We start from the raw sequence: 230,686 nt of genomic DNA on the forward strand, positions 1-230,686 counted from the left end.
CTAGATACACAGCGTTCGGGAACACACGAACCATAGCTTCGATATCAATCATATAATCTAAGTAATTTCTAATATGTTAATGGTGTGGGTCGGCCTGGCAAAAAAACAGCAGTCACCCAAGGTCCAGGGCTACTTGCCGCCCTTCACTGTTTCAGAACGTAAGAACGCCTGTGTTCGCTATATTACCGCGTAGGGTTAGGCGGAGATTGGTGTGCGTGAATTATTGCTTACGAATGGATACGTCTGTATACATTGCCCGATAAGCAAACGTTTGGGTTAATGGCGGCAAGGGCGTTCCAACAAGTCGTTCATGTGGGTGGAGTAAGAATGAGTAGTATCGGTCCCGATGGGATCCAATGGGATTTGGTCGTCGTCGGGGGTGGCAATGCCGCGCTTTGCGCGGCGATCACGGCGGCGGAGGCTGGGGCGCGGGTGGTTGTGCTGGAAAGCGCCCCGAAGACCTATCGCGGCGGCAACAGCCGGCATACCAGGAATTTTCGATGCATGCATCGGGGGCCGCTGTCGGTCCTGACCGATGAATATTCCGAAGACGAGTATTTCGAAGACCTGTTGCGCGTAACCAAGGGCAAGACGGATGAAAATCTGGCGCGGTTGGTCATCCGCACGTCCGAGGAATGCCTGCCCTGGATGGAAGATCATGGTGTCCGTTTTCAGCCATCGCTGTCGGGCACCCTGTCACTGTCGCGGACGAACGCCTTTTTTCTCGGTGGTGGGAAAGCGCTTGTGAATGCTTATTACAACACGGCGGAAGACCTTGGCGTGCAGGTCCATTATGACGCGGATGTTCGTCACGTTGGTATCGATGCGAACCGGTTTACCCATGTGGAGGTAAATCTGGAAGGGAAAACAACCCGAGTCGCCGGCAAGGCTGTCGTCCTGTCGTCGGGCGGTTTTCAGGGCGATATCGACTGGTTGGCGGATGCCTGGGGCCCAGCCGCGCGAAACTTTCTGATCCGTGGTACGCCTTACAACAAGGGTGTGGTGCTGCGCGACATGTTGGACCAAGGCGCAAACAGCGTCGGGGATCCGACCCAATGCCACGCCGTGGCGATCGACGGCCGCGCCCCTAAATTCGACGGCGGCATCGTTACTCGATTGGACTGCGTCCCGTTTTCCATCGTGGTGAATCAAGACGGCGCACGCTTCTATGATGAAGGCGAGGATGTCTGGCCTAAGCGCTACGCGATCTGGGGCCGTCTTGTGGCGGCCCAGCCGGAACAGGTGGCTTATTCGGTCATTGATAGCAAAAGCTTCGACCTCTTTATGCCGTCGGTCTTCCGGCCGGAAAAAGCAGAGACGCTGGAAGAACTGGCGGGTATCCTGAACCTACCAAAGGATGCCTTTCTTCAGACCGTGGACGACTTCAACAAGGGCTGCCGGGACGGTGATTTTCATCCGACCGAGTTGGACGGGCTGGCGACAACGAATGTGGAGCCAGCCAAGACAAATTGGGCTAGGCCGATCGATGCGCCGCCATACTACGCATATCAATTGAGGCCCGGCGTGACCTTTACCTATTTGGGGCTTCAGGTCGACGAAACGGCGCGTGTATCTCATTCAGACGGTCAATATGAAAACGTTTGGGCGGCCGGTGAAATAATGGCCGGCAGCATTCTGGGCGAAGGATATTTGGCTGGCTTTGGGATGACGATCGGGACGGTCTTTGGCCGCATTGCCGGAAAGGAGGCCGCAGCCCATGTCGGTTAATACAGACAGTTCTAACGCACGTCCTTTGGATGCTATTGCCGAGGCACGCCGGCAGTTGGAAGTCTGCAACGCCTGCCGTTATTGCGAAGGGTTCTGTTCCGTCTTCCCGGCGATGACGCGCCAGAAGGCATTTGCGGATGGTGACATCACTCATCTCGCGAACCTATGCCATAATTGCCGCGGCTGTTTCTATTCTTGCCAGTACACGCCGCCGCACGAGTTCGACCTGAACATTCCGGCCGCCTTGGGCAATGCGCGACAGGAAAGCTGGTCGCGCTTTGCCTTTCCATCCGCCTTTGGCAAGCTGTTTCATGAACGCGGGGTTGCGGTTTTGGCGGCGGTCATCGTTGTCACTATTCTGGCCATATGGCTGGTGCAATCCTTCCCGCTGGGCGGTGGTGAGGGGTTTTATGCCTTTATCTCTCACAATGTGATGATATCGATTTTCATCCCGGCCTTTGTGTTTCCTTTCTTCGCAATCGCAGTGGGCCTCCGGCGATACTGGCGGGAAACAGGTGGGAAATCGGTCGGCGTGTCGCATCTGATAATCGCCTTCAAGGACGCGGCAACCCTGCGCAATCTGGATGGCGGCCAGGGACAAGGCTGCAATTTTGAAAAGACGGACCGCTACAGTGACACCCGGCGCTATGCGCATCAGGCGACGATGTACGGGTTCCTGCTGTGTTTCGCGGCAACCACTGTCGCGACCTTGATGCACTATATCCTCGATATGCCTGCACCGTACTCATTGCTCAGCCTGCCGAAGATTTTGGGCCTGACGGGCGGGGTTCTGTTGTGCCTGGGGACGGCGAAACTGGCCTATCTGAAAACCAAGGCGGATGCGACGCTTGGCCCGTCCCGTGTGTGGGGCGGGGAGATGGCGTTCATCCTCTTGTTGTTTTTTGTCAGCGCGACCGGCTTGGTTTTGTATTTTGTAACGGGGACGACGTTGGTCGAATGGATGCTGCCGCTGCACCTGGCATCTGTCTTCACCTTCTTTCTGCTGACCCCCTATTCCAAGATGGCGCACGGTTTCTACAGGCTGGCCGCCCTTGTCCGTGAGGCGCAGTTGAAGCGCTGATGTACTGGAACCAAAAATCGGTGGGCGGGAAACACGACGAGCGAGCCCATTCAGATTTCCTTGTACATGATCGTCGTCGGATCCAGACGGTTCGCGTCCACCGTGTCCCGGCAGAAATTCGGTATGACTCCAACAGTTCGATACCCGAGTGCCGTGTAGAGCGGTTCGGCGGTGTCCCCGGTTCGCGTGTCCAGCGTGATCAGGCTGCGGCCCATTGCCTTTGCTTTCCGTTCCAACGCTGTCATCAGCGTTTTCGCGATACCCCTGCGTCGGTAGGATGGGTGGACCATCAGTTTGTTTACATCGGCACGGTGAGGCTGGTTTGCCGGCGTGCCGTGGAAAAGCTGGACGGATCCCGCGATCCGGTTTCCGGTCCACGCCACGAACAAGTCACGCGTGCCCCCGGCAAGGTCGGGCCTGACTCGTTCGGTCCAGAATTGTCGAGCGTCCGTCTCGCTGAACGGCAGAACAAAACCGATGCTGGCGCCGTCATGGACGACGGCATGCAATAGCGCGCCGAATTCACTTAACTCCCGGTCGATGTCCTCGGCGGTCATCAGTTCTATCGTCAGCGTCTCGTCCATAGTCGCCCTCACAGGATGAATAACAAATATTGCGCGCTGGACTCGGGTGGTGTCTCGAACGTACTTGCCCCGTCCAACCGGTACCGCAAGCAATCACCCGCAGACAGATGATGCGCGGCACCTTCCACCGTGACGGTCAACCGCCCCGTTATCATGATCAGATGGTGTTCCATCCCGGGCCGGGGGGAGGCGTCATAGGCGATGGTTCGCCCTGGTTCCAACCGGCATTCAAGGGCTTCACCGGTGAGGGCCTCTGATGGTGGCGAAACGATACGCCGTGTGAATCCGGTTTCATTGTCTGTCCATTCGGTTTGGTCGGCCCGCCGGACGAGTGGTGCGAAGTCCTGCTCTACCAGATGCATCAAACGCGATAAGGTGAGCCCATGCACCGCGCAGAGCTTTCCAAGTACCATGGCGGTCGCACTAACCGCCGCGTTTTCCAGACGGGACAATGTTGCGCGGCTTATCCCGCTGCGCGTGGCAAGGTCGTCCAGCGACCAACCACGTTCCAGACGCAGACCGCGAAGCCTTTCGGCAAGACGTCGGTCGATGTCGGTATCGTCAAAGGCTTGTTGTTCCATATATGAAAGATTTTCTCGTTATAGAGAAAAATCAAGAGGCTTGTGCGAGGAAAGAACCGGCTTGAGGATTACCGGAAGAAATGAGCCTTGGAGGAACGCGCGTGAATGCTGAACTCGAAACCATCCTCAATGAGTCCTGGCGCGCGGTGGAGGCGCGTACCGATGCGATCTCGGGCACGGGAATCCAGCGGCCGGTTGCGATCCCGAAGGACAAACCTTTGCGGACTGGCAGGATAGGGTCGGATTTCCCGGTGCTTGGTCATCTGCCTAACGCCCTGGACGTTGCAGCCTCCCATGCCCTGGCCGACTTGGCGCGTCGCTTCGGTGTGTTGTCGGGAAAGATGGAATGGTCCCAGAACGCGGGATATACGCCTGAGAACAGCAGCCGATCCTTTCTTGACGGATATGCCTATGCGTCACTCTCAGGGCCGGATGGTCCGATCCTCTGCGAAGCGCCCATGGCGGGCTATATGCTCCTGGGTCCGGATGTGCATTATCCTGACCACCGTCATGAACCGCGGGAAGTCTATCTGGTCCTGACGCCTGGCGCTCAATGGAGTCTCGATTCAGGCGATTGGTTCGATGTGGCCCCCGGGACCATGATCATTCATAACAGTTGGCAGAAACATGCTATCCGAACCGGCGATACACCCTTCCTGGCGTTTGCCGCATGGTTGGAAGCGGGGCCCCGATCCGGAATTAGCTGGGCCTAGTCGGACGCCTCCGCGTGGAGGTGTCTCAAGGGGTAAGGGCGCGTTGTTTGGCCCTTAGGCCCGCATCGCTGCAGACAACGAGGATTCGAGCATTCTCAGGTCCGGCCGAGGCATAGAGATGCCCGCGCCTGCTATCGAAATACAAGCTTTCGCCCGCTTGCAATTGTACTGGCGCCTTGCCGTCCAGATAGACCATGACGCTACCCTCCAAGACATAGAGGAACTCTTCGCCCGGATGATCCACGAAGCGTTCGAAATGCATTTGTTCGTACGGACGTAAGGTCCCGAACATGGGGGTCATCGTCTTGTTCCACAATTCGGGAAACAGCATTTCGTAGGTGTAGTTTTCGGTTTCGTGAAGCAGGAATTCCCCTTTCCTGGCGACCGCGATACCGCCGCTTTGGAAGGGGTCGCCATGTTCCGAAAATAAGGCGGCTATATCGATCTCCAAACCGTCCGCAAGTTGATTGAAGCGGTCGTAGGTCAATGCCATCAAGCCCCGTTCAACTTTTGAAACCGTGGATACGGCAAGGCCCGACCGTGCGGCGACATCCGCCAAAGTCAGTCCCAATTGGGTGCGAATTTCCCGCAAGCGTTCCCCCATGCGGATACGCTGGTCCTGACGTGGTGAGGATAATTTGGCTTCGGTGGTCATTGTTGGGACGGTAGAGAAGGTCGCCCGTATCGTCCATCGAATTTTCTGATAGGAAAATCCACTTTCCTTTAGGAAATATTGTGCTAGCGTTACCCCGGTAATGGGGACGAAGGCCGGGTTCGGGCAATTACGCGGACTGGTCGCGCGGGTGTGGCGACCTCGAAAAACTGCATCCGGCAAAAAACAACGAGAAACAACCAGGTGAGTCCCGACCATTGAGGCATGCCGGTGTCCCGGTCGAACGTGGTTGGTAATTTTCGCTTGGTACAGGGCGTCATAAGGGAGTGCACGATGAAATTCTTAGGCATTTTGTGTGGGGCCGCGGCCATACTGTTTGGCGTCAACGCTGTCGCGGCGGATTGGACCCCGTCCGGGCCCGTGACGTTGCAGATCGGTTTCGATGCGGGAGGTGAAACGGATACGCTTGGTCGCGTTATTGCCAAGCAAATGGAAAGCCAGACCGGCTGGGACATGGTGGTCGAGAACAAGCCTGGCGGCGGCGGTGTCGCAATGTTCACCGGTCTTTCCGTGGCCGAACCGGACGGATTGACATTGGGCATGGGTGTCAGCATGCCGGTGCTGGTTAACTTGGTGCTGCGCGGCGACAAATTGCCGTTTAATCTGGACAGCTTCGACTATCTGGCGACCGTAGCGACCGCACAGGTCGCGATCATTGCCCGTAAGGATGCGCCGTTCGATGACCTGGCCGGCCTGATTGCCTATTCCAAGCAGAATGACGGCGCGCTCGTGGCCTTCGACGCGAAGCCGCAAGAACTGCTGATGAAATACGTCGCGAAAGGGGCGGATGCGGACTTCCGCCTCGTCTCGACGAAGAGCAGCGCCGAAATGGTGCAGCAACTGCTCGGCGGGCATGTGATCGCCTCCTTCGCAGCGGGTGCGCATATCCCGTATCTGGAAAGCGGGGATGTAAAGATGATCGCCAGTGCGAATGCGACTCGCCACGGTTATTCGCCCGAAACGCCGACCGTGATGGAGCAGGGCCACGATATTTTTGTCGATCCGTATTTCTACATCGCCGCGCCCGCTGGATTGAGTGCCCCGGCCAAGGCTGAACTTGCCGTCGCGCTTGAAAACGCGATTGAGTCGGACCCGGTCAAGAAGGCGATCGTAAATGCCATGAAGACCGACCCCAGCAATCTTGGGCCGGATGGCACGCGGAAAATGCTGGACGATGGTCTGACGAATGTGGCGAAACTTTTCGGCAAGTAAATGACGGGCGGCCGTTGCCTGGCCCTGAATTTGGCGGAGTTAAGGGTGCCGATTTGCTGAATATCCTCAACCGACTACAGGGCGCCGTCGTGGCGTTAGGGGGGGTAGTCCTGTACTTCTTTGTGATTCCCCATCATACGGAAGTGGTCGACTACGGGTGGGTGCGGCCGCAGACCTTACCGGCGATCTGCGCCGTGGCCTTGGTCCTGTTCGGCACGATCGATGCCTTGTTTCTAACTGGAGGTGTATCTCTACCGTCGTCAGAAGCAGCCAGGGCTGCTCTCTTTGTTGTCCTGACGGGTGGTGCGCTCTTCGCAATGGATCGGCTGGGATATTTGGCGGGCGCCTTTGCCTTGGCACTGCTGGTGATGCTGACGGTTGGAGAACGGCGGCCCGGTTGGATCGCTCTAGGCGCTTTGGCGGCTCCGGCCGTTGTCTGGTCGATAGCCGTCCCCCTGTTGGGCCGGACGCTTCCTTAAGCCCCCGCAATGGATTTCGCCACAATCATTGCCGGGCTTGGAGATGCGTTGACGCCGTTAAACCTGCTTTTCGTGGTCGCCGGTGTGGCGGCCGGACAGTTGGTCGGCGCCCTTCCGGGCATCGGCCCCGTCATGGCCATCGCCATTGCCATTCCCTTCACCTTCGTTTTCGACCCCTTGCCTGCAATAGCCTTTCTGATCGGCGTGATGAAAGGGGGGCTATATGGCGGTGCCATTCCGGCCATCCTGGTGAACACGCCCGGCACGCCGGATGCGGCGGCGACCGCATTGGACGGGCATCCGCTCGCCGCAAAAGGCAAACCGCTGAAAGCCACGAAGATGGCGCTCTTTGCTTCCGTCACGGGGGACACGTTCAGCGATATCGTGCTGATCACCGTCTCAGCGCCGCTGGCTGTGCTCGCCCTGAAAATGGGGCCGGTTGAAACCTGCTCGCTTATCGTGCTCGCCTTTGCCGTGATGTCCGGCCTTGTTGGTCAGTCGCTGACGAAAGGGTTAATCGCCGCTGTCTTCGGTCTGCTATGCGCCACCGTCGGCCTCGACCCCGAACATGGGACACCTAGGTTCTATTTCGGGCATTTCGAATTGTTCGACGGGCTACCGCTGGTTTCGGTCGCCATTGGGACCCTGGCGGTATCGGAAATATTCCGGCGCCTCGCGGGCATGACGATGGCAATCCGCGCGGCGATCGAGATCCCAGATACACAAGCGCCGGAAGACCGGCGTGTCAGTTGGGCTGAATATTGGGAATGTCGTTTCACAATGGCGCGGGGCGCGCTGATTGGGACCGTTTTGGGGGCCATTCCGGGCATCGGCTCAACCGCGGCGGCCTTCATGAGCTACGCTGCCGCCCGCGAAGCGTCTAAAGACCCGGACAGTTTTGGCAAAGGCAATATCCAGGGTATTGCAGCGACGGAATCGGCCAACAGCGCGGTCATGGGCGCCAATCTCATCCCCTTGTTGGCGATCGGTATTCCCGGCAGTGTCTCTGCGGCGCTATTGATCTCGGCGTTCAAGACCCATGGTATTCAGCCGGGCCCCTTGATGTTCGAACAACAGGGGCGCCTTATCTACGGCTTGTTCGGTGCGATGATCATGGCCAATGCCTGCAATCTTGCCGTCGGGCAGTTCAGCCTGCGATTCTGGTCGCGCATCGTGTCCGCGCCGGAAAGCCTTATCTTCTCGGTTTCCCTGATCTTGTGTATCGCCGGTGTCTACATGGCGACCGGCGGGATGTTTGGGGTAGCGATCATGCTGATCTTCGGCGTCGTCGGTTATGTAATGACATCACTTGGCTATCCCGCGGTGGTCTTCCTCATCGCGTTCTTCCTGGGAGGACAATTCGAACAGTCCCTGTCACAAACCCTCGTTATCTTGAATGGCGACGTCATGGCGTTGATCCATTTCCCCATTGCCCTGGCTCTGCTTGTGCTCAGCGCCGTCACGGCAGGGTGGTTGGTCCGCCGTCGGGACCGCAGGCGGGCCTCCTCCTCAACGGACGAGACAGTGTTTTAGTCATCCGCTCTGGATTGCTAGGGAGGTCGAACCGAACGGTTCGCAGGAAATGTTGTCCGCAGACGGGGAGCATGCGTAGCATGGGCGTGTCAGGGAATCGTTCCGGAGAGTATGGTGACCATTCAAAAGATAAAGGCCGGTGTTCTTGAGGTCGCGTTTCGCAGCGTGGGACCGCACGATGGCTGGCCCTGCATCTTGGGCCATGGATTTCCCTACGATGTACATGCCTATGATCAGGCGGCGGATATTCTGGCGAAGAATGGCGCGCGAGTAATCGTGCCGTATCTACGCGGTTATGGTCCGACCAGGTTTTTGTCCCGTGACACGCCACGTTCGGGTGAACAGGCGGCTCTGGGTGCCGACCTTTTGGCCTTGATGGACGCGCTGAGGATAGAACGCGCGGTGCTGGGTGGATATGACTGGGGTGGCCGAGCGGCTTGCATCGTCTCAGCCTTGTGGCCGGATCGCGTCCAAGCCCTCGTGACCGGCAATTCATACAACATTCAAAACATTGCAAAATCCTGGGAGCCCGCGCCCGCAGCGGAGGAAGCGACCTTTTGGTACCAGTATTTCTTCCATTCGGAACGGGGGAGACGGGCGTTGCAGCGGGACCGGCGAGACATCAACCGCTTGCTTTGGAAGATGTGGTCGCCGACCTGGAATTTCGACGAGGAAACATTCGAGCGGTCGGCTGTTTCCTTCGACAACCCGGATTTCGTCGATGTGGTAATTCACTCCTATCGACACCGATACGGCCTGGTGCCGGGTGATCCGGCGGTCGCGCATATCGAAACACAACTGGTTGCGCAGCCGCCAATTTCCGTGCCGGCGATCTCAATCGACGGAGACGTGGATGGTGTTAATGCCGGAACGGCAGACCATGCAGGGAAGTTTACCGGAAAGCACGAGCATCGGGTTTTCAGGCAGGCCGGGCATAACCTGCCGCAGGAACGACCGGAAGACTGGGCAGTGGCGGTGCTGGACGCCAGAAACATGGCCCAAAGCTGACACTTTGCCAATATGCCGCGCTGCGGCGATCGATGTTCAAACATCTGCGACAGAGATTGCTGCGGTGCGAAAAAAGGTCTTTGGCCGCACCGTTACCGGCTTGCCAGATACGGGGTATTTGTGACCTCATGTTGGCCGTGCGTTCAAAAAAGCTGCAAAGAACAGGGGTCCAATGAGCGCGTTTGCTCAATACGAGAGTTTTGATGCCACGGCTTTGGCCGGGTTGGTTGCCATGGGTGAGGTTTCGCCGGGCGAGCTTCTCGATGCCGCGCTGGAGCGCGCGGCTGCGCTCAATCCCAAACTCAATGCCGTGACAATGCTTCAGGCGGAATTGGCACGTGAGAACATTGCGCGCGGCCTGCCGCATGGGCCATTACGCGGCGTACCGTTTCTGTTAAAGGATTTGGGGGCGGAGGCTGTCGGGTTTCCCGGGCACAATGGCTCCATGCTGCTCAAGGACACGCAGTATTCCGGAAACTCATCCATCGTGGACAGGCTTCTCAAGGCGGGCGTGGTGCTGTTCGGCCGGACGACGGCGCCTGAAGGCGGTGTCGGCGCAGCGACGGAAGCTGCCGTTTATGGCGGTCCGACAAGAAATCCTTGGAACTTGGATCGGACCCCCGGCGGATCCTCAGGTGGATCGGGGGCGTCGGTGGCGGCCGGGATCGTGCCGGCAGCGCATGGATCGGATGGTGGCGGATCGGTTCGAATTCCAGCCTCATCTTGTGGCCTGTTCGGCTTCAAGCCGACGCGTGCACGCTTGCCTGATGGGCCTAATTCCGGCGAAGGCTGGGCGGGGATGGCGATCGACGGCTTTTTGACACGCTCGGTGCGCGATACCGCCATATTGTTGGACGTTACGCGGGGATCGGACCTAGGGGCGCCCTATGTTGCGCCGCCAATGAAAGATAGTTTCTTTGCCGCCGCGAAGGCTACTTCCCGGCCTTTGCGAGTCGCTTTTTCGACGAAAACCCTGACCGGGGATCCGATTGATCCGGATTGCGAAAAGGCCGTCCTGGAGACGGTGAAACTTCTGGAAGCCATGGGCCACCATGTGGAAGAAGAACTGCCGAAGGCCGATACAATCGGTATGATGAAAGCTTGGACGGCCATCGTTGCTTGTGGAACCGCCCTATGGGTGCGTCAGGTTCTCGCCAAGAAGGGCAGAGATCTGCAGCAAGGGGATCTTGAGCCGGTTGCGCTCGACGCATGCCGGTATGCGAAGACCATTTCGGGTGATGCGTATCTTGAAGCGGTTGAGGCTGTTCATGCCTATGGCCGTGAAATGGCGGCTTTTTTTCTCAATTACGATATCCTGGTCACGGCGACCTTGGCGGAACCGCCGGCACAGATCGGGCGTTTCAACCACAGCCGTGAGAGTTATGTGGACTACCGATTGGGGGAGAACGGGATCTTCGCCTACTCACCCTATACGGCGGCCTTCAATGCCACGGGACAACCTGCCGCGTCGGTACCCTTGCATTGGACGGAAGACGGCTTGCCGGTGGGGGTCCATCTTGCCTCCCCATTCGGTGAGGATGAGATGCTAATGACAGTTTGCGCGGACCTGGAAAGGGCGCGGCCGTGGTTTGATCGCCGCCCGCCGGTCTGCTTCGCAAATATTATGGAAAAAGGATAGAAGGGGGTATCCGTGTCCGACGAAGTCGCTGTAAGGGCTGAAGGTGTTTCAAAGGTTTTCGGGTCTCCCGGAAACGAACTAAGGGCCCTAGACGATGTTACGGTCGATATTCGCCGGAACGAGTTCTTTACCTTGCTTGGCCCATCGGGATGCGGAAAGACGACGCTGTTGCGTCTGATTGCCGGTTTCGAAACGCCATCTGCCGGCGCAATTATGCTGGACGGAAAGGACATCACCGTCGACCCGCCGTTTAAACGGCCGATCAACACGGTTTTCCAAAGCTACGCGCTTTTCCCGCATCTGACCGTTGGCCAGAATGTCGGTTTCGGCTTGGAAATGATGGGCCGGTCGAACAGTGAGATCGACGACACGGTGGAAAAAATGCTGGCGCTCGTCCAGATGGAGGCAATGCGCAACCGTCTGCCGACGCAGCTTTCCGGTGGTCAGCAGCAACGCGTCGCCCTGGCGCGCGCTTTGGCACCGCAACCCTCGGTCCTGCTTCTGGATGAACCGCTGTCGGCCCTCGACCTGAAGCTCAGGAAGCAAATGCAGATCGAATTGAAGCGGATGCAGATGGAAACCGGCATCACCTTTATTTTCGTGACGCATGACCAGGAAGAAGCGCTTACCATGTCCGACCGGATCGGTGTGATGAGTGCTGGAAACATTCTGCAGATCGGCAGTCCCCGGGAAATTTATAACAGTCCGCAGAACCGGTTTGTGGCGAGTTTTATCGGCGAGTCGAATTTCCTGGAGGGGACGGCTTCCGGCACAGGGGCAAAGCGGCGTGTGGCCCTGGCAGACGGACACTCTTTCGAAGCGCTGGTTGCCGATGAAAGCGTTTCCGACGGAAAAGTCACTGTCGCTGTGCGTCCTGAATTCGTTCAGGTCGTTGCCGCCGATACGGCGGATGCGCTGCCGGCGACCGTGACCAACATCGTCTATTTCGGCACAGATATGCATTGCTATATGTCACTCAACAGCGGAACCGAAGTCGTCGCGCGAGTCTCCGCCGACGCGGACCGCGGTGGCGCCCTGGAGACGGGTGCCAAGGTCGGCATCACTTTCGCGCCCGACGGTCCGCGCATCGTGGGGGACTGATCGATGACCGACACCTCAACGACAAATGCCAGACAGTTGAGCGACCTTGAAGTCCGCGCTGAAAAAGAAAGGGTGAAGCGGAATTGGCTGTTATCCATGCCGGCGATGATTTTGTTGCTGCTCGGCGCAAGCGGTCCACTGTTGATTGTCCTTGTTTACTCCTTCATGACGCCCGGCGATTATAGCGGCGTGATTTGGACGCCGACGGTCAAGGCGTGGTTCCAGATATTCTTCACGGTAGATATTTTCGACGATACCGTTCGGTTGGCCGATGCGCATTTGACGATCTTCGGGCGGTCGTTGCGCTTGTCGCTGCTGACCACGCTCTTGACGCTGATATTCGGTTTGCCCACCGCTTATTTCATCGCCACGCGACCCGGGCGGCAGCGGACACTCTGGCTCTTCCTGATCACCATTCCCTTCTGGACGAACTTGCTGATTAGAACTTTCGCGATCCTCGAGGTGATCCGGAACGAAGGGCTCATCAACAATTTCCTGCGTTGGCTGGGCGTTATCGATGAACCGATCCAGATCCTCTACACCGACACGGCGGTCCTGATTGGCATGGCTTATGTCTATTTGCCGTTGATGGTATTGCCCCTCTACGCGGCAATTGACCGGTTCGATTTTCGGTTGGTCGAAGCGGGATACGACCTTTACGCTAATCGTTGGCAGGTATTGCGCCGGGTTATTCTGCCGATTGTGAAACCGGGGATCATTGCGGGTTCGATCCTCGTCTTCGTGCCCTCCCTCGGCGCCTATGTGACGCCGCGCGTGCTGGGTGGGGGCAAGAACATGATGATCGGGAATTTCATCGAATTGCAGTTTGGACAGGGGCGGAACTGGCCTTTAGGGTCTTCGCTATCCATTCTGCTCTTGTTGGTCGTGGCGGTGGCACTCCTCTTCTATGTCAGGGCCGCGAACCGGGGAGGAAGCGATGAGTAACAAGCGAACCAAACCCTTCAGCATAAAATATCTGCCGGGGTTCACTCCCGTTGCGCTGGTCTGTTTTGTGCTGCTCTACGCGCCGATCGTCACCATGGTCGTCTATTCGTTCAACTCCGGTCAGTCGGTTGCCTTGTTCGAAGATTTTTCCGTCGCTTGGTATTTCGCCGCGGCGGAGAACGAGTTGGTGCAGGAAGCGGCGTTGCGCTCTCTGATTATCGCCGCCTTTGCCTCGGGCATTGCGACGGTATTGGCGACGATGGCGGCGCTCGGCACGACGCGGACGAAGAATTACCCCGGGCGTACCTTGATCTATTTGATGATCAACCAGCCCTTGATGGTGCCTGAGGTCGTCACCGCCGTCGCCTTGCTGATTTTCTTCGCGTCGATCAAGGTCGCCACGGGCTATTCCGGTTTGGCCTATCTAATCCTGGCGCATGCCGCCTTCTGTGTGCCCTTCGCGTATTTGCCGATCAGGGCCAGGATGGAAGGAATGGATAGAGCCTTGGAGATCGCGGCCGCCGATCTCTATGCCACACCGTGGAAAACGTTCAGGCGGGTAACCTTGCCTCTGGTGGCGCCCGGCATAGCCGCCGGCGCCATGTTGGCTTTCGTGATTTCGCTGGACGATGTGATCATCACCGAATTTGTCAAATCGGCGGGGCAGGATACGCTACCAACCTATATGCTGGGCCAATTGCGGCGCGCGGTCACGCCGGAGGTCAATGCGATCTCGTCGGCATTGTTGGCGGTTACGGTAATTCTGCTGACGGCCTTCTTCCTGCTATCGGGAAGAAATTCGCCGGTAGGCAAGTAAGTGCGTTCATTATAACCAAGGGAGACTACACCATGCGTTCGAAACTACTCGCATTGTCGGCGGCGGCGCTGCTGACGGCGACGTCCACAGCCAATGCGGCGGGCGAGCTGAACATCTACAACTGGGGGAACTACACCAGCCCCGAACTGATCGAGAAGTTCGAGAAGGCCTATGACGTAAAGGTCACCGTCACGGACTACGATTCAAACACCACCGCGCTGGCGAAAGTTGAAGCGGGCGGACATGGCTTCGACATCGTCGTTCCCACGAACAGCTACGTCCCCGTCTATATTGAGAAGGGCCTGTTGTTGGAAGCCCGTCCCGATCAGATGGAAAACTTCAAAAATGTGTCCGAGCAGTGGAAGAACGTGTCCTGGGACAAGGGCCGTCACTACACCGTTCCATGGCAGTGGGGCACGACCGGCATGGCGGTGAATACGTCGGTCTATTCCGGCGATATCAACACCTCGGCCATCTTCATCGACCCGCCGGAAGAGCTGGTCGGCAAGGTGAACGTTGTTCCGGAAATGCAGGATATCATCTCGCTGGCGATCTTCTATGCCGGTGGTGAAGCCTGCACCGAGGACAAGACCGTTCTGCGCAAGGTTCGCGACATGCTGGTCGAAGCCAAGCCGAAATGGTTGTCGATGGATTATGGCACCACTGACAAGCTTTCCAGCGGTGAATATGTCGCGACCGTCAACTGGAACGGCTCCACCTTCCGCGCGCGTTTGAATAACCCGGATGTCGCGTATGGCTATCCGAAGGAAGGCTATCCGCTATGGATGGACTCGGTCGCGATTTTGAAGGACGCCAAGAACGTCGAGAACGCCAAGCTCTTCCAGAACTTCATTATGGATCCGGAGAACGCCGCCATGATCTCCGCCTTCGCCCGCTATGCGAACGGCATCGACGGTTCTGAGGCTTTCATGCCGGAAGACATGAAGACCGCACCGGAAATCGTTGCGCCGAAGGAATTGGTGTCGGCCGGTCAATTTATCCCGACCTGCCCGCCCTCGGCCCGCGATCTCTACACCGCGATCTGGACCGAACTGCAGAAGTAATTCTCTACGAGGTTTGAGGGAAAGGGCGGCCTTCGGGCCGCCTTTTTCTTTGCGGCCTCCGCCGATGTCTTTGAGAGGAGCGTGTTTCCTCTCTGTCACCGATGCGAGTTCCCCGGATTTCTGTCGGGTTCACCCCGGAAGATAATTGAACCCTAATGAAGCTACATAAAAGTTTATAAAACTCATTCTTTGCAACTTTGAAAAATTCCTTTACCCAAGGATAGGATGCGATCAACCCGTCTGGATGTGCGACAGCAACTATGGCCGATGACAATTCTCTTCTCCAACCGTCGCTTCGCGCAGGCCAACCCAAAGACGCTCCCTATTCGATAACAGCCGGCATTTGGATTTCCTTCTTTGGCGGCATTTGGGGAGCACTCGCCTATACGGGCTTGAACAGTATGCGGCTCCGTCGGCTGTCGCGTGACCTGCCTTATCTGGCGATCGCTGCTGGCATGTATATCGCGCTCCTTTTGGCCCTTGCCATGACGGAGCCGGGCCGGATCGCCCAAGCGGAACTGGCCGATCTGTTTGGAGAGCAACGGGGCCTTCGGTTTCTACTGCAGTTTGTCGGCGTGTTGTTCGTTGGCTTCGGCTATCTCCTGCACAAGTCCGACCATCGCGCCGCAGGCCTGACGGGGCGCGACCGGCCCAGTGCATGGCGTGTTGGCTTGATCATCGTTGTTATCAGCACGGTAATCCACCTAGTCACTTTGATACCACTTTTTGCCCCATTGTCGGGAGCTGCCGAATGAGTGCCGACACCGCGATCAAAACGATTGCCGCCCTACTGGAACGTGACCGGATCGCCCAGGCAAAGGAACGCCTTGCGGAAGCGCTTCGGGAGTACCCGGATGACGTAACTCTGCAGTTGCAGGCGGCCTGGGCGGAATATTATGACGATAACGAACCTGCGGCGTGGGCGGCGCTGCAGCCTGTTTTGGCGGCTGAACCCGACAATCCTTCGGCTCGCAATCTGCTCTTTCAGCTGTACCTAGAGGAAGGCGATTTTGCCGAGGCGGAGACGGTCATAATCGACCTGTTGAATGACTACCCGGAAGAATCGGTCTTCTACGGCTTCTATGCGATTCTGATGCTCAAGACGATGAACATCGCGAAGGCACAGGCCCTGGCGGTGGAAGGCCTAAAGTACGATCCGGATGACAGGGGTTGCCTCTATTCGCTGTCGCTGACCGGCCTGATAGAAGGCAAATCAGACGTATCGAACACGGCATTGGAAGAGTTGGTGGCGAGCGATCCGGATGCGATTCAAACCTTGATTCTGATTTTCCAGAATTTGAATGATCGCGGTGAAAATCGGGCGGCATACCGTGTCGTGCAACAACTCGTCCGACTTCAACCGGATAACGAAGAGATTATCGAGATGGCGGCCAGTTTGAAAGCGAGCGCACATTGGACGATGTTGCCGCTTTGGCCGTTACAGAAATTCGGTTGGGTCGCGTCAATCACGCTTTGGGTGGCGGCGTTTGTCGGCCTCCGGGCCTTGTCGCAGGTGGACCGGCCTCTTGCCGGAATTCTCTCGATTTGTGTGCTGATTTATGTCGCCTATAGCTGGATTTGGCCGACTTTGCTGCGCCGAATAATCTTGCGGTCCTGACGTTTTGGACCGGACAACGCGCGGATCACGCTATGACAGATAACACGGATCGTCAGGGACTCGAACAACGGTTATTGGCCAATCCTTTCGATGCGGTCGCCAGGGATGACTATGCGGCTTTGCTGCTCAAGACTGATTGTGCCGCCGAAGCGCTCGCGCAGTACGAACTGCTTTGCCAGCAGCAGGCCGATCAGGCATCGCATTTGATAGGCGCCGCCTGCGCGCTTCTGGCCCTTGGTCGTCGGGAGGAGGCGCTGACTTCCTACCGGAAGTCCCGCGATCTTGACGGTTTCGAACCGGTTGAAAAGCTTGAAGCACTCGCCCCCAACGCCGTTCCGTCGACGGGTGTGACCCAGTTGCGCGTCGTTTCCGGCGACCGCACCGACGGTGTCGTTCAATTTTCAAGCGCGCGCGGAAATACGCAGAAAGTAAAGTTCGAGGACATTGTCGGTGCGGATGACATCAAGCGGACGATCCGGCTGCAAATCATTGAGCCGTTCGTGAATCCGGGCCTCTTCCAACGGTTTCGCAAACAGGCTGGCGGGGGCATCCTGCTCTACGGACCGCCGGGCTGCGGCAAGACAATGCTGGCGAAGGCCGTCGCTTCGGAATGCAATGCGGAGTTCATCTCGGTCGGGATCAGCGACGTTCTGAACATGTGGATAGGTGAGAGTGAACGCAACCTCGCCGCTATTTTCGAACGCGCGCGAGCGAATGTTCCAAGTGTATTGTTTTTCGATGAGATCGATGCGCTCGCCTATTCCCGCTCGAAGGCGAGCAGCGAACATACGCGGACCGTCGTTAATGAACTGTTGGCGCAACTGGATGGCATGGGATCGGATAATAGAAGCGTCCTGATGTTGGCTGCGACCAACATGCCTTGGGATGTGGACCCGGCCATGCGCAGGCCCGGCCGGTTTGCACGCCAAGTCTTTGTCCCGCCGCCGGATGCTGAAGGCCGCAAAGCCATGATCGTGGAAAAGCTGGCTGACGTACCGTGCGAACCGTTCGACGTCGCGGCAATTGCGCGTCGTTGCGAACATTTCTCGGGGGCGGACATCGACGGGCTGATTGAATTGGCGAAGGAACGCGCCCTGGCTTCGGCTATCATCGACAGGAACGAACGCCCCCTGTCGCAGGACGATTTCGAATCGGCGCTTTCGGAAATCGTGCCATCGACGATCGATTGGCTGCGGACGGCGCGCAATCTTGTGAAGTTCGGCGGGGCGGATAGGTCGTATAAGGAGGTTGAAACCTATCTGAAACGCGTCAAGTTCAATTAGTCCTTCGAAAGCGCGTTGCCATCTGAACTATCGGCTCGACGGTAAGTGTACACGGGTTCGGTCGTTTTCGATGGATCGAGCAAGCTCTTGACCGCTCTGCTGGGGCGAGGTTCTTTGCGGACGTGAAACGGCATGCGATGAATGGCGATCAAGAAGATTTCGACAGGCCGGACCATGCCGGCGTGCGGGTGCCGCCACCGTTGATCTTTCTGGTCTTTCTGGGGGGCGGGATCTGGCTGGATTCCGCCTGGATTGCGGGCGCTTTCGCGCCTTTGCCTTGGATGATCGCGGGCGGTTGCCTGCTGGCGGCGGGGCTTGCGCTGATCGTCCTCGCTGGGGTCGGGCATTTTGCGGCCGGGACCCATGTGGAGCCCTGGAAGCCGACCTCCGCCATCGTCAGTTCCGGGCTCTACGCCCACAGCCGCAACCCGATGTATCTGGGCATGGCCTTGGGGCAAGTGGGCGTCGCCGCCGCGGCGGGCAGCCTGATCGGTGCGCTGTCGGTGGTGTTCAGCGTGGCCGTCGTCCAATGGTACGTCATCGGGCGGGAGGAACGGTATCTAGAAGCCAAGTTCGGGCAACCTTATCTGGACTACAAACGCCGCGTCAGGCGGTGGATCTGACCCGCCTAAAGACGGCTGCAGAGGCGCAGGGCATCGAAAACCGCGGCGGCAACATTTCGACTGGCAGCGGCATCACCGATCCGAAACAGACTTATCCCGTCCTGATCCAGACTCGGCTGCGGTTTGCCGGCCACGAGAGCATCCAGGTCCAAAAAACCGTCATTTGCCGATGCGCTCCGCAGCTCTTGGTAGACATCGTCTACCGGTAAAGTGCCGTTTTCGACGATCACCGTATCGCATTCGATCTTCATGTCTTCACCGGTCAATTCGTGGGTGAAGACGGCGGCCAGGCTGTTTCCGTCGCGTGTTACGGCACGAAGCCCATATTCGGCATGGGTTGGTATGTGTTCCTGGGCAATGCGTTTTTTCCAGGAAGCCTGTTCCGAATAATCCAATTCCTTGCCTGGAACATCGTCCAGCAATACCAGGTCGGCCTTCTTGCCCTGGCGTGTCAGGAACTCAGCGACGGTTGGAGCAGTATGCCGACCCGTTCCATCGTAGACGACAGCGGTGTCGCCGGCCGAGGCCGAGCCTGTCAGGATATCCCAAGGGCTGGTGCAAAGCTCCGCGCCCTCCAATCCGTCAAGGTCCGGTATGCCGCCTGTCGCGATGATCACGACGTTTGGGCTTTCCGCCAAAATGTCTTGGGCCTCCGCATAGTGGCTCAGGCGAAGATCCACGCCCAAAGTTTCCAGTTCCGACGCGCGCCAATCGATGAGCCCGGCGACGTCTTTGCGCCAACTGGCCGCGGGCGCCATGCGCATCTGACCACCAAGCCTGTCGGCGGCTTCGAAAAGGACGACGTCATGGCCGCGCTCCGCACTAACCCGCGCGGCTTCAAGCCCGGCCGGGCCGCCGCCGACAATGACGATTTTTCTGACGGGACCGGCGGTTTCCTCTATGACCTGCGGCCAGAATCTTTCCCGCCCGGAAGCGGCGTTGTGCAAACAGGTTGGGCGGTTCGCCCCCATACAATGGGTCGCGCCGACGCAAGGGCGGATGCGTTCTTCTTCCCCCCGGGCGAGTTTGTTGACGATTTGCGGATCCGCGATATGGGCGCGGGTCATCGCGACCATGTCGAGCAACCCCTCGCGGATCGCATGGCGGGCGGTCGATAGATCCGTGATCCGGGCGGCGTGAAAGACCGGCAGGCCGACCTCCCGCTTAAAGGTCCCTGCTTTTTCAAGCCAGGGTGCGATCGGCATCGACATGCCGGGCATGCATTGCTCGGCCATCTCCATCATCTTGTCGATGCGGCCGTAATTCGCATTGAAGAAATCGAGCAGGCCTGAGTGTTCCAGGATATGGGCGGCCTTCAGGCATTCTTCGAAATCCATTCCAGCTTGGGGGCCGCCCTGCATTGCCTCGTCGATGCCGTACCGCATGCCGACGATGAAATCGTCACCCACGCGGTTCCGGATTTCCTCATGCACCATCAGGGCGAAACGGCAGCGGTTTTCGACCGATCCGCCAAAGTCATCCGTGCGCTTATTCGTGGCGGGTGACATGAATTGGCCGATCAAATGGCCCTGCATCATCGTCTCCAACCCGTCCAGGCCGCCTTCGCGGCATCGATAGGCCGCGTCACCGAAGGCTTTTACGACCCGGTCGATGTCGTTCCTGTCCATTTCCCGCGGAATCGCCCGGTGAAGCGCTTCCCGGATCGGCGACGGTGCGATAGTCGGCAACCAGTTCTGGGTGTTCGTTTCACCGCGCCGGCCCAGATGGGTGATTTGAACCATGATTGCCGCGCCTTGGCGATGGACGCGGTCGGCGAAGGATTGAAGGAAGGGAATGACTTTATCTGTGCCCACATTCAATTGGCCGGACGCCCAAGTCGAATCCGGCCCGATGTAAGAAGACCCGCCAAACATGGTCAGCGCCAGTCCGCCTTTCGCCTTTTCCTCGTGATACCTTTGATAGGCCTCCCCTGGCATGCCGTCCGCATCGCCGAGGCCACAGGCATGGCTGGTCGACATGACCCTGTTTCGCAGGGCCAAGTGCTTCAGTTGGAAAGGCTGCAGCAGTGGGTCGGTGGACTGTGTGGCGGGTGAATTTTGCGGCATGGGAAGTCCAGGGTGAAGGTTTCATGGCGGTTCGATCTACAACCGTATCAAATCCACTTCTCCGGGGAAGGCGAAAATCCTGGATAGACGCTATTCAGCTTTGAAGCGGTGCCTGTCATGCTTGCCCTAACGCCATGCCTCGGTCGATAATGATTCGAGAAAACCAACAAGATTAGCCGGTTTGAATGGACTGCCCTGCGGGAGGGAAACGGAAATGACAGCCACATTGGATGAACGTGCCGCCGCATGCGGCCTTAGCCTCACACCGATAGCGCCCAAAGTCGGGTGCCGGATCGATGGGATCGACTTGGCCGCACCGACCGAGGAGCAGGTCGCTGTTCTGTTGGACGCTTTCGGACAGTTCGGCGGTCTCTTGATGCGCGGCCAGACGCTGGAGGTCGAAGATCTTGTTGGTTTTTCGCGCCGGTTGGGCACCTTGGACCATGCACCGCTGACACAAGTCGGTCGAACGGCAATCGAAGGGTTTCCTGAGATCTATTTGATCACCAACCTGGTGGACAAGGAAGGAAAGCCGATGGGCGCGCTGGGGAATGGGGAGGCGGTATGGCATACCGACATGTCCTATCTGCCCTCGCCGCCCGATGCGTCGCTGCTATATGCCAGGGAGGTTCCGCCCACGGGAGGCAATACTTTCCTCTGCTCCATGATGGCAGCCTATGACTCTTTGCCCGACGACCTGAAGTCCTTGGCGCATTCGCTGCAGATCAAACATGATGCGACGTACAATTCGGGCGGCTATGTGCGCCAGGGGATGGAGGAGCATTCCGACCCGCGCAAGACGACGGGTACTTTCCATCCCGCTGTTATACGCCACCCGGAAACGGGCAGGCCGGCACTTTATCTGGGGCGCCGTCGGCAATCCTATATCGAAGGATATGAACTGGCCGAATCAGAAGCCTTGCTCGATAAGCTATGGGAATATGCGACCCTGCCGGAAAACACTTATGAACATGTCTGGCAGGTGAACGACGTGCTGCTTTGGGATAATCGCATTACCATGCACCGGCGGGACAGTTTCGACCCGACGCATACGCGGCTGATGTGGCGCACGCAGATTCAAGGCTCGGGTGCACCGAAGGCATTCGCGCAGGCTTAACTGGCGGCAGGGCTGGACAATCACCAGCGCCCGCATCAGGTTGGTCGCCTGTTTCCGCCTCCTGGTCAGGGGCGCATTTTTTTAAAACCGGCATCCAGAGTCGGTGAACAGTTTCAGGGTGGAGTTGGGTCATGAATCCGTTCGAATGGAAGCGCGAGCAGGTAATGCTGTCGCCCAAGGAAGCGGATGAGATCAAGACGACCACCTGTTACATGTGCGCATGCCGTTGCGGCATTCGGGTTTACCTCAAGGACGGCGGTGTCCGTTATATTGAAGGTAATCCAGACCATCCCGTGAACAAAGGCGTGCTCTGCGCCAAAGGGTCCGCTGGCATCATGAATCATAATTCGCCGGCGCGGCTGACCAAGCCGCTGTTGCGGGTTGGAGAACGCGGTGCCGGCGAGTTCAAGGAAATCGAATGGGATGAGGCGCTCTCGCTCGCCCAGGATTGGCTGGGTGAGGTTCGCCGCACAGATCCCAAGAAACTCGCATTTTTCACCGGGCGCGATCAAAGCCAGTCATTGACCGGTTGGTGGGCTGCCCAGTTCGGTACGCCTAATTTTGCCGCCCATGGCGGTTTCTGCTCCGTCAATATGGCGGCGGCCGGGCTCTACACGCTCGGCGGTGCGTTCTGGGAATTCGGTGAACCCGATTGGGACCATACCAAGTATTTCATGATGTGGGGTGTCGCGGAAGATCACGACTCCAATCCAATCAAGATGGGCCTTGGCAAGCTGAAGACGCGCGGAGACGCCAAATTCGTCGCCGTCAATCCGGTGCGAAGCGGATATGGCGCCATCGCAGACGAATGGATCGGCATCCGGCCGGGTACGGACGGTTTGTTCGCCCTGTCACTGGTTCATGAATTGCTGCGGTCGGAAAATGTCGATCTGGACTTCCTGTCCCGTTATACCAATGCGCCGTGGCTGGTCATCGAAAATCCGGGCGGCGCGGATGATGGGCTGATCGCCCGGGACGCGGATGGCAATCCGTTGTGCTGGGACGGTGAAAAGAACCAAGCCGTCAACGCCCTCTCAGCGGAGGCAAAGCCTGTCCTGGCGGGCCGCCGTACCTTGGAGGATGGGCGCATCTGCGTGCCGTCCTTCGATTTGTTGGCGCGCCGTTATCTGGACCCCCAATATGCCCCGGACGCCGTGGCGGAACGAACCGGCGTGTCGGCGGAAACGATCAAACGGATTGCGGCGGAACTTGCCCACACCGCTTTTTCGGAAGAGGTGGTGATTGAACAGCCATGGACCGACTGGGCCGGGCGCAAACATGAGCGGATGATCGGCCGGCCGATTTCTATGCATGGTATGCGCGGTATTTCCGCCCATTCGAATGGCTTCCATACCTGCCGCTCGATCCATCTTCTGCAAGTGTTGCTTGGGTCGATCGATTGTCCCGGTGGCTGGCGTTACAAGGCGCCGTTTCCCCGGCCGATCCCGCCGGGCCCGAAGCCGGCAGGCAAGGAATGGAGTCCCAATACGCCCCTGGGTGGTATGCCGCTCGGCAACCCGACAGGCCCGGAAGATCTTTTGGTCGACGAAGACGGAACGCCTAAACGTATCGACAAGGCCTATAGCTGGGAACACCCACTGTCGGCCCATGGCCTGATGCATATGGTGATCCACAATGCGTGGAAAAAAGACCCGTATGGCGTCGATGTGCTGTTCATGTATATGGCGAATATGGCTTGGAATTCGTCGATGAACGTGCCCGGCACGCTGCATTACCTGACCGACAAAGATAAAAACACCGGCGAATACAAGATTCCGAAAATCATTTATTCGGACGCTTACTATTCGGAAATGGTCCCCTATGCCGACTTGATCCTGCCGGACACGACCTATCTTGAACGCTGGGATTGTATCTCCCTGCTGGACCGGCCGATTTCTTCGGCGCATGGACCGGGTGATGCAATCCGTCAGCCGGTTGTGAAACCTGACCGCGACGTTCGGCCGTTCCAGGATGTCCTGATCGATCTGGGCGCGCGGCTTGGGCTGCCGGGGTTTGTCGATCTGGAAGGCGACGCAAAATATCCGGGCGGCTATTCCGACTACATCGTCAATCACGAACGCCTTCCGGGCATTGGACCGTTGGCAGGTTGGCGGGGTGAAGACGGGGAAGCCCATGGCCGCGGAGCGGTCAACAAGGACCAGCTTGATCGTTACATCGAGAACGGCTGTTTCTGGAGTGAGGAAATACCGCTCGAACACCAATATTTCAAACATGCCAATTTGGGTTACCTGGACTATGCGGCCGGTATGGGATGGATCCCGAAAGCGGAACAGATCGTTCTGCAACTCTATTCCGAACCTTTGCAGAAATTCCGTCTTGCCGCGCAGGGACATGGTGCCTTGCAGCCGCCGGAAGAGCATCGCGAACGGGTCGAAACCTATTTCGATCCGCTTCCCATCTGGTACATGCCCTTCGAGGAAGCGGTCATCGATACGGATTCCTATCCGATGCATGCGCTGACCCAACGACCGATGCAGATGTACCATTCCTGGGGGTCCCAGAATGCCTGGTTGCGGCAGATCACGGCGCGAAACCGGCTTTTCATCAATGAAGAGACCGCGGCGGCGATGGGGGTCGAGGATGAGGATTGGGTCTGGGTCATCAGCCATGCGGGCAGGGTAAAGGGCCAGGTCAAGCTGATGAGCGGCGTGAATGCCGACACGGTCTGGACCTGGAATGCGATCGGCAAGCGAAAGGGCGCTTGGCGTCTTAGCGTGGATGCGCCGGAATCGACACGGGGTTTCCTTCTGAATCATATCATCTCGGAACTGCTTCCGGCCCAAGGCGACGGACTGCGCTATTCCAATTCGGACCCCGTAACGGGGCAGGCGGCTTGGTTCGATTTGCGCGTTCGGGTGGAAAAATGCCTGCCTGAAGAGGCGGGGCTGACGGAACCCACATTCGACGCCCAGCCGCCGCCACCTGGAAGTTCCGCGCCTGTGGACGAGTTGACCTATGGGACGCAGTTCAAGAAAGAAGGGCGTGACGCCGGGTTGCCCATGACGGAATGGATCGGCAACCGCCGGGAAGCGTCGAAGAATATTTCTGGCATTGCCGACGGACATGGTAACAAAACGGGCCATGGGCCGAAGGGCGGTCACAAATGACCAGTCTTCCGACGACCACAGAAAAGAAGCTCGGCCTCGTCATCGATCTGGATATCTGCGTCGGGTGCCATGCTTGCGCGGTCAACTGCAAGGAATGGAATACATCGGGCCACAGTGCGCCCCTGACCGACAAAGACCCCTATGGCGGTGATCCCGCCGGGGTCTGGTTCAACCGGATTCATACATTCGAGGTCAGGGAAGAGAATAGCAACGGACGGACGGTGCATTTTCCGAAGTCCTGCCTGCATTGCGAGGCGGCGCCCTGCGTCACCGTCTGCCCGACAGGGGCCAGCTATAAGCGGGAAGAAGACGGCATCGTCCTGGTCAATGCGGATACCTGCATCGGCTGCAAGCTGTGTTCCTGGGCCTGCCCGTATGGGGCACGGGAATATGACGATTCCGCCGGTGTCATGAAGAAATGCACCTTGTGCATCGACAAAATCTATAACGAGACCCTGCGGCCGGAAAGCCGCGTGCCGGCCTGTGTGTCGACCTGTCCCGCAGGCGCGCGTCATTTCGGCGATTTGGGCGATCCGGACAGCGAAGTGTCGAAACTGTCCGCGGCGCGCGGCGGCTATGCCTTGATGCCTGAGCAGGATTGCAAACCCGTGAACCGTTATCTGCCGCCTCGGCCTCGAAAAAAGGAAGCGGCGGATATTGGGGCTTCCGCGGAAGTCCGTGCGAAAGACGGCAACTTGGAAGGGGCCGGTCTTTTGGCCCGCCTCGTAGACCGCGTCTTGAGCCGATAGGGCGTTGGGGTGAGCCGGATGTATCGTAAGAATTTGAATGTCAGCCATAGGGAACGCCATGCATCCCGCTAAGTCCGTGATATTTTTTACAACCGCTTCCGGCGCAGGCTATGGCTTGTTGATTTGGTTCGCTCTCTTTGGCCTGTTGAACAGGATGCCGCTGGATCGCGACTTCGCGCTGGTGGTCTTGGGCGTGGCTTTCACACTGGTGACCGCGGGGCTTCTTTCGTCGACCGCCCATCTGGGGCATCCGGAACGCGCGTGGCGGGCGTTAAGTCAGTGGAAAACATCCTGGCTGTCCCGCGAAGGTGTGGCGGCGATCCTGGCTTACCTACCCATGTTTGCCTACGGCTACATATGGTTCATGGGCATTCAGGACCGAAACCTGGTTGCCGTCGTAGCGGGGGCATCCATCGTTCTGTCCTTGGTCACCGTTTACTGCACGGCGATGATCTATGCGTCCTTGAAGACCATCCGGGCGTGGCACAATGGCTATACCGTAGGCGGCTATCTTATTTTCTCCCTGATGACCGGCGCTGTGCTGCTGACCTTTTTCGCGCATCTTCGCCAGTACGACATGCGCGATGAGGTTTCTGCCGCAGCCCTCCTGACTTTGGGGGTTGGGCTGTTCCTCAAGCAGTTCTATTGGCGGTTCCTCCAGACGGCCTCTTCGCCAAGCGATATCGGGACGGCGACCGGTCTGGGCGGTCCGGGGAAGACGACCTTGCTGGAAGGGCCGCATACCGAATCGAACTACCTGATGGACGAAATGGGCTTCCGGATCGCGCGAAAACATGCCGACAAACTTCGCGTTTATGCATCGATGCTGGGATTCGTCCTGCCGATTGTGCTGATCGTCATGGCAGTATTTCTGGGTGGTTGGGTCGAAATACTCTGCACTTTGTTCGCCGTCGCCTTTTGTGCCGTTGGCATACTGCTGGAACGGTGGTTGTTCTTCGCGGAAGCGCGGCACGTCGTTACGCTGTACTATGGTGCTGCGCGGGCGTGAGCTTCCGGCGCTGGAGCGACGGCCGTTAACCTCCTCACATTCGGGCACAAAAGGCCTTGACGGAAGCGTTTGCTGTGAAATGCTAGCGCCTTCTAAACGCAAGGGGTGCCGGAGTGCAGTCGGAGAGCGGCGAGGAAGGCGCGCGAAGGAAACGGGACGCGCCTTGTTTCATTTCTGTTGCCATATGCGGAAGGGCTGAAGGCCTCTCTACTCCGCAAGACTCTACCTCTCTCTGGTAATTGCCCATGCCCAGCTGGACCAAATCCTATATCCGATTTGTCGATGGTCTGAACCGCCGGATTGGCCGGTTCGCCATGTACGGTATCTTCGCGCTGGTCGGCGTCTTGTTGTGGTCGTCGATCTCAAAAACGTTCTTCGACCCGTCGCTATGGACGCTGGAAATCGCCCAATTCCTGATGGTCGCCTATTACATCATTGGCGGTCCCTATTCGATCCAACTGGGATCGAATGTCCGGATGGATCTTTTCTACGGCAATTGGTCCGACCGTAAGAAGGCATGTTATGACGCGGTCACAGTCTTGATGCTGATATTTTTTCTCGGCGTGCTTCTCTATGGCGGTCTCAGCTCAATGGCTTATTCATTCGGGTATTTTGGCAAGGAACCGATTGGGTTTCTTTTCGGCCTGGTCATCGGGACGGAAGAACTCGGCCATCTTGAGCGCAGCCCGACGGCGTGGCGCCCGTATCTGTGGCCGATCAAATTGGTCATGTGTATCGGGTTCTTCATGATGCTGTTGCAAGTGTCTTCGGAGTTGATCAAGGACATTGCCAAGATCCGTGGGGAAGAGATCTGATGTCCTATGAGTTGATCGCAATCCTCATGTTCTCCTCGATGATGTTGATGCTGATGACCGGTCAGCGCGTTTTCGGCGCGATCGGCGGCGTCGCCGTGATTGCCGCCTTGGCGCTCTGGGGGACGGGCGGGTCGGATATACCCTTCTCCTCGGCCATGAAGTTGATGAAATGGTATCCGCTTCTGACGCTGCCGATGTTTATCTTCATGGGCTATGTCCTGTCGGAATCCAAGATCGCCGACGATCTCTACAAGATGTTTCATGTTTGGATGGGACCGGTTCCGGGCGGATTGGCAATCGGGACCATCGGCTTGATGGTGTTGATCTCAGCCATGAACGGGTTGTCGGTTGCCGGCATGGCGATCGGTGCGACCATTGCTCTGCCGGAACTGCTCAAGCGCGGGTATGACAAGAAGATGGTGACGGGGGTAATCCAGGCGGGGTCGTCGCTGGGAATCCTTGTCCCGCCATCCGTCGTGTTGGTCCTCTATGCGATGATTGCGCGCCAGCCTGTCGGCCAATTGTGGTTGGCCGGGGTTGTTCCGGGCTTGATGATGGCGGCGATGTTCGTTGCCTATATCGCGGTGCGCTGCCGCTTCAATCCAAAGCTGGGGCCGGTTTTGCCGGTCGAAGAACGGACGGTTCCGTTGGCTGAAAAGCTTCGCCTGTTACAGGCGGGAATCCTGCCGATCGTGATTTTCGCTTCCATGATGGTTCCGTTCATTAACGGATGGACAAGTCTTGTCGAAAGTTCGGCCATTGGTGCGATGGCTGCGTTTCTGGCTGCTGTCCTGAAACGGCGTATGACCCGGGACGTGTTCGAGGTCTCTGTACGGCAAACCTTGGCAATCTCATGCATGTTCATGTGGATCATTCTTGCGGCTTTGGGTTTCGGTGCCGTGTTCGATGGGCTGGGTGCGGTGCGGGCGATTGAGAATTTGTTCACCGAACAGCTCGGTCTTGATCCTTGGATGATCCTGATTCTGATGCAGCTTTCGTTCTTGGTGATGGGGACCTTCCTGGACGATACGGCGATGCTGGTGATCGTGGCTCCGCTTTATGTTCCGCTGGTAGGGGCACTGGGCTTCGATTTGATATGGTATGGTGTGCTCTACACGATCACGACGCAGATCGCCTATATGACGCCGCCCTTCGGGTATAATTTGTTCTTGATGCGTGCGATGGCTCCACCTGAGATCACTTTGCGCGACATCTATGGGTCAATTCTTCCCTTTGTGTGTGTAATGGTGCTGGCGCTGGGTTTGATTATGGCTTTTCCCAATATCGCCTTGTGGCTGCCACATTACGTGTACGGTCTTTAACAGAGCTCCGATAAGGAGCCTAATAGCGGTATAAAACCGCGTGGTTTTAACAACCTAAGAACAAGGAGTAAGCAATGACTACGAGACGTAAATTCCTCGCCGGTGCCGGTGTTGCCGGCGCGGCGGCTCTGGCCGCTCCGGCCGTTCACGCCCAATCCAAGATCAAATGGCGCTTGCAGACCTATGCGGGCCCGGCGCTGGCCGAGCATGTGATCAAGCCGGCCATTGACAGTTTCAACAAGATCGCCGGCGATCAGATGGAGATCGAACTGTTTTTCGCCGATCAGCTGGTGCCAACCGGTGAGTTGTTCCGCGCCATGCAGAGCGGCACGATCGATGCGGTTCAGTCCGATGACGATTCCATGGCCTCGCCAACGGAAGTCACGGTCTTCGGCGGGTATTTCCCGTTCGCCAGCCGTTATTCGCTGGATGTGCCGGTACTGTTCAACCAGTACGGCCTGAATGAAATATGGGATGCCGAATACTCAAAGGTCGGGGTCAAACACATCTCTGCCGGTTCATGGGATCCGTGCCATTTCGCTACCAAAGATCCGATCCGCAGCCTTGAGGATATGAAGGGCAAACGTGTCTTCACCTTCCCGACCGCGGGCCGCTTCCTGGCGCAGTTCGGCGTCGTGCCGGTTACGCTGCCGTGGGAAGACATCGAAGTCGCGGTGCAGACCGGTGAACTCGACGGTATCGCCTGGTCCGGTATTACGGAAGACTACACCGTCGGCTGGGCCGATGTGACCAACTACTTCCTCACCAACAACATTTCCGGCGCCTGGGCGGGGTCGTTCTTCGCCAATATGGACCGTTGGAACGAACTGCCTGATAACCTGAAGGAACTGGTGAGGGTCACTTTCGACAGCTCGCATTATTACCGGCAGTGGTGGTACTGGGGCGGCGAAGCTTCGCTTCGCGTCAACGGCACGAAGATGGAACTGACCTCTATTCCGGACAAGGAATGGGATACCGTCGAACAGGCTGCCGTGAAGTTCTGGGACGAAATCGCTGCGGAATCGGAAACCAAGGCGAAAGTCGTGGAAATCTTTAAGAAGTACAACTCGGACATGGTTAAGGCTGGACGTCCCTATCGCTACGGCTGATAAGAGGCGTTCAAACGGTTCTGTGGGGCGCTGTTCCGGCGCCCCACATTTCCTTCAAGACATCAAACAGTGGAAGCAGTCATGCCAGGCAATCTAAGCTTTGAAGAACTCAAAACCGCCGTTGAGAAGGGCGAAATCGATACCGTCCTGATGGCTCTTGTCGATATGCAGGGCCGCCTGATGGGGAAACGCTGCCAGGCGGAGTTCTTTGTCGAAAGCGCTTATGAGGAAACGCATAGCTGCAACTACCTCCTCGCCACCGATCTAGAGATGGAAACGGTCCAGGGTTACAAGGCGACCAGTTGGTCTGCCGGGTATGGCGACTATACGATGAAGCCGGATATGACGACCTTGCGGCGCTTACCGTGGCTGGAAGGAACAGCCATGGTCCTGTGCGACGTGTTGGACCATAAAACCCATGAAGAAGTGCCTCACTCGCCCCGCGCTATCCTGAAAAAGCAAGTCGCACGGCTGGAGGCGATGGGCCTGAAACCCTTCATGGCGTCCGAGCTCGAATTCTTCATGTTCCGGGAGTCCTTCGAGGAGGCCGGTGACAGCGGTTATCGCGGTTTGAAGACTTATAGTGCCTATAACGAGGACTACCACATCTTCCAGACCACCAAGGAAGAGGGCGTCATGCGGGCGATCCGCACGGGCCTTCAAGGGGCAGGCATTCCGGTCGAAAACACCAAGGGCGAGGCCGATGCCGGCCAAGGCGAAGTCAATGTCCGCTACAGCGAAGCGGTCGACATGGCCGACAACCACGTCACCATCAAGAACGCCTGCAAGGAAATCGCTTGGCAGAAGGGGCACGCATTGACCTTCCTGGCAAAGTGGAACGCCGATATGGCGGGCAGCTCCTGCCATGTGCATCAGTCCCTATGGACCCTGGATGGCAAACCTGCCTTCCTGGACAAGGATGGGACCTATGGCATGTCGGCGTTGATGAAACACTACATGGCCGGCCTGCTTGCCCATGCGGGAGAGTTCACCTATTTCCTGGCGCCCTATGTGAACAGTTACAAACGGTTCAAGGAAGGCACCTTCGCACCCACCAAAGCGATCTGGTCGTTGGATAACCGTACGGCGGGCTATCGGCTCGTCGGTGAGGGAACCAAGGGGATCCGTGTCGAATGCCGTGTCGGCGGGTCCGACTTGAATCCGTATCTTGCCTACGCGGCAATGCTGGCGGCCGGAATCGACGGGATAGAGAACAAGTTGGAGCTGGAGCCGGAATTCGCAGGCGATGCCTATAAGGCCGCGCGCGCCCGCAGTATCCCCGGGACGCTGCGGGAAGCGACGGTAGCGTTGAAGAAGTCGAAAATGCTGCGTGCCGCGCTGGGCGATGATGTGGTCGACCACTATGTCCACGCAGGGACGTGGGAACAGAAAGCGTTTGATGATGCGGTCACCGATTGGGAAGTGGCTCGCGGTTTTGAAAGGGCGTAAAGATGCAGGCGAATTGGTCCTATCCCACAACGATTTGGTTTGGCGCTGGGCGCATTGAAGGCTTGCCGGAGGCTTGTCGTAGCGCAGGCATGGAACGTCCGCTTTTGGTGACCGATGCCGGGCTCGCCGACCTGCCGATCACGACGCAAACCCTAGACATTCTGGATAAGGCAGGAATGGGCCGCGGAATGTTCTCCGGTGTCGATTCCAACCCGACGGACAAGAACCTCGCTGCCGGAATCGAAGTCTTCAAGGCGGGTGGCCATGATGGTGTTATCGCCTTTGGCGGCGGCTCGGCGCTTGATGTGGGCAAACTAATCGCCTTCCAGGCGGATCAAGTGCGTCCGGTTTGGGATTTTGAAGATATCGGCGACTGGTGGACCCGCGCGAACGCGGAAGTGATCTGGCCGATCATCGCGGTGCCGACGACTTCGGGCACCGGATCGGAAGTGGGCCGTGCCGGGGTCGTGACGAATACGGAAGCGGAAGTGAAGAAGGTCATCTTCCATCCCAAAATGCTGCCCGCTATCGTCATCAGCGATCCTGAGCTGACGGTTGGCCTGCCGCCGCATATCACGGCCGGCACCGGGATGGACGCTTTCGTCCATAACCTGGAAGCGTATTGCGCGCCGACCTACCATCCGATGTCGGAAGGGATTGCGGTCGAAGGCATGCGGTTGGTGAAGGAATATCTTCCGCGCGCCTATGCCAAAGGCGACGATATTGAAGCCCGTGGACATATGATGTCTGCCGCCGCCATGGGTGCGGTTGCATTTCAGAAGGGGCTGGGCGGTGTTCATTCGCTCTCCCACCCGGCCGGTGTGCTCTATCACACCCATCACGGGCTGACGAATGCTGTCTACCTGCCCTATGTGTTGGCCTTTAATCGCCCGGCCATCGAGGGAAAGATCGAGCGTCTCTCTGCTTGGCTAGGCATAGACGGCGGGTTCGACGGTTTCATGAAATATGTCCTGGACCTTCGGTCCGACCTTGGGATCGCGCATACGTCCAAGGAAATAGGTATCGACGATACCCAGACCGAGAGAATGGCGGCAATGGCGGTCGTGGATCCTACGGCAGGTGGCAACCCGATCCCCCTTACCGAAGAAATCTGCTGCGACCTTTATCGGCGGGCCTTGGCCGGAAACGTTTAGCGCAAATGGGCGTTATGTCCCTTTCCGTGGGTTTTGTTTTGTTTTTGGAGGCGTCGTGGAAGGGTTTCTCGCTCTTGGATTTCTGATCGGCATGCAGCATGCCCTGGAAGCCGACCATATAGCCGCGGTCAGCACCATGGCTGTTGACGGTGGTGCGTCGAAACGGGGGCTGGCCCTTCGTGGCGCTGTATGGGGCGTGGGACATACGTTGACGCTGTTCGCGATTTGCGCGGCGGTCATTCTTCTTGGATTGACCATGACGGATCGGACCGCAGCCGTGCTGGAATTCGCCGTTGGGTGTATGTTGGTGCTTCTGGGTGCCGACGTTTTCCGGAAGATGCGGAAAAAGAAAATTCACTTCCATGTGCACGACCATGGCGATGGCAAGGTTCACCTCCATGCCCACAGCCATCAGGGCGCTCCAACTCAGCATTTCAAGGACCAGCATCACCACCGGCATCCGACAGGTTTTCCGATGAGGGCTTTGCTGGTTGGTCTGGTGCATGGTGCAGCCGGCTCGGCGGGGTTGCTTGCGCTGGCGATCGCGGCGACGAAAGACGCTTGGACGGCGGTCGCTTATGTACTGGTTTTCGGGATTGGTTCGATCTTCGGCATGGCCGCGCTGACGGCCATCGCTGCCTGGCCGCTGCGGGCCGCTGAAAAGCACGCTGTACGGATGCATGGTCTGTTGAGTGCGATTGCAGGCCTGCTTGCCGTGGCGATCGGTGTCGACGTCATGGTCGAGACCTGGGCGACCGCTTTCACGTAGATTCTGCGTTGATCTGGATTCTGTTTTTATTGACCGGAACTCGCCATTTTGGCGTCCCGAGGTGCTTCTTGCCTTGGGCGGTATTCTGTTAAACTGGAGCGATTCTTGCGTGTGATATTCCAGCCGGTATTCCCAAGGAAGGCCGGTTGGCGCATACTGGACCGTCGGTAGAAGCCGCGCGGCCAACCAGAAGGAGGGCCTGTTTGAACGTTTTGATTCTAAGCGCCAGCAGCAAATCCTTGCTGGTAAAGGCATTTCAGGACGCGGTTCGCCCCTTTGGTGGGGCCGTAACGGCTGCCGATGTGGCGGCCGACAGTGCGGCATTGCAAGTTGCCGACAAGGCCGTTCTCACGCCGCGCAGCAACGATTCCCGGTTTTCGGATGCCCTGGAAGCAATCTGCTCCGCCCATGATATTTCCCTTGTTGTTCCAACACGCGATGGCGAATTGCAGCGCTTGGCCGAAATAGCCGGGCGACTTCGCGCAAAGGGGATTGCCGTCCTGGTGCCCTCGGGCGAAGCGATAGCCATTTGCAGCAATTCGTGGCGTTTCAGCGCCTTCTGCAGGGAAAATGGATTTCCGACACCGAAGAATTTTCCGACCGCGGAGGCTGTGGATCGTTTTCCTGTGTTTTGCCGTGCGGCGAACCGCACGGTCCCACACCATGCCATGCGGATATCCAACAAAGAGGAACTGTCCGCCTACGAAGTCCTGCACGGCCGCGTCGACGGCGGGCTGATCATTCAGGAATTCGTCGATTGGCCGGAATACAGCATCGACGTGCTGATGGATTTGCAGGGTAATCCATTACAAGCGGTCGCCCGGCGTCGTATTTCGACGCGGGCAGGGGAGTCTTGGAAGACGAGGGTAGAAAAGCTCCCCGAGTTGACGGAGTCCGCGCTGGCCCTCTCGGAACTGCTCGGTCTGGTCGGGCATAACAATCTTCAGGCATTTTACGATCCGGTCGCAGGTGCGCAGTTCATCGAAGTGAATGCGCGATTTGGCGGGGCCTCGAATCTCAGTATTCGCTCCGGCCTCGCATCACCTGAGCGGCTGGTACAAATGGTTGCCGGGAACGAAGCGGCAGCCGCCGCACCGCGCCCGTTGAACTACGGCGGAATGTTGTTGCGGCATGCGGAAGACATCATCGTGGACCACGACCCTGCGAGAGATTGCGTTTCATGGCAGGATCTGCCTTCGGAACTTGAGCTTGGGGGGCGGTCATTGGGTGCAAAGCGGGCGGGTGTAGAACGATAGCCTCCGGGGCATAAAGGCTTCATCAAGACCGTTCCGAGGCTTAGGAAGCTCGCGATTTCTTGATTTAGAGGGATGTGTGGGTGGTTCTCAAAGTTGGCGCGAAGCCCCATATGTACCGCAAGAACGAGTTTCAGCGCATCGCAACAAGAGAGACGGGCCATGATGAAAAAACTTGGTGTTCTTGCGTTTCTTGCACTTCTTTCCGCATGCGCCGGGCATGGCGACCAGAATACCGCAAGAGGCCAAAAGGCGGATGAAGTGCCGCTTACCGTTTCCTGGGGCCAGGACGGATATGGCGACGGTTTCATCGTCAAACCTGTGCCCGGCGCCGTCGGGCAGTTCCGTATTCGTGTTTATTACCGGGATCCGTTATCAACCAGTTCCACTGGCGTGGTGAACCGCTGCTTCGGACATTGGGATACACAATCCATGGATGGTGATACCGGCAAATCCGAACTGGACGGTTACTGGCGAATCAACTGCGCCAGCGGCTTAAGGGCGGAGGGTGCCTTCTTAGCGGATGATGCGGGAAACGGCGTGGGAGAAGGTCTGGATGCGCAAGGTCATCCGGTTCGCGTCTATTTTGGGCAGAACGCTTCCCAACCTACGCAGGATTGATCTCAAAACGGCTGGTGACCGCCGGCGGTGTTTCGTCTGTGGCGACCAGACCTTCCGTAACGAGTTTCAATAAATGCGCCAGAACCGACCTCGCGGCGGCGGGGTAGAGTTCGGTCGGAATGCCCGCATACATGCGGGGCACCATCCGGTCGATAGTTGTCAGTCCATCGGTCAAGCAGGCCAAGACCTGCCGCTCTCGGTCCAGCCGGTGTTCGTACAAATGATCGATGAAACTGTGAGCCCCGTGAATAGCGGGGCCATGGGTTGGCCAATAGGTCTCTTCCGGCCGGTCCCTCAGTTTTTCCAGAGACGCCATATAGTCCGCCATGTTCCCGTCAGGGGGTGAAACCACGGTCGTCGACCAGCCCATGACATGATCGCCGCTAAGCAGGGCGTTTAGTTCCTGGAATGCGTAACACATGTGGTTTGACGTATGACCAGGCGTGTGGACGGCGTGAAGCGTCCAATTTTTTCCGCCGATTGCCTCGCCGTCTTCTAAGCGGTGGTCGGGATCGAACGAATGGTCCGCACCTTCCTCGACCGTATCTCTGTCGACCATTCCGCCGCCGTGTGGGCCGAACCCAAATGTCGGCGCACCTGTTAACTCCTGCAACTCGGCCGCCGCGGGTGAATGATCTAAATGCGTATGAGTAACTAAGATCGAGGAAACGGTCTCGCCCTTCAGGGCAGCCAACAACGTTTGGATCGTACTGCGCGATTTCGGTCCTGGATCCACTACGGCGACCTCTCCGGTGCCGACAACATAGATGCCCGTGCCGTGAAACGTGAAGCGGCTGGGATTCTCGACGACCAGACGGCGCAGTCCCGGAGCGACCTCAGCCAGATGCCCGTATGTGAAGGACATGTCCTGGACGAATGGGATGTTTGCCATCGCAGAGAAAGCCCCGACTGCTGTTTGGAGGTGGGAAATCGACAACCCGGCGGATAGCAATTTGTCACATCAAGAATGTCGCGAAAAGAAATTCCCCCCACGGGGCTATCCGCAGGGGGAATTTTCAAAAAACAGGTAAAACTTACTTGTCGGTGTCGACTTTGGCCTGGGCCTTAACAAGGTCGAAGACGCGTTTGCGAACCATCGGGTCCTTGATTTTGTAGTACGCCCGGGCGAGTTCCAGGGTTTCGCGCTTGGCCATGGGGTCCGGTTCAAAGTCAACTTCCGGAACCGGCTCTTCAGAAAGGCCGGCGCGAAGGCGTGGACTATTCCCAGCAACATCGGTCGGCATGTCTTCATAGAAAAATGTAATTGGCACATCCAAAACGTTGGAAAGGTCCCACAGGCGGGACGCTCCAACACGATTTGTGCCGCGTTCGTACTTTTGCACCTGTTGGAACGTCAGGCCGAGTGCTTCGCCAAGTTTCTGTTGGCTCATTCCCAGCATAATGCGGCGCATCCGCATTCTGGAACCGACATGAATATCGATCGGGTTGGGGACCCCCGGTCGTCCAGCCGGAATCGGTCCATCCGGTGCGTCATAAACAACTGGCTTGCTTCTTCTAGGCATTGATCAACAACTCCATCTGGAGGCAGGTAGGTTAGCTACTGTGTCATTCAAGAATGATACAATTCATAGAGAGCGCCGCAGGATAATAACATTGCTGACGCTCCCGGCATTGTCATTGCTAATCAGGCTTATATCAAGAGTCGTCGGTTTCGAACAGAAGCAAAAACCATTATACTAAAAGGCAAAAATATAGGTCGTAACAGTGATTTATCATCACGATTAGTATGGTAATACCCTGTGTTTCATTCGATAGTTCAATTTTCGAGTGTTGTCGCGGTGTTCCAATCCCGCATAAGAAAAAGTCAATTTCCAGCGAAAAATGGAAAATACTAAGCAAAACAGGATGAACCCAAAAGGTGAACTCGTAGCGGACCCATCCTACGGTACCTTCATGGGTAACAGGGGAATACTGCACGATGCCACTGGCGCTATCGGACACCGCCGATGGCGGCACAAAGCTTGGATCATTTGCCTGACAGAATTCAAGGGACGGAAACGGTCTGTCATGGCGCCAAATCGCTACACTGAGTTGTTTTTCATGGATGAAGCGACGGCGCTGGCCGCAGGGCACAGGCCCTGTGCGGAATGCCGGTACAGCGACTATGTCGAGTATCGCCGGGCGGTTGAACGCGCCGGCGGTTTGTTGGCATCGGAACGCGCGGCGACCCTCGACACTGAATTGCACGGTCAGAGGGTGTGGCCGCGCCAGTTCCGACTACGCACGTGGCAGTCTGCCCTGTCGGATTTGCCTGCCGGAACAATGATTGAACATGCGGGTCTGTGCATGCTTGTGGCTGGCCGATGGATTTTGGAATGGTCGTTCACCGGATACCGGATAGCGGCCGAGAAAAATACTTTCGGACCGAGCACGGTTACCGTCCTAACGCCCCAGACGACCGTGACGGCCCTGATTGGTGGCTACGAGCCGGCGGTGCATTGGTCCGCCGTCCTTGATGAGGCTGGGTTGAGAAGCGATCGAGCGGTCTTCTCCAAGCTTGTCGGACAAAAATATTAGTAATATTGAGCATAATCGGGTAAGAGCGCGCGGAGGCCGAAACTTGGGCCTTGTGCGGATAGCGAGAAGGGAGAGGTAAGGGCCATGGATCAGGAACAAATTACAGAAACCATAAATCACGTAATGGAACTGGCGACCGCCTATGGCCTGCAAGTGGTCGGTGCCATCATCATTTTGATCCTCGGCTGGATTGCCGCAGGGTGGGCCCGAAACGCCGCGGATAAAGGGCTCAGCAAAGTCCGGGGTATGGACGAAACGCTTCGGTATTTCCTTTCCACGCTCGTGCGTTATCTGGTTCTGGCCGTCACCATCGTCATGGTTTTGGAACGTTTCGGTGTCCAGACCGCCAGCCTGATCGCCGTCCTGGGTGCTGCGGGCCTCGCGATCGGCCTCGCCCTGCAGGGGACGCTCAGCAATCTCGCGGCCGGGGTCATGTTGCTGTTTTTCCGGCCCTTCAAGATCGGTGACTTCGTCGACGCCGCGGGTATTTCGGGGACGGTGAAGTTGATAAGCCTGTTCACGACGGAAATGGCGACGCCGGATAACGTCAAGATCATCGTGCCGAACAAGCAATTGTGGGACACTTCAATCAAGAACTTCAGCGCCAATGCGACGCGCCGAGTCGATTTCCTGTTGGGTATTGGCTATGGCGATGACATCGACAAGGCGTTTAAAGTGATCAAAGAAATCATCGAAAATGACGAGCGCTGCCATAAGGAGCCGGAATCGCAGATCGTTGTCGGTAATCTTGGCGATAGCTCGGTCGATATCATCGTGCGCGTCTGGTGTAAGGCCGACGATTATTGGGGGTTGAAGTTCGACCTGACCAAAGCGTTCAAACAGACCTTTGACAAGGAAGGGATCGAGATCCCTTTCCCGCAACGGGTCGTTCATATGGTTAAGGAAGGCGCCAACGACGCCTAAATTTCCCGCCTGACTGTTTTGCTTGGCCCCGGCCCCAGCGGTCGGGGCGCTTGCATCCCCACAGCGCCGGTCCCTAATTATAGGGTAACCGTTTGTTCCAAAACCGGCGTCGGAGTGGAGGACAACAACCATGGAAAGCTTGCAGATTCTTGCTTTGGCGCTTGGGGCGGCCTGGGCCAGCGGCATCAACCTTTATGCCACAGTAACCTTGCTGGGCGTGTTGAACATGGTCGGTGTCGTCCCCTTGCCGGACGAAATGCAAATCCTGTCCAACCCGCTTGTTCTGGCGGCCGCAGCGACCCTTTTTTTCGTGGAGTTCCTGGCTGATAAAATTCCTGCTGTGGATTCGCTTTGGGATGCGATTCATACCTTCATCCGTATTCCCGCCGGCGCATTGATGGCAGTCGGTGCCGCAGACGGGTTCGGCGGTGAGGTTATGGGTGAAGATCTGGAAACCATAGCCGCATTGGTAATGGGCGGGACCTTGGCCGCAAGCAGCCATCTTACCAAGGCGACAAGCAGAGCGGTGATCAACACCTCCCCAGAGCCGTTCAGTAATTGGTTCGCGTCGTTTTTTGAGGACTTCCTGGCGATCGGCGGCGTCTTGCTGGCCGTTTTCAACCCCTTGGTTTTCTTGGGGTTATTGGCCCTGTTTGTTTTGCTGGCCATCTGGCTCGTGCCGAAGTTGTGGCGCGTTTTGCGTTTCCTTCTTTCAAAACTGGGTATCGGTTCCCCGCCCAAAGAGGACATCGGGGCGGCGATTGCGCCGAACGGTCTTGTGATACGAGGAAGGCCCGCCATGGGGTCTAACGGCGGGCCTCCTGCAAAACTGGATGATCAATAAGACCGCCGAATTAGTATGTTGCGCGGCCCCCGCTTATATCGAACACGCCCGCGGTGGTGAATGAATTTTCAGCACTCGAAAGCCATGCCGCCATCGCCGCGATTTCCTCGACCAGGACGAAACGTTCACGCGGAATCTTGGACAGCATGAAATCGATATGTTGCTGGGTGATTTGGTCGAAGATTGCGGTCCGGGCTGCGGCCGGGGTGATGCAATTGACAGCGATATCGTGCTTCGCCAGTTCCTTGCCCAAGGACTTGGTGAAGCCGATGACGCCGGCCTTGGCAGCACTGTAACCCGACGCGTTCGGGTTTCCTTCCTTACCCGCGATGGAAGCGATGTTCACGATGCGCCCGTAATTCTGCTCGACCATCAATGGCGCGACTGCCTTGCAGCAATAGAAAACGGCGTTGAGGTCCAGATTGATGACCTTGTTCCATTCATCGACCGGATAGTCGAGAACCGGAACAGCCGGTCCCGCGATCCCGGCATTGCAGACGAGAATATCGATCCCGCCCATGCTGTCCCTGGTTTGGGTCACGGCGTCCATGACGGCGTCGGGGGTGGTGACATCTACCGCGCATCCGAAGGCCTTACCGTTCGCGGAAAGTTTGGAAACTGAAGCATCCATCAATGTCTCATCCCGGTCCCATAGCGTGACCGAGGCACCTGATGCGATGAACCGTTCGGCAATCGCATAGCCGATTCCCTGTGCGCCGCCCGTGATTACCGCAAGCTTGCCGTCTAAATCGATCTTGTTTCCCATTTCACTCCCTCAATGTTTTTGCGTTGAACCCGATCTATACGCTGTGTCAGGCCGGGCGTATCCAAATCCGATTGTCGTGATAGGCACAACCACCGTGTGGACCTGCAGGGTCCGAACCGGTCAGGAAGTTGATACCTTTGCCGTCCTCGAATGCTTGGTTCGGCCAAATGCTTTCGACGATGACGACGCCGTGTTGAACGCCGTCGAAAAGGTCCGCGTGAATGCGGACTTCCCCCCGATCATTGCCCAGTACGACTTTGTCGCCTTGCGCGATGCCCAAACGATTGGCGTCTTCCGGATGAATGAAAAGCTTCGGCTGTCCTTCTTTCTTCCGGGAGGTGTCGGTCTCCGTAAACGACGAGTTCAGATAGTTCCGCGCAGGCGCCGTGACCAACCGAAACGGCATTGCCTCAGTCGCTTCTTCGATGCTTTCCAAATGGTCCGGGAAGTCCGGCATGTTCGAGATGTCGCCACCAGGCGCAAAACGGTTATGCAAGGCGTGTGTCCAATCGGGATGGAATCGGAACTTTTTGTCCGGCGTCTTGAACCCATCGACATAATGGCTTTCGTCAAAAGCGGGTTGCACGTCAATCCATCGCTCGCGTTCCAAGGTTTGCAAATCTGGCCAGCCGCTGTTGATCATCGTCCAATCGATGATTTCCCGCGGTGTCATGTCGAAGCCGCGATGCTCCGCGCCGACCCGTTTGGCCAATCCGTTGATGACGTCGTGATTGCTTCGGCATTGGCCGGGCGGATCGATTAGTTTCGGACCGAACATGATATGCTGATGCCCGCCGCCCTGATAAAAATCGTCATGTTCCAGAAACATGGTGGCGGGCAGGACGATGTCCGCCATCTTGGCTGTTTGGGTCATGAATTGCTCATGTACGCACACGAACAGATCGTCGCGGGAAAATCCTTTGTGAACCTTCGTGGAATCCGCGGACACCATCATCGGATTTGTGTTCTGGGTCAGGATTGCAGTGACCGGCGGGCCGCCGAACAGCGCTTCCTTATCGCCCGTCAAAACTTCGCCGATGCGGGACATGTCCAGAACCCGGACACTTGGATCCAAGACGTCTGTGCCCTCGATCAGTGTCTTGTTCCAATGATAAATGCCACCGTTGTTGTGAAAGGCGCCGCCGCCCTTTAACGGCCATGCCCCAAGGACCGTCGCAATGGAGCACGCGGCGTGCATGTTCACGGAACCGTTCCGCTGGCGGGTAAAGCCATAACCTAACCGCAGGAATGATCGTTTGTTGTCGCCCAGCAGCTTAGCGAAGGATTCAATCTGTTCTACGGACAAGCCTGTGATTTCGCTTGCCCATTCCGGCGTGCGCGATTGCAGATGCGCTTCCAATCCTTTCGGGTCGTCGGCATAGCGGTTCATATAGTCCCAATCCGCTTTCCCGTCCCGGAACAGGATATGCATCACCGCACAGGCCAGTGCGCCGTCCGTCCCCGGGCGCAGAACGATCCCCATATCCGCCTGTTTGATCGTCGGTGTTTCGTAGACATCAATCACGACGATCTTCGCACCCCGTTCACGCCGGGCCTTCATGGCGTGGGTCATGACGTTGACTTGGGTGTGCACCGGGTTGGTGCCCCAGATCACTACGACATCGGCCTCGGCCATTTCGCGCGGGTCGGGTCCGGCCAGAAGGCCGGTTCCGGCGACGATGCCCGGCCATGCCAGGACGGTGCATATGGATCCGTACATGCCTGAATACTTCTTCGCGTGCCGCAGGCGGTTGATGCCGTCCCGCATCAGCAATCCCATTGTTCCGGCGAAGTAATAGGGCCAGACAGCTTCCGGGCCGTGTTCCTTTTCGGCGGCCAGGAAAGCGTCCGCCGTGCGGTCCAGCGCCTCGTCCCAGGAAATCGGCACGAATTGGTCCGACCCTTTTGGGCCGGTCCGGCGCATGGGCTGGGTTAGGCGGTCCGGATGGTGAATACGCTCGGCATAGCGGGCGACTTTGGCGCAGATGACGCCGTCTGTATAACTGTTGTCCTTGGCGCCATAGAGCCGGCCGATACGGTCAGCAGAAAGTACCTCAACCTTTAACGCGCAGGTGCTGGGACAATCATGCGGGCAGGCGCTGTATCCGAACCGGATGCCGTCCGAAGTTCCAACCTGTCCATCCATCTCCTATCTCCCGGTTCCGACATTTTCTTTGCGTCGGGCTATTTCTTTATCAAACATGTTGCCTATCGGCTTGCCCGCTTCATCCGAACCAAGAAGACGAAGGGGATAACGCAAACACACGCCAAGCTAAACAGATAGAACGCGTTTACATAACCGACCATCACCGCTTGCCTGCCAACTTCCCCGCTTATTGCCGCCAATCCCTCGGTTGAGTCGAAGGACCATCGCCCGGCAACAAAGGGCATGCCCAGGCGTTCATTAAAAGGCGATATTTGCTCGACCATTTCCGAATAATTCGTCTTACCCGTCCGTATGACGACCGCGAAACTGATCGAAATGAACACGCTGGAACCGAAGTTCCGCAGAAGATGGAAGATCGCCATGCCTTCGGGCAGCAGTTTTGGGTCCATCGTGGAGAATGTGATCAATGTGACGGGCACCCAAATAAGCCCGACCCCAAATCCCTGCAGGCAGCTAGTCCAAGCAACGTCGAAGGTTGTGACATTGACATCAAAGTTGGCCATGGCAAACCCAGCCAAGCCCTGGATTAGAAAGCCGGTAATCAGGATCGGGCGGGGATCCAGTTTGCTCAGATAGACCATCATGGCGAAGGCGACCAATGTGCCGATGCCGCGGGCGCCGAGAAGCCATCCAATGATTGAATCCGGATAGTCCTGGACCGTCTGCAACAGGGGCGGCAACAAGGTCATCGGGGTGAAATTCAGCATGCCGAAGACAAAGACGATCAACAGGCCCAGAACGTAGTTTCGATCCTTCAGTATCGCTATATTCAGAAAAGCTGTTCCCGGCTTCGCAGTGAGCGTGTGGGCGACGAAAAAGTACAAGGCCAGGCAGGAAAGACCTGCGATCGCGATAATCTCGGTGGAATTGAACCAATCGTTCCGTTCACCTCGGTCCAGCATCAGCTGCGCGGCGGCAACGGCAATAGAAAGGCTGATGAACCCGGTCCAATCCAGTTTGGTCGAAGGCCGGTCGCTGCGCGATTTAATCAAGGTGATGACGCCGGTAAAGGCGATGACCCCAAAGGGGATGATCATGAAAAAGACCCAGCGCCAGCTTAGCAGTTCGCTCAAATAGCCGCCGAGTGTCGGGGCTATGACCGGTCCCAGCACGACGCCGGTACCGTATATGGACGTCGCGAAACCGTGGTCTTTCTTTGGATAGGTTTCCAGAAGGATCGCTTGGCTCAACGGAACCAGCGGCGCGCCGAACGCTCCCTGTGCCGCGCGAAATAAAATAAGCGTTTCCAGATTCGGGGCGGCGCCGCACAGGAAGGAGGCGATTGTGAACCCACCGACGCCCCAGATCATTGTATTCCGGCGTCCGAACCGGCCGGTCAGCCACCCTGTCATGGGGGTAACGATAGCAGTGGCGACAATGTTGAAGGTCACCACCAGCGCAATCTGATCGGTCGTGGCGCTCAACGCCCCCTGCATTTGCGGCAAGGACACGTTGGCGATGGTGACCGTCATCGCATAAAGCATGGTTACGAAGGTCAATGTCACGAGGACAAGGGCGCGGTTAGGCGCGGCTTCTTCCTGTGGCATTGTTGAATCCGTTGCGGCCATGCTTGTACCCTTCGGCCTAACGTCCCTGCGCGAGTAAAGTTTCTACCGTTTTCGCGACGCGGAACAGTTTGGCGTCCCCGCCACGTTCCCCGGTCAGCATCAGACCGACCGGTGCATCGCCCGCCCTGTGGCACGGCAGGGAGATCGAACACCGATCCAGGAAATTCCAGAACGATGGGTTCCGCAGGCAGAGCAGGTTGAGTGGCCCATAGGCTTCATCATCATCCACCGCCGTGATTGCTGGCGGGACAATAGGGACTGTCGGGGTAATCACGGCGTCGAAAGGCACGGTGACCTTGTTCGCCGCTTGGATCAGCCGTTTGCGCTCCATCATTGTATCGATGTAGTCGGCGGCACCCTGTTCCGCCCCCTTAACGATCCGACCGCCGACCCTGGGGTCGTAATCCGCCCCTTTGGCCGCCAGCAATTCCTTGTGCCAGGCATAGGCCTCCGCCGCGGCGAACCCGCCCTTGGCGTTTGCCGCCGGTATGTCGCCCAGTTCGACGAACGGGATTTCGACGACAGTCACGCCGGCATCGCGCAATTGCGCTACGGTGAGTTCGAACGCACGCGCCACCGTATCGTCCAACCCATCCAGAACAAGGGTCTGCGGGATGGCGAAGGTCAAGGATTTCGAATCGATCGCATCGGGTGTCGCCGCGCCGTTGCCGGAAAGAATGCCGTCGACGATGCTGCAGCAATCGACCGACTGTCCCAGCGGGCCGGCGGAATCGAGGGAAAAGGAAAGTGGGAGGATGCCGTCCAATGGCACGCGATGGGCGGACGGTTTATAGCCTGTAATGCCGCAGAAGGCAGCGGGAATGCGGCACGATCCACCTGTATCCGTACCGAGTGTCACCGCGGCCATGCCGTCGGCGACCGACACCGCTGATCCGGAAGACGACCCACCGGGTATGCGGCCGGTTTCGCGGTCCCATGGACTGCGCGGTGTCCCGTAATGCGGATTGAGGCCAAGGCCGGAATAGGCGAACTCCGTCATGTTCGTCCGACCCATGAACACAAAACCGGCTTGTCTGCAGCGGGCAATCGTCGGGCAATCCTCTGCCTCTGGCGCGGCATCGCGCAGGACCTTCGATCCTGCCGCCGTCGTTTCGCCGCGCACGCCGTAAAGGTCCTTCACCGACATCGGAATGCCTGCATAGGCGGACACGGTGGTCCCTGCCTTACGCATGGCGTCGACCGCATCCGCCGTTGTTCGGGCGCTTTCGGTATGGACTGCAATGAATGCCCTGTTTCCTTCCGGGCTGGCTTCAATCGCGGCTAAGCACTCTTCAACCAGGGCGCGGCTTGTCGTCTTGCCGGTTGCCAGTTCCCTGGCCAAGTCCTGAAGCGGTTTCATCGACGATCCTCGGCTATTGCTGCGGTTGATCGGTATTATGCGGATGCCCTTCCGTGCGGAAAGGAGAAACCGGTACGGATTTGCCCTTTGTGACTTGGGGGGCGCTGTTATCAGGGCGGCGCAGCCCGCATTTCCGTGCCGTATTGGGGATTGTGCTCCCTTGCGGAAAAAACGATGTGACGGCTGTTCCGACCGAATGCGCGTTGTCTTGGGCGGCGTGTCCGGCACGGGCTTCACCAGTGAGGGCCGGATAGGTGTGCCTGTATCGAACCAAGTGTGGTGGATATGGACAGTGCCTTAGAGCCGCAAAACGCGACGTCAACAGACGTGGACAAAGTCGGGTTGGCTGCCAAGTTGAGCGTTTAAGGAAAAAAAGCGTTATTAAAATCAGCGGGATGGCGGAAGTTTGTACGAGGCTCTCGCGTTCAATGCGATGCGCCAGGATGTTGTATGTCAACGCCAGATATTGAATTGTGACCGGCCGGTCACTTTTCCTGTCTTCGATTGAACTAATGCGACTTGCGCGCGTATTGAGCGGTCATTACCGTCCCTTTTGAAGGAAACGCTTTTTCAATAATAAATAGGAGCGGCGATATGCGCGCCGTCATTCTTTGTATCGCGGGTTTGTTCTTCACCTTGCCAGCAAATGCCGGATCACTTGTGCCGGATAACACAGGCTATACTCAAAAAAATGAGGCGAAAGACCTCCAACTGCCTACGTTTTCAGACGGGTCGCAGGCCGATGCTTTGAGTTTTAACTCGATTGGGCAGGCCGGATCGGTGGAAATCTTCGATCTAGGTGGTAAATCCGCTAAGACGTCCGGTGGGGACTTGTTCCAAGGCTTGGAACAAAAGTTTGGTGGGGAAACGTCGATCCTTGGCGGCAAGACAAGCCAAACCGAGTAGCACCGTAAAGGCGTAGAGAGTTGTTGGATGACATCCGGCATGTAGGCCGGACGTCACCCTTTTCAGACGCGCTGCTTTTATTGCAGGTCTTCACATCACAGCGCCGATTTGCCAGGGGATGAATTCGTCGTCGCCGAAGCCGAGCGACTCGGATTTGGTCTGACTGCCGGAAGCCACTTCCAGGATACGGTTGAATATCTGCTCCCCCATCTCCGCGATGGTCGCGTCGCCATCCGTCACCTGACCGCAGTTGATGTCCATATCTTCGTCCATCCGTCGATACATGGCCGTATTGGTGGCAAGTTTCAGGCTGGGAGACGGTTTGCAGCCATAGACGGATCCGCGGCCGGTCGTGAAGCAGACGACATTCGCGCCGGAAGCGACCTGACCGGTGATGGAGCAGGGGTCGTAACCCGGACTGTCCATGAAGACGAAACCCTTTTCCCGAACAGGCTCTGCATATTTGTAGACGTCGGTCAGATTGGTTGTGCCGCCTTTTGCCGCTGCGCCCAGGGATTTTTCCAGAATGGTGGTCAGGCCGCCTTTTTTGTTGCCCGGGGATGGATTGTTGTCCATCGATCCACTGTTGATCCGGGTGTATTCCTCCCACCACTCGATACGGTCGACCAGCTTCTGTCCCACAGCTTCATTGACGGCGCGCCGAGTTAGCAGGTGCTCAGCACCGTAAATTTCCGGCGTTTCACTCAAGATGGCGGTGCCGCCATGCCGGACCAAAAGGTCCGCTGCTGCGCCGAGCGACGGATTGGCGGTGATCCCGGAATATGCATCGGACCCACCGCATTGCAGAGCAAGCGTCAGGTGACTTGCCGAGACGGTCTGTCGCGAATAAGCATTCGCGGCCGGCAGCATTTCCCGGATCATATCCACACCGCGGGCGACGGTTTTCCGGGTGCCGCCCGTATCCTGAATGGTCATGGTCTGGAACGTCGGGCCCGGCGTGATGTTGTAAGCGTCCAGAAGGAAGTCGATTTGATTGACCTCGCAGCCGAGTCCCACCATCAGAATACCGGCGAAGTTCGGATGCTGGGCGAAGCCCCATAGGACCCGCTGCAGGTTGGCATATCCCTCGCCGGAATTTGCCATGCCGCAACCCGTCGAATGGACGAAGGACACGACACCATCGATGTTCGGGTAGTTCGCCAATTCGTCCTTTGGAAAGGACTCGGCGATATAACGGGCAACCGTTGCGGAGCAATTCACGCTGGTAAGAATGCCGATATAGTTTCGCGTGCCGACCGAACCGTTCGGCCGCACGAATCCCTGGAAATTCGCAACAGCGTCACCGGTGAAATATTGCGTGGGGCGCATGTCTTCGCAAAAAGCGTAGTCGCGCGCGAAGCTACGGAATTCTGCGTTGTCGGTGTGCACATGCTCGCCGGCCGCAATGTCGCGCGTCGCGAAGGCGATGATTTGGTTGTATTTGCGGATCGCCTCGTCTTTCGCGATGGGCCGGGTGGCTACTTTATGACCGGCCGGGATATGTGCCGCGGTTGTCACGGCTTCGTTCGATATCTCGGTTTCTGGAAGGATATCCGCGCGCGCGACGACGACGTTGTCGACCTCGCTGAGGCGAATGGTCAATTGTTCCTTTCCGGCCATAATCTTTCTCCCTGAGAAGGCGTGAGCGTGCTTGGCGCACAGTTGTCTGACAACTATAGTAGCCCCCGCTCACCCCTCGAACAATCACATCCAAAGGAGGGGGACTTGTGACATAGGGGAGGAATATGGCCGGACGTCTTGCTGGAAAAAAATGCCTTATCACGGCGGCGGCGAATGGCATTGGCCGCGCCTCCGCGGAACTTTTCGCGGCGGAAGGTGGTCAGGTTATCGCCACTGACCTGAATGAACAGTCGCTCGCGGCACTGGCGGGTACGCCGAATATCGAAACCCGGGTTCTGGACGTTCTGAACGCAGATGCCATTTCGGCAATTGCGGAGGATCTGGGCGCAGTCGATGTGCTGTTCAATTGCGCAGGGTATGTCCATATGGGCGGAATTTTCGACTGCGACGACAAGGACTGGGATTTTTCCTTCGACCTGAATGTCAAAGCCATGTTCCACATGTGTAAAGCCTTCCTGCCGAAAATGGTCGAAGCGGGCGGTGGCAGCATCGTCAATATGTGCTCGGTCGCGGGTGCGGTGACAGGTGCGCCGAACCGTTTGGCGTACGGCGCCAGCAAGGGCGCCGTGCTGGGTTTGACCCGATCGCTCGCCGCGGATTTTGTGACGCAGGGCATTCGCGTTAACGCGATTTGTCCCGGCACGGTGGAAACGCCCAGTCTGCATGACCGGATCGAGCAATCGGGTGGTGAAACGGCGCGCCAAGCCTTCATCGCGCGTCAGCCCATGGGCCGGCTCGGTACAGCCGAAGAAATTGCGAACCTGGCGCTGTATCTGGCGTCGGACGAGTCGTCTTACACGACGGGTCAGCCATACATCGTCGACGGTGGTTGGTGCATCTAAGCACCGGGCACTCGAACATCACGTGCAAATTTAGGAGAAGAAAATGAAGCTGTTGCGCTTTGGGGAGGCCGGTTCCGAGAAGCCGGGCATGTTGGATGCGGATGGCAATATCCGTGATTTGTCGGGCGTAGTCGCCGATATCGACGGGGCGCTGTTCTCCGGCCCCGACATGGACAAGCTTCGGGCGATGGATCCCACCAGCCTGCCGCTTGTTGAGGGTAATCCGCGCATCGGGCCTTGTGTCGCGAATGTGCCGAAGTTCATTTGCGTCGGCCTCAATTATACCGACCATGCCGCGGAAACCGGGCAGCCGATGCCCTCGCACCCGCTTATTTTCGCCAAGGCGACCAGCGCGATCGTCGGTCCGGACGATGATGTCGTCATTCCGCGCGGTTCCGAAAAATCCGATTGGGAAGTTGAATTGGCCATCGTGATCGGCAAGAAAGCGTCCTATGTGTCGGAAGAGGAGGCGCTGGATTGCATTGCCGGGTATTGCATTGCGAACGACGTTTCCGAGCGGAGTTATCAATTCGACTATGCCGGCCAATGGACCAAAGGGAAGAGCTGCGACACCTTCGGGCCGATCGGGCCGTGGCTGGTGACGCCGGATGAAGTGGCCGACCCGCACGACCTGAAAATGTATTGCGCGATCAACGGTCACCGCTATCAGGACGGCAGCACGAACACGATGTTCTTCAAGGTTGCCCATCAGATCAGCCATATCAGTGAATTCATGACGCTTATGCCGGGTGACATCATCTCCACCGGCACACCCCCGGGCGTGGGCGCCGGACAAAACCCGCAGGTGTTCCTAAAGCCGGGTGACGTCATGGAATTGGGCATCGAAGGTCTCGGCACGCAGCGTCAAACCTGCGTCGCCTGGTCTCGTTAAAGGCCGGGGGAAATCGTGTCGGAAACCGGTTCCAGGATTGCAGGATTCCATTCCCTTTCGCCGCAAGAGCGGCTGGACGCCGTTACCCACCGCAGCGGTTTGGGTAACGAAGGGAAATCGCATTTGATCGAAGCGGGCGGGGCCTTGGTCGAGCTCGCCGATCATCTTTCGGAAAACGTCATCGGGACCATGAATGTCCCTTTGGGGGTTGCCACGAACCTCATTGTCGATGGGGAAGAAGTGTTGGTGCCGATGGCGACCGAGGAATCTTCGGTCATTGCCGCCGTCTGCAATGCGGCCAAGCAATGCCGAGATACCGGCGGGGTTACCGCAACTTGGACCGGTCCGCAGATGATTGCCCAAGTTCAGATTCTGAATTCCCCTGATCCGGAAGCGGCGAAACAGGCGTTGCTGGATCGGCGGGACGAGATCAAAGCGTCCTGCGACGCCTGCGACCCGATGCTGCTGAAACTGGGTGGCGGATTCCGGGACATTGAAGTTCGGGTATTGGACACTCGCATTGGTCCGATGGTGATCCTGCACCTGATCGTCGATACGCGTGACGCGATGGGGGCCAATGCCGTCAACACGATGGCGGAAAAGTTGGCACCGCATGTGGAGACTTGGACCGGCGGTAAGGTGAAGCTCCGCATCCTCTCAAATCTGGCGGATCGTCGTGTGGTCACCGTTCGCGGTGTCTGGCGGACGGAGACAATCGGCGGCGAGGATGTTCGGGACGGCATGATAGCCGCGTCGGCCTTTGCCGATGCAGATCCCTATCGTGCCGCGACCCATAATAAAGGCATCATGAACGGCATCAGCGCCGTCGTGTTGGCAACGGGCAACGACACGCGCGCAATCGAAGCCGGCGCGCATGCCTTTGCTTCCCGGTCGGGGCGTTATACGGCGCTCAGCACTTGGGACAAGACGCCGGAAGGCGACTTGGAAGGCGTCATGGAAATACCCATGGCGGTCGGCATCGTCGGCGGGGCCACCAAAGTTCACCCGACTGCGCAGGCCTGCCTCAAGATCATGGGCGTGTCCAATGCGGAACGCTTGGCTAAGGTCGCGGCCGCCGTAGGCTTGGTTCAGAATTTTTCCGCGCTGAAAGCGTTGGCCACAACGGGTATCCAGGCCGGGCATATGAGGCTTCATGCGCAGAACCTTGCCATCACTGTTGGCGCAACCGGCGACGAAATCGAAGCTGTTGCGGCCATAATCGTCGCCCGCGGCGAAATTCGTGAAGACGCCGCGCAGGCGGCTCTGGAACAGATCCGTTCCGGCCCCGGCAGCTAATCGTCGTTTATTTGTGACCGCGATTTCCAACGACACCTCGACGCAAACGCAGCATCCACTCCGTGCAGCCGGTTGGATGTTCGGCGCGTTGTTATCTTTCAGTACGTTGGCGGTTGCGGCCCGTAATGTTTCGGAGGAACTGGACACGTTCCAGCTTATGTTCTTCCGCAGTGTGATCATGCTGGCGATGGTCGTGTCCATTGGGATGCTGTCGCCCGGTGGACTGGGCCAATTCAGGACCAAGAATCTCAAAGGCCACCTGGCCAGGAATTGTGCCCACTTCGTCGGGCAGTTCGGCTGGTTCTTCGGTGTCGCGGCGATCCCGCTGGCCCAGGTTGTTGCCATCGAGTTCACAACACCCCTTTGGATTGGCGTTTTCGCACCATTCCTGTTGGGCGAGCGCATGACCCTGGTTCGCGGCTTGGTTCTTGTGGTGGGGTTCAGCGGGGTGTTGGTCGTGGTGCGCCCGTGGGAAGCGGAAATTCAGGCAGGCTCCGTCGCTGTCATGGTTGCCGCGGTTGGGTTCGCACTCTCTATGATCACAACCAAGCGGCTCACACGGTCCGACAGTGTTCTTTGCATTTTGTTTTATATGGGGTTGATGCAGGCCCCAATGGGCCTGTTGCCTGCGCTGTGGTCATGGGTTATGCCGGGGCCGGAGGTTTGGGCCTGGATGGTTCTGATCTCCACTTGCGGGATGTCGGCACATTTCTGCCTCGCCAAGGCCTTGTCCTCCGCCGATGCGCTGGTTGTCGCCCCTATGGATTATCTGCGCCTGCCGGTTTTCGCCTTGGTTGGTTATGTTTTCTTCGCCGAAACTGTGGGTATTGAGGTCGTCCTGGGGGGATTGGTGATCTTGATTAGCAATTGGCTGAACACGTGGTTGGAGGCGCGCCGGACCCGGCGGGCGAGAGCGGCTGCGGCGATTTCCTCTTAAGGCGGGTTTGGTGGGGGATGGTAAAATCAGTGCCCGAAATGCGTAGGGCCGCCCAAAGGGCGGCCCTAGCAAAAACTGTCAGAACGCAGAATTACAGCGCCTTCAAGTCAACCGCCTTCGGGCCGCGCGGTTCAGCTTTGATTTCAAAGCTGACCTTCTGACCTTCGTTCAGCGAGCTCATGCCGGCCTGTTCGACGGCGGAGATGTGGACGAAAACGTCTTTCGAACCGTCTTCGGGCTGAATGAAGCCGAAGCCTTTGGTCGTGTTGAAGAATTTTACCGTACCGGTAGCCATTGTTAGTACCCTTCACTGGTCTTTCATCGTAGTCACCCGCCGGACGGCTCGTCGCCCGGACGGGGTGCAACGCTTGGCATTCTGTGTGGGGAGTTGGTATCGCGCTGCGGCGCAACTACTCGTCCTGCGTCCTGCGGCAGCGATGTCACGTAAGCAGGTATGCGCCAGTCAGAAAAAAGACGCAAGAGAATTTGCTGAGAAGTTTTTGTTTCGTGGCAACCGGTTGAGCTCGCATGGCCGCTGAAAAACCGCAATTAGACTGTGATTTGATCAAGCAAAAGGGCGGTGCCTGGGTAGGTGTCGCCCTATTTTTTGTTGCCGGTGTGACTATTCTGAAACTTGCCCTAGGCAGATTGACGGTTCTTTCGCCAGCCCATGATGCCCAATAGACCGAAGCCGGCAGCCGCCAAGGGGAATGCCGCGGGAACCGGTATCGCCGTAACACCATAAACGATCAGGTTGCTCAACCCGGCATTGGCCTTGTTGCTGAGATTTGCGTATTCCTCATCCGACAACAACATGTCTGCGTAGTAGTCGAAGTCGTTGAAGCGCACTTCGTCTCCGGCTGCGAGGCCCGGCTCGATGAAGCTGAAGAAGACGGAATAGGTGCCAGCCTTGAAACTGAAGCCGACAACGCTCGAAGGATCCAAAAGCGTGTCGGATATGAACCAACGGTTCACGCCGTCTGTGGTGTTACCCGGGGCTACGCCGGTTTCGACCGTAACACGGCCATTGCTGGTAAGACCGCTATCCTGCTCAAAACGATCCCATTCAACGACCGAAACGCCGAAAAGATCTTCATAGGTGCTGGTGACCGTGTCTTCCCCGCTGTTGCCGATCAGGACGGCGGAAGCGATGCATTTGCTCTTCTTGCCTTTGCTCTGACAAGCGATCTCAACCTGATTGAAATCCAATACACCCGGGCCGATTGTCGCGGCGTGAACCGGCGCGCTCAAAGTGGCCGCAAAGACCACAGCAGTCGCAACAGAGACACCCGACACAAAATTTCGAACAGCAGACAAAACCATTAAAACTGAATCCTCAGGCGTAAAGGGCGGTTAAAATGCGAGCCACGAGCCAGCCATATTCCAGTCCTTACCGAAATTAGGTTTCGGTGAACTTAACTTTGCGCATATGAGGGGGGTCGCATGTGGTCGTCAACCAGGCTGCTGGCCAATCGTGTGAACTGACGTTCACAAAGACAATGGGTGGCGTTCAAATGTTAACCAGACCGATATCCGTTGTAAAAAACACGCTAATGTTGGCGGTGATTTAATCGTGCACGCCGCAGTGATATTGGCCAAGTCAGCGCTGGAAATATTTATTAGAAACAGTGCCTTGTAAGAAAAAGCCGACCCGCGCGAAGCGGGCCGGCTGGGATTGCAGTCTATTCTCCGTGCCGTACTTACGGCACGGCGTGAATCAGATTTGGACTTGGACGTTGCCGAGTCGCTCGGTCAGTTTCATGTTTTCGGCATAGTCGACCGGAACGGCGATCAAGGCAGGGCCATCCTGTTTGAAGGCCTCTTCCAACGCCGGCAAGACACCGTCGGCTGACGTAACCTGCGTTCCCCACATGCCAAAACTCTTCGCCAGCATGGCGAAATCCGGATTGGTGAATTCAAGGTCGGAATGGCGACCGTTGAAACCGTTCTGCTGTTTCCACTTGATCAAGCCGTATTCGCCATCGCACCAAACCATGGCAACGATATTCAGCTTCTTGCGCACAGCGGTTTCCAGATCCTGCACGTTCATCATAAAGCCGGCATCGCCGCTAATGGACAACACCTTGCGGTCCGGGAAGGCCATCTTGGCGCCGATCGACCCCGGCATGGCGAAGCCCATCGTGCAGAAACCATTGGAGATCAGACAGGTATTGGGAACTTCGCACTGATAGTAGCGTGAAATCCACATCTTATGGGCGCCGACGTCACTCAACAGAATGTCGTCCGGCCCCATGAATTCACGCACGTCGTGAAGGATCTTCTGCGGTTTCACGGGGAAGCCCGTATCGTCCTTTTCCGCCTGGAAGTCGTTCCACATCGTGTCGCGCAACTCCTTGCGCATGCCGATATCGAACAGCGGCAGCTTACCGGCGAAACGGTCGTTTACCGCCTCGTTCAGTTGCCACAAGGAGTCGGCCAGGTCGCCAACAACTTCCACGTCTGCCGGATAGTCGCGATCCACTTCGGCCGGCCAGAAGTCGATATGGATGATTTTTTTGTTTTCTTTTTGGGTCCGGTTCCAGGCGCTCGGTCCGTATTCGACCAAATCGTAGCCGCAGGAAATAACCAGATCGGCGTCGTCGAAGGCGAGGTTGTTATAATCGCCGCTGCCGAGGCCCATGGTGAACAGGCAATGCTCGTCATGCATCGGAACTGCACCCTTGCCCATGAAGGTATTCACCACGCCAATGCCCAGCTTTTGCGCCAAGCGTTGCAACTGCTGCGCCGCTCTTTTCCGGATGGCGCCGTTGCCGGCCAAGATGATCGGCTTTTTCGCTTCCGCGATCATATCGACCGCGGCGGAAACCGCCTTGTGATCTGCGGCCGGGCGGCGGACTTTCGTCGCCGGCATCGGCTTGTGATCAACCTCTTCCTTGGCGACATCTTCCGGAAGTTCGATGACGCAGACGCCGGGTTTTTCCTGCTCGGCGATCTTGAAGGCTTTGCGAACCACTTCCGTGATGTTTTTGCCGTCGACAATGGACTGGGCCCATTTACTGATCGGCCGACACATGGCGATCGAGTCCATGTTCTGGTGGCTTTCCTTGTGCAGCCGCTTGGTCGATCCCTGACCGATGATCGCCACGACCGGCGCGCGGTCCATATTGGCATCGGCAAGGCCGGTCACAAGGTTGGTTACGCCCGGGCCCAATGTTGCAAGGCAAACGCCGGCTTTGCCGGTCAAGCGGCCATACGCGTCGGCCATGAAGGCCGCGGCCTGCTCATGGCGGCACAGAACGAATTCGATCTTGCTGTCGAGCAGCGAGATCATCATATCGGCGTTTTCTTCACCGGGAACGCCGTAGATGCGCTCTACCCCTTCGGCTTCCAGACATTTTACGAATAGATCAGATGCTTTCATGGTTTCCCCCATGGCTGGTATTGCTGTTTGGCGTTTTTTGTTGGCGGTTTTGCCGACTAGCGCGCCGCCGGTTATCGGTAATTCAACTGGCCACCGATCAGATCGCACTCGACCGCATGACCATCATTTTCTCCGTCTGCATTTCATGGATGGTGAAGGGAATGCCTCCAACGCCATGACCCGATTGGCGGGCACCGGCAAATGGCATCCAATCAACCCGGAAGGCGGTGTGGTCGTTGACCATGATCGCCGTGCCATCCAGATGCTTGTAGGCATATAGGGCAGTATCCAGGTTCTGGGTAAAGACCGCCGCCTGGAAGGCGACGGGCAGGGAGTTCGCTTGGGCCAATGCGTCATCCATATTGTCGTATGAATAGACGCAAATTACCGGTCCGAAGATCTCCATTTGTGAGACCCGGACATCCGGTGGCGGATTCAGAAGGATCGTTGGCTGGATCAGGCTGTCGGAAAGGCGTTCGCCCCCGCAAACAAGTTTAGCGCCGCCGTCCACGGCTTCCTTGATCCATTCTTCTATCCGGTCCGCTTCGGATTTCTTGATGATTGGACCCACTTCCGTGTCGGGCAGAGTCGGATCGCCGACCTTCATTTTCAGCGCCAACTCGGCCAATCCATCGGCCAAGTCACCTGCCACGGTGGCATCTGCGAAGACCCGTTGAACGGATACACAGACTTGGCCGGCATGGTATAGGCCACCTTTGGCGAGAAGCGGTAGTGAAGCTGCCATGTCGGCATCCTTGGCGTAAATCACCGGTGCGGCGCCGCCGTGTTCAAGCGCGCAACGGGCGCCGGGCGCCAGTTGGGAGCGCAGGCTCCAACCCACTTTCCCTGACCCGATGAAGCTGAAAAACGCCACCCGGGCATCTGTCACCAACGACGTCGAAATCTCCCGGTTCTCCGGCACGACGACCTGGCACCATTCTTCGGGCAAGCCTGCTTCGCGTAGGATGTCCACGAAATTGAAGCACGAAATCGGCGTGGCCTCGGCCGGTTTCACGATGACCGGGCAGCCGGTTGCCACGGCGGGCGCCACTTGGTGAACAATCAAGTTGAAAGGGTGGTTGAAGGCACTGACCGCGACGACAACGCCGATCGGCTCAAATTGCGTAAAGGCCATGCGCCCAACCGATGCAGCGTTCACACCCATCGGGATGACGTTGCCGCCTTCCGCGCGGATCACTTCGATGCAATTCTCGACACCGTCTGCGGCACGGTCGATCTCAACCAGCGAATCCGGCAGGGGTTTGCCGCCTTCGCGGGCCGCCTGTAGCGCTAGATCTTCGCGCCGTTCTTTGATGATTTCGGCCGTCTTGCGAAGAATTTCGAGACGTTTGTGCTTAGGAATCCAACTCGACCGGTCGCGGTAGAGGCCGTAGGCGGTCGCCAGCGCCTTTTCCACCGTGTTTGCGTCCGCCGCTGGAACATTCTGGATGAATGCGCCATCGAACGGCGCGGTTACTGCCTTTTCGGCCATGAGTTTCTCCCCTTCACGGTGCCGATAACACGCCCGCCATCGCGGAAACGGGCGGAATTCAACGGTTCCCGGCTTATTAGACGTTGCCGGTGGTACCATCCTACAGTATTTGACGGAACTGTGTAGCCCTTGGCGGCCACTCCGATCCTTTGACCAGACGAATTCTCATTGGATCGGCAATGGGTTGTCTGTGCGAAGGCTCACAACTGGTGCAGATTCCAACGCGCCCGTTCACTTCCTTTCCGATCGCGTTGAAGCTCAGTCCAGAAGAAGCTGGCGTCGGACAATTCCTTTGAAGTGACGATTGAGATGCGGGGCAGATGCCTGGGTCTTCACTTTCAGCGAACGGCACCGATCTGCCGGAAAAGGCATGATGAGCTGGATCGCCTGCTTGCAGCCAGTACGCCGGTAGTCATACGCCAAAGGCTGATGGAGCTGACTTGGGTTCTAAGTCGCAACGAGAAAGGCAGCAATTTCGTTCGCGATGATTTCAGGGTTTTCAAACAGACCCTTGCGGCCATTCTCCCGCCAGACACGTTCCGTTGCGTTGGGCAGATGCGCGGCAAGCCATTCCACAGCGATCTGGTCGCGTGGATGGGATGCCTCGCCGGTCATTAACAAGGCATCGATTTCAAGTGCGGATAGTGTCGCAACGTTGATCGCGGGCGGCGCGGGCAGCACGGGTTCTGGGATGCGTATCGGAAGCGATTTCTTTGTATCTGCGGGGTCGCGAAAAAAATCGGCCTCGATGCTGCTGCCTTCTGCAATGTGGTTCAAAATCTCGCTGATGCGGGGATCGAATAGCGTGAGGGACCGGAACAGGTTCGGAGCTTGAAGGACAGCGCGCAAGGCAATGTCGCCACCCTCTAACCAACCCAGCACGTGGATAGGGGAGCCGGATTCACGAGTTAGGGCTTGGGCCAATGCGATAAAATCGGCGGCAGGTGTTTTTCTTGGGCATCGGTGTTTGAGAACGCGTTGGCGGTCTTCGGCGTCGAGCCACAGGGAATGGGCGTCGAAACGGTGATTTGTGACTAAGAGTCGCCAAATCGGGTCCCATGCAAGTCGATCTTCCGGGGTGCCGCATATGGCAAGGATGGGCCTTTCCCGGTCGGTGGCGCTGCTTTGCAGGGCACGCTCAGTTGCGGTCAAAGACTCGGTCTTGTGAACACGCGGTCTGCCAAAAGCCATTTTCGCAGCGATATCTGCAAACATTTCGATCCTCCCAGGATGGACATGCCAAACGCTCCTGATCCCATGGAGCGGGGATGCAAGAGGCGGCATGAACCTTAAGGCAGCCTGAAGAGTGATCGTGCCTATACAGGCAATCTGATGACCCGTTGTCAGCCGAGAACGGCGCGTGTCACCTCGATGATGGTCGGTCCGTCGGCATCAAGTGCTCCGGCGCAAGCGCGTTCCAGCGATTGTATATCGTCCGGCCGGGCATAGCCGCAGCCATAGGATTGCGCGAGCAGGCCGAAATCTGGATTGATCTGTTCCACCGCGACCGGTGTGAATTCCGCGTCGATCATGCCCTGGCGGATTTCACCCAACGCGTTGTTGTTCCAAATGATGATCGGCAGCGGCAGTTTGTTTTCGACCGCGGTCGCCAATTCGTTATGCGTGAATTGGAATCCGTAATCGCCGGATAGCACCGCGACCGGCTTGCCGGGGCGGCCGAAACAGGCGCCGATTCCCGCCGGCAGGGCGTAGCCCAAGGTGCCGAACCCGACCGGATGCAGCCAAAGTCCCGGCTCGCTTAGCGGAAAGACCTCGTTGCCGCTATAGGCGATGCGGGTCATGTCCGTGGCGATGGCCGTATCCTCCGGCAGCGCCCGGCGGATGGCATCCAGAACAGTACGGTGCCGGGCGCGGGCCTCGGTGTCGCGGCTACGAACTGCCTTGCGCAGGGCGACCAGATCGTGTTGCGGCGCTTTGCGGTTCCCGTCCATCAACAGGGAGGGCAGCGCTTCGTTGATCGCCGCGATGGTCTTGCGGGCGTCGGCACGGATCGGCAGGCCGGCGCCGTAGTCGTCGGCCAGTTCCGCCGGGTCCAGGTCGACGCGGATGATGAAGCCGGGCAGATCGATTTCGCCATCCCAGAAATCGGGCGAAGCGAATTCGGTGCCGACGGCCAGCACCACATCCGCTTGGGCGGTGAGCGCGCGGACATCCGGGTCCGCGATCATCGAGCCGGCGAATAGGGGGTGGCCGTTGGAGACGACGCCCTTGCCGGCAATGGTGGTGATGACCGGGGCGCCGAGTGCTTCGGCAAGCGCCGTCACTTCCGCAGCGGCTCCGACCGCACCGCCGCCGACGATGACGACAGGCGATTTCGCCGTTGCCAAACGCTGCGCCGCGTCATCGACGGCATCCGGGTCAGGGGCGGCAGAGGCGGGCGCCGGTTTGGCGGTCCAGGTGCCGGGGACTTGTTCGCCGAAAACGTCGATTGGAATTTCAATATGGATCGGCCGGGGCCGAGCGGTCGCAAAATCGGCAAAGGCCTTGGCGACCAGGCCGGGTATGGCGTCCTGACCCGGGGCGGTCGCGCTCCAAGCGGTCACGGTTGCGGTGGCGGCGCGTTGATCCTTCATCTCGTGGAGGCGGCCGCGGGCCATGTTGATATCGTCCCGCGCCAAGACGCCGGAGAAAACCAGCATGGGCACGGAATCGGAATAGGCCTGCCCCATCGGGGTCATGGCGTTCATCACGCCGGGGCCGGTGATCAGGAAACAGACACCGGGCTTGCCGCTGACCCGGGCATAGCCGTCCGCCATGAAGGCCGCGCCTTGTTCGTGCCTGACCAGAACATGGCGCACTGGCGTTTGTGTCAAACCCCGATAGAGCTCGATCGTGTGGACACCCGGAATGCCGAAAATGGTATCGACGCCGTATTGTTCCAGCAGACGCACCAAGGCCTGGCCGACATTCTGCATACCCTTACCCCCAATCAAAAATCACCGAAAAACGGTGTGAATCAGTCTTCGGAACCGCCGCGCCGTCGGCGGCGTTCGCGGCGCTTCGGGCCGTCACCGGCGTCACGCTTCGCGATTTCTTCCTCGTTCAAATAGGTCGAGGGACCCAGATGACGGACGACCTCCAGCGGGGTGGGAATGGCCTTTGGTTCATAGCCTTTCAGCGACTCGACGATGGCCGCCATCACTTCGCCGTCGGACCCGCAACAGCCCCCGATGATCCTTGCACCCGCGTCGCGGGCCAGTCTGGCATAGTCGGCCATCAGTTCCGGTGTCCCGGTATACTGAAACTCGCCGTTTTTGAATTCCGGCACGCCGCAATTCGCCTTGGCGACGATGATGGTTTCGGGGTCGGCGATCTTGCCGATCGCGGCGACGGAGACGACATTTTCCGTCGCGCCAAGGCCGCAATTGGCACCGATGGCGAGCGGATGGTTCGGTCGTGAGTGAATATGGGCATAAGCCTCTTCCGGCGTGACCCCCATCATGGTGCGACCGGCCGTGTCGAAGGTCATGGTCGCGACGACCTGCAGGCCCGATGTCTGCGCCCCTTCAATCGCGGCATCGACTTCCTCGCGCGATGACATGGTCTCGACCCACAGGAAGTCCGCCCCGCCATCGGCCAGGCCGCGCGCCTGTTCTGCAAAGGCCGCGACCGCTTCATCATGCGTCAGCGGGCCGTTCGGCACCAACAGTTCACCGGTGGGGCCCATCGATCCGCCGACGAAGACCGGCCGGTCCGCCTTGTCCGCGACCAAGCGGGCGATTTCGGCGGCGGCCTTGGCCAGTTCATAGGCGCGGTCCTGCGCATCGTGCAGCTTCAGGCGGTAGGCATTGCCGCCGAAGCTGTTCGTGAGGACGATGTCGCAGCCGGCATCGGCGAACTCCTGATGCACGCTGGCGACCCGTTCCGGATGCTCCACGTTCCAAAGTTCGGGCGGGTAACCGGTCTCCAGACCCCGCTTGAACAGGCTGGTGCCCATCGCGCCGTCGGCAACCAGATAGCCGCGCTCGCCCAACAATTTCAGGAATGCGTCCGACATCGATGCGATCCTTCTTCCACAGAGTGCTATAATACAGTTCGGTTCAGCCTGCTTTGGCGAGGGCCTGTTCCAGGTCCGCCAGGATATCCTCCGCCGTTTCCAAGCCGATGGAAAGGCGGATCACTTCCGGTCCCGCGCCGGCGGCGTCCAACTGTTCCGGGGACAGTTGGTTATGGGTGGTGGAAGCCGGGTGGATGATCAGCGATTTCGCGTCGCCGATATTGGCGAGGTGGCTGAACAACTCCACCGAATCCACCAAATTCACGCCCGCGCCGAAACCGCCCTTCAAGCCGAAGGTGAAGACCGCGCCGGCCCCTTTCGGCAGGTATTTCTGGGCAAGGGAATAGTACTTGCTCGATTTAAGGCCCGCATAACTGACCCAATCGACAGCGGGATGCGCTTCCAGAAATTCGGCCACTTTCAGTGCATTCTCGCTATGGCGCTCCATGCGCAGCGGCAGAGTCTCGATCCCCAACAGGGTAACCCAGGCGTTGAAGGGTTGCTGCGTGCTGCCCAGGTCGCGCAAGGCGACCGCATGGCCAAACATGGTATAGGCGAGGTTACCGAAGGTCTCATAGAAGGTCAGGCCGTGATATTCCGGCGCCGGTTGCGACAGACTGGGAAACTTGTCATTGGCCGTCCAATCGAAGGTTCCTTTGTCGACCACCATGCCGCCGACCGAGGTGCCGTTGCCGGACAGGAACTTGGTCGTCGAATGCACGACGATATCCGCACCCCATTCGAAAGGCCGCAGAAGGAAGGGGGAGGCCAAGGTGTTGTCCACCACCAGCGGAATGCCCGCGTCATGCGCTATGGTGGCGACGGCCTCAATATCCACCACGACGCCGCCCGGATTGGCCAGCCCTTCGCAGAAGATCGCCTTGGTCCGGGGCATCAGCGCGCGTTTGAAATTTTCCGGATCGTCCGGATCGACGAAGGTGGTCGACCAGTCGAACCGCTTGAAGGTGTGGGCCATCTGGTTGATTGACCCGCCATAGAGCTTGTTGGAGGCGATGATGTGGTCGCCCGGCCCCATCAGCGGATAGAGCGCCAGGATCTGCGCCGCGTGTCCGGACGAAGTCGCCGTCCCGCCGATCCCGCCTTCCAGGGCTGCAATGCGCTCTTCCAGCACAGCCACGGTCGGATTGGTCAGGCGGGAATAGATGAAGCCCGGTTCCTGCAGATTGAACAGGGATGCCGCATGTTCCGCGTCGTCAAAAACATAGGAGGATGTCTGATAAATCGGTGTCGCCCGCGCGCCGGTCGCGGAATCCGGCGCCGCGCCAGCATGCAGCGCCAATGTGTCGAAACCCGGTTTCCGTTCCGTCATGACTGTCGTCCCCTCCCCATTCGTGTTCGGTTTCTGCCGGAATAGATGAAATCCGGCGGTCCGTAACGCCCGGATGTAGCGGATTTGGGGGGCATGTGCCAAGTGAAGTCGGTCGCAATCGTGGAAGGTCAGGTGACCCGGCGTCCGGTTGTACCCGGTGCGCGCGGCCTTATATAGGAAGGGGACAGGGTTGGACCTTTGGTGAACGGAACCGAAAAGCCGGGAAATCGACAATGGTGGACGCACTTTATAACGACCGCATTCTGGACTTGGCCGCTGGGTTGGTGAAACAGGACCGGCTGGATGATCCCGATGCCAGCGTCACCGTCACCAGCGCGCTCTGCGGCAGCCGGGTGAAGGTCGATCTCAAAATGAAGGACGGCGTCATCACCGATTTTGGACAAGACGTCCGTGCCTGTGCGCTCGGCCAATCCTCCGCTGCGTTGATGAAGCAAATCGTTGTCGGCCAGACGCCGGACCGGGTCGCCCAGGCCGCCCGCGAAATGCGCGCGATGCTGAAGGAAGAAGGCGATCCGCCCTCGGGGCCCTGGTCCGTCTACGAAGTTCTCATCCCCGCGCGCGACCACCGCTCCCGCCATGCTTCCATCCTGCTGCCCTTCGACGGGGTAGAAAAAGCCATCGCGGAAATCCGCAAGGCTGACGCGGCAAAAGCAGGTGAGGGCGCCAACGCGCAATCGGCGTAATGGCCGCCCCGAAGGAGAGGTCCAGCGCAGCGCGTCTTGCGATCTGGCTCGTCCTTCTCCCCATTAAATTCTACCGTTACGTCATCTCGCCCCTGCTTGGTCCCAGATGCCGTTTTTTGCCGACCTGTTCCGAATACGCGGTTGAAGCAATTACCAAGCATGGGCCGATAAAGGGCGGGGCCTTGGCGGTGCGGCGGATAATAAGGTGTCACCCTTGGGGCGGCAGCGGTCACGACCCGGTGCCGGACTAGAGAGATACATGTAACCTTAGTTGCTAAGTGGGGAAGGCGATTTTTAGATTAGGGCTTTGAGATCGTACGCAATGCTTCCAAGAACGGACACTATGATTGTCCACCAAAACCCTCGATGAAATACGATATTTGAGTTGTTTTTCTCCAATTCAAGAGTGGGAAAAATCCACCTCGCATATTCAAACATCACTCTGTGGATCCAAAGTGTCAAAAGCATCAAATAGAAATACGCTGCAGAGGTTAGAAAAACGCTCGATTCTGCAAAGAGTTTCTCTATGAGCGGCGACGAGTGCCTACAAAAATAAAATCCTAGGGGAAACCCGATTACAGCTAAACCTATGTCGTAAGCTGCGCCAATATGGATCAAACGGCGTCTAGTTCTACGGAGGTCGACTATATCCATGACTGCCGAATGTATAGTTGCTACCCAAGAATCCCTATCGCCGGTGATACGGAGCCCGCTAACATTCCCTGTTGGGCTAGATATTGAGTTTCTAAAATCAAGAAGTGGTGGTTTTGAGAAATCTAAGGTCAGTTCAAATCCATTGTTAGGGTCTATTCGTGCCACGCCGTTGTAAGCCGTTTTGTTGGTCATGTAGACCATTGAGATTTCATCGGGGAGACTTTCAGAGTAGAACAGTGCTTCATTATCACCAAAGAAACTGGAGCCGTCGGATCCGTTAATTGTTACCGTCACACGAAACGCTGATTCTTTGATTTTCTGCTTTCGCTCCTCAAATTCAGCACTCGGTTCATTTTCTTGCGGAAGCAGTTCGCTAATTTCCAAGTCACCTTGTTCCAACACAGACTTTTCAAGACGGCGAAAAATCTTCGCAACGTCCTCTATGGAGAGCTTTGCACAAGAAATCGGGGTCGTCTTTGAAGGAAAAACGCGTGCCATAAGCCTGAACTTTGAAGATGGACTTTAACGAAATATCCCATGATTCTATTTAACCGACTACTCTTCTGATCAACTGTACTTTGAAGTTAATGGAGTTGGCAGAACACATTTTTTGGTTCTTGGGATCTAACAGCCCATGCGTTGCGAACGTTTTTTTGCGCTTATCCCCTATTCAAATCCTAATCATACGCATACTCAAAATCCTCGACCTGTTCGATGGCGATTTCCAGGGCCGGGTCGGCGTAGAGCATGAGGTGGGTGCGGATGCCGCTTTTGCTGCCGCCGAAATCTCCGCGAACCAATCGTAGATTTTTGAGATCGTTGCCGTCTTGCTCGTGATGGTCACGCCGCGTGGGGGGGTGATATGGGCCGTGCCCTCGGAGAAAAGCATATTTAATTGAAGGTTACGAATTGGATAATAAGGAATGGATTATTTTCGGGTGTAACCGGGTCTTCGTGATCTCGTCCAATGCCGCAGTATCGAAGGCTCTTGGCTGCGGCAAGCCCACTGACAAAAAGACCGCCACACCCGGCTTAACCGGAAGCCGGCTCAGACCGCAATAGCGCATCCGTCGGACCGGGCGATCGTTGAATGCCTTGCATCGGGCCTGGCGGACTGTGAGGGTTTCGTAAGGTGCAGTCGCAAGACTCCACCAAAAGGGACAGCGTTCCCCACTCAATATCGCCATGGCAAAGAGCACCGCCGTGGCACTCATTAAAAATTACCGGTTTCCGCAATAGCGGGGCCGGCCCGGAAAGGGGAGGTTACGGATGAAACTATCCAATCTTGTGAAAACGGCGGCCATGGCCGGGATCGTCGGCGCGGTGACGCTGACGACGGCGGCCGATCCGGTCGAGGCCAAGACCCGATGGAAAATGCATGCGGCCTACGCGTCGACGGTTGCCGTCATCGGTCAGCCGTCGCGGCGTGTCGCTGCGGCTGTCGACGCCATGTCCGACGGCGACTTCGCGATCAAGGTTGAAGAGCCGGGCGCGCTTGTCGGCGGCTTTGCCTATTTCGACCCAGTATCGCAGGGCGCCTTCCAAGCGGCCTGGGGCACCTCCGGCGCGAACCAGGGTAAGAATTCCGCTTTCTCATTCCTCTCGTCCTGGCCCTTCGGCCCGGCCGCGCCAGAATTCGTGGCGTGGTTCAAGTATGGCGGCGGCCTGCAATTGGCCGAGGAGCTCTACGCCCGCGACAATATCAAGTTCGTGCTCTGCGGCATGATTCCTCCGGAAACTTCCGGCTGGTTCCGTGAAGAGATCACCAGTCTCGATCAATTGAAGGGCCTGAAAATGCGCTTCTTCGGCGTCGGCGCCAAGGTCATGCAGAGGTTCGGCGTTTCCACGCAGCAACTCGCGGCGGCGGATATCTATCCGGCGCTGGAACGCGGTACGATCGACGCGACCGAGTTCTCCATGCCGGCGATCGACATTACGCTGGGTCTGAACCAGATCGCCAAGCATAACTACTATCCGGGTTGGCACCAGCAATCGACGTCGAACGAATTGCTGGTCAACATGGACGCTTGGAACGATTTGACGGACGCACAACGGGCGATGCTGAACACGTCCTGCGATGCGCAGATTGCTGAGATGATCGCCGAAGGCGAAGCGGTGCAGTTCCAGGCGATGAAGGACAACGTCGCAGCTGGCGTGACCCTTCACCGTTGGCCACAGGAAGTCTTGGATCAATTCAAAGCGGCCTGGGAAGACGTCCTGGCCGAGGAACTGGCGGCGAACCCCGACTCAAAGAAGATCTGGGAATCGATCTCCACGTTCCGCGAGAACTTTAAGATTTGGAAGGACATGGGCTACCTCTAAGTGAGGCATGGCGCGGCGGCGAAGCGGAGTCTGTTTTGCCGCCGTGTGCCCTTACTTGCCGTTGAACCGGCATCGTGTGCGCATGGGTGCCTGACGGACGGCGCTCGGAAGCGGCCCCGATATCCCGTTTCATTCCGTACGATCGGAAAATGCCTACTTCCCGTTCAGGGACCAATCATAGGCGTAGTCGAAATCCTCGACTTGGGCGATGGCCTTGGCCAGGGCCGGGTCGGCGTAGAGCATGAGGTGGGTGCGGATGCCGCTTTCGCTGCCGCCGAAGTCTTCTGAGAACCAATCGTAGATTTTTGAGATTGTCGCGGTCTTGCCCGTGATGGTCACGCCGCGCGGATGGTTGACATAGGCGCGGGCGGCTTCGGTTTTGATCTCGTCCAGCGTGTCGGCTGTGACCGCGACCGGCAGCAGGTTGGGGCAACCGATGGAGGCGCAGTTGACCACGTAATGGGTGCGCGGGTCCTGCCAGATCGGGCGCAGGATACGGTGTTCGATATCGTCCAGCGACACACCGTGGTCTTCTATTTCCACCAGATCTTTGCCCCAGGGGCCGTTCGAAAACAGGCCGGAAATATCGATATCGCGGATGCTTTTGACCGGGTAATGGTCCAGCACCACATCCAGGGTCAGCGCGTTGTACAGGTTGACCCAATAGGCTTCCTGCTCGGCCCTCGGATAGGCGGTGATCCGAAGCCCCGCCAACCGCGCGATATAGGCTTTCAGGATCGCGCGGTCCTGTTCCGTGACCTTGTCATAGGCGACGCGGTTGACGCCGCTCTGATCGGGATAAACATATTTGCCGAGGAATTGGTCCCAGGCGCCATGCTCTATCCTGGCTGTGGCGGCCTCGTCATGCGCTAACCAGATGTCCCACAGATCGGCGCTTTTCGCAGCGGCGGGATTTAGGCCGGGGAGCAGGAGAGGAAGGGCGAGCGCAAGCGCGGCGATGGTCTGTCGCCGTGTTCGCCCCGTATTCCATATCGATCCAACCACCGCACCCATCCTTCACGCGTTTCCATACAGGATATGGGCAGGATATACGAGCACTGGCGGGTTTTCCCCATAGTGTCCTCGGACACAATGCGATCATGATTGCGTGACCGCTGGGGCGAATGCCCGCACCCCCCTTGCGGAACCACTTAAAACTGCATAGTCCGGGGGTATGCTTCGTCCCGTCGCCACCGGGGAACCGGCCCTGCGCCTGCAGGTCGTGATCCCGACCTTGAATGCCGCGACGACTTTGTCGGCGGCGGTGGCGGCCCTGCGGGCGGGCAAGACGGGGATGACGGTCGATATCCTGATATGCGATGGCGGGTCAGTCGATGCCACGACGAAGGCTGCAGAGGCATTGGGTCTGCGCGTTGTTCGGTCGGAAAAGGGGCGCGGCCGACAACTCCGGGCGGGGGCCAAAGCGGCTTTGCTGGATGGTGATCCTGATTTGCTTCTGTTTCTTCATGCGGACAGCACGTTGCAGCCGGGGTGGGAGGAAGCGGTGGTGGGATTTGCCGCCCGCGCGGATCGGGACGAAAAGGCGTGCTATTTTCAATTCGCGCTCGACGATGCGGCGCCGGCGGCACGGCGCTTGGAGCGTCTCGTGGCTTGGCGTTGCCGCACCTTCGGTTTGCCCTATGGGGATCAGGGGCTGCTGCTGACACCGGCCCTTTACCGCAAGCTGGGCGGTTTCAATTCTCTGCCGCTGATGGAAGATGTCGAGATCGTCCAACGCATCGGTAGGGACAATATGTTTCCCTTGACGGCTTCGCTCGAAACCTCAGCCCAGCGTTACAGGCAGTCCGGCTATCTGCGGCGGTCGCTACGGAACCTAATTTGCCTGTCGCTGTATTTCCTGGGCGTCCCGCCGCATGTTCTGGCACGGCTGTATGGGTAACGGCATGCGGCGGAAACCGACTTTGCTGATCTTCGCGAAGGAACCGCGCCTGGGCCGGGTGAAAAGCCGCTTGGCACGGGATATCGGTGCGACGGCTGCCCTTCATTTTTATCGCGGAAACCTGACCCGACTGCATAGGCAACTATCTGTGCATAGCCGGTGGCGGGTGATCTGGTGCCTCGCGCCGGACCGCGCAGTCCATGCGCGCCGGGCCTGGCCGAGGGGCGTGAAACGGCAAGCCCAGGGGCGCGGCGATTTGGGGCAGCGTATGGCCCGCGCGCTCAACGACGCGCCGCCGGGCCCGGTATTGCTGATCGGATCGGACATTCCTGCTATCGACGCGGCCTCGATGCAGCAGGCGATCTCACTGTTGGGGCGGAAGGATGCCGTCTTCGGCCCGGCGGAGGATGGCGGCTACTGGCTGGTCGGCTTCAGGCGAATACGCCCAGTGCCTTATGGATTGTTTCGTGGCGTGCGGTGGTCGGGACCTTTCGCGCTGGGGGATACGATTGCAACTCTGCCGGCTGGGGCGCGTGTCGGCTTTGCCGCTGTTTTGCCCGATGTGGATGATGGACCGTCCTACGGGGATTGGAAGGAAAGTCGCAATGGGACTCTCTGATCAGATGCCGGCCCTCGCGGCGGCGGTTTCGCGCCTGCCCGGATTCGCCACTGTCGAAACCGCGGACCTCGATCCACTGCCCACGACCGGCCTGGCGCATGACCATATTCGTATCGTCGGAACGGGCGTGCTGCTGCGGGTGCCTCGGCAGAGCCAGTTGGCCCTGGCCGCGCGGGAAAACCTGATCTATCAGGCTGCCTGTTTCCGGCGCATGGCGGCGAGCGGCCATACGCCGAAACTTTATGGGATCATTGAGCCCACCCCGGAGATTCCGATGGGTAGCCTGGTGGTGGAAGAGATCTCGGGGGAGACCCTGACCCTGCCGGCGGGGCTTGCCGATGCCGCCCGCGCACTGGCTGCCATTCATGCCTTGCCGTTGCCGCCCGTCGCCGAACGTTCGCCATTAAAGGATCCAGAGGATGCGGTCGCGGCGACGTTGGAGGAGATGCTCGTGCAAGGTCGGCATTTGTCCTCGCCCCATGCGCCGGTTTCAAAGTCTGGGCGGGAGGCGATAGAGGCGGAGATAGACACTGTTCGGGAGGAAATCCGACACCTGCCGTCGGTAACGAAGACGCTTATTTCCTTCGATGCTCATCCCGGCAATTTCATTCTTGAGCAGGGCTCCGGTCGCGCCGTGCTGGTCGATTTGGAGAAGGGGCGGTATGGCGGTGCGGGTTTCGACCTTGCCCATGCCACGCTCTATACCTCCACGACCTGGGATGTCGCCACCTATTCGGAACCGAGTGTGGCGCAGATTGCTGATTTTTATGCGACTTGGCTGGCGACTGTGCCGAAGGAACTAGGTTCTGCACTGAAACCCTGGTTGTTGCCGATGCGGCGGATCATGTGGCTGTGGTCGGTCACGTGGTGTGCGAAATGGGCGGTTGAGAGTCGAGCGACCCGCGTGGCGGACAAGCATGCGGCGGCGTCTGCCGAGGATTGGTCGGCGGAAAACACCGGCGGCACCTTGATCGACCATGTAGCAAACCGGGTCGAATGTTATCTTTCCGACGCGATCATTGCGCGTGTGCGGTCCGACTGGCGGGGGGACAACGCCTTGACCGGGCTGCTATCTGAATAGGCGCTTTGGCCGTGAATAAGCGGCCTGCGATTGAGAAGAGGCGTCGCCCGCCCTATCTTTCTGACCAACACACAATCTTGCCCGGTGTCGCCGTGCGCCGCCGGGGACCTGCAAGAGAGGCAAAACCATATGTATTTTGATCCCGCCGTGTCGAAGAAGCCGGCTCCGTTCAGCTTTTCCCCGTTCAAATCGATGGTCGTGCCACGGCCAATCGGTTGGATCAGCACCATCAGCGAGGATGGAGTGCCGAACTTGGCACCGTTCAGTTTCTTCAATGCAATCGCGGAAGATCCGCCGATGTTGGCCTTCTCCCCGAACGGGTATCATGAAGAAGGTGGCCGAAAGGATACCTTGCAGAACATTACCGAAACGAAGGAATTCGTCTACAATCTGGTCGGCTTCGATATGGCGAACCAGATGAACGCCACGTCGGGTCCTGTCCCGCATGGGGAAGATGAAATGGTCGTCGCCGGCCTCGCCGCGGCGCCATGTGAGAAGGTGAAGCCGCCGCGCGTGCGGGATGCCGCCGCCAGTTTCGAGTGCGAGTTGCATCAGATTATCGATCTGCCGGCAGGCAGCAAGGGCAGCCCCAATTCGCTGGTGATCGGGCGTGTTATCGGCATCCATGTGCGGGACGACGTGATCACCGAAGAGGGCAGGATCGACATTCGCAAGATCCGGCCTTTGGCGCGCCTCGGCTATATGGATTATTCCGTGGTGGACGATTTCTTTACGCTGGATCGCCCGCCGGGCGGTGGGATGGAACAGCCGCCGCCGGTCAAATCGTCCTAGACGTTCTATCCAAGTGACGGCCGTCCAGTGGCGATTGCTGTCACGGTGCTTTCGACGAACAGGTCGCGACCGCCCATCTGCTTCACGAAGCGGTCGTCCCGGCTGCATTCCACATGCACGCTTGCCGCACCGGCTTCCGCCGCCTGACGGTGGGCCAGGGCCTTTGCCTGTTCTTCTGCCACCTGGGCTGCGACTTCGAAGCTGGGGTGGTCTTTCAACCCGTCCGGCAGATGCACGCGGTAGACGAATTCATTCGGGGCTGAAATCAAGATGCGGACCGTCTGCATGACGCCGCCCGCGACCGCGCCGACCGCGTTGGAGACATCCGCATGCGGCGGTAAGACGATCTGTGTGCCAGTTCGTTGACCGAAAGCGGGATAATAGGTTGCCGCGGGTGCGCCGATTCCGGCCACGGGTGTGCGGAACCGAAGGTCGACTTGCAGTTCGCTACGCTGGGCGGGATTGGTGCTTGATGAGAAGGCGGCGGACAGCAGCCGCCGTGTCAGCGTGCCGAGGCGGCCCGGTGCAGCCATGCCTTCGGCGTCTAATACGGCCATGACCAGTGCTTCCCCAGCCTGCTCAATGACAAGATCGAAGACGGTTTGGGCAAACTCCCTTTCGTCCTTCGCCACCGGTTTACCGGACCGGATCTCCTTACGCGCCCATATCCGCGCACCCAGCATGGCGGCTTCCGTGTTCCAGGCATGGTGCAGGCCCAATACATGAGCCCCGTCGGACGGCGTGAAGGCCGAGATTGCGACGAGGCCTCGGTCGACCAGGCGCCGTAGCGGTTGTTCCGGCGCCCTGTCCGACAGCAGCGTTTCCAGGTCGACGGGGCCGTCCGCCAGCTTGTCCCAAATCCGCTGCTCGCTGGCCGATAGTCGGGCGGCACCTTCACCCAACCGGCGCTGACGGATGGCGAAGCGGCCGTCATAGGTCTTTTCGTAGGCGCGCGCGGCCTGTTCCTTCAGTGCTGGAACGACATGCGCATATTCATGCGCCAGCAGGCTCAAGGGCACGGCACGACGCGGACCCGCGATCAATCGTTTTTCATCGTCCAGACGAATTTCACTATCCCCGCCGAGGCCGACGGTATGGACCGCGATCGCTTCCACCATGGTGCGCCAACCGCTGACATTCGCGCCATCCATATCCAGCTTGGGACGGCCGCCGCGCAACAGGGCGATATCGGTTGTCGTGCCGCCCATGTCGACGACGATCAAGTCGTCTTGGCCGCTAAGGTGCCGCGCGCCGACAACACTGGCCGCCGGGCCGGACAAAACAGTTTCGACAGGGCGGTAGCGCGCCGTTTCCGCCGAAATCAGGGACCCGTCACCCTTCACCACCATCAAGGGGGCGGTAATGCCGCGCTGCGCCAGCAGGCCGGTGACGGCTTCGATCAGGTCGGAAATCAAAGGGATCAGCCGGGCATTCAGGACGGCGGTCAGGGCTCTTCTTGGCATGTCCAGGTTGGCGGACAGTTCGTGGCCGCATGTAACCGGCCGTCCCGTAAGTTTCAGGACGGCATCCCGGACGCGTTGTTCGTGAGCCGGGTTCCGCGACCCGAAATGGGCGGAAACGGCAAAGGCCGAAACCTTTCCCGCATGGGACTCCAACGCGGCTTCAACCGCAGCCATGTCCAGAGGCGTCGCCTCGTCGCCATTCGATCCGTGGCCGCCGGCGATGAAAATGACGGGATCGCTTCCCAGCGCCTGCCGCAATCCGCCCCGATCCAATGCCGCTTCCGTTTCCCCGATCATGATCAGGCAGACGGGTTGTCCGTGGGATTCGACGACCGCGTTCGTGGCGAGTGTGGTGGATATTGAAACCAAGCGTATGGCTTCGGCCGGGACCGCTTCCTCGCCATCGGGCTCCATGATGGCGGCGATGGCCTTGCCGATCCCGATGGTCAGGTCGTGTTTCGTGGTCAGCGCCTTCGCGGTTCTGAAAACGGCGCCGTCCTCGCGGCACAGCACTGCGTCGGTAAACGTACCGCCGGTATCGATCCCAAGCCTCAACCCGTCAACCATGCGAAGACCCGCCGAAAAAATTCCGTATCAGCCCCGATAGCGAAGGGAAAGGGGGCAGGCAAGCGGGTTCTGAACCAGTTCCATTCAGGCTAGGGTGAAAGGAAACGTCCTGGGACGACAGGAATCGTCGTTTGAACACGGCGACGGGACTTAACCGTCCATCACCATGCGTTTGATCAAGGCGTTCTTGACGTTCTCCGCATTGCCGTTCGCGACCTGGCAGGTTCCCGCCGCATGATGGCCGCCGCCTCGGAAGGCCAAGCACAATTCCCCGACATTGGTTTTGGAACTGCGGTTGAAGATTGATTTTCCGATGGCGAAAACGGTGTTCACGTTCTCCCGCCCACGCATGATGTGAATGGAGATATTGCAGTCCGGAAACATCGTATAGATTTTGAACCGGTTGCCGGGCCAAATATTGTCTTCCCAACGAAGGTCCAGGACCGCGACATTGTCATGCACGGTGGTGCAGCGTTTCAGCTGTTCGTTGAACCGCTCTTCATAGTCATTCACAAGGGAGACACGTTCCCGAACGTCGGGATCTTCAAGGATTTCCTCGATCGTCTTTTCCCGCACCAGATCGATCAACTTCATCATCAGTTCGTAGTTTGAGATGCGGAAGTCCCGGAACCGACCCAGTCCCGTCCGTGCATCCATCAGAAAACCGAGCAGAATCCATCCCTGCGGATCCGTTACGTCTTCCATCTCAAGCATTGCTGCGTCGGATTTGTCGACGGCTGCCATCAAATCCTCACTGATGGTTGGGAAGGTCTCCTTCCCACCGTAGAAATCGTAGACCACGCGGGCGGCCGACGGGGCGTGCGGGTCGATGATATGGTTTGATCGCTCGGTGATTCTGACTGCTTCCGACGCATGGTGGTCGAAGGCTAGATGGCATCCGGGAACAAAGGGAAGGTTCGTCGTGATATCGCGCTTGGTGATGCTGACGACGCCATCCTGCATGTCTTTCGGATGCGCGAAGGCGACATGGTCCACTAGCCCGTTCTCGCGCAGCAGGACAGCGCAAACCAAACCGTCGAAATCGCTTCTGGTTACAAGACGGTATTTGTCGTCCTGGCTGTCTTGTTCCGCCATAATTCTTCTCCCCTGAACTCAGCTGCATACCGGGTCCCAACCTTAGCCCGGTAGGGCAATACATTAGCGCAACTGAAAACCAATCGCCATGCGTGGTTTGGACGAGCTTCCGAAGCTTGGTCCGCTAGTTGGCGAGCAAGCCGGAAAAACCGTCGAACAGCAGTTTTGCCCCGGCGAGAATTAAGAACACGTAAATGATGCGGTAAAACAGAACCTCGTTCACACGGTGGTGCAGTTTAAACCCCAGCCATATCCCGAGCGGCGCCAACGGCGCCAAGGCAAGGGACGTACCCAGGCTGGATGTGGAAAACTGGCCGAGGAACCCATAAGGAATCAGCTTCACATAGTTTACGAGGAAGAAGAACCAGACCGTCGTGCCGACATAAAGGGTTTTGTCGATGCGTTGCGGCAATAGATAGACCTGCACCGGCGGGCCACCGGCATGGGCGACGAAACTCGTGAATCCCGAGACGCAGGACCAGATTGATCCCTTCACCCAGGAAGGGCCGGCCGGCTTCTTGTTCCGGCTGCTCTTGATCAGATTGCTGATGGTGAAGCCGATGGCGATTCCGCCGATCAGGATACGGATGAAATCCTCACTCATCACATCGAAGGTCAATGTGCCGATCACGATTCCGGCCACCGCACCCGGCGCCATGCGTAGCAGGTTCGGCCAACTGGCTTTCGTGCGGTAGGCCAACAGACCCATGATATCCATCGCACACAGGATCGGGAGCATGATCGCCGCAGCCTGGAGCGGCGAAGTGGTCAACGCGATCAGCGGTGTCGCCAGCATACCGATGGAACCGCCAAAGCCGCCCTTTCCGATGCCGGCGATCAGCACCGCGGGAATGGCGGCCAAATAGAAGATGGGGTCTATGATCGGTTCGAACATGGTCCGTCGCAGGTAAACGGTATTTTCGACCACCGCAATCGGGCTTTCGGCAACATTGCTGTTCCAGGGCCGGGTCATCGCGTTGAATGCCCAGCTTGCGCAGCGGTTCCGGCGCGGATATCGATTGCCGGTAACCGCTTGCCTGGAGGCTAGAATGTCCCGTCAAACCGAAGAAATCCCTTTGATGTCGCCTGCTCCCGGCACATCCCGTTCCTTGATCGTCCATCGGTATGGGGCACCGGGGACCGGGCCGAAAGCCTATATTCATGCGGCGCTTCATGCGGATGAATGGCCGAGCGTCCTGACCGTACAGAAGCTGATCCCGATGCTGGACGAGGCCTCTGAACGCGGTGAGATCCTGGGCGAGATCGTCGTGCTGCCCTATGCGAATCCGACCGGTCTGGCCCAGCGCATGGGGGGACATGTGACTGGCCGGTACGACTACGACGGCAGCGGCAACTTCAACCGCAATTGGCCGGATCTGTCGCAGGCAGCTGCCGAAAAGCTCGGCGGATCCTTGCCGGAAGACAAGACCGAGGCGGTTCGGACGGTTCGTGCCGCCTTGCGCGAAGCCGCCGCGGAGCTACCCCGCCGGACACGGAACCAGGAATGGCGGGCTATCCTGCTCGGGCTTTCCATTGATGCGGACTTTGTCCTGGACCTGCATTGCGACAGTGAGGCGACGTTGCACACCTATACCAATGTCCGGCACAAGGATATGGTCGAGGTGTTGGGCGCGGAGCTGGGGTCCCCGGTCAACCTGCTGGAAGTCGAAGCTGGCGGCGGCGCGTTCGACGAGGCGAATGCCAAGCCTTGGTGGACAATCGGCGACTATCTTGAAGGCGGTGCGGACCTGCCGGCTGCCTGTTTCGGTGTTACCGTCGAACTGCGCGGGCAGGCGGATGTATTGGAAGAATATGCCGCCGCCGATGCCGAGGCTTTGTATCGGTTCCTGCAACGTCAAAAGGTGATTGCCGGGGACCCGGGACCGGTGCCGACCCTGAGCAACCCGGTTTCAATGCTGGACGCGGTCGACCTGGTTCGGGTGCCGCGTTCCGGCATCGTTGGATACCATAGGGACGTAGGCGATAGAGTCGCCAAGGGCGAGATCGTAGCGACGCTCTATGATCCTGCCGCGGTCGACCCGGTTGGTGCGCGCCTCGATCTATTCGCGGGAACGGATGGCATCATGTTCTCCCGGTTCAGCGACAAACTTGTCGAACCGGGTGACAATATTGCCAAGATCGCCGGCACCGAAAGCTTGAGCTATCGCCAGGCGGGGGCTCTGCTGGAAGACTAAACCTGAATAAGGAAGGAGTGGCGCCCATGCATCTGATCAAAGGCGTCGAATGTTATGCACCCGAACCGCTGGGCCGGCGGGATATTCTGATCGGCGGCGGGCGGATTCTCGGCCTCTCGGAAAACATCGACCCGCCTAGGGGCGTTGACTGCAAAATCGTCGACGGCGACATTTTGACCGCGACCCCCGGCTTTATCGATGGTCATGTCCACATTGCCGGTGCCGGCGGTGATGGCGGACCCGAAACGCGGACGCCGGAAGTTCAGCCGAAGGCTTTGGCTGAGGCAGGGACGACCTCCTGCGTCGGGTGCCTCGGAACGGATGGGGTCACCCGCACCGTCGGCAGCGTGTTGATGAAGGCGAAATCGCTCCGGGCCCAAGGATTGAGCAGCTATTGCTATACAGGCTCTTATCAAGTCCCCGCACCGACCGTGACGGGTGGGGTCGAGACTGACCTCTGTTATCTGTCGGAAGTCATCGGTGTCGGCGAGGTGGCCGTTTCGGACCACCGCTCGTCCTCCCCGACGACGACCGAGCTTCTCAAACTTGGTAAATCGGCCCATGTGGGTGGATTGCTGGGCGGCAAGGTCGGCATTGTCCATGTTCATATGGGTGATGGCGCCGATCCGTTCAGGCCGATCTATGATGCCGTGGAGGCGGGCGATTTAACGCTTAACAAGTTCTATCCGACCCACGTTAACCGGAATGCCCATATCCTGGACGAAGCCAAAATCTTTGGTCGGCAAGCGCCGGTGGACATCACGGTCGGTGCCGGGCCAGACGAACCGCCAAAGGCTTTCGGTGCGACGGCCTGGGATGCCGTCACTGCGCTGCTTCAAGCGGATGTTCCATTGGCGAATATTACGCTCTCCTCGGACGCCTGCGGTTCCTTGCCGGTGTATGATGAGGATGGAAAATTCGTCAGCATGCAGGTGGCGCAACCGCGTGTTTTGTTGGGGACTTTCCAAAAGATAGTGCGGGACGGTTTGCTGCCGCCCGAACAAGCCCTGGCGTTGATCACGTGTAATCCTGCTCGGATCCTGCGGCTTTCAGGCAAGGGTTGTCTCGCAGCGGGCGCCGACGCCGACATCCTCTTGTTCGACAAGAATTGGGACCTCAATAGCGTCATCGCGAACGGGGTGCCATGGATGCGGGATGGCGCGTTGGTGCGGACCGGCACCTTCAGCTGATCCGCCCTGTCGTCATCCGCTTGCCTTTTGCTGGGCGCGCAGGGCCAGCCGCGTCACCTCGAATGCATGGGACTGCTTCATGGTTGTTTCCGACCGATCCTGGATATCGTTCATCAGGGTCTGGAAATAGGTGATCGGCACGTCTTTGCAATCGATGTATTCGCAGCGGGTCCTGTTGACCAAGAACAGGTGATCGGTACCGTCGCGCCCGGCGACATCGACGTATTTCCGAAGTTCGATATAGCCTTCCGTCCCCAATATCGTCAGGCGTCCGTCACCCCAATTCGGTAACGCGTCCGGCGTATACCAGTCGAGCCGGATGTAGCCGTGTCCCTTTGGGCTGCGCAGTACGATTTCCCCGAAATCATCAAAGTCGGGATGGTCCGGGTTGTTATGGTTGGCGATCCCGGCATGGACGATTTCCGCCGTTTCGGAACCGGTGAAGAACAAGAACTGGTCGATTTGGTGCGACCCGATATCCGTCAAAATTCCACCATAGCGGGACTTGTCGAAAAACCAGGGATCACGCATCGGCGCGTTCATCCGGTGCGGCCCCAAGCCAACAGTTTGCACGACCTTGCCAATTTGTCCGTGCGCGATTAATTCGGCGGCTTTCGCAACGGCCGGAACCTCGAAATGTTCCGAGAAATCCACCGACCAAATGCGCCCGGTTTCCTCCTGTGTCCGAATGATGCGGTCCAGTTGCTCCTGCGAGATGCAGCCGGGTTTGTCGACCATCACATCCTTGCCCGCCCGCATGGCTTCGATCGCAAGGTCTGCCCGATCGCCGGGGATCGCCGAGATCAGGACCATGTGAACGTTCGGGTCGTCCAGCAGGGCGCGGCGGTCGGCAACGCGGGGCAGGTCGGGAAATCGCTTGGTGAAACCGTCCAGTGTCTTCGGCGATCCTTCTGTCCACCAACCGATGCCATGCGCGCCGGCGTCGAGCATCCCGCCCAGCATGCCATAGGCATGACGATGATCGATGCCGATGACGGCGACGCCCGTCATTCCTGCGCTCCCAGGTCGATGCGCCGACCTTCATTGGAGGATGCGATCAACCCGTCGATCAATTTGTGCACTTCCAAGGCTGTGTGGCCGTTGGATTGGGGCTGGCGTCCCGCCCGTGCGGCGGCGAGGAAGTCCTCGATGACAGCCTTGTGCCAGTCATGGGGAAAATCCATCGGGTCGGCACCACCACCGGTGCTGGTTTGTTCGCCGAAGGTTTCCGAGCGACCGTCCCGCCAATCCACTTCCAATGTACCGCCCGTGATCTTGGTCGAGGCGTTCTCGAAATTGAGCGCCATGAATTCCGGTTCCCCGGGATAGCGGGTCACTGTCGCGATAAGGCCCCCGTTGGCCCCATTGGCGAAGCGCATCCCGGCGCCGACGAAATCCTCTGCCTCGAATTTTTGCAGGCCCGATTGACCGGCCATGGCCTGGACCGATGCGACGGGGCCGGTCAACGATAACAGCAGGTCCATGGAATGGATCGCTTGGGAGATCAAGACACCGCCGCCATCCCGTTCATAAGTGCCGCGTCCCGGTTCGTCGTAATAGCTTTGCGGCCGCCACCATGGGACCACCAGATAAGCGGACGCCAGCCGGCCAAGCTGTCCTTCGTCGATCAAGCGGCGCAATGCCAAGGACCCGGCGCGAAACCGATGTTGAAAAACGATGCCAAGCGTTACACCGGCTTGATCGCACGTTTCGACAATCCGCTTGGCTGCCTCCGTTGTCCGTTCAACCGGCTTTTCCATCAGGATGTGCTTGCCGGCGGCGGCTGCCTTGGCGACCAGCTCTTCCCGTGCATTGGGCGGTGTCATAATCAACAGACCATGTAGAGCGGAATCCTGCAGCATGTCGTCGATGGAGGTTGCTTCTGGCACGTCCCAGTCGGCGCAGAAGGCGGCGCGCGCCTCCGGCCGGCGGGAAAAGACTCCTCGGACCGAAACCTCGCCTGCAAGATCCTGAAAAGATTTCATATGTGGTTTCGCGGCCATGCCTGCGCCGACAATGCCAATCCCGAACTTCTCAGCCACGGATGCCTCCCCGGAAAGTTTTTATTTGGTTTATTCTGTTACCGCAGGACGTGAGATGCACGGCAATTATCTTATGATCCCGCGACGAATGTGTGTGTCACGCAGTCAACGCAGCGAAGCACGGAAACTGCAATCGGTGCGATAATCAATTTCGTATTGAGCCCCCCCGCATTTGAGCGTCCGCATCTCAGCCCTCTGAAAATCGTCGCCTGGTCTGGTAGGGATATCACCCAAGCGTGCCATGGCATCGTCGAACAAGCCGATCAACGATGCGTCCAATCCGTGCAACGTGTTCTTGAACAAACGGCCGTCAACCTTGTCCGCCGTGACCATCGTGGTGCGCAGGTCGACATGGGTTTTCAACCTGTCCCAAAGGCCGCGCTTGTCGTCCGCCGGGATCATCTGGTCGTCCGCACCGTGATAGGAGATGACGGCAGCGCCCGATGCACCCCTGTAGTGGTCTCCACGAAGGTCCCGCATTTCCAGATGGGCCGGTTTCAGGTGGCCCGGGTCCGACGGATCGTCGCGGGTCCAGGGGGAAAAATTGCTGTAGTAGACACGCACGCCGCCCGCATCGAAATGGTGCCGGTGCGGCTGCCAAAGATTGTTCATCTCCGTCTCGATGGCATGCACCCAGCAAGAATTCTCGATCACGGCGGAAAGGGTGTGCGGAGCGAATTTCAGCATCATCATTGCCAAGTAAGCGCCATGAGAGGTGCCGAAAGCGGCAACACGCTGTCGATCGAAGGCAATGCCCCGCCGGATCATGTCGCCATAGACCTGCAGATGATCCAGAGCCCCCAGCGTCCCGAACGACTCATAGTCATTGCCGCAATGTTTGATCACGCTGAATTCGGGCGGCAATTCTGCGACGCCGTTTGCCCGCAACAAGGCAATTACCGCCTTGGGGTCGTCGGGCACGGTCACGCCGGATACGCGGCGGAAGTCGTCGAACCAGTCCGGGCGCACGGTGAAGGAAGGGTCGCTTGTGGTTCGAACCAGGCTGCCGTGGTAACTGACCGTCACCGTAACAAACCCTTTCGACACCAAATGCGGAACAAGCTTTCCTGCTACATAGTCACCGTCCCGCCGAAAACCGAAGCCGCCAATGAAGAACAGCAACGGCCGTTTTGCGTCTGCATCGCCTCCCTCGCCATCCTCGGGGGTATAGACTGAGTAGGAGAGAGGTTCCCGTGGAAGCCCGAGTTCGAAGTCGGGCGGCGCCGCAATCGTGAAATGCTGCTCGCGGATTGGCATTGCGAGACCGCTATTGGACCACAGCGGCCGGTTCGCCTTTTGATTCGACACGCGGCCGAAGATGGGCAAGCCATTTGTGCTCCCACCATTTGAAGATCCGGGAAATCCCGAAAACAAGGATCATGTATAGGATCATGGCGGCGACGAAACCTTCATAGGCCAGGTAGTAACGCCCGTTCAACCAACGCCCGACGCCAAGGATATCCTGCAACGTGATCGTGCTGGCCACGACGGAGCCATGAAGCATGAAGATCACTTCGTTGGAATAGGCCGGCAGGGCGCGGCGGAAAGAATTCGGCAAAATGACGCGGCGGATACGTGTCCAATAGGACATGCCGGCCGCCTTCGCGGCCTCGACTTCGCCATGCGGTGTCGCTTCAATGGCGCCGCGCAGGAACTCGGTCGTGTAGGCGGCGGTGTTGAGTGTGAAAGCGATCAGTGCGCACCACCAAGCCTGGCTCAGGATCGGCTTCCAAAGCATGCTCTCGCGGATAAAATCGAATTGCGCCAAACCGTAGTAGATCAAATAAGTCTGAACCAGAAGCGGCGTCCCGCGAAAGAAATAGGTGTAACACCAAATCGGCCCGTTCAGCACCGGATGCCGATAAGCACGGGCTATCGCTAGAGGGATGGACAGCATGCCGCCCAGTAATAGGGCCAGGAAGGTCAGTTCTAGCGTGACCCAGGCCCCCATCAGGAACCGATCGAAATTGTCCAGGACCGCCATGAAGTCCAAGGGTGACGCGCCTTCGCTGAAAGCGCGGATCGGATCCATGATGCTGCGCGTTTCTTCCGCCATGGTCAGGCCCCTTCCGATTGCCGGACGCCGGCACTGTATTTGATTTCAAGTCTGCGAAGACCCAATTCGGAAAGAGCGGTCAGGAGTAGGTATATGATCAGAACGGCGAACATGAAGGTGAACAATTGCCGAACCGATCGGCCGGCCGTGAAGGCCATATAGACAACGTCTTGCAACCCGATGATGGAAACGAGCGCTGTTGATTTGATGAGAACCAACCAGTTGTTACGGAAGCTGGGCAGGGCGTAACGCACCATTTGCGGCCAGGTAATGCGCCGGAATAGCATCGAAGGGCTCATGCCGCAGGCGATGCCCGCTTCGATCTGCCCACGCGGAATGGCCAGGATCGCGCCGCGGAAGGTTTCCGTCATGTAAGCGCCGAAGATGAAGCCGATGGTCAGCGAGCCCGCCATGAATTGGTTGATCTCGACATAGCCCCAAAGGCCTGTCGCATCGCCGAAATCATTGACCAATTGTTGTCCGCCATAGAACAGCAGCAACATCAGAACCAAGTCGGGAACGCCACGGATCAATGTCGTATAAGCACCTGCAAAACTCTGCGCGACCGGGTTTTCGCTCAGCTTCCCGACAGCACCCAACAAGCCCAGAAGCACGGAAAGAATAACGGACACGATAGCCAGCTGAATCGTAACGACCGTCCCTTCCCAAAGGAGTCCCCGGTATTCGAAAAGAACGTCCATCCGTCGATCCGCGCTGTTTTGTCGTTCAAGTCAAAAAGGGGAGAGGCGCTGGCCTCTCCCCTTCGATGATACTCAGTTGGTACCCGTAACGGTCATCCTGGTAATCAGGAGCCGGCCGGGGCGCCGTAGATGTCGAAGTCGAAATACTTCGCATTGATTTTGGCATAGGTGCCATTCGCACGGATCGCCTTGATCGCGTCGTTGAAAGCTGCACGCAGCTTGTCTTCACCCTTACGGACCGCGATGCCCGCACCCTCGCCGTGGCATTCCAAGTCAAATTGGTCGCCGCCCAGGAAGGCATAGCCTTTACCGGCGTCGGTGTTCAGGAAGCCTTCAAGCGCCTGAATGGAGTCGGAAATCTGCGCATCCAAACGACCGGCGCCCAGGTCCTGGAACACCTCTTCCTGGGTCCCGTAAAGAACGAGTTCGGCATTCGGGAACATCTTCTCCATATAGCACTGGTGGATCGTGCCGCGCTGAACACCAATCCGCTTGCCGGCAAGGCTTTCCGGCGTGTCGGACAGGTCCGTACCCTCGGCAGCAACGAATTTGGCAGGCGTGTTGTAGTATTTGATGGTGAAGTCGACGCGCTTCTTGCGCTCTTCCGTGATCGACATGGAAGCGATGATGGCGTCGTATTTCTTGGCCAGCAGGGCGGGAATGATTCCATCCCAATCCTGTTCGACCAGTTCGCATTTCCGGCCCATCTCTTCGCAAAGCGCGTTCGCGATGTCGATATCGAACCCGATAAGCTCGCCCGAGGCGGTCTTTTCGGAGAACGGAGGATAGGCGCCCTCAACGCCGATACGCAGAACGTCTTCAGCTTGCGCCTGCATGCTGAGACCGAGAGCGAACGCACCCGCGGCTGCAGCTAAACCCAGCTTTTTCAAAAGCATTTACTTTCTCCCTAGTTGCATGCGCGGCCGTTGACCCCTGTCAGACCACCGCGCCTGTTTAAAGCTAACTACACGAACCACCTGTTCGGCAATGCTCCGGGCGTCGCGTTCGCCTCGAAAACGGTTCGAATCCTATTCCCTCGTCTTTGCCAGAAATTGCCCGAACCTTTCAGAAGACGGATTGTCGAAAACCTGGTTGGGGGCCCCCTGTTCCTCGATACGTCCTTGGTGCAGGAAGATCACGTCCGAGGAAACGTCGCGCGCAAAGCCAATTTCATGGGTCACGACGATCATCGTGCGTCCTTCAACCGCCAGATCCCGCATCACTTTCAAGACCTCGCCCACCAGTTCCGGGTCAAGCGCGGACGTCGGTTCGTCAAAAAGCAGAACCTCCGGTTCCATCGCCAAGGCTCGCGCGATGGCCGCGCGCTGCTGTTGGCCGCCGGACAGGTGGGCCGGATAATATTCTTTCCGCTCATAAATGCCGACTTTGTTCAGCAGGGCATTGGCGCGCTCTACCGCGTCCTGTTTCTTCATGCCCAGAACGTGAACGGGGGCTTCAATGACGTTTTCGAGCACCGTCATATGGCTCCACAGGTTGAAGCCCTGAAAGACCATGCCCAGTTTGGTGCGGATCCGCTCAACCTGTTTGTTGTCTTCGGGCACGGTCCGACCGCCGCGGGTCTGCATCATCGCGATTGTTTCGCCAGCGACCGTGACTTTGCCGGAATTCGGTGTTTCAAGCAGATTTATGCAGCGGAGGAACGTGCTCTTGCCGGATCCTGACGAGCCCAGCATGGAAATGACATCGCCTTTCCGCGCAGTGACGGAAACGCCCTTCAGCACCTCGACGCTGCCGAAACTTTTGTGAAGATCCTCAACCACCAAGGACGGAACGGTGTCCGTCATGCCCCGGTATCCCTCATCGACCCCTGTCTCCCGGTACCCGCAATGCGCCTCCCCAGGCAGTTGCGGTCCTTGACGGATTTTGCTACTTGCGCCGTCCGTTAGCGCTCTTTTCGGCGCGTCGGCGACATCATCTGTTGCGTGACGGTAAGCCCTTGAACCGGGACTGACAAGCGGCGAAGTCGCCCGGCCGCGCCAGCACTTATTGAGAATTTGCGTTGTGATGGTTGGGCTGTGTCTTAAGGTGGTGGGGGCGTCGCTTAGCGTTGAGTTTCGGCCGTTTCAAACGCTGGATTCTCCAGAAGTTGCTGCTAACGTTCGTATCCCAAGCGTGGGATAGGCGTTGGCGGGGTAGCGGAGTTTGTTCGTGAATTCTTTTGGAAGTTTTATTGTATTGGTTTAGTGATTAGATATCCAAGACTCGATAGTTTTACTTGGATTTGTCTTGGCGGTGCAGTTTTAGAGAGAAACTTTTTGAGGGTTTTTCTACCACAATTCCACGGGCGGGTTTTGCTCGGCCGTGACGCTGTAAATGCGGGCGCGGACCTCGTGCGCGGCTCTTCAGCCGTGCTCGGTCTCGGCTTTTTGCTGTTCTCGTCCCTGCCGGCCTTTGCCTTGCCGTTGCAAGATGCGGTGCGGGGCGCGCTGCAGACGAATCCCGACATCGGGATTGTCGCGGAGAGCAGACGGGCCATCACACATGAATTGAACCAAGCGAGAGGCGGCTATTTGCCGAGGCTCGACCTGCGAACCGCCTATGGGGCTGAATACACGAACGACCGTACCACCCGGGGCAGGGACAGTACCCTCGGCAACGGCCGAAGCCAGACCCTGGGTACATTCCAGTCCAGTCTGACATTGACCCAGATGCTGTTCGACGGGGACGAGACCTGGAACGAAGTACAGCGGCAAAAATCCCGGCTGGTTGCGGCCTCGCGCAGGGTCCGAGAAACGTCTGAATTTATCGCTCTGGATGCGGTCGAAGCCTATTTGGAAGCCTTACGTCAGCGGGAATTGACGCAACTTGCCTCCGACAACGTGGACGCTCATCGGCAGACGGTGGGACTGGTCGAGGCAAAGGCCTCCGGCGGGGCGGCGACGGTTGCGGACATTCAGCAAGCACGCTCGCGTTTGGCGGCCTCTGAATCGACGCTTACGGAATCCAGAACGCGATTGCGGGATGCGGATGCGACCTATACCCGGATCGTTGGCGAGAATCCGAAAGAGTTGATCCGCCCGCTTGCGCCGACATGGGCTTTGCCGATCAGCATTGCCGGTGCGGTGGACATCGCCTTGCAGAATAATCCGACCATTTCCGTCCTCAGGGCGGATCTTGAGACGGCGCGGGCCGAATTCGACGGTACTAAGTCGGGGTATCTGCCGACCGTGGAACTCGAATTGCGCGGCGGCTATGACGATAATCGGGAAGGAACCGTCGGAGCCGATTATGAGGGTACTGCGCTTGTCGTAATGAACTACAACCTTTTCAACGGTTTTCAGGACGTAAACCGGCGGAAGGAATTTCTGGCACGCATTGGTGAGAACCGACAACGTCTGAACCGTGCCGTGCGCTTGACTGAAGAAGAAATGCGTCTCGCCTGGAACGCATTGATCAGTGCGCGCGAAAGGGTTGCGGCGCAGACGCAGGAAGTCGATGCGAACGATCAGGTACGGCAGACCTACCGCCAGCAATTCGATTTGGGTGGTCGCAGCTTGCTGGAGTTGTTGGATGCGGAGAATGAATACTTCCTTGCCAAAGGAACCCTGATTAGTTCCGAGTTCGCAGAGATTTTCGCCGTGTACCGGATATTGGCCACTGCAGGGGCCTTGCTCGCCTCCATGGATGTGACGCCGATCGAAGAGGCCACGACGCCTTTCGACCCCATTCAGCCATATGAAATCGACCAGGAACGTCAGTTGACCGACCCGGATTTTACGCGCCGGAAGGCTTTGCGGGACGTCGAGGGCGCTGCGCTTGAGCCAGGCGTTTTAGACCAATCACCAACCCCCGTGTTTGATCCGAACTCGTTTTCCACGCCGGGGGAGATCATTGATCCAAATGCTGTCTTGGACCCCAATTCAGTTCTCGATCCGAATGCGGTTCTGGACCCGAATGCGCCGATAGCGCCCGAAGGCGCGGGTGATGTGCCCAACACGGGTCTGGAGGAGGACGCGGCAACTCTGGCGCCCCCCAACGCTCCCGGGTTGGAGCAACCGGCCGTTCCCGCGCTCCAGGAAAGGGCTCCCGAAAGTCTGACGCCACCATCGCTGGGGGCGCCTGCCCCCGAAACAACCGTCGATCCGGTGGAACCGCCGTCAGCAAGGGTTGAACCCATAGACGAACCCGCGCCTTTGCCGTCCATTCAAACGACCGAACCACCGTTGCAACCACTGCCGGAGGGTCAATCGACTGGAACGACCCCGGCTCCGGAGCCGGAACCGCCGACGGCACTGCCGGCGCTTCCACCTGCGCCACCAGTGGCTCAGCCTGTTAATCCACCAGCAAGCGCGTCGCCAGCCGGGGAAGGTGGATCCGAGGACGGGTCCGGTCTGAACGACGATATTTTTGATAGTTCAGGTCTGAATGTAATTCCCCCGACCGAAACCGCAGGGCGTGCGACGGATCCACATTTTGTCGTAGACGACGGTGCGCGCGGTAGTGGCATGCCCGCCCGCTCCATGATTTTGGATATGCCCTGGGGTGGAACGTTGGGCGACGGATCGACGCCGGACCAATAAAAACGCTAATGACCGGCGCCCCGTCTGTGCCGACCCATGTCAGCCTGGCCGCCAATGCGGCGTCATCCCTCAATACACGCACTCCGCAAGAACGAGATAACGTATTGGATTAACGTCTCTTTCAATTAATAAAAAGGAATTATCTAAAATTTTAGATAAATATTTATCAATTATTTGGCTCTCACGCTTCAAATGCCCATATGTATTGTCCATAAGCAGTCTCGGCGGACATGCGTCTTGATGATGCGTCTGCTGCATATGTGGCCCGGTTTTTCGGAATGTTTTTTTTCGATTTTTTGGGCCCACAATTGAAAATGGAAAGTATTTCGACAGATGGCCGTAGAGAATTCGATCCCCGTCGCCGGATATACCAATGGTGCGGACAGCGCCTTTGACTATATTTCGGAAAATCACGAACGGGCAGGGTCAGCCCTGGATGTCGCTGATGTGGCGCCGGGTGAAACCGTTCGTATCGATGTGGATCCCGGCCAGGCATTGCGGCCCGGTTTTGATGTCACCGGCGCGACGATTACGCGTGACGGCAGTATCATCACCATCAGCTTGCCGAATGGCGGCACGATTGAACTCACCGGTCCGTCGCCCGATGCCTTTACCGACGACCCGCCCTTGCTTCTCCAGCCGGAGCCGGCCTTTACGGAAATGAAGGCCCGGTTCGAGGCTACCAGCGATGGGGAAGAAAAAGTCGAGCTAACGTCCGCGCAGGATGGCACGGCCCTCGAAGTGCCGCGCCCGCTTCCAGGCGAAACGGACGAGTATGAGATTGAACCCGGGCAGACCGTCATCCTAGGTTTCAAATTGGATGAAGTGGAAGTTCTCCAAACCGAAACCGACATCATTCTTATCTTCGACGACGGCGCACAGATTACACTGTCCGCACTTGTCGGGATGGCGCTTGGGGAGAATCCGCCAAACTTTGTCGAGCCGGGCGGGACCTTGATTTCATCTGCCGAGCTGCTCGAGTTGGCCGGCGATATGACGGCGCTTGCCGAAACCCTGGACGGAATCGAAACGGCCGCTGGTGCTGGTGATGTCGCGCCTGTCACGAATTTCGGCTTCGGTGCGACCTTCGGGGACAGCGGTTTCGATAGTGGCAATGGCCAATCCAGCGGCACCACGCCCGGCGGTGGCGGCGGCGGTGGCGGCGGCGGTGGCGGCGGTGGCGGTGGCGGTGCTTCCGCCTCTGGCGGTGGAGGTGGCCCGGGTCCAGGCCCAGGGCCAATTCCCACGCCGCCCACAGTGGACACAATACCGGAAATTTCGGCGATCCCGCTCACCTTCGGGGAAGAAACGCTCGATGTTGTCATTCCGCCGATCGAATTCCCTGATGCATTGCTGTCGGTTGATTTTGGCGACGATGGGGCCGCTTCCGGCGCGCCGGTCACTTTCGCGACGACCACGCTGACCGATCTTGATGCGCTCAGCCTCACCTCCGGTGGCGACAGTCTCTCCTTCCAGCTTTCCGCCGACGGTACCGAAATCGTTGCGACGGCTGGAACACCCCCGGTGACGGTTTTTGTGGTGGAAATCGTGACGGCAGGGGATAGCTATTCCTACAGTTTTGATCTGCAGGGGCCGCTGGATCATGCCGCCGGGGAAGGGGCGAATACGCTCGCCTTGCCGATCACGGTCCAAGCAGAGGATGCGGACGGTTCGACCGCATCGGCTTCGTTCGACGTTACCGTCGTTGATGGCATGCCGAAAGTCGTGTCCTTCGGGCCGACCTTGTCTGCTGAAAACGCCTCCGTCGACGAAGACGATCTTGCTGCTGGATCCGATGGCGGCCAAGCGACAGTTGTCTCAGGCAGTCTGGGCCTGACCGGCGATCTGATTACTCTGGATTATGGAACGGATGGCCCGGCACCTGGTGCGCCGGATGCGCTTAACGTTGGCGATTTCGATCTGGTTCTATCCGGAACGCCGCCGGAAGGTTTGACGTCAAACGGCGTTGCGGTGACCTACAGCGCCTTTGATCCCGCGACCGGAACGATTACCGCGTCCGCGGGCGGGCAAACGGTGTTTACCGTGACCGTGAAAGCCGATGGCACCTACGATTTCAATTTGATGGCGCCGCTCGACCACCCGACAGGCGCCGGTCAGAATTCTCTCGATCTGGGCTTTACAGTGACGGCTTCTCCGTCGGCCGCGACAATTGCAAGCGTTCTCGATGCGGATGGCGATGCCGTTTCCTTGGACGGGGACAGCAATATCAGCCGCGGTTTCTCGGTCACCGTTGTGGATGACGTTCCGAGCATTGCCGAAAACGACGCATTGCAGGTGAAAGAAGCCAGCGGACAGGCGATCGGCGGCGATGTCCTGGCATCTGTCACTGAGGGGGCGGATGGCGTGACCCTCACCGGTTTCACCTATACCGACGTAAATGGTGATCTGCAGGCCGGCACATTCGGTACGCCGGTGGCGACCCAATTCGGTACGCTGACAGTGAATTCAGACGGAACCTGGTCCTACACGGCGACGAATGCCGCTGATAACGACGACGTGCCGGAAGCCGACGGCTTCATATATACGCTGACCGATGCGGATGGCGATGAAGTGACCGCAGTCCAGGCAATTGAAGTTCTGGATAGTGGCGCACCGGCCCTCAGTGCAACAGGGGCAACGGTCGACGAAGCCGACATCACCGATACGGCGGGTCAGGATATCTCCGTCACCTTTGGTGCGGACGGTGCCGGTTCGGTCACTTTGGCGGATACGACGGCGGATCTCGATGCGGCGGGCTTCACGTCAAATGGTGAGGCGGTCACTTTCAGCCTGTCCAACGATGGTTTGACACTTATTGGATCGGCGAACGGCAGCACCGTCGTGACGATTGCGATCAGCGGCAACGCCACCGACGGATTCCGCTACGATGCGACCCTGACGGGCGCGCTGGATCATCCGGCCGGTGATGCGGATCTGTCCTTGCCGATCACCATCGTCGCCACGGATGGCGACGGGACGCAGACCAGTGCCGGCGCATCAATCGCGATCACGGACGATGGTCCGGTCGCTGCGAATGACGCAACCATTGTCGTGAAGGAATCCGCCGGCCCGATCGGTACTGACCAGGGTGCGGCGAACCTGTTGGCGAATGACGACATGGGTGCGGATGGCGGGGAACTCGCCTCTTTCACCTATACGGACGAAAATGGTCAGTCCGCAACGGCGGACGCCGGATCGACGGTCGATACGCAATATGGCTCGCTCACTGTCAACGCGGATGGCACTTGGTCCTACACGCCGGGTGCGGCTCCGAACAATACCTCAGGCGCGTCCGACGGATTTACCTACACAATTCGCGACGCCGACGGTGACGAATCGACCGCGACGCAAGGCATCACACTGACGGATGATTTCGCCCCGGTTGTCGATTTTGGAACGGGCAAGAAGGACATCTTCCTCCATCTGGATGAGGATGATCTGGCAGCAGGTACGGACGGGACCGGCCCGACGACGGTTGGCGATACCATCCTGGTCAAGGTTGGGGCCGACGGTCTGGAATCGGTCACGATAGCCCAATCAACTGTCGACATACTGAACCAGGCGACATTGAAGTCCGGCGGGTCGGATATCGATTTCACCTTGTCGGCGGATGGTACGGTAATGACCGGCACTGCCGGTGGTGAGACGATCCTGACGGTGGCCGTCACGGGCAATCCGACCGATGGCTTCCGTTTTGATGTAACTCTCTCGGGTCCGATCGACCATCATCCGGCTTTTGGAGAAAACTCCACAGGCACAATGCCGCTGACCTTCGTCGCAACGGATGGAGACGGGACCACAGGCCAGGACCGCGCTTTCCTGTTCATCAAGGATGACGTTCCGACATTGACCAACGATACGGTGGTGACGGTTGCGGAGTCCGGCGGGGTCGCGACGACGGGTGACCTTCTGGCAGGCGCGGAACTTGGCGCGGATGACGGCAACGGTCTGTCGGTTTCCGGTTTCACCTATACGGACGACACCGGCGAGACGCAGCAAGGCGTTCTGGGTCAGGAGATGGATACCCAGTACGGTAAGCTGACCGTTAACGCGGACGGCACGTGGAGCTATACGGCTGACGAGGCGGCGGATCAGACCGATGGACCGGTGGCCGACGACTTCACCTACAGCATTGTGGATGGTGATGGAGACGTCGCCTCTGCGATCCAGAATATCGACATCATCGACAGCGGTTCGGCGCCGACGATCGACCCGGAAGGGGATGTTTTCGGCGGCACGGTTGCGGAAGCCGGGTTGGAAGACGGTGCGGTCGTTCTGACCCAGCAGGCGGAAGTCGCCTTCGGGCCGGACGGTCCTGCCTCGGAAGATCCGGTCGTGTTCTCGGCCGATACTGTTTCGACGCTGACCGATCGCGGCCTGACGTCCGCCGGGACGGCATTGTCTTACAGTGTGTCCGAAGATGGCAGGACGGTCACCGCAACGGCCAATGGCGGGACGGTGTTTACAATTGAACTTGGTAATGTCGCTTTGGCGGATGCCGAAGGAAACGCGACCTACGATTACACGTTCACGCTGGAATCCCCGCTGGATCACACCGGCGCGGAAGGCGAGGCGATCGACGGTATCCTCTTCCCGGTTGTCATCACCGACGGCGACGGCACACAGACGGCAACCGAGGTTACAATCAATGTAACCGACGATGCACCGGGTGCCGCCGACGACGTGTTGGTGTCGGTCCAAGAAGCTTCCGATGCTGTCGGCACGGATTCGGGCGCGGATAATCTTTTGGCGAATGATGACTTGGGGGCCGATGGCGGCGAACTTGTCTCCTTTGCCTATACGGATGGCAATGGCCTGCCGGCGACGGCATCGGCCGGCAGCACGGTTGCCACGCAGTTCGGGTCGCTGACGGTTAATGCGAACGGCACGTGGTCTTACACACCGGGCGTCGCCGCGAACAATGCAGGCGGGGTCTCTGACGGCTTCACCTATACGGTTCGCGACGCGGACGGCGACGAAGCCAGCGCCACGCAGGGGATCACGATCACTGATAGCGGTGCGCCGGTGTTGAGCACCAGTGGCGCCACGGTCGAGGAAGCCGACATTACCGATACGGCGGGTCAGACGATCGAGGTCACCTTTGGTGCGGATGGTGCTGGTTCGGTCACTTTGGCAGATACGACGGCGGATCTCGATGCGGCGGGCTTCACGTCAAACGGTGAGGCGGTCACTTTCAGCCTCTCCAACGATGGTTTGACACTGATTGGATCGGCGAACGGCAGTACCGTTGTGACGATTGCGATCAGCGGCAATGCTTCCGATGGGTTCCGGTACGATGCGACCCTGACGGGCGCGTTGGACCACCCGGCGGGTGATGCGGATCTGTCCCTGCCGATCACGATTGTTGCCACGGATGGCGACGGCACGCAGTCGAGTGCCGATACCTCGATCGCCATCACGGATGACGGTCCCGTTGCGTCTGACGACGCGGCGGTTACGGTTGAGGAAGATGCCGGCGCGGTCGGCACGGCCCAAGGTGCGGCTAATCTGTTGTCGAATGACGATCTTGGCGCGGATGGCGGCGAGCTTGCCGCGTTCACCTATACGAATGCGAACGGCGAGTCTGCGACGGCGGATGCCGGATCGACGGTCGATACGCAATATGGTTCGCTCACCGTGAACGCGGATGGCACTTGGTCGTATACGCCGGGTGCAGCGCCGAACAATGAGGCAGGCGCGGAAGACGGGTTCACTTATACCGTCAGAGATGCGGATGGCGACGAGGCGACGGCGGTCCAAAGCATTACGCTGACCGACGATCATGCCCCGGTGGTCAGCTTCGGCCAGGGCAGTGACTTCACAAGGGTCGGATTAGACGAAGATGATCTGTCGACAGGTACGGACGGGACCGGCCCGACGACGGTTGGCGATACCATCCTGGTCAATGTGGGGGTCGACGGTCTGGCGTCGGTGACGATCGCGCAGTCGACGGCAGACCTGCTGAACCAGGTTACTCTGAAGTCCGGCGGTGAAGACCTCGAATTCTCAATTTCCGAAGACGGGACTGTGATGACCGCTACGGCGGGTGGCGAGACGATCCTGACTGTGACTGTGAGCGGCAACCCGACCGATGGGTTCCGGTATGACGTGAGCTTGTCCGGTCCGATCGACCATTATCCGGCCTTTGGTGAGAATACGACGGGCACAATGCCGCTGACCTTCGTCGCAACCGATGGCGACGGAACGACAGGTGAGGCGAGCGCTTACTTGTTCGTCAAGGACGATGTGCCGACATTGACCAACGATACGGTGGTGACAGTTGCGGAGTCCGGCGGAGTCGCGACGACAGGTGACCTTCTGGCAGGCGCGGAACTTGGCGCGGACGACGGCAACGGGCTGTCGGTTTCCGGCTTCACCTATACGGACGACACCGGCGAGACGCAGCAAGGCGTTCTGGGTCAGGAGATGGATACCCAGTACGGCAAGCTGACCGTTAGCGCGGACGGCACGTGGAGCTATACGGCCGACGAGGCGGCGGATCAGACCGATGGTCCGGTGGCCGACGGCTTCACCTACAGCATTGTGGATGGTGATGGAGACGTTGCTTCCGCGGTACAGGCGATTGAGATCATCGACAGCGGTTCAGCGCCGACGATCGACCCGGAAGGGGATGTTTTCGGCGGCACGGTTGCGGAAGCCGGGTTGGAAGACGGTGCGGTCGTTCTAACCCAGCAGGCGGAAGTCGCCTTCGGGCCGGACGGTCCTGCCTCGGAAGATCCGGTCGTGTTCTCGGCCGATATTGTTTCGACGCTGACCGATCGCGGCCTGACCTCCGCCGGGACGGCATTGTCTTACAGTGTGTCCGAAGACGGTAAGACGGTCACCGCGACGGCCAATGGCGGGACCGTGTTCACAATTGAACTTGGTAATGTCGCTTTGGCGGATGCCGAAGGCAACGCGACCTACGATTACACGTTCACGCTTGAATCCTCGCTGGATCACACCGGCGCGGAAGGCGAGGCGATCGAAGGAATTTTGTTCCCGGTCGTCATCACCGACGGCGACGGTACCCAGACGGCAACCGAGGTTACAATCAATGTAACGGATGATGACCCGGTAGCTTCTGACGATACCGGTGTCTCGCTGCAGGAAGGCAATTACTCCGTCGATAGCAATGTCATGGACAATGACGATGCCGGGGCCGATGGCGGTGTGCTTGTGTCTTTCACTTATACGGATGCGGATGGTGTCGAGCAGACGGCGCCCGCGGGTGACACGGTACAGACCCAGTTGGGCACCTTGACGGTGAATGCCGATGGCAGTTGGAGCTTTGACGCGGACTTGAACGCTGTCGGCGACTTGACCGCGGCGGCAGATGCCGGGTTCACCTATGTCATCCAGGACGGCGATGGTGATACGGCGTCGGCGACCCAAGGCATTACCATTGATGCGCCTTTGGATGCGCAGGCTACCGTCACCGTGTCTGCCGAAGGCGATGAAGACGCGATGATCCCGTTGGTGATAACGGTGGACCCGATTGGGGAGTCGGAGTTCCTGCAGGTCGTGGATGTCACGATTTCGAACCTGCCGGCGGATGTCACATTGTTCGACGCGAGCGGCATCGAGATTGCCGTCATCGATGGATCGGCGACCGTGGGTGTGGACGCGCTGCAAGGATTGCAGATCCAACGCGGTGCGAATATCAGCAACGACATTCAAGGCTTACAGGTTACCGCCCGGGTCGAGAATATAGCGCTTGGGACCACGACCGACTCGGTTGCGACGGGTACTGTTGTTGTTCATGCGGTTGCCGATGACCCGACGCTGACGGCTTCCGCAACGGTGGTCGACGATGCGACGGGGGCCGGCGGCGGCAACGACAATGGTTGGGGTAACGGCGATGACAATGCCCCGGGTGGAAGCGAGCACCATAACAATGCCGAGAACGCCGGTGGGAACGACAACAACATGGGCAATTCCCCCGGCAATAGCGGCCATGGGGCCGGCGAGGGGGCTATCGCCGGGACGGACAGCGCCGATGTCATGCGCGGCACCGCAAACGATGATGTAATACTCGCCGGCAGTGGCGACGACACCGTTTATGGAAGAGGTGGTGACGACGACATCAAGGGCGAAGCCGGTGATGACGTTATCTATGGCGACCATTATGCGGGGACCGGTGATATCTCGTTCGAGATTAGTGCCGGCCTGACGGATCTGGATGGTTCGGAAAGCCTGTCGCTTACGATGAGTGGCCTTCCCGATACGGGAACGCTGAGCAACGCACAGGGCGATATCATCCCGATCGTGGGCGGAATCGCCGTTCTGACCGGCGTGCAGTTGAATGGTCTTGTCCTGACGGTGGATGCGGATCAACCCGCTTTCACCGTAACGGTCGAAGCGCAAAGCACGGATACAGATCCGGACGACGGTGCAACGGACCAATCTGCGGTCGTCACCCGTGTCTTGGAAATCGTGCCGAGTCCCGCCGGTGAAGCGGGTGACGATACCCTGCAAGGCGGGGGTGGCTCCGACGTCATTTACGGCAATGATGGCGATGATGTCATCCAGGGCGATGGTACGGGAACCACGACCAGCGCGTTGGGCGGCAACCTTCTCGTCAACGGCGACTTCGAGGCTGGAGTCACAGGAGTCGGCGGGAATCTGGACGTGCCGGGATGGCATGTGCATGACAGTCTGGTTGAGGTTCGTCTTTCCCGCATGGGGGGGGATGACAGAGGCAATCAGGTCATAGATGCCGAAGGTAAAGGGTTCACAAAGATTTCCCAGTCGGTGGACGGATTGGAACCGGGCCAGGCCCTCCATCTAAACTTCGACACGGCGGGCCGACGTGGCGCCAACCATCAGGAAGCAGACGGGTTCCGTGTGTCCTGGAACGGCGAAGTGGTGGCGGAAGTTGCCGACTTGCATGGAGTATCAACATTTTCCTTCGATCTGATTGCAGGTTCCGGCGACGGTACCGATACGCTGATGTTCGAAGGAATTGGTGATTTTAGCAAAAAAGGCGCGCTTTTGGACAATGTTTCCCTGCGCCCGGTGACCGACATTGAGAATGTTCCCGGTGACGATCAATTGCATGGCGGGGCCGGCAATGACGACGTCGCTGGAAATGCCGGTAATGACTGGATCGTCGGCGGGACGGATGATGGCGAAATCGACGTTCACAGCACATTGGACGCAACCTTTGTCAGTTCCAGTGCCGGCTATAACAATACCATCGGTTATTACGTAAAGGGCGAAGACGGTGAGCCAACGGTCGGGAAGGTTCTTTGGGCCAATGCCAACGATACGGATCGGGGGGATACCGAAAGTATTGAACTCGATGGGTTCGATGCCGATCAGGTTGGTTATTTCCTGATCCCCGATGGAGCGCGGCTGAACCACGGGCTCTCAGACGGTGACAGCGTTACCTTTGGGCAGAACGGTCAGGGCGAATGGGTCGTCGAGCAAAACGGCAACACCCTGAACGGCCGTGGCTTCGATGCCTATTATTCGGATCAGAGTCTGAACCCGGATGGCTTGGACCATGTAGAAGAATTCCGTGAATGCGGCGTTGATGTCACAGGCTTTGAGGATCTTCCCAATTTGGGCGATCACGATTTCAACGACGTTATGTTCTCCACGGAAGAAGAATTGCTTGTCGGCAACTTCGTCGGTGGAGACGATCTTTGGGGTGGTGAGATCGGCGGCGAGGGCGATGGAGAGAAGGACGTTTTCTTCCACGCCAAGGGCGATGGTGTCGATACGATCCACGACTTCGAAGTTGGGATCGATCAACTTGTCCTAAGTGGCTACGACCCGAACGATGTGAATTTCATTGCCGATGGTAATGACACGATTGTTCATTTGGGTGATGACGACGCGGTGAAGCTAGTGGGCGTATCTGCCGACGCTTTTGCCGGCGGCGGCGGGGCAGTGGTCCACGATGCAGATACGGACGGTAGCGGCGCCCTCAATGTGGAAGAACTGGTCAGCATGAAAGAAGACCTTTTTGCTGATGGCGGATCATCCAATGCGCCGCAAAGCGATGATGCGAGTGTCGTGTTCGTCGCACCCATCGAGCCCGGTATTCTGGATGGCGGCAACAACAATGACGGCAACGTCTAGCCGCTATCTTTGAGTTGTCCTCGGGTCTACTCTCTCGAGGTTTTCCCTGGGGCCGCTTTATGCGGCCCCTTTTTTTTCGGATGCGGTTGAGACAATCCGTCCATGGACGGGACAGCCGATAAATGGCTAGTTAAATGCTGGATTCAACATTTTGTGTCGAAAGGAGAGGGCGCCGATGAGATGGGCTGTCCTTCTGGCCGGATTGAGTGGGGCTTGTGCTGTGGCTATGGGGGCCGGGGCGGCGCACGGCCTGTCCGGCCGTCTAGGGCCTGAAGCCTTGGGTTGGGTGCGGACGGGTGCCGAATATCAATTATGGCATAGCGTGCTGCTTGCCGCGATCGGTCTGTTCGGCACGCGTGGTAACGGGTTCACGATTTCAGCTGTCTTGTTGGCTGTTGGCATTCTTGTGTTCTGCGGCAGCCTTTATGTCATGGCCTTTACCGGCTTGCGTTGGCTGGGGGCGGTAACGCCCATAGGGGGTACAGCGATGATCGCCGGGTGGCTCGTTCTGGCTTGGGCCGGGTGGCGCCACACCGGTCCCCGGTAAATCCCGCGATTTATTGATGCCCCAACCGAAGCGTCGTAGACTCGTTAAAATTTTCAAGTCGCGGTCAAATCGCGATCCAGGCTGAAAGGCTGGGTGGATGGGTATTTTCGCAAATAGCAGGCAGGCCAACCCAAGTCGATGGCGCGTTATCACCGCTGTCGCGGCATTCGCTTTGCTATGCGGCTGTGCCGAAAGGGCTTATTTAGCGGATGATGGATGGCGGGGAACCGTGTCGGGCTTGTCGAGTGACCAGACCCCTGTGCAGGCTTATGTGCCAAACGGTACTGGCACCGATACAGCAAATGAAGACCCGGGCGCCGGCGCGTCGATCTCTGCTTCAGACTACGATGCCTGTGTTATTCAGCGTTTGTCCGGTGGGGACGAGCCGACGGCAAGCGAGTTGCGCGATGCTTTTACCTGCATAGGCGCAAGTCTCAATCTGAGCTTCAGTAAGAGCGGCCATATCCTGGCACGGAGCTACAGCAATTGGACCCGGGTCACGTCGACACCGTTTTTCAGTGAAGCCATCGGCGACCGGTACGGTGTGGTCTACGCGAATGCGCGGGCCTTGGGGCTGGACGGACCGATCAATCATTTTGATCGCGGGTTTCCTGTTGGATCGACATTGGCCATTCCCACCTTCACCTTGTCTGAGGAGGGAAAAGTTGCGGGCGGACCGTTGATCCTCGTTGAGAAGATGGAACCCGGCTTCTTCGCGCTGCAGGGGAATTGGCGTTACACCATCGTGGCCGCAGATGGACATATCGTGGCCGCGACTCGGGGGGGCAATGAAGAGGATGTCTCAATCTGCGCCGATTGTACCCATTCGCAAACGGATTTGTTGTACGCCACGCTGCTGAACGATGGAATTGAACCCTACGCGGAAGGGGCCGGACCGGTGTTTCCGTCACAGGACACTTACGGCAGTTCCGGTGGTTTGGTCGCGCCAAGTCCAAACGACGCCCAAGTCGACAGCGAAATAGGCGCCCCCGGCATCGGCACTGTCTTGGACCCTAACGCAAGCGTGTTTGATCCCAATGCGCCACTTGATCCGGACGCCCCAATATTCGATCCGAATGCGCCGACTACGGATGGTTGAAGCGCTCCCCAGTGAATGCTGGGGCAATGAACAATTATTCCCGAACGACGAGCACAGAACACTTGGCATGGCGGACGACCTTTGCGGCGGTCGGGCCAAGCAGATAATCCTGCATTTCAGGCCGATGTGATCCGATAACGATCAGGTCGGATTTGGTTTCCCGGGCAAAATGCAGGATTTCGTCATAGGCCGATCCATGGCCGACGATGTGCTGCACTGGAATGTCATCGGGAATGTTTTTCTTTGAAAATTCATGCAGTTGCTGCCGGATCTGTTCCATCAGCTTCGCAGCGTGTTCTTTCGGGAAGAAGGAACCCACCAACGAAGATCCGAAGTCGGGCACCACGGTCAGCAGGTGAATCCGTGAGCCGGAGGTATGCGCGATATGTACGCTCTCGGGCAAGGCTTTCCGCCAGGAAGATTCATGGACCAGGTCGACCGCAAGCAGAATGTCTTTATACATTTCGTTTCCCCAATCGACGGTTCTAGAAGGCCGGAACGTCGGTTCGACGCCGCTGCAACATGATGATCAAGGCGAGGAACAACAGGGCGGGCACATAGAAGACCTCTTTCACAACCCGATCGGCCTCACGCGATACTGAAAGGATCGCCCAATCGAAATCGATCTTCTGTTCTTCCGCCCAGGACCCGAAGCCGACATTGTCGACGATCAAGCGGTCGCCGTCCGGCAGAAGTTCAAGGCCAATTTCCTTCAGGCGTTCCTCGCCGCTTGCAGGTGGTCCCACGGGGAGTTCCACGGTCCTGGTTTCGATTTTGCCGTTATCGAAGTTCTCGTATTCGAAGACGACCCGAATGTTCTCACCTTCGTCGACGCCTTCGGCGACCTCGTAGACCTTCTCCGCAGCCAAGGTTTCATAGGGCGGTACGATCATATCCAGCCAGAATCCGGGCCTGAACAGGGTGAAGGCGACAAGCAGCAGGACGACGCTTTCCCATATCTTACACTTGGCAAAGAAATAACCCTGCGTGGCCGCCGCAAATATCATCATGGCGACCGTCGCAGTTATGAAGACGAAGATTGCCTCCAGAATGGTGACGTCGATTAACAGCAAGTCTGTGTTGAAGATGAACAGGAACGGCAGCGCCACTGTCCTGAGAGAATAGTAAAACGCGGTCAATCCTGTCTTGATCGGGTCGCCGCCGGATATCGCCGCGGCGGCAAAAGACGCCAAGCCCACCGGCGGGGTCACATCGGCCATGATCCCGAAATAAAACACGAACAGGTGAACTGCGATCAACGGCACGATCAACCCGTTCTGCGCGCCAACATCGACCACGACGAAAGCCATCAGGGACGAGACGACGATGTAGTTTGCCGTTGTCGGCAGGCCCATGCCCAGGATCAGACTGAACACGGCAACCAACACCAGCATCAGGATCAAACTGCCACCAGATAGGAATTCAATGAAATCGCCGACAACCTGATGTGCCCCCGTGAGGGAGATGGTGCCAACAACGATCCCTGCGGCGCCGGTTGCGACCGCAATGCCGATCATGTTTCGTGCGCCGGCGATCATGCCATCCACGAAATCGCGAACACCCCGGCGGAACTCGCTATCCAGCGCGCCTTCCTGCCTGAAGAAGGATTTCAGGGGATGTTGCGTGAACATGATGAAGACCATGCCCATCGTCGCCCAGAAGGCGGACAGGGCAGGCGACAGATGTTCGACCATCAGGCACCAGATCAAGACAATGATCGGGATCAGATAGTAAAGGCCCGCCATGGCGGTGGGTTTCGTTTCCGGCAATTCCGTGACTTCGGAATTGGGGTCGTCGATTTCCAAGTCGGGATACTTCGCGGCGACGGAAAGAAGCGCGACATAGGTGATGACGAACAATACGGAAACCGCATAAATCGTGGCATCGCCGAAGACATCCTTCGTCCAGCCCAGCCCGTAATACATGATTGCGCAAAGCGCCGCGAAGCCCACGAAACCGCCAAGCACACCTGTAAGGCGGCGCAGCACCGTTTGGGCCGGGCCAGGTCTCGGGAGACCTTGCATACCGGCTTTCAGGGCTTCGAGGTGGACGATATAGAGCAGCGCGATATAGCTGATCGTTGCCGGCAGGAAAGCGTGCTTCACGACATCCAGATAGGATACGCCGACATATTCGACCATCAGGAAGGCGGCGGCCCCCATGACAGGCGGCATGATCTGACCGTTCACGGAAGACGCGACCTCGACCGCGCCGGCGGCTTCCGGTTTGAAACCCACACGCTTCATCAGGGGGATGGTGAACGTGCCGGTCGTGACCGTGTTGGCGATCGACGAGCCCGAAATCAACCCGGTCATGGCCGACGACACGACGGCCGCTTTGGCCGGGCCGCCGCGCAGATGGCCCATAAGGGCAAAGGCGATCTTGATGAACCAATTACCCGCGCCTGCCTTGTCCAGCAAAGACCCGAACAGAACGAACAGGAAGACCAGTGACGCAGACACATTCAGCGCAATGCCGAATACACCTTCTTCCTGCATCCAAAAATGCCAGAGTGCCTTGCCATAGGAAGCGCCCTTCCACTGGACGACTTCCGGAATGAAAGGCTGATCGCCAAAGAAGACATAAGTCAGGAAAACACTGGCCACGATCAACAAGGGGAAACCAAGGGCTCGATAGGTGGCGATCATCATGACCACCATGCCGATCGTGGAAACCACCAAGTCGGTCACCGTCGGCAGACCAGCGCGGTTCGATATCCCTTCGTAGAAGACAAACATGTAAAGGCAGCATGCGGCGCCGGCGAGCCCCAGGATCCAATCGTACCAGGGCACTGAGTGCCGCGGCGACGACGCAAAGAGCGGATAGGCCATGGCGGCAAGGAACAGAGCTACCGCTAGATGGATCTGACGAGCAAATGGGATGACATCGGTAAAGAACTTGATGTCCGTAAGTCCGCTTAGGACATAAGGAACGCTCGATGCCGTATAGATGTGGAAAACCGACCAGGAAAAGGCCACGATCGCCAACATCAATCCCACGGGACCCTTTGGATCGCGCGCCCCGGTATCGGTAGAGGCTACGAGATCTTCGAGATCGATATTGCTGGCACCCTTGCCGGATGCTTGGCCGGTATCACTCATGAAGGTCCCCTATTGCGTTCAGTACGGAAGATCGAGGTGTTTTGAAAAGGTACGAACAAATATTCTTGGATTAGCGCCTGGAAACTGACTGTTGGCGGAAGGAAAACCGGGAAGGCACAACAACAGCACCTTCCCGGGAGACCTTTAGAACCGTCTTACATTAAGCCGAGTTCTTTGTAGGCTTTTGCCGCGCCCGGATGCAGCGGGGCGGACAAGCCGTTTTTGACCATCGCCTTTGCGTCCAGATGGGCGAATGCCGGATGCAGTTTCCGGAAGTCGTCCAGGTTTTCCATCACCGCTTTCGCGACGACATAGACGACTTCTTCCGGAACGTTCGCGGACGTCACGAAGGTGGCGCCGACACCGAATGTCGGGATATCGTCCGGGTTGCCGCGATACATGCCGCCGGGGATGGTGGCCGGTGCGTAGAACGGATTGTCAGCGATCAGTTTCTTGGTCGCCGCATTATCCACCGACGCGAAGACGACGTCGCAAGTTGTCGCCGCTTCGGTGTTCAGCGCTGCGGGGTTGCCAACAGCCCAGAAGAAAGCATCGATCTTGTTATCGCAAAGTGCCGCCGGCGTTTCGGCCGACTTCAACTGCGACGCCAAGGCCAAGTCGTCATTCGTGTGACCCATTGCACCCCAAATAACGTTCCAGGTCGCTTCGGTGCCGGAACCCGGGTTGCCGATGTTGACGCGTTTGCCGACAAGGTCGTCGATGCTTTTGATGCCGGACTCTTTGCTGGCGACGATGCTGATCGGTTCCGGGTGAACCGAAAAGACTGCGCGGAGTTCCTTGAACGGACCCTGGTCTTCGAATTTCGAAGAACCGTGATACGCGTGGTACTGCCAGTCGGATTGGGCGACACCGAATTCAAGCTCGCCGGCGCGAATGGTGTTGATGTTGTAGACCGAACCACCGGTCGACTCGACCGAGCAACGGATACCATGCTCTTTGCGTCCACGGTTCACCAGACGGCAAATCGCGCCGCCTGTCGGGTAATACACCCCGGTGACGCCGCCGGTGCCGATTGAGATGAATTGTTGTTCTGCTGCTTCCGAATTGGAAACCGCGCCGAGCGTCAGCGCGACGGCAGCCGCCGCTCCGATTGCTCCGAATCTCTTTAGCATTTTGGTACTCCCTTTCTCGTTCAGAAATGCTGGTAGCCGGTTACGGCTATATGCCGATGCGGCTGGTCGGTCGGCCGGGAAGCCGACTGAACTTTGGCGAACAGCCGAATTGAACGGCTGTCCGGTGTAACCTTGACATTGGATCGCGCCGATTTGCCGCGAAACGGGGCTTGCATAGGCGCGCCGGTTGAGAGCGGAGTCTATCCCCGTTGCCCCGACTTATTGCGGTTGGGGCACTGCAAATGGTGACTGGGACCGGGATAATGCGCGATGCATAAATCCACAGTGATTTGGGATTGTATGCTCCCAAAGAACCACTCCACTGTTCTGCCGGTGTTATTGATTCCGGGCGTATTATTGTATGCACGAACTATGAACTGCTCATAAGCAGGCCGTCAATGCCGGGGCGCCCCTTGTTGCGACACTTTATTCCGTAAGCCGTCGGCAGCCGTCATGGAGGATGGAAGTTCGACCCGTTGGGCTACTTCAACTGGAGAGACCGGCCTCCGCGAAAGCGGCTTTCATTGCATCGTCCAATTTACCAACGATTTCTTCTACATGGCTGTCTTCAACTATGAATGGCGGTGCGAGCAGAATATGGTTGCCGCGCTTGCCGTCGATGGTGCCGCCGCCCGGATAACACATTAAACCAAGGTCCATGGCGTGTTTTTTTATCTTGGCATGGATCTGAACCGCCGGCTCGATGGGATCCTTCGTTCCCCGGTCCGCGACGATCTCCAGCGCCTGGAACAGGCCACGGCCGCGGATGTCGCCGACAAATGGGTGGTTGCCGAAGCGGGCGGTCAGCGCATCGAAGAGCTTGGCGCCTTTTTGACGGACATTCTCCAGAAGGTTCTCTTCATCGATAACCTTCTGCACGGCCAACGCCGCCGCACAAGCGGTCGGATGCCCCATATAAGTATGCCCGTGTTGGAAGAAACCTGATCCGTTCCGGATGGTGTCGTAGATTTCGCCGGTGCATAACATGGCACCAATGGGTTGGTACCCGCCTCCCAGCCCCTTGGCAATTGCAGCAATGTCGGGGGCGACGCCGTCTTGTTCGCAGGCGAAAAGCGTACCGGTGCGCCCCATGCCGCACATCACTTCGTCCAGGATCAACAATATGCCGTGCCGATCGCAGATTTCACGGATCCGCTTCAGGTAGCCCTCCGTTGGGGCCAAGGCGCCCGCGGTGGCGCCGACCACGGTCTCAGCAACGAATCCAATGACGGTTTCCGGTCCCAATTGGCGGATGCGCTCGTCCAACTCATCGGCGATACGCAGGCCATATTCCTCCGGTGTCTCATCCGGGCGCTGGTCCCGATAGGCATAGCATGGCGGGACATAGTTGGAATCGATCAGGATTGGGCTGAACTGTTCGCGCCGCCACATATTACCGCCGATTGCCAAGGCGCCCAACGTGTTCCCGTGATAACTCTGCCGCCGTGCAATGAAATGGCGGCGCTCGGGTTCGCCCTTTTCGATGAAATACTGCCGGCCCAATTTCAGGGCTGCTTCCATGGCTTCCGACCCGCCGGAGACCATATAGACGTACTGCAAATCTCCAGGTGCGCGGGCAATCAAGTGATCGCTAAGTTCTTCCAACGCTTGATTTGTGAAGAAACCGGTGTGGGCGTAAGCCAGTTGATCAACTTGGTCCTTGATCGCCTGAACGACTTTGGGATGGCTGTGCCCCAGGCAGGACACGGCCGCGCCGCCGGAAGCATCGAGATAACGTTTTCCGTTGGTGTCGAGGATATAGACCCCGTCACCCTTGGCGGCGACGGGCAGCGTGCCCTTCGAGGACCGGTGAAACACGTGCGACATGAAAGGCTGCTCCTTACGCGGGTTGCCTATGTGTTCCCGCGATCTCCTACTCGTCGTGGAATTTCGCGCCTTCGGTGATGGCCCAACCGACTATGCGCTTCAGGGTTTTGCCGAGGGCCAAATCGAAAGCTTTTACGATTGCCACCATTTCCGTGCCTTCGGAGGGGATCAAATAATCGTAGGTGATCGATGCGACAATGGTTCTTTCAGGCATTTTGACCAGCTTGGCATTGATGCGGGTGCGGACGTCCGGCGGCTCGCCCTCTGCCTTGCCTTCATATTCCGCCTGAAATTCTCGCAGTTCCGTCGCCAAAATGAAATCGGCACGCAGGCCGACCGCCTGACGCCCGACCGAAACGATTTTTTCCGAATTCTCAAAAGATTCAATCAACAGACGCTGGACCATCTTTGGGGCAGCGTCGGTCCAGGCGGCATTGGCGAAATACTGAAGTTCGATCTGGCTTTGGCGCAGAGCGATACGGGAGGAATTGAGTCCGGCCGCGGCGATCGGTGAATCTATCAGCAATTGCCAATCAACTACTGGCAGGTTCTTGTCGAAAGTACTTTTCGGGGAAAGGACGAAAATGCGTGGCGGCGCGCCCGATCCCGGAAGCTTCAGCGCACATCCCGCCACCAAAACTGCCAAGGCGCAGCAGACGACAATGGCACGCCCGAAACCTTGTCTGCGGGTTGGGTGGCTTTCGTTTCGCGGCCGACCGCCGGTCTCGAAAATCCCTGCCTTGCTCATATCACTCTCCCCACCAACCTAAAGGTTCTCGACCTTGAGGCCGGTATCATTGCGCCTGGAAACCTTCCGACTGATCGCCGAAAAGGAAACGCGCCGGATCCCGTTCCAATTCATTTGAAATTCGCGTCAGAACTTGAACCAGGATGCGAGATTCCGCGATCAATTGGGTAAATTCATACAGACCGCTATTCGAGAATTCGGACAGCGAGTCTTCATTGTTGTCGATAAGTTCAGCAGCCTCTTTTGCGGCATTGCCGATATTCCGGGCTGCGAACCGAAGGTCCCCGGCGATTTTGTTGAATTCGCCCATCGAAATTGTCGCTGATTCAGCCAAGGGCCCGACATGCGGACGAAGGTCATTCACCAACCCCTCGGCTCTCTCCATCGTTCGGCCAGTCTGTTCTAGAACCGGGATCCCGGTGCTGACGAGGGTCTCCGATTCGACCACCAGCGCATCAACATCGATCAAAGTCTTTTCCGCCAGAGCAGCTATGGACTCGCTGCGCTCTGCGAAAGCGCCAATCAGTGTTTCCGCCTCTTTCGCGGTAGCCTGGACTTGCGTCAATGTGTTGCCGCCTTCTTTCAGCAGCCGCTGAATATCGTCGGAACTGTTTGCCAAAGCGCCGGTGAATCCCGTCAGGTTGGTCAGTATCTGCGTGATGCTGCGTTGGTTCTCAGTGCTCAAGATTCCGTTCGCTCGGTCGACCAGCCCGATAAAACGGTTCAATAATTCGGGCGCTTTCTCGAACAATTCTTCTAGCTGCGACGGTGTCGACGGGATGACCGGGTATTTCTCTCCCGGTTTGGATCGCAAGGTCGGCGCGTCGTTCGTCCCGCCCGAAAGCTGCACGAAAGCCACACCTGTCAGTCCCTGGAATTCAAGGCTGGCGGAGGCGTCTTCCTTGATCGGCGTATCGGAGCCTACTTCAATCGTGACGCGGACCTGCTCCACATTGTCGGGATTGATCTCCATCTGGGTTACGACACCCACTGGTATGCCCCGGTAGCGAACAGGGTTGCCGGTCTTCAGGCCGGTCACCGTGCCGTCGAAGTAGATGTGATAGCGCTGGTTCTCAGTGTCGAATTCTACATCGGCCAGCCAGACGATCGCCAACACGATGCCGACCATGAAAGCCAGCACGAAAGCGCCGACAATTGTGTAACTCGCCCGGGTTTCCATCTAGCCTGTCTCTCCCCAGCACATTTGCGGCGTTCCCTTTTCTGTCATGATCCACGCTCCCTCATGCGGAAACACGGGATGCCTTGGCATCCAACGCCGCGCGCGCCCTTGGTCCGTGGAAATATTCGTGCAGCCACGGGTCGTCGTCGCGCAAATGTTCCGCCATGGTAGCAACACGCACCTTCTTGTCTATAAGGGCGGCGATCCGGTCGCAGATGGCCGCCAGGCTGTCCAAGTCATGGGTGACCATGAAAACCGTCAAACCCAAGCTCTTTTGCAGGGACAGGATCAACTGGTCGAAGGCCGCAGCGCCGATCGGGTCCAGTCCGGCCGTCGGCTCGTCCAGGAAGACGATTTCCGGGTCGAGGGATAGCGCGCGCGCCAACCCAGCGCGCTTGCGCATCCCGCCTGAAAGCTCACTCGGATACTTACCGGCGGCGTCGGGCGGTAACCCTACCATGGCAATCTTCAATTCCGCCAATTCGTCCATCAACTCCTGCGGCAGGTCCGTGTGCTCGCGCATGGGCACCTGGATGTTTTCCGCAACGGTGAGGGAAGAGAAGAGCGCTCCGTCCTGGAAAAGAACGCCGGTCCGTGTCCGTAAAGCTTCCTTTGCCTGATCGGTCAGAGACAGGACATCCGCGCCTAAAAGCTCGATACTGCCGGCGGTTGGGCGTTGCAGGCCGACAATCGTACGCAGCAGAACGGATTTACCCGTTCCCGAACCGCCGACAACACCAAGCACTTCGCCCTTGGTCACATCCAGATCGAGGTTGTCGTGGATAATCTGCGGGCCGAATTGGGTGCGAAGTCCCCTGATGCGGATGACTGCTTCATCGGACCGTTTGGCCTCAACTGTAAGTCCGGGAGGGGGTGCTGCTTCCGTCATCCTGCCCCCTAAATTCCGAGAACGGAGAACATGACCGAAAAGGCCGCTGTCGCCACGATCACCAGGAAGATGGCTTCGACGACTGAGGTCGTGGTCTGTTTGCCGACACTCTCGGCGCTGCGTTGAACTTTGAACCCTTCGAAGCAGCCAACCACGGCGATGATATAAGCATGCACCGGGGCCTTCACCAAACCGACCATAAAGGTCTTCAGGTTCACTGCCTCCTTCAATTGCTGGACGAATTGTAGAGGCGTCATGTCGAGAACCAGCATGGTCATCATACCGCCGCCCAGCAATCCCATCAGGTCGGCCCAGAAGGCGAGAAAAGGCAGCGTGATAACCAGCGCCAGAACCCGCGGCAGCACCAATACTTCGACGGGGTCCAGGCCCAGGGTGCGTAGGGCGTCCAATTCCTCATTCACCTTCATCGTACCGATTTCGGCCGTGAAGGCAGAACCGGAACGGCCTGCGATCACGATCGCAGTGATCAGGACGCCGGCTTCGCGCAGGACGAAAATACCGAGTACGTTGACAGTGAAAACGTCCAATCCGTAAGCCCGGAACTGGTCCGCCATCAGATAAGCCAAGGTGACGCCGATCAGGAAAGAGAGCAGTCCAATGATCGGAATGGCGCGCAGGCCGGTCAATTCCAGCTGGTTGACAATGGAAATCGGTCGTAGCCGAGAAGGGCTTTTGACAGCCCGAAGAAATGAAACCGTCAGCATGCCGACGAAGTTGGTCAACTCACGCCCTTTCGAAAGGGCGGCGATGGTTGCTTCACCGGTAATTTCCAGCAGTCGAAGGGGGCTTGTAGACTTGGAATGGATCGACTCGTCCGGGTTCGCGACCGCGCCTTCTACCAGATGCATCAGGGGCGCATGCTGTTCTTTTAGGTTTTCTAATGTGGGGGCGGCGCCATTCTTCTTCAGGTCGACCATCAAGCCGTGGATCAGCCAGGCCCCCGATGTGTCCATAACGGAGACTTGCGTAAGGTCGATGCCGACCTGGCCCTGCGACGGCAGGGACAGGTCCGCGATCTGCCGGCTCAATGCCGCAGCGGTCGGAACCGACCAAACGCCGGACAACGCCAGAACGGGCTTGCCCGCTATGTCGCGCAGTTCAATCGAGCCAGACTTGTGCCCGTGACCGTCCCTGCCTGTCCAATGCGTTTCGCTCACCAATATCCCCTGCGGAAGTTCCTTTTCCCGCGGCCCCAAATCCGCATAAAACCCCCGATACTAGTCATAAACTATGTCGCGTTGCCCGTCACGGCGCAGCTGTCTAGGATCAACCGTTCGGCAGACTATGCCATGTTAGCAGGGGATCGGAATACCATGGATTTGAAACAACACATTCGCACAGTTCCCGATTTCCCGAAACCGGGGATAGAGTTTTACGATATCTCCACTCTCTTGGCGCATCCCAGGGCGTGGCGCGCCTGTGTTCGCCGTTTGGCCGACGCGGTGGACGATATGCAGCCGGACGTCTTGGTGGGCATCGAGTCCCGTGGATTTCTGACGGCCGCGCCCCTGGCGTTGGAATTGGGACTAGGCTTCGTCATGGTCCGGAAGAAGGGCAAATTGCCGGGTGAGGTGGTCCACTATGAATACGGCTTGGAATACGGCACCGACACGATAGAGATCCAAAAGGATGCGATCGAGTCAGGCCAAAGGATCGTGATCCTTGATGATTTGCTGGCGACCGGTGGCACGCTCGCGGCCTCGGCTGCTCTTTGCAAACAAATGGGCGGGGATGTCCGCGGCGCAGTCTGCATCATCGAACTGACCGACTTGAAAGGCCGGGACAAGATCAACATCCCGTTTACCAGTCTTCTGAAATATGAAGGCGGCTGAGTACCGGCAATTCTGTCGATCAGACCAAGAGTGGCGCGACCCCATTCTGGGCTACGCCCGCAAGCTTGCCCGCTATATCCAGCAACAACTCGTCGCCTCCGGGCCCCGCCATCAGCGATAGGCCGACCGGGCAGCCATCCACCTGGCCGACGGGAATGTTTATCTGGGGCACCTTGCCCAGACTTCCGATGCCGGTTAGCTGCAGGGCGCGGTAACGGAAGGATTCCAGGCTCTCCGCCGGTTGGCCAATCTCAGGCGCGATGCCGGGGGATGTCGGCAGAACCATGATCGTGCCTGGTTGAAGGATCGTATTCAGCCGGTCGATCACTTTGGCGCGTCCGGCGTCCGCCTCCGCCTTGTCAGCGTCGCTGATCGTTGGGACCCATTTCATCCGTTCAGCAATGCCGGGTCCGAAAGTTGGGTTTTCGGCTTCCACCCAGGCGCGATGCTCCTGCCATATTTCCCATCCCTGAATGACTCGAAACAAGGGGGACCAGGAGCCGATCCCTTCGGGGACCAGAGTGATTTCATGTACGATCGGGGTAAGGTGACGCAGGCGTTCGGCGATCGGGCGCAGCACATCCTGAACAGCCGGGTCGGCCAAAGCCCAGGCGTCTACGGGTACCAATGTTTGTTGTAGTGGGGCCGGACCGGACCAGTCGTCAAACAGGACCTTGCCGACGATTTCCAAAACCGCCGGATCGCGTGCAAACCATCCAATTGTGTCGAAACTCCGCGCAAGCGCCATCAGGCCCTGCAATGGAATACGTCCATGGGTCGGTCTGATGCCAAAAATGCCGCAATAGCTGGCGGGAAGGCGAACCGACCCGCCCGTATCGGTCCCCAGCGCATAGTCGCAAAGCGCGCCGGCCACGGCAGCCGCGGACCCGCTGCTTGATCCGCCGGGGATGCGGCCTTTCGCGTTGACGTTTACCGGTGTGCCGTAGAAATGGTTTTCGCCGTTCAAGGAATAGGCGATTTCATCGGTATGGGTCTTGCCGACCAGGGTTCCGCCCGCCGCAAGAAGTTTGTGAATGACGGGGGCCGTTTCCTCATCTTCGTCATGCGAATCCAGCCAATCCGGATTTCCACAGCCCGCCTTCGTTCCCGCGATGTGGTAAAGATCCTTCACCGCGAAGGTCGTTTGCGCCAACGGCCCGTCCACGGCCCCTTCAATCTGGATGTCGCAATGGTCCACGAATGCGCCCAATTGATCCGTCATGCTCGTTCGTCCCCCGTTCCGAAACGTATTGCTCTGACGACAGGTTGGGCTGTTCTCAGCGCTCGCGCAAGGCGTTCTGCTGTGCTTTCAATATCGGTTTCAGCAGGTATTGCAGAACGGTCTTTTCCCCAGTCAGGATATCAACCGAAGCGGTCATCCCCGTCGTAATGGGCTTGTCTGGGGCAAGGCTCGTGTCGTCGGTGCGTAGACGAATACGATAGAAGGTTTCGCCTTGCTCGTCAGTAATCGTATCCGCGCTGATGTCGATCAGTTCCGCGTCCAAGCCGCCCCAGATGGAGAAGTCGTAGGCGGTTAGTTTCACGACGGCCTTAAGACCGGGGAACAGCTGGGCACGGTCCGACGGCTTGATACGTGCTTCAACCAGCAACGCGTCTTCCAACGGCACAATTTCCAACAGCTCGTCACCGGGCCGAACCACCCCGCCAATCGTGTTGATCAGCAGTTTGTTGACCGTTCCTTTGACGGGGGAGCGCACTTCCGTCCGCGTCGCCCGGTCGATTCCGGCGGAGATGTCTTCGTACAGGCGTGAGGCTTCGACCCTGGTATTGTTCAGCTCCTGCTGCGCTTCGGTTCGGAAGGAGGACGTCTTTTCCTCGATACGCTGCCGCGCTTCGTTCAGGACTGATTGCAGGCGTGGGACCGCATTCTTGGCTGTTTGGACTTGCGATCGCAGGTCTTCCATCTTCTGCTGCAACCGGATCAGGTCGATTTTCGCGGAAACGCCCTGATCAACCAATGGCTTGAGCAGCTTGTATTCCTGATCGGCGAGGGCGAGCTGGTTTTCCGCTTGCTTACGGCGGGTGCTGATTTCCTGCAATTCTTGGCGTTTCTGGGCGGTTTGTTCGCGCAGGATCTGGACCTGTTGTTCCAACTGGTTCGTCCGCCGTTCAAACAGCCGTTGTTCCGCGGTGGCCAGTTCGGGCGCGCGGGTTACCACATCCTGCGGGAATTCGATCGTTTCCGCCCCCACGGCTTCCGCTTCAAGCCGGGCTGCGGTTGCCAACAGGTTCACATATTGCTTTCGCTTTTCGGCCAAATCCGCCTCGGCGACACGGTTTTCGATGCGCATCAAGGGGTCGCCCTGCAGGACTATCTGGCCTTCCCGCACCAGGATTTCGGAAACGATCCCACCTTCCAGATGCTGGATGATTTGGGTTTGGCTTGAAGGGATGATACGGCCTTCGCCGCGGGTCACTTCGTCCAATGTGGCGTTGTAGGCCCAGGTTATGAAGGCAACAAAGAAAAGCGCGATGGTAAACAGCATGATATGGGCAACGCGGCTTGCGCTCTTCGCGCCCTTGCGCCCTTCATCCTCAAAGAGGTCATCGTCCCAACTGCCGCCGAGTCCAGCCATTACCGTGATCCTATCAAGTCTTCGCGGTTTGGATGCGGCCGCTGGCCAGCGCTTCCATAACCTGGTCCTTGGGGCCGTCCGCCACCAGCAGGCCACCATCCATGACGATCAAGCGGTCGACCAGCGTCAGCAGTGATCCGCGATGAGTTACCAAAACCAGGGTTTTACCGGCCAGCATCGACTGCATACGCTGTTTGAAACGGCCTTCCGTCGTGTTGTCCATGGAACTGGTCGGTTCGTCTAGCATCATGATCGGCGGGTTCAGCAATAGGGCGCGGGCGATTGAAATGGCTTGCCGTTGACCGCCGGAGAGAGATTGCCCCCGTTCGCCGACCGGCATGTCCAAGCCCAAGGGGTGGCGACTGGTGAACTCATCGACCCCGGAGATCCGTGCGGCGCGGAGGATCATTTCATCGTCCGCAAAGGGAGCCCCCAAAGCGATGTTTTCTTTTACCGTGCCGAAGAACAGGTAGTTATCCTGTGGCACGACGCCGATGCTGCGGCGCAGATCGGCGGGGTCGATCTGCCGCGTATCCGTGCCGTCGACCAAGACCGACCCTTCGGTTGGGTCATACAGGCCCATGATCAAACGTTCGACGGTACTTTTGCCGGACCCTATTCGGCCGATAATGCCGACTTTTTCGCCCGCCTCGATCTTGAAGGAGACTTTCTGAAGCGCACTGGTCTTGGCTTCCGGGTAGGAGAATCCGACATCCTTGAACTCGATCTGGCCACTAAATTTCTGTCGGTTGACGAAACTGCGTCCCTCAGGGCGCTCCACCGGCGTCTGCATCATGCCGTCCAAGGCGGAAAGCGAATTGCGAGCCTGATGGAACCTCGTGGCAATGGCGGCGATCTGCCCAAGCGGGGCCATCGCGCGCCCCGACAGGATCGTACAGGCGACGAGCGCCCCTACAGTCATTTCGCCTTCTTGAATCAGGTACACACCGACGATGATGACTAGAACGGTCACCATCTGCATTGCGAAGCCGGAGAAGTTCATCGCAATCTGCGACCAGCGCGTCGCCCGCATCGCCGACCGTGCGGTGCGGTTTACGAACAGTTCCCAACTACGCTGCATCCTGCCTTCCGAGGCGGTGGACTTGATCGTCTCAATCCCTGAAATCGCTTCAATCAGGATAGCGTGTTTCTGCTGCGCTTCACGAAACGTTTCCTGCACGATCTTCTTCATGGGAATTTGCATCAGCATGCCGATCGGAATCACGATCGCGACCATCACGGCCGGCACGATCGCGACCGGACCACCGATAACGTAAATGATAGCGACAAACATGAAGATGAAGGGAAGATCGATTAACGCAACGAGGGTCGAAGACGTAAAGAACTCCCGGATCGACTCGAATTCGCGCATCTGGTTTGCGAGCGCCCCTGCGGAAGGCGGGCGGTGGGCCATTTTCATGCCAAGCATTTGTTGGAACAGGCGCGCGGCGATTTTTGTGTCGGCGGCCTTCCCGGCGCTATCGACCAAATAGGCCCGCAACAGTTTCAAGATGAAGTCGAAGACGAAGACCGTGGTGACCCCGAAAGCGAGGACCCACAAGGTTTCCTCCGCGAAGTTGGGAACAACGCGGTCATAGACGTTCATGGTGAAGAGCGGGCTGGCAATGGCGAACAGATTGATCAGCATCGCGGCGATCATGACTTCCACATAAAGCGTCCAGGAAGACATGATCGTGCCCCAGAACCATCCTTTCGGGTTCTTTTGGTGCAGGTCGACGGCGCGTGTGTCGAACTGGAATTCCGGGCGCGCGAAAATCGTATACCCGTCATATTCCTGATGGAGTTCCGAAAATGGAATTTCCCGAGCACCGGCCCCCATTTCAGGGAGGACGATTGTTACTTTTTCACGCCCCTTGATCTTGGTGATCACGGCGGCCCGCTTGCCTTGCAGCAAGACAACACAGGGCAGGGACATTTGGGATATGTCCTCGAGCTTGCGTTTTACGAGGCGTGACGCGATGCCCGCGCGTTCAGCCGCCCGTTGGAACAGGTCGGGCGTCAGGTGACCGTCATCCAGGGGAAGCCCGGCGGTAAGCGCATCTGATGAGATTGGGCGATCTAACAGGGTGCACAGGATGGTTAGGCATCCCAGCAAAGGGTCATCGTTGTTCTGGCGTGAAGGCCGCACCGACCAGTTGTCGGCCAAGCCCCTTCGGTCGGCTCCGGCGCGTTCTTCATGCCGCCGGTCCCCACCGTCCCGCCGTTCCTCCTCTACCGGAACGGGCGGCGGTTCCACTTTTCGCGCTGCGATCGGATCCTTCGTTTGGGTGCCTGCGCCAGCATTGCTCAGCATGTCGCGCTCGCCAGTTCCGGCATCTTTGTCGGCGGCTTCGGTCGGCGTTTCGAGAAGGTTGCCACGAAGATGAATGTCCTCGGCTTTCCCGTCCGTCCTGTCTGCCGGTGCCGGCTTGGGCATCTGCCCGCCGGATCCTTCGGATTTTTCCAACGTCACACCGCCGAGTTCCGGCAATAGTTCTTCAGCGTCAGCGGATGCGCTTATTGCGGCGGGGGCGGCATTGAGGCCTTCGGCAGGCTCTTTGGGGCTTAGCCCATCAGGTTTGGCGGTGTCGGGTAGGGTTTCTTCAGGCGTTTCGGCCTTCTTCGCGGCGCCCTTTTTCGCGCCGAATAGCCGGTTAAGCCCGGTGTTGCTGTCACCGGAGTCAGACAGGGGCGGATCCACCGGGTCGTCATCGCTCTGCCGGTTGGCTTTTACTTCATCATCTGTGGCCATTCGGCGGCTCTGTTTGTCGTATCCAAGGAAAGAAGCCGTAGTGTATCCCTAAATTTCCTTTGAATAAACTGTCCAGTTATTAATGTGCGGTGTCGTTATTATTGCTGTCGTCTCTCTAACGATAAATCGGTACGGAGGTATTTATTTCAGTCCGGCATAAATTCATAAAAATATACTTGCAGTCTTTTTGAAGAAGGTAGGCGTCACAGCGGAAGAAGTCGGATGTTGGGCCGAAGGACGGCTCAAAGCGGGACTTTCGAGGGGGCTTGAAAACGAACGGATCAGGCGAATTGGTCGACCAGTTGACCCAGTTCGCGCGTTTGTGCGGAAAAGGCAGTTACATCCGTATTCCCAACAACCACGCCGGTATCGCCTTCGTTGGTTTCCGCTTGATTTGTCTGGCCGCGTTCGGCGGCGGCCGCAACTTGGTCCGGTCCATCGATCGTCGCCGCATCCGTAGCCGCATCGCTTCGGAATGCCAAGTTCTGCGCCGGGTTCGTAGCCTCTTCCTGAAGAGCCTCGGCGGGCGTTCTGGACCCTGACCGACCGGCCTGCGCTTGTTCGAATGCGGTGCGGGCTTCAGCGCTGATCGATACCTGATCTTGAATTACCCGTCCGGAAGACCCGTTGACGTCTGAATTCGCTGACTGGTCGGTTCTCGTGGATTCAATCGGCTGAAACGCTAAGCCTTCGCCTACCGTCGCGGAAGCGGACGTAGTACCGGCCCCGGCGGACTCGGTCGTCCCCGCAGTTTGGGTCGTTGTCCGATTTTCCTCGGCATCGTTGTTGATCGCGTTTTGCTGTACTTCAACGCTTCGCTGCACAACAGCGCTCAACAGTCCGGTGATGCCTCCTAAGTCAGCCATTCCAAAACCTTCTACGGTCGTCTTTTAGCCCAACAATGCTAAGAACCCTAACCGCTTGAATCTAAGGAGTTTTCCTAACTAATTACCGCGACTGAGCCGGATACTAAGACAATATCGATTTCAGCTCAGTGACGGGAAACACACTACAGCTCTCTACAAAATGTAGTGCTTCGCCCAATAGAATTCAAGAAAAACCAAGGTTAACCGGTTGAAAGTCAACTAAAATTGAAGAATTCGGTCCAGTGGCTTGTGAGCGATTATCTAGCGATTGCTCAGTGCTTTTGGGTCCAAGGCGTCCTGCAAGCCGTCCCCCAGGAAATTGAAGGCGATGACGGTCACGAAAATCAACGTGCCGGGCCATATCGCCAACAAGGGACTGTCCCAGATGATATCTTGGGCGTTGGTCAGCATATTTCCCCAACTTGGAGTCGGCGGTTGAATGCCCAGGCCCAGGAAGCTGAGTACTGACTCGAACAGAATGATATTGCCGATGGACAAGGTGGTCGCGACGACAAGGGGGGATGCGCAATTGGGTAGGATGTGAACGAATAGAATGCGGGCGGGGCCGGCCCCTTGGGCAATTGCGGCCCTCACGAAATCGCGGCGTCGCAGGCTGAGGGCCTCGGCCCGGACAAGCCGTGCCACGGTGGTCCAGCCGACCAGCGCAATGATGACCACAATCCGGTACAGGTTGGCGTTCTGGCCGGATGCGGTTTCTGGCGTAAAACCTAGTTTTGTGAGGTCAACCGCCGCCAGCACGATCAACAGGGGCAACAAGGGCAGGGCGATGACGCCATCGGTCAGGCGCATTAGCAGGGAATCCAGCGGGCCGCCGAAATAGCCTGCCGCAAGACCGACCGCCGCGCCGATCACCGCGGTGATGATGGCCGTGACCAGCGCCACGGCGAGGGAAACCCTGCCGCCGTATAACAGCCTTACCAAGACGTCTCTGCCGGCTTCGTCCGTGCCCAGGGGGTTGCTCGCGGATGAAGGCGCCAGTCGGTTAAACAAGTCCGCGGTTACCCCGTCCGTGCCCAGCATGTCAGCGATCAAGGGCGCGCAGAGAGCAAGGCCGCACAGGAATGCCAATACCAAGCCGCTGAGCAGCGCCAGCCGATGATCCAGAAACCGCCTGATCCTGCGGCGCATCGGGGATTGGCCGCTTGGGGATCGTGCCCGTTCTAACGCGGTCTGAGTCGGGTTCGCTGTGTCGTTTGGCATCGCCTAGGGTTCCTCCGCCCGAAAATCGAGCCTTGGATCGAGCGCGACATAGGATATGTCCGCCAAGACGTTGCCCAGCAGGGTCATGCCGGTTGCCATCAGCAACCCTACCAGTGCGAGATTAAAATCATTGCCCAGGATCGCGTCGTAAATCGTCTTCCCCATGCCGAGCCAGGCGAACATTGTTTCGGTGATCAAGGCGCCGGAAAACAGGGTCCCAAAGCTTAAGGCGATGACGGTCACAAGCGGTAGCAGGGCGTTGCGCAAGGCGTGCCCATAGATCACCCGCGTCCTCGTCATGCCCTTGGCAGAAGCGGTGCGGATGAAATCCTGGCGCAGGGTTTGAAGCATGGAGGCGCGCATGAACCGGGTAAATCCACCGACTGAGGCGAGTGTCAGGACACCGATGGGCAGAACCGCATGCTGTATTCCTTCCCAAATGCTTGCACCGGGCGGCGCTTGGCCCCCGGCCGGAAACCACCCCAGAGTGACAGAAAAAAGCATGATCGCCATCAAGGCCAGCCAGAAGGGTGGCGCGCTGATTCCGGCAAAACAGGACAAGTTCACTAGATAGTCGATCACCGAATAGGGTCGTGCCGCCGCGGCGATACCGAGCGGTATGGCCAGCAACAGGGAAAGCGCGAGGCTAATTCCAACCAAAAGGGCGGTGTTGGCCAAGCGTGGGCCGATGACATCCAAAACCGGTTGGCTATAGAGGCGCGAATACCCGAAATCACCGCCAAGCGCGGAAGTAAGCCAATTGCCGTACCGTTTGAGCAGGGGCTGATCCAATCCGTACAAAGCCTTCAGGCGCGCCGCATCCGCCGATGTGAAATCCGGGTTGGCGGCGATCATCAGGTCGATGGGATCGCCGGGCATAAGCCCGATCAAGGCATAAATCAGGAATGACATGACTGCCAGCACGAGCAGGCATTGCAGCAATCGGGTCGCCAGGAAGCGGATCATGCGCCTGTCTCCCGTCCGACCGAGAGGGGACCAGCTTTCGCATCCGTCATTCCGTGACGGTCCATTCTTCCACCCAGTTCGTGCTCGGATATTGATGACCCGTGGGGCGAACGCCTTTCAACCATGTCGGCAGAATATAGGAATTGGCGCGGAAATAGAGCGGCAGCGCCGGCAAGTCCTCCGCGTAGAGTGTCTGCATTTCTTCCCAAAGTTTCCGGTTAGCCTCGGGTTCGCAGACCAGTTCCAGGTCGTCGAGAGTCTTGTCCATCCTGTCCGATGCGTAACCGGTATAGTTCTGCCCGGCCCAGGCATTCTCTTCCGTTGGAATCATCTCGGAATGCAGGGTTGAACGCGGAATGCTCTGTGGCGCGGAAAACCAGGCGAACATCGCGAGGCCCGTGAATTTTCGTTTCGACACGGTTTCACCGAAAAAGACGCGCGCGGGTTCGTTGCGGATCGTCACATCGATCCCCAATTCCTTCCACTGGCTCTGCAATACCTGTTGGACCAGTTCGCGGCTTTTGTTCCCGGCGGTTGTCATTAGGTCGAATTGCAGTGCTGTGCCGTCAGCGTTGCGGCGGATACCCCCGGCACCCATCGGCCAACCGGCTTCGTCTAACATTTGCGCGGCCTTTGACGGGTCGTACGTGTATTTTGGCCCGTCTCCGTAGTAGACGGAATCAAGCGGGTTCGTCTGGCCGTGGGCGACAGGTTGCTTACCGGCAAAAAGCCGCTCGCTGATCGCCTGCCGGTCGATCCCGTGAAGTAAGGCACGGCGTACGCGTACGTCCGACAAGATTGGGTTGTTCAGCGCGACATCCAGGTGTTCATAGATCAGGCCCGGCTTGTAGATCACTTGATAATCCTCACCATGGCGTTTTTCGAACGAAAGTGCCTGATCTATTGATAGGCCTGTCGCCCCATCGATCATATCAATGTCACCCGCAAGCAGATTGGCCACCAGGGCAGCGGTGTTCTCAATGGTGCGGACGACGATCTGTTTGAAATAGGGTTTCTTTCCCCACCATAGCGGGTTCGGCTCCAAAACGATGCTGGCGCCAGGATTGACCTGCGTCACCCGGTAGGGGCCATACCACAGGCCGGGGTTGGCCGGGTCGCGGTCGTACAGAGTACGCTTGCGGTAGTCGGCGGCGGGTTCGAAAACGCCGCTCTCCAGATGGGCGGGAAGAAGGTTGAAATCCGCGAGGCCTTGATAATCGCAGCTCCGCCGGTCCATATGGAGAGTGAAGCGGTGGTCGTCATGAACGTCGATTGAGAGAATGCGGCGGTACAATTCGGAACTATCCGTGCCGGTTTCCGGATGGCGTCCGACGTCCCAGGTAAACAATACATCCTTGGTGGTGATTGGCGTGCCGTCGCCCCAAACCGCGCGCGGGTCCAGAGCATAGTCCAGCGCCATGCCGTCTTTGCCGTCCGGCGTTTTTTCATACCGTGCGGACCTTTTTGCGAGATCCGGCAGGTCGGTGCAGAGCAGGCAGGTCACCTTCCAGTCATGGTCATAGACGGTGATTTTTCGACGGGCCATGGCATTTACATATTCCTTGGCCAGCATGGAGTCGAAACTGGGGTGTAGCGTACTGGGGAACTGGCTTATGCCGATCACCAAGCGGTCCCGGTCATGATTCTGGGCGTTGGATTGAGCCGGCAGCCACACCGCGAACACGGTGAAAATAACGGCCAACAGCCGAGGAATCGGAAATCGTAAATTGCGCATATTGCCCCTTGCCTCGCTTCTGCGTTCCGCGCCAGCCGATGGCCGGGGCGCGGATTGCAGAAAGAGTATCACGCAGGCAGGGGCTGACCAGTAGGCCTAGGGAAGGGGATCAGTCTTCTTTACCGCCGTGGGCCTTCGACCAGGTAACGGGATCGTTCAGGAAGGCTTTGATTTCTGCGATTTGCTCGGCGGGAAACAGTTCGGCTTCCTCGACATACTCGAGCACATCCCACCAGGTGCAGAGCGCATGCAAGGCCACTCCTTGATCTTTGAGGTGGGCGACCGATTCCGGAAAAATGCCGTAGTGGAAGACGACGAAGCAATGGGCGCATTCCGCGCCGGCCTCTCGAATCCCTTCAACGAAGGAAAGCTTGGACCCGCCATCCGTGGCCAAATCTTCCACCAGAATGACTTTTTGGCCTTCCTGAAGGTCGCCCTCAATCCGGGCGTTCCGGCCGAATCCCTTGGGCTTCTTGCGGATGTAACACATGGGCAGCATCAATTCGTCGGCGATCCAGGCGGCGAAGGGGATGCCCGCGGTTTCCCCACCGGCGACGACGTCCAGGCTTTCGAACCCGACAGCTTCTTCGATCTGGGCCGCGCCCATCTGCATCAAACGGCGCCGGGCGCGCGGGAAGCCGATCAACCGCCGGCAATCCGTATAGACGGGGCTGGCGCGCCCGCTTGTGAAGATGAACGGGTCGTCCGGCTGGAACAGGATGGATTTGGTTTCGATCAGGATGCGCGCGGTGATTTGCGCGGGTGTCAGGCTCATCGTCATTGTCCCGTCTTCGGAATTTCATGAAATGTGGTAAGGCGCCACGGATTAGCCCGGCGCCTTGAACAGGCCGCCCTGGACCATGAACCGCGCGGTGCGCCAAGAAACCAGAATAACGACAAGGCTGGCAACCCCCAAGGTGAGCAGGGCTAGCGCGGCGCTGGCAGGTTCTTCGAGGTGATCGTTGTAGAGCATCGCGGCCCTCGTGAAAGCGTCCAGCGGAAAAGTGAAGGCCCACCAAGCCATGGTGAAGGGAAGCGCCAGGAAATCCTTTAGTTTCGTCACCAGAATAAGGGCCATCATACAGGCCACACCGAACAGCATATGCGCGAAGGGGTCCATATAGCCGCCCTGCAAATGAGCATAGGCGACGACGCAGAGCGACGGGGGCGTAAGAATAATGACCAAGGCCGGCCGCTGCGGCGGGGGCAATCCCTCAGCAAAAATGAGGCGGTATAAAAATAAGGGCGTCAAAGCCATCCAGAAAAATACGGCGACGCCAAACAGAAGCCAGTTGATAAAGGGATAGTCGAAGGCGGATCCAGCAATCGGCGCAAGGATGATGCCGACGGTGGGCAGCAGCCAGACCGGGGTGATGGATTGCACGCCCAACCCTTTGTTAAGCCAGACATATCCAACGACATGAATTGTTACGGCAAGTTGCCCGATCACACCGATCAACCAAAAAACTTCCCCGACAATCATCGCATAGGGTGTTATCACGCCGGCAATCAGCATGAAGTTCATCGGAATCGCGGCTATCAGGCTGGCCGTCGGCACCGAACGCGCTTCTGTCAGTGTCGCTTGCGGAAACCGGATTGTTTTCATGCCGTAGAGCACAAGGGCGGCCAGGAAAAAGCCCGCCCCGAAGCCTGAGATTGTTTCCCCAATCCAACCCGGTATACCGAACCCCGCACCTGCGTCACGCCAGGCCAGGCCCAAGCCAACGATACCGAGCACCGCGGGGAATACCGCGATGGAAAAATACTGTAGACCATGGGCGGCCTGCTTTTCGGGGTCCTTTGTCACACTCTATCCTGTGTCAGGGTTTTACTTGGGCTCAGGTTTCCGAGAACGGCGCGATCTTTGTGCCGTCGTGGAACCGGCTGAATCGGAAAGGCTCAGGATCGACCACAGGATGCGCGCCGCTGACAAGGTCCGCCATAAGGCGTCCTGCTCCCGGTCCGATGCCGAAGCCATGGCCGCTGAAACCACTTGCTATGAAAAGGCCTGGCGTCTTCTCAACTGGTGAAATCGCCGGCACGGCGTCCGGTGTGACGTCAATCGCGCCGGCCCAGCCTTCTTCGATTGTCGCTTTTGCGAAAGCCGGGAAAGCGGCGATCAGGTTCCGTTTTGCTTCGCCCAGGATGTCCTGGCTCGGTTCCGGGTCCCAAATGCGGTTCTCTTCGAAGGGGGAGACGTCGTCCATACCCCATCTACGGTTCTGCCGGATGGCTTCCATGAAACGGGGCCCGAGGCGAATGCGCAGTGATTTGCGTTCCATCTGGAAGGCGGCCCAGAAAGATTTCATCAGCCGGAAACTGTCCGGTGTCAGATGGTAATAAGAAGCACCGCCATGGGCGATCGTGTAGCCGCCGTCCAGGCGTTTGCGGATAGCGAAATTGGGGCCGCAAACGGAAGTATCGATCTCCGCCTCCAGCGGCGCGGTCCGCATGACGCTGGAAATCACGGTCTGCTGCGGGAAGTCGATGCCGTGGCGGCGCAGGAAGAGGCGTGACCAGGCCCCGCCGGCGACGACCAATGCGTCTGTTTCGATCGGGCCTCGTTCGGTGAAGACCATGGAAACACGACCGCCCTTCGTTTCAAAGCCGCGGATGGCGCAATCGGTCAGGACCGCACCGCCCAGCCTTTGAACGGCACGTGCGATGGCCGGCGCGGCCTTGGATGGTTCTGCCCGACCGTCGCTTGCGGTATAAAGCGCACCCAGCCATTTTTGCGCGCCGCCCGGGGCGATGGCGTCCAGCGCGTCGCCCGTCAGCAGTTTTGTGTCCAATTGATATTGCTGGGCATAGCCGACCCATTCTTCATACCGCTCCAAGTCCTCCCTGGTAGCGGCCAGATACGCGACACCGGCTTGTCGGAAACCGGTTTCGTCTTCTATTTCCTCGTTCAGGCCGCGCCAGATTTTCAGGCTTTCGATGATCAAGGGTATTTCGCCCGGGTCCCGGCCCTGCTGCCGGCAATAGCCCCAGTTTCGGCTCGATTGTTCCCCGCCGATCCGTCCCTTTTCACAAAGCGCGACGGATAGCCCTTTTTTCGCCAGGAAATAGGCGGTGGAAACGCCGGCAATGCCGCCGCCCACAATAACGACGTCAACTTTCTTGGGAAGTTTTTCCGTCGGTGTAATCGGATCTACGGGTGGGGACATGAATAACCTGCGACTGGGAAGGCGTGCGAACGGGGTGATTTGGTGTGCGGTGCAATGTCCGCTCGGGCCAATTTGTGGACCGTGGCGGCCGATCTTGCAACGGGTAGAGCTGTCTCACCGTGAAGACTGAAGCCTTAGAGCGTAGCCCCTGGAGCATTGTTGTTGCGATGCAGCATCGAATGGAGTCAGACTACTCTGATCGCCTCGGGAAGAAGGCGGCTGGAATTTTGTGCGGGGAATGCTTTTGCGAAGAGGGGGCTGCCATGGGCGCTGAATATCATCTGCCGTCGAAACCGGAGACGGTTCATTGGGGTTTTTGGGACGCGACGCTCGCGCCCGTGCTGAAAGTAAAGTCGGGCGACCGAGTGCGTATCGATGCACTCTCCGGGGAGCCGGAGGACATGCCCGATGGCAGGGCGGAGGTCGTTGAAGGACATAAGGAAGTCCATGAACAGAACGAACGTGGGCCCGGGCCGCATTTCCTGACCGGTCCGGTTTATGTAGAGGGCGCGATGCCGGGCGATGTGCTGCAGGTGAAGTTCCTGGACATTTCCCTGCGCGCGAACTGGGGCTGGAACCTGCAATTGCCCGATCTAGGCACCTTGCCGGAGGATTTTCCGGAAAAGCGGCGCTTGCATATTCCGCTCGACAAGGAAGCCATGGTCGCGCGTCCGCCCTGGGGCGGAGAAATTCCGCTGCGGCCCTTCTTCGGCAATTTCGGCGTCGCGCCGGACCCGTCGCTGGGCAAGTTCACCTCCGTCATCCCGCGGGAATTCGGCGGCAATATGGACAACAAGGAGCTGATCGAAGGCACGACCGTCTACTTCCCGGTCTTCAATGAAGGGGCTCTGTTTTCCGCGGGTGATGGCCATGCGGTGCAGGGTGACGGCGAGGTTTGCCTGACGGCGATCGAAACCTGCCTTAGCGGGACGGTCGAATTGACCGTGCGGAAGGACTTGAAGCTGACCATGCCGATGGCGGAAACGGACACAAGCTGGATCACCATGGGCATGAATGAGGATTTGGATGAGGCGGCGAAACAAGCCTTGCGGGAAATGATCGACCTTATCGTCAGGATCAGCGACCTGTCCCGGCAGGACGCGTATTCCCTTTGCAGCCTGGCCGCAGACCTGCGTGTCACCCAATTGGTCGATATCAACAAAGGTATTCACTGCGTGCTGCCGAAATCGGTTCTGCCCTAGGGCCGTGGGTCGACAATCCCGGATTGGATGCGCCCGGAACTGGTCGGTTCCGGGCGCTTTTCGGTTTATGCCGGACTATGATCTCGGTTGCCCGGATTCTTGCGCTGGCATCCCACCACCCCAAATTGCAATGCAAAAAATTTTCATTTTCATGTTGCGGCGCAAAAATTTTTGTAGGTAGGATCGTAGTTGTTACGACTAATTTTCGGTCTCGTTCGTGTGGCCGGGGGGTCGTTCCAACACAATGTCGGCTGGCCTGTATTCAAAGGTGGGCTGACAGAGTGTCCAACGCACGGGGGTGCCTTGTCATGATGTCAGTTTTCGGAAAGTTCCTACTTGCCGCTTCAATTACGGTTTCGTCTTTTTCCGCGTATGCCCAGGATGTTGTAAAAATCGGATCGCCGCTTGCCTTGACCGGTGCGCTGGCGGCTGAAGGCGCCAAGCAGAAGCTGGCCTATGACCTGTGGTTGGAACGGGTGAACGCTGCGGGCGGCATCCAGGTCGGCGACCGTAAGCTACCGGTCGAACTGATCACCTACGACTATCAGACAGACGGCAAGCGTGCCGGAATCCTGGCCGAAAAGCTCATCACGGATGACGAGGTCGATTTCCTGACCGCGCCCTTCGGATCGGGTCATACCAAGATCACTGCCGCGGTGGCGGAGCGCTACGGGGTGCCGATCATCGCGGTCGCGTCCTCCGAGCCGGTGCATAACCAGGGTTTCAAGAACTTGTTCGGGACGTTGGCGCCGTCCAGCGGTCTGATCGACGGCATGCTGGATCTGTTTTTCGCCGCCAAGCCGGACTTGAAGAAGATTGCAATCCTCGGCCGCGATGATGTCTTTCCGCGCATCATGGCCAAGCTGATGGCCGGCGGTGCGGAAGGCCGGGATCTGGAGATCGTCTATAATGATCTATACCCGGTGGGCACCTTGGATCATTCCTCTTCGATTGCCGCGATACGGTCTGCGGAACCCGATTGGATTTACGTGACCGGTTACACCGAGGATCTCGTGCTGTTCAGAAAGCAGATGGCCGACCTCAACCTCACTGCGCCGATCGTCACCATGATCACCGGGCCGGCCTACAAGGAATTCGTGGATAACCTTGGCCCGCTCGCCGAAAACGTCACCAGCGCATCTTGGTGGCACTACTCGGCCGCTTATGAAGGCGACGACGTCTTCGGGTCCACCAAAGCGTTTTACGATGCCGTGGTCGAAGCGACCGGCGGTGAAGAGCCGGATTATGTCCATGCTTCATCTGCAGCGGCTTTGATCGCGCTGCAGAAGGCGATTGAGACGGCGGGGACGCTTGACCGGGACGCGGTGCGCAAGGCGCTCACCGAACTGGATATCACGACCTTCTACGGGCCGATCAATTTCCGGGAAGACGGGCTGAACGACAACCGCGATCTGCCGATCATCCAGATCCAGGGCGGCAAGCCGGCCGTGCTGGCGCCGGCGTCGATCGCTACCGGTACGATCCGTCTCAATTGATTAATACGCGAAAGATGTAATAGGAGGCCGTGATGGCTGGTTCATTGACTGCGGAAGAAGTCGCGCAATTTGAGGCGGAGGGTTATTTCCTGAAGCGACGCGCACTCTCTGCCGCGCACGCGACCGAGTGCCGGGCCCGGATCGAGTCGATGGAGCAGCAACTCGGTGAGGATTGTAACGTTCGAATGAAGATCAAGGCGCATGTCGTCGCGCCTTGGATGGTGGACCTCGCGCGGCATCCGGTGATCTTGGATGCCGTCGAGTCCCTGCTGGGTCCGAACATTATGCTGTTCGGTTCCTCCATGTTTGCCAAGGCGGCAAATAACGACAAGTTCGTCTCCTGGCATCAGGACAGCGCCTATTACGGACTGGACCCGACGGACAGCGTCACGGTTTGGCTCGCCTTCACAAAGAGCAACAAGGCGAACGGTTGTTTGCGCGTTCTGCCCGAGTCCCACCTGGGCACCGATTACGAGCACGAGGAAACCTACGACCCGAAGAACCTGTTGGCGCGCGGCCAGACCATCGTCGGCATTGATGACGACCGGGCGGTCTATCTGGAATTGGAGCCGGGCGAGTTTTCCATGCACCATGTCCGCACCGCCCATGGCAGCCTGGCCAACCCGACCGACGACCGGCGCATGGGCCTCGCCTTCTTCTATATGGGCGCGCATGTGGAATCGACGTTGGGCCGGCGCACGGCGCTGCTGGTCCGCGGTGAGGACAAGCACGGCCATTGGGACCAGGACCCGCTGCCCAAGACCGACCTTGACCCGGACACGCTGGCCTTCCTGACCGATATGTGGTCGCGCTATCAAAGCAAGGAGGTCAAACAGGCCGCGGCTGCGGGGAAGCTGTAGGTCTTATAGAATATCTAGACGTGGAATCGTGTTTTTACCGACACGCAAAGGATTCTCCAAGGTCAGCAGTTCTTGAATCCCTGCTTCGCGCAAGTTCTGGCATATTTGACGATTTGGCTGCGGCTTTCGGGGGCGAGTTGATTCAACAACTTATTGGCGTGTGGCTTTGCTTCCTTCATACCTTGTTGGGATGCGATCACGACCCACATAATTCCTCGACCAATGTCTTTCTCGGTTCCTTTTCCGTCTATGTAGTAGGAACCCAGAAACAATTGACCGGTTGGGAAACCGAGTTCTGCTGAGCGCTTCATATGGCGAAAGGCAGAGGTGGGATCTGCCGGTACGCCCGATCCTCCCAGGTAGAGTTGCCCAAGTAGGAAATGCGCCTGGACAACATCCTGATCAGCTGCAGCGTTCAAGTACGAAACGGCCTTAGGGATATCTTGCCCAACCCCATTGCCGTCTTTCAGAAGTATAGCGAGGTTCAAGAGTGAGGCTGGGTAGCCCTGATCGGCTGATTGTTGGTACCACCGAACTGCCGTTTCGTTGTTTTGATCTACACCGATACCGTTTTGATACATGTAGCCCAGATTATGTTGTGCGGCGGCGTAACCGGAATTTGCCGCTTCCTGGAACAAGGTGTGCGCTTTTGCCGTGTCCTTACCGAAATGGTTGCCTTCAAGATACATAAGGCCGAGGTCAGATTTTGCGTCTGGTATGCCGGCCTCTGCGGCAGCTTGGAACATTTTGGCTGCGAATGCATAGTCACGGGGGACGTTGTCCCCTTTGTAGTACATCTGCCCTAAGCTGTATTGGGCGACCGGGGACCCCTGGTCCGCTGCCTTAGCGTACCAGTATCTTGCATTTTGTGGGGCCTCAGGAACACCTGTGCCGTCTCTGTACATTTCTGCCAAACGGATTTGGGCTTCGGCGAGTCCTTGTTCGGCGGCCTCTCGGTACCATTTTGCCGCTTCGCCGTGCGACTGTTCGACGCCTTGGCCCTTTGCGTACAAATTACCGAGTTCGAGTTGTGCCGTTACATAGCCTTCTTTTGCTGCTTTCGTGAACCACTCTGAAGCCAACTTGTAGCTTTGCTGGTAGCCTTTGCCTGATAGGTACATGTAGCCGATGTTGTACGCAGCGATTGCGTCCCCGGCTTCGAATGCTTCTTGAAGAAGCTTTTGCGCTTTTTCGTAGCCCTGCGGGGTGCCAAGAGCTTCTATGTAGATCTTCGCTAGGCTGGTTTTGGCCTCATTCGATCCGTCCGCGACTGCTTTTTCAAAATATTGTCTTGCCAAGTTCAAATCTTGGGCGACGTCTGTATTGCTTAAGTAGATGAGCCCCAAGTTGTTTGATGCATCGGCGGAACCCTGGTCGGCCGCTTTCTTGAACCACAAAATAGCCTTTTCGATGTCTTTTTCAGTCCCGACGCCATCTCTGTAGAAAACGCCTACATTGTATTGCGCTTCTATGTTTCCGGCTTCTGCAAAGCCGCTCAGAATTTGCAGAGCTTTTGAGTATTCCCGTCGTTCAAACGCTTGCGCCGCATCATTCATAGTTTGTGCGATGGCCAATGTTGGGCTGCCGAATATCAAAATTCCTATAATAATGTATTTAGTGACGTGTATCATTCGCTCGCTCATACTGGGCATTGGTCGGATGGATTGTTAGCACGACGCAAAGCGCGCGCAAGTGTCGGTTGATTTATGCAGCCTTCAATCCCAATTGACGAAAGAACATAATAGGAACTATAAAAAGAACAAAATAGGAATATATGGAAGGCATGCTTAACCGATCCGCATCCCTGAGAGCGCCGACATCCGTGCGGGAGGAGCCTTTGAACGAGGCCCACGCCGAAGGGGGGCGGCGCGTGCTGCCGGCGGATCTGCGGCGGAAGATCGCCGCGATCGAGGCGTCCGGCGGGAAGGGGGCCGGGCGATGTCTTTCGACCGGGGTTACGGCCCTGGATGCGTCGCTGCCGGGGCGGGGCCTCGCCCTGGCGGCGGTGCATGAAATTCAAGGATCCTCCGCCGCGGGTTTCGCGCTGCATCTGTTGGCATCTGGTCTGTCCAATGAAGAGTGCATTCTGTGGTGCGTGCCGGAAGGCCGGCGGGATCACCTCTATGGCCCCGGTCTGTGGCAGGCGGGAATAGACCCCCGGCGCCTGGTCGTGGCCGTCTGCCGCGACCGGGAAGAGATGCTTTGGACGGTTGAGGAAGCGCTGAAATCGGGATCGGTCGCGGCCGTTGTCGCCCAAATGGACAAGGACCGGTCGTGGGGAGGGCCGGTTTCCGGCAAGCCCGTGGACCTGACGGCCAGCCGGCGCCTACAACTGGCGGCGGAGGCCGGCGGCGGGTTGGGAATTATCTTGTCGGAAGGGGGCGGCGCCCTCAGTCCGAGCGCGGCTGCCACACGCTGGTGTGTCGATCCGGCCCCGCTTTCCGATACACGCGACCGGGCTTGTTGGCAGATTGCGTTGTTGCGGGTGCGTGGCGGGGCGGTGCCCGACAAGGATTGGCGGGTTCGGGTGGATCGGGACGGGCGGGTTTCGATATGACGCAACCGCGTTCCCTCATTTCCCTCTGGCTGCCCTATCTGGCGACCGAGCGGGTGGAGCGGCGAGACCCTGCTTTGGCGGGAGTCCCCTTCGCCACGTATGTGGAAAGCCGGGGGCAGATGATTCTGGCGGCGGTGAACCCCTGTGCTGCCGGGGCGGGCCTGACGCCGGGGATGAGTCTGGCAAATGCGCGCGCGCTGTATCCCGATGTAACCTTGCGCCGTGCCGATCCGCCAGCAGAACGGACGGTATTGGAAAGCTTGCGCGACTGGTGCGTCCGCTACACCCCCTGGGTGGCTTTGGACGGGGCGGATGGGTTGCTGCTGGACGCGACCGGCTGCGGTCATTTGTTCGGCGGGGATGAGGCGATGTTGACCGATCTGGCGGAACGTCTGGACGGCATCGGTTTCACGGTCCGGGGTGCCCGAGCGGAAACACCGCGCGCAGCTGTCGCGCTTGCCCGGTTCGGAGATGGAGCGGCGGCCGGCGGTATCCTGCGGGAACGCCTTGCGCCTTTGCCGGTTGAGGCTTTGGGGGCTTCGGTTGAGGCGGCGGCCGGACTGCATCGGGTCGGTCTGCACAAGATCGGCGACCTTTATGCCCTGCCTCGGTCCAGTTTGGCGACGCGTTTCGGGCTCGATCTGGTCACCCGGCTCGACCGCGCCTTGGGGGATCTGCCTGACGCGATCTCCCCCAAGCCGCATGCCGCCCCCTATCGCGTACGCCTTTCCTTTCCCGAACCGATCGGCACGCCGGAGGATATCGCCCGCGGCCTCCACCGATTGCTGACCCGGATGACGGCCCGGTTGGAGAGGGGACAGCGTGGATGCCGCCGCCTGACGCTTTCCATCTATCGCGCGGACGGGGACGTGCGCAGCCTGACGGTCGGCGTCGCGCGGGCGGCGCGCGACCCGCATCACCTGGCGCGCCTCTTCGCCGAACGCCTGGCGTCCCTCGACCCCGGCTTCGGGATCGACAGCATGGTCCTTGCCGCGCCAGTGGTGGAAGACATGAAGGCCGAGCAACGGGAGTCTCGCCTAAACGGTGCTTCCGAAGGGAATGGAAGGACTCGGACAGGGCGGGAAGGGGACCCGGAATTTTATCGGTTGTTGGACCGGCTCGCCGCGCGGCTGGGCGGCGGCCGGCTGTTGCGGATTGATCCCTTGCGCAGTCACCTGCCGGAACGCGCTGGGCGTTTCGTTTCCGTCTTTCAATCTACTAACGCTGAACCAACTCACGCGGGGGGCACTGGCGCTGGGGGCGGCGACCCGGAAGCGCCACCTTGGCCGGCGGAGCTGCCCGTCCGGCCATCCTTCCTGTTGACCATGCCGGAACCGGTGGAGGCGGAAGACAGTCGACCGGAAGGCGAAGGTGAACCAACGCGGTTTTCCTGGCGCGGGCGCTGGCATGAGGTCGACCGTGTGATGGGACCGGAACGCCTGTCGCCCGAATGGTGGCGGCCAAACGATGAAGCACGCTTGCGCGACTATTACCGCGTTGAAAGCCGGACCGGTCAGCGGTTCTGGATGTATCGCAATCCGCTCCAGAGAAATGCGAATACGGCAACTGGGGATTGGTTCATGCATGGGCTGTTCGGGTAAAGCCGATGAGTAATGATCCCGTCTATGCGGAACTGCAATGTCTGAGCAACTTCTCTTTCCTGGAAGGGGCGAGCCATCCGGACGAGTTGGTCGTCCAAGCCGCCGCCTTGGGGCTTGCCGCCATTGGTGTTGCCGACCGCAACAGTCTGGCGGGGGTAGTGCGGGCGCATACGGCGGCGAAGCGCCACGGCATCAAACTGTTGGTAGGCGCGCGGCTTGACTTGGCCGATGGGTTGCCGGTGATCGCCTACCCGATAGACAAACCCGCCTATGCGCGGTTGAGCCGCCTGATCACGCTCGGTCGGCGCCGCGCGGAAAAGGGACTCTGTCTGCTCTACAAAGAAGACCTTCTCGAATACGGCACGGGCATGGTGCTGATTCTTCTCCCCTCCGCGCAGGACGATGATGAAATGGCGGCGGAAATCGCATGCTATCGGGATGCGTTCCCGGATGCCGTCTATCTGGCCGCCAGCAACGGCCTGGCTGGCGACGATAGGGGGCGGATCGCGGCTCTTGCGGCGTTGGCATTGGAAACGGGCGTGCCCCTTGTCGCGACCAACGACGTCTTGATGCATGCGCCCGCGCGCCGGCCGCTTGCCGATGTGCTGACCTGCATCCGCGAAAAATGCGTGATCGACGATGCCGGCTGGCGCACCCAGCGTAACGCGGAACGCCATCTGAAATCGCCGGAAAATATGGCTGAGCTATTCGCCGGGTATGAGGAGGCTTTGGCTGCAACGCTGGCGATTGCGGCGCGATGCCGCTTCTCCCTCGACGAATTGGCCTATGCCTATCCCGACGAGGTGTTGGAGCCGGGTTTGAGTGCCCAGGACTCCCTGGAAAAGCTGACATGGCTGGGGGCGAAACAACGCTATCCGGGCGGCATGCCGGCCAAAGTCCGGCAGCAGGTGGAATACGAGTTGAAGCTCATCGGCGAACTCGACTACGCCGCCTATTTTCTCACCGTCTACGACATGGTGCGCTTTGCCCGAACCCAGGACATCCTGTGCCAGGGGCGCGGGTCGGCGGCCAATTCGGCGGTCTGCTATTGCCTGGGTGTCACCGCGGTGGATCCTGCCCGGCTGGACCTGCTGTTCGAACGCTTCGTTTCCGCCGAGCGGGGGGAGCCGCCCGATATCGATATCGATTTCGAACATGAACGCCGGGAAGAGGTGATCCAGTACATCTATGCCAAATACGGCCGTCACCGGGCCGGGCTGGCAGCGACGGTAATCTGTTATCGCGCGCGTGGGGCGGTGCGTGAGGTCGGCAAGGCGATGGGGCTCAGCGAGGATACGGTAGCCCTTCTGGCGTCGCGCATCTGGGGCTGGTCGACCGATGACATCGCCGACGAGCATCTGGTTGAGGTTGGACTGGACCCGCGTGACATACGCCTGCGCCAGACCATCGCGCTGGTCAGCGAGATCATCGGTTTTCCCCGGCATCTGTCTCAGCATGTCGGCGGTTTCGTGATCACCCGCGGCCGGCTGGATGAGCTGTGCCCGATAGAGAATGCGGCGATGGCCGACCGGACCGTCGTCGAATGGGATAAGGACGACCTGGATGCGCTGGGCATTCTGAAGGTGGATGTGCTGGCGCTCGGCATGCTGACCTGCCTGCGCAAGGCTTTCCAACTGCTGCGTAACCACTATGGCCGCACATACGATCTGGCGAGCGTGCCGCCGGCGGACAAAGCGACTTATGACATGTTGTGCCGGGCGGATTCTTTGGGTGTCTTCCAGGTCGAAAGTCGGGCGCAGATGGCCTTCCTGCCGCGCATGAAGCCGCGCGATTTCTATGACTTGGTGATTGAAGTGGCGATCGTTCGGCCCGGCCCGATCCAGGGCGATATGGTACATCCCTATCTGCGCCGCCGAAATGGGGAGGAGACGGTTTCCTTCCCTTCCCAGGAATTGCAGGACGTGTTGGGCAAGACATTGGGTGTGCCGCTGTTCCAGGAACAAGCGATGAAGATTGCGATCGTTGCTGCGGGTTTCGAACCGTGGGAAGCGGACCAATTACGCCGTGCCATGGCGACATTCCGCAAGACCGGGAAAATTCATGAATTCAATGAGAAGATGGTGGAAGGAATGGTCGCGCGCGGATACGAGCGGGACTTCGCCGAACGCTGTTTCCGGCAGATAGAAGGTTTCGGGGAATACGGATTTCCGGAATCCCATGCGGCTAGCTTCGCCTTGTTGGTCTATGTCTCCGCCTGGATCAAATGCCACTATCCGGCGGTCTTCGGCACTGCATTGTTGAACAGTCAGCCGATGGGGTTCTACGCCCCGGCACAGATTGTCCGCGATGCGGTGGAACATGGCGTGGAGATTCGGCCAATCGATGTGAACCACTCCAATTGGGAACATGTGATGGAGGCTGCGCCCGAATATCAATCCAAGGGCGGTTATGCCATCCGCCTCGGCTTTCGGCAGATCAAGGGACTGTCGCAGGAAGACGGCGATTGGATCGTGGCGGCGCGCGGTAACGGTTATGCCCGGCCGATGGATCTATGGCGGCGGGCGGGGCTGAAGAAGCGGGCCTTGCAGGCGCTTGCCCGGGCGGATGCCTTCGGCTCGTTGGGGTTGAGCCGCCGACAGGCGCTCTGGTCGGTGCAGGCGGTCGGCGGTGACAAGCCTCTGCCGCTGTTCGAGGCGATGGGCGAGGAAGAGCGCGGCGAGGAACCGGACGCCCCCCTGCCGGAACCCACATTGGGCGAGGAAGTGGTGCAGGATTATTCCCATCTGCGCCTGTCCCTGAAGGCGCATCCCTGTGCTCTGCTGCGCCCGGCTCTTGCGGGAGAGACATTGGCGGAGGAATTGCTGACCCTGCCCAACGGCGCCAAGGTCACGGTTTCCGGTCTGGTCCTCGTTCGGCAGCGTCCGGGCAGCGCCCGTGGTGTCGTCTTCTCTACCTTGGAGGATGAGACGGGATGGTCGAACATCGTCATCTGGGAAGATATGTTTAAAAAGTTTCGGCGGGAAATCCTGTCCGCCCGGCTGATGCGCGTGACGGGGGAGTTGCAGCGGCAGGGCATCGTCGCCCATGTCATTTCAAAAAAAATTGAAGACGTCTCCTACTTGCTGGATGAGCTTGCCATTGGGGCGACCGGCGATCCGTCAGCGACTTTTGCCGATGTTTCCGCGCCGACGGATGAAGTGAAGCGGCCGGTTTATTCCCCAGCTTCCAGGCCCGGCAAGGCCCCGGAAACCGAGGTTATTTCGCCCGATCCTCACCGTGGCGCAGGATATCGGCCGATGAAAGCGATGCCACAACAACCTGCGGCAGCCCAGGTGACCCCCACCCCCCGGCCACGACATCCGCGCGATCAGGCCAAGGTGTTGTTCCCAAGCCGGGACTTTCACTAACCGCGCCCCATATTACGTCACCTCAGCCGGTTTCGGCACAGTCACACCAAACGGCAACAGTCAGCCGGAGTAGAGCAATGTCCCTGGTGCGCCCCAATCTGGATACTCTTATCCTTGAAACCCCGCGCACGCGCATGCGCCCGCACCGCGCGGAAGACTACGACAAAATTCACGCCCTGTGGTCCGACCCGGCGGTGACCAAGTATATCGGCGGGCAACCACTGACCCAGGAAGAAACCTGGTTCCGATTTCTGCGTGGATTGGGGCATTGGCACGCTTTTTCCTGCGGTTTCTGGCTGGTCGAAGACCGTCAGACGGGCGAGTTGCTGGGTGAAGTCGGGTTCGCCGATTTCAAGCGTGCGATTGAGCCTTCCCATTCCGGGAAGCCGGAAATGGGCTGGGTTCTCAGCGGGAAAGTACATGGTCAAGGTTATGCCAGTGAAACGGTGACGGCCGCCCTGGATTGGGGAAAGCGCAACCTGACGGCCGACCGAACATTTTGCATTATCGACGCCAAGAACACGGAGTCTATCCGGGTAGCGGACCGCTTCGGCTTTCGGGAAACAGCCCGGACCACCTACAAGGAGAAGCCGATAATTACTTATGAGCGAAGCTTTTCCTGACGGATCGCGGTAAAGCGCGTAGACTGCCGCATATGAAAAGATGGCATTCCAATCCTATCCATACGCGGCATCCGTCATGAGTACGGATCTCCCTTCCGCCCTGGAGGAGCTTCGGACCAATCCCCAGGACCCATCGGCCTGGAAAAGCATGGGTTTGATGATCATTGCACAAGGAACGCCCGATCAACTCTCACTTTTCGAACACCGGCAGAAATTGGCGGGGGACGCCGTCCCTATGCTGTTCCAGGCTTTGTTCAACGACGAATTCATCCAAAACCCACCGCTGCGCCAACGCCTGATACAATTTGCGGATCACGCTACGTGGGATAGTCCGTTGGGTGTGGTTGTGCGGTTCTTCGCGGCCTGTGCCAGACTTTATGAAAGTGACGGGGACGGTCCAGAAAACTTCCGAGAGGTCGGTGATGCAATCGCACGAAATTTGCAGCACTTCGCGGCCGTGCCGCATCTGGTTCGGGCACCGCAGTTTTCGCGTTTGATTACATCGCACGGGGAAACTCGAATGCTTTGGTCGGATTGGGGAGCGTTGCCGCCACAGGAAATCATTTGGCAGGACGAATTGGTGCCGGCCCCTGGAGCGGAACCGCTGATCTTCGCGGCCTGTGACGGTGGTTATCTTGACCGGTTCGGCGCGCGGTTCCTGCAAGTCGTGACCGGCCTGGGGCCGGTGCATATTCATGTCGTAAATCCACGGCCCGGTCAGTTGACTGAATTCCAGGCCAAGGCCGGTTCGGCGGTTTTCCTGTCGCAAGAAACCGTATCCGACAACCGGCGCAACAGTCAGTACTATGCATGCGCCCGGTTCTTCGCCGCGAATGCGATGATGCAGCGATACAGGCGTGATGTGTTGATGCTGGATATCGATCTCGAGGGACTGGCGAACCTGGACGTCATATTCGAAAGGACCTCCAAGGCTGATATCGCCTATTTCGGGATGCCGACCTTGATGCCCTGGTTGCGGCATCACGCGGCGTTCATTCACCTGAAATGCCGGTTGGACGTCAGCACATTCCTTGAACGCTTTGCCAATCTGCTTTCACACCAATTGCCTGACTCGGTTTGGTATGTGGACCAGCTGTGCTTGGCTTCCGTCGTCGCGGCTTATTCCGACATAAGGGATGGTTTGGTTATCGATCCCTTGGAACAAGCCGATGGTTTTCCCTTTGCCCATTTCGTCACGCCGGCGGGTGACGATGCGGAAAAGGAAAAGCTGCGCCGGGACGTCTCCGTCTAGTTTAAATATCCGATGAGGCCGGTTTCACTGCTGGCCCGGCCACACGCGCGGGATTTCCGAACGCGACCACGCCATCGGGAATGTCGCGGCTGACCAAGGACCCGGAGCCGACAATGGCGTCCGCCCCGATTGTGATACCGGGCAGGACCGTTACATTCGCGCCGATCCAGGCCCGGGCTCCGACGGTTATGGGTTTGCCCCACTCCATACCTGCAGCCCGGCGCTGCGGATCGCGATCGTGGTCGGTGCAGGCCAATACCGTCCCGGGGCCGATCATGGAGTCGTCACCCAATCTGATCGGGGCGGTATCGATCAACACACCATTGACGTTGATAAAGGCATTCCGCCCCATATGGATGTTGAATCCGTAGAAGCACCGGAACGGCACCTCGATGAAAAAGTCGCCGGCTGCCGATCCGAACAAGTCTCGCAGGATGGCCGATGTCCCGTCAGCTTCCATGGGTTCCGACGTGTTGAAGGCGTTGCAGGCACGTCGGGCCGCGTCTCTCAATCGACTCAATTCCGGGTCGAAAAGGCAGTAAGCTTCACCGCGGCGCATCTTTTCAAGTTCGGTCATTGTCGGAGGGTCCCGCCCGTTTTCGCTGCCACCATCTCTTGACGGCGGCGGCGGATAAGACAGCATAGTGCCATCGCCTCCCTATCAATATGGAATTCTCCGCATGCCGAAAACCCTGGCTGATGTCCTGACAGATCAACTCGCCCAACTTGGCGTGCGCCGCATGTTTGGTGTGCCCGGGGGTGGCAGCAGTCTGGACCTGATCGATGCGGGGGCGCGGCACGGAATAGAGTTCATCCTCAGTCAGACTGAAACGGCGGGCGCGATCATGGCAGCCGTCACCGGTGAGTTGACGGGAACGCCCGGTGTTGTCCTTACCGGTGTGGGGCCGGGTGCGGCCAGCGTTGTAAACGGTACGGCTTATGCATCGCTGGAAAAATCGCCGCTAGTCGTTTTCACGGATCAGGTGGAGGGTACAAATGCAGGCGGTATCCATCAGAAATATGATCAGCAGGCACTCTTCGCACCGCTCGTCCGGTCCGGCGCCGCGCTGGACTCGGAAACCGGCCCCGGTGTCTTTGCCGGTTTGTTGATTGATGCGACGACACCGCCTTTCGGTCCGGTCCATGTGGATTTGTCCGCCGCCCAGGCGTCGAAGCCCGCCCATCTCCCAACTGTGAAAATTGGGGAAGGCACGACGGGTGATTTTTCGGTGATTCCATCTGTCGCGAAGGATCAAATCAAGGCGAGCAGGAAGCCGGTTCTGTTGGTTGGTTTGGAAGCTCGGGCGGAACGAGTTGCAATCGCTGTTCACAGCACGGCGCAGCATCTTCGCTGCCCGGTGCTGACGACATATAAGGCAAAGGGTGTGGTCCCGGATGCCGATCCCGCAGTGATGGGGCATGTCACGGGCGGCACGGCCGAAGCGGCTGTTCTTCACGCGGCGGACCTGATCCTGGCTGTCGGCTTGGATCCGATTGAATTGATCAATCAGCCCTGGCCCTATCAGGCGCGTGTGATCGACATTTCCGAGGTGGCGCATGAGGCCGGCCCATTTCAACCCGCCGCGCAGCTGGTCGGCGATCCGGCGAGGATCCTTCCGGCCCTGTTGGAGGAAGAGGAGCAGAGTGGTTGGCAGGCATCCGAGCTGGCGGCTTTGAAATCCGCACAGCAAGCCCGTTTGATGCCGCCGGATATGGACTGGGACAGGCAGCCAAACGACCCGCGTCCTTTGATACATGCAATACAACAGGCCGCACCGGGCGCAACTCTGACCGTCGATTCCGGGGCGCATATGTTTCCAGCTATGGCGCTTTGGCAGGCGGATCGCCCGTTCAGTGTGTTGAAGTCGAACGGATTGTCGACCATGGGCTTCGCCGTTCCGGCGGGTATCGCCGCCGCGCTTCACGACCCGGGCAGACCGGTCGTGGCGATCACCGGGGATGGTGGTCTGTCCATGTGCTTGACGGAATTGGCGACGGCGGCGCGCCTGGGCGTCACTGTGATCACCGTCGTTCTCAACGATGCGGCGCTTTCCCTGATCGACATCAAGCAGCAGGCGCAGCAACGGCCGCCGCTTGGTGTCCGCTATCCAACAATCGACTACGCCGCCGCGGCCGAGGCGTTGGGTGTGAAAGGCTGTCGTGTCGAAGGGAATGACGCCGTTACCGCAGCCGTCGGCGATGCCATGGCGCGAGGCGGGCCATCGCTGATTGACGTTAAGGTCGATCCATACGCTTATCCGGAAATTCTATCCGCGCTGCGCAAGTAAGGGACCTTAATGTCATTAACGGAACAAGTGCCGTCCCCGGCCGTAAAAGCCCTGGGGGAAACGAAACCCTTGCTCGGTGTTTCTCTTATCATCCTGGCTGTATTTTTCTTCGGCTGCCTGGAACTCTCAGCAAAGCTCGCCAGCGGATACATGCCGCCCGTTCAGGCAGTCTGGGCGCGTTACATGGTGCATCTGGTCATCATGATCGTATTCCTGGGGCCGGTCCTGGGGCGTAAACTCGTTCGGACCGAACGGCTGCCCCTCCAGATCACACGATCGGTCCTGTTGGCCTTGACCACCATGTGCCAATTCACCGGTTTGAAGTATCTGCAGATGGCGGAACTGACGGTTATCAATTTTGCCGCGCCTTTCATAGTGGCTGCGCTGGCGGGCGTGATGTTGGGCGAGAAACCGGGGGTGCATCGGTGGGCGTCGATCATTGTCGGTTTCATTGGTGTCCTGGTCGTTATTCGGCCCGGTATTGCCCAGGTACATTGGGCCTATTTCGTCGTCCTGTCCGGTACCGTGGGTATCGCCCTTTATTTGTTGACCACGCGAATGGTTTCCCAAGTCGACAGCGCGATAACCTCTTTATTTTTCACCGCACTGATCGGTGCCATCGTGATGTCCATTGCCCTACCATTTGTGTGGCAGACGCCGACGGAACCTGAAGGTTGGTTGCTGATGCTGGCCGTCGGCGTGTTCGGCGCCATCGGTCATTTCATTTTCATTCTTGGTACTAAGTTCGCCCAGGGCTCGCTGCTGGCGCCCTTCATGTATGTTCAGATCGTCTGGTCCGTGTTGTTCGGGTTCATTGTCTTCGGCGATTTACCGGATATCTACACCTGGACCGGCGCAGCGGTAGTGATTGCCAGCGGCATTTATCTGGCTTGGCGTGAATATCTAGCTGCGCGGGGCAGACGAGCCGCGGCCAGGGCTGTTTAGGGCTGGATCCGTTATGACGATCAGCAATCAATCCAAAGATAGGCCTGTGCGCGGCATCGTTCTGATGATGGTGTCCGCGCTGTTCATCTCTGGGCAGGAGGCCATAGCCAAACACTTGATTGGCGACGGGTTGCCCCTGTCGCAGGTGATCTGGGCGCGCTATGCATCTCACCTGGCTTTGATGCTGGGTTTCATGCTGATTTTCGTCCTGCCCCGGGATGGAGGATCGGCGTTTCGATCCGCGCGACCGCTGGCCCAGGTCGGTAGGTCGATGTTGCTGTTGATCGACACGGTTCTCTATTTCTCGGCACTGACCTTCCTGTCACTGGTCGAGGTAACGGCCATCATGTTTATCGCGCCCATCCTGGTCGTTCTATTGGCGCGTCCACTGCTTGGCGAGAGCCTGACGGCCCGGCGCTTGATCGCCGTCGCGGTCGGTTTCTCCGGCGTGCTGATCATCGTGCGCCCGGGTTTTGATGGCGTGAGTTGGCCGGCCCTGCTGGTGATCGGCGCGGCAGTGTGCGTCGCGCTTTTCAACCTTGCGACGCGGCACATGCGGTCGGTCGATCCCAGCCGGGTCACGATGCTCTACACCGCCCTTGTCGGAACGGTAGCCGCATCGATCTGGGTGCCGTTGGAATGGGTGCCGCCAAGCCTGGATCAATGGGGGCTGATGATCGCGATCGGTCTGTTGGGCGGTACCGCGCACGGCCTGTTGATCGTGGCGCACCAGGACGCGCCCGCCTCAACAGTCGCCCCCTTCATGTATATCCAGATCCTCTGGGCGCTGGGGCTGGGATGGATGGTTTTCGGTGACTGGCCGGATATCGCCACCGCCATCGGTGCCGCGGTGATCATTGCGGGCGGGCTGATCGTCCTGATCGGAGAGGCCCGCCGCAACAATCGTCGATCGAAATGATCAGGTGATGCTGAGCACGTCACCATCGACACTGATGATCTGACCCGAGACTTTTTGGGCGAGGTCGGACGACAGGAACAGCGCCATGTTGGCGATGTCGTAAGGTGAAACGCTGGTCCGCATGGCGACGCCGGAGACCAGTTTCTCACGCATCGCGTCGAAAGAGATGTTCATCGCTTGTGCTTTGGCGTCGATCACCCGATCAATCCGCTCGCCGTCGACAATGCCCGGCAGGATCGCGTTGCTGCGGATGTTGTCGGGACCCAGTTCTGCGGCCAGTGTCTTGGTGAAGCCGACAACGGCCCATTTCGACGCCGCGTAGGGCAGGCGCATCGGAAAGCCAAGCCGTCCTGCGACGGAAGAAAGGTTGATGACGACACCTTTCTGGTTCGCCTTCAGCATCGGCGTTGCCAGCTTGGTGCAATAGAAATGGGCGGTGATGTTTACGTCGAGGGTGCGTTGCCAGTCGTCCAGTTCGATGTCTTCGACACGCGCGGTCGGCCCGGCGATGCCCACATTGTTGACCAGCACGTCCAACCCGCCGAGGGTCTTTTCCACGTCTTCGAACATTGCGCTGACGGCCTCGAAATCGGCGCAGTCGCAGTTCACAGCGGTGACGGAAGGATATTTGGCGCGAAGGTCTTCAAGCGCCTCGTCCACCACATCGCAGGTATAGACCCGCGCATTAGCCTTCACGTAGGTATCAACCATGGCGCGTCCTATACCGGCCGCCCCTGCCGAAATGAAAACCCTGGATCCTTTTAGATCTATCGACATGTCATTTCCTCCCTCATGGTATTCGGATTTCTTTGAATCAGTTCTCGCCGCCCAGCATGGATTCGTAAAGGGCCAATGTCTGCCCGATGATTACCGGTTCGGCGAATTCCTGCTCTGCGGCGTTCCTGGCAGCAGCCCCTAGTTTTTTTCGAAGGGCGGCATCGCCTGCCAGACGCTCCAAGGCGTCCGCCAGGGGTTTCGCCTGTTTTACCGGCACCAACAATCCGGTTTCGCCGTCGCGGCAAACTTCCCGACAGCCGGGAACGTCCGTCGCGACCATGGGCAGGCCGCAGGCCGCTGCTTCCAGCAGGGATTTCGGCAACCCTTCGCGATAGGACGGCAGAACCGCGATGTGACTTGCGGCATAGGCGTCGGCGATATCGGCCGTCGGGCCAGTCACCTCGACAATGCCTTCCGACCGCCATGCGTCGAGTGTCTCGGTCGGGATGGAAGCCGGATTGTCGTCGGTCGGGCCGATAAGCCGTATGACGATATCGCTTCCTTTGTGGCGGAGTATTCGCGCGGCCTCGACTAACTCGCCGATCCCCTTGTCCCACAGCATGCGGCTTACGCAACTGGCGATGATGGGGCCGTCAGGCTCAGGGGCGGGGGAGAAGGATATGGTATCGACGCCGGACCCTCGGATGATGGCGATCCTGTCCGGGCGTACGCCGATTTTGGTTTGGAACAGGGCGCTGTCGTCGCCGTTTTGCAGAATTAATCTGCTTTGCCGGCGGTTCAGTAAAACCCGGAACGCCGATATCAGAACCGGCCGAACGAGGGAGGCGAAAGCACCTTTGCTGATAAAAACGAAGCCCAAGCCCGCCATGGCATTGACCACATGGGGAACGCCCGCCAGCCAGGCTGCGATCGATCCGTACAGTACCGGCTTTACGGCGACCTGATGGACGATGTCTGGACGCACACGCTGGTAGAGTTTCCGAAGGGCCAGGATCGTTCCAATATCCGCCAATGGATTTCGGCCGCTACGGTCAAGACCGATGGGGTGAAGATCGAAGCCTTCTTTTCTGATCGTGTCACCATGGTCGCGAACACGGCAGGCGACGGCGACTTTCGCGCCCGCATCCCTGGCGGCCCGGGCAATAGGCAGGCGGTGGGAGCAGAAGTACCAGTCTTCGCTGATCAGGAAGAGAAGGTTCTTTCCTTCAAGGCTCTGTCTGGGGTTCGAACTCGGATGGGGGGGCGTCATGGCGCGGTCCGGCGTCTCAGGTAGACGGGGACCAACGGTCCATCCAGCTTTGCAGCATCAGGATGTTCCACAAGGCTTCGGCATGGTTGCCGTCGCCTTTCAGGTGGTCGCGAAAAGCGCGCAGGATCGGCTCCGGCTGTAATCCGGTTTGGTCGCGCAGGCGTTCCACGGAAAGCATCTCGAAAGCCCATTCCTTTAACGGACCGCGCAACCAATCGGCCAACGGTACGGCAAAGCCCGCTTTTGGCCGGTCCACCAGTTCTTTCGGAACATACCGGTCAAGAACCTGCCGCAGGGGCCATTTTCCCACGCCGTCGCGAATCTTGATCTCCTTTGGCAGGGACCACGCGTATTCGACGACGCGGTGGTCCAGCAAGGGCACACGTGCTTCAAGGCTGCATGCCATGCTGGCCCGGTCCACTTTGGTCAAAATGTCCCCGGGCAGGTAGCTTAACGTATCGTAATAGGCCATGCGTTCGGTGAAGTCCGACAAGGCGGCGCCGCCGCGCCACATGGAAAGTTCAGGTTCGTCGATCCCGGTAAGGTTCGTGGGCTTGTCCCAATGGCTCACCAGGGCGCGGTACGCGTCATCCTCGCTGCCGCTTGCCAGCAGATCCGCCAGCTTATGCATCTTGTCACCCATCATACGGGGCCGTTTTCCGCTGGGGATCAGCGCCGCCAGGGAATCCCAGGTACCGGTCGGCAACACACGCAAACCGCCCGCGGCCATGGAACGGACCGATCCGGGGACGCTTTTCGCCTTGCCCCAGGCGGTGGCGGCGGCGCGATAGCGGTTGTAGCCGAAGAACACTTCGTCTCCACCGTCTCCGGAAAGCGCGACGGTAACGTGATCACGCGCCAGTTTTGAGACGAGCCAGGTCGGCATGGCTGACGAATCGGCAAATGGCTCGTCATGCCAATCCGGCATTTGGGGGATGAGATTGCGGGCGTCGTCCGCCGTCAACATCAGTTCCGTATGGTCTGTACCCAAATGCTCGGCGACACCGCGTGCCTGATCGGCCTCGTTATAGCCTGCGTTTTCGAAGCCGATGGTGAAACTCTTGATCGGGCGGGATGAGCAATCCTGCATCAGCGCGGCAATCACACTACTATCCACACCGCCGGACAGCATGACGCCAAGCGGCACGTCGGCCACCATACGGCGCTCCACGGCATCGCGCAGCAGGGGTTCAAGCCGGTCTACGGCGGCTTGCGGTTCCGGTGAGCTACGGTCCTTCAGGATCGTATGATCCAGGTTCCAATACCGTTCGATCCGTGGTTCGCGGTCGATACCCGGGCGATAGCGCAGGACGCAACCTGGCTCCAGCTTGAAAATACCGTCATAGATGGTGAGCGGGGCGGGGACGTAGTTGTAGCGCAGATATTGTGTCATCGCCGCGCGGTTCATCCGGGGTGTCCAACCGCTTTTAGCCCGCAGGGATTTCAGCTCCGACCCGTACAGAAACATGCCGTCCTGGATACCGAAATAGATCGGCTTGATACCGAGCCGGTCGCGGATCAGCGTCAATTCGCGTTTCTTTTTATCCCATAGGGCGACGGCGAACATACCGATCAGGCGCTCGACGGTTTCATCCACACCCCAGGCCGAGAACCCCTCCAGCATGACTTCCGTGTCGGACTGGCCGCGCAGGCGGCGGCCCTCGGTCTCCAGCACCTGGCGCAGTGACTGGTAGTTATAGATTTCGCCATTGTAGGTGACGACATACCGATCGCAGCTGGATGTCATCGGTTGATTGCCCGACGGTGTCAGGTCGATGATCGCAAGGCGCCGAAAACCCATGCCGACGCCGGCCTCCGAACTCAGCCAATGGCCGCCGCTGTCGGGCCCGCGGTGCAGCATGGCGTCGGTCATGGCATTGACCTGCGCCAGCAACTCCTTCGGACCCTTTTCGGCTTTTGCTTCGATGAAACCAGCTATCCCGCACATATTTCGGAACCTAAGGCGTTTTTGCCCGATAGGACAGATCGAAAATCATCATTTGGATGCAGCGTCACGATAGAGGTACGGGAAGGCTTGCGCCCTCCTTCACAGGTTCCATGACCACATAAGTCGAGGTGGAGGCAATCCCGGGCAGATTGTTGATGATGTCGCCCAGGAAAGTTCGGAATGCATCCATGTCCGCTGTCCGGACTTTCAGGATATAGTCGAAACCGCCCGCCACCATATGACATTCGACAATCTCGTCGATCCCGGCGATTGCTGCTTTGAACTTGTCGAACACGTCGCTGGTTGTCTTGTCGAGAGAGACTTGAACAAAGACGGCAAGACCAAGCTGAAGCTTTGCCGGGTCTAGCCGCGCCGAGTATCCGCGAATGAAGCCGTCCTTCTCAAGCCGGCGTACCCGTTCCAGACAGGGGGTCGGCGACAGATTGATGCGCCGGGCTAACTCCACGTTCGACAACCGCCCGTCGGATTGCAGCAACCGCAGGATCGACCGATCGATACGGTCCAGGGATTTTCGCATAATAGAATAATTCACTGCTTAATGATGAATTTACCAGATGAAATAGCAAAATATTTCCAAGTTTAGAAGCACATTCGGGAAGGGTTGTCCTATGATCCTACCGCCGTAACTTGAATGGTGTTGCCATTCTTCTAACACAGGGGGCCCGTCATGCTGTTCTCCGATTCCGATTTCCGCGACCTCACATCCACAAGCCAGGAACGCAAGGCTGTCCGTGCCGCCTATCGCATGGACGAGGAAGCCTGCCTCGCAGAGCGGTTGAAGCAGGCAAGCCTGCAGGCCGACGCCATAGATCGGATTGAGGAGCGGGCACGGAATTTGGTGCGGCGGGTGCGGGAGGACCGGGTGAAGTCCTCCGGCATCGATGCCTTCATGCATGAATACGAACTTTCCAGCCAGGAAGGCGTCGTTTTGATGTGCCTGGCGGAAGCCTTGTTGCGCATCCCCGATTCCGAAACCGCGGATGCGTTGATCAAGGATAAGATCGGCGGAGGAAACTGGGAATCGCATCTGGGACATTCGGAATCGCTTTTCGTGAATGCCTCCACCTGGGGGCTGATGCTGACCGGAAAATTGGTGAAGTTGGAGGACGCGAAGCCGGAATTCGACTGGCGTTCCACGCTCAGCCGCATGGTGCACCGCTCTGGTGAGCCCGTTATCCGGCAGGCGGTGACCCAGGCGATGCGCGTGATGGGCCGGCAATTCGTGATGGGCCGTACCATCGAGGAAGCGACCGATCGAGCGAAGTCTGCGGAGAAGATCGGGTATCGGCATTCCTATGACATGCTGGGCGAAGCCGCGCGGACGATGGATGATGCGGAACGCTATTTCCAAGCGTATGCGCATGCGATTGAGGTAATCGGCAAGAAGGCGAAAGGGCGCGGTCCGATCGACTCTCCCGGTGTATCAATCAAACTTTCCGCCCTCCACTCGCGGTATGAATTCATCCAGCGAGACCGCGTGATGGCCGAACTCTATCCGAAGCTGATGGACCTCGCCCAGATGGCCAAAGCGCAGGATATCGGCCTTTGTGTGGATGCTGAGGAAGCGGACCGTCTGGATATCTCGATGGACGTCATCAAGGCGGCCAGCGGCGACGCTTCCCTTAAGGGATGGGACGGTTTCGGATTGGCCGTACAGGCCTATCAGAAACGCGCGGCGCCGCTGATCGACTGGTTGGAAGATGTTGCCGGGCGCACGAACCGGCGCCTGATGGTGCGGCTGGTGAAGGGCGCTTATTGGGACACGGAAGTGAAACGGGCCCAGGAAATGGGTGAGGACGGTTATCCGGTCTTCACGCGGAAGGTTTCTACCGACGTTTCCTACCTGGCCTGTGCCCGGAAGTTGTTGGAGGGGAAAGAGGCCTTCTATCCCTGTTTCGCGACCCATAACGCACACTCGGTGGCGGCGGTCATCGAAATGGCCGGGAACCGCAATGACTATGAGTTTCAGCGCCTGCACGGCATGGGTGACGCGCTTTACGAACAGATTGTCGGTAAGGACAAGTTGGGCCTGAATTGCCGGATTTATGCGCCGGTTGGAAGCCATGAAGACTTGCTGGCCTATCTGGTTCGGCGGTTATTGGAAAACGGCGCAAACACCTCTTTCGTCAACCGGATCGTCGATGAAAAGCAGCCGCTCGCGGCGATTGTCGCGGACCCGATTGCGGCGGCTCGTTCGCTGCGTCAGGCCGCGCATCCGTCAATACCCGTTCCGCGCAACCTATATGGCGAAGGTCGTGCCAACGCCAAGGGGATGGACGTTACGGATGTGGCCAAGCTGGAACCCCTTCGCGATGCGATGATGGCGACGCTGGATGAGAATTGGTGGGCGGGTCCCATTGTTGGCGGTCGCCCGCGGGACGTGCTGACCGGTCGGGTCGTCCATGGCCCGGCGGATAACGGCAAGCCCATCGGCCGTGTCCTCGATGCGACGGCGGAAGACGCCACGACGGCGTTGGACCGTGCCCATCGCGCGCGCCATGCCTGGGACCGGACGCCGGCCACGCAGCGGGCGGATATCCTGCGACGCATTGCCGATCTGTATGAGGAAAACATGCCGCGGCTAATGGCCTTTGCGGTGCGTGAGGCCGGCAAGTCCATACCGGACGCGATTGCCGAAGTGCGCGAAGCAGTCGATTTCCTGCGTTATTACGCCGGCAAGGCGGAAGAGGATTTTTCTGGTCCGACGGTTCTGCCGGGACCGACCGGGGAATCGAACAGCATTTCCCTGCACGGCCGGGGCGTCTTCCTGTGCATATCGCCCTGGAATTTTCCGTTGGCGATCTTCACCGGCCAGGTGGCCGCGGCGCTGGCGGCAGGAAATTGCGTGCTGGCGAAACCGGCGGAGCAAACCCCGATCATCGCGTATGAAGCTGTTCGCCTGATGCACCGGGCCGGACTTCCGGACGACGTTCTTTCCCTGTTGCCGGGGGATGGGCCGACCATCGGAAACGCCCTTCTGCCGGATCCGCGCATTGCGGGCGTTGCCTTTACAGGGTCGACCGATACGGCGCGCATCATCAACAAGGCGCTGGCGAACCGGGAAGGGCCGATCGCCCCTCTGATCGCGGAGACCGGCGGACAGAATGCAATGATCGTCGATTCTTCCGCCCTGCCGGAACAGGTAACCCGTGATGTGCTTATTTCCGCGTTCCAAAGCGCGGGACAGCGCTGTTCAGCCCTGCGTGTTCTGTTCGTCCAACAAGACATCGCAGACAAACTGACCAAGATGATTGCCGGCGCCATGAAGGAATTGCGGATCGGCGATCCCTCCCTACTGGCGACCGATGTCGGACCGGTGATTGACGACGAGGCGAAGGCAATGTTGAGCAAACACGCGGAGCGGATGGACCGCGACGCAAAGCTTATCTACCGCACGCCCATGCCGGAAAGCTGTGAAACGGGTACTTTCTTTGCGCCCTGTGCCTATGAAATTCCCAGTTTGGATGTTCTGGAGCGAGAAGTCTTTGGCCCGGTTCTGCACGTCGTCCGTTACAAGGCGGCGGAGTTGGATAAGGTGATCGATGCCATCAACGGCACGGGCTACGGCCTGACCGCCGCGGTCCATAGCCGCGTCGAAGCCACGGTGAACCACATCGTCGATCGGCTTGAGGTCGGCAATGCCTATGTGAACCGAAACCAGATCGGCGCGATCGTCGGTGTTCAGCCTTTCGGCGGGGAGGGGCTTTCGGGCACCGGACCGAAGGCTGGCGGACCGCGTTATCTGCATCGTTTTGCAACGGAACGTGTCGTCAGCGTCGATACGACGGCGGCCGGCGGAAATGCCTCCCTGATGTCGATGGAAGAGGACTAGTCGGCGTTTCCCATACGCGCCGTCCTGGCTTAAACAGGTGGTATGAAACGGGTCTGCCTCTTCGCCTTTCTTGCGCTGCTTTCGGCCGGCGTTGTGCCCAGCAAGGCGCAGGAAACCTTTTTGCATTCGCTTCCGGGGTCGGATGTCGCCGGAACATCCGACCTGCGCGAGGGGCGTCGGCTTTTCAACCTTCATTTTCTGGACCAACCTGTTGGGGCGAAACCAGGCGGGGGATTAGGCCCTCTCTTCAACAGGAATGCGTGTTCCACGTGTCATCCGCGCGGTGGGCGCGGCGCCGCGCCCGAGGGGCCGGACGACCCCCTGTTGACAGGGTTGGTGCGTTTGAGCGTGCCGGGAGAGGCCAAGAACGGCGGCCCGCTTCCTCATCCACGTTATGGCGGACAGTTGAACACGCGCGGCATACGCGGCGTGCCTGCGGAGGCGGAGGTGTCGATCACCTATCAGGTCATCACAGGCCGCTATGGAGACGGAACGCCCTATGAACTGCGCAAGCCCGTGCTTGCCTTTCGGGATACCGCCTATGGCCGTCTTGATGATGCCCTGACGTCGCTGCGGATTGGGCAACCGATCTATGGACTGGGGTTGCTGGATGCCGTGTCCGACGATGCTTTAGAAGCCTGGGCCGATCCGGAGGATCGGGACGACAATGGAATATCAGGGCGTGTGAACCGGGTTTGGAACGCCGCGCTCGGGGGTACGGTCCTCGGCCGGTTTGGTTGGAAGGCGAACGAACCGGACCTCGTGCAGCAGACGGCGGCGGCCTTTCTCGGCGATATCGGCATCACCAACCCCTTGTTCCCGCGTCATGACTGTGGTGTGGGACAGGAAGCCTGCCGGAAAGCCGCGGCGCGCATACCCGAACTGCTTGATGCTGGTATTGTCCGGGTTGCTGATTATGTGAGGACGATTGCGCCACCCGCGCGGCGAGGTGCAGAAACCACACTCGACGGTGAGAAACTGTTCGAAGAAGCCGGGTGCGCCCTATGCCACCGACCGTCTTTTGGGAAGATTCAATCGAGTCGTTCCTACTTGAACGGTCTGCAGGTGGATGCGTTTACCGACTTGCTTCTCCATGACATGGGCGAAGAGTTGGCGGATGGGCGCCCTGATTTCGAGGCAAGCGGACGGGAATGGCGGACGCCGCCGCTCTGGGGGCTTGGTCTTGCCGAGGCGGTACATGGCCGCTACGCGCTTTTGCATGACGGACGCGCCCAAAGCCTCGAAGAGGCTATCCTGTGGCATGGCGGTGAGGCTGAGGCGTCGCGGGAGGCGTTTCGTGCCTTTGACTTCGATCAACGTGCCGCTTTGATCGCCTTTCTAAAATCCCTCTAGTTCAAGAAAACGTGATTGGCTGGCAATGAATGCAAGTGCGAGTGACTTGCAATATTAATCTATTCGCGATACCTCATAGTTGCGACCGCGACGCAATCGCCGAAAGGTGAGTGGCGATCCTTCGGTGCGCGCGGTGGAAACGAATAATCAGCAGTGGGACAGGAATTAAGATGCAGTGGAAAACAAGTTTTGGTGCGGCAATCGTCATGACGGGTATGGCTGCCGCGTCCGTTTCGGCATTGGCCGCGGAAGTGAATGTCTATTCCTATCGCCAGCCTTTCCTTATCGAGCCGATGTTTGAAGAGTTCACAAAGGAAACGGGCATCGACGTCAACGTCGTCTTCGCGAAAGAAGGTTTGGTGGAACGCCTGAAGCAGGAAGGCATCAACAGCCCGGCGGACCTTCTTCTGACCGTCGACATTTCCCGCCTTGCCGCTATCAAAAAGGCTGGCGTGACTCAGCCGGTTTCAAGCGATGTGCTGGATGATGCGGTTCCGGCGAATCTGCGCGACGACGATGGCCATTGGTTTGGGCTGACAACCCGCGCGCGTATCATTTATGCGTCTAAGGACCGTGTCCCCAAGGGAACGGTGACCAGCTATGAAGATCTGACCAAGCCCGAATGGAAAGGCAAGATCTGCACGCGCAGCGGATCGCATGTCTATAACATCGCGTTGCTTGCCTCCAAGATCGCACATGACGGTGCGGACAAGGCGAAGGCATGGCTGAGCGGCCTGAAAGACAACCTGGCCCGTAAGCCCGAAGGTAATGACCGTGCCCAGGTCAAAGCCATCAAGGAAGGCGAATGCGACCTAGCGCTTGGCAACCACTACTATATGGGCGCGATGCTGGCGAAGCCGGAGCAGAAAGCATGGGCGGAAAGCGCCTATATCATTTTCCCCGATCAGGACGGACGCGGCACGCATGTAAATGTCTCCGGCATCGCCCTGACCAAGGCCGCGCCGAACAAGGAAAACGCCATCAAATTGATGGAATTCCTCGCCGGTGAGACCGCCCAGGAAATGTATGCGGAACTGAACAACGAATATCCGGTTCGCGCCGGCGTTGAATGGTCGCCACTGTTGAAGTCCTGGGGTGAGTTCAAGGCGGATGACCTAAGCCTGTCCGCCATCGCTGAGCTGACGCCGAAAGCGCAGAAACTGGTGGACGAAGTCGGCTACAACGAGTAGGCGTCCCCTTCGCCCTTTTAGGGGCAGGGACAATAAACTCGGGTCGAAATGACGGAAATCGTCGAACCGACAGGCGAATTATTGATGAAGCCTTCCCGGCCCGCGTCCGCAACAGGACGCGGGCGTTGGGTTCTTGGGGCTCTTTTCGTCGCGGGCATGGTACTTCTTCCGGTGCTGTCCATTGTGTGGATCGCCTTCAATCCGGTCGAGAATATCTGGCCCCACCTTCTCTCAACGGTACTGCCGCGTTATGTCAGCAACACGTTGACCTTAATGATCGGGGTTGGTGTCGGCACGACCGTGGGGGGCATCACGACCGCTTGGCTGGTCACCATGTGTCGGTTTCCCGGCAAGCGGTTCTTCGAATGGGCCCTGATCTTGCCATTGGCGATGCCAGCCTATGTGGTCGCCTATGTCTATACGGACTTGCTGGAATATGCCGGCCCCGTTCAATCCGCCCTTCGAGATTTGATGGGATGGGAGCTGAAGTCGGATTATTGGTTCCCGCCGATCCGTAGCCATGGTGGGGCCATCGTCGTCTTGTCGTTGGTCTTGTATCCTTACGTTTACATGATGGCGCGAGCGGCGTTCTTGCAGCAATCGGTCTGTGTCCTTGAAGCGGGGCGCGTGCTGGGCCGCAGCCCCTGGCGCTGCTTCTGGACGATTGGTCTGCCATTGGCACGGCCCGCTGTGGTGGCCGGCGTCGCGCTGGCGATGATGGAGACCCTCAACGATTTCGGAACGATCGATTTCTTCGGCGTCCATACATTGACCGCCGGTGTCTTCGATGTCTGGCTGAACATGGGCAATGCGGGCGGCGCCGCGCAAATAGCACTGGTCATGTTGGTCTTCGTGATCGGACTGTTGTGGATTGAACGGCAGTCGCGTAGACGGCAGCGATTTCATCAGACGACGAACCGTTACCAAGCTTTGCCCGGCTATGCGTTGAGGCCGTCCTTGCGCGTCGGAGCGGTTCTGATGTGCGCCCTGCCGATCATCCTGGGTTTCGTCGTTCCCGCCGCAATCCTGCTCGATTACGCGGTCCTGTATTTCGATCAATCCTTCTCGATCGAGTATTTCGAATTCGCCCGGAACAGCCTGCTACTGTCGGGAATCTCGGCCTGCGCGGCGGTGATGGTCGGATTGTTCCTCGCCTATGCCATGCGCATCGGCGGCGGCAAGGTTTTGAACACGGCTGCCCGGTTGGCCAGTGTCGGCTATGCGGTGCCCGGTGCGGTCCTTGCGGTCGGTGTGCTGGTTCCATTCGCCCGGTTCGACAATGGGATCGATGCGGTCATGCGCAGCACCTTCGATGTGTCCACGGGTCTGCTTCTGTCGGGCACTGTCTTTGCGCTGGTCTTTGCCTATGTGGTCCGGTTCCTTGCGGTCGGCATGGGCGGGGTGGAAGCCAGCCTGGCCAAGGTCACGAAGAATATGGACGATGCGGCGCGGACATTGGGACATGGCCCCTGGGCGACCCTGAAACGTGTTCATTTGCCGATGATCCGCAGCGGCATATTGGGCGGCGCTGTCCTGGTGTTCGTCGATACCATGAAAGAACTGCCGGCGACGCTTATTCTGCGGCCGTTCAACTTCGACACGTTGGCAACTTTCGTCTACCAGTATGCGAGCGATGAGCGTTTGGCGGAAAGCGCGCTTGGCGCTCTTACAATCGTTGCCGCCGGCGTGGTTCCCGTCCTGATGCTAAGCCGCGCGATCAGCACAGCCCGGCCAGGTCATGCGGGTGAAGACAGCTGATCAAATTGACGGTTCCGTATCGTCCGTTGGAAAAACCTCCGCGCCCTCGGGTATGTCGTAATAGTCGCCTTTGAACTGGGCGAAGATATGACGGTTCATCTGCAGGTCATGTGTGTCGTTGAGTGAGCCGGCACCGACGGAAACCCTTCCACTTTCCGTTTGGCGCCAGAACAGGTTCGACCCACAGTGTCCGCAAAAACCGCGTTCCGCCTTTTCCGAAGACCGGTACCAAATCAGGGCGTTCTCCCGGTCGGCAATCGTCAAATCGTTTTCTGAGACTTCCGCGGACGCAGCATAGTGACCGCTGGTCCGGCGACATTGCCCGCAATGGCAGCCGATTATGGGATCGAGGAGGCCGTCGATTCGGTAGGCTACAGCGCCGCACAAACACCCACCCGTTGTTGGTTTGACCGTCATGACGTTTCGTCCGGATTGCCGGGACGCAAAAAGCCCCGACGGCACTTCACCATCGGGGCCTTCGGGTGTCCAGCACCTGGGTAGCCTAGGCGTTCAAGTCGCCGTTACGCGGCCTGCTGTGCGGTGCCCAAGCGAAATTTGCGTTCCGCAAGCCGGTCAGCGGCGGTATGGGTTGGTAGCCCCTCGCTTTCGGCCAAGGCATAGATTTCAAGCAGGACATCGCCGATGCCGGCGACATGGGCGAAGGCCTGACCGTGATCGTAGTCAGGGCCTTCGTGGTAGATGTGGATAACCCCACCCGCGTTGATTACGTAATCGGGCGCATAGAGGATACCCCGTTGCGCCAGATGATCGCCGTCCGCCGCCGTGGCCAATTGGTTGTTGGCTGAGCCGGCAACGATTGACGCCTTGAGGCGTGCGATCGTCGTTTCGGTCAAGGTCGCGCCGAGGGCACAGGGTGCATAGACGTCGACATCCGCGTCGTAGATATCGTCCAGCGGAACCGTAACGGCGTTCAGTTCCTTTTCTGCGCGCGCCATGGCGGTCTGGTTGATATCCGTGACGACCAATTTAGCGCCGGCGACACACAGTTGGTTGGCCAAATCATAGCCGACATGCCCCAAACCCTGGACGGCTACGCGCACGCCCGTAAGGTCGTCCTTGCCCAGCTTGTATTTCACTGAAGCCTTGATTCCGGCGAAGACGCCATAAGCGGTTGCAGGGGAAGGATCGCCACCTTCGCCTTTGACGCCTTTGACATGGGCCGTGCCGCGGCGGATTTCAGTCATGTCATCCGGAGTCGTCCCGACGTCCTCGGCAATCGTATAGGTACCGTTCAGGCGATCGACCAAGCGGCCCATAGCGCGCATCATCGCAGGCGTTTTTTCGGTTTTGGCATCGCCAATGATGACGGACTTCCCACCCCCATACGGCAGATTCGCCAAGGCGTTCTTATAGGTCATGCCTTTGGATAGGCGGAGGACATCGGTCAGGGCGTCGTCCTCGCTGGCATAGTCCCACATTCTGCACCCGCCAAGGGCAGGGCCCCGGTTGGTGTTGTGTACGGCGATGATCGCATTCAAACCGGTCGCTTCGTCATGACAGTAGACGACTTGTTCGTGATTATCGAAGTGAGGGGAACTGAAAAGGGACATTGGGTCGCTCCTTCCTGGGCAGGCAGCAAAGTCCAATTCTTGCCGGCCCGAACGGCGCGCTTTTACAGGCGACGGAACGCCGGGCCATGCGCAGCTGCCATTGAAATATTATTTCAATAATATAATGCTCTTTTGCGCATGTCCCAATCATCTAAATGAGAGGAACAGAAAAAAGACGCAATGTTTTCAGTTCGTTAATGCGTATGGAAAGGAAAGTTCGTTTGGCGCAAACTGCACGCATTGAAGTTGCGGTATCGCGCTGCACGCATTGCGCCGCACAAAAGCCGTGAAGCATGGGGTGGGGCATGAAGGTTGGTCAGAACGGAAGACGATTGCGGGCGATCATCGACTGCGATCCGGGTGTCGACGATGCTATCGCCTTGATGGTGGCGTCCTCGCCCGATTCAGAATTCGAGCTGATCGGCGTCACCGCAGTCGCCGGCAATTTGCCGCTTCAGGACACTTTCCGGAACGCACGGGCTTTAATGGCTTTTCTCGGCCGGCCTGACTTGCCGGTGCTTGCGGGCGCGGACCGGCCCATGACCCGCGAACCGGTTCCCGCCATTCACCATATTCACGGGGCGAATGGGCTTGGTGGGTATGAATTGGAAATGCCCATCGCGTCGACACCGACCAAAACGGCGATCGAGTATATTATTGAAGCCTGTTCCCAAGGACCGGTCACATTGTGCCCCATCGGTCCTTTGACAACGATTGCGCAACTGTTGGCAAAGGCGCCCGAAGTCATTCCGGCCATCGACCGTATCGTTCTTATGGGCGGGGCTGCCTTCGTACCGGGAAATGTCACGCAAACTGCGGAATTCAATATCTGGGCGGATCCGCATGCGGCGGCCGTGATCTTCAATGCGCCGATCGAAAAGGTGATGATCGGATTGGATGTGACACTACAAGTCGGGGCCGAGCCGTCTTGGATCGAAACTCTCGCGAATCCTGGGCACCGAACAGCGTTGGCGGCGGCGGCGATGCTGCGAGGGTATAACAGTGGCTCGATGGCACTGCATGACCCCTGCGTCCCGGTATTCTTGGATCGGCCGGATTTGTTCGACGGCCAGCGTTGCCGTGTATCCGTTGGAACGGAAGACGGGTCCGATGGCTATGGGCAGACATTTGCAACGCCGGACCCGTCGGGTGATACAATTGTTTTGAACAAGGTGGACGCGGACGGTGTCCGCGCCCATGTCGCCGAGGCAATTTTCTCACTGGGCGATTGAGTGAGCTTTCAGAGGCCGAGTTTCTTCTCGACGAAGAAAAGGCGGTCCTGCCCCCAGAACGGTTCTCCATCGACGATATACCAGGGCATGCCGAATACGCCGGCCTCGATGGCCTCATCGGTATATTGCTCAAACCGTGCGGCGACGTCTTCGCTCTTCGAACGCTCCAGTAGAGCTGGGCCGTCCAGCCCTTCGGCGGTGGCGATGGCGGCAACGGTGTCTTCATCCGCCAAATTCTCGTCTTCCGCCCAGCAACCGCGCATCAATGCAAAGGAGAGGGCGCCGATATCCAGGCCCATCAATTGCGCGGCGATTGCGATCTGCGCGGAGCACCGATCGGGCGTCGGATGGAATTTCGGTTGCAGGTTCAAGGCAAGCCCGGACTCGTCCCGCCAGCGACGGAGTTCGGCAAGACGGTAGTTGCGGCGCTGGACAGGGCGTTTGGCAAGGGGTAACCCACCGCTTGCGGCAAAGACCTTTCCAGCGTCGATCGGTCTGAAGTTAATTGTGGTATTTGCCTGTTTCGCAGCGTTTATCAGGCGCTGATGGCCCAGATAGGACCATGGCGAAAGGTGAGAATAGTAGTAATCGATAGTACCGGCCAAAATGTTTCCCCCGTCCAGACTTGTTTATGTGGGCTACAGAATATCCTTATTGCGAGTGCGGGCAAGAGTTCAGAATGCTGGCAACAGACTGCCGGTGACGATTAAGTAAACGACGATTTTTTGCAGAGGTTGATATTCAGATGGTAGGCACGGCGATATTCGAACGCCAAAATCGCGCGGTTGCAGGCATCGCCCATATGCTGTTCGGCATGCTGATTCTGACGGGTATGGACGTGCTGGTGAAGGTCATCGTCCAAGCGGATTTTCATCCGATCCAGATCCTTTTTGTCCGTGGGTGGATCGTGCTTGCGATCATGTTCGCCGTACTGCCCTGGTTCGGCGGGCTGCCTGCGCTGAAACCCGTTCGTCCGTATGCCTTAGTGGTTCGGGGTGCGATCGGATTTCTGGCGCCTTTCAGTTTTTTCACGGCGTTGAAAACAGTTCCCCTGGCCGATGCGACCGTGGTGTTCTTCGCGGCGCCGCTGTTGATGACAGGTTTGTCCCCCTTTGTGCTCAAGGAAAAGGTCGGCCCGTATCGTTGGGGCGCGGTCGTGGTTGGGTTTGTTGGGGTCGTTATTGCCGTGAACCCGTCGACAAGCGGAATGAATCCGATGTTGTTCATGGTTTTCCTGGCACTGCTCGCGTACACCGCGCTGGCATTGATGGGGCGCTGGTTGGGGGATACGGAAACAACCTTCCGGCTGGTGTTCTATTTCAACCTTGGAATACTTGTCGTGTCTTCGGTTCTTGTCGCCTTCGTCTGGAAGCCGATTTCCATTGAAGCCTTCGGGGCGTTGATCGCGATATCCGTCATGGCCCTGGTCGGTCATGTGTTGCTGACGAAGGCATTCATCATGGCGCCCTTGTCGATCGTTTCCCCATTTGAATACAGCTCGCTGCTTTGGGCTGCTGTCCTGGGGTATCTGGTCTTTGGCGATGTACCGCCGGAAACGGTATGGATCGGGGGGGCGATCATCGCAGCCAGCGGTATGTTCATCCTGTATCGGGAAGCCCGATTGGCAAGAAGGCCGAAAGTGGAACCGCCGCCTGCGTGAGGCTGGGCAGTTAGCTCGGACCGCTATCCCCGGGCGCGCAATTCGCGCCGCATTATTTTGCCGGTTGTCGTCATCGGCAATTCGTCGATGAATTCTATCAGCCGGGGATATTCATGGGCGGCCAGTTGTCGTTTAACGAATGACTGGATCTCCGTCGCCAACGCGTCTGACGGCTTGGCGCCTTCCCGCAAGACAATGAACGCCTTGACCGCTTCCGTCCGGACGGGGTCCGGCACGCCGACAACGGCGGCCAAGGCGACCGCGTCGTGTTTCAGAAGGCAATCCTCTACCTCACCCGGGCCGATCCGGTAACCGGCTGAGGTGATGACGTCATCGTTCCGGCCGCCATACCAGATATAACCGTCTTCGTCCTGCGAACCGGTATCGCCGGTGAGCAACCAATCGCCGATGAATTTTTCGCGCGTGGCGTCGGGGTTGTTCCAATATTCCAAAAACATCACAGGGTCCGGCCGATGGACGGCGATGTTGCCGGTTTCACCCGCCGGCAAAGCATTGCCCTCGTCATCGATGATGGCCACGCGATGCCCCGGGATCGGCTTGCCCATCGAACCGGGTCGGATCGGGTCCAGATCCGCATTGTTCCCGACAACAAGGTTGCATTCGGTCTGGCCGTAGAACTCGTTGATCGTCACGCCGAAGGTGCTGCGGCCCCAATCGAGAAGGTTTGCCCCCAGGCTTTCACCGCCGGATGCAACCGACCGCACGTTCATTGCCTTCCCGGCTGCGGTCAGCGGGACCTGTCGCATCAACTTCAATGCGGTTGGCGGCAGGAACATGTTCCGCACACCGTGCTCCGCGATCAGGGCGTAGGTTTCTTCCGGATCGAATTTCGCCGCGCGATATGTCAGGACCGGTATGCCATGATGAAGGGAGGGGAGCAGCACATCAATCAGACCGCCGATCCAGGCCCAATCGGCCGGTGTCCAGTACAGGTCGCCCGGTTGCGGGAAAAAACCATGCGGATACTCGACCCCGGGCAAATGGCCCAGCAAGACGCGGTGCGCATGCAGGGCGCCTTTGGGTGGCCCTGTAGTGCCGGACGTAAAGATGATCAAGGCTGGGTCGTCCGCCGCCGTATCCACCGGCGCGAAGGCGTCTGACGCCTTTTCCATCACAGTGTGGTAGTCGGTCGCGCCATCGGCGGGGCCATCAATGCAGAGGATCAGCTTCAAGGAAGGCAATCGATCCCGTATCGCGGCGATTTTCGGCAGGCTAGCTTGATCGGTCACCAAGGCGGCGGCTCCACAAGCGCCCAACCGGTATTCAAGAGCGTCTTCGCCGAACAAGGTAAAAAGTGGTGTCGCGATCAAGCCTGCCTTATATGCGGCGATATGGGCAACCGCGGTTTCCGGCGCTTGGGGCAACAGGATCCCGATGCGATCCCCGCGCGTCAGCCCGGATGCGATCAACACGTTTGCCAGCTTGTTCGACAGGCGTTTCAAGTCCCCGAAGGTATAGACCTGGGTATCCTGTCCGTCTCGTTTGTGGATCAGTGCCGGCTTCGCGGACGGATGTTTGTCACAGACATCGACGCCGATATTGTACCGGTCCGGTATGGGCCAGGTGAAATCGCGGCAGAGCTGTGAATAGGTATCGGCGGGTGTCAACATCTCGCCGTATCGTTAGCCCGCCCCGGTCCCGGCGTCTAGACGTAGATCATCTATTTGAGCTTCGGCGCTAGAGTGTGGCGCTATCTGTTGCAGGTAGGGCGCCGGTTTGGCTTTCCGTCTGTAGGAAATTTTGCATTGCGTCCGGGTCGACGACCGTCGCCGCGAGCATGCCGAGCAGGTAGAGCACCACGGCTTGGTCCCACCGTGTCAGATAAGGGACGAAAGGCTTTTGCCGGTGGAGCAGGGCTGAAATCGCCACGCCGAAGGACGCGATGATCAAGAAGTTTGAAACGGCAGCGGCGCGCAGCGGGACGGGCGAAACCGTCGCCAGAATGACGCAAATACCGAGTATCAAAACCAGATTGCCCAGAACACGGCGGTTGCCGCCATCCGGGCCACGGTCTTGTTTATGAAGTTTTTTACCGTCTCCGTACGGGCCGGTAGCCATTGGAACGCCCACTCTGCTGTTATTCTTTGACGACTGCCTTTCCCTTGCACTCCGGCAACTGCCCGGAGGTTGGGGCTCTTCTTTGGATTCAGTTCGCCTTTTGTCTCGGCCGGTAGACCCCGCCTTCCATACCGACAAAGTATTCCGCGATGGCCGGATGGTTCACGGGAATGTCGGGATCTTCCGGTTCCAGATTCTGCTCCGACACATAAGCGATATACGGCGTCTTATCGTGGTTTTCCGCGAACAGGTGATAAAACGGCTGATCTTTCCGGGGGCGCATTTCCGCCGGAATACTCTGGTACCATTCTTCGGTATTCGCGAATTCCGGATCTACGTCGTAGATCACGCCTCGGAATCCGAAACGCTTGTGCCGGACAACCTGTCCGATCGGGAATTTCGCATGGGTATCAAGCATTCTGTTCCGATCCATCCAAACTAAATCACTGTTATCTATGTAAGTTGGCGATCGTTCATAACAAGATATCGCGTTTTACGACCTGCGGAAAGCGTATGATGTTCCGCTCCCTCAATGTGACCGGCGACATTCCGACCGCAACGCCAATAGGCCTGTCTTTGGCATGAACGTAAGGCTTGCGATTGATCCGCTCCCCCGGTTCCGCTAGAAACGCGCCGGACCTGTACTGCAGGAACCCTTCAACGTATTTCCAACACATGGCGGCAGCGGACAATGGCTTCTTATCAGTACGTATTCGGTATGCGCGGATTGTCGAAGAGTTATCCGGGCGGGAAACAGGTCCTGAAGGACATTACCCTCCAGTTCCTTCCCGGGGCCAAGATTGGGGTTCTCGGCTATAATGGCGCGGGTAAATCCACCCTGCTGCGGATCATGGCGGGGATCGACAAGGAATATAACGGCGAAGCCTGGTCGGCCGACGGGGTGAAGATCGGCTATCTTGAGCAGGAACCGCAGCTGGATGAGAGCAAGACCGTTGCCGAAAATGCCATGGACGGCATGCGTGAGCTGAAAACCGTTGTCGACCGTTTCAATGAAGTCTCCATGAAGCTCGGCGAAGTGACCGACGATGACGAGATGATGGCGCTGATCGGCGAACAGTCGGAGCTTCAGGAAAAGATCGACGCGGCCGACGCCTGGGATCTGGATCGCACTGTTGAAATCGCGATGGACGCACTGCGCTGCCCTCCGGGCGAAAGCCCGGTCGAAAAGCTCTCGGGCGGTGAACGCCGGCGTGTGGCGCTCTGCAAACTGTTGCTGTCCAAGCCCGACATGCTGCTGCTCGACGAACCGACCAACCATCTGGATGCGGAATCCGTTGCCTGGCTGCAGCGTTTCCTGGCCGACTATCCCGGCACCGTCGTGATGGTCACCCATGATCGCTACTTCCTGGACAATGTGACGGGGTGGATCCTGGAACTCGACCGTGGTCGCGGCATTCCCTACGAGGGCAACTACTCCTCGTGGCTGGAACAGAAGCAGAAGCGCCTTGAACAGGAAGGGCGCGAGGAAGCGGCCCGGATGCGGACGATTTCGCAGGAGCGCGAGTGGATTTCCGCCAGCCCGCGGGCCCGCCAGGCGAAATCCAAGGCCCGTATCAAAGCCTATGAGGAATTGCTGCAGCAAGCCGGCGACTCGTCGGTCGATACCGCGCAAATCGTCATTCCCGCCGGGCCCCGTCTGGGCGATCTTGTCATCGAGGCCGATAAGGTTCGGAAAGGCTTCGGAAACAAGCTGCTGATCGATGACCTTAGCTTCAAGCTGCCGCCGGGCGGTATTGTCGGGATTATCGGCCCCAACGGTGCCGGTAAGACGACGCTGTTCAAGATGATCACCGGCAACGAGGAACCGGATACGGGATCCTTGCGGCTCGGCGATACGGTGAAGCTGGGTTATGTGGATCAGTCGCGCGACGCGCTGGATGGGAAAAAGACCGTCTGGGAGGAAATCTCCGACGGTGAGGACATGATCGAACTCGGCAAGCGCAAGATGGCAAGCCGCGCCTATGTCGGGGCCTTTAATTTCAAGGGTGGCGACCAGCAGAAAAAGGTCGGCCAGCTATCGGGTGGGGAGCGCAACCGTGTGCACCTGGCCAAGATGCTGAAATCCGGGGCCAATGTGCTGCTGCTCGATGAACCGACGAACGACCTGGACGTCGATACCCTTCGGGCGCTGGAAGATGCTTTGCTGAGCTTCGCCGGATGCGCGGTTGTCATTTCGCATGACCGTTGGTTCCTGGACCGTATTGCCACCCATATCCTGGCCTTTGAAGGCAATAGTGAGGTGGTCTGGTTCGAAGGGAACTATGAAGATTATGAGGCTGACCGGCACGCCCGCCTGGGCACGGATGCCGACCAGCCGCACCGCATCAAGTATCGCCGCATCGACGCATAGGGATCACGATCCGGTAAGGCGGACGGGCTCGGTTTTCACATGTTCGGCATGTCGACCCGGCCCGCGTTGACAGGGAACCATCCGGCATCCTACCGCTTGCTGGATGCACCCGGTGCCGCGCGCGCCGGATGCTGGTTCTGGTATAGATTGTTGAGGGGTGAATTTCATGTCGGGTGGCGCCGATCCACGCGTACTTATCGTCAGCGATGAACCGGATGAGTTCATTTCACCCTGCGCCGGGCGAATGGAGCATGTTGACTACTCCGTCTGTTCCGATCCGGATGATATTCCAGCTGCGCTGAGCAAGCAGTCACCCTCGGTGGTGTTCGTTGCTCCCGGGGAGAGGATGCGGAAAAGCGCTGTTCGGCAAGTTGTCGAATTTCCCACTGTACAATGGGTTTCCAATGCCGGGGCGGGGGTTGAACATTTGACGCCATGGGACCCGGCGCGGGTTTCCGTGACAAACGCCGCCGGTGTGCTCAGCGAATTTCTCGCCGAATACACGATTTCTGCTTTGCAGATGTCTAATGTAGGTTTTCCGCAATTGATGGCTCAGCAGCGCCGGTCTGAATGGGTTCAGCATGCCTGGACCCCAATCGCGGGCAAGACCATTTCCATTATCGGCCTGGGGCATGTGGGCCGTGCTGTCGCGCGGCGCGCCAAGGCACTGGGCATGCATGTGATCGGCGTGCGCGCACGCAAAGTGGCAACGCCATGTGTCGATCTATTGCTGCCGGTGAGCCGGTTGTGCAACGCCATGGCGCGCGCGGATTTCGTTTCTGTCCATGCGGCCGAAACCCCGGAGACACGAGGCATTATCGGTCAATCTTCCTTCGCCTGCATGGCCCGTGGAACGGTATTTTTGAACGCATCGCGGGGGCCGCTGGTGGACGAAACGGCACTGCTGGAAGCCTTGGACAACGGCAAGGTCTCCTGTGCCATCCTGGATGTTTTCGACCGGGAACCTTTGCCAGCCAACCATCCGTTCTGGACCCATGACAAGGTCGTCATGTCGCCGCATATGGCCGACTATGTACCCGACTGGCAGGGACGGATGTTCGGTGCCTTTCTGGACAATCTCGACAGGTTCCGGCGGAACGAGGCGCTGGCGAACATCGTCGATCCGGCCCGGGGTTACTGACGTCCCAAAACATTGGCGACCCAAGATACTGATCGCTCCGGCTGAGGAGAATTGGCCTAGGGCGTAGAGACCTTCTGCAAAGCGCGGCGGATGATGGTGAAAATCGTCAGCAACCCGAACAGGCCGGTCAGCACGAACAACAGCGCGTCATTGCCGTACAAATCCATGGAAGGACCGGATAGGGCCGGTCCGATTACGCCGCCGCTTCCCCAGGCCAGCGCGGAACAGGCCATCGCCGCAGCCAGTTTCGGTCCCTTGAAGCGCCGCCCAAGCGTTACCAGCGTTAGCGTATAGGCGCCGAAAGTCGTCCCCCCCAGAACACCCAGAGCAAGGAATGCGGTCCAAGTGTCCAAGGCCAGGAACGGGACGATTGCGCAAAGGGTGGCCGAGATAATGGCGCAAAAGAACAGGATCCAATTAGCGTTCATCATATCGCTCAATTTGCCCACGAAGGGCTGGGCGATGACGGAACCAACGGCAAGGGCGGCCACCAGAAGTGCCGCCAGGTCGCCGGAATAGCCTCGGCCCAGCGCATAGATGGGAAACAGGCTCATCGCCGCCGCTTCGAAGAAGCCCATGGCGAGAACCGAGAACATCATGACCGGTGCGATCACGATCATGGCGAAAATAGATCCACCTTCACCGCCGCCCGCACCGGCATCCCATTTCTTCAAAGGCAGAACGATCAGGCCACTCATCGCAATTACGACAGCACACAGAATGAAGGGTACCGGGGGATGGAAACCGATCAGCGGGATACAGGACGGCCCCAGGGCGAAGGTCGCGGAAATCACAGAGGCATAAATTCCGATCACCGTGCCGCGCCGTTTTTCCTCCAGCAATTCATTCAACCAGGCTTCCGTACCGATGAATATGCCGTTGACGCAGACAGCCAGGAAGAACCGGGCGATGCACCAAACGTAGAATCCCTCGATCCAGATCATCGATAGGATGATCGCGCAGCCCAGGGCCGCGCTGAGACCGATCATGGCACGATAGGTAATGCTGCGGGAGATCCGCGGAACGGTAAAGGCGGAGATCAACAGACCGAACCCGGCCATCGCACCGTTGATGCCGATCTCGGTTTCGCTGAAGCCCTGCGATTCCAACACAAGCGCGACGACCGGATAGGTCATCCCCATGCTGAAGGAAAACCCGCTGACCGCCGTGATGACCAGTATCAACGCCGCCGTCCGCGACTGGACGAAATTGCGCATTTGCGCGTTGTCCCGCTCCATGCCCTTCCTCCAGCTTTGGCCCCAGGCCCGCATCAAGGCCCGCATCAGTGCAAGGGAAGAGCCGGTAGCACGGCGGCATCGTCGCGGCCACCCGAATCTTGTTCGGGCCAGGGCAAGACTTTTGAGGGACTAGGAGAACAGGCCGGCGGCCACGTAATGGGTTCTCACCCAGGCCAGATGGGCCACCATGGCGGCTGACGCGGCATCTCCGTCGCGGTTCTTCAGGGCTGTCAAAATGGCTTCGTGCTGCTGCATGACAGCGGCATCGTCCTTTGGTTCGCCGAACAGTTCGTCGCGATTGTACCGCAGCATTTCGAACAGGGTGCCGCGAATGACGCCCAGCAAATGGCGATAGACGGTGCTGCCGGACGCTTTTGCGATCGCCAAATGAAAGTCCATATCCACTTGGGCACGGTTCTCCGCGCTGTTCCGCATACGCTCGACCTGTATTTCAATCAGTGCAATGTCTTCGTCGGTTGCCTTTTCCGCGGCCCGGCGAACGGCCCATGATTCCAGAAGGGAGCGTATATCAAGAAGGTCGGCCAAGCTGCCCCGGTCAATTTGGGCCAAGGCCGTCAGTGCCGGATCGGCCCCGGTCGGCGGTTCCGCGACCCGCGTGCCGCCGCCGCGCACAGCGGTCAACAAGCCTTGGGCCTTCAGTTGCTGCAGTCCAGCCCGCACTGAAACGCGGCTGACATCGAGCATTTCCGCCAAGCGGCGCTCCGCCGGCAAGCGGTCGCCGGGGGCGAATTCACCGGATGCGATGAAATGTAATACTTCTGCAGCGACCCTATCCCCCAGATTCTCGTGGGCGACGGGCTGAACGGTCGGCGATGCCATTGAGGGTGCGTTTCCCCGCTTATTATTTGGCGCAATGGTATCACCAATGTCGGGAAAGCCAAGTTTTCCGGGGTTTTGGCGATCCATAAGCCGTATTTCGGACTGATTCGAACTAGGCCGGAGAGGGCCGCGCGGATTATGCGGCGCGTTTGCCGCGTGTCAGCAGCCAGACGCGGGCGACATCGATCGTGCTGACACCGACGAGTTCCGCCGTCCGTTCCACGCTGACCCCGTCCCGCAGCAGGCCCGCGATCAGGCGAAATTCATCATCCTTGCCCGGAATATACCGTCGAGGCCGGTTGGGGGCGGTGCGGCGCGCACGGGCGGCGGTTTCCTGTTCCTCCAGGCCCCTGCGCTTGGCCTCTTCCTTGGCCATCATGAAGCGGTATTTCTCGGATGCCTCATAAGCCTCGGTCATCCGGACCATATTGGCGGCCCATCGTGCGGCTTCGCGCTGCTGCGCGGCCCGCTCATCGGCATCAATCCGGCCGTTGTCTTCTTCCGGGAAGGCCTCTTTTTCGGCCTCCTCCAAGGTCATGCCGTTGGCTTTGGCCAAACGCGTAGCGGCAATCTCAGCGGCTTTGCGCTCGCCCTCGATGGTGGCGGAACGCATGACGCCGATGATCTTGCGAAGCTTCTCACGCTCCGCGTCGCTCAGGGGTTGGGCCATACTGCTTTCCGGTTGCTTATACTGGTAAATATCATATCTAGTACCGAAGCCGCAGGGTAGCGCTCTGTGCATCACAGGGATAGACGACTCGGAAATTTCATGTGCCCCGAAGCGCATGCTGTCGAGTCGGACGCGTTACTGACAGCGTTCGATCCGCCAGCATTTCATATTTCGAACCCGGATGGAAAGGCCGCTGGCGTCATCGTCTGCGACCATGCCTCCAATAAAGTTCCAAGGCGCCTCGACAGCCTTGGGCTTACGCCTGCCTGCCTGAACTTCCACATTTCCTATGACATTGGTGCGGCGGGCGTGGCCGAACGGCTTGCACCCTTGCTGGACATGCCGGCGATCTTCAGCGGTTATTCCCGGCTTGTCATCGATATGAATCGCCCGACCGACGATTTCACGAGCATCCGGGAAATCAGCGACGCGCATGTCGTGCCGGGAAACCGGGGCTTGACCGAACGGGACCACCACTTGCGGCAGGAGGAATTGTTCAAACCCTATCACGACGCGGTCGAAGGCCTGATGACCGACAAACGCCGCCGCGCCGATGAATTGGGCCTGGAAGCGCCGGTCGTCATTTCCGTCCATTCCTGTACCGACGAGATGCGCGGCGTGAAAAGGCCCTGGCATATCGGGGTGCTCTACAACCGCGATGAACGCCTTGCCAAGGCCATCATTGATGTCCTGCGCGACCAGAACCCTGACCTCACCATCGGCGACAACAAGCCCTATTCCGGCCTCGACGCCTATGGCTACACGATCGAACGCCACGCCCTGCCCTTCGGCATCCCCAATGTCTTGTTCGAAGTCCGCCAGGACTTGATCGGGACGGAAGAGGGGCAGGCGAAGTACGCAAATATCCTCGGTACAGCGCTTGCCGTAGTCCTGAGCGATGTGACGCAATTCACCTTCGATCGGGTTTGAGGCAAGGGCCGAATACTCGACTACCCCGCTACCGAATGTTGACGGTGTGACCTGGGCGGTTTATCCGGGATTGATGCGCACGGATGACAACAGCTTTACGGTCGGGATCGAGGAAGAATACCTCCTTGTCGACCCGGAAACCCGCCAACTGGCCGAAGACGGTGACGTCAGCCAGGGGGTGATCGATGCGGTGATCGCCGCGGTCGGGGAAGATGTCGGCTTCGCGACACCGGAATTCCTGAAGGCGCAGGTTGAGGTTGGGACTGAAGTCGCCGGTTCCATCAAGGATGTTCGCAAGAAGCTTTCGGCCATGCGCAAGGCCGTGTCGACGGCGGCGAACGAGAAGGGTTTCGCGATCATCGCCGCCTCGACCCATCCGATGGCGAATTGGCGTGACGCGCACCACACCGACAAGGAACGCTATAACGTCCTGGCGAACGACCTGCAGACGGTCGCCAAACGCATGGTCATCTGCGGCATGCATGTTCATGTCGGCATCGATGACGACGATTTGCGCTTGGATCTGTTGGGACAGATTTCCTATTTCCTGCCGCACTTGCTGGCGCTGACCACGTCCTCACCCTTCTGGGCTGGACAGGATTCGGGTCTGCAATGTTACCGGCTCTCGATCTTCGACGAGTTGCCGCGTACCGGTCTGCCGGAACATTTCGACAGCTGGAGCGACTACACGCGCCATGTGGAAACCCTGGTCAATATCGGGCTGCTCGAGGATGCGTCGAAGATCTGGTGGGATATCCGCCCCCATTGGCGGTTTTCGACCCTGGAAATGCGGGTCGCCGATATCTGCACCTATATGGATGACGGCATTGCCGTCGCGGCGCTTTATGCGTCGCTGCTCTCCATGTTGCTCCGGCTGCGCCGGACCAATCAAAAATGGCGGACCTACAGCAACATGTTGATCAACGAGAACCGTTGGCGCGCGCAAAGGCACGGTTTCGACAAGGGCTTGGTCGATTTCGGGGCAGGTAAGGTCGTCGACTACAACAGCCTGCTGGAAGAAATCCTGGAATTGACCAAGGAAGATCAGCAGCGGCTGGATTGTGTCGAAGAAGCGAGTCATGCCCGCACCATCCTGTCCCGAGGGACCAGTTCCCACAATCAACGGCGGATTTACACCGAAGCCAAGGCCGAAGGCGCCAGCAACCAGGAAGCGCTGGAGAAGGTCGTCGATTGGCTGATCGAAGAGACCGTCCGCGATATTTGAGGGCGGTTCGCCTGAGCAGCGGTTGGAAAATCGCAGATGCGCACCATCTCAATGACGAACCGGAACATCGCGGGAGAGGACAGCAAAATGAAGGATATTGATCAGCAGACCCAGACCGAACTGGAGGCAGCGGCGTTCCGCACCCTGGTAGAGCACCTGCGGAACAGGACCGACGTCCAGAATATCGACATGATGAACCTGGCCGGGTTCTGCCGGAATTGCCTCAGCCGCTGGTATGGTGAAGCCGCCGCGGAAAAAGGTGTCGAGCTTTCCAAAGAAGACGCGCGCGAAATCGTGTACGGCATGCCGTATGGCGAGTGGAAGGATAAATACCAGACCGAGGCCACGGCCGATCAACAGGCCAAGTTTTCCGACGAAATCAAGAAAGTACACTGACGCGGACCGGACGTGCCCGCCGGGGTCGTCCTGTTAGCGGGTTGTCAGATGGGCGGGGATGTCGAGCCCGATTTCCTCGAAATAACGCTGTGCACCCGGATGCAGGGGCACGGGCAGGCCGGTAAGGGCATTGTCGGGTGACAGGGCCTTCATGGCCCGGTGAATGCCGCCCAGATAGTTGAGGTTCTCAAAGATCGTGCGCGTGATCATGTAGACGTCTTCGTCGGGTAGGTCGGCGGAGACGGCCAGGAAATTAGGCTGGGCGATCGATTTGATGTCTTCCGTTTGGTTGGGATAGGTACCGGCCTTGATGGTATGCGGTCGGTAAAGACCCAGGCCACCATCCGCCAGCGCAGCTTCCCCGTCATCAAAGCCCAGCAGTACAACGTCATCCCCCAAGGCCTTCATGACGCGCGTTATGGCGGCGACTGGTTCGCCCGCCGGTGTCGACATGCCGTCTATCTTCCCATCGATCATTGCCTTGGCGCTGGGCCCATAGCCCAGATAGCTCAGCACATACTCGCTCTCGACATCGTCGACCCCCAGATTCCCCAGAACCATTTTGTTGGACCCCAATGTGCCGGAATCCTTTCGGCCCATTGAAAAAGCCTCGTCATCCATATCCAAAACATCATCGATGGTGCCGGTATCCAGGAATTCCTTGCGGATCAGCCAATGTTCCACATTCGGCCACAGCATCGTCACTGCGCGCAGGTTTTCGTCTGGGCCGTCCGTTTCGAAGGGGCCGGCGCCGCGCCGGGCGTAATAGCCGGAGAGCCCCTGCAGGATCGCGAATTGTGCCTTTCCTTCGCGCAACAGGCGCACATTCTCTTCGGACCCAGCGGATCTGATCGCGGTCATGCCGATATGTTGACGCGGGAGCAACTTGATCTTGATCAGGGTGGCAAGTGCGACGCCGACCGGAAAATAGCTTCCGCCGACCGATGCTGTTGCCAATAGATGGTCACGCTCATCTTCCGCATGGGCACTAGGCGCGGCCAACAAAGCCGCCAGAAAACCGGCCGCGGCGAGAAGGGCTCCCACCCGCTTGAGAGCGGTTTTGAGGCGCATCGGTTGTTTCCTTCCCTGGAAATAATCCCGCACCGGCGCTTCGCCGGGTTCGAGCGACTGGGGTTCACATAACGGTGCTCTAAAACGGGAAGGTAACGGATCGCTGGGCGTTGTTAAAGTGGCCCCCGGACTGTATGGTCCGCCGACTTCGGCAGGCGACTTCGCCGAGCCTTTCCGACGCATAATTTGATCGATGGATGGAGAGTCTTTCATGTCCGACACCGGCGCCATGCAGAAAGATACCGACCCCGGATACGAAACCGCGACCGGGTCTGAAGCAATGGGCGTGACCGGCGAACGGTTGCGTTCTTATATCGAACGGATCGAACGGCTTGAGGAAGAAAAACAAGCGCTTGCCGATGATATCAAGGAAGTCTTCGCTGAGGCGAAGGGAACCGGTTTCGATGTGAAGGTGATGCGCAAGATTATCCGCATGCGAAAGCAGGATTTGAACGAGCGCAAGGAAGAAGAAGCGTTGCTTGAAACCTACATGGCCGCAATTGGAATGATTTGACCGGCCAGTTATTCAAGTTGATTCCGTAGAAATACGGTGATTCACTTCAAATTAAGTTAAAAATTATTGTTTTGCGTCGAAACCAAGGGCCTGCGGTACTATATTGTGCCTGGGTGATGGGAGGCTTTCGGCATTCCGATGACATGGTTGCTGTCTAATTCGATCGGATTTCTATCCGTTGCGGGTGCAGTTTGCGCCTGGGTTGTGGTTGCCGGCCCTACGGCTGCGGCGGATGTGAACCTGTCATTCGTGGATAGCGAGGGGGCGGACGTGCAGGACGTGGTCGCCACCTTGGAAGTTCCGGACGGTCAACCCGTCGTGGCTTCTGCCCCGGTGGAGGTTGAAGTCAATCAATACCGGCAGTCCTTCGAACCCTTGGTGACAATGGTGCCGATCAACAGCGATGTCCGGTTCCGCAACAGCGACAGCTTCGCCCATCACGTCTATTCCTTTTCCAAGGCCAAGTCCTTCGAACATCGCCAATCGACGAGTGGGGTGACGGAGGCGATGACTTTGGACAAAGCAGGTCTGATCGCGCTTGGCTGCAATATTCACGACCACATGCTGGCTTACATCTATGTCTCGGATACGCCGTATTATGGACTTTCCGGCAAGGATGGTTTCGTTCAGATGCAGGACGTTCCAGATGGAGACTATGTTCTGAAAATCTGGCACCCACGGTTGAAGGGCAAGGCGATCGAAAAGCCGGTCACTGTTGGCGGCGATACGGTTGAGGTTCGTGAGACGCTAGAATTGAAGCCGCCCCGTAAAGTGAAAAAATCACTCTACTCCCGCTGAGCCATTGGCACGCTGGATGAAAGTTAGTTTCCAATCCAAGCTGATCGTCTTTGCGTTCGGTATTCTTGTCGCCGTTCAAGTCTTGAGCGCTGTTGCGGTCTATTATTCGACGAGGAGCCTGGCGATCGAGAATCTGCGGGTGGAACTGGCCGCGACGGAGCAGGTCTTCCTGACCCATTTGGAAAATACGACCCGGGCGATGGCGGAAACCACGACCGCGGTGACGCTCGACTTCGCTTTCAGGAACGCGATTGCACAGGGTGACAAACCAACGCGCCGGTCGGTTCTGGAGAACTTCCGGGATCGCGTGGCAGCCGACCGCGTTTTGCTTGTCTCCTTGGATGGTGAGGTTGATATCGACACAGCGCGTGAAGGCGCCATGGGAACGGTATTTCCCTTCACCGATTTGGTCGAGCGCGCGGATGTGGAGGGTGTCGCATTCGACATCGTGTCCATGGATGGCAAGCTCTATGACATGGTTCTGCTGCCGGTTCTGGCACCGGATGCCATCGCTTGGATCGCTTTCGCCATGGCAATCGATGATGAGTTCGCCGTCGAGATAAGAAATCTGGCGCCGTTTCCCACTTGGGTCAGTTTCCTCATGAAGCAGGGTGGGGAATGGCGATTGGCCGCTTCGACTGCTTCCGGCGCGGAACGCGTGTCACTGGAAAACTATATCGCGGCAAATCAGGAATTGCCGGTCGGCCCCAGTCTGGTCGATGTGGAAAACCGCACCTTCGTGACGACGGCGACCGAAATCCATGGGGAAGGGCGCAAGGTTCCGGTCGCCTTGTTGTTCCATTCGACGATCGACCCTGCTCTGGCCCGGACCCGGGAATTGCTGCTGCAACTTGCGGCGTTGTTGGTCGCGGCCTTGGTCGTCACTCTGATTGGCGCGGTCTTCCTTGCACGCGGGATCACCCGACCGGTGCGGGATTTGACCACGGCAGCCGGACGCGTCCGGGAAGGGGACTACAATACACAGGTCCTCTATCAGCGGCAGGACGAGTTTGGCGAATTGTCCGATGCCTTTAACAAGATGATGACGGATATCCAGCGTCGTGAGGAAACCATCTCCCATCAGGCACGGAACGATGCGCTGACCGGCTTGCCGAACCGGCGGGAGTTTCTACGGCAGGTGAACGAGCATGCCGCGAAAAGTCCGGACAAGCCCTTCGCAGCCGTTATAGTCGGGCTGGAGCGGGTGCAGGAGATGAACAGCTCGCTCGGGTTCGAAGTTGGGGATCGGATCATCAAGGGCGTCGCGGAGCGGCTCCGCGAGCATATTGCCGAAGACGATATGGTCGCCAGAATCGGCGGCGACGAATTCGGTCTGGTACTGAACGGTGAGCAATGGGCGCAGGGCGGGGATACACTGCTTACGTCCCTGATCCGTGCCATGGAACATCCGATCACCGCCCGTGAAGGCAATGTGGATATCAGTCTGCGCTTCGGCTTGGCGCTATACCCGGAACACGGCGACAACGGCGCGAATCTTGTGATGTCGTCCGAGCTTGCGATGTACAAAGCAAGGCTCGCCGGCAAGCCCACTCATATCTTCGACCCGGTCGCGGACAGGCCCAGGCCGGAAGCCCTGATGCTGATGGGGGAAATGCGGAAAGGGCTGGAAACCGGACAATTCCAACTGGTCTACCAGCCCAAGGTCGATGTCGCGACCGGCAAGGTCGTGGCGGCGGAGGCTCTATCCCGCTGGCAACATCCGCATATGAAGAATCTTTCGCCCGAGACCTTCGTTCCCTTAGCGGAGCAAACAGGGAATATCCGTCACCTGACCCGTTGGATGCTGGAACAGGCGACCACTGATTGTGCAGCCTGGCGCGCGGCGGGGTTGGACCTGAAACTCTCCGTCAATTTGTCCGCGAAGGACATCGCGACGGGTGAAATCGTCATGATCCTGAGCCGGTTGTTGGTCGAAAAAGGCCTGCCGGCGGAAGTCCTGACCCTTGAAATCACCGAAAGCGCCTTGATGGATGAGCCGGAGGAAGCGCTCGCCACATTGGATAACCTGTCCGACATGGGTATGAGCGTGTCGGTTGACGATTTCGGGACTGGATACTCCTCGATGAGTTACCTGAAGCGCTTGCCCGCGGATGAATTGAAGATTGACAAGTCCTTCGTGCTCAACCTGGCGAACAGCCGGGAGGACGACGTCATCGTCCGCTCGACTGTTGACCTGGGACGGAACCTGGGGCTCAGCGTGACGGCTGAAGGGGTGGAAGATCTTGAGAGTTTCCTGCGGCTCCGCGAAATCGGCTGTACCATCGCACAGGGCTACTTCGTAGCGCGGCCCATGCCCCTCGAGAAGTTCATGGAATTCTGCACGAACTCGCCTTGGGCGGATGGGACGGCCGTGCCGCCGGTTACTGCCGCAGGTGATGAACTTGAACACAAGACGCAGGACAGGTAGCTTGCTGCCTCAATCCACGGAGAGAGTAGAATGAAATTACGTTTGGACATCGTCGTAGGGTGTTGGTGCATGGTCCGGTAGCGGAAACGTGAACCGCCGCCCATGCGCCCCCGATCTTCATCGGGGGTTTTTTTGTGCCCGTATCGCCGGCGACGATCCCAGGCGCTGCCGAGAATAGAAACAAGGATTTCGATAGTATGAGTGCCTATCGTTCTGCCCCGCATCTTGCGACGCTTGTCCTGTTGGCGGCGCTCTCACCGCTTTCGATCAACATGTTCTTGCCGTCACTCGCAAAGATCGCTGTTGATTTGCGCACGGACTATGCGCTCGCGAGCCTTTCGGTTTCCGGCTATCTGGCGGTGACGGCATTGGTGCAATTGATTGCCGGGCCGTTGTCGGACCGTGTCGGCAGGCGGCCGGTGCTGATTGGCACGCTCTCTATCTTCGCTTTTGCGTCCCTGATTTGCGCCTTTGCGGACAACATTGCCGTTTTTCTGGCCTTCCGGATGCTTCAAGGCGGCGCTGTCGCCGGCTATGCCTTATCGATGGCCATCGTCCGTGACACGCGGCCTGAACGGGAAGCAGCTGGCTTGCTGGGGTATATCGCGATGTCCATGGCGGTTGCCCCAATGATGGGGCCGGTTTTGGGGGGCGTCCTGGACACAGCCTTTGGCTGGCGCACGACCTTCCATCTTTATGCCGCTCTGGGCCTGGGACTGCTTGTCCTGGTCTGGTTCGATTTGGGCGAGACACGTGCCCGACAAATGACCGACGGTGACGGTGCGGCGCCGCGTGTCAGGGTATTGCTGGCCGACGCTCGGTTTTGGGGTTACGCCCTGTGCTCGGCGTTTTCCGTAGGGGCGTTCTACATCTTTGTGTCGGGCGTGCCCCTGGTCGCGAAGGCGGTATTCGATGTTTCAACTGCTACGGTCGGTATGTTCGTCGGCAGTATTACAGCCGGGTTCGCGACGGGCAGTTTTATCGCGGGACGTTTGGCGCCGAAGGTTCGGCCGACAACAATGATGTTGGCGGGACGCGCTATCGCATGCGCGGGGCTGTCGGCGGGGTTGGTGCTTGTGTTCTTTGACGTTCTGACACCGCTCACCTATTTCGGGTCGACGATTTTTGCCGGCCTCGGCAATGGAATAACGATGCCTAGCAGCAATGCCGGCGTTGTGTCGGTTCAGCCAAGACTTTCGGGAAGTGCGGCTGGGCTCAGCGGGGCATTCATGGTCGGCTGCGGTGCCGTCCTGACATCCCTTACCGGCGGTCTTCTGACCGAAGAAAACGCTGCCCCCATGTTGCTGGGGCTGATGCTTTCAGCGGCCGTTATCGGTCTTCTGTCAGCGGCCTGGGTGCGGTTCCTTGGCGGCGACTAGTTTAGGTCGCCCAACGGAATCCGCACCCAATGACGCTTACTCCGCCGCGCTTTTGGCGCCTTCCTGCGGCGGCTTCTTGAACTGTGCCAGCAGGACTTGCTCGTTCGCCTTGGCGTCTGCGATGTGTTGTTCCTTCACATGCCCATAGCCGCGGATATGTTCCGGGATTTCTGCGATCTGAACCGCAATTGCGTGGTTTTCGCGGTTGAGACCGTCCAACACCGTTTTGATCGTCTCTTCGTAATCGGTGATCAGTTGGCGTTCCTGCTTGCGCTCTTCCGTTCGTCCGAAGGGGTCTAAGCGGGTACCACGGAGGCCCTTCAGCTTTGCCAGCAGGCCAAAGGCCTTCAACATCGCAGGACCGTATTCCTTTTTCTTCAGATGTCCGGTCTCCGGGTCGCGTTCCGCGAAAAGGGGCGGGGCCAGATGGAACTTCACAGTGAAGTTGCCGTCGAACTGCTTGTGCAGCTTTTTCATGAACTCGCCATCGGAATAGAGCCGCGCGACTTCATACTCGTCTTTATAGGCGAGCAGCTTGAAGTAATAGCGTGCCACGGCCCGGGCGAGGGAATCGTCGGTCATCACCTGGGATTCACGGCGCTGCACGTCCACCACGAAATCCTTGTAGCGGCGGGCATAAGCCTCGTTCTGATAGTCCTTCAGGAAGGCGATGCGTTTTTCGACGATGTCTTCCAGGCTTTTGGCGAAGCCATCGTCTTCGTCCGTGACGGGCTTCTTCTCACTGTCCTTTTGGTCGGTGATCCGCAGAACCGCATCCATGTCATGGGCGGCGCGGCGGCCCCACAGGAACGCTTGTTCGTTCAGCTTTACGGCGACGCCGTTGAGCTGGATGGCCTTGTCCAGGGCTTCCAGGCTGACCGGGATCAACCCTTTCTGGAACGCATAACCCAGCATGAACATGTTGCTGGCAATGCTGTCCCCCATAAGGGCTGTGGCCAGTTTCGATCCGTTGAAGAAATGCGCGTTCTTCGGCCCGGTGGATTCGGCGATCATCTCCTTCATTTCCGACGTCGGGAAAATCCAGTCCGGATTGTGCGTGAAATCGCCGGTGATGGATTTCTCCGTATTCACGATGGCAACCGTGGTGTCGCGTTCCACTTTGGAAAGCGCGGTCGTGCCGGAGGCGACGACGATGTCGCAGCCCAGCATCACATCCGCACCGCCGGCGGCGATACTGACGGCGTGAATATCCTCCGGGTTCTTGGCAACGCGGATATGACTGATGACGGGGCCGCCTTTCTGAGCTAGGCCGGCCATATCGAGGATGGAGCAGCCTTTGCCTTCGAGATGGGCGGCCATGCCCAATATTGCGCCGATGGTCACGACGCCGGTACCGCCGACCCCTGTCAGAAGAATGCCGTAGGGCTCTTCCTCGACGGTCGGGATCTTCGGTTCCGGCAAAGCCTCGAACAGATCAGGCACGTTCGCTACGCCGGCCGCTGCGGTCGGTTGCGAAACACCGGACCCCTTGCGAACTTCCCCGCCATGGACCGTCACGAAGCTTGGGCAGAACCCTTTTACGCAGGAATAGTCTTTATTGCAGGAAGACTGGTCGATCTTCCGCTTGCGGCCGAATTCTGTCTCCTGCGGGGTGACGGACAGGCAGTTGGACTGCACCGAACAGTCACCACATCCTTCGCAGACGGCGTCGTTGATGAAGACGCGCTTCTGCGGGTCCGGGAAAGTGCCACGTTTACGGCGCCGGCGTTTTTCAGCTGCACAGGTCTGGTCGTAGACCATGACCGACACGCCTTCGATTTCCCGCAAATCCTTCTGCACCGTGTCCAGATCATCCCGGTGATGGACGGTGACGCCGTGCGGGAATATGCCGTTGGCGTATTTCTCAGGCTCGTCGCTCACGACGACGACTTTGCGCGCGCCTTCAGCCGCCACCTGCGCGACAACCGCGGGCACGGTCTGAACCCCTTCGTGGGGTTGGCCCCCGGTCATGGCGACGGCATCGTTGTAGAGGATTTTGTAAGTGATGTTGACGCCCGATGCGACCGCAGCGCGGATCGCCAGTGTACCTGAATGTTGGTAGGTCCCGTCACCCAGATTCACGAAGATATGCTTCGTCTTGTTGAACGGGGATTGCCCCATCCATGCCGCACCCTCGCCACCCATCTGGGTGAAGGTCAGCGTATCACGGTCCATCCATTGGGCCATGAAGTGACAGCCGATCCCCGCATAGGCACGCGACCCTTCCGGTACCTTCGTGGAGGTATTGTGCGGGCAGCCGGAACAGAAATACGGCAAACGGGTGACCGACGGCTTCCGCGCGCCCAACTGCTGGTCCTTCGCATCCAGGAAAGCCAATCGGTTGGAGAAACGTTCGTTCCCCTCGATCGCGTTACCTCTGGGCAAGCGCTCCAGCCGCTGCGCGACGACCCTTGCGATCATGGCCGGGGTCAATTCTCCGAAGGACGGCAGGATCAATTCCCTGTCTTCGTTGAATTTGCCGTAGATCCGCGGGCGCTTGTCGTTCGGCCAATTATAGGCCTGTTCCTTCAACTGATTTTCGATCAGCGCGCGTTTTTCTTCGACGATCAGGATTTCTTCGTGACCCTGACAGAATTCACGGATGCTGTCGGGTTCCAGCGGCCAGGTCATGGCAACCTTGAAGACCGATATTCCCAATTCCTTGGCAAACTCTTCGTCGACTCCAAGGTCGTCCAGCGCCTGCCGCACGTCCAGATAGGATTTCCCGGCGGTGACGATGCCCAACCGCTTCTTGGGGCTTTCGATCATCGGACGGTTCAGTTTGTTTTTCTTTGCATAGGCAATGGCCGCATAGAGCTTATGACGGTGCAGATGCTCTTCCTGGGCCAGCGCTTCCAGCGCTTGTTTCGGATATTGAATGTTCAAGCCGCCTTCCGGCATCTTGAATTCCGTTTCATCCGGCAGTTCGACTTCTACCCGATGGGGGTCGACATAAACCGAAGCTGATGTGTCGACGGTTTCGGCAATGGTCTTGAAGGCGACATAGCAGCCGGAATAACGCGACAGCGCGATACCATGCAGGCCAAGATCGAGGAATTCCTGCACACCGGCCGGGTTAAGAACCGGTATCATCGCGTCCATAAAGGCGTATTCGGTCTGGTGGGCGGTGGTGGAGGATTTACAGGTGTGGTCGTCACCGGCCAGAAGCAGCACGCCGCCGTGTTTCGAGGAACCCGCGAAGTTGGCATGACGTAAGACGTCGCCTGACCGGTCCACGCCTGGACCCTTCGCATACCAGATGGAGAAAACACCATCGACGGTGTTGTCGCCGAAGAACTCGTTCTGCTGGGTGCCCCAAATGGCCGTCAGCGCCAAATCTTCGTTAAGGCCCGGCTGAAAATGGATATTGTTATTTTTAAGGAACTTGCGCGCCTTCCAGAGTTGCTGGTCGTAGGCGCCAAGCGGGGAACCGCGATAGCCGGAGATATAACAACCGGTGTTCAACCCCGCCTTGTGGTCCCGCTGCCGCTGCATGATCGGTAAGCGTACCAATGCCTGGGTGCCGGTGATGAACACGCGGCCGGATTCCAGGGTATATTTGTCGTCCAAATCGACATGGGCTAGCGCCATATCTGCTTCCTCCACACCTTAATTAGGTCCGGGGAAGCATCTTTTGCGTGGAAACCCACCGCAGATTACTTCCCTGGGACCGGCCCTATTGCTTTTCTTATGCCGGACACCGGCGCTCACTCTACGCGTGAACGCCGTTCCCGTCCCGGACGATATTAGCCTATAAAATAGGTTAGCATTACTGACCTATCCAGGAAAGACTGTCTTGCACGCCGGTGCGTGTTGCCTCCGCTGAAAGATCTATTCACGTGGAACCGCACGGCAAGAGGGGGCGACCTCGATGGACCGTGTCGATACAGGCGGCAATGGGGACACGAACGGTCGATTTAGGCGTGATTTGCACGCAGTGTTCCCGTATATGAGGGCCTTCGGTTGCCGTGGGACCTTTCCGGCGGTGGCATTTTGGGTACGACAATCTGGCGGTTTAGAAGATGACAGTTCTGGTTACCGGTGCGGCTGGCTTCATCGGGATGCATGTTTGCGAAGCCCTCTTAGCCCGGGGTGACCGCGTATGCGGCATTGATAATCTGAACGACTATTACGACCCGGCCCTGAAACAGGCTCGATTGAAGCGATTGCAAGGGCGCAACGGATTTGTCTTCGAGAAGGTCGATATCGGCGAACAGGCGAGCCTGAAAAAGGCGCTGGAGGACGTGCACGATATCGACAGGATCGTTCACTTGGCGGCGCAAGCGGGGGTTCGGTATAGCCTGGTCAATCCGCATGCCTATGTGCAGAGCAACGTAGTCGGCCATCTGAACATTCTGGAATATGCCCGGCATCGCGCTGGAATGAAGCATCTCGTCTATGCGTCGTCCTCCTCGGTCTATGGCGGAAACACCAAGCTGCCCTTTTCTATTGAGGATCGTGTCGACAATCCGGTGTCGCTCTATGCGGCGACCAAAAAGTCCGACGAATTGATCAGCCACGCCTACGCGCATCTCTACGACATTCCGATGACCGGCCTGCGGTTCTTCACTGTCTACGGTCCGTGGGGTCGGCCTGATATGTCAGCCTATATCTTTGCGGAAAAAATCATGGCCGGTGAACCGATTCCGGTTTTCAACAACGGCGACATGCAGCGGGATTTTACCTATATCGATGACATCGTCGCGGGTGTGATCGCCAGTCTGGACAACCCGCCGGAGCGCACCGAAGAGGCTGCGGCGCACCGGGTCTTCAATCTTGGCAACAATAGGCCCGAAGCCTTGCTGGACATGATCCATACCTTGGAGAAAGCTCTGGGCCGTAAGGCGGAGATTGATTTCAAGCCGATGCAGCCAGGCGATGTGAAGGCGACCTATGCGGATATCGACGCGTCGCGCCTCGAACTCGGTTACGAACCGAAAACCTCCATCGAAGTCGGCCTGCAGAAATTCGCGGATTGGTACAAGGGCTATTCCGGCGCCTGACCCGCCATCCGGGTGACCGGTCCGTTACTTCGAATAAAGCGCCTCCAAACGATCCCCGTAAAATTCCTTCACAATGTGACGGCGGACTTTCATCGATGGTGTCAGCATGGCGTTTTCGATGGAAAATGGCTCATCGACGACAATGAAACGCCGGACGCGTTCAATGACCGAGAGTTTCTTGTTCACGCGGTCCAGCGCTGCCTGCAATTCCTTACGCAAGGCCGGGTTGTCGTTCCAGGCGCCGTCGATTGCGCCGTTTTGCGTCTGCCAATCTTCCATCCAAACGGGATCGGGGGTGATTAGAGCCACAAGATGCGGGCGTTTGTCCCCGTAGACCATCGCCTGCGCGATTTCCGGCTCCAGGCAGATGATTCCCTCGACTCGTTGCGGTGAAAGATTATCACCGCCGGAATTAACGATAATGTCCTTCTTCCTGTCGGTGATCATCAGGTAGCCGTCTTCGTCCAGCTGCCCGATATCGCCGGTATGGAGCCAGCCGTCCTGCACCGTCTGGGCCGTGCGGTCCTGATCGTTCCAATATCCCAACATGACGAGTTCGCCGCGAACCAGTATTTCCCCGTCCTCTGCGATCTTCACTTCGACCCCCTCAAGCGGCGGGCCTACAGTGTGAAGCTTGTTCAGGGTTGGGTAGTTGCAACTGATGACAGGGGCGGCTTCAGTTTGGCCGTATCCCTGCAGAATGCGCAGACCCAGTGCGGTGAAGAATTGTGCGACGTCTTGATTCAAGGGGGCGCCGCCGGAGACGAAAGCTTTCAACCGGCCGCCGAACCGTTCTGAAACCTTGCTGCGTACAAGTTTTGTCAGCAGTGGGTCGATGGCGCGCTCGCAAAACCCGAGCGACTTCGGATCGTTGTAGCGTTTTTTGCCGATGGCGATCGTCTTAAAGAGCATCTTCTGCTTCAAACCGCCGGATTGCTCGGCGGCCCGCAGAATCCGGGCCCGCATGGTTTCGTACAGGCGCGGTACAGCCGTCATGATCGTCGGCCGTACTTCCCCGATATTCTGGACAAGTTTGTCGAAACCCTCGGCATAATAGACCTGGGCGCCGATGCTGATTGGCACGAACTGTCCCGTCGTGTGCTCGTAGGAATGGCTCAACGGCAGAAAGGACAGGAAGATCTCTCCACCGATGGTGAAACCGGGCAGCCGGGACAGCATGTCCTCCGCGCTCAAAGTGTTGCAGATGATATTGCCGTGGCTCAGCATTACCCCCGCCGGCACGCCGCCGGTGCCGGATGTATAGATAATGCAGCACATAGCGCCGCGGTCCAGGTCCCGGGCGCGTTCCCGGACAGCACCTGTATCATCTCCCGTCATCAGATCCGCCAAAGAAAGTACCGGCACATCCGACTTCCCATCTTCGGGCATGCCGTCGATCAAAATTGCGAATTCCACCGCGGTGTCCGCTGCTGCGGGCAGCAAACGCTCTGCCAGGTCCCTATTCGACACGATCGTCGCTTTGGCGCCGCTATCGGTCAGAATATGCCGGTGGTCCGCCACCGTGTTGGTCGTATAGGCGGGCACCGTCACCGCGCCGATCGACATGATGGCCAGGTCGGCGATCATCCATTCGGGTCTATTTTCCGACACCAGTACGACGCGGTCGCCGGGTCCGATGCCTTTGGCGGCAAGCCCTGACGCGAACCGAACGACTTCGTCCGCCGTTTCTGACCAAGTCCGTGGGATCCATTTGCCGCCGCGCTTGTTCCAAAGGAAGGGCGCATCGCCGAAACGGTCGCATTGATCGAAGAACATTGTCGGCAGGTTTGGCGCCTGCGCGTAGTCCACCATTCGTATCGCCTCCCTTGGGGCCAAGGCTCGATTTAGCCCAGTTTTTGAGTCGGCCCTTGTATTCCAGCCCTTACGGCCTTTTTCTATCTAGTTTGAAGATAGAAATTTCCAGGGTGTGGAGTAAAGATACTATGAGCGATGCGCAAAGCACTTCTACCGCGAAGGCCCTTGGTGACTTGCCGGAATGGGATCTGTCCGACTTGTATCCGGGCCAGGACGATCCTTCCCTGGAAGGGGATCTGACGGCCGCCTCGGCGAGCGCATCGCTGTTCAAACAAAGTTTTGCCGGGCGGATGGATGGCCTGGACGGTGACCAGTTGGCGGCAGCGATCCAGGAATACGAGCGGATCGACGAGCTTCTCTCCAAATTGATGAGCTATGCGCAATTGGTCTACTCCGGCAATGTTACCGACCCGGCGATAGGGCGTTTCTATCAAAGCGTCAATGAACGCGCGAACGCCATCTATTCCGACATGCTGTTCTTCACTCTGGAATTGAACCGTTTGGAAGACGCCCATGTTGAGGCGTTGCTGAACGAAAGCGCTCAGCTTGCCGCCTACCGGCCCTGGATCCGCGATCAACGCGTGATGCGTCCGCATCAACTGGCGGATGACCTTGAACGCCTGTTGCATGAAAAGTCCGTTGCAGGGCGCAGCGCTTGGGTGCGCCTTTACGACCAGACCCTGGCCGGCCTTCGCTTTCCGATGAACGGCGAGGAACTGACCAGTACCCAGGTGCTGGACCGGATGTCCTCGCGGAATCCCGTAGAACGGAAGGACGCTGCGCATTGCTTGGGAACGGTGCTTTCGAAGAATGGCAGCCTGTTCGCCTATATCACCAACACATTGGCGAAGGATAAGGATATCGAGGACCGCTGGCGCGGTTTCGATCGGCCGGTATCGGCCAGGAACCTCCGCAACTATGTGGAAGACGAAGTGGTCGACGCCCTGTCGTCGGCCGTACGTCAGGCCTTCCCGGACCTTTCGCACCGTTACTACCGCTTGAAAGCGAAGTGGTTCGAAACCGATCAATTGGACTATTGGGATCGCATGGCGCCGTTGCCGGACGAGGACGACCGCCTTGTGCCCTGGGATCAGGCGCAATCAACGGTCCTGACTGCTTACGGACAGTTCTCGCCGGAACTCGCAAGCATTGGGGAGAAGTTCTTCAAAGGCGGCTGGATTGACGCCCCGGCGCGACCCGGCAAAGCATCGGGCGCCTTCGCGCATCCGACCGTGCCCAGCGCGCATCCCTACCTGCTGCTGAATTATCAAGGCAAGGTTCGGGACGTCATGACACTCGCCCATGAGCTGGGGCACGGCGTTCACCAGGTTCTGGCCGGTGGCCAAGGTCATCTGATGGCGGATACCCCGCTGACCCTGGCAGAAACGGCGTCCGTTTTCGGGGAAATGCTGACCTTCCAATCCATGTTGGCAGGCACGGAGGACCCTAAACGGCGACGTGCGATGCTGGCCTCGAAGATTGAGGATATGCTTAACACGGTGGTACGGCAGATCGCCTTCTATGAGTTCGAGCGCCGCGTCCATGACGCCCGCAAGAACGGGGAATTGTCGGTTGATGATTTGGGCGATATCTGGATGGATGTCAGCCGCGAAAGCCTGGGTGATGCCTTCCGGTTCGACGATCATTTCCGGACCTTCTGGATGTACATCCCGCATTTCATCCATGCGCCGTTTTACGTCTATGCCTATGCGTTCGGGGATTGCCTCGTGAACTCGCTCTACTCCCTCTACGAGGAGGCGGAAGAAGGTTTCGCGGCGAAATACCTGGACATGCTGCGCGCCGGGGGCACATTGCGGCACCAGGAACTACTGGCGCCGTTCGGCTTGGATGCGTCGGACCCGGCCTTCTGGGCCAAAGGGCTTGGCGTGGTGTCCCGATTCATAGACCGTCTGGAAGAGACGTTCTGATAATCTGAAATTGAGTTGGAGTTGATGTGGCGGATACAACGGCCGAAATGCCGGCGGGGTTGGAGATTCTTCGTGCCCTTCCGCCGGAAGGGGTAACCCCGCGGCCCGTGCCGTTGGTTTTTCTTCATGGCGCTTTTGCAGGGGCGTGGTGTTGGGCAGAGCATTTTCTGCCTTGGTTCGCGTCCCAAGGATATGCGTGTTACGCCCCCAGCTTCCGTGGTCATGCGGGGAGCGCTGGGCACGACAAGCTCCACAGCTACGGCATCGAAGACTATGCGACCGACCTGGGAAGTGTGATTGAGGACCTGCCGGCGCCGCCGGTGATTATCGGGCATTCCATGGGCGGTTTTGTCGGTATGCGTTTCCTGCAGGACCAGCCGGCAATGGGCCTTGTCCTGCTGGCTTCAGTGCCGCCGACCGGTCTTGCCGGACCGGCGCTGAGCTTGGCGATGTGGAATCCCTCTCTGCTGGGTGAGGTGGCGATGCTTCAGCAGATGAACCCCAAATGGGCCTCCCTCGATGTAATGCGCGGCGCTTTGTTCTCGGCGGAAGACGACCCCGAAGTCTTGGCGCGTCACTTCAACCAGATGGATGGCGAATCTCGACGCGCAACGATGGACATGCATGGCGCGATGCGGCTGCGGCCGGACAGTTGGAAAGACAAAATGCCGGTCCTCGTGCTCGGTGCGGCGAACGATACGTTGATACGCAAAGCCTTTGTGCGGTCCACGGGGCGTCGCTTGGGGCGGCGGCCGGAATTCTTCGAGAATACGGGGCATGGCATGATGCTGGACCGGTCCTGGCCGCAGGTCGCGGCGCGGATTGCCGAATGGCTTGTGGCGCAAGGTTTCTGACGATTTAGAAGCTCAGTGGACAAAAAAAGGGCCGAAGCGATGGCGCTTCGGCCCACCAGTCTCGAGCACGTGTATAGGGAGCTTGACCTTTATCCGTGCTCGGGAGGCGACTGTGACAGGCTTCCGTCTGACTATGCACAACCCGTTCTGGGAACGATTGGGGATAAGAACGGTTTGTACTGGGTGCTGGAACCGGCTGTTTTCGGACCGATGTCACTGTCAGACAGAAGCCTGGGGAACGATGAGACGGTCCTTTGAACCGTCCGGGAGAATCTGTTGCGTCCTTTTTCCTTTCGTCATTTTCGAAAGAACCGGATGTGTCTGCGGGGAAAGGCAGCCGACACCGGTCAGGTCGTTTGTTGATCAACAGTCTTTCACATCCCTAGCGGTTCGCTTTGACTTGGATCAATTTTCGCAACAAATCGTCTTCCATGGTTTCGGCCCCGTATGCGTCTTTTGGTCCACCCGGGCCGGACTGGCGTAAACAGGCAGGAACAACCAAGTTTATGACGAGCGGGACCAACGTCTCCATTGAGGTGCGAACGACATGTCTGAGAAGAAGAGCCTTACCGGTCAGGTAAAGCGTTATGCGCGGGTTGGCGGTGCCATGGCCGGCGTCGGGGCGCGACTGGCCGGCGCCCGGTATCTCGGCATGGAACTCGACAAATCCCGTCACGCGGAGGATCTGAAATTGGCTTTGGGCGGCTTGAAAGGGCCGTTGATGAAGGTTGCGCAGATCTTGGCGACCATCCCCGATGCTCTTCCCCGCGATTATGTAGACGAACTACAGCAGTTACAGTCTAATGCGCCGGCCATGGGTTGGCCGTTCGTCAAACGCCGGATGACGACCGAACTGGGGCCGGGTTGGACGAAAAGGTTCGATGACTTCGAAAAAGTGGCCGCCCATGCGGCATCCCTAGGCCAGGTCCATCGTGCCGTTACGACTGAGGGCGAACAGGTTGCCTGTAAACTGCAATATCCGGACATGGCCTCAGCGGTCGAGGCGGATTTGCGGCAGTTGAAGCTGATTTTTTCCATTTACGAGCGTTACGACAACGCTATTAACACCAATCAAATTCATACGGAGATTTCGGAGCGACTTCGCGAGGAACTCGACTATCAGCGCGAGGCACGGGCAATGACCCTTTACGGCTCGATGTTGGCGGATGAGGATCGCGTAACCGTACCGGAACCGGTGCTGGATTTGACCACCGACCGGCTTCTGACGATGAACTGGTTGGACGGCAAACCGTTGATGGACTTTACCGAGGCTGATTTATCGGTCCGGAACGACATCGCCTTTGCGATGTTCCGGGCTTGGTATGTGCCGTTCTATTATTACGGGGTGATCCATGGTGACCCGCATTTGGGGAACTATGCCGTGCGCCAGGATCACGGCATCAATCTGCTCGATTTCGGCTGTATCCGCGTTTTTCCACCAAGTTTTGTCGAAGGGGTAATCAGTCTCTACAAAGCCTTGCGGGATAAGGATCAGGACCTTGCGGTCCATGCCTATGAGACCTGGGGCTTCGAAAACCTGTCGAACGAATTGTTGGAAGTGCTGAACATCTGGGCAGGTTTCATCTATGCCCCCTTGATGGAAGACAAGGTACAGAAGATCCAGGAAAGCGATAGCGGCCTGTATGGAGCCTCGGTGGCGCATAAGGTCCATGTGGAGCTTCGGAAACTGGGCGGTGTGACGCCCCCGCGCGAATTCGTCCTGATGGACCGCGCGGCCATTGGATTGGGGTCGGTCTTCATGCATTTGAAGGCGGAGGTGAACTGGTACCGCCTGTTCCATGAGCTGATTGCCGACTTTGATGTCAAAGTCTTGGAAAAACGGCAGAAATCCGCGTTGACGAAGGCTGGTCTGTAAGTCCGGCCTAGCTTCCAGGCCTATGGCGCGACAGCCTGCCGCGCAATGGCATAAAAAATGGTGTCCAGTTCGCGTGCCAATGCGGTCAGTGCGGTGCCGCCGTCGGCATAGGGCGCGAAGACGCTGCTCGGCGTTTTATAGGCAAGGGCGGCCGTGCCGTCGGGTTGTTCCATCACATGGATCAGAATCGGGGCCTCCGTGCCGGCAAGCTGGCTGGCTTCGATCATGCGGACAGCGAAGTCGTTTCTATAGATCCCGAAGACGCTATCCCCCGGAAGATCGACGCCCCGCCGGTTTGCCGCCGCGCTGGCGCTTGCCTTGAACACGCGCAGCATACCGTGATCGGTAATCGCCTTGCCAAGGCGCTCTTCCAATTCCTTGAACCCATAAGGCGATGTCAGAACCTGAAGCCCATCCGGCGCGGCAAAGGCAACATGCGGGCCGAAGCCAACCCAAAAGGCGATCAACAATCCTGCCAGACCGTTCCAACGAACCATTGCTCTATCCTCTCTCACGGCATCACTTTGTGAAGGATAGTAGACGGATTGCCGGCATGGGCGGTTCACTTCCTTCTCACTTCCCCGTCACTTCGACATAGGAGCGAGAGGTAAGGTTTGCCGTGGAAGACTAGGCGCGGTCGTTGCCGTTTTCGTCGGCGATCGAGAGGATGACCTGATTCCGGCCCTGGTTTTTGGCCTGATACAAGGCGGCATCGGCACGGGACATGAAGGATTCTGTGGAATCGCCGCCCCGGCTGTACTGTGTCACCCCCATGCTGACCGTGAATTTAACCTCGTTGTCGTGGGATTTCACGTTCAGGCCCGCGATGTTCTGGCGTAGGCGGTCGCAGACAATCTGCGCTTTGTCCATCGTGGTCTCCGGCATGCAGATCGCGAATTCCTCGCCACCGAGCCTGCCCACGATATCGTGCCGGCGAAGCATCTCAACACAGGCACGTGTTAGCGCGCGCAGCACGTCGTCGCCAACCGCGTGGCCGTAGGTGTCGTTGATCGACTTGAAATGGTCTGCATCCAGCATCGCGATCGAAAGTGGCTCGTTGAACCGTTGCGCGCGGGCGACCTCGGTTTCCAGCCGGTCCAGGAAGTGTCGGCGATTGCAGGCCCCGGTCAGGGAGTCGATGGTCGCCATCACATGCAACCGTTCGACCGTTTTCTGAAGCTCACCTTGGTAGCTGCGCATACGCAGAAGATTACGGCAGCGCGCAACCAATTCCTCTTCATCCACGGGTTTGCGGACGAAGTCGGTGGCGCCGGCTTCCAGCATGTCGTGCAGCGTCGATTGCTTGTCGTCGATTGTCACCACGACCACGGGAACATGCTGGTTCCGTTCGATGGACTGGAAACGCTTCAGGAACTCGGACCCGTCGATATCGGGCATGATGTAGTCAAGGACGAGCAAATCTGGTGTTTCGACGGCGGCCCAATTCAATGCTTTGACTGGATCGGTGAAGACGACCGTATAAACGAAATCCAATTTCCGCAGCAGGTCTTCGATCAGCAACGCATTCGGCAAGCTATCGTCGACGATAAGAACCTTCATAACATCATCCCCCAGTTTTTCGGCTCTGACATCGCTGGCATATGAACCAGTCGGCAACGCTGCCCCCACATCGTTACCGTATCATACCAGTACGCCGACCCCTTATTTGTTGCCGATCGTTATGATCTCGGCAACGCATGTCTGCAGTCTGCCCAACAGTAGGTCAAGTTCCTCATCTGAAAGGTTTTCTGCCTCTAACGCCTTTGCCGTATGCTCCAGGCGAGACAAACCATAATTCCCGGCCAGCCCTTTCAGCGTATGGGCGTCGCGCCGCCGGTCAGGGCCGACAAATTCCAGTATTGAGCTATCCGTGCCTTCCGGAACCCTGTAGCGTTCCAGGATCTTTTCCACTTCGGGCGGAACCAGGGAAATCAAATCCAGGTATCTTTCCTCGCCGAGTGCCTGAACCAAACTTTCCGTCTTTTCCAAGTCCTGTACGGGAAGCGCGTCAAAATTTTGCATAACAAACTGTTCCAAAAAGAAAATTCTACATAGAAGGCGGATGTTTGCCGGCCGATTACCAAGCACGGTATTGCGTGGTGCCCGGCTTTAGCAATGACGGTCATCACGCTTTGCGGCAATCGTCAATTCGTTGCGGTCTATTCTTTGGCTTGCCCAACGTTAGACCTAAGGACAGGCGTACCCGTCTTTTTTTTGCGCCGCGGTGTCATTAGAGTGTTCACGGGGGAGGACGGTCTAGCCCAGTGCGGCCAATAGCTGATACCTTCCTGTAAAATTTACGTCTGGTAACGGTCGGCGATTCGCGCCTTCCGATCAGCGAGGGGACAAACGCCTTCATGAAAATCGCAGTTCTTAAAGAACGGCGGTCTGGGGAGCGGCGGGTAGCTGCATCGCCTGAAACCGTCAAGAAATTCACCGATCTCGGCTGCACCGTGACCGTTGAGAAAGGGGCCGGTGACGGCGCTGCCCTTTCCGATGCGGTTTTCGAGGAAGCCGGCGCGAAAATAGCAGCCACACCAGAGGCAACCGTAAAGGACGCCGATGTGGTGTTAAAAGTCCAACGCCCGATGACGGCGGCGGACGGCGAGGATGAGGTCGCGCTCTTCAGCAAAGGCCAGATTCTGTTGTGCCAGATGAATGCCTTGATCGACGGCGCGCTCGTACGTGCATGCGCGGACGGGGGCGTACAGGCATTCGCCATGGAACTTGTGCCGCGCATCACGCGCGCCCAGTCGATGGATATTCTGTCGTCGCAGGCGAATATCGCTGGGTACAAGGCGGTTCTGGACGGGATTGAGCAATATGGCCGCGCCGTGCCGATGATGTCGACGGCGGCCGGACGCGTTACGCCCGCGAATGTTTTCGTGATGGGGGTCGGCGTTGCAGGACTGCAGGCGATCGCGACCGCCAAACGGCTCGGCGCCGTGGTGTACGCGACGGATGTACGCCCCGACACGAAGGAACAGGTCGAAAGTTTGGGCGGGAAGTTTGTCGCGGTTGAAAATGACGAATTTCTTCAGGCCCAAACCTCGGGCGGTTACGCCAAGGAAATGTCCGACGACTACAAGCGCCAGCAGGCCGAACTCGTCGCCAAGACGCTCCCGAAAATTGATATCGTGGTCACAACGGCCCTGATCCCGGGGCGTCCGGCGCCGGTTCTGGTTACCGAAGACCATGTGAAAAGCATGAAGCCGGGGTCGGTCATCGTCGATCTGGCGGCCGAAGCGGGCGGCAATTGTCCGCTGACCGAATTGGGCAAGGTTGTCGTCAAACACGGCGTTACCCTGGTCGGGCACGGCAATTGGCCGAGCCGCGTGCCGGAGACAACCAGCCTGCTTTTCGCGAAAAACCTGCTGAACTTCCTGACACCCTTGATCGACAAGGAAACCGGCAAGCTCGCGATCAATTACGAGGACGATATCATCAAGGGGTCCCTCGTCACGCGGGACGGCAAGATCGTTGAGGAACGGGCAAAGGCCAACGCCGAAAAGTCCGGCGGAGACGCTCCAGCGAAAACGACTGCGAAGAAAGCCGCAAAGAAGAGTGCGGCTAAGAAATCATCCGCCAAAAAATCATCTGGCAAAAAATCTTCGGCAAAGAAATCAGCCGCTAAGAAGGCGGATGCCACCAAACAGGCAGCACCGACTGATACGCCGGACGGGGATGACCCGAAACCGGATGCAACATCGACGGAAACACCCACTGATTCCGGGGAGGAGAAGTAGGCGATGGATAAGCAACAACTTCTCGACAAGATTTCAGAGCTTTCGAGCAAGGCGGAAGGACTGGCGGCACAAGCGGATGCCCTTGCCGTCCAGGCGGCGCAAATGACTGGAACCGGCGCGGGTGAAGTGGTCGCCACCACGGGATCGCCTTTCCTGTTTCTGTTTACCGCATTCGTACTCGCCTGTTTCGTCGGCTACTACGTGGTTTGGAGTGTGACACCAGCTCTGCATTCGCCGCTGATGGGCGTCACCAACGCAATTTCCAGCGTGATCATCGTCGGCGCCCTGATTGCGGCGGGCCCGATGGACATGAATATCAGCAAGATATTTGGGTTCCTCGCGGTGATGCTGGCCAGCGTAAATATCTTCGGTGGCTTTGTGGTGACGAACCGCATGCTTGCCATGTTCAAGAAAAAAGAACGCAAGGGCTGACCGGCCCGGCATCTGGATCAAGGAGGAATTGAAAGATGGCCAATTTAGCCGGTTACGCCTACCTGGTGGCGGCAATTTGTTTCATCATGGCTCTACGGGGCCTGTCGTCGCCCGAAACCGCGCGCAAGGGTAATCTGTACGGCATCATCGGTATGTTGATCGCGGTGATAACCACGATCGCCATGCCGAGTGTATTGAGCTACGGACTGATCATCTCCGGCATATTGATCGGGGGGGCAATCGGAACCGTGATCGCTTTGAAAATCCAGATGACGGCTTTGCCGCAGCTGGTGGCGGCGTTCCACAGCCTGGTCGGTCTTGCGGCGGTGTTTGTTGCCGCGGCGGCCTATTACACACCGGAAGCCTACGGAATCGGTTCGCCGGGCAAGATCGGGGTCGGAAGCCTGATTGAAATGTCTCTCGGTACGGCGATTGGGGCGGTGACCTTCACCGGTTCCCTTATCGCCTTCGGCAAACTGCAGGCGATCTTCCGGTCCGCACCGGTGATGTTCAAAGGCCAACATGCTCTGAACGCGCTTTTGGGCTTGTTGCTGATTGCGTTCGTCGTCTGGTTCTGCACCACGCAGGAACCGGTCGCATTCTGGGCGATCGTGGTGTTGTCGTTGGTGATCGGCGTGTTGTTGATCATTCCGATCGGCGGTGCCGACATGCCCGTCGTCGTTTCCATGTTGAACAGTTATTCCGGTTGGGCGGCTTGCGGCATCGGGTTCACACTGGCGAATACGGCCTTGATCGTAACCGGCGCGCTCGTCGGGTCTTCCGGCGCGATCCTGTCCTATATCATGTGCAAGGGCATGAACCGGTCGATCATCAACGTGATCCTGGGCGGCTTCGGCGCGGAAGGCGGCGCGGCGGCGGCTGCCGGTGGCGATGACGACCGCCCGGTCACTTCAGGGTCGCCCGAGGATGCGGCGTATTTCATGAAGAACGCCGAAAGCGTGATCATCGTGCCGGGGTACGGCATGGCGGTCGCACAAGCGCAGCACGCACTGCGTGAAATGGCCGATCAGTTGAAGGAAGCCGGCGTCACGGTACGGTACGCCATCCATCCGGTGGCGGGACGTATGCCGGGGCATATGAACGTGCTGCTGGCGGAAGCGAACGTGCCCTATGACGATGTCATGGAATTGGAAGAGATCAACCGCGATTTCTCTTCGACTGACGTCGCCTTCGTCATAGGGGCGAACGATATTACCAACCCGGCGGCAAAGACGGACGAGACCAGCCCGATTTATGGCATGCCGATCCTTGATGTTGAAGAGGCGGGCACCGTATATTTCATCAAGCGTTCGATGGCGACGGGCTATGCCGGGGTGCAAAACGAGCTGTTCTTCAAGGACAACACGGTGATGCTGTTCGGCGATGCCAAGGACGTTTGCGAAAAGATCGTCGGCGCAATGGATTGACCGGCCTACGGGTAATTCAAGGAATGAAAGGGCCCGGCTTTGCCGGGCCCTTTCTGTTGGGACTGGGGTTTTGAACCCTTGTGCGGTTGCGGCGCAGCATGCCACAAACAAGGGGTGACGGCCTGCGGACGCGTGGTGGAAGGCTCGGCCGGCACGGCACGGTCTGGGATGGATACGGGATAGGGAATGCGCTCTCAGCTTCTCGGATTGGCGCGGCTCATGCTCGCATCCTTCAGGGATTTAGCGCCGATCATCCTCGTGATTTTCGTTTTTCAGGTCTTCGTCCTGCAGCAACCGTTTCCCAATCTCGGTGAAGTCATTCCGGGCCTGATCCTCGTCGTCGTCGGCCTCACTTTTTTCGTCCAGGGACTTGAGCTTGGCCTTTTCCCGTTGGGAGAGGATATGGCCCAGGCCTTCGCGAAGAAGGGGAATCTGTGGGCCCTTCTGTCCTTTGCCTTTTGTCTGGGGTTTGGCACCACGGCGGCCGAGCCGGCCCTGATCGCGGTCGCCAAGGAAGCTGCCGAGGCCGCCGCGGAAGGTGGCGTTCTTGCCCGGGAAGCTGAGGCAATGCGCAATTACGCCATGGGATTGCGCATCACGGTGGCCCTTTCGGTCGGCGCGGCGCTTGTCCTGGGCGTGATCCGCATCCTGAAGGGCTGGCCGTTGCCTTATATCATCGTCGGCGGTTACATCCTCGTCGCATTCATGACGGTTTTCGCGCCGGACGAGATCATCGGGGTGGCCTATGATTCCGGGGGTGTGACGACGTCGACCATCACGGTTCCCCTGGTCACGGCCCTGGGGGTCGGCTTGGCAACAGTTATCCGTGGGCGAAATCCGATGATCGACGGGTTCGGTTTGATCGCCATGGCGAGCTTGTCGCCGATGATCTTCGTCATGGTCTATGGGATCGTGCTGGGGTGGATCGGATGACGTTGCTGGTCGCCTTGTTCGAATCCCTCGGCCGGACGATGTTCGACATTCTCCCGATCGCAGCGGTCCTGCTGGGATTTCAGCTTTTCGTCATCCGTGAGAAACCGAAACGGATCGGGCGGGTTCTCGGCGGCTTTGCTTATGTCCTCGTTGGCCTGTCCCTGTTTCTTGTCGGGCTGGAACAAGCGTTGTTTCCTGTTGGGGAGGCGATGGCGCTACAACTGACGCATCCGGATTTTGTTGGCTCCGTTGCTGGCGCCGGCGCGGACTGGACGCTGTATTTCTGGGTTTATGCCTTTGCCGCGGCGATCGGGTTTTCGACCACCATCGCTGAACCGTCGCTGATCGCGGTGGCCATCAAGGCCCAGGAGATGTCTGCCGGTGGTTTGCCGGCCACGCGGCTCAGGATCGCCGTGGCGGTCGGGGTCGGGATCGGGGTTGCGCTGGGCGCCTTCCGCATCGTCACCGGCGATCCGCTCTACATCTATATCGTGGCCGGTTATGCCATCGTGGTCCTGCAGACGATCTTCGTGGCGCGTGGCCGGACCAAGTGGATCGTGCCGCTTGCTTATGATTCAGGTGGGGTCACGACATCGACGGTGACTGTGCCGGTGGTAACGGCGCTGGGGCTGGGATTGGCGACGACAATTCCCGGACGCAGCCCGATATTGGACGGTTTCGGCCTGATCGCCTTTGCCAGTTTGTTTCCGATGATAACGGTCATGGGGTTCGTACAGATGGACGTTGCCATCACGGCCTGGCGCGCCAAACGCGAGGTATCCGGAGTTCAAGAAGGAGTGAGCAGATGAAAATGAAGCTGCTGATAGCGATCGTCGATAACGAGGTTACCGATGACATCATCGATGCGGCGCGTGAAGCGGGAGCGACCGGCGCCACCGTCATAAACAACGCGCATGGGGAGGGATTGAAGGTGGAGAAGACCTTCTTCGGCCTGGACCTTAGCGGCCAAAGGGACATCGTCCTATTCCTGGTGGTTGCCGAGCGCGCGCGCCGGATTCTGGAAGCGATCGAAAAGGGCGGAAAGCTGCAGGAAGACCGCAACATGGGGCTTGCCTTGCAGGTCGATATAGAGGATGCCGTCGGCCTGCGGGGGCAGTTGAACGCCATGCTGGACGAGATCAAGGACGAGGTTTGACGGAGCCTGCGGGCCCTGTTTCGTTGGGAGGATGGGATGAGCGAAAAAGAATATACCAGCGTCGCCGACGTTATGGTGCGGCAGTTGCACATCATCGACCGGATGGCCCCGGTCCAGCACGCAATCGACGTTATGCGGGAGTCAAACGTGACATCCCTGGTCGTCGACCGCCGTGATCTGGCCGACGAATTCGGTCTGATCGTGATAGACGACATCGCGCGTGAGGTGATTTCCGAAGGGCGTTCCACGCTGCGGACATCTGTCTATGAAATCATGGTGAAACCGGTCCTGACGCTGCCCGCCGACATGAACGTCAAATACGCGGTTCGGCTGCTGGTCCGCGTCGGCATGGACCGCGCCTTGGTCGTCGATTCAGAACGTCATCCGCTCGGCATGGCCACATTGCGCGATATCGTTTACCGGCAGCAGGAATAGTGTGGCTCTACAGAGCGGCCCTCATTGACGTTCTATTTTGGCGATGCGTTCCGATGCCAGTTTTGTCACTTCCTCAAGCGGTAGCAATTCACTCTCTGCGAAAAGTGGGTCTTCGCCGTTATCCGGTTCATAGAGAACGAAGCGAACAACGCCAAAGTCGCATGTCTTCGATTTGGCGCTGCCGATCAGGCCCTGCAGCGTCTCTCCCTCGTTGAATTCACCCAATATTACCAATGGGTCTTCTGTTGGCCAGTCGCCGACTATACTGAACGTTCCATCCTCTTCAATGAGGCCCAAGAGCTGGACGGCAGGTTGGTTATCGATCTCCATACTGCCTTGAACCCATCCATCCTGAATGTACAAACGAGCCTTGGCGAATTGGCGAACGGAGCAATCGACCACAAGCTCTCCATCGTTATTGGTCTTGAATACCCACCCATCTTGATTGAGGCCGTAGGAGAAGAAGGTCGTATCACGCGCAAAAGCGTCACGGCGATATTTGTCCAGTCGAGCGGCCGTTTTTTCGCGATAGGCCACGACACTCGCAGGTAGGTTGCCGAACAGACTGTCAGGGTATAGCGCGGCATGCGTTTTATAGGCCGAAAGTTCGTCTTTTTGCAGAACCGTTTGCCACGCCGCGAATTCCGCGAATACGTCGCTTTCCACTAATTCTGCCAGCACTTCCCCCCGTTCTTCATCGTCGTAACCGGCTTTTGCGTATCGCCGCTCAAAAGACTTGGGCAGGTAAACTTGCTGGTAGTCGTTTTCCATGCAGGCCTCAAAACGCCTGTCCTCGTATTCGTCTCTCTTGGCAGCCGTGGCAACGCCCGAGGCTACGCCGACGACAACACCGGCAATCAGCGCACCAAGCAGACCGCCACCGCCATAGTATCCTCCGCCGCCGCCCGTGTTGCTCGGGGGAGGCGTATAGTTCTCGGCCAGTTTGGCGGCTTTCTCGCGGCATCGGGTTACGTCTTCGACATAGGATGCGGCAGTGAAACCTTCAGGTTTCATGAAGATGACGGTGCGGCCGCTTTCGGCTTCGAAACGCGGTTTTTCCAGAACGGATGTCGATGCCGTGCCCACGTTGGATGTGGTTTGGCACCCAACCAGCGCGCCCACCAGCGCAACAGTAACGGTCACCCGAAGACATTTCCGGACACGCATTGCCCCTACCCCCCATAAAACAACCACCAATCGGCCCAATCAGAGACCTGTATAGCAGTTGAATTCATCAGCTTGAAGGTCGCGCGCTGGTTAATGATTATACCTCTCCTTCCGCCAAGGGGCGGCTGACGACCCAGCAATAGCCGTCCGGGTCCAGGATGCAGCATTCGCGGAGGCCGTGGGGTTTGTTCAGGCAGCCGGCGAGCACAATGGCGTCGAATTTCCTGGCACGGTCTTCGGCGGCATCGGGATCCTGATTGTATAGATGAAATTCCGCGCCGATGCCGCGACCCTCGATTGGGGTGCCGTCTTCGTCCCGCACGAAACCCAGCAGTGGATTGTCGGAATAGGTGTGATCGGCGTGGAGCATCCATTCGGCGCCGTTCGAGGCGAGGACCGCGAAGTCCTCGTTCCAATAGCGGGTATCGGCCTGCAGGACGGTTTTCGCGAATTCGATGGCGCGCGCCATGTCGGCCACCAACAGGTTGAAGCCGATGCCTTTCAAGCTTTTCCCATAGTCCGGGGCGTCCACGGACCATGGTTCTTTTGTGCTTTTGGATGTCATACTCACCACCGTCGCTGATCTGATGTTGCGGTGAGTGTAGGGGGCGTTTGCCCGCCGTGTCAGACCCAATTCGAAAGCGGCGGGGCGGCCACTTGGTATGAATGCCTGGCCCTAAAATGCAAAAACGCCCCCGAACGCTTGCCCGAGGACGCCTGATGCAACCGGATCGGTGTGAAACCGTGCCGATATGAGTGGGGTTGCTCTAGAAGCCTTCCCGCTCAAGCCGCTTGCGCAGAAGCTTGCGATGACGACGAACGGCTTCAGCTCGTTCGCGCGCGCGCTTTTCCGACGGTTTTTCGAAATGCCGACGAAGCTTCATTTCGCGGAAGATGCCTTCGCGTTGCATCTTCTTTTTCAGAGCGCGAAGTGCTTGGTCAACGTTGTTGTCGCGTACGGAAACCTGCACTGCTTTCACCACCTTTCAGGGTCGATAGAATTATCAAATGGCAATAGATACCATATCCGCGGGGCTTTCCCCGCGGTGGCGAGCGTATAGCACAGCGATTCCGACCTGAAAAGGGGTATGCTTGATGCTTCCGTATGCCGCACCACCCTTTACCTTAGGCCGGACCGATACCATAAAGAAGATATGGCAATTCTGAAAATAGCCCGAATGGGGCACCCCGTCCTGCGCCACAAGGCCGAACCGGTCGCCGATCCGACGGCGCCGGAAATCCGCCATTTGGTGGCCAATATGATCGAAACCATGAAAGACGCGGGCGGTACAGGCCTTGCGGCACCCCAGGTCCACGTTCCGGCCCGAGTCGTCGTCTATATGGTGTCGCAGTCCCGGCTTGAGGATGGGGAAGAAGAAGTTCCCCTGACTGCGTTGGTAAACCCGGTCCTGACGCCAATTGGCAAGGAAAAGGTCTATGGCTGGGAGGGGTGCCTCTCCGTTCCTGGTCTGACCGGGCTGGTGCCGCGATACAATTCGGTGCGGCTGCAAGCGATTACACCGCGCGGCGATGTCATCGACAAGACTGTCGCTGGGTTTCATGCCCGTGTGTTACAGCATGAAATCGATCATCTGGACGGCATGCTTTATCCGCAGCGGATGGATGATCTGTCCCTGCTGCTGTTCCAAGAAGAAATGCGCTTCGGCATACCTGAGCGCGCCAAGATATTGATGGAGGTCGAAGATGACCGCGAAGTCGAAGAAGCCTGACCTGAGCGGCGCTGACCCGGCCGCCTTGCGGGACGCGATTCTGGATGCGGCGATATCCCATGTCCCCTTCGACGGGTGGGGGCGCGAGGCGGCGATCCGCGGTGCGGAGGATATCGGTTTGGATGCGGCCGCGGCGATGCGCGCCTTTCCGGACGGTGCGCGCGACATGATCGCATGGCACTTGCGCCACGCCGACCGGCAAATGGCGGAAACACTGGCGGGAATGGACCTGCCGGGCATGCGGATTAGAGATCGGATCGCGACGGCGGTGCGGGTACGGCTGGAGCAGAACGCACCGCATCGGGAGGCAATTCGTAAGGCGATGGCCTTCCTTGCCCTTCCCCAGAATGCGCCCATGGCGGCACAGGCACTTTACCGCACGGTCGACGAAATGTGGTTCCAGGCAGGCGACACGGCGACCGATTGGAATTTCTATTCCAAACGCGCGCTGTTGGCGGGCGTCTATTCCAGCACCGTGCTGTTCTGGCTGAACGACAAGTCCGAGGATTTTCGCGATACATGGGCCTTTCTGGACAGACGGATTGCCGATGTAATGAAAGTCCCAAAACTGACGGGCAGGCTTTCGGCGGTCCTGGGCTATCCGTTTCGGCGGGCTAAGGCATTCCGAAACTACGGCGTTCGGGCAAATAGCTGACCGGAACAGCGGCGGATTGTTCACGCGATACGCGTGCAATTTTAAGGGATGTCGGAATGGCGCATAGCGGGGACGGGTTCTTCCGCAACCTGCCGCGGAATATGTACAAGGTCCTGCGGCCGGAACAGGACGACATTGTCTCCGGTCAGGCGGATAGTATTTATGCCCGCAATGCCGTCATTCTCTCCGCGATTGCGCTTTGCCCGCTGACCGCGCTTTTCGTATCGGCGGCACTGTTGATCAACGCCAAGATCGCTGAAATGCCGGCATTCACACTCAATGCATGCCTGTTCTATCCGGTTACCGGGCTTGCCGCCGTGGTGATCGGATTGGCTGCCCATAGAAAGGGCCGCTATGGCCTGGCGCTGTTTGGGGCAATGGTTCTGCCCGCACTGAATATCGGCGCGATAATCGGTGGATTTCTGTGGTGGGCGGTTTCTTGACGGGGACCGTTACTTAAGGCGGGTGACGTGACCCATCTTCCGGCCAGGTTTCGCCTCGGCCTTGCCATAGAGATGCAGTTGCGCGTTCGGTTCGGCCAGAAAGGCCTCCCAATCGTCGATCTCATCACCAAGCAGGTTCGTCATTTCAGCCGGGCGCAGTATCTCGGTACTTCCCAAAGGCAGGCCGCAGACGGCGCGGACCAGTTGCTGAAACTGGCTGGTCATGCAGGCGTCGATCGACCAATGGCCGGAATTGTGTGGCCGCGGGGCCACTTCGTTCACCAAGACAGACCCGTCATGGCAAGCGAACATTTCCACCGCCAGAAGGCCGGTCAGGTCCAGCGCTTCGATTGCCTTGTCAGCGATTTCCTCGGCGGCCCGGGCCGTTGCGGAGGGCAGGTCCGCCGGGGCGTGCGTCTTGTACAGGATGTGGTTGCGATGTTCGTTCATCACGACTGGAAATGCACGAATCTCACCACTGGCGGACCGGGCGGTAATGACGGAAACCTCGCAGTCGAAATCGACGAAGCCTTCCAGGATGCATCGCACACCGCCCAGATCTTTCCAGGCCTTTAACGGGTCGTCGCCCGGTTTCAGCATCGCTTGGCCTTTGCCGTCATACCCGAAACGCGCGGTTTTCAGGACGGCGGGAAGACCGATCTTCTCAATCGCTGCGACCAGGCTTGCCTCATCCGTCACCTCCGCCCACGGGGCGGTGCCGATCCCGGCGTCGTTCAAGGCCTGCTTTTCCAGAATTCGATCCTGCGCAATCCTCAGGGCATGAGAACCGGGGCGCACTGGGACACGATCTTCAAGATACTTCAGGGCGGCGACGGGAACGTTCTCGAATTCCAGCGTGATCACATCGCAAGCCTCCGCAAAGCGGGCCAGGACGGTTTCATCTTCATATGAACCGGCGATGTGTTCCGCCACATGACTGGCAGGGCATCCTTCCTGGGGTTCAAGAATCAGGCAGCGATACCCCATTTCGGCCGCTGCGATGACGGTCATACGACCCAGTTGGCCACCACCGAGAATGCCGATACAGGCGCCGGGTGCGACCGGGCCAGAGGAAGTTTTTTTCGTCGCCATGATCAGTCTTCGTCTTGCGGTTCCTGGGCAACAGCCTCTGTCTGCCGAATTCGCCATTGGTTCAACGCCGTTCGGATGGCCGGGTCGTGCAAGGCCAGGACCGAGGCTGCCAGCAAGGCCGCGTTGATTGCGCCGGGTTTGCCGATTGCGAGTGTTCCGACGGGGATGCCACCCGGCATCTGAACGATGCTCAACAGGCTGTCCTGTCCTTTCAGGCTTTTGCTTTCAATCGGGACACCGAAGACGGGCAGGGCGGTCATCGAAGCGGCCATCCCGGGAAGGTGGGCGGCACCGCCGGCGCCGGCAATGATCACGTGAAGTCCACGATCCTGGGCCGTCTCGGCATATTCGACCAAGCGCTTGGGCGTTCGGTGCGCGGAGACGATCTTGGCCTCGAAAGGAACGCCGAGCGTCTCAAGTGTTTCCGCCGCATGGCGCATGGTCGGCCAGTCGGACTGGCTACCCATGATGATGCCGACCTTCGGTGTCTTATCCATCGCTGTCCCGTTATGCTTGCCCGGATATGCTGGTCCGGAGTTTGTGCCAGGATTGCGCCAAGGCAATAACTTGGCTGGGAAAGCGCCGGAGTATAGGCGGCGTGCGGCCCTGCGCAAGGGGTGGTAATATCAGACCCGATAGGGGGGCACATGTCCGACGAAGATTTTTGGGATATTGACCAGTATCTGACCACCCGGCGAAACCGCGAGATCGGCACCGACAGGGTGGTGGACCCTGTGCGGTCGACGCCGGAGGTTCGCGCTTATGACGCGTCGGCTGACCGAGTGGAGCCGGTTGGACGGGACCTGCCGGACCGCCGCAAGAGGCAGCGGAAACAACCGCGGGATATCGCGGAAATCCACGGTTTGGACGAGGCTGAAATTGACGGTAATGTCCGCCATGCCCTGGCCGATTTGATTCAGGAGATCGGTTTACTGCATGACGATCTTCGACTTGCCGAGGGACGCATACAGTTCCTTGAAGGCGAATTGGGTCAAGACGATCTTGGCGATTGGCTCGACCGTAAGGGATTCCTGGGCCAATTGTCCCGGTTGTCGACCTTGGATGAAAAGGAAGGGGGGCAGAGTTCCCTTGTTCTCGTCAGGCTCGACGGTTTCACTGAAACGCGCCGGAAACTTGGCTGGGCGACGGCGGATGAACTTGTTGAGGAACTTGGCCGTAGGCTGACGCAAATCCCCAACTCGGTCATCGGCCATGTGGCGGACGACATGTTCGGCGTTCTGCTGGTCGGTGTGCCCGGCAAAGATGTTGGAACAGCCTTGGGAGAAGCAATACCGGCGGAGATAAGGGTGCATGGCACCAACCCGGATCTCGCGGTGGTTTGGGTTGCCGTCGACATGCGTCCAGGACAGAGCGAGTTATCGCAGTTATCAGCAGCCGAACGTAAATTGCCGCAGCAATCCGGTGGTATCAGGCAATGATGTCCGGAATGAGCATGGCTTCAAGGCGTGCCATTTCATCCTTGAGCAGCAATTTTCGTTTTTTCAGCCGTTGGACTTGAAGTTGGTCGAAAGGGGCTTCTTCCAACAGCCGCGCGATTACATCGTCCAAATCTCGATGTTCCAAGCGCAGCTCTTCCATCCGATGCTGGATCTGCTCTTCAGTCTGAAAATCCATGGATGCCAGAAATCTCAAATACCGGTAACGAGGGCCTCCGCCAGCATAACACACTTGTCTCGCGGTTCGGGTATGCTTTTCACCGGTATCTTCGCCGGGGGCAAGTTCGAAATTTAAGGAAAACGGAATGGACGGACCAAAAGATATCAAGGCGATCGGTGTTCTGACCAGTGGCGGGGACTGTGCGGGGCTGAATGCGGCGATCCGCGCCGTCACTTACAGGGCCGCCGTCGGCTTTGGCTGGAAAGTCCTTGGTATCGAACAGGGGACGGCCGGTCTGATGCAACGGCCGGTACAGGCCCGCGCGTTGACCACGGACCTTTTCGATGGGGCCTTGTTGCGCTCGGGCGGAACCTTGCTGGGCACGACAAACAAGGGCAATCCCTTCGCCTTTCCCCGTTCGGACGGGACCGTCGAGGACCGGAGCAACGAGGTTATCGAGGGCTATCGCAGTCTGGGGCTGGATGCTCTGATCGCCATTGGAGGGGACGGTAGCCAGGCGATCATTCGAAAACTCGCGCAGCAAGGCGGCATTGATCTGGTTTGTATCCCGAAAACGATCGATAACGATATCGGTGCGACGGAGGTGTCGATCGGATATGATACGGCCGTCCAGGTGGCGTCGGATGCGCTGGACAAGCTGCAGCCGACAGCCGCGAGCCATAGCCGAATCATGATTCTGGAGGTAATGGGGCGCGATGCGGGTCATATCGCACTAGCTTCCGGCATTGCCGGTGGTGCGGATATCATCCTGATTCCGGAAATTCCCTATTCCATCGATCATGTCGTGCAAAAGATCGAGGCATTGCGCCAGTCAGGTCGCAACTTCGCTCTAATCGTGGTCGCTGAAGCCTGCCCTGGGCCGGACGGGAAGGTAGTTGCCCGCGAAGGGCGGTACGGTGGGGTCGGACACGCCCTCGGTGAGGCATTGGAAAAGCGGGTCGATGCGGAACTGCGTGTGACGGTTTTAGGGCACCTTCAGCGCGGTGGCCAACCGAGCCCACGGGACCGTCTGATGGCGACGGTGTTTGGAACCCATGCAGTCGATCTTGTCGCTTCCGGCCGATTTGACCGAACGGTCGTCTGGCGGAACCGGCAGGTAGACGACGTTCCTATTGAAGAGGCTATCGCGACCTATGCGAATGTAGCTGTCGACGGTCCGTTGGTTCGCGCCGCACGGGCCTTGGGCGTCAGTTTTGGGGATGCGGTGCCGGTGGTGTTGGGAGAAGCCGAATGACTGATGATCGAGGGCCGGATCTTTCGGCGGAAGATTTTCCACCCGCTGCGGAATCCTTGGCGCTGGACAATCCCTTTTGGCAGTTCTCCCTATCGGCATATAGCTCTTCGGCAGTGAGGGAAGCCTGCTTGGAAACCCAGGACCAGTATGGCGCGGATGTGAACTTGATGCTGTTGTGCTGTTGGGTCGGATTTTCCGGGGTGCGATTGGATGGCGCCGGCGTGAAGCGTCTCGATCGGCTTGTTGAAGGCTGGCGTAAAGAGGTCATAGGGCCGATTCGGACGGTGCGGCGGCGGTTGGTGGAGGCGGTCGGCCCCATGGGGCCGCAGGTCACGGCCAAATTCCGGGAAGATGTGAAAGCCGCCGAGTTGCAGGCCGAACAAATCCAGCAGGCGGTTCTCTACCGAGCCCTAGAGACACTGCCGGGGCGGGATGCCCGGAACGCGGAACGGTCCGGTGTGGCACGGATGAATCTCACGCTTTACCTGAAGGACGTTCGGGGGATCGACGATAAAGCCGTGCTAAAAGAAATTGTCGAGGCGACGGTTCTCGGCTGCCGTGATGAATTGGAGAAAGAAGAAGACGAAACCACGTAGGCCGATACGCGCACCCCAGGCGGGGGCGTTTATGAGTTGCGCAGTTTTTCGTTCTGCGCCCTGATGGCATCGATCAGCGCGCCGACTTGGCCGTCGTTCCGCCGGATTACCGCAGCGTATTCGTCTCGCTGCGTTACCAGCATGGACAATCCCTCAATCACAATGTCGAATATCCGCCAGCTGTCATCATGGGGCGTCAATCGCCATTCGATCGTAACGGGGGGAGCATCTCCATTTTGCTTCAACGTGCTGGAAACGACCTTTTGCCCGCGGCTGCCGTCCCGAACTCCGCCAACGTTGAATTCCTGCCCATTATAGCTCGCGAAACGCCAAGCATAGGTGACGACGACGTTATCTTCCAAGGCGCTACGAAAAGCGTCGATCTCCTCATCGCTAGCCTTGCGTCGGAACGGCCCCAGCAGAAAATTGGACACATTCTCCAGGTCGAAACCGTCCTGCAACATAGTGCGGAAACGTTCTTGACGCTCTTCGGGGGGAATATCCGGGGCTGTCAGATTTTCAATGGCACCCGCCGCCAGCCGGGCGATGAAAGCATCGGGGCTTTCACCGGCCATCACCGGCTGGATTGGGCATAGCCAAGCAAACGTTAAAAGGGCAACGAACAGGCGACGGCTGATCTTGATCATCGCGATGCCCCCGGTATTCCTACTGAACCAGTGCGGCTTTCGCTTTGCCGTCGTCGTCTTCGTCAATCTCGAAATTGACGGACGGGATCGGCGCGCCTTCGGCTTCGTCGCCGTTGCGGATCATGTTTTCGCGCTGCTGATGATACAGGCTGCGGATGGTTGCGTAGAAGTCGAGCGATGTCGCTTCCAGATCCTCGAGCTGTTTCATATTGCGCGAACGCGTGTCGACCGTTTCAAGCACACGCCGGCCAATGGCGATGACGGTGGGAAGATCCTTGTCGGAATTGATGCCCCACCAAGTGATCGGGTCCATGAAGTAGTCGGGAACCATGCCGACGGTGTCACGCAGATTCGACGGGCCGAGAATCGGCAGCATCAGGTATGGACCTTCACTGGTCCCCCAGACGCCAAGCGTTTGCCCGAAATCTTCCGGCCGATAGGCAATACCCTTGCCGTTGCCGTTGGCAACGTCGAACAGCCCGCCCAAACCGATGATCGTGTTGGTCAGGAACCGCCCGACCGTATCGCTGGCGCCTTGAATGTCGCCCTGCAACAGGTTGTTTGCCAGAATGACCGGCGTTTTCAGATTCCGCAGGAAGTTCCGGATGCTGTCCTTGATGCCGCCCGGCAGTTCGCCGTACAGCGATGCGAAGGGACGAACAATGACCTTATCAAGTGCGAGGTTCACATCGAAGATGACGCGGTTCACATCCTCAAACGGGTCGTTGACCACAGTCGCCGAGGTCCCCGCAGTATTTTGAGGCGTGGCGCAGGACGCCAATCCAAGTGCCAGGGTACATACCATAAAAAACTGCAGAAGCCGCTGGATGTTCATAATCTGACACCAATCCCCATACTCGACCAAGTTCCATACGTCCGAGAGTGAACTATCAAACGCCACCCAGCTACAACGCCAATCTCTATCCTACAAGCATCGGGCTGACCGCGCTCGCTTAATGTTAATCGCAACACCGGCCACCGTCCTTATTTTTCCCAATTCCCACCCAATCTTGGATAAGAGGGAAACTTAAGCTCCGGAGCCGTAAGAGACTGTAAATGTTGTATTCCTGGGGAACCTCGCGCCGAATTTCTCTCCTCAAACTAGCCATATCACGCTTGCCGACCACTGACTGTGACCGCGCTCACGGCTCTCTCATTGTGCCCTCCGGTAGCACAGCATTTGCTTATCAGCCAAAGAGATAAGCATCAGGCAAATCGGAATCTTACAGGGTGTTGCATTTTTGTCGCGTTTCGGCGAAGCCTCCCGATCACCAAACGCTTTAGGGGGTATGAAGGATATGAGCCAGGATACGACTTTGACAGATATTGACCCAGCGCTGATCGCCGGGTGCACCCTGCGTGTTGCGCCGGATTGGATCGACGCCAATGGGCATATGAACGTGGCTTATTATGTTCAGGCGTTCGATCAGGCGACGGACTATTTTTTGGAGCGTATCAATCTGGGCTGGTCGTACCTTGAGAAAGACAACGGTTCGACCTTCACGGCGGATATGAACGTGTCTTACATCAACGAGGTCCATTTGGACGCGCCATTGGCGTTTACGACCCAGTTGATTGGTTTTGACGACAAGCGGGTTCACTATTTTCATCAAATGTTTCATGCGGAAGAAGGGTTCCTTGCGGCGACCAACGAGTGCCTAAGCCTTCATGTTGATATGTCGACCAGGAAGGTCGCACCGATTCCGTCGGCACAGGTTGCCTTGCTGCAGGAAATTCAAGAAAGACAAGCGCATTTGCCCGCACCGAGCAGGCTGGGCAGGGTCATGAAGACTAAATCAAAATAATGAAAATTCGCCCTTCGCCTTTTGTGCCCGCCAGGGTGAATATCGCTATTTCTAGTGCCCTTGGCGTGTCGGTGGCTGATTTCATGGCACTTTGACGATTGAAGATGGATCAAAAGCATTGAGCGTGCTTTCTATTTTCCCTAACTTAAAGAAGGCAGGGTATGGGAATTTGGCACGAAAAGGATTTCGTCGCCGGGTTTGCGTGTAGGGAAGTGCGGAGAAAATAGGGTGGAGTTCTCAGAGGGATTGGCGGAAGCCATGGAGTTTGCTCAATCGGCTTTGGCGCTGATGGAGAGCAATTCTGTACCTCCAACTCCAGAGAATTTTGCGATTTGGTACGCGCATGCGACGGGCCGAATGCCGGATCTGAGCAAGGAGGTCGCAGCACTTCTGGATCAACCGGGCGCGATTACACCGGAACGCAATCGGGAAATTTACGAACGATATCTGGGTGGGCCGCCGGACGATTTGATCGTTCAGCGAACCGGTGCTCGGATGGAAGAGGAAATCGCTGGGCTCCTCTCGGTTATTTCGTCGGCGACCGGGGATGCGGAAAATTTCCAGACATCAATTCAGGAAAATCTGCGCGACCTGACGAAGGACCAAGGCTTCGAGGGCATAACCAGGGCCATGAAGAGTTTGGTGGACGAAGCACAGAAGATGCAGTCTTCCAATTCCGAGATGCAAAGACGGTTGGAGGCATCCTCAAAGGAAATCGTGTCCTTGCGGGAAAACTTGGCGGAAGTGCAACGCGAAGCGCTGACCGACGGACTGACTGGAATTGCCAACCGCAAGATGTTCGATATGACGATGGATCGGGCCATTGAAACTGCGGCACGGACCGGCGAGCCGTTTTGTTTGGCCATGACCGACATCGATTTCTTCAAGAAATTCAACGACAACTATGGCCATCAAACCGGAGACCAGGTTCTGAAACTGGTCGCCAAGATTCTGGAAGGTAGTGTCCGGGACGGCGAAACGGCGGCCCGCTATGGCGGGGAGGAGTTCGCCCTGATTCTGCCGGGATCGAAACTGGATGAAGCGCATGTTGTTTGCGAACGTGTGCGTGAATTGGTCAGTTCGAAACAGATCCGTAACCGCAGCACCGGGGAATCGATGGGCAACATCACTTTGTCGCTGGGGATAGCCTTGTTTAAACCGGGCGACTCACCGACCGACTTGGTCCAGCGCGCTGATGCCGGCTTGTATTTCGCCAAGCAACACGGCCGGAATCAGACAGTCGTAGAAACCCAGCTGGAGGCTGAAGTCGCCGCGGGGTAAAGCCTGTTGTTGCGGCGGGATGGGCATGAATGCAAATGCCGTCCCTGACAGGGCCGTTGCGCACAATTCTTCGGACAATTGGAAGCAGTATGCTCTTCGGCAAAGGAGCTTGTCGGGATACCGCAGCATGCTGGGTTGATCCCGGGTAATGCGTTTCCTACTGTCGCCGCACCAAATACCATAGTGGACCGGACCGAAAGCGAGGCGTCGAACATGCGTTTTGAAGGTACAGATAGTTACGTCGCGACAGAGGATCTGAACATGGCGGTCAATGCGGCCGTCACCTTGCAGCGACCCCTTTTGGTCAAAGGTGAACCGGGAACCGGGAAAACGGTCCTGGCGCATGAAGTGGCGCAAGCCCTGGGTCGGCCGTTGTTGGAATGGCATGTCAAATCGACGACAAGGGCACAGCAGGGCCTATACGAATACGATGCGGTTAGCCGCCTGCGGGACAGTCAGTTAGGTGATGAGCGTGTTCACGACATCCGGAATTACATTAACCGAGGCAAGATGTGGGAAGCCTTCGACGCCGATGTCGCGCCGGTTCTGCTGATTGATGAGATTGATAAGGCCGATATCGAGTTTCCGAACGACCTTCTGCTTGAGTTGGATCGTATGGAATTCTTCGTTTACGAGACGCAAGAGACAGTGAAGGCGAAACATCGACCCGTCGTCATCATTACGTCGAACAACGAAAAGGAGCTACCGGACGCGTTCCTGCGCCGTTGTTTCTTCCACTATATCAAGTTTCCCGACCGGGACGTGATGGAGCAGATCGTCAATGTCCATTTTCCGGACATCAAGAAACTGCTGCTGCGGGAAGCATTGACTGTCTTTTATGAGGTCCGTGACGTTAAAGGGTTGAAAAAGCGCCCGTCGACATCCGAATTGTTGGACTGGATCAAGCTTCTGATGGCGGAAGACATTCCGCCCGAGGTGTTGCGCCAAGAGGATCCAAGTCAGGCGATCCCGGTTCTTCACGGTGCGCTTTTGAAGAACGAGCAGGATGTTCACTTGTTCGAACGGTTGGCCTTCATGGCACGACGTGACGGCGGCCGGTAGTCGGCGGAGAGTAGTAACGACGCCGGGCAGAACTTGACCAATTTGGTTCAATCCGGGCGACCTGGGAGGGGCGGCATGAGCGACAATGTATTGATTACCGTTTTCCTGAAGCATCAGCAGGACAAGAATCTGGGCGAGATCAACGCAAAACTGGATGAGGGCGAGTTCTGGGCCGATTTCCCGCCGGATGGGGTAGAGGTTGTGTCTTGGTATGTGATGATGGGCATTGGTCAGGTCGCGACCCTGAGCGTGCCGCCGGGCCGCCTGCGTGAGGTGAACCTCGCCATTGAGAAAAAGGCCTGGGGTGCGTTTTCCACGGAATTTTACCCGACATACGATTTCCGACCGGTGCAGGAAAAGCTGCGGGCAGACGCCAAGGCAAAACGCGCGGGCTGACCCAAGGCGCCGTGCTGTTCGGCAAGCATTACTTGAGAGGGACTTACCTGTGACCGATGGTATTTCGCTGCGCGACATATCGAAAGAAGATGCCGCGGCGATCACCGCGTTGAACAATGCGGCCGTTCCCAATGTGAATGCGCTTGAAGAGGATGCTCTTTATACCCTGGCGATGTCAGCGGATTACGCGCGCGTCGCGGTCGGGGAGGATGGCATTGCCGGCATGATGTTGGCTTTTGGCCCGGGGGTATCCTACGGCAGTCCGAATTATCAGTGGTTCGATGCGCGGTATAGGGATTTTTTCTATGTTGACCGTATCGTGGTTGCTGAAACGGCCCGCGGACAGGGAATTGGAAAACGGCTCTATGAAGACGTGGTGGCTTTTTCCGCGGGTAGAGCTGAATGCCTTGCCTGCGAAGTGAACGAACGCCCACCGAATCCTGGCTCAATGCGTTTTCACAAGACCCTCGGTTTTAATGTCGTCGGCAGTCAGGAAACTGAGGGCGGCGCGAAAAGCGTTGCCATGATGGTCTGGCAGTTGCCTTGACCTTTCTGTCCGCGTCGATAACCAGGACGTTCAGTCGCACAACTTAGAAGTCTACAGGGCCGAAGTCTCAGCGCTTCGCCAGGCGTCGAGCACGCGTTCGGCACCGGAAACGCCGATCCGCTCAAAATACTCCATTATTTTCAGGTAATCCTCTGAGTCCCGATACCGTGTCACATCGCCGGCACCGTGAAGATGGCAGAGGATGTCGGAAAAGGAATATCGGTCTATTCCTGACGCCTTGCAGGCGATGGCCAGTGCTTCAGGCCCTGAATCATAAAGAATTTTGGCGAATGTATTGTCGCCGAGTCGGGTGAATTCCCGGAACAGCGCTTCGAATCGAAGAATATCGCCATCCTCCAATGCCCGGACCAAAACACGCGGATGCGGCCGGTAGCCGGAAGACGGATCGGCCGATCCATTGGCGGAAGCAAGGCCAACCATTTCCGAAGTGAGGGACTCGTCCTCAACCGCATGCTCAATCGCGCGGTCCATATCGTCGGCAATGGCATCCATGCCGCCCAGCTTGGACGAGAGATAGTCGCGCAGTGCCGCTCCGACCCATCCGATCATGCGTTTGGCCAAATCAGGCGGCAGATCGGCGCGATAGGCAAGGGGGCCGCGAATTTCATCCATCAGATACGAAGATTCGACCAGCTTGTTGAACGTGTCTTCGTTCAGTTCCGCATTCTCATTCTGTAGAAGCGAGTTGATGACAGCCGGGTCGTTCGTGTCGACCAGCGTCTCTGAAACGTCGCCCGACACATGGGCGCGTTTGGCAATCGCGATTTGGTGTTGCTGCGTATGCTCCAGGATCAGGCGGATCAGATCGACATCCTGCAACAACGGGCTCTTGGTCAGCACCGGATGGGCTACTTCGATGACGTCGTTGGCCAGCGCCATGAGTATGTCGTGTGGCGCATCGGTGCGTTCAGCAAGGCTTTCGGCCAAGGCCCGGCGAACGTTCATCTCAACCTGATGGATCAGATGACGCAGAATATCGTAGACGATGTTCTGCTCCGTTTCGCTTAATTTACGACCGGTAGACAGAACGAGACGGCTGAGCGATTCGGCGAGAAGGTTCCTATCCCGCTTGTTCGGGCTCTTGGCGACTTCGACAAGTTCGCGCAGCGTATATTTCGCCATCCCGCTTCCCCAATGATAAGGTGATTTCGGTAAAGCTTCCCGTTAAATCGGCAAAGCTACCGAGTGATCATAAACGGACGCATGCCGACCGATTCGATTGATCACAGCAATCCGCCAATTTTGGCAAATCCAGTAAAACAAATGCCAAGGGCATTGTCTGCCGGAAAAATGTAAAGTTTGCAGTTGTTTGCAAGATAGGTGCGGCGGGACTTGCGTCCCGTTAGGGGGCGGAGTACGACCGAGGTCATGTTTATCAATCTCTTCCTGGGTTTGAAACAGGCTGGTCTGCCGGTCTCCTTGCGGGAGTACCTGACGCTCTTGGAAGCGCTGCAGGCGCATGTTGCCGCTTACAACGTCAATGATTTTTACTTTCTCAGCCGTTCCACGCTGGTAAAGGATGAACGCTATCTGGACCGGTTCGACAAGGTGTTCGGTGAGGTGTTCAAGGGCTTGGAGCGTCCCGAAGGTATCGACCCTGATTCGGTGTCGATACCCGAAGAGTGGCTCAGGAAACTGGCAGAAAAAAATCTGACCGATGAAGAGAAGGCGATGATCGAAGCCCTTGGTGGGTTCGAAAAGATCATGGAAACCCTGAAGGATCGGCTGCGTGAACAGCAGGGCAGGCACCAAGGGGGATCAAAATGGATCGGGACGGGGGGGACTTCACCCTTCGGATCGCACGGCTATAACCCCGAAGGTGTGCGGATCGGTGGGGAATCCACTCACCGGCGCGCCGTGAAGGTTTGGGAGAAGAGAGACTTCAAGAACCTAGATGACGGCATCGAGCTAGGGACGCGTAACATTAAGGTCGCGTTGCGGCGGCTGCGCCGTTTCGCCCGTGAGGGCGCGGCGACAGAGCTGGATATGGACGACACGATCCGCTCCACCGCGGATAATGCCGGATATCTTGACCTGAAAATGGTTCCGGAGCGGCACAATGCCGTCAAAGTACTGATATTCTTTGATATCGGTGGGTCGATGGACGATCACATTCGCGTCTGCGAAGAGCTTTTTTCAGCTGTCCGGACGGAGTTCAAGCATCTGGAATACTTTTATTTCCACAATTGCCTTTACGAGAGTGTCTGGCGGGACAATCGGCGCCGTTGGGAAGAACGGATCACGACCGAGGAAGTGCTCCGTACCTATCCACGTGACTACAAGGTTATCTTCGTTGGTGATGCGTCGATGAGCCCCTACGAAATTGTCTATCCTGGCGGTAGCGTGGAGCATTGGAACGAAGAAGCGGGGCGTGTCTGGATGGAACGAGTGCTAAAGACCTATCCGAACGCGGTTTGGTTGAATCCACAGCCATCGGCCTGGTGGGATCGCATGCCATCCATCAGGTTGTTGAAGGAAATCATGGAGGACCGGATGTTCCCCCTCACCTTGCGGGGGCTGGACGATGCGATGAGGGAGCTGACCTGATGAATGGCCGTCATACAATGACGTTCCTGGCAGTCATGGTTCTGATGACTGCATGTGCCCGGGATCCGTCGATCACCACAAGCGATGTTTGGCATTCGGGGCCAAATCAGACGGCTGTCTCCGTTTGTTACAGCGCGTCCGCATCTACACGTGAGCAAGTCGAAGCCGTCGCCGCCGAGGGCTGCCCTGTCGAAAAGCCGATCCTAAGATTGATCGATGAAGATTCATTCCTGAACGATTGCCCGCTGTCCAAGCGCATCCGGGCGACGTTCTTGTGCGTGGCGCCATAACCGTTTCGGGCGTTCACCCGAATTTCGTGTTTTCTACTATTCAATGAAACCCTAAAACTGTTAACCACCGTCAATGTTGTGGCAACTTTTCAGGGTGTAGTCGACATTTTCACACACCATTCAAATGCTGCGCTGGCGAAGCACGTTTTAGAGTTGTAAGGATCTGAGTAATGGTCGACAGGTTTGCGCGTGGCGTGAATCGCGCTTCAGGTTTCATGAAAATTGGTTCCTTGATCTCGAGAGGAACCTTTGGGGGTACGAAATGAATGGTTTCAAATTTGGACGAGGTTTCAGTCTTGTCTTAGCGTCCGGGGCGATTGCGCTTGCTCTTGCTTCTGGCAGTGCGAACGCAGCGTCAGTCGTTCATGAGGGCTCGATCCTTGATACGACCGTTCATCCGCTGGACTTCTCCATGATCTACCGGAGCAGCGACGGTTATGGTGGTGGCTGGGGCGGCGCCCGCCATATCGGTGGCGACATCGCTTATAACTGGGATGTCGGCGCGGATAACAAACTCAGCAGTGGCGATACGGCGACCTTCAACATCAAGGACACGCTGGTCTACACCACGAACGAGGGCGGATACCGCTACGATGTCACGCTGTTAAATAGCGCGAACTCGATACTGACCGTCGGCAACGCGTTGAGTTCGCCTGTGGGGAACGCCACGGATTTCGTGACGCATACGATTGGTGGATCTTTGGACTTTAAGATCGAGATCTTCGGCAACGGCGCTAATCCGCTGGCCACGCTGACGGACAATATCCGGTTTGACACTCTCCTCGAATTCAGCCTGGTAAACGGCATTCGGGAATCCGGGCCGGGTAGCGTCGCCATGTATCTGTGGGGCGAAACCCGAGACGAAAGCTACGAGCCGAAATATCCGGGCGACGCGAATGATGGCTACGACTTCAATTGCACGGGAAGTCATTGGAAGTGCAAGAAGATCAAGAATACTTTCTACGGTCATGAAAAGAACATGGTCTGGAAGTTGGCTATGGACGGCTCGGTCACGGCTGTGCCGGTTCCGGCCGCGATGCCGTTGCTGATCTCCGCGTTGGTCGGCCTCGGTTTCCTGACCCGCCGTCGCCGTACGGCCGCATAAGGGAAAGACGGGGACCAGACCCGCTCTTCTCGGTATCTGAATTGATTAAGCCCTGCCGGCTCATCTCGGCAGGGCTTTTCGTTGATGCCGCCCTTCCATCCAATCGCTTCAAATGAAAGACCCCGCCGATGCTTGCCGGCGGGGTCTTGTCATTAGAAGGCGTATGACGGGCCGATTGGCACGGCCCGCCAACCGGGTTTACCAGGTTTCCATCGCCTTTTTCAGGTTTTCGTCCAGCTTCTCAAGGAACTGGGTCGTCGTCAGCCAGGGCTGGCTCTCACCAATCAGCAAAGCCAAGTCCTTGGTCATGTGACCCTGCTCAACCGTGTCGACGCAGACTTTCTCGATCGTGCTCGCAAAGCGCTCGACTTCAGGGGTTTCGTCGAATTTACCACGATAGCTGATGCCGCGCGTCCATGCGAAAATCGAAGCGATCGGGTTTGTCGAGGTTTCCTTACCCTGCTGGTGCTGCCGGAAATGGCGAGTGACGGTGCCGTGCGCGGCTTCCGCTTCTACCGTCTTGCCGTCCGGTGTCATCAGAACAGACGTCATCAGACCGAGAGACCCGAAACCTTGCGCGACGGAATCCGACTGAACGTCGCCGTCATAGTTCTTCGCAGCCCAAAGGAAATCGCCGCTGTTCTTCAAGGCAAAGGCCACCATGTCATCGATCAGCCGATGTTCGTACCAGATGCCGGCGGCTTTGAACTTGTCCTCGAACTCGGCCTCATAAACTTCCTGGAAGAGATCCTTGAAGCGCCCGTCATAGGCTTTGAGGATGGTGTTCTTGGTGGAGAGATAGACCGGGTAGTGGCGCATCAGGCCGTAGGTCATGCAGGCACGGGCAAAACCGCGGATCGAGTCATCCAAGTTATACATGCCCATTGCAATGCCGGGACCTTCGAAGTGGAAGACCTGGTGGCGGATGTTTTCGCCTTCGGGGTCATCCGGGGTGAAGGTGATGTGCAGCATGCCGGCTTCCGGCACCAGGAAATCCGTCGCCTTGTACTGGTCGCCGAAGGCATGGCGGGCGACGACGATCGGGCTGGTCCAGCTCGGAATCAGGCGCGGCACGTTCTGGCAGACAATCGGCTCGCGGAAAACGGTGCCATCGAGAATGTTGCGGATGGTGCCGTTCGGCGACCGCCACATCTTCTTCAGGCCGAATTCTTTGACGCGGTCTTCGTCCGGCGTGATGGTCGCGCATTTAACGCCGACGCCGTATTGCTTGATGGCGTTGGCTGCGTCGATCGTGATCTGATCGTCTGTCTCATCGCGCTTTTCGATGCCGAGGTCGTAGTATTTCAAATCCACGTCCAGATACGGCAAGACGAGCTTTTGTTTGATGAAATCCCAGATGATCCGGGTCATCTCGTCTCCGTCGAGCTCGACGATCGGATTTTTCACCTTGATTTTCGACATATTCGAACTTCTCCCTCTGGCGTTCCTGCCGGATATGACCAGCGCAGCTGCACCGGGTTGCTAACCCTTACCAATCGATTGTCGAAGTATACCCACAATCGGCTGAAAAGTCGCCGCGCCGCTTTGAAACTAGCGGAGCGGACATTAGCCAATGGCCTCGGGCTGAGCAACATTGACTATAGGTTCGGCTCACGGCGAATACCGTGTCGAACGCCCATGCGTCAAAATAACAAGTTTTGAACCAGTCCGTCTGCGCCGAGTATTCTTGAACTTGTCCAACGCATCGAGTTTTTCCCGGCCCCTGATCCGCAATCGTCGGTCAATCCAGTCGGTTGAGCGCGACAGCAATTTCGGCGGCCAGGCGTGCGTTGTTGCAAACAAGGGCGATGTTCGCTTCCAGGCTTCGTCCCTGAGTCGCCTCCAGCACCTTTTCAAGAAGGAAGGGGGTGACGGCCTTGCCCGTTATCCCCTTGGCTTCCGCTTCTTCGATTGCGGATTCGATCGCAGGGGATATTTCCAGATAGGGTATCTCGTGACCCGCCGAAATAGGGTTCACCACCAACTGCCCGCCTTCCAAGCCTAGATCGCCACGTAACCTATGGGCCCGGGCAATCGTTTCGGCATCGTCCATGCGCAACGGCACGGGCAAGCCGCTGGACGCGGACCAGAAAGCCGGAAAGTCATCCGTGCGCCAGCCGATGACCGGTACACCGCGGGTTTCCAATGCCTCCAATGTCTTGGGAATGTCCAAAATAGCCTTGGCCCCGGCGCAGACGACGGTGACCGGTGTTTTCGACAATTCGTCCAAGTCGGCGGAAATATCGAAACTGGTTTCCGCGCCGCGATGGACACCGCCGATCCCACCGGTTGCGAAACACGCGATACCGGCAAGCTGGGCGCAGATCATTGTTGCTGCCACGGTGGTTGAACCGTCGCCACCCGTCGCAAGCGTCGGCGCGAGATCTGCCCGCGATAGCTTCGACACATTGCGGGCTTGGGCCAATGTTTCCAGCGCAGACTTGTCTAGACCGGCCTGAATGACGCCGCCAATAACAGCTATCGTCGCCGGTACCGCGCCGGCGGTGCGGACCGTTTCTTCCACCAGAAGGGCGGTTTCCAAATTTCTTGGCCAGGGAAGACCATGGGTGATGATGGTACTTTCCAACGCGACAACGGGCATGTTTCCCGCTTCGGCGGCCTGCACTTCCTTGCTTTTGGCCAGCGGTATCAAGCTCGTTCCTTTCCCTTATGCGCCAACGCTGCGCGCAGCGCAGAGGATGGATCTTTCCCGGCAATAACGGCGGCCAGATGCCGGGAGAGAAAGACATCGCCTGCGCCTGTCGCAGATATAAACCCCACCGGATCGGCGGGAGCGATAAATATGCCCTCTGGGGAAGCATCGCAAACCGGTTCCGGGCCATCCGTCACCACGGCGCGGCGAACCCCTCGCGTTGTCAAATCGCGCGCAGCGTCGGCGGCGGTTGGAAAGATGTTGGCGCAAAGCGCTGACGCTTCCGCGCGGTTACAATACAGGATGTCGATTTTGTCCAGGAACGGTTGCAGCCGGTCGGCGCGCGCCGGCGAGACCGGATTTGCGATCAGCGGTGGACGGGGGCGAACGAATGCAAGGTCTTGTATCACCGCCGTGGGCAGATTGGCCTCAACAAACCAATAATCCGCGGTTGCAGCCGCGATGTTGTTGAAGGCACCGACAGATAGGGCGTCAACGGCCCGGCAGTCGGCAATCGCGCTGGTCAACTCACCTGTCTCGTCTTCCAGGGCAAGATATCGACCTGTCGGCAACGCTTCGGAAACCTGGGTCAGTGAGGTCCCGATACCGGCCGCCTTCAGTTCGGCGAGAAGGGCCTTACCATCCCGGTCACGCCCCACCGCTGACAGTAGTTCAGTCCGGCACCCTTGTGCGGCCAACTCAATCGCGACATTCACCGCGACGCCGCCCGGACGAACCGTGACGGTTCCCGGCCTGTCCGGTCCGGAAAAACCCGGGTCAGCTTGACCGATAAAGTCCCAATGCGCCGCCCCGAAGCAGGCTATGGAGGGTCGAGAATTCATGCCGGCAGCGATACATGCATTGCCTGAATTGGCAAGCGGGCCATTCTTGCCGGAAAGGCCCGGGCAGCGGCTCACTCTGTTGCGGTACCGCTTCCTGCGGGAAGGTCCAAGCTTGGCGCATCGCCCCAGTTTTGGATATCTGCTGCCGGCTGATCGGATTCGACGTTGGAAGGTGGGCCTGATGCCGGCGCAATATCATTCATGGTTTCAGGTTCGTTTGACGCGACCGGTTGCTCGGATTCGGATCGTATGGCGATGAAGGTCGTACCGGCGAAAAGTCCCAAACCAATGAAAAAAGCGACAGCGATGTGGTTACGGGAAAGGCGGGAGGGGCCTTTCGGCTGCCCCTGATGCGACTCGATTTGCACATGGGCGTTGGGGGCTTCCATCCGCAAATCGGGCGGCGCCCGCCCTGTATCAATAAGGGCTTGGTTCAAAGACCTTTTCGGTCGCTGAAGATAAGGTGACGTCATGCTCATCTACGGAAACAAAGGCTTCCGCACCTTAAATAGCTGTTGGACCGATGACCCGGCGTTCAATGAACGCTTCCCGCGAAGGCTCTTTAATGCACCCTGATAGTAGGTGTCGCGCATATAACGATAACACTGTTATTCGAGAAATCAACGTGGTTTTTTTGGCCCGTTTCTTTCCTATCTCGCGGGGGCAACGATACCGTCAAATGTCACTGTCACCAAGGTTTAGACAGAGAATTCATACCCGGATACACCATATGGTCGTTTTGCCAAATATCCGGTAACTTACTGTTAAGAATAAGAAAATTGTAAGTCCATGATATTCTCGGTCACGCAGTCAACGCTGGTTAAAATTGTGACACGAAAATAGGCGCTTTGCGGACGGGCGCGGCGCTGTCAAAAGCCACGACAGGTAAATGAACTCGCACATTTTTTAGGAGAGTTGTTCATGTATATGCCGCAGGCATTCGAACAAAAGGATCCGGATCTGGTATTCGGTCTGATGTCTTCATTGGGGGTGGCAACGGCGGTGTCGAACGGTCCTGAGGGCATGATCGCCAGCCATGTTCCCGTTGAAATTGACCGTGAAGGTGGGGCGAAAGGGATCATTCGATGCCATTTCGCCAAACCGAATTTGCAACCCGCGCTGATTGCCGAGGGGGCTGAGGTTCTATTTATTTTTCAAGGGCCGCTCGCATACGTCACACCAGCTTGGTATCCGACCAAGGCCGAGACAGGCAAGGTTGTACCGACATTGAATTTTGCCGTTGTCCACGCTTATGGCACGGGACGCGCCGTTGAAGACCCGATTGCGATGCGGCGTCATCTCACGGCATTAACGGATCATTTCGAGGCCGAATTTCCTGAGCCGTGGAAAGTGTCCGATGCGCCGGATGAGTACATTGACCGTATGATGAAGGGCATAACGGTCGTGGAAGTTTCTCTGACTCGGTTGGAGGGAAAATGGAAATTGTCTCAGAACCGCTCGGAGGGTGACCGGCGGGGCGTTACGGAAGGCTACCGGACGGAAGGTCGGGCAGACATGCAAGCGCTGATGGAGGATTTTGCCCTAGGCGGACGGCAGGGCTAACATCGGTCCGCTGGCGGTTTCTTGTTCCACAGCTTGGACGAAAGCGAGGGTCACGCCAAATAGGCTTGGCGCCGGCACGACAAGGCCGGCTTTGGCCCAATGGGCTGCCACTCCCGCCTCACCCAGCAGCTTTTCCGTTTCGGCGAGGTTGTCGACCAGGACCCGGAATGCTGCCAGATGTGGGCCTTTCGGCGCGTCGACCTTGTCCAGGGCTATCGAACCGAACCAATCCCGATAGGCTTCCGGTGTCATTGCCGACATCCAACCACGTGCGGTTTCCGCCCTGAGGATACCGTCTTCAAGCGCCACGCTTTCAGGCTGTTGCAGGCCTTCGAACAGGAACTGCAGGTCGCCCGGGTTGTCCGCGATCAAGACCACTTCCCCAATCGCGCGGGCGCCGTTCCTATGTTTCTGGAAATGCGGTTTCCAGAAGTATTCCGGCGCGTGCTGCTGACAGACGAAAAAGGCGGCATCCGGGCATTCCGGTCGGTGCACGAAGGATAGTGAGAATCCCACGGTAACCGTCGATCCGTCCGGCAGGGTCGCTTTGCGTTCAAAGTCGAACCGTTCGAAATTGGACAGGCCGTTTTCGGCGAATTCTTTCCGGTCCGCCTCCGCGTCACCGCTCTCGAAGACCAGCATCCCAAAACCTTCCCGATTTTGCAGATACCGGTGGATGAAATTGCCGAAACCGAAAGCCCCATCGCGTTCCGGCAAAAGCTTGTCCGGATGGGCGACCTCGATGATTTCCAGAAAGCTTCCCTCGACCTGGACCAACCGGTTGTCGGTGCCCCAGTCGTGGCTGGCCCGGGGCGTCAACGTGAATCCCAGGCGTTCATACATCTCAGCCGCCGCATCCAGGTTCCTGACGCAGAGCACAAGATGGTCGATACCTCGACCAGGGCGGGGAGCGTTTCGCGGCATTGAGATCAGAAGTTCTGTTTGAAGAAGTCGACGGTGCGGTCGAGGGCCAGTGTCGCCGAGGCCTTGTCGTAAGATCCACGCATGTCGCAGTTGAAGCCGTGATCCGCGTCATACATCATGATCGGCAGGTCGGGATGGTTTTCCCGAATCGCCTGGACATGTTCCGGTGTGATATGGGCGTCCCGCTCACCGAAATGCAGCATTGTTGGGCATTTCGGAGTTTCTTTGGCCTTGGTGTGAATGCCGCCGCCATAGTAACAGACGGCTGCGTCCAAACCGTCCAATGACGTTGCTGCGATCCAGGAAATATACCCGCCCCAGCAATAACCGACGATGCCTTTGCCGCCGGGCGGCAGGGTTTCCATTGCCGCGGTGACATCAAGCAGGGCGGGGGCGTCGAGGCTCGCGGTCTTCAATGCGCGCCCTCGGGCTACGTCATCCGCTGAATAGCCCAGTTCCACATTCCGTTCGATACGATCAAACAGTGCCGGAGCAATGCAATTGAAGCCCTTCTCGGCAAATCGATCGCAGACCGACCGGATATGCTCGTTGACACCGAAAATTTCCTGAACGACGACCAAGCCACCCTGGGATACGCCGTTGGCGTCCGCCTTGTAGGCTGCAAATTCATGCCCGTCCGACGCTTTAAGCGTAATGAACTGACCCATTCTTAGGTTCCTCCGATGTCCCCCGTTTTTGATTGGCCGATACCCTAGACTGAACCTGGATAGTGTCCAGTTCCCAATAGGTAACAAGTCCGGTGACGGCCAAGGCGCGATTGCGCCGCGCGGACTTTAACCGATTCGTTGAGATATCGGCGAGTTGAAAGGCAGGGGGTTAGACGTTGAAGCGGAAGTTGAAGATATCGCCGTCTTTGGCGATGTAGTCGCGCCCTTCCAGGCGCATCTTGCCGGCTTCTTTCGCGCCGCCCTCGCCGCCGTTTGCGATATAATCGTCACAAGCGATGGTTTCGGCCGCGATGAAGCCCCGTTCGAAATCCGTATGGATTTCACCGGCTGCCTGGGGGGCGGAAGAACCGGCCTTCACGGTCCAGGCGCGTGCTTCCTTCGGGCCGATGGTGAAGAAAGTGATCTGCTCCAACAATGCGTATCCGGCCCGGATGACCTGTGTCAGACCGGTTTCCGCCAGGCCGATGCTCTCCAGGAACTCGGCCTTTTCCTCTGCGGATCCAAGCTGCGCGATCTCTGCCTCGATGGCGGCGGAAATGACGACGCTTTGCGCCCCTTCGGCGGCGGCTTTGGCTGCGACTTTTTCGGTATGCTGGTTTCCCGTCGCCGCTTCATCTTCACTGACATTGCAGACGTACAGCACCGGCTTCGCCGTCAGAAGCTGAAAGCTGCGGTAGATAGGCCCCTGTTCCTTCGAGATATCGGCTATCCGGGCCGGTTTGCCGTCGCGCAACACGTCCAGCACAGCGGTGATGACGTCGACTTCGGCCTTGGCCTGCTTGTCGCCGCCCTTCGCGCGCTTTTCCCGGTCGTTCAGGCGCTTTTCCATCGCCTCCATGTCGGCAATCATCAATTCGGTCTCGACCGTTTCCGCATCGCGGATCGGATCGACGCTGCCTTCGACATGGGTGATGTCATCGCTTTCGAAACAGCGCAAAACATGGACGATGGCGTCGACGCTGCGAATATTGCCCAGGAACTGGTTGCCAAGTCCTTCACCCTTGGACGCGCCTTTCACCAGGCCGGCGATGTCGACGAATTCAAGCTGGGTGGGAATGATTTTCCCGGATTTCGCCAGTTTCGCGAGGGTCTCCAAACGCGGGTCGGGCACGGCAACGCGACCGACATTCGGTTCGATCGTACAGAAAGGGTAGTTGGCCGACTCAGCGGCCTGGGTCGCGGTCAGCGCGTTGAACAGGGTCGACTTACCGACGTTTGGAAGCCCGACTATGCCGCAATTGAATCCCATCGGGACTACTCCTCAATCCTTGTTCTTTCGACCCAGCCCGACCTTGGCCATAGCTTGTGCCAGGGCTGAGTCGATCCGGTTTTTGTCCTTGTCGCCGGCGGTGGCCGCCGGAATGTTTGTTTCGCCGCCGGCGCTCGCTGTTTTGGCGCTGGGGCTGCTGGCAGGTCCGTCCGGTCCCGTATGTCGCGCCGGCTTCAGGATCAACGCGACTTTCGACATAAAGTCCGAATATCCGCGTTCCACCAATGTGGGGAAGGCGTCTGCCATGGCGTCGATCAGTTTTTCCGTCGTCGGCCACTCGGCCTTCGAGAAATCGCCGAGGACATGGCCATGAACCTTCGCCTTGTCCCCTGGATGGCCGATCCCGATCCGGACGCGCCAATACTCTTTGCCTAAATCTTTTGCCAGATGGGCGTCGATGCTGCGCAAACCGTTATGGCCCGCATGCCCGCCTCCCTGTTTCACCTTCAACTTCGCCGAAGCCAAGTCCAGTTCGTCATAGAAGACCCAAATGTCTTCAGCGGCGATTTTGAAAAAGCGGGCTGCTTCGCCAACGGCTTTGCCGCTTTCGTTCATGAAGGTCATCGGCTTCATGACCATCACTTTCCGACCGCCGATCTGGCCTTCGGAAACCTGTGCCTGAAACCGTGCGCGCCACGGACCAAACGAATGGCGGCGGACGATCTCGTCCACCGCCATGAAGCCGACATTGTGCCGGTTTCGTTCGTATTTCGGTCCCGGATTGCCGAGTCCGACGATAAGCAGCATGAGAGGGGGTTACTCCTCGGACTCCTCGTCCGCGGAGCCTTCTTCTTCCGAAGCTTCCTCTGCGCCTTCGCCTTCTTCGCCTTCTTCACCTTCTTCGTCTTCAACCGGCTCGGCGATAGTCGCGGCCTGCAGGTTGGCAATGACGAAGTCACGGTCGGTGATGGTCGGCTCTACACCGTCCGGCAGCGTAATGCTGGAGATACGAATGGTATCGCCGATCTGCAGGCCGGTGAGGTCCGCAACGAATTCTTCGGGAATGTCGTTGGCCGAGCAATTCACTTCGACTTCGTGGCGGTTGATGGCGAGCTGGCCACCTTCAGCCAAGGCAGGGCAGTTCTCTTCGTTCGCGAAGACAACAGGAATGGCAACGCTGATCCGGGTATTACGGCCGATGCGCAGGAAATCCACATGCAACGGGGCATCCGTTACAGGGTGGAACTGAACATCACGCGGCAGGGCGCGTTCGTTTTTGCCGCCTTCGACGTCGATCGCATAGATCGTGTTGAAGAAGTGACCTTCAATCAGGCCCTTCATGATCACACGGGGATCGATCGAGATCGAGAGGGGATCTTTGTTTTCACCGTAAACGACGCAGGGCACGAGCCCTTCGCGACGGACGGCCCGGGCTGCCCCCTTACCGGCCCGGTCCCGCGGTTTCGCGGGAATCGTATGCGCATCAGCCATGTTAAACTCCTTCAAGCGTTGGCTATCCAATGCGGATGAACCCACCGACCTCCAGGGGTGCCGGGGGCGCTCGTATCACATCAGTATGTGAAAGCGGCGCTTCTTTATGCCGGGCGCGACGCGAAGTCAAACCCGGAATTGGCGGAAAGCGCCGCGCAGCAAGGCCTCACCTGCCAGATGGACCTAGTCGAAAAGACTCGAAACCGAGCGTTCTTCGCTGATTCGATGGATTGCTTCAGCCAACAGCGGCGCGATGGAGACCTGTCGAACCGTGTCGCTGACCCGGACCGCTTCAGTCGCCATAATACTGTCCGTGACCACAAGCGAGCTCATCGGCGAAGCCGAAACACGCGCCACTGCGCCACCGGACAGCACGCCATGCGTCACATAGGCCTGCACGGAATTGGCACCCGCGTCCATCAAGGCGACGGCGGCATTGCACAGCGTGCCCGCGCTGTCGACGATATCGTCGATTAGAACGCAGTCCTTGCCCTTCGCATCACCGATGATGTGCATGACTTCCGAAACGCCCGCCCGTTCGCGGCGTTTGTCGATGATGGCCAATTCGGCATCCAGGCGTTTCGCCAGGGCCCTTGCCCGAACCACGCCGCCGACATCCGGAGAAACGACGACGGTGTTGCCGTTTTCCAGGTTCCCGGACAGGTCCGTATGCAGAACCGGCAGGGCGAAAAGATTGTCGGTGGGGACGTCGAAGAAGCCCTGAATCTGTCCGGCATGCAGATCGATGGTCAGAACGCGGTTAGCGCCTGCCGTTTCGATCAGGTTAGCGACAAGTTTCGCGGAAATCGGCGTCCGCGGCCCGGTTTTCCGATCCTGACGCGCATATCCGAAATAGGGGATGACCGCCGTGATCCGCCGCGCCGATGCCCGGCGTAGCGCATCAATCATGATCAGCAGTTCCATCAGGTTGTCGTTGCAGGGATAGTTCGTCGATTGAATGACGAACACATCCTCACCGCGCACGTTCTCCTGAATCTCTACGAAAATCTCCATGTCGGAGAATCGGCGGATTGCCGCCTTCGTGAGAGGAACCTGCAAATAAGCGGAAATAGCCTCGGCAAGGGGCCTGTTTGAGTTGCCGGAAAGAATTTTCATGGTGCCGTCAGAGCCCGTGACCAATCAGTCTGTGACGTTGAACTTGTGACCTTTCCGGAAATCGCATCAGGCATATCTTTTTGTCTTGTTCCGTTTTGCCGTCAGAGTCTTCCGAAGACCGGGTCCCGCCGCAGTGCGCGTCGCACACTCCTTCGGCCCGGAAGTTCTATAACAAGGCCTTTCCGGACTGTAAACGACTGAGGAAGGGTCCGTGGAAAACAGACGGTATTCTGTTGCCGTTCAGTCAAATTATTTCCGCGGCGAACATCTCAAGCACCCTGCTTATACGCCTCTTGAACCTCTTGGAGGGAGTCGACCAGTCCGAGAATGGCGTCATAGGCTAGGCCCCGCCACGGACCGTCCAATGTCCCTTTTTGTATGGCGCTTTCCTGGACGAGACGTCCGACCTGTCTTCCGTCCGGGGCGTCAATGGACCAGGCAAGGGTCAACAAGTCATTGTCTGCGTCAATCGGTGACAGTGAAATTTCAGCGTTCAGCAAAAGGTCTGGTGCGTCGTTGCTGTTGGCCATGGAGATTCCGGCACGGGAAAAAACCGCGATTGCCGCGCGGGATAGATCTTCCGCGCCATTGCCCGGTGCGCCCGATATCGTGCCAATCGCCAGTCTTGCCGTGCGCTCTACGGCAGGGTTGGTCGAGCGTGGGTTCAATGTCTTGTGCAGGCGGCCGGCAACATACCCGATCATTTCCCGCAGGCTTTTCGTCCGTCCGGTGAGCAAGGCATTCAATTGGGCAGGCGTCGGGGCCTTTGCGATCACGGTATCGCGTTGAACGCCGTCGGGGTCGAAAAGGTCCCACCGGATCAGAACGATCCCATCACGGTTTATGACGTTGGGACTGAGGAAATGGGCGTTGCGCAAGGCGTCGCTGGTGGTAGCCACCGTTCCCATATCCCGCAGTTTTTCTGCCAGGACTTCGCTTAGTGCCGCGCCCTGTTCCAATTGCATTCCTGCAACCGGCAAGACTCGAATGCCGCTGGTGATCGTGGCACGCGCCAGGGTCGTGCGCGCCTTCGTATTCGCGTCTTGCCGGAATGGCTGGGGAACCGGACCGCAGGCTGAAAGAAGAATCGTTGTCAGGACGGCCGCCAGAACACAGCGCCACGACAGGGTCTGTATTCGCATATCAGCCCCCGGGCATGCCAAGCATGAGGCAGCCGACCAGCATGGCCAGCGCCGTCAGCGCCATCAATTGGATCAGCCAAGGCATCCCTATCGGTGTCCGTTCCGCCTATTCGCCAAGGAAAAGTTCCAGGCCGGCGGTCGAGAGTGATTCCGCCCCGGTTTCCGTCACGATGGATGTCCGCCCAAGGCATTGGGCGATCCCGGCATCCGAGTTGAAGATGATGATGTGGATGAAGAAGACCATGCCGGGACGCATTTCGACCGGATTGCCATGGTAGAGCATCGGCCAGTCCATCCAGTTCGGCGCGAAGGTAGTGCCAAGGGAATAACCGCAGGCGTTCATTCGATGGTCGGCTAGGCCGGCGGCGTCCAGGACTTTTGCATGGGCATCGAAGACATCGCCCGCCGTATGCCCCGGGGTCAAGGCGTCCTCGCAGGCCAGCAGCGCGTCCTGTGCCGCCTTGTGATATTCGATATGTAGTGGATCGGCTTTGCCGATCGGTACGGTGCGGAAGAGGGCCGCGTGGTAATGCCGGTAGGCGCCGGCGAATTCCAGGTTCAATTGATCCACGTCGTCCAACACGCGCCTGCCGGATTTGTAACGGCACAGCAGGGCATCGTCGCCGGATCCGATGATGAACTCGTTGCCCGGGTAGTCACCGCCGCCAGCGAAGACTGCCGCCTGCATCGCGGCCAGAATTTCTCCCTCATCCGCGCCGGGACGTGCCAGTCTATGGGCTTCCGCCAAGGCATGATCGCCCAATTCACCGGCCTTGCGCACATAGCCCAATTCCGCCGAGCTTTTGATCAGGCGCAGTCGGCTGACCAATGTCGACGCGTCGGAAAGGGTCACGAACCCGTCCAAGGCCGCATCCAGCTTCTTGCCGCTGGCGGCGGTCAGGCCATAGCTTTCGTATTCGACCCCAAGATGTTTCCCGGCCAGCCCCCGTTGGTGGAGAAGATCGCGCAATTCGCGATGGGGCTCCGCGCCTTCAACATCTTTCCAGACATGGACCTCGGCGATGGTGCTGGTGTGCTTTGCCTGGCGAAGGTCGGGCGCGCGTGTGAGCAGAAAACAATCCCCATCCGCGCCGAGATACAGGCATTGGAAGTACACATAGCCGAAGGTGTCGTAACCCGTCAGATAGAACATGCTTTCCTGACGAGTGATCAGCAGGCCATCCAGGCGTTGTTCCTGCATTGCGGCGCAGGCTGCTGCGCGTCGCCCGGCCAGTTCCTGTTCACTGAAATGAAGTGCCATTGCACGCCTCCGGTCCTGGTGTTCGCCGCCTCAATCGGCAAGGGCGATGGTCGACAGCAGTCGGCCGTAATCCTTCTCGCCGTTCAGGGTCGTCCGGCGATAGCTGAAGAACTCGTCCTCTTCCGCCTTGGTGTCTCGACCCAGCCAACGCGCCAATGCAATGCCCGCGTTCTCCAATTTGGAAATTACGAACCCGGGCAGGTCGAATTGGTATTTGTCCTGCCGCACGCCCGGTACAAAATAACGGTCATAGACGGAATCCAGGTCCAGGAAAGAATCGCGGAATTCCGCACCGACCTCGTAGGATTTTTGGGCGATGCAGGGACCGACCACCGCGATGATGTCGGTCCGGTGGGCGCCTAGAGTTTCCATCGCGGCGATCGTCGCGTCGGTGATGCCCCCATGTGCGCCTTTCCATCCGGCATGACAGGCCCCGATAACGCCAGCCTTTTCGTCGGCGAATAGAACGGGCGCGCAATCGGCTGTCGCAATTCCAAGGGCGACACCCGGTGAATTGGACACAATTCCGTCAGCCTTCGGCGCATCTGCGTGAAGCCATGGCTTGGTGGCCGGAACCGCCGTCGCGCCGTGGACCTGGTAGACCGTGGTCAGTGCGGCTTCCGGCAGATCCAGCGCCGCCATCGTGCGACGTCGGTTCTCCACAACCGCGGATTTTTCGTCGTCGGATCCGAGCCCGATATTGAGGGAAGCGTAAAGGCCGCCGCTGACGCCGCCCTTGCGGGTGAAGAAACCATGGCGGACGCCGCGCAGGGCGGCGAGGTCGCTGGCGATGATGGGGGTCGGTGTTTCGTCGGTCATGTTGGCAGTCTTCCGTCCGGTTTCCGTGGCGGCGTTCAGAAACCCGGGGGCGGGTTTGCCGCAGCCTCGCTGTTTGCGGTCACGGCCATCACTTTAAACAACGTGCCCATTTCCTTGGGATCTATCAACCGCTGTACGCTGGTTTTGATCACCTTCGCTTGCGCGGGCGTTGCCCGCGCCAGAAGTGCATCCCGGCGGTGCAAAGCACCCAAATCCAGCATGAAATCCCGTTGGGTGATTGGTCCGTGGGGCGTGGCGCCAGCCTCGGCGGCCGCCCGTCCAACGGCGGCGAAGTCCACATGGGCGGTCAGGTCCGCTTCCCCGATATTGTCCAGAACGGGCGCGTAGTCGTGATTCTTAACCGCCTGCAGCGTGTCCCCAGCGGCGCTGTCACGATAGCCATAGTCGACGATCAAGGCGGCGATACCGGATTGAAGCCGTTGAGCGATTTCCGTCGCGACGGCGAGTGAATGCGGTGAAACTTCCGCCACGGCCCCGATTTCAGAATTGCGGCGAACGTTGTCCGCCAGCAGGTTCTCGACCGGGCTGGCGCCGGGCGAGAGACCGAAGACCGGGCGGTCGGTGGATTCGTCCCAGACGACCAGTTTCTCACACCAACCCTTTTCAGTTCGGACCAGTTGATGGATTGGCAGGGCATCCAGGAATTCGTTGGCGACCAGCAGCATCTGTCCGTCCGGTACCTCGGTGAGATTGTCGTGCCATGTGACCTTTGCGTAGGCCGCAAGGGCCTGCCCCTGTGCCCGGCGAAGAGTGGGGCTCGTTTCCACCATATGAATGGTTATGGCATCCAGAAATCCCGGCATGCGCGACGCGGCGCGCAGCATATCGGCCATCAAGGTGCCCCGGCCTGGCCCCAGTTCGACGAGCCGCACCCCGGTTGACGACCCATGCAGCCGCCACATCTCCGCCATCCACAAACCGATCAATTCACCGAAGACTTGGCTTATTTCCGGCGCGGTTGTGAAGTCGCCAGCCATGCCCAGCGGATCGCGTGTGCGGTAATAGCCGTATTGCGGATGGCCAAGTGCCGCGGCCATGAAATCCGCGACGGTCAGCGGACCGTCGAGCGCAATGCACCGTTTCAAATATTCTTCCAGCGGCGTCATTTCGCGGGCTGGGCCACCGGTTGCCGTGTCAAGCCCAGGCGCAGGACATAGAGCCCGACGGCCAGCATCGGTAAAGATAGCCATTGGCCCCAGGTCGTGGCGAAGGGCAGGCTCTCGACGAAAACTTCCGGCTCCCGAAAGAACTCGCCTATCATCCGCGCGATGGCATAGCCGATCAGGAAGATGCCGGTGACGATGCCCGGCTGCCGCAGTGCCCGTGTCCCATGCGCGACAGCCGCCACTGTGAGGTACAGGATCAACCCTTCCATAGCCGCTTCGTAAAGCTGGCTTGGGTGGCGGGGGACTTGCAGAGCGTCCGTATTGAAGATGATGGCCCAGGGCACATCCGCCGGACGGCCGAAATGCTCCTGATTGATGAAGTTGGCGATCCGTCCAAAGAAAATGCCGATTGGGGCGGCCAGGGCGATCAGATCCGTGAAGGCGAAGAAGGGGATGTCACGCCGTCTTGTGTAAATCACCATGGCGGCGATTACGCCCAACAATCCCCCATGGAAAGCCATACCGCCTTGCCAGACCATGAAGATCTCAAGCGGGTGCTGCAGGAAATGGCCCGGCTGATAGAAGATCACCTGTCCAAGCCGTCCGCCCAGGATAATGCCCGCGACTGCCCAGACCATGAAGTCGTCCATATCCGCCGCAGAGACGCCTGTTGGAAGACGCTTGGCCATTGCCATGCAATAGCGCCAACCAATGATGATCCCAGCCAGATAGGCCAACGCGTACCACCGTATCGCGATGGGGCCCAGTTCAAGGGCGATGGGGCTGATATCGGGAAAGGGCATGCCGTGTTCCGTTCGTGTCGGGCCTGAAGCGGCTTACCGGTACGGGTCGTCGGTGGCCAGGAAATCTTTAACGTAACCTGCGATGCCATCTTCCAGGCTCATCACATTGGCGTCATAGCCTGCACCGCGAACCCGGGTCATGTCCGCTTCGGTGAAATATTGATAATGGCGCCGGATCGCTTCCGGTGTGTCGATGAAGTCAATCTTCGCTTCTTTGCCCATTGCGGCGAAGGTAGCGAGTGCCAGGTCCTTAAAGCTTCGGGCCTTGCCGGTACCGCAATTGTAGACGCCGCTTTCCGGCCGGTCACGCAGTAGCCAGAGCATCAACTTCACGCAATCGTCCACATGAACGAAGTCGCGCAACTGCCCGCCATCCTCATAATCGGGATGGTGGGACTTGAAGAGCTTGACCTGCCCGGTGTCGCGGATCTGTTCGAACAATTGATGGGCGACGGATCGTTGGCCACCTTTGTGGTATTCGTTGGGGCCATAGACGTTGAAGAACTTCAATCCGGCCCAGAACGGCGGCGCGCTACCGGCAGCGGCTTCGGTGATCGTATAGTCGTCGAACAATTTCTTCGACCAGCCGTATGGGTTCAACGGCCTAAGCGCGGCTAAGGCCGCCGCATCGTTGTCGTCGGTGAAGCCCTGTGATCCGTCGCCATAGGTCGCGGCTGAGGATGCGTAGATGAACGGGCAATCGGCATCGATACAGAACCGCCACAGCGACTGGCTCAGCGTCAGATTGGTGCGCATGATCAGGTCAACATCGGTCTCCGTCGTCGCGGAAATCGCGCCCATATGGAAGACGGCCTCGATCGAGGTGCCGCTTTGATCGAGGAACAATGGCAGTTCCGTCGGGTCGACAACCTCATGCACCGGGTGCTTGGCCAGGTTTTTCCATTTGGCGTCATGGCCGAACATATCGCAGACGGCGACCGGACCCAGTCCGGCCCCGGTTAGACCCGCGACCAAATTCGACCCGATAAAACCCGCACCACCTGTTACCAAGATCATTATGTCGGCCCCGATTGTCCGAAATGCCAAAAGTGTCCTTCAGAACGCTGCCGTTATACGGGCGGTCGCCCAAACCGGCAACGCGGATAGCGCAAATGGTGTTGAAACCTGCGTTACAGACCGTTCGGAAGAAACAGAGACGTGGCGTAGAGTAGCACGAGGGTCATCGTCAGCGCCGCGGCGACGGTCTGAACGGTGATGGAGGCCGCCATCAAGTCCGCGTCGCCCCCCATGGCCTTTGTCATCTGATAGGAACTGACGCTTGCCGGCGGTGCGGTGAAGATGACGGCGACAAGGGCAGCCGGCCCGGAAAAGCCGAGCGCCAAGGCGGCAGCCACGGTGATGGCGGGGGCGGCGATAAGCTTCAGAAAGGCGCCGATCGCCACGGGCCAACCCGCCGATTTCAGCGCCCGCAGACGCAAGCCCGCGCCGACGCTGAGCAAGGCCATCGGCAGGGCTGCCTTTCCGATGACGCCCGTCGTGTCCCAAAGGGCATCGGGAAAGGGCAGGTCGGCCAAATTGATGATCGCCCCGGCCAGCGTGGACAGGATCAACGGGTTGGCGATGACGCTGCGGGCAAGGCTTAAGATGGAAGGCCGCGTTCCGCTGGCACGCCCGTTCATGCCCGCCAGGGCGATTACGCCGAGCGTGTTGATCAGGGGGGCGACGATGGCGACGGCGATGGCCGCGAAGGCATAGCCGGACGCGCCCAATAGCGATGCGCTGGCGGCAAGGCCGACATATGCGTTCATGCGGAAGGCGCTTTGATAGACCGCGACGAAGGAGCGCTCGGGCAAGCCAATCAACGGTTTGCACAACCAGGCGAGAAGTGCCGTTGCCAAGGTAGACGCCACCAGAACGATCGCCATATTCGCCGTGTCCGGCCCGCTGAGGTCGGCCTGGCCGGTCACGGAAAAGAGCAGGCAGGGGAACAGCACCCAGAAGATCGCCTTGTCCAACCCGTCCCAGAAAGTCTGGGCGAGGAACCCGCTGCGCCGCAAGGCAGAGCCCAACACCACCACGGCGAAGATGGGGAAAATAGCCGATAAGATGGGCGCTAGCAGAGCTGTCATTTGACTTTTGTTGTTGCTTGGAGCGAATGCTGACGGTGAACAAGCAGTTCACGACACTAACCCGGAACGGAAGGGGAAGGCGATGGTGGAAGGTGCGAATAAGGCTGGCGCAAGGGAAATAGAGTATTTCTATTCGATACGTTCCTCCTTCACATATCTCGGCGCCCAGCGGCTTTACGCTTTGGCCGACCGATACGGACGCCGGGTCGTGCATCGGCCGGTTTTGCTATCCATTGTCGTTCCCGCGGCCGGCGGTGTTCCCTTCGAGAAGCGATCCAAAGCCTGGTGGCGGATGCAGGAAAGAGACATGGAGCGCTGGGGCGAATACCTCGGCATTCCCATCAATCCCGATCCGGTTCATCACTATGGGACGATGGAACTGCCGTCAGGTCTTGTTGCCGCGGCGCAGGATCATGTCGATACCGGCGGGGCGGGAGATGTCGACTGTTTGAGCTTCGAACTTCTGGCGGCGTTGTGGCGGGACGACACGGATATATCAGATCCTTCGGTCACGGATACTCTTTGCGCGCGCTGTGGCTTCGATTCGGAAGACCTGCGCGGCAAGGCGCTTTCACCAGCGATCCAGGCTGTGGTCAAAGCCAACTCCGAGGAAATGGTGGCGCGCGGCTATATCGGCGCACCGACCTATGCGGTCGATGGCGAGGCTTTCTATGGTCAGGACCGGTTACTCTTCGTGGAGCGTGCTTTGGCAAAGACGTAGCGGGTTTATTCAGCATCGGGCCGCTGTCCTCATGGTCCGAACCGATTTCAGATTATCACATTACACGATAGTGAGAATTGGGAGAGCGTGCAGGGTGAAGGGCTGAGTTAACGGTCCGGAAAGGGGATCGCCACCGGCTCCTTCACAGCGGCTCGTCGTTCGCGCCATCCCAGAACGGCCGCGCCGGTCAGAATCAAGGCTGCGCCGCCAAACGTCGGGGCGGAGGGCATTTCACCGAAGAACAATACGCCATAAAGCGCGGCGTAAAGCAGTGTCGTGTACATGAAGGGCGCGACGTAGTTCGCTTCGCCCAAACGCATGCCGCGGACGAACAAGGATTGCGCCGTCACCATGATAATGCCGATGGCGGCCAACATGCCCCATTGCGGCATGCTCACCGGTTCCCAGAATGCATAGGCTGCGCACCCGGAAATGACGGTGCCGATAAAGTTGTTGATGAGCAGTATGCGCAAAAGCGGCTCGGTGCCGGTCAGTCTTTTTATCAGGGTCAATTCGGCGCCCATGAACATTGCGGCCATAAGAGCGATCAAGGCGCTGGGTTGAAAGGCGCTGGTACCGGGTTGGGTTAGGATCAGGACGCCCGTGAAGGCGACCGCGGCCGCCCCCCAGCGCCAGGGGCCGGCCCGTTCCCCCAAAAACAGAATAGCCAAGATCATGGTGAAAAAGGGGCTCAGAAAACTGATCGCGGTCGCCTCCGCCAGCGGCATCAGGGCGACGGCCGCAAACATGCTGGATACGCCCGCCCATCCGAAAATGGAACGCGAGACATGCAGGGTCCATTTTGTACCTGAGAAGGTTGGCCGCGTGATCAAGGCGATTGGCAAAAGCGTCAGAAAGCCGAACAGGAAACGGCCGAATGATACCTGCAAGGGATGCAACCCTGCGCCGCCCTCCGGGCCCAATTGCTTGGCAATCGCAGAGGTGGCGGCAATGAAGCCGCAGGACAGGATGATGAAGACTGCACCCTTTAGATTGTTCGTCATCGTCGCGCTTTACACACGTTCCATGCTGGAATCCAGCAGGATGCATTTTCGGGCGCGCGAAAATGATGCAACGGGTCAGGCTTGCTCGGCTTCCAGTTCCCGGATCATTGCGGCCAGGGCCAACACGCGTTTGGCATTCTCCACATGCAGATTTTCGACCAATTTGCCGTCCAGCAACACGACCCCCTTGCTCTCGGCCGTTGCGGTTTCGAAGGCTTCGATGATTTTGGCCGAGCGGTCGACTTCTTCCGCGGTCGGACCGAATACGGCATTGGCGGTGTCGATCGTCTTGGGATGGATAAGCGTTTTGCCGTCAAAGCCAAGTTCCAGCCCCTGCTTGCAGGACGCCTCGAAACCGACCAAGTCGGACAGGTCCAGATGAACGCCATCGAGTATGGCAAGGCCGAAGGCACGGGCCACCAGCACCGACATGTTCAGGCTGGTCATGAATGGCAGGCGGTCCGGCGTATGCAGGCAATGCAGATCCTTGGCCAGATCCGATGTGCCCATCACGAAACCGCCCAGACGCGGGGAGGATTTCCCGATCTCTTCAGCATGCAGCACGCCAAGCGGGGTTTCGATCATGCACCAGATCGCCAGATCCGCGGGGCCGCCATTGTCATCCAGTATGTTCTGGGCGGTCAGGACGGTTTCGGCGCTTTCGACCTTGGGCAGCAGAATGCCGTCCGCGCCAACGGTCGCCATGGCGGCCAGGTCGTCCTCACCCCAAGCGGTGTCGAGGGCATTCACACGGACGAGGATTTCGCGTTTGCCGTAGCCGCCTTGGGC

General features: G+C 58.3%; 201 protein-coding genes (1 of these 201 running past the window's edge). 103 read left to right on the forward strand and 98 right to left on the reverse strand.

The genetic code is table 11. From position 1 onward, the window contains the following. Nucleotides 1–327: 327 nt before the first annotated feature. Together tcuA and tcuB are read left to right on the forward strand one after the other, a co-directional pair. The gene (gene tcuA / locus EOI86_RS00245; protein WP_127763095.1) at nt 328–1,728 is read left to right on the forward strand and encodes an FAD-dependent tricarballylate dehydrogenase TcuA; all 1,401 of its coding nucleotides are present in this window, start codon (nt 328–330) and stop codon (nt 1,726–1,728) included. Next, complete coding sequence (tcuB, locus tag EOI86_RS00250; protein ID WP_127763097.1) at nt 1,718–2,809, forward strand: tricarballylate utilization 4Fe-4S protein TcuB; 1,092 nt, start codon at nt 1,718–1,720, stop codon at nt 2,807–2,809. Before tcuA ends, tcuB begins: the two co-directional genes overlap by 11 nt. 50 nt (nt 2,810–2,859) lie before the next feature. Here tcuB and EOI86_RS00255 read toward each other — a convergent pair whose 3' ends face one another. Then, complete coding sequence (locus tag EOI86_RS00255; protein ID WP_205032009.1) at nt 2,860–3,393, reverse strand: GNAT family N-acetyltransferase; 534 nt, start codon at nt 3,391–3,393, stop codon at nt 2,860–2,862. Between the two features lie 8 nt (nt 3,394–3,401). Next, nucleotides 3,402–3,974, reverse strand: coding sequence for a helix-turn-helix domain-containing protein (locus EOI86_RS00260; RefSeq protein WP_127763099.1), 573 nt, complete (start codon nt 3,972–3,974; stop codon nt 3,402–3,404). 101 nt (nt 3,975–4,075) lie between these two features. Between EOI86_RS00260 and EOI86_RS00265 the strand changes: the two genes are divergently transcribed. Continuing rightward, on the forward strand, nt 4,076–4,687 hold the full coding sequence (locus tag EOI86_RS00265) for a dimethylsulfonioproprionate lyase family protein (RefSeq protein ID WP_161973630.1): 612 nt from the start codon (nt 4,076–4,078) through the stop codon (nt 4,685–4,687). Nucleotides 4,688–4,712: 25 nt separating this feature from the next. On the opposite strand, the gene EOI86_RS00270 is transcribed toward EOI86_RS00265, so the two are convergent. Beyond that, nucleotides 4,713–5,342, reverse strand: coding sequence for a helix-turn-helix domain-containing protein (locus EOI86_RS00270; protein WP_127763102.1), 630 nt, complete (start codon nt 5,340–5,342; stop codon nt 4,713–4,715). 291 nt (nt 5,343–5,633) lie between these two features. Here EOI86_RS00270 and EOI86_RS00275 point away from each other — a divergent pair, with 291 nt between their 5' ends. From EOI86_RS00275 to EOI86_RS00335, 13 genes are all read left to right on the forward strand, one after another. Next, complete coding sequence (locus EOI86_RS00275) at nt 5,634–6,572, forward strand: tripartite tricarboxylate transporter substrate binding protein (protein WP_161973631.1); 939 nt, start codon at nt 5,634–5,636, stop codon at nt 6,570–6,572. 53 nt (nt 6,573–6,625) lie between these two features. Beyond that, on the forward strand, nt 6,626–7,051 hold the full coding sequence (locus EOI86_RS00280) for a hypothetical protein (RefSeq protein ID WP_127763106.1): 426 nt from the start codon (nt 6,626–6,628) through the stop codon (nt 7,049–7,051). Between the two features lie 9 nt (nt 7,052–7,060). Further along, complete coding sequence (locus EOI86_RS00285; protein WP_127763108.1) at nt 7,061–8,584, forward strand: tripartite tricarboxylate transporter permease; 1,524 nt, start codon at nt 7,061–7,063, stop codon at nt 8,582–8,584. A gap of 111 nt (nt 8,585–8,695) precedes the next feature. Then, complete coding sequence (locus EOI86_RS00290) at nt 8,696–9,592, forward strand: alpha/beta fold hydrolase (protein ID WP_127763110.1); 897 nt, start codon at nt 8,696–8,698, stop codon at nt 9,590–9,592. A 172-nt stretch (nt 9,593–9,764) separates the two neighbouring features. Then, the gene (locus EOI86_RS00295; protein WP_127763112.1) at nt 9,765–11,231 is read left to right on the forward strand and encodes an amidase; all 1,467 of its coding nucleotides are present in this window, start codon (nt 9,765–9,767) and stop codon (nt 11,229–11,231) included. Between the two features lie 12 nt (nt 11,232–11,243). Next, nucleotides 11,244–12,332: an ABC transporter ATP-binding protein gene (locus EOI86_RS00300; RefSeq protein ID WP_127763114.1), complete on the forward strand. Its 1,089-nt coding sequence runs from the start codon at nt 11,244–11,246 to the stop codon at nt 12,330–12,332. Nucleotides 12,333–12,335: 3 nt separating this feature from the next. Next, the gene (locus tag EOI86_RS00305) at nt 12,336–13,277 is read left to right on the forward strand and encodes an ABC transporter permease (protein WP_127763116.1); all 942 of its coding nucleotides are present in this window, start codon (nt 12,336–12,338) and stop codon (nt 13,275–13,277) included. Beyond that, nucleotides 13,270–14,094, forward strand: coding sequence for an ABC transporter permease (locus EOI86_RS00310; RefSeq protein WP_127763118.1), 825 nt, complete (start codon nt 13,270–13,272; stop codon nt 14,092–14,094). The genes EOI86_RS00305 and EOI86_RS00310 overlap by 8 nt, the downstream gene beginning before the upstream one ends. 32 nt (nt 14,095–14,126) lie before the next feature. After that, the gene (locus EOI86_RS00315) at nt 14,127–15,158 is read left to right on the forward strand and encodes an ABC transporter substrate-binding protein (RefSeq protein WP_127763120.1); all 1,032 of its coding nucleotides are present in this window, start codon (nt 14,127–14,129) and stop codon (nt 15,156–15,158) included. A gap of 260 nt (nt 15,159–15,418) precedes the next feature. Then, nucleotides 15,419–15,913 carry a hypothetical protein gene (locus EOI86_RS00320; protein WP_127763122.1) on the forward strand — a complete coding sequence of 165 codons (495 nt, stop codon included), beginning with the start codon at nt 15,419–15,421 and terminating at the stop codon, nt 15,911–15,913. After that, a complete protein-coding gene (locus EOI86_RS00325; RefSeq protein WP_161973632.1) occupies nt 15,910–16,776 on the forward strand; it encodes a tetratricopeptide repeat protein in 867 nt (288 codons plus the stop codon). The genes EOI86_RS00320 and EOI86_RS00325 overlap by 4 nt, the downstream gene beginning before the upstream one ends. A gap of 32 nt (nt 16,777–16,808) precedes the next feature. Continuing rightward, nucleotides 16,809–18,059 carry an ATP-binding protein gene (locus EOI86_RS00330; protein ID WP_127763126.1) on the forward strand — a complete coding sequence of 417 codons (1,251 nt, stop codon included), beginning with the start codon at nt 16,809–16,811 and terminating at the stop codon, nt 18,057–18,059. A 137-nt stretch (nt 18,060–18,196) separates the two neighbouring features. After that, complete coding sequence (locus tag EOI86_RS00335; RefSeq protein WP_127763128.1) at nt 18,197–18,682, forward strand: methyltransferase family protein; 486 nt, start codon at nt 18,197–18,199, stop codon at nt 18,680–18,682. A 5-nt stretch (nt 18,683–18,687) separates the two neighbouring features. Here the strand turns inward: EOI86_RS00335 and EOI86_RS00340 are convergent, their stop codons facing one another. Then, nucleotides 18,688–20,748, reverse strand: a complete 2,061-nt coding sequence (locus tag EOI86_RS00340; protein ID WP_127763130.1) for an NADH:flavin oxidoreductase — start codon at nt 20,746–20,748, stop codon at nt 18,688–18,690. A 214-nt stretch (nt 20,749–20,962) separates the two neighbouring features. Here EOI86_RS00340 and EOI86_RS00345 point away from each other — a divergent pair, with 214 nt between their 5' ends. From EOI86_RS00345 to EOI86_RS00400, 12 genes are all read left to right on the forward strand, one after another. Further along, the gene (locus EOI86_RS00345) at nt 20,963–21,865 is read left to right on the forward strand and encodes a TauD/TfdA dioxygenase family protein (RefSeq protein ID WP_127763132.1); all 903 of its coding nucleotides are present in this window, start codon (nt 20,963–20,965) and stop codon (nt 21,863–21,865) included. A 131-nt stretch (nt 21,866–21,996) separates the two neighbouring features. Then, complete coding sequence (locus EOI86_RS00350; protein WP_127763134.1) at nt 21,997–24,993, forward strand: molybdopterin oxidoreductase family protein; 2,997 nt, start codon at nt 21,997–21,999, stop codon at nt 24,991–24,993. Then, complete coding sequence (locus EOI86_RS00355; RefSeq protein WP_127763136.1) at nt 24,990–25,742, forward strand: 4Fe-4S dicluster domain-containing protein; 753 nt, start codon at nt 24,990–24,992, stop codon at nt 25,740–25,742. The genes EOI86_RS00350 and EOI86_RS00355 overlap by 4 nt, the downstream gene beginning before the upstream one ends. 37 nt (nt 25,743–25,779) lie before the next feature. After that, complete coding sequence (locus tag EOI86_RS00360) at nt 25,780–26,751, forward strand: dimethyl sulfoxide reductase anchor subunit family protein (RefSeq protein ID WP_240035536.1); 972 nt, start codon at nt 25,780–25,782, stop codon at nt 26,749–26,751. 245 nt (nt 26,752–26,996) lie between these two features. Next, nucleotides 26,997–27,566 (forward strand): TRAP transporter small permease subunit, encoded by a 570-nt coding sequence (locus EOI86_RS00365; protein ID WP_127763138.1) that lies wholly within the window; start codon nt 26,997–26,999, stop codon nt 27,564–27,566. After that, the gene (locus tag EOI86_RS00370; protein WP_127763140.1) at nt 27,566–28,888 is read left to right on the forward strand and encodes a TRAP transporter large permease; all 1,323 of its coding nucleotides are present in this window, start codon (nt 27,566–27,568) and stop codon (nt 28,886–28,888) included. The genes EOI86_RS00365 and EOI86_RS00370 overlap by 1 nt, the downstream gene beginning before the upstream one ends. A 74-nt stretch (nt 28,889–28,962) precedes the next feature. Beyond that, nucleotides 28,963–29,997: a TRAP transporter substrate-binding protein gene (locus EOI86_RS00375; RefSeq protein WP_127763142.1), complete on the forward strand. Its 1,035-nt coding sequence runs from the start codon at nt 28,963–28,965 to the stop codon at nt 29,995–29,997. 81 nt (nt 29,998–30,078) lie between these two features. After that, nucleotides 30,079–31,446 (forward strand): glutamine synthetase family protein, encoded by a 1,368-nt coding sequence (locus EOI86_RS00380; protein ID WP_127763144.1) that lies wholly within the window; start codon nt 30,079–30,081, stop codon nt 31,444–31,446. 2 nt (nt 31,447–31,448) lie between these two features. After that, entirely contained in the window at nt 31,449–32,600 is a 1,152-nt protein-coding gene (locus EOI86_RS00385; protein ID WP_127763146.1) for an iron-containing alcohol dehydrogenase, read from the forward strand. A gap of 55 nt (nt 32,601–32,655) precedes the next feature. Then, complete coding sequence (locus EOI86_RS00390) at nt 32,656–33,369, forward strand: sulfite exporter TauE/SafE family protein (protein ID WP_240035537.1); 714 nt, start codon at nt 32,656–32,658, stop codon at nt 33,367–33,369. 203 nt (nt 33,370–33,572) lie between these two features. Further along, on the forward strand, nt 33,573–34,625 hold the full coding sequence (locus tag EOI86_RS00395) for an ATP-grasp domain-containing protein (protein WP_161973633.1): 1,053 nt from the start codon (nt 33,573–33,575) through the stop codon (nt 34,623–34,625). A gap of 159 nt (nt 34,626–34,784) precedes the next feature. After that, complete coding sequence (locus EOI86_RS00400) at nt 34,785–35,243, forward strand: hypothetical protein (RefSeq protein WP_127763149.1); 459 nt, start codon at nt 34,785–34,787, stop codon at nt 35,241–35,243. On the opposite strand, the gene EOI86_RS00405 is transcribed toward EOI86_RS00400, so the two are convergent. Together EOI86_RS00405 and EOI86_RS00410 are read right to left on the reverse strand one after the other, a co-directional pair. Continuing rightward, a complete protein-coding gene (locus tag EOI86_RS00405; protein WP_127763151.1) occupies nt 35,230–36,135 on the reverse strand; it encodes an MBL fold metallo-hydrolase in 906 nt (301 codons plus the stop codon). The two genes, EOI86_RS00400 and EOI86_RS00405, sit on opposite strands and share 14 nt — an antisense overlap. 142 nt (nt 36,136–36,277) lie before the next feature. Next, a complete protein-coding gene (locus EOI86_RS00410) occupies nt 36,278–36,766 on the reverse strand; it encodes a helix-turn-helix domain-containing protein (RefSeq protein ID WP_127763153.1) in 489 nt (162 codons plus the stop codon). Between the two features lie 505 nt (nt 36,767–37,271). Between EOI86_RS00410 and EOI86_RS00415 the strand changes: the two genes are divergently transcribed. From EOI86_RS00415 to EOI86_RS00425, 3 genes are all read left to right on the forward strand, one after another. Then, entirely contained in the window at nt 37,272–37,781 is a 510-nt protein-coding gene (locus EOI86_RS00415; protein WP_193555760.1) for a hypothetical protein, read from the forward strand. Between the two features lie 84 nt (nt 37,782–37,865). Then, the gene (locus EOI86_RS00420) at nt 37,866–38,705 is read left to right on the forward strand and encodes a mechanosensitive ion channel family protein (protein WP_127763155.1); all 840 of its coding nucleotides are present in this window, start codon (nt 37,866–37,868) and stop codon (nt 38,703–38,705) included. A 130-nt stretch (nt 38,706–38,835) separates the two neighbouring features. Continuing rightward, the gene (locus tag EOI86_RS00425) at nt 38,836–39,549 is read left to right on the forward strand and encodes a DUF4126 domain-containing protein (RefSeq protein ID WP_127763157.1); all 714 of its coding nucleotides are present in this window, start codon (nt 38,836–38,838) and stop codon (nt 39,547–39,549) included. Nucleotides 39,550–39,559: 10 nt separating this feature from the next. Here EOI86_RS00425 and EOI86_RS00430 read toward each other — a convergent pair whose 3' ends face one another. The 4 genes from EOI86_RS00430 to EOI86_RS00445 form a co-directional block, all read right to left on the reverse strand. Next, nucleotides 39,560–40,315, reverse strand: a complete 756-nt coding sequence (locus EOI86_RS00430) for an SDR family NAD(P)-dependent oxidoreductase (protein WP_127763159.1) — start codon at nt 40,313–40,315, stop codon at nt 39,560–39,562. 46 nt (nt 40,316–40,361) lie between these two features. After that, nucleotides 40,362–42,461, reverse strand: coding sequence for a molybdopterin-containing oxidoreductase family protein (locus tag EOI86_RS00435; protein ID WP_127763161.1), 2,100 nt, complete (start codon nt 42,459–42,461; stop codon nt 40,362–40,364). A 62-nt stretch (nt 42,462–42,523) separates the two neighbouring features. Beyond that, nucleotides 42,524–44,029 (reverse strand): MDR family MFS transporter, encoded by a 1,506-nt coding sequence (locus EOI86_RS00440; RefSeq protein WP_205032010.1) that lies wholly within the window; start codon nt 44,027–44,029, stop codon nt 42,524–42,526. 37 nt (nt 44,030–44,066) lie between these two features. Further along, nucleotides 44,067–45,410: an amidase gene (locus tag EOI86_RS00445; RefSeq protein ID WP_127763164.1), complete on the reverse strand. Its 1,344-nt coding sequence runs from the start codon at nt 45,408–45,410 to the stop codon at nt 44,067–44,069. 594 nt (nt 45,411–46,004) lie between these two features. On the opposite strand from EOI86_RS00445, the gene EOI86_RS00450 reads away from it, so the two are divergent. Continuing rightward, complete coding sequence (locus EOI86_RS00450; RefSeq protein WP_127763167.1) at nt 46,005–46,316, forward strand: hypothetical protein; 312 nt, start codon at nt 46,005–46,007, stop codon at nt 46,314–46,316. Nucleotides 46,317–46,406: 90 nt separating this feature from the next. On the opposite strand, the gene EOI86_RS00455 is transcribed toward EOI86_RS00450, so the two are convergent. Next, nucleotides 46,407–47,936, reverse strand: a complete 1,530-nt coding sequence (locus EOI86_RS00455) for a UxaA family hydrolase (protein ID WP_127763169.1) — start codon at nt 47,934–47,936, stop codon at nt 46,407–46,409. Between the two features lie 125 nt (nt 47,937–48,061). Between EOI86_RS00455 and EOI86_RS00460 the strand changes: the two genes are divergently transcribed. The 4 genes from EOI86_RS00460 (at nt 48,062) to EOI86_RS00475 (ending at nt 51,924) form a co-directional block, all read left to right on the forward strand. Continuing rightward, on the forward strand, nt 48,062–48,799 hold the full coding sequence (locus EOI86_RS00460; RefSeq protein WP_127763171.1) for an SDR family oxidoreductase: 738 nt from the start codon (nt 48,062–48,064) through the stop codon (nt 48,797–48,799). Between the two features lie 43 nt (nt 48,800–48,842). After that, nucleotides 48,843–49,691, forward strand: a complete 849-nt coding sequence (locus EOI86_RS00465) for a fumarylacetoacetate hydrolase family protein (RefSeq protein WP_127763173.1) — start codon at nt 48,843–48,845, stop codon at nt 49,689–49,691. 15 nt (nt 49,692–49,706) lie between these two features. After that, the gene (locus EOI86_RS00470; RefSeq protein ID WP_127763175.1) at nt 49,707–50,987 is read left to right on the forward strand and encodes a hydroxymethylglutaryl-CoA reductase, degradative; all 1,281 of its coding nucleotides are present in this window, start codon (nt 49,707–49,709) and stop codon (nt 50,985–50,987) included. 76 nt (nt 50,988–51,063) lie between these two features. Then, the gene (locus tag EOI86_RS00475; RefSeq protein WP_275668584.1) at nt 51,064–51,924 is read left to right on the forward strand and encodes a DMT family transporter; all 861 of its coding nucleotides are present in this window, start codon (nt 51,064–51,066) and stop codon (nt 51,922–51,924) included. A 91-nt stretch (nt 51,925–52,015) separates the two neighbouring features. On the opposite strand, the gene EOI86_RS00480 is transcribed toward EOI86_RS00475, so the two are convergent. The 8 genes from EOI86_RS00480 to EOI86_RS00515 all read right to left on the reverse strand — a co-directional run bounded on the left by EOI86_RS00480 (nt 52,016) and on the right by EOI86_RS00515 (nt 62,146). Further along, the gene (locus tag EOI86_RS00480; RefSeq protein ID WP_127763179.1) at nt 52,016–52,219 is read right to left on the reverse strand and encodes a cold-shock protein; all 204 of its coding nucleotides are present in this window, start codon (nt 52,217–52,219) and stop codon (nt 52,016–52,018) included. 344 nt (nt 52,220–52,563) lie between these two features. After that, on the reverse strand, nt 52,564–53,247 hold the full coding sequence (locus tag EOI86_RS00485; protein ID WP_127763181.1) for a PEP-CTERM sorting domain-containing protein: 684 nt from the start codon (nt 53,245–53,247) through the stop codon (nt 52,564–52,566). 394 nt (nt 53,248–53,641) lie between these two features. After that, a complete protein-coding gene (locus EOI86_RS00490) occupies nt 53,642–55,306 on the reverse strand; it encodes an acetolactate synthase large subunit (protein WP_127763183.1) in 1,665 nt (554 codons plus the stop codon). A 97-nt stretch (nt 55,307–55,403) separates the two neighbouring features. Further along, entirely contained in the window at nt 55,404–56,798 is a 1,395-nt protein-coding gene (locus EOI86_RS00495) for an aldehyde dehydrogenase family protein (protein ID WP_127763185.1), read from the reverse strand. 447 nt (nt 56,799–57,245) lie between these two features. Then, nucleotides 57,246–58,013: an alpha/beta fold hydrolase gene (locus tag EOI86_RS00500; RefSeq protein ID WP_127763187.1), complete on the reverse strand. Its 768-nt coding sequence runs from the start codon at nt 58,011–58,013 to the stop codon at nt 57,246–57,248. Between the two features lie 128 nt (nt 58,014–58,141). Further along, the gene (locus tag EOI86_RS00505) at nt 58,142–59,734 is read right to left on the reverse strand and encodes a 5-guanidino-2-oxopentanoate decarboxylase (protein ID WP_127763189.1); all 1,593 of its coding nucleotides are present in this window, start codon (nt 59,732–59,734) and stop codon (nt 58,142–58,144) included. A 41-nt stretch (nt 59,735–59,775) separates the two neighbouring features. Further along, a complete protein-coding gene (gene bmt / locus EOI86_RS00510) occupies nt 59,776–60,816 on the reverse strand; it encodes a betaine--homocysteine S-methyltransferase (RefSeq protein ID WP_127763191.1) in 1,041 nt (346 codons plus the stop codon). A gap of 43 nt (nt 60,817–60,859) precedes the next feature. Then, nucleotides 60,860–62,146 carry an O-acetylhomoserine aminocarboxypropyltransferase gene (locus tag EOI86_RS00515; protein ID WP_127763193.1) on the reverse strand — a complete coding sequence of 429 codons (1,287 nt, stop codon included), beginning with the start codon at nt 62,144–62,146 and terminating at the stop codon, nt 60,860–60,862. A gap of 233 nt (nt 62,147–62,379) precedes the next feature. On the opposite strand from EOI86_RS00515, the gene EOI86_RS00520 reads away from it, so the two are divergent. Together EOI86_RS00520 and yidD are read left to right on the forward strand one after the other, a co-directional pair. After that, nucleotides 62,380–62,850: an iron-sulfur cluster assembly scaffold protein gene (locus tag EOI86_RS00520; protein WP_127763195.1), complete on the forward strand. Its 471-nt coding sequence runs from the start codon at nt 62,380–62,382 to the stop codon at nt 62,848–62,850. Next, the gene (yidD, locus tag EOI86_RS00525; protein WP_127763197.1) at nt 62,850–63,101 is read left to right on the forward strand and encodes a membrane protein insertion efficiency factor YidD; all 252 of its coding nucleotides are present in this window, start codon (nt 62,850–62,852) and stop codon (nt 63,099–63,101) included. Before EOI86_RS00520 ends, yidD begins: the two co-directional genes overlap by 1 nt. A gap of 43 nt (nt 63,102–63,144) precedes the next feature. On the opposite strand, the gene EOI86_RS00530 is transcribed toward yidD, so the two are convergent. Both EOI86_RS00530 and EOI86_RS24865 read right to left on the reverse strand, forming a co-directional pair. After that, complete coding sequence (locus EOI86_RS00530; RefSeq protein ID WP_127763199.1) at nt 63,145–64,002, reverse strand: hypothetical protein; 858 nt, start codon at nt 64,000–64,002, stop codon at nt 63,145–63,147. 179 nt (nt 64,003–64,181) lie between these two features. After that, nucleotides 64,182–64,304: a hypothetical protein gene (locus EOI86_RS24865; protein ID WP_275668576.1), complete on the reverse strand. Its 123-nt coding sequence runs from the start codon at nt 64,302–64,304 to the stop codon at nt 64,182–64,184. A gap of 469 nt (nt 64,305–64,773) precedes the next feature. Between EOI86_RS24865 and EOI86_RS00535 the strand changes: the two genes are divergently transcribed. Beyond that, a complete protein-coding gene (locus tag EOI86_RS00535) occupies nt 64,774–65,826 on the forward strand; it encodes a TRAP transporter substrate-binding protein (RefSeq protein ID WP_127763200.1) in 1,053 nt (350 codons plus the stop codon). A gap of 153 nt (nt 65,827–65,979) precedes the next feature. Here the strand turns inward: EOI86_RS00535 and EOI86_RS00540 are convergent, their stop codons facing one another. Further along, nucleotides 65,980–66,840, reverse strand: coding sequence for a DUF547 domain-containing protein (locus tag EOI86_RS00540; RefSeq protein WP_127763201.1), 861 nt, complete (start codon nt 66,838–66,840; stop codon nt 65,980–65,982). Between the two features lie 160 nt (nt 66,841–67,000). Between EOI86_RS00540 and EOI86_RS00545 the strand changes: the two genes are divergently transcribed. The 4 genes from EOI86_RS00545 to EOI86_RS00560 all read left to right on the forward strand — a co-directional run bounded on the left by EOI86_RS00545 (nt 67,001) and on the right by EOI86_RS00560 (nt 70,218). Continuing rightward, entirely contained in the window at nt 67,001–67,726 is a 726-nt protein-coding gene (locus EOI86_RS00545; protein ID WP_193555761.1) for a TIGR04283 family arsenosugar biosynthesis glycosyltransferase, read from the forward strand. Nucleotides 67,727–67,730: 4 nt separating this feature from the next. Beyond that, nucleotides 67,731–68,345, forward strand: a complete 615-nt coding sequence (locus EOI86_RS00550) for a TIGR04282 family arsenosugar biosynthesis glycosyltransferase (protein WP_127763202.1) — start codon at nt 67,731–67,733, stop codon at nt 68,343–68,345. Continuing rightward, the gene (locus EOI86_RS00555; RefSeq protein WP_161973635.1) at nt 68,332–69,426 is read left to right on the forward strand and encodes a phosphotransferase; all 1,095 of its coding nucleotides are present in this window, start codon (nt 68,332–68,334) and stop codon (nt 69,424–69,426) included. Before EOI86_RS00550 ends, EOI86_RS00555 begins: the two co-directional genes overlap by 14 nt. Before the next feature lie 129 nt (nt 69,427–69,555). Then, a complete protein-coding gene (locus EOI86_RS00560) occupies nt 69,556–70,218 on the forward strand; it encodes a flavin reductase family protein (protein ID WP_127763204.1) in 663 nt (220 codons plus the stop codon). A gap of 5 nt (nt 70,219–70,223) precedes the next feature. Here the strand turns inward: EOI86_RS00560 and EOI86_RS00565 are convergent, their stop codons facing one another. From EOI86_RS00565 to EOI86_RS00575, 3 genes are all read right to left on the reverse strand, one after another. Then, a complete protein-coding gene (locus EOI86_RS00565; RefSeq protein ID WP_127763205.1) occupies nt 70,224–72,248 on the reverse strand; it encodes a hydantoinase/oxoprolinase N-terminal domain-containing protein in 2,025 nt (674 codons plus the stop codon). A gap of 150 nt (nt 72,249–72,398) precedes the next feature. After that, nucleotides 72,399–73,343 (reverse strand): exopolyphosphatase, encoded by a 945-nt coding sequence (locus EOI86_RS00570; protein ID WP_127763206.1) that lies wholly within the window; start codon nt 73,341–73,343, stop codon nt 72,399–72,401. Nucleotides 73,344–73,467: 124 nt separating this feature from the next. After that, on the reverse strand, nt 73,468–74,316 hold the full coding sequence (locus EOI86_RS00575; protein ID WP_240035538.1) for a sulfite exporter TauE/SafE family protein: 849 nt from the start codon (nt 74,314–74,316) through the stop codon (nt 73,468–73,470). A gap of 76 nt (nt 74,317–74,392) precedes the next feature. Here EOI86_RS00575 and EOI86_RS00580 point away from each other — a divergent pair, with 76 nt between their 5' ends. Next, nucleotides 74,393–75,538 (forward strand): succinylglutamate desuccinylase/aspartoacylase family protein, encoded by a 1,146-nt coding sequence (locus EOI86_RS00580; RefSeq protein WP_127763207.1) that lies wholly within the window; start codon nt 74,393–74,395, stop codon nt 75,536–75,538. A 26-nt stretch (nt 75,539–75,564) separates the two neighbouring features. Next, the gene (iadA, locus tag EOI86_RS00585; RefSeq protein WP_127763208.1) at nt 75,565–76,728 is read left to right on the forward strand and encodes a beta-aspartyl-peptidase; all 1,164 of its coding nucleotides are present in this window, start codon (nt 75,565–75,567) and stop codon (nt 76,726–76,728) included. A 12-nt stretch (nt 76,729–76,740) separates the two neighbouring features. Here the strand turns inward: iadA and EOI86_RS00590 are convergent, their stop codons facing one another. From EOI86_RS00590 to EOI86_RS00620, 7 genes are all read right to left on the reverse strand, one after another. Continuing rightward, complete coding sequence (locus EOI86_RS00590) at nt 76,741–77,739, reverse strand: Gfo/Idh/MocA family protein (RefSeq protein WP_127763209.1); 999 nt, start codon at nt 77,737–77,739, stop codon at nt 76,741–76,743. Next, nucleotides 77,736–78,770: a Gfo/Idh/MocA family protein gene (locus tag EOI86_RS00595; RefSeq protein ID WP_205032011.1), complete on the reverse strand. Its 1,035-nt coding sequence runs from the start codon at nt 78,768–78,770 to the stop codon at nt 77,736–77,738. Before EOI86_RS00595 ends, EOI86_RS00590 begins: the two co-directional genes overlap by 4 nt. Before the next feature lie 105 nt (nt 78,771–78,875). Beyond that, nucleotides 78,876–80,027, reverse strand: a complete 1,152-nt coding sequence (locus EOI86_RS00600; protein WP_127763210.1) for a DUF2920 family protein — start codon at nt 80,025–80,027, stop codon at nt 78,876–78,878. Between the two features lie 10 nt (nt 80,028–80,037). Next, nucleotides 80,038–80,826, reverse strand: coding sequence for an ABC transporter permease (locus tag EOI86_RS00605; protein WP_240035539.1), 789 nt, complete (start codon nt 80,824–80,826; stop codon nt 80,038–80,040). 2 nt (nt 80,827–80,828) lie between these two features. Beyond that, the gene (locus EOI86_RS00610) at nt 80,829–81,527 is read right to left on the reverse strand and encodes an ABC transporter permease (RefSeq protein WP_127763211.1); all 699 of its coding nucleotides are present in this window, start codon (nt 81,525–81,527) and stop codon (nt 80,829–80,831) included. A gap of 104 nt (nt 81,528–81,631) precedes the next feature. Then, nucleotides 81,632–82,423 carry an ABC transporter substrate-binding protein gene (locus EOI86_RS00615; protein ID WP_127763212.1) on the reverse strand — a complete coding sequence of 264 codons (792 nt, stop codon included), beginning with the start codon at nt 82,421–82,423 and terminating at the stop codon, nt 81,632–81,634. A 132-nt stretch (nt 82,424–82,555) separates the two neighbouring features. Then, a complete protein-coding gene (locus EOI86_RS00620) occupies nt 82,556–83,332 on the reverse strand; it encodes an ABC transporter ATP-binding protein (protein ID WP_127763213.1) in 777 nt (258 codons plus the stop codon). 471 nt (nt 83,333–83,803) lie between these two features. Here EOI86_RS00620 and EOI86_RS00625 point away from each other — a divergent pair, with 471 nt between their 5' ends. The 4 genes from EOI86_RS00625 (at nt 83,804) to EOI86_RS00640 (ending at nt 97,803) form a co-directional block, all read left to right on the forward strand. Further along, on the forward strand, nt 83,804–86,068 hold the full coding sequence (locus EOI86_RS00625) for a TolC family outer membrane protein (protein ID WP_161973636.1): 2,265 nt from the start codon (nt 83,804–83,806) through the stop codon (nt 86,066–86,068). A 333-nt stretch (nt 86,069–86,401) separates the two neighbouring features. Beyond that, nucleotides 86,402–96,157: a T1SS-143 repeat domain-containing protein gene (locus EOI86_RS00630; RefSeq protein WP_127763215.1), complete on the forward strand. Its 9,756-nt coding sequence runs from the start codon at nt 86,402–86,404 to the stop codon at nt 96,155–96,157. 175 nt (nt 96,158–96,332) lie between these two features. Beyond that, nucleotides 96,333–96,704 (forward strand): DUF423 domain-containing protein, encoded by a 372-nt coding sequence (locus tag EOI86_RS00635; RefSeq protein ID WP_127763216.1) that lies wholly within the window; start codon nt 96,333–96,335, stop codon nt 96,702–96,704. Between the two features lie 97 nt (nt 96,705–96,801). Continuing rightward, entirely contained in the window at nt 96,802–97,803 is a 1,002-nt protein-coding gene (locus tag EOI86_RS00640; protein ID WP_127763217.1) for a hypothetical protein, read from the forward strand. A 34-nt stretch (nt 97,804–97,837) separates the two neighbouring features. Here the strand turns inward: EOI86_RS00640 and EOI86_RS00645 are convergent, their stop codons facing one another. The 8 genes from EOI86_RS00645 to EOI86_RS00680 form a co-directional block, all read right to left on the reverse strand. Beyond that, nucleotides 97,838–98,266 carry a universal stress protein gene (locus tag EOI86_RS00645; protein WP_127763218.1) on the reverse strand — a complete coding sequence of 143 codons (429 nt, stop codon included), beginning with the start codon at nt 98,264–98,266 and terminating at the stop codon, nt 97,838–97,840. A gap of 22 nt (nt 98,267–98,288) precedes the next feature. After that, the gene (locus EOI86_RS00650; protein ID WP_127763219.1) at nt 98,289–100,904 is read right to left on the reverse strand and encodes a TRAP transporter permease; all 2,616 of its coding nucleotides are present in this window, start codon (nt 100,902–100,904) and stop codon (nt 98,289–98,291) included. Nucleotides 100,905–101,059: 155 nt separating this feature from the next. Further along, on the reverse strand, nt 101,060–102,037 hold the full coding sequence (locus EOI86_RS00655; protein ID WP_127763220.1) for a TAXI family TRAP transporter solute-binding subunit: 978 nt from the start codon (nt 102,035–102,037) through the stop codon (nt 101,060–101,062). 486 nt (nt 102,038–102,523) lie between these two features. Beyond that, complete coding sequence (locus EOI86_RS00660; RefSeq protein WP_127763221.1) at nt 102,524–103,864, reverse strand: aspartate aminotransferase family protein; 1,341 nt, start codon at nt 103,862–103,864, stop codon at nt 102,524–102,526. Between the two features lie 46 nt (nt 103,865–103,910). After that, nucleotides 103,911–104,612 (reverse strand): ABC-type transport auxiliary lipoprotein family protein, encoded by a 702-nt coding sequence (locus EOI86_RS00665; RefSeq protein ID WP_127763222.1) that lies wholly within the window; start codon nt 104,610–104,612, stop codon nt 103,911–103,913. A gap of 46 nt (nt 104,613–104,658) precedes the next feature. Then, complete coding sequence (locus EOI86_RS00670; protein ID WP_127763223.1) at nt 104,659–105,792, reverse strand: MlaD family protein; 1,134 nt, start codon at nt 105,790–105,792, stop codon at nt 104,659–104,661. Nucleotides 105,793–105,853: 61 nt separating this feature from the next. Continuing rightward, nucleotides 105,854–106,681 carry an ABC transporter ATP-binding protein gene (locus EOI86_RS00675; RefSeq protein ID WP_127763224.1) on the reverse strand — a complete coding sequence of 276 codons (828 nt, stop codon included), beginning with the start codon at nt 106,679–106,681 and terminating at the stop codon, nt 105,854–105,856. An 8-nt stretch (nt 106,682–106,689) separates the two neighbouring features. Continuing rightward, nucleotides 106,690–107,859, reverse strand: coding sequence for an ABC transporter permease (locus EOI86_RS00680; protein ID WP_161973637.1), 1,170 nt, complete (start codon nt 107,857–107,859; stop codon nt 106,690–106,692). A gap of 156 nt (nt 107,860–108,015) precedes the next feature. Between EOI86_RS00680 and EOI86_RS00685 the strand changes: the two genes are divergently transcribed. Next, a complete protein-coding gene (locus EOI86_RS00685) occupies nt 108,016–108,534 on the forward strand; it encodes an adenine phosphoribosyltransferase (protein WP_127763226.1) in 519 nt (172 codons plus the stop codon). 19 nt (nt 108,535–108,553) lie between these two features. On the opposite strand, the gene EOI86_RS00690 is transcribed toward EOI86_RS00685, so the two are convergent. From EOI86_RS00690 to EOI86_RS00735, 10 genes are all read right to left on the reverse strand, one after another. Beyond that, the gene (locus EOI86_RS00690) at nt 108,554–109,756 is read right to left on the reverse strand and encodes an amidase (protein WP_127763227.1); all 1,203 of its coding nucleotides are present in this window, start codon (nt 109,754–109,756) and stop codon (nt 108,554–108,556) included. Nucleotides 109,757–109,811: 55 nt separating this feature from the next. Then, nucleotides 109,812–111,131 (reverse strand): HlyD family type I secretion periplasmic adaptor subunit, encoded by a 1,320-nt coding sequence (locus EOI86_RS00695; RefSeq protein WP_161973638.1) that lies wholly within the window; start codon nt 111,129–111,131, stop codon nt 109,812–109,814. 13 nt (nt 111,132–111,144) lie between these two features. After that, on the reverse strand, nt 111,145–113,883 hold the full coding sequence (locus EOI86_RS00700; RefSeq protein WP_205032012.1) for a type I secretion system permease/ATPase: 2,739 nt from the start codon (nt 113,881–113,883) through the stop codon (nt 111,145–111,147). A gap of 281 nt (nt 113,884–114,164) precedes the next feature. Beyond that, complete coding sequence (locus EOI86_RS00705) at nt 114,165–114,749, reverse strand: hypothetical protein (RefSeq protein ID WP_127763229.1); 585 nt, start codon at nt 114,747–114,749, stop codon at nt 114,165–114,167. Between the two features lie 261 nt (nt 114,750–115,010). After that, nucleotides 115,011–115,970, reverse strand: a complete 960-nt coding sequence (locus tag EOI86_RS00710; protein WP_240035540.1) for an ABC transporter permease — start codon at nt 115,968–115,970, stop codon at nt 115,011–115,013. Nucleotides 115,971–115,973: 3 nt separating this feature from the next. Continuing rightward, the gene (locus tag EOI86_RS00715; protein ID WP_127763230.1) at nt 115,974–116,936 is read right to left on the reverse strand and encodes an ABC transporter permease; all 963 of its coding nucleotides are present in this window, start codon (nt 116,934–116,936) and stop codon (nt 115,974–115,976) included. 46 nt (nt 116,937–116,982) lie between these two features. Next, the gene (locus EOI86_RS00720) at nt 116,983–118,671 is read right to left on the reverse strand and encodes a peptide ABC transporter substrate-binding protein (RefSeq protein ID WP_127763231.1); all 1,689 of its coding nucleotides are present in this window, start codon (nt 118,669–118,671) and stop codon (nt 116,983–116,985) included. A gap of 109 nt (nt 118,672–118,780) precedes the next feature. Continuing rightward, nucleotides 118,781–119,446, reverse strand: coding sequence for an orotate phosphoribosyltransferase (locus EOI86_RS00725; protein ID WP_338033031.1), 666 nt, complete (start codon nt 119,444–119,446; stop codon nt 118,781–118,783). Nucleotides 119,447–119,497: 51 nt separating this feature from the next. After that, nucleotides 119,498–120,478: a TDT family transporter gene (locus EOI86_RS00730; RefSeq protein WP_127763233.1), complete on the reverse strand. Its 981-nt coding sequence runs from the start codon at nt 120,476–120,478 to the stop codon at nt 119,498–119,500. A 31-nt stretch (nt 120,479–120,509) separates the two neighbouring features. Then, on the reverse strand, nt 120,510–121,838 hold the full coding sequence (locus tag EOI86_RS00735) for an NAD(P)/FAD-dependent oxidoreductase (protein WP_127763234.1): 1,329 nt from the start codon (nt 121,836–121,838) through the stop codon (nt 120,510–120,512). Nucleotides 121,839–122,101: 263 nt separating this feature from the next. Between EOI86_RS00735 and EOI86_RS00740 the strand changes: the two genes are divergently transcribed. The 3 genes from EOI86_RS00740 to EOI86_RS00750 all read left to right on the forward strand — a co-directional run bounded on the left by EOI86_RS00740 (nt 122,102) and on the right by EOI86_RS00750 (nt 125,396). Continuing rightward, a complete protein-coding gene (locus EOI86_RS00740) occupies nt 122,102–123,040 on the forward strand; it encodes an acetamidase/formamidase family protein (RefSeq protein ID WP_127763235.1) in 939 nt (312 codons plus the stop codon). 308 nt (nt 123,041–123,348) lie between these two features. Continuing rightward, nucleotides 123,349–124,536, forward strand: coding sequence for an amino acid ABC transporter substrate-binding protein (locus EOI86_RS00745; RefSeq protein WP_127763236.1), 1,188 nt, complete (start codon nt 123,349–123,351; stop codon nt 124,534–124,536). Nucleotides 124,537–124,568: 32 nt separating this feature from the next. Continuing rightward, nucleotides 124,569–125,396, forward strand: a complete 828-nt coding sequence (locus tag EOI86_RS00750; protein ID WP_127763237.1) for a phytanoyl-CoA dioxygenase family protein — start codon at nt 124,569–124,571, stop codon at nt 125,394–125,396. Between the two features lie 62 nt (nt 125,397–125,458). Here EOI86_RS00750 and EOI86_RS00755 read toward each other — a convergent pair whose 3' ends face one another. Beyond that, on the reverse strand, nt 125,459–127,027 hold the full coding sequence (locus tag EOI86_RS00755) for an SEL1-like repeat protein (RefSeq protein ID WP_161973639.1): 1,569 nt from the start codon (nt 127,025–127,027) through the stop codon (nt 125,459–125,461). A 152-nt stretch (nt 127,028–127,179) separates the two neighbouring features. Between EOI86_RS00755 and EOI86_RS00760 the strand changes: the two genes are divergently transcribed. The 5 genes from EOI86_RS00760 to EOI86_RS00780 all read left to right on the forward strand — a co-directional run bounded on the left by EOI86_RS00760 (nt 127,180) and on the right by EOI86_RS00780 (nt 134,797). Further along, complete coding sequence (locus EOI86_RS00760; protein ID WP_127763239.1) at nt 127,180–127,953, forward strand: ImuA family protein; 774 nt, start codon at nt 127,180–127,182, stop codon at nt 127,951–127,953. After that, nucleotides 127,950–129,554 (forward strand): DUF6504 family protein, encoded by a 1,605-nt coding sequence (locus EOI86_RS00765; protein WP_127763240.1) that lies wholly within the window; start codon nt 127,950–127,952, stop codon nt 129,552–129,554. Before EOI86_RS00760 ends, EOI86_RS00765 begins: the two co-directional genes overlap by 4 nt. A gap of 5 nt (nt 129,555–129,559) precedes the next feature. Next, nucleotides 129,560–132,922 carry an error-prone DNA polymerase gene (locus EOI86_RS00770; RefSeq protein WP_127763241.1) on the forward strand — a complete coding sequence of 1,121 codons (3,363 nt, stop codon included), beginning with the start codon at nt 129,560–129,562 and terminating at the stop codon, nt 132,920–132,922. Between the two features lie 77 nt (nt 132,923–132,999). Beyond that, nucleotides 133,000–133,545 (forward strand): GNAT family N-acetyltransferase, encoded by a 546-nt coding sequence (locus EOI86_RS00775; protein ID WP_127763242.1) that lies wholly within the window; start codon nt 133,000–133,002, stop codon nt 133,543–133,545. A gap of 76 nt (nt 133,546–133,621) precedes the next feature. After that, on the forward strand, nt 133,622–134,797 hold the full coding sequence (locus EOI86_RS00780; RefSeq protein ID WP_127763243.1) for a hypothetical protein: 1,176 nt from the start codon (nt 133,622–133,624) through the stop codon (nt 134,795–134,797). Nucleotide 134,798: 1 nt separating this feature from the next. Here EOI86_RS00780 and EOI86_RS00785 read toward each other — a convergent pair whose 3' ends face one another. Beyond that, entirely contained in the window at nt 134,799–135,374 is a 576-nt protein-coding gene (locus EOI86_RS00785; RefSeq protein ID WP_127763244.1) for a sugar O-acetyltransferase, read from the reverse strand. Between the two features lie 103 nt (nt 135,375–135,477). Between EOI86_RS00785 and EOI86_RS00790 the strand changes: the two genes are divergently transcribed. From EOI86_RS00790 to EOI86_RS00800, 3 genes are read left to right on the forward strand one after another with little or no spacing between them, the layout of a single operon-like run. Next, the gene (locus EOI86_RS00790; protein WP_127763245.1) at nt 135,478–137,085 is read left to right on the forward strand and encodes a thiamine pyrophosphate-binding protein; all 1,608 of its coding nucleotides are present in this window, start codon (nt 135,478–135,480) and stop codon (nt 137,083–137,085) included. Between the two features lie 9 nt (nt 137,086–137,094). Next, nucleotides 137,095–138,030 (forward strand): DMT family transporter, encoded by a 936-nt coding sequence (locus EOI86_RS00795; RefSeq protein ID WP_127763246.1) that lies wholly within the window; start codon nt 137,095–137,097, stop codon nt 138,028–138,030. Between the two features lie 13 nt (nt 138,031–138,043). Further along, the gene (locus EOI86_RS00800; protein WP_127763247.1) at nt 138,044–138,949 is read left to right on the forward strand and encodes a DMT family transporter; all 906 of its coding nucleotides are present in this window, start codon (nt 138,044–138,046) and stop codon (nt 138,947–138,949) included. On the opposite strand, the gene EOI86_RS00805 is transcribed toward EOI86_RS00800, so the two are convergent. The 4 genes from EOI86_RS00805 to EOI86_RS00820 form a co-directional block, all read right to left on the reverse strand. Beyond that, nucleotides 138,950–139,726 (reverse strand): SDR family oxidoreductase, encoded by a 777-nt coding sequence (locus tag EOI86_RS00805; RefSeq protein WP_127763248.1) that lies wholly within the window; start codon nt 139,724–139,726, stop codon nt 138,950–138,952. It abuts the gene before it with no gap. 37 nt (nt 139,727–139,763) lie between these two features. After that, nucleotides 139,764–140,936 (reverse strand): glycosyltransferase family 4 protein, encoded by a 1,173-nt coding sequence (locus EOI86_RS00810; protein WP_127763249.1) that lies wholly within the window; start codon nt 140,934–140,936, stop codon nt 139,764–139,766. A 16-nt stretch (nt 140,937–140,952) separates the two neighbouring features. Then, nucleotides 140,953–142,884, reverse strand: a complete 1,932-nt coding sequence (gene asnB / locus EOI86_RS00815) for an asparagine synthase (glutamine-hydrolyzing) (protein WP_127763250.1) — start codon at nt 142,882–142,884, stop codon at nt 140,953–140,955. 64 nt (nt 142,885–142,948) lie between these two features. Then, nucleotides 142,949–143,422: an Lrp/AsnC ligand binding domain-containing protein gene (locus EOI86_RS00820; RefSeq protein ID WP_127763251.1), complete on the reverse strand. Its 474-nt coding sequence runs from the start codon at nt 143,420–143,422 to the stop codon at nt 142,949–142,951. 150 nt (nt 143,423–143,572) lie between these two features. Here EOI86_RS00820 and putA point away from each other — a divergent pair, with 150 nt between their 5' ends. From putA to EOI86_RS00840, 4 genes are all read left to right on the forward strand, one after another. Further along, nucleotides 143,573–146,737 (forward strand): bifunctional proline dehydrogenase/L-glutamate gamma-semialdehyde dehydrogenase PutA, encoded by a 3,165-nt coding sequence (gene putA / locus EOI86_RS00825; protein ID WP_127763252.1) that lies wholly within the window; start codon nt 143,573–143,575, stop codon nt 146,735–146,737. A 42-nt stretch (nt 146,738–146,779) separates the two neighbouring features. Further along, the gene (locus tag EOI86_RS00830) at nt 146,780–148,090 is read left to right on the forward strand and encodes a di-heme oxidoreductase family protein (protein WP_127763253.1); all 1,311 of its coding nucleotides are present in this window, start codon (nt 146,780–146,782) and stop codon (nt 148,088–148,090) included. A 170-nt stretch (nt 148,091–148,260) separates the two neighbouring features. After that, nucleotides 148,261–149,280 (forward strand): Fe(3+) ABC transporter substrate-binding protein, encoded by a 1,020-nt coding sequence (locus tag EOI86_RS00835; protein WP_127763254.1) that lies wholly within the window; start codon nt 148,261–148,263, stop codon nt 149,278–149,280. A 48-nt stretch (nt 149,281–149,328) separates the two neighbouring features. Next, nucleotides 149,329–151,038: an ABC transporter permease gene (locus EOI86_RS00840; protein ID WP_127763255.1), complete on the forward strand. Its 1,710-nt coding sequence runs from the start codon at nt 149,329–149,331 to the stop codon at nt 151,036–151,038. Here the strand turns inward: EOI86_RS00840 and EOI86_RS00845 are convergent, their stop codons facing one another. Together EOI86_RS00845 and EOI86_RS00850 are read right to left on the reverse strand one after the other, a co-directional pair. Beyond that, on the reverse strand, nt 151,039–151,455 hold the full coding sequence (locus EOI86_RS00845) for a GFA family protein (RefSeq protein WP_127763256.1): 417 nt from the start codon (nt 151,453–151,455) through the stop codon (nt 151,039–151,041). It abuts the gene before it with no gap. A gap of 104 nt (nt 151,456–151,559) precedes the next feature. After that, on the reverse strand, nt 151,560–152,609 hold the full coding sequence (locus tag EOI86_RS00850; protein WP_127763257.1) for a Glu/Leu/Phe/Val dehydrogenase dimerization domain-containing protein: 1,050 nt from the start codon (nt 152,607–152,609) through the stop codon (nt 151,560–151,562). Between the two features lie 305 nt (nt 152,610–152,914). Between EOI86_RS00850 and EOI86_RS00855 the strand changes: the two genes are divergently transcribed. After that, the gene (locus EOI86_RS00855; RefSeq protein WP_161973640.1) at nt 152,915–153,841 is read left to right on the forward strand and encodes a nucleoside hydrolase; all 927 of its coding nucleotides are present in this window, start codon (nt 152,915–152,917) and stop codon (nt 153,839–153,841) included. 8 nt (nt 153,842–153,849) lie between these two features. Here EOI86_RS00855 and EOI86_RS00860 read toward each other — a convergent pair whose 3' ends face one another. Then, nucleotides 153,850–154,446 carry a 2-hydroxychromene-2-carboxylate isomerase gene (locus EOI86_RS00860; RefSeq protein WP_127763259.1) on the reverse strand — a complete coding sequence of 199 codons (597 nt, stop codon included), beginning with the start codon at nt 154,444–154,446 and terminating at the stop codon, nt 153,850–153,852. Between the two features lie 140 nt (nt 154,447–154,586). Between EOI86_RS00860 and EOI86_RS00865 the strand changes: the two genes are divergently transcribed. Continuing rightward, nucleotides 154,587–155,501 (forward strand): DMT family transporter, encoded by a 915-nt coding sequence (locus EOI86_RS00865; RefSeq protein WP_127763260.1) that lies wholly within the window; start codon nt 154,587–154,589, stop codon nt 155,499–155,501. 23 nt (nt 155,502–155,524) lie between these two features. On the opposite strand, the gene EOI86_RS00870 is transcribed toward EOI86_RS00865, so the two are convergent. The 3 genes from EOI86_RS00870 to hspQ all read right to left on the reverse strand — a co-directional run bounded on the left by EOI86_RS00870 (nt 155,525) and on the right by hspQ (nt 157,998). Next, entirely contained in the window at nt 155,525–157,132 is a 1,608-nt protein-coding gene (locus tag EOI86_RS00870; RefSeq protein WP_127763261.1) for an acyl-CoA synthetase, read from the reverse strand. 67 nt (nt 157,133–157,199) lie between these two features. After that, nucleotides 157,200–157,580: a hypothetical protein gene (locus EOI86_RS00875; protein WP_127763262.1), complete on the reverse strand. Its 381-nt coding sequence runs from the start codon at nt 157,578–157,580 to the stop codon at nt 157,200–157,202. Between the two features lie 88 nt (nt 157,581–157,668). After that, nucleotides 157,669–157,998 carry a heat shock protein HspQ gene (gene hspQ / locus EOI86_RS00880; RefSeq protein ID WP_127763263.1) on the reverse strand — a complete coding sequence of 110 codons (330 nt, stop codon included), beginning with the start codon at nt 157,996–157,998 and terminating at the stop codon, nt 157,669–157,671. 273 nt (nt 157,999–158,271) lie between these two features. Between hspQ and ettA the strand changes: the two genes are divergently transcribed. Both ettA and EOI86_RS00890 read left to right on the forward strand, forming a co-directional pair. Further along, nucleotides 158,272–159,951: an energy-dependent translational throttle protein EttA gene (ettA, locus tag EOI86_RS00885; protein ID WP_127763264.1), complete on the forward strand. Its 1,680-nt coding sequence runs from the start codon at nt 158,272–158,274 to the stop codon at nt 159,949–159,951. 166 nt (nt 159,952–160,117) lie between these two features. After that, nucleotides 160,118–161,092, forward strand: a complete 975-nt coding sequence (locus EOI86_RS00890; protein ID WP_127763265.1) for a D-2-hydroxyacid dehydrogenase — start codon at nt 160,118–160,120, stop codon at nt 161,090–161,092. 56 nt (nt 161,093–161,148) lie between these two features. Here the strand turns inward: EOI86_RS00890 and EOI86_RS00895 are convergent, their stop codons facing one another. From EOI86_RS00895 to EOI86_RS00905, 3 genes are all read right to left on the reverse strand, one after another. Continuing rightward, nucleotides 161,149–162,330: an MFS transporter gene (locus EOI86_RS00895; RefSeq protein ID WP_161973641.1), complete on the reverse strand. Its 1,182-nt coding sequence runs from the start codon at nt 162,328–162,330 to the stop codon at nt 161,149–161,151. A 129-nt stretch (nt 162,331–162,459) separates the two neighbouring features. Beyond that, the gene (locus EOI86_RS00900) at nt 162,460–163,170 is read right to left on the reverse strand and encodes a FadR/GntR family transcriptional regulator (protein ID WP_161973642.1); all 711 of its coding nucleotides are present in this window, start codon (nt 163,168–163,170) and stop codon (nt 162,460–162,462) included. 136 nt (nt 163,171–163,306) lie between these two features. Beyond that, a complete protein-coding gene (locus EOI86_RS00905; RefSeq protein WP_127763268.1) occupies nt 163,307–163,840 on the reverse strand; it encodes a hypothetical protein in 534 nt (177 codons plus the stop codon). Between the two features lie 99 nt (nt 163,841–163,939). Here EOI86_RS00905 and EOI86_RS00910 point away from each other — a divergent pair, with 99 nt between their 5' ends. From EOI86_RS00910 to EOI86_RS00920, 3 genes are all read left to right on the forward strand, one after another. Next, nucleotides 163,940–164,770: an N-formylglutamate amidohydrolase gene (locus tag EOI86_RS00910; protein ID WP_127763269.1), complete on the forward strand. Its 831-nt coding sequence runs from the start codon at nt 163,940–163,942 to the stop codon at nt 164,768–164,770. Nucleotides 164,771–164,843: 73 nt separating this feature from the next. Beyond that, nucleotides 164,844–165,995 (forward strand): carboxylate-amine ligase, encoded by a 1,152-nt coding sequence (locus tag EOI86_RS00915; protein ID WP_127763270.1) that lies wholly within the window; start codon nt 164,844–164,846, stop codon nt 165,993–165,995. An 87-nt stretch (nt 165,996–166,082) separates the two neighbouring features. Then, nucleotides 166,083–166,391 carry a DUF1244 domain-containing protein gene (locus EOI86_RS00920; RefSeq protein WP_127765062.1) on the forward strand — a complete coding sequence of 103 codons (309 nt, stop codon included), beginning with the start codon at nt 166,083–166,085 and terminating at the stop codon, nt 166,389–166,391. A gap of 33 nt (nt 166,392–166,424) precedes the next feature. Here the strand turns inward: EOI86_RS00920 and EOI86_RS00925 are convergent, their stop codons facing one another. Then, on the reverse strand, nt 166,425–167,462 hold the full coding sequence (locus EOI86_RS00925) for a TAXI family TRAP transporter solute-binding subunit (RefSeq protein WP_127763271.1): 1,038 nt from the start codon (nt 167,460–167,462) through the stop codon (nt 166,425–166,427). Between the two features lie 211 nt (nt 167,463–167,673). On the opposite strand from EOI86_RS00925, the gene EOI86_RS00930 reads away from it, so the two are divergent. The 4 genes from EOI86_RS00930 to EOI86_RS00945 all read left to right on the forward strand — a co-directional run bounded on the left by EOI86_RS00930 (nt 167,674) and on the right by EOI86_RS00945 (nt 172,581). After that, the gene (locus tag EOI86_RS00930) at nt 167,674–167,976 is read left to right on the forward strand and encodes a DUF2312 domain-containing protein (RefSeq protein WP_161973643.1); all 303 of its coding nucleotides are present in this window, start codon (nt 167,674–167,676) and stop codon (nt 167,974–167,976) included. Nucleotides 167,977–168,114: 138 nt separating this feature from the next. After that, entirely contained in the window at nt 168,115–168,774 is a 660-nt protein-coding gene (locus tag EOI86_RS00935; RefSeq protein WP_127763272.1) for a cupredoxin domain-containing protein, read from the forward strand. A gap of 16 nt (nt 168,775–168,790) precedes the next feature. Continuing rightward, nucleotides 168,791–171,202: a putative bifunctional diguanylate cyclase/phosphodiesterase gene (locus EOI86_RS00940; protein ID WP_127763273.1), complete on the forward strand. Its 2,412-nt coding sequence runs from the start codon at nt 168,791–168,793 to the stop codon at nt 171,200–171,202. A gap of 197 nt (nt 171,203–171,399) precedes the next feature. Then, entirely contained in the window at nt 171,400–172,581 is a 1,182-nt protein-coding gene (locus tag EOI86_RS00945; RefSeq protein ID WP_127763274.1) for a Bcr/CflA family efflux MFS transporter, read from the forward strand. 36 nt (nt 172,582–172,617) lie between these two features. Here the strand turns inward: EOI86_RS00945 and EOI86_RS00950 are convergent, their stop codons facing one another. Continuing rightward, nucleotides 172,618–176,172 carry an indolepyruvate ferredoxin oxidoreductase family protein gene (locus tag EOI86_RS00950; protein ID WP_127763275.1) on the reverse strand — a complete coding sequence of 1,185 codons (3,555 nt, stop codon included), beginning with the start codon at nt 176,170–176,172 and terminating at the stop codon, nt 172,618–172,620. A 431-nt stretch (nt 176,173–176,603) separates the two neighbouring features. Here EOI86_RS00950 and EOI86_RS00955 point away from each other — a divergent pair, with 431 nt between their 5' ends. After that, nucleotides 176,604–177,584, forward strand: a complete 981-nt coding sequence (locus tag EOI86_RS00955; protein WP_127763276.1) for an SDR family NAD(P)-dependent oxidoreductase — start codon at nt 176,604–176,606, stop codon at nt 177,582–177,584. A gap of 24 nt (nt 177,585–177,608) precedes the next feature. Here the strand turns inward: EOI86_RS00955 and EOI86_RS00960 are convergent, their stop codons facing one another. Beyond that, the gene (locus EOI86_RS00960; protein WP_127763277.1) at nt 177,609–179,396 is read right to left on the reverse strand and encodes an AMP-dependent synthetase/ligase; all 1,788 of its coding nucleotides are present in this window, start codon (nt 179,394–179,396) and stop codon (nt 177,609–177,611) included. 131 nt (nt 179,397–179,527) lie between these two features. Here EOI86_RS00960 and EOI86_RS00965 point away from each other — a divergent pair, with 131 nt between their 5' ends. The 3 genes from EOI86_RS00965 (at nt 179,528) to EOI86_RS00975 (ending at nt 184,057) form a co-directional block, all read left to right on the forward strand. Then, a complete protein-coding gene (locus tag EOI86_RS00965) occupies nt 179,528–181,327 on the forward strand; it encodes a M3 family oligoendopeptidase (protein WP_127763278.1) in 1,800 nt (599 codons plus the stop codon). Between the two features lie 26 nt (nt 181,328–181,353). Then, a complete protein-coding gene (locus EOI86_RS00970; protein WP_127763279.1) occupies nt 181,354–182,181 on the forward strand; it encodes an alpha/beta hydrolase in 828 nt (275 codons plus the stop codon). Between the two features lie 547 nt (nt 182,182–182,728). Then, complete coding sequence (locus tag EOI86_RS00975) at nt 182,729–184,057, forward strand: ABC1 kinase family protein (RefSeq protein WP_127763280.1); 1,329 nt, start codon at nt 182,729–182,731, stop codon at nt 184,055–184,057. A gap of 20 nt (nt 184,058–184,077) precedes the next feature. On the opposite strand, the gene EOI86_RS00980 is transcribed toward EOI86_RS00975, so the two are convergent. The 3 genes from EOI86_RS00980 to EOI86_RS00990 form a co-directional block, all read right to left on the reverse strand. After that, entirely contained in the window at nt 184,078–184,554 is a 477-nt protein-coding gene (locus tag EOI86_RS00980) for a DUF302 domain-containing protein (protein WP_127763281.1), read from the reverse strand. A gap of 130 nt (nt 184,555–184,684) precedes the next feature. Further along, nucleotides 184,685–185,617: a diguanylate cyclase gene (locus tag EOI86_RS00985; RefSeq protein WP_127763282.1), complete on the reverse strand. Its 933-nt coding sequence runs from the start codon at nt 185,615–185,617 to the stop codon at nt 184,685–184,687. Between the two features lie 102 nt (nt 185,618–185,719). After that, nucleotides 185,720–186,079 (reverse strand): Hpt domain-containing protein, encoded by a 360-nt coding sequence (locus tag EOI86_RS00990; RefSeq protein ID WP_127763283.1) that lies wholly within the window; start codon nt 186,077–186,079, stop codon nt 185,720–185,722. Between the two features lie 335 nt (nt 186,080–186,414). On the opposite strand from EOI86_RS00990, the gene EOI86_RS00995 reads away from it, so the two are divergent. The 7 genes from EOI86_RS00995 (at nt 186,415) to EOI86_RS01025 (ending at nt 192,186) form a co-directional block, all read left to right on the forward strand. After that, on the forward strand, nt 186,415–187,803 hold the full coding sequence (locus EOI86_RS00995; protein ID WP_127763284.1) for a Re/Si-specific NAD(P)(+) transhydrogenase subunit alpha: 1,389 nt from the start codon (nt 186,415–186,417) through the stop codon (nt 187,801–187,803). A gap of 3 nt (nt 187,804–187,806) precedes the next feature. Continuing rightward, nucleotides 187,807–188,235 carry an NAD(P) transhydrogenase subunit alpha part 2 gene (locus EOI86_RS01000; protein WP_127763285.1) on the forward strand — a complete coding sequence of 143 codons (429 nt, stop codon included), beginning with the start codon at nt 187,807–187,809 and terminating at the stop codon, nt 188,233–188,235. A gap of 35 nt (nt 188,236–188,270) precedes the next feature. Further along, the gene (locus EOI86_RS01005; RefSeq protein ID WP_127763286.1) at nt 188,271–189,662 is read left to right on the forward strand and encodes an NAD(P)(+) transhydrogenase (Re/Si-specific) subunit beta; all 1,392 of its coding nucleotides are present in this window, start codon (nt 188,271–188,273) and stop codon (nt 189,660–189,662) included. A 186-nt stretch (nt 189,663–189,848) separates the two neighbouring features. Next, nucleotides 189,849–190,595 carry a DUF1538 domain-containing protein gene (locus EOI86_RS01010; RefSeq protein WP_127763287.1) on the forward strand — a complete coding sequence of 249 codons (747 nt, stop codon included), beginning with the start codon at nt 189,849–189,851 and terminating at the stop codon, nt 190,593–190,595. Next, nucleotides 190,592–191,404, forward strand: a complete 813-nt coding sequence (locus tag EOI86_RS01015) for a DUF1538 domain-containing protein (protein WP_127763288.1) — start codon at nt 190,592–190,594, stop codon at nt 191,402–191,404. Before EOI86_RS01010 ends, EOI86_RS01015 begins: the two co-directional genes overlap by 4 nt. Continuing rightward, nucleotides 191,401–191,751 carry a P-II family nitrogen regulator gene (locus EOI86_RS01020; RefSeq protein ID WP_127763289.1) on the forward strand — a complete coding sequence of 117 codons (351 nt, stop codon included), beginning with the start codon at nt 191,401–191,403 and terminating at the stop codon, nt 191,749–191,751. Before EOI86_RS01015 ends, EOI86_RS01020 begins: the two co-directional genes overlap by 4 nt. A 36-nt stretch (nt 191,752–191,787) precedes the next feature. Beyond that, a complete protein-coding gene (locus EOI86_RS01025) occupies nt 191,788–192,186 on the forward strand; it encodes a CBS domain-containing protein (protein WP_127763290.1) in 399 nt (132 codons plus the stop codon). Between the two features lie 21 nt (nt 192,187–192,207). Here EOI86_RS01025 and EOI86_RS01030 read toward each other — a convergent pair whose 3' ends face one another. The 3 genes from EOI86_RS01030 to rpsU form a co-directional block, all read right to left on the reverse strand. Beyond that, nucleotides 192,208–193,200, reverse strand: a complete 993-nt coding sequence (locus EOI86_RS01030) for a hypothetical protein (protein ID WP_127763291.1) — start codon at nt 193,198–193,200, stop codon at nt 192,208–192,210. Nucleotides 193,201–193,450: 250 nt separating this feature from the next. Beyond that, complete coding sequence (locus EOI86_RS01035) at nt 193,451–193,918, reverse strand: VOC family protein (RefSeq protein WP_127763292.1); 468 nt, start codon at nt 193,916–193,918, stop codon at nt 193,451–193,453. A 202-nt stretch (nt 193,919–194,120) separates the two neighbouring features. After that, nucleotides 194,121–194,324, reverse strand: a complete 204-nt coding sequence (rpsU, locus tag EOI86_RS01040; RefSeq protein ID WP_127763293.1) for a 30S ribosomal protein S21 — start codon at nt 194,322–194,324, stop codon at nt 194,121–194,123. A gap of 183 nt (nt 194,325–194,507) precedes the next feature. Between rpsU and def the strand changes: the two genes are divergently transcribed. Genes def through EOI86_RS01055 form a run of 3 tightly spaced genes read left to right on the forward strand, consistent with a single transcriptional unit; the run spans nt 194,508 to nt 196,181 of the window. Then, complete coding sequence (def, locus tag EOI86_RS01045; RefSeq protein ID WP_127763294.1) at nt 194,508–195,083, forward strand: peptide deformylase; 576 nt, start codon at nt 194,508–194,510, stop codon at nt 195,081–195,083. Beyond that, on the forward strand, nt 195,058–195,738 hold the full coding sequence (locus EOI86_RS01050) for a COQ9 family protein (RefSeq protein WP_127763295.1): 681 nt from the start codon (nt 195,058–195,060) through the stop codon (nt 195,736–195,738). Before def ends, EOI86_RS01050 begins: the two co-directional genes overlap by 26 nt. A 56-nt stretch (nt 195,739–195,794) precedes the next feature. Next, complete coding sequence (locus EOI86_RS01055) at nt 195,795–196,181, forward strand: hypothetical protein (RefSeq protein ID WP_127763296.1); 387 nt, start codon at nt 195,795–195,797, stop codon at nt 196,179–196,181. 9 nt (nt 196,182–196,190) lie between these two features. Here EOI86_RS01055 and EOI86_RS01060 read toward each other — a convergent pair whose 3' ends face one another. Together EOI86_RS01060 and purE are read right to left on the reverse strand one after the other, a co-directional pair. Further along, entirely contained in the window at nt 196,191–197,273 is a 1,083-nt protein-coding gene (locus EOI86_RS01060; protein WP_127763297.1) for a 5-(carboxyamino)imidazole ribonucleotide synthase, read from the reverse strand. A gap of 2 nt (nt 197,274–197,275) precedes the next feature. After that, a complete protein-coding gene (purE, locus tag EOI86_RS01065; protein WP_127763298.1) occupies nt 197,276–197,770 on the reverse strand; it encodes a 5-(carboxyamino)imidazole ribonucleotide mutase in 495 nt (164 codons plus the stop codon). A gap of 150 nt (nt 197,771–197,920) precedes the next feature. Here purE and EOI86_RS01070 point away from each other — a divergent pair, with 150 nt between their 5' ends. Beyond that, nucleotides 197,921–198,712, forward strand: coding sequence for a GGDEF domain-containing protein (locus EOI86_RS01070; RefSeq protein WP_127763299.1), 792 nt, complete (start codon nt 197,921–197,923; stop codon nt 198,710–198,712). Here EOI86_RS01070 and EOI86_RS01075 read toward each other — a convergent pair. Next, nucleotides 198,702–198,908 (reverse strand): YdcH family protein, encoded by a 207-nt coding sequence (locus tag EOI86_RS01075; protein ID WP_127763300.1) that lies wholly within the window; start codon nt 198,906–198,908, stop codon nt 198,702–198,704. The genes EOI86_RS01070 and EOI86_RS01075 overlap by 11 nt on opposite strands. Before the next feature lie 127 nt (nt 198,909–199,035). Here EOI86_RS01075 and EOI86_RS01080 point away from each other — a divergent pair, with 127 nt between their 5' ends. Both EOI86_RS01080 and EOI86_RS01085 read left to right on the forward strand, forming a co-directional pair. Then, complete coding sequence (locus tag EOI86_RS01080) at nt 199,036–200,145, forward strand: ATP-dependent 6-phosphofructokinase (protein ID WP_127763301.1); 1,110 nt, start codon at nt 199,036–199,038, stop codon at nt 200,143–200,145. Then, a complete protein-coding gene (locus EOI86_RS01085) occupies nt 200,142–200,741 on the forward strand; it encodes a TIGR02444 family protein (protein ID WP_127763302.1) in 600 nt (199 codons plus the stop codon). Before EOI86_RS01080 ends, EOI86_RS01085 begins: the two co-directional genes overlap by 4 nt. Before the next feature lie 29 nt (nt 200,742–200,770). Here EOI86_RS01085 and EOI86_RS01090 read toward each other — a convergent pair whose 3' ends face one another. Together EOI86_RS01090 and EOI86_RS01095 are read right to left on the reverse strand one after the other, a co-directional pair. Next, on the reverse strand, nt 200,771–201,388 hold the full coding sequence (locus tag EOI86_RS01090) for an MlaC/ttg2D family ABC transporter substrate-binding protein (protein WP_127763303.1): 618 nt from the start codon (nt 201,386–201,388) through the stop codon (nt 200,771–200,773). 19 nt (nt 201,389–201,407) lie between these two features. Beyond that, nucleotides 201,408–202,193 (reverse strand): MlaA family lipoprotein, encoded by a 786-nt coding sequence (locus EOI86_RS01095; protein WP_161973644.1) that lies wholly within the window; start codon nt 202,191–202,193, stop codon nt 201,408–201,410. A 493-nt stretch (nt 202,194–202,686) separates the two neighbouring features. Here EOI86_RS01095 and EOI86_RS01100 point away from each other — a divergent pair, with 493 nt between their 5' ends. The 5 genes from EOI86_RS01100 to EOI86_RS01120 all read left to right on the forward strand — a co-directional run bounded on the left by EOI86_RS01100 (nt 202,687) and on the right by EOI86_RS01120 (nt 206,479). Next, complete coding sequence (locus tag EOI86_RS01100; RefSeq protein WP_161973645.1) at nt 202,687–203,193, forward strand: thioesterase family protein; 507 nt, start codon at nt 202,687–202,689, stop codon at nt 203,191–203,193. A gap of 228 nt (nt 203,194–203,421) precedes the next feature. Next, nucleotides 203,422–204,474 carry a GGDEF domain-containing protein gene (locus EOI86_RS01105; protein WP_127763306.1) on the forward strand — a complete coding sequence of 351 codons (1,053 nt, stop codon included), beginning with the start codon at nt 203,422–203,424 and terminating at the stop codon, nt 204,472–204,474. Nucleotides 204,475–204,687: 213 nt separating this feature from the next. After that, the gene (locus EOI86_RS01110) at nt 204,688–205,536 is read left to right on the forward strand and encodes an AAA family ATPase (RefSeq protein ID WP_127763307.1); all 849 of its coding nucleotides are present in this window, start codon (nt 204,688–204,690) and stop codon (nt 205,534–205,536) included. Between the two features lie 75 nt (nt 205,537–205,611). Continuing rightward, the gene (locus EOI86_RS01115; protein WP_127763308.1) at nt 205,612–205,932 is read left to right on the forward strand and encodes a hypothetical protein; all 321 of its coding nucleotides are present in this window, start codon (nt 205,612–205,614) and stop codon (nt 205,930–205,932) included. 49 nt (nt 205,933–205,981) lie between these two features. Beyond that, nucleotides 205,982–206,479, forward strand: coding sequence for a GNAT family N-acetyltransferase (locus tag EOI86_RS01120; RefSeq protein ID WP_127763309.1), 498 nt, complete (start codon nt 205,982–205,984; stop codon nt 206,477–206,479). Between the two features lie 51 nt (nt 206,480–206,530). On the opposite strand, the gene EOI86_RS01125 is transcribed toward EOI86_RS01120, so the two are convergent. Beyond that, nucleotides 206,531–207,622 (reverse strand): DUF2336 domain-containing protein, encoded by a 1,092-nt coding sequence (locus EOI86_RS01125; protein ID WP_127763310.1) that lies wholly within the window; start codon nt 207,620–207,622, stop codon nt 206,531–206,533. A 246-nt stretch (nt 207,623–207,868) separates the two neighbouring features. On the opposite strand from EOI86_RS01125, the gene EOI86_RS01130 reads away from it, so the two are divergent. The 3 genes from EOI86_RS01130 (at nt 207,869) to EOI86_RS01140 (ending at nt 210,442) form a co-directional block, all read left to right on the forward strand. After that, complete coding sequence (locus tag EOI86_RS01130) at nt 207,869–209,047, forward strand: vWA domain-containing protein (protein ID WP_127763311.1); 1,179 nt, start codon at nt 207,869–207,871, stop codon at nt 209,045–209,047. Continuing rightward, nucleotides 209,047–209,337: a hypothetical protein gene (locus tag EOI86_RS01135; protein ID WP_127763312.1), complete on the forward strand. Its 291-nt coding sequence runs from the start codon at nt 209,047–209,049 to the stop codon at nt 209,335–209,337. The genes EOI86_RS01130 and EOI86_RS01135 overlap by 1 nt, the downstream gene beginning before the upstream one ends. A gap of 262 nt (nt 209,338–209,599) precedes the next feature. Then, a complete protein-coding gene (locus EOI86_RS01140) occupies nt 209,600–210,442 on the forward strand; it encodes a VPLPA-CTERM sorting domain-containing protein (RefSeq protein WP_127763313.1) in 843 nt (280 codons plus the stop codon). A 198-nt stretch (nt 210,443–210,640) separates the two neighbouring features. Here EOI86_RS01140 and EOI86_RS01145 read toward each other — a convergent pair whose 3' ends face one another. The 3 genes from EOI86_RS01145 to EOI86_RS01155 form a co-directional block, all read right to left on the reverse strand. Next, nucleotides 210,641–211,864 (reverse strand): NADP-dependent isocitrate dehydrogenase, encoded by a 1,224-nt coding sequence (locus EOI86_RS01145; protein WP_127763314.1) that lies wholly within the window; start codon nt 211,862–211,864, stop codon nt 210,641–210,643. Between the two features lie 319 nt (nt 211,865–212,183). Further along, a complete protein-coding gene (locus EOI86_RS01150; protein ID WP_127763315.1) occupies nt 212,184–213,095 on the reverse strand; it encodes a pseudouridine-5'-phosphate glycosidase in 912 nt (303 codons plus the stop codon). Beyond that, the gene (locus EOI86_RS01155; protein WP_127763316.1) at nt 213,092–213,937 is read right to left on the reverse strand and encodes a PfkB family carbohydrate kinase; all 846 of its coding nucleotides are present in this window, start codon (nt 213,935–213,937) and stop codon (nt 213,092–213,094) included. The genes EOI86_RS01150 and EOI86_RS01155 overlap by 4 nt, the downstream gene beginning before the upstream one ends. Nucleotides 213,938–214,858: 921 nt before the next feature. Between EOI86_RS01155 and EOI86_RS01160 the strand changes: the two genes are divergently transcribed. After that, nucleotides 214,859–215,500: an FMN-binding negative transcriptional regulator gene (locus EOI86_RS01160; RefSeq protein WP_127763317.1), complete on the forward strand. Its 642-nt coding sequence runs from the start codon at nt 214,859–214,861 to the stop codon at nt 215,498–215,500. Here EOI86_RS01160 and EOI86_RS01165 read toward each other — a convergent pair. From EOI86_RS01165 to EOI86_RS01225, 13 genes are all read right to left on the reverse strand, one after another. Then, entirely contained in the window at nt 215,480–216,424 is a 945-nt protein-coding gene (locus EOI86_RS01165) for a VOC family protein (protein WP_127763318.1), read from the reverse strand. The two genes, EOI86_RS01160 and EOI86_RS01165, sit on opposite strands and share 21 nt — an antisense overlap. 5 nt (nt 216,425–216,429) lie before the next feature. Then, on the reverse strand, nt 216,430–217,092 hold the full coding sequence (locus EOI86_RS01170) for a dienelactone hydrolase family protein (protein WP_127763319.1): 663 nt from the start codon (nt 217,090–217,092) through the stop codon (nt 216,430–216,432). Between the two features lie 169 nt (nt 217,093–217,261). Then, nucleotides 217,262–218,362: a redox-regulated ATPase YchF gene (ychF, locus tag EOI86_RS01175; RefSeq protein ID WP_127763320.1), complete on the reverse strand. Its 1,101-nt coding sequence runs from the start codon at nt 218,360–218,362 to the stop codon at nt 217,262–217,264. Between the two features lie 12 nt (nt 218,363–218,374). Next, entirely contained in the window at nt 218,375–219,130 is a 756-nt protein-coding gene (pth, locus tag EOI86_RS01180) for an aminoacyl-tRNA hydrolase (protein ID WP_127763321.1), read from the reverse strand. 9 nt (nt 219,131–219,139) lie between these two features. After that, nucleotides 219,140–219,814: a 50S ribosomal protein L25/general stress protein Ctc gene (locus EOI86_RS01185; protein ID WP_127763322.1), complete on the reverse strand. Its 675-nt coding sequence runs from the start codon at nt 219,812–219,814 to the stop codon at nt 219,140–219,142. A gap of 183 nt (nt 219,815–219,997) precedes the next feature. After that, a complete protein-coding gene (locus EOI86_RS01190) occupies nt 219,998–220,930 on the reverse strand; it encodes a ribose-phosphate pyrophosphokinase (protein WP_127763323.1) in 933 nt (310 codons plus the stop codon). Nucleotides 220,931–221,199: 269 nt separating this feature from the next. Next, nucleotides 221,200–222,072 (reverse strand): hypothetical protein, encoded by an 873-nt coding sequence (locus tag EOI86_RS01195; protein WP_127763324.1) that lies wholly within the window; start codon nt 222,070–222,072, stop codon nt 221,200–221,202. A 106-nt stretch (nt 222,073–222,178) separates the two neighbouring features. Further along, complete coding sequence (locus EOI86_RS01200) at nt 222,179–223,333, reverse strand: M24 family metallopeptidase (protein ID WP_127763325.1); 1,155 nt, start codon at nt 223,331–223,333, stop codon at nt 222,179–222,181. 30 nt (nt 223,334–223,363) lie between these two features. Continuing rightward, a complete protein-coding gene (gene pgeF / locus EOI86_RS01205; RefSeq protein ID WP_127763326.1) occupies nt 223,364–224,152 on the reverse strand; it encodes a peptidoglycan editing factor PgeF in 789 nt (262 codons plus the stop codon). A gap of 35 nt (nt 224,153–224,187) precedes the next feature. Continuing rightward, nucleotides 224,188–225,258, reverse strand: coding sequence for a class I SAM-dependent methyltransferase (locus EOI86_RS01210; protein WP_240035542.1), 1,071 nt, complete (start codon nt 225,256–225,258; stop codon nt 224,188–224,190). 17 nt (nt 225,259–225,275) lie between these two features. After that, nucleotides 225,276–226,082 (reverse strand): prolipoprotein diacylglyceryl transferase, encoded by an 807-nt coding sequence (gene lgt / locus EOI86_RS01215; protein WP_127763328.1) that lies wholly within the window; start codon nt 226,080–226,082, stop codon nt 225,276–225,278. A gap of 33 nt (nt 226,083–226,115) precedes the next feature. After that, complete coding sequence (rfaD, locus tag EOI86_RS01220) at nt 226,116–227,099, reverse strand: ADP-glyceromanno-heptose 6-epimerase (RefSeq protein ID WP_127763329.1); 984 nt, start codon at nt 227,097–227,099, stop codon at nt 226,116–226,118. A gap of 113 nt (nt 227,100–227,212) precedes the next feature. After that, a complete protein-coding gene (locus EOI86_RS01225; RefSeq protein WP_127763330.1) occupies nt 227,213–228,172 on the reverse strand; it encodes an AEC family transporter in 960 nt (319 codons plus the stop codon). Nucleotides 228,173–228,254: 82 nt separating this feature from the next. On the opposite strand from EOI86_RS01225, the gene EOI86_RS01230 reads away from it, so the two are divergent. Beyond that, entirely contained in the window at nt 228,255–228,893 is a 639-nt protein-coding gene (locus EOI86_RS01230; protein WP_127763331.1) for a 2-hydroxychromene-2-carboxylate isomerase, read from the forward strand. 107 nt (nt 228,894–229,000) lie between these two features. Here the strand turns inward: EOI86_RS01230 and EOI86_RS01235 are convergent, their stop codons facing one another. Then, entirely contained in the window at nt 229,001–229,897 is an 897-nt protein-coding gene (locus EOI86_RS01235) for a DMT family transporter (RefSeq protein WP_127763332.1), read from the reverse strand. A gap of 75 nt (nt 229,898–229,972) precedes the next feature. After that, a protein-coding gene (locus tag EOI86_RS01240; protein WP_127763333.1) for an HpcH/HpaI aldolase/citrate lyase family protein crosses the window boundary here: on the reverse strand, nt 229,973–230,686 show its 3' portion. 171 nt of this gene lie beyond the right edge of the window; 714 of the gene's 885 nt are visible here — the last part of the coding sequence; its start codon lies beyond the right edge, outside the window; the stop codon is at nt 229,973–229,975.

The organism is Hwanghaeella grinnelliae, from assembly GCF_004005845.1.
Taxonomy (GTDB): Bacteria; Pseudomonadota; Alphaproteobacteria; order UBA8366; family Aestuariispiraceae; genus Hwanghaeella; species Hwanghaeella grinnelliae.

What these genes read in the sequence shown, in the direction of transcription:
- tcuA (WP_127763095.1), top strand. Translation starts at nt 328, where the DNA reads ATGAGTAGTATCGGTCCCGATGGGATCCAATGGGATTTGGTCGTCGTC.
- tcuB (WP_127763097.1), top strand. Translation starts at nt 1,718, where the DNA reads ATGTCGGTTAATACAGACAGTTCTAACGCACGTCCTTTGGATGCTATT.
- EOI86_RS00255 (WP_205032009.1), bottom strand. Translation starts at nt 3,393, where the DNA reads ATGGACGAGACGCTGACGATAGAACTGATGACCGCCGAGGACATCGAC.
- EOI86_RS00260 (WP_127763099.1), bottom strand. Translation starts at nt 3,974, where the DNA reads ATGGAACAACAAGCCTTTGACGATACCGACATCGACCGACGTCTTGCC.
- EOI86_RS00270 (WP_127763102.1), bottom strand. Translation starts at nt 5,342, where the DNA reads ATGACCACCGAAGCCAAATTATCCTCACCACGTCAGGACCAGCGTATC.
- EOI86_RS00275 (WP_161973631.1), top strand. Translation starts at nt 5,634, where the DNA reads ATGAAATTCTTAGGCATTTTGTGTGGGGCCGCGGCCATACTGTTTGGC.
- EOI86_RS00285 (WP_127763108.1), top strand. Translation starts at nt 7,061, where the DNA reads ATGGATTTCGCCACAATCATTGCCGGGCTTGGAGATGCGTTGACGCCG.
- EOI86_RS00290 (WP_127763110.1), top strand. Translation starts at nt 8,696, where the DNA reads ATGGTGACCATTCAAAAGATAAAGGCCGGTGTTCTTGAGGTCGCGTTT.
- EOI86_RS00295 (WP_127763112.1), top strand. Translation starts at nt 9,765, where the DNA reads ATGAGCGCGTTTGCTCAATACGAGAGTTTTGATGCCACGGCTTTGGCC.
- EOI86_RS00305 (WP_127763116.1), top strand. Translation starts at nt 12,336, where the DNA reads ATGACCGACACCTCAACGACAAATGCCAGACAGTTGAGCGACCTTGAA.
- EOI86_RS00310 (WP_127763118.1), top strand. Translation starts at nt 13,270, where the DNA reads ATGAGTAACAAGCGAACCAAACCCTTCAGCATAAAATATCTGCCGGGG.
- EOI86_RS00315 (WP_127763120.1), top strand. Translation starts at nt 14,127, where the DNA reads ATGCGTTCGAAACTACTCGCATTGTCGGCGGCGGCGCTGCTGACGGCG.
- EOI86_RS00320 (WP_127763122.1), top strand. Translation starts at nt 15,419, where the DNA reads ATGGCCGATGACAATTCTCTTCTCCAACCGTCGCTTCGCGCAGGCCAA.
- EOI86_RS00325 (WP_161973632.1), top strand. Translation starts at nt 15,910, where the DNA reads ATGAGTGCCGACACCGCGATCAAAACGATTGCCGCCCTACTGGAACGT.
- EOI86_RS00330 (WP_127763126.1), top strand. Translation starts at nt 16,809, where the DNA reads ATGACAGATAACACGGATCGTCAGGGACTCGAACAACGGTTATTGGCC.
- EOI86_RS00335 (WP_127763128.1), top strand. Translation starts at nt 18,197, where the DNA reads ATGAATGGCGATCAAGAAGATTTCGACAGGCCGGACCATGCCGGCGTG.
- EOI86_RS00340 (WP_127763130.1), bottom strand. Translation starts at nt 20,748, where the DNA reads ATGCCGCAAAATTCACCCGCCACACAGTCCACCGACCCACTGCTGCAG.
- EOI86_RS00345 (WP_127763132.1), top strand. Translation starts at nt 20,963, where the DNA reads ATGACAGCCACATTGGATGAACGTGCCGCCGCATGCGGCCTTAGCCTC.
- EOI86_RS00350 (WP_127763134.1), top strand. Translation starts at nt 21,997, where the DNA reads ATGAATCCGTTCGAATGGAAGCGCGAGCAGGTAATGCTGTCGCCCAAG.
- EOI86_RS00355 (WP_127763136.1), top strand. Translation starts at nt 24,990, where the DNA reads ATGACCAGTCTTCCGACGACCACAGAAAAGAAGCTCGGCCTCGTCATC.
- EOI86_RS00360 (WP_240035536.1), top strand. Translation starts at nt 25,780, where the DNA reads ATGTCAGCCATAGGGAACGCCATGCATCCCGCTAAGTCCGTGATATTT.
- EOI86_RS00365 (WP_127763138.1), top strand. Translation starts at nt 26,997, where the DNA reads ATGCCCAGCTGGACCAAATCCTATATCCGATTTGTCGATGGTCTGAAC.
- EOI86_RS00370 (WP_127763140.1), top strand. Translation starts at nt 27,566, where the DNA reads ATGTCCTATGAGTTGATCGCAATCCTCATGTTCTCCTCGATGATGTTG.
- EOI86_RS00375 (WP_127763142.1), top strand. Translation starts at nt 28,963, where the DNA reads ATGACTACGAGACGTAAATTCCTCGCCGGTGCCGGTGTTGCCGGCGCG.
- EOI86_RS00380 (WP_127763144.1), top strand. Translation starts at nt 30,079, where the DNA reads ATGCCAGGCAATCTAAGCTTTGAAGAACTCAAAACCGCCGTTGAGAAG.
- EOI86_RS00385 (WP_127763146.1), top strand. Translation starts at nt 31,449, where the DNA reads ATGCAGGCGAATTGGTCCTATCCCACAACGATTTGGTTTGGCGCTGGG.
- EOI86_RS00400 (WP_127763149.1), top strand. Translation starts at nt 34,785, where the DNA reads ATGATGAAAAAACTTGGTGTTCTTGCGTTTCTTGCACTTCTTTCCGCA.
- EOI86_RS00405 (WP_127763151.1), bottom strand. Translation starts at nt 36,135, where the DNA reads ATGGCAAACATCCCATTCGTCCAGGACATGTCCTTCACATACGGGCAT.
- EOI86_RS00410 (WP_127763153.1), bottom strand. Translation starts at nt 36,766, where the DNA reads ATGCCTAGAAGAAGCAAGCCAGTTGTTTATGACGCACCGGATGGACCG.
- EOI86_RS00415 (WP_193555760.1), top strand. Translation starts at nt 37,272, where the DNA reads ATGGCGCCAAATCGCTACACTGAGTTGTTTTTCATGGATGAAGCGACG.
- EOI86_RS00420 (WP_127763155.1), top strand. Translation starts at nt 37,866, where the DNA reads ATGGATCAGGAACAAATTACAGAAACCATAAATCACGTAATGGAACTG.
- EOI86_RS00425 (WP_127763157.1), top strand. Translation starts at nt 38,836, where the DNA reads ATGGAAAGCTTGCAGATTCTTGCTTTGGCGCTTGGGGCGGCCTGGGCC.
- EOI86_RS00430 (WP_127763159.1), bottom strand. Translation starts at nt 40,315, where the DNA reads ATGGGAAACAAGATCGATTTAGACGGCAAGCTTGCGGTAATCACGGGC.
- EOI86_RS00435 (WP_127763161.1), bottom strand. Translation starts at nt 42,461, where the DNA reads ATGGATGGACAGGTTGGAACTTCGGACGGCATCCGGTTCGGATACAGC.
- EOI86_RS00440 (WP_205032010.1), bottom strand. Translation starts at nt 44,029, where the DNA reads ATGCCACAGGAAGAAGCCGCGCCTAACCGCGCCCTTGTCCTCGTGACA.
- EOI86_RS00445 (WP_127763164.1), bottom strand. Translation starts at nt 45,410, where the DNA reads ATGAAACCGCTTCAGGACTTGGCCAGGGAACTGGCAACCGGCAAGACG.
- EOI86_RS00450 (WP_127763167.1), top strand. Translation starts at nt 46,005, where the DNA reads ATGCGCGCCGTCATTCTTTGTATCGCGGGTTTGTTCTTCACCTTGCCA.
- EOI86_RS00455 (WP_127763169.1), bottom strand. Translation starts at nt 47,936, where the DNA reads ATGGCCGGAAAGGAACAATTGACCATTCGCCTCAGCGAGGTCGACAAC.
- EOI86_RS00460 (WP_127763171.1), top strand. Translation starts at nt 48,062, where the DNA reads ATGGCCGGACGTCTTGCTGGAAAAAAATGCCTTATCACGGCGGCGGCG.
- EOI86_RS00465 (WP_127763173.1), top strand. Translation starts at nt 48,843, where the DNA reads ATGAAGCTGTTGCGCTTTGGGGAGGCCGGTTCCGAGAAGCCGGGCATG.
- EOI86_RS00475 (WP_275668584.1), top strand. Translation starts at nt 51,064, where the DNA reads ATGTTCGGCGCGTTGTTATCTTTCAGTACGTTGGCGGTTGCGGCCCGT.
- EOI86_RS00480 (WP_127763179.1), bottom strand. Translation starts at nt 52,219, where the DNA reads ATGGCTACCGGTACGGTAAAATTCTTCAACACGACCAAAGGCTTCGGC.
- EOI86_RS00485 (WP_127763181.1), bottom strand. Translation starts at nt 53,247, where the DNA reads ATGGTTTTGTCTGCTGTTCGAAATTTTGTGTCGGGTGTCTCTGTTGCG.
- EOI86_RS00490 (WP_127763183.1), bottom strand. Translation starts at nt 55,306, where the DNA reads ATGAAAGCATCTGATCTATTCGTAAAATGTCTGGAAGCCGAAGGGGTA.
- EOI86_RS00495 (WP_127763185.1), bottom strand. Translation starts at nt 56,798, where the DNA reads ATGGCCGAAAAGGCAGTAACCGCGCCGTTCGATGGCGCATTCATCCAG.
- EOI86_RS00500 (WP_127763187.1), bottom strand. Translation starts at nt 58,013, where the DNA reads ATGTTTGCAGATATCGCTGCGAAAATGGCTTTTGGCAGACCGCGTGTT.
- EOI86_RS00505 (WP_127763189.1), bottom strand. Translation starts at nt 59,734, where the DNA reads ATGCAGAATGTCGGCCAGGCCTTGGTGCGTCTGCTGGAACAATACGGC.
- bmt (WP_127763191.1), bottom strand. Translation starts at nt 60,816, where the DNA reads ATGTCGGACGCATTCCTGAAATTGTTGGGCGAGCGCGGCTATCTGGTT.
- EOI86_RS00515 (WP_127763193.1), bottom strand. Translation starts at nt 62,146, where the DNA reads ATGACGGAACGGAAACCGGGTTTCGACACATTGGCGCTGCATGCTGGC.
- EOI86_RS00520 (WP_127763195.1), top strand. Translation starts at nt 62,380, where the DNA reads ATGGTGGACGCACTTTATAACGACCGCATTCTGGACTTGGCCGCTGGG.
- yidD (WP_127763197.1), top strand. Translation starts at nt 62,850, where the DNA reads ATGGCCGCCCCGAAGGAGAGGTCCAGCGCAGCGCGTCTTGCGATCTGG.
- EOI86_RS00530 (WP_127763199.1), bottom strand. Translation starts at nt 64,002, where the DNA reads ATGGCACGCGTTTTTCCTTCAAAGACGACCCCGATTTCTTGTGCAAAG.
- EOI86_RS00535 (WP_127763200.1), top strand. Translation starts at nt 64,774, where the DNA reads ATGAAACTATCCAATCTTGTGAAAACGGCGGCCATGGCCGGGATCGTC.
- EOI86_RS00540 (WP_127763201.1), bottom strand. Translation starts at nt 66,840, where the DNA reads ATGGGTGCGGTGGTTGGATCGATATGGAATACGGGGCGAACACGGCGA.
- EOI86_RS00545 (WP_193555761.1), top strand. Translation starts at nt 67,001, where the DNA reads ATGCTTCGTCCCGTCGCCACCGGGGAACCGGCCCTGCGCCTGCAGGTC.
- EOI86_RS00550 (WP_127763202.1), top strand. Translation starts at nt 67,731, where the DNA reads ATGCGGCGGAAACCGACTTTGCTGATCTTCGCGAAGGAACCGCGCCTG.
- EOI86_RS00555 (WP_161973635.1), top strand. Translation starts at nt 68,332, where the DNA reads ATGGGACTCTCTGATCAGATGCCGGCCCTCGCGGCGGCGGTTTCGCGC.
- EOI86_RS00560 (WP_127763204.1), top strand. Translation starts at nt 69,556, where the DNA reads ATGTATTTTGATCCCGCCGTGTCGAAGAAGCCGGCTCCGTTCAGCTTT.
- EOI86_RS00565 (WP_127763205.1), bottom strand. Translation starts at nt 72,248, where the DNA reads ATGGTTGACGGGTTGAGGCTTGGGATCGATACCGGCGGTACGTTTACC.
- EOI86_RS00570 (WP_127763206.1), bottom strand. Translation starts at nt 73,343, where the DNA reads ATGGCGGAACAAGACAGCCAGGACGACAAATACCGTCTTGTAACCAGA.
- EOI86_RS00575 (WP_240035538.1), bottom strand. Translation starts at nt 74,316, where the DNA reads ATGACCCGGCCCTGGAACAGCAATGTTGCCGAAAGCCCGATTGCGGTG.
- EOI86_RS00580 (WP_127763207.1), top strand. Translation starts at nt 74,393, where the DNA reads ATGTCCCGTCAAACCGAAGAAATCCCTTTGATGTCGCCTGCTCCCGGC.
- iadA (WP_127763208.1), top strand. Translation starts at nt 75,565, where the DNA reads ATGCATCTGATCAAAGGCGTCGAATGTTATGCACCCGAACCGCTGGGC.
- EOI86_RS00590 (WP_127763209.1), bottom strand. Translation starts at nt 77,739, where the DNA reads ATGACGGGCGTCGCCGTCATCGGCATCGATCATCGTCATGCCTATGGC.
- EOI86_RS00600 (WP_127763210.1), bottom strand. Translation starts at nt 80,027, where the DNA reads ATGCCAATCCGCGAGCAGCATTTCACGATTGCGGCGCCGCCCGACTTC.
- EOI86_RS00605 (WP_240035539.1), bottom strand. Translation starts at nt 80,826, where the DNA reads ATGGCGGAAGAAACGCGCAGCATCATGGATCCGATCCGCGCTTTCAGC.
- EOI86_RS00610 (WP_127763211.1), bottom strand. Translation starts at nt 81,527, where the DNA reads ATGGACGTTCTTTTCGAATACCGGGGACTCCTTTGGGAAGGGACGGTC.
- EOI86_RS00615 (WP_127763212.1), bottom strand. Translation starts at nt 82,423, where the DNA reads ATGCTTTTGAAAAAGCTGGGTTTAGCTGCAGCCGCGGGTGCGTTCGCT.
- EOI86_RS00620 (WP_127763213.1), bottom strand. Translation starts at nt 83,332, where the DNA reads ATGACGGACACCGTTCCGTCCTTGGTGGTTGAGGATCTTCACAAAAGT.
- EOI86_RS00630 (WP_127763215.1), top strand. Translation starts at nt 86,402, where the DNA reads ATGGCCGTAGAGAATTCGATCCCCGTCGCCGGATATACCAATGGTGCG.
- EOI86_RS00635 (WP_127763216.1), top strand. Translation starts at nt 96,333, where the DNA reads ATGAGATGGGCTGTCCTTCTGGCCGGATTGAGTGGGGCTTGTGCTGTG.
- EOI86_RS00640 (WP_127763217.1), top strand. Translation starts at nt 96,802, where the DNA reads ATGGGTATTTTCGCAAATAGCAGGCAGGCCAACCCAAGTCGATGGCGC.
- EOI86_RS00645 (WP_127763218.1), bottom strand. Translation starts at nt 98,266, where the DNA reads ATGTATAAAGACATTCTGCTTGCGGTCGACCTGGTCCATGAATCTTCC.
- EOI86_RS00650 (WP_127763219.1), bottom strand. Translation starts at nt 100,904, where the DNA reads ATGAGTGATACCGGCCAAGCATCCGGCAAGGGTGCCAGCAATATCGAT.
- EOI86_RS00655 (WP_127763220.1), bottom strand. Translation starts at nt 102,037, where the DNA reads ATGCTAAAGAGATTCGGAGCAATCGGAGCGGCGGCTGCCGTCGCGCTG.
- EOI86_RS00660 (WP_127763221.1), bottom strand. Translation starts at nt 103,864, where the DNA reads ATGTCGCACGTGTTTCACCGGTCCTCGAAGGGCACGCTGCCCGTCGCC.
- EOI86_RS00665 (WP_127763222.1), bottom strand. Translation starts at nt 104,612, where the DNA reads ATGAGCAAGGCAGGGATTTTCGAGACCGGCGGTCGGCCGCGAAACGAA.
- EOI86_RS00670 (WP_127763223.1), bottom strand. Translation starts at nt 105,792, where the DNA reads ATGGAAACCCGGGCGAGTTACACAATTGTCGGCGCTTTCGTGCTGGCT.
- EOI86_RS00675 (WP_127763224.1), bottom strand. Translation starts at nt 106,681, where the DNA reads ATGACGGAAGCAGCACCCCCTCCCGGACTTACAGTTGAGGCCAAACGG.
- EOI86_RS00685 (WP_127763226.1), top strand. Translation starts at nt 108,016, where the DNA reads ATGGATTTGAAACAACACATTCGCACAGTTCCCGATTTCCCGAAACCG.
- EOI86_RS00690 (WP_127763227.1), bottom strand. Translation starts at nt 109,756, where the DNA reads ATGACGGATCAATTGGGCGCATTCGTGGACCATTGCGACATCCAGATT.
- EOI86_RS00695 (WP_161973638.1), bottom strand. Translation starts at nt 111,131, where the DNA reads ATGGCTGGACTCGGCGGCAGTTGGGACGATGACCTCTTTGAGGATGAA.
- EOI86_RS00700 (WP_205032012.1), bottom strand. Translation starts at nt 113,883, where the DNA reads ATGGCCACAGATGATGAAGTAAAAGCCAACCGGCAGAGCGATGACGAC.
- EOI86_RS00705 (WP_127763229.1), bottom strand. Translation starts at nt 114,749, where the DNA reads ATGGCTGACTTAGGAGGCATCACCGGACTGTTGAGCGCTGTTGTGCAG.
- EOI86_RS00710 (WP_240035540.1), bottom strand. Translation starts at nt 115,970, where the DNA reads ATGCCAAACGACACAGCGAACCCGACTCAGACCGCGTTAGAACGGGCA.
- EOI86_RS00715 (WP_127763230.1), bottom strand. Translation starts at nt 116,936, where the DNA reads ATGATCCGCTTCCTGGCGACCCGATTGCTGCAATGCCTGCTCGTGCTG.
- EOI86_RS00720 (WP_127763231.1), bottom strand. Translation starts at nt 118,671, where the DNA reads ATGCGCAATTTACGATTTCCGATTCCTCGGCTGTTGGCCGTTATTTTC.
- EOI86_RS00725 (WP_338033031.1), bottom strand. Translation starts at nt 119,446, where the DNA reads ATGAGCCTGACACCCGCGCAAATCACCGCGCGCATCCTGATCGAAACC.
- EOI86_RS00735 (WP_127763234.1), bottom strand. Translation starts at nt 121,838, where the DNA reads ATGTCCCCACCCGTAGATCCGATTACACCGACGGAAAAACTTCCCAAG.
- EOI86_RS00740 (WP_127763235.1), top strand. Translation starts at nt 122,102, where the DNA reads ATGGGCGCTGAATATCATCTGCCGTCGAAACCGGAGACGGTTCATTGG.
- EOI86_RS00745 (WP_127763236.1), top strand. Translation starts at nt 123,349, where the DNA reads ATGATGTCAGTTTTCGGAAAGTTCCTACTTGCCGCTTCAATTACGGTT.
- EOI86_RS00750 (WP_127763237.1), top strand. Translation starts at nt 124,569, where the DNA reads ATGGCTGGTTCATTGACTGCGGAAGAAGTCGCGCAATTTGAGGCGGAG.
- EOI86_RS00755 (WP_161973639.1), bottom strand. Translation starts at nt 127,027, where the DNA reads ATGATACACGTCACTAAATACATTATTATAGGAATTTTGATATTCGGC.
- EOI86_RS00760 (WP_127763239.1), top strand. Translation starts at nt 127,180, where the DNA reads ATGCTTAACCGATCCGCATCCCTGAGAGCGCCGACATCCGTGCGGGAG.
- EOI86_RS00765 (WP_127763240.1), top strand. Translation starts at nt 127,950, where the DNA reads ATGACGCAACCGCGTTCCCTCATTTCCCTCTGGCTGCCCTATCTGGCG.
- EOI86_RS00770 (WP_127763241.1), top strand. Translation starts at nt 129,560, where the DNA reads ATGAGTAATGATCCCGTCTATGCGGAACTGCAATGTCTGAGCAACTTC.
- EOI86_RS00775 (WP_127763242.1), top strand. Translation starts at nt 133,000, where the DNA reads ATGTCCCTGGTGCGCCCCAATCTGGATACTCTTATCCTTGAAACCCCG.
- EOI86_RS00780 (WP_127763243.1), top strand. Translation starts at nt 133,622, where the DNA reads ATGAGTACGGATCTCCCTTCCGCCCTGGAGGAGCTTCGGACCAATCCC.
- EOI86_RS00785 (WP_127763244.1), bottom strand. Translation starts at nt 135,374, where the DNA reads ATGACCGAACTTGAAAAGATGCGCCGCGGTGAAGCTTACTGCCTTTTC.
- EOI86_RS00790 (WP_127763245.1), top strand. Translation starts at nt 135,478, where the DNA reads ATGCCGAAAACCCTGGCTGATGTCCTGACAGATCAACTCGCCCAACTT.
- EOI86_RS00795 (WP_127763246.1), top strand. Translation starts at nt 137,095, where the DNA reads ATGTCATTAACGGAACAAGTGCCGTCCCCGGCCGTAAAAGCCCTGGGG.
- EOI86_RS00800 (WP_127763247.1), top strand. Translation starts at nt 138,044, where the DNA reads ATGACGATCAGCAATCAATCCAAAGATAGGCCTGTGCGCGGCATCGTT.
- EOI86_RS00805 (WP_127763248.1), bottom strand. Translation starts at nt 139,726, where the DNA reads ATGTCGATAGATCTAAAAGGATCCAGGGTTTTCATTTCGGCAGGGGCG.
- EOI86_RS00810 (WP_127763249.1), bottom strand. Translation starts at nt 140,936, where the DNA reads ATGACGCCCCCCCATCCGAGTTCGAACCCCAGACAGAGCCTTGAAGGA.
- asnB (WP_127763250.1), bottom strand. Translation starts at nt 142,884, where the DNA reads ATGTGCGGGATAGCTGGTTTCATCGAAGCAAAAGCCGAAAAGGGTCCG.
- EOI86_RS00820 (WP_127763251.1), bottom strand. Translation starts at nt 143,422, where the DNA reads ATGCGAAAATCCCTGGACCGTATCGATCGGTCGATCCTGCGGTTGCTG.
- putA (WP_127763252.1), top strand. Translation starts at nt 143,573, where the DNA reads ATGCTGTTCTCCGATTCCGATTTCCGCGACCTCACATCCACAAGCCAG.
- EOI86_RS00830 (WP_127763253.1), top strand. Translation starts at nt 146,780, where the DNA reads ATGAAACGGGTCTGCCTCTTCGCCTTTCTTGCGCTGCTTTCGGCCGGC.
- EOI86_RS00835 (WP_127763254.1), top strand. Translation starts at nt 148,261, where the DNA reads ATGCAGTGGAAAACAAGTTTTGGTGCGGCAATCGTCATGACGGGTATG.
- EOI86_RS00840 (WP_127763255.1), top strand. Translation starts at nt 149,329, where the DNA reads ATGACGGAAATCGTCGAACCGACAGGCGAATTATTGATGAAGCCTTCC.
- EOI86_RS00845 (WP_127763256.1), bottom strand. Translation starts at nt 151,455, where the DNA reads ATGACGGTCAAACCAACAACGGGTGGGTGTTTGTGCGGCGCTGTAGCC.
- EOI86_RS00850 (WP_127763257.1), bottom strand. Translation starts at nt 152,609, where the DNA reads ATGTCCCTTTTCAGTTCCCCTCACTTCGATAATCACGAACAAGTCGTC.
- EOI86_RS00855 (WP_161973640.1), top strand. Translation starts at nt 152,915, where the DNA reads ATGAAGGTTGGTCAGAACGGAAGACGATTGCGGGCGATCATCGACTGC.
- EOI86_RS00865 (WP_127763260.1), top strand. Translation starts at nt 154,587, where the DNA reads ATGGTAGGCACGGCGATATTCGAACGCCAAAATCGCGCGGTTGCAGGC.
- EOI86_RS00870 (WP_127763261.1), bottom strand. Translation starts at nt 157,132, where the DNA reads ATGTTGACACCCGCCGATACCTATTCACAGCTCTGCCGCGATTTCACC.
- EOI86_RS00875 (WP_127763262.1), bottom strand. Translation starts at nt 157,580, where the DNA reads ATGGCTACCGGCCCGTACGGAGACGGTAAAAAACTTCATAAACAAGAC.
- hspQ (WP_127763263.1), bottom strand. Translation starts at nt 157,998, where the DNA reads ATGCTTGATACCCATGCGAAATTCCCGATCGGACAGGTTGTCCGGCAC.
- ettA (WP_127763264.1), top strand. Translation starts at nt 158,272, where the DNA reads ATGGCTTCTTATCAGTACGTATTCGGTATGCGCGGATTGTCGAAGAGT.
- EOI86_RS00890 (WP_127763265.1), top strand. Translation starts at nt 160,118, where the DNA reads ATGTCGGGTGGCGCCGATCCACGCGTACTTATCGTCAGCGATGAACCG.
- EOI86_RS00895 (WP_161973641.1), bottom strand. Translation starts at nt 162,330, where the DNA reads ATGGAGCGGGACAACGCGCAAATGCGCAATTTCGTCCAGTCGCGGACG.
- EOI86_RS00900 (WP_161973642.1), bottom strand. Translation starts at nt 163,170, where the DNA reads ATGGCATCGCCGACCGTTCAGCCCGTCGCCCACGAGAATCTGGGGGAT.
- EOI86_RS00905 (WP_127763268.1), bottom strand. Translation starts at nt 163,840, where the DNA reads ATGGCCCAACCCCTGAGCGACGCGGAGCGTGAGAAGCTTCGCAAGATC.
- EOI86_RS00910 (WP_127763269.1), top strand. Translation starts at nt 163,940, where the DNA reads ATGTGCCCCGAAGCGCATGCTGTCGAGTCGGACGCGTTACTGACAGCG.
- EOI86_RS00915 (WP_127763270.1), top strand. Translation starts at nt 164,844, where the DNA reads ATGCGCACGGATGACAACAGCTTTACGGTCGGGATCGAGGAAGAATAC.
- EOI86_RS00920 (WP_127765062.1), top strand. Translation starts at nt 166,083, where the DNA reads ATGAAGGATATTGATCAGCAGACCCAGACCGAACTGGAGGCAGCGGCG.
- EOI86_RS00925 (WP_127763271.1), bottom strand. Translation starts at nt 167,462, where the DNA reads ATGCGCCTCAAAACCGCTCTCAAGCGGGTGGGAGCCCTTCTCGCCGCG.
- EOI86_RS00930 (WP_161973643.1), top strand. Translation starts at nt 167,674, where the DNA reads ATGTCCGACACCGGCGCCATGCAGAAAGATACCGACCCCGGATACGAA.
- EOI86_RS00935 (WP_127763272.1), top strand. Translation starts at nt 168,115, where the DNA reads ATGACATGGTTGCTGTCTAATTCGATCGGATTTCTATCCGTTGCGGGT.
- EOI86_RS00940 (WP_127763273.1), top strand. Translation starts at nt 168,791, where the DNA reads ATGAAAGTTAGTTTCCAATCCAAGCTGATCGTCTTTGCGTTCGGTATT.
- EOI86_RS00945 (WP_127763274.1), top strand. Translation starts at nt 171,400, where the DNA reads ATGAGTGCCTATCGTTCTGCCCCGCATCTTGCGACGCTTGTCCTGTTG.
- EOI86_RS00950 (WP_127763275.1), bottom strand. Translation starts at nt 176,172, where the DNA reads ATGGCGCTAGCCCATGTCGATTTGGACGACAAATATACCCTGGAATCC.
- EOI86_RS00955 (WP_127763276.1), top strand. Translation starts at nt 176,604, where the DNA reads ATGACAGTTCTGGTTACCGGTGCGGCTGGCTTCATCGGGATGCATGTT.
- EOI86_RS00960 (WP_127763277.1), bottom strand. Translation starts at nt 179,396, where the DNA reads ATGGTGGACTACGCGCAGGCGCCAAACCTGCCGACAATGTTCTTCGAT.
- EOI86_RS00965 (WP_127763278.1), top strand. Translation starts at nt 179,528, where the DNA reads ATGAGCGATGCGCAAAGCACTTCTACCGCGAAGGCCCTTGGTGACTTG.
- EOI86_RS00975 (WP_127763280.1), top strand. Translation starts at nt 182,729, where the DNA reads ATGTCTGAGAAGAAGAGCCTTACCGGTCAGGTAAAGCGTTATGCGCGG.
- EOI86_RS00980 (WP_127763281.1), bottom strand. Translation starts at nt 184,554, where the DNA reads ATGGTTCGTTGGAACGGTCTGGCAGGATTGTTGATCGCCTTTTGGGTT.
- EOI86_RS00985 (WP_127763282.1), bottom strand. Translation starts at nt 185,617, where the DNA reads ATGAAGGTTCTTATCGTCGACGATAGCTTGCCGAATGCGTTGCTGATC.
- EOI86_RS00990 (WP_127763283.1), bottom strand. Translation starts at nt 186,079, where the DNA reads ATGCAAAATTTTGACGCGCTTCCCGTACAGGACTTGGAAAAGACGGAA.
- EOI86_RS00995 (WP_127763284.1), top strand. Translation starts at nt 186,415, where the DNA reads ATGAAAATCGCAGTTCTTAAAGAACGGCGGTCTGGGGAGCGGCGGGTA.
- EOI86_RS01000 (WP_127763285.1), top strand. Translation starts at nt 187,807, where the DNA reads ATGGATAAGCAACAACTTCTCGACAAGATTTCAGAGCTTTCGAGCAAG.
- EOI86_RS01005 (WP_127763286.1), top strand. Translation starts at nt 188,271, where the DNA reads ATGGCCAATTTAGCCGGTTACGCCTACCTGGTGGCGGCAATTTGTTTC.
- EOI86_RS01010 (WP_127763287.1), top strand. Translation starts at nt 189,849, where the DNA reads ATGCGCTCTCAGCTTCTCGGATTGGCGCGGCTCATGCTCGCATCCTTC.
- EOI86_RS01015 (WP_127763288.1), top strand. Translation starts at nt 190,592, where the DNA reads ATGACGTTGCTGGTCGCCTTGTTCGAATCCCTCGGCCGGACGATGTTC.
- EOI86_RS01020 (WP_127763289.1), top strand. Translation starts at nt 191,401, where the DNA reads ATGAAAATGAAGCTGCTGATAGCGATCGTCGATAACGAGGTTACCGAT.
- EOI86_RS01025 (WP_127763290.1), top strand. Translation starts at nt 191,788, where the DNA reads ATGAGCGAAAAAGAATATACCAGCGTCGCCGACGTTATGGTGCGGCAG.
- EOI86_RS01030 (WP_127763291.1), bottom strand. Translation starts at nt 193,200, where the DNA reads ATGAAACCTGAAGGTTTCACTGCCGCATCCTATGTCGAAGACGTAACC.
- EOI86_RS01035 (WP_127763292.1), bottom strand. Translation starts at nt 193,918, where the DNA reads ATGACATCCAAAAGCACAAAAGAACCATGGTCCGTGGACGCCCCGGAC.
- def (WP_127763294.1), top strand. Translation starts at nt 194,508, where the DNA reads ATGGCAATTCTGAAAATAGCCCGAATGGGGCACCCCGTCCTGCGCCAC.
- EOI86_RS01050 (WP_127763295.1), top strand. Translation starts at nt 195,058, where the DNA reads ATGACCGCGAAGTCGAAGAAGCCTGACCTGAGCGGCGCTGACCCGGCC.
- EOI86_RS01055 (WP_127763296.1), top strand. Translation starts at nt 195,795, where the DNA reads ATGGCGCATAGCGGGGACGGGTTCTTCCGCAACCTGCCGCGGAATATG.
- EOI86_RS01060 (WP_127763297.1), bottom strand. Translation starts at nt 197,273, where the DNA reads ATGGCGACGAAAAAAACTTCCTCTGGCCCGGTCGCACCCGGCGCCTGT.
- purE (WP_127763298.1), bottom strand. Translation starts at nt 197,770, where the DNA reads ATGGATAAGACACCGAAGGTCGGCATCATCATGGGTAGCCAGTCCGAC.
- EOI86_RS01070 (WP_127763299.1), top strand. Translation starts at nt 197,921, where the DNA reads ATGTCCGACGAAGATTTTTGGGATATTGACCAGTATCTGACCACCCGG.
- EOI86_RS01075 (WP_127763300.1), bottom strand. Translation starts at nt 198,908, where the DNA reads ATGGATTTTCAGACTGAAGAGCAGATCCAGCATCGGATGGAAGAGCTG.
- EOI86_RS01080 (WP_127763301.1), top strand. Translation starts at nt 199,036, where the DNA reads ATGGACGGACCAAAAGATATCAAGGCGATCGGTGTTCTGACCAGTGGC.
- EOI86_RS01085 (WP_127763302.1), top strand. Translation starts at nt 200,142, where the DNA reads ATGACTGATGATCGAGGGCCGGATCTTTCGGCGGAAGATTTTCCACCC.
- EOI86_RS01090 (WP_127763303.1), bottom strand. Translation starts at nt 201,388, where the DNA reads ATGATCAAGATCAGCCGTCGCCTGTTCGTTGCCCTTTTAACGTTTGCT.
- EOI86_RS01095 (WP_161973644.1), bottom strand. Translation starts at nt 202,193, where the DNA reads ATGGTATGTACCCTGGCACTTGGATTGGCGTCCTGCGCCACGCCTCAA.
- EOI86_RS01100 (WP_161973645.1), top strand. Translation starts at nt 202,687, where the DNA reads ATGAGCCAGGATACGACTTTGACAGATATTGACCCAGCGCTGATCGCC.
- EOI86_RS01110 (WP_127763307.1), top strand. Translation starts at nt 204,688, where the DNA reads ATGCGTTTTGAAGGTACAGATAGTTACGTCGCGACAGAGGATCTGAAC.
- EOI86_RS01115 (WP_127763308.1), top strand. Translation starts at nt 205,612, where the DNA reads ATGAGCGACAATGTATTGATTACCGTTTTCCTGAAGCATCAGCAGGAC.
- EOI86_RS01125 (WP_127763310.1), bottom strand. Translation starts at nt 207,622, where the DNA reads ATGGCGAAATATACGCTGCGCGAACTTGTCGAAGTCGCCAAGAGCCCG.
- EOI86_RS01130 (WP_127763311.1), top strand. Translation starts at nt 207,869, where the DNA reads ATGTTTATCAATCTCTTCCTGGGTTTGAAACAGGCTGGTCTGCCGGTC.
- EOI86_RS01135 (WP_127763312.1), top strand. Translation starts at nt 209,047, where the DNA reads ATGAATGGCCGTCATACAATGACGTTCCTGGCAGTCATGGTTCTGATG.
- EOI86_RS01140 (WP_127763313.1), top strand. Translation starts at nt 209,600, where the DNA reads ATGAATGGTTTCAAATTTGGACGAGGTTTCAGTCTTGTCTTAGCGTCC.
- EOI86_RS01145 (WP_127763314.1), bottom strand. Translation starts at nt 211,864, where the DNA reads ATGTCGAAAATCAAGGTGAAAAATCCGATCGTCGAGCTCGACGGAGAC.
- EOI86_RS01155 (WP_127763316.1), bottom strand. Translation starts at nt 213,937, where the DNA reads ATGAATTCTCGACCCTCCATAGCCTGCTTCGGGGCGGCGCATTGGGAC.
- EOI86_RS01160 (WP_127763317.1), top strand. Translation starts at nt 214,859, where the DNA reads ATGTATATGCCGCAGGCATTCGAACAAAAGGATCCGGATCTGGTATTC.
- EOI86_RS01165 (WP_127763318.1), bottom strand. Translation starts at nt 216,424, where the DNA reads ATGCCGCGAAACGCTCCCCGCCCTGGTCGAGGTATCGACCATCTTGTG.
- EOI86_RS01170 (WP_127763319.1), bottom strand. Translation starts at nt 217,092, where the DNA reads ATGGGTCAGTTCATTACGCTTAAAGCGTCGGACGGGCATGAATTTGCA.
- ychF (WP_127763320.1), bottom strand. Translation starts at nt 218,362, where the DNA reads ATGGGATTCAATTGCGGCATAGTCGGGCTTCCAAACGTCGGTAAGTCG.
- pth (WP_127763321.1), bottom strand. Translation starts at nt 219,130, where the DNA reads ATGCTGCTTATCGTCGGACTCGGCAATCCGGGACCGAAATACGAACGA.
- EOI86_RS01185 (WP_127763322.1), bottom strand. Translation starts at nt 219,814, where the DNA reads ATGGCTGATGCGCATACGATTCCCGCGAAACCGCGGGACCGGGCCGGT.
- EOI86_RS01190 (WP_127763323.1), bottom strand. Translation starts at nt 220,930, where the DNA reads ATGAAAATTCTTTCCGGCAACTCAAACAGGCCCCTTGCCGAGGCTATT.
- EOI86_RS01195 (WP_127763324.1), bottom strand. Translation starts at nt 222,072, where the DNA reads ATGCGAATACAGACCCTGTCGTGGCGCTGTGTTCTGGCGGCCGTCCTG.
- EOI86_RS01200 (WP_127763325.1), bottom strand. Translation starts at nt 223,333, where the DNA reads ATGGCACTTCATTTCAGTGAACAGGAACTGGCCGGGCGACGCGCAGCA.
- pgeF (WP_127763326.1), bottom strand. Translation starts at nt 224,152, where the DNA reads ATGACCGACGAAACACCGACCCCCATCATCGCCAGCGACCTCGCCGCC.
- lgt (WP_127763328.1), bottom strand. Translation starts at nt 226,082, where the DNA reads ATGCCCTTTCCCGATATCAGCCCCATCGCCCTTGAACTGGGCCCCATC.
- rfaD (WP_127763329.1), bottom strand. Translation starts at nt 227,099, where the DNA reads ATGATCTTGGTAACAGGTGGTGCGGGTTTTATCGGGTCGAATTTGGTC.
- EOI86_RS01225 (WP_127763330.1), bottom strand. Translation starts at nt 228,172, where the DNA reads ATGACAGCTCTGCTAGCGCCCATCTTATCGGCTATTTTCCCCATCTTC.
- EOI86_RS01230 (WP_127763331.1), top strand. Translation starts at nt 228,255, where the DNA reads ATGGTGGAAGGTGCGAATAAGGCTGGCGCAAGGGAAATAGAGTATTTC.
- EOI86_RS01235 (WP_127763332.1), bottom strand. Translation starts at nt 229,897, where the DNA reads ATGACGAACAATCTAAAGGGTGCAGTCTTCATCATCCTGTCCTGCGGC.